The 170,460-nt window shown below is 33.3% G+C and carries 161 protein-coding genes, 3 tRNA genes, 1 pseudogene and 1 riboswitch (1 of these 166 cut by a window edge); of the genes and pseudogenes, 20 read left to right on the top strand and 145 right to left on the bottom strand.

The annotated features are described in order from the left end of the window. From ACTJFD_RS04910 to ACTJFD_RS04885, 6 genes and pseudogenes are all read right to left on the bottom strand, one after another. A pseudogene (locus tag ACTJFD_RS04910) lies at positions 1 to 640 on the bottom strand (phage resistance protein); the annotation flags it as partial. Positions 641 to 667: 27 nt separating this feature from the next. Continuing rightward, positions 668 to 1,126 carry a hypothetical protein gene (locus ACTJFD_RS04905; protein WP_442259990.1) on the bottom strand — a complete coding sequence of 153 codons (459 nt, stop codon included), beginning with the start codon at positions 1,124 to 1,126 and terminating at the stop codon, positions 668 to 670. Between the two features lie 116 nt (positions 1,127 to 1,242). Further along, complete coding sequence (locus tag ACTJFD_RS04900) at positions 1,243 to 1,497, bottom strand: hypothetical protein (RefSeq protein WP_442259989.1); 255 nt, start codon at positions 1,495 to 1,497, stop codon at positions 1,243 to 1,245. Positions 1,498 to 1,513: 16 nt separating this feature from the next. Then, positions 1,514 to 2,176: a Rha family transcriptional regulator gene (locus ACTJFD_RS04895; protein ID WP_442259988.1), complete on the bottom strand. Its 663-nt coding sequence runs from the start codon at positions 2,174 to 2,176 to the stop codon at positions 1,514 to 1,516. Positions 2,177 to 2,315: 139 nt separating this feature from the next. Further along, positions 2,316 to 2,591 carry a hypothetical protein gene (locus ACTJFD_RS04890; RefSeq protein ID WP_442259987.1) on the bottom strand — a complete coding sequence of 92 codons (276 nt, stop codon included), beginning with the start codon at positions 2,589 to 2,591 and terminating at the stop codon, positions 2,316 to 2,318. After that, positions 2,591 to 2,773: a hypothetical protein gene (locus ACTJFD_RS04885; protein WP_442259986.1), complete on the bottom strand. Its 183-nt coding sequence runs from the start codon at positions 2,771 to 2,773 to the stop codon at positions 2,591 to 2,593. The genes ACTJFD_RS04890 and ACTJFD_RS04885 overlap by 1 nt, the downstream gene beginning before the upstream one ends. A 48-nt stretch (positions 2,774 to 2,821) precedes the next feature. On the opposite strand from ACTJFD_RS04885, the gene ACTJFD_RS04880 reads away from it, so the two are divergent. Together ACTJFD_RS04880 and ACTJFD_RS04875 are read left to right on the top strand one after the other, a co-directional pair. Next, a complete protein-coding gene (locus ACTJFD_RS04880; RefSeq protein WP_442259985.1) occupies positions 2,822 to 3,451 on the top strand; it encodes a helix-turn-helix domain-containing protein in 630 nt (209 codons plus the stop codon). 43 nt (positions 3,452 to 3,494) lie between these two features. Beyond that, a complete protein-coding gene (locus ACTJFD_RS04875; RefSeq protein ID WP_442259984.1) occupies positions 3,495 to 4,667 on the top strand; it encodes a tyrosine-type recombinase/integrase in 1,173 nt (390 codons plus the stop codon). Positions 4,668 to 4,766: 99 nt separating this feature from the next. Here ACTJFD_RS04875 and rpmG read toward each other — a convergent pair whose 3' ends face one another. The 5 genes from rpmG to ACTJFD_RS04850 all read right to left on the bottom strand — a co-directional run bounded on the left by rpmG (position 4,767) and on the right by ACTJFD_RS04850 (position 11,985). Next, the gene (rpmG, locus tag ACTJFD_RS04870; protein ID WP_442259983.1) at positions 4,767 to 4,931 is read right to left on the bottom strand and encodes a 50S ribosomal protein L33; all 165 of its coding nucleotides are present in this window, start codon (positions 4,929 to 4,931) and stop codon (positions 4,767 to 4,769) included. 105 nt (positions 4,932 to 5,036) lie between these two features. After that, positions 5,037 to 7,154: a peptidoglycan D,D-transpeptidase FtsI family protein gene (locus ACTJFD_RS04865; RefSeq protein WP_442259982.1), complete on the bottom strand. Its 2,118-nt coding sequence runs from the start codon at positions 7,152 to 7,154 to the stop codon at positions 5,037 to 5,039. Between the two features lie 219 nt (positions 7,155 to 7,373). Beyond that, complete coding sequence (gene thrS / locus ACTJFD_RS04860) at positions 7,374 to 9,308, bottom strand: threonine--tRNA ligase (protein WP_442260002.1); 1,935 nt, start codon at positions 9,306 to 9,308, stop codon at positions 7,374 to 7,376. Positions 9,309 to 9,644: 336 nt separating this feature from the next. Beyond that, on the bottom strand, positions 9,645 to 11,273 hold the full coding sequence (locus ACTJFD_RS04855) for a hypothetical protein (protein WP_442259981.1): 1,629 nt from the start codon (positions 11,271 to 11,273) through the stop codon (positions 9,645 to 9,647). After that, positions 11,260 to 11,985 (bottom strand): ABC transporter ATP-binding protein, encoded by a 726-nt coding sequence (locus ACTJFD_RS04850; RefSeq protein ID WP_442259980.1) that lies wholly within the window; start codon positions 11,983 to 11,985, stop codon positions 11,260 to 11,262. The genes ACTJFD_RS04855 and ACTJFD_RS04850 overlap by 14 nt, the downstream gene beginning before the upstream one ends. A gap of 144 nt (positions 11,986 to 12,129) precedes the next feature. Between ACTJFD_RS04850 and proC the strand changes: the two genes are divergently transcribed. After that, positions 12,130 to 12,912 carry a pyrroline-5-carboxylate reductase gene (gene proC, locus ACTJFD_RS04845; RefSeq protein WP_442259979.1) on the top strand — a complete coding sequence of 261 codons (783 nt, stop codon included), beginning with the start codon at positions 12,130 to 12,132 and terminating at the stop codon, positions 12,910 to 12,912. A 146-nt stretch (positions 12,913 to 13,058) separates the two neighbouring features. Next, the gene (locus ACTJFD_RS04840) at positions 13,059 to 15,128 is read left to right on the top strand and encodes a Na+/H+ antiporter (RefSeq protein WP_442259978.1); all 2,070 of its coding nucleotides are present in this window, start codon (positions 13,059 to 13,061) and stop codon (positions 15,126 to 15,128) included. A 44-nt stretch (positions 15,129 to 15,172) separates the two neighbouring features. Here ACTJFD_RS04840 and ACTJFD_RS04835 read toward each other — a convergent pair whose 3' ends face one another. From ACTJFD_RS04835 to rpsB, 29 genes are all read right to left on the bottom strand, one after another. Continuing rightward, a complete protein-coding gene (locus ACTJFD_RS04835; protein WP_442259977.1) occupies positions 15,173 to 17,497 on the bottom strand; it encodes a DNA translocase FtsK in 2,325 nt (774 codons plus the stop codon). Between the two features lie 62 nt (positions 17,498 to 17,559). Further along, positions 17,560 to 18,939: an aldehyde dehydrogenase family protein gene (locus ACTJFD_RS04830; RefSeq protein ID WP_442259976.1), complete on the bottom strand. Its 1,380-nt coding sequence runs from the start codon at positions 18,937 to 18,939 to the stop codon at positions 17,560 to 17,562. 69 nt (positions 18,940 to 19,008) lie between these two features. Beyond that, complete coding sequence (locus ACTJFD_RS04825) at positions 19,009 to 21,087, bottom strand: DNA topoisomerase 3 (protein ID WP_442259975.1); 2,079 nt, start codon at positions 21,085 to 21,087, stop codon at positions 19,009 to 19,011. After that, a complete protein-coding gene (locus tag ACTJFD_RS04820) occupies positions 21,011 to 21,394 on the bottom strand; it encodes a DUF1033 family protein (protein WP_442259974.1) in 384 nt (127 codons plus the stop codon). The genes ACTJFD_RS04825 and ACTJFD_RS04820 overlap by 77 nt, the downstream gene beginning before the upstream one ends. Before the next feature lie 121 nt (positions 21,395 to 21,515). Continuing rightward, positions 21,516 to 24,173, bottom strand: coding sequence for a magnesium-translocating P-type ATPase (gene mgtA, locus ACTJFD_RS04815; protein ID WP_442259973.1), 2,658 nt, complete (start codon positions 24,171 to 24,173; stop codon positions 21,516 to 21,518). A gap of 243 nt (positions 24,174 to 24,416) precedes the next feature. Then, positions 24,417 to 24,591: riboswitch (M-box (ykoK) riboswitch) on the bottom strand. A 52-nt stretch (positions 24,592 to 24,643) separates the two neighbouring features. Beyond that, positions 24,644 to 25,774 (bottom strand): tRNA 2-thiouridine(34) synthase MnmA, encoded by a 1,131-nt coding sequence (gene mnmA, locus ACTJFD_RS04810; protein ID WP_442259972.1) that lies wholly within the window; start codon positions 25,772 to 25,774, stop codon positions 24,644 to 24,646. Positions 25,775 to 26,351: 577 nt separating this feature from the next. Beyond that, a complete protein-coding gene (locus ACTJFD_RS04805) occupies positions 26,352 to 26,693 on the bottom strand; it encodes a cysteine desulfurase (RefSeq protein WP_442259971.1) in 342 nt (113 codons plus the stop codon). Between the two features lie 60 nt (positions 26,694 to 26,753). After that, positions 26,754 to 27,902: a cysteine desulfurase family protein gene (locus ACTJFD_RS04800; protein ID WP_442259970.1), complete on the bottom strand. Its 1,149-nt coding sequence runs from the start codon at positions 27,900 to 27,902 to the stop codon at positions 26,754 to 26,756. A 199-nt stretch (positions 27,903 to 28,101) separates the two neighbouring features. Next, on the bottom strand, positions 28,102 to 29,634 hold the full coding sequence (gene cls / locus ACTJFD_RS04795) for a cardiolipin synthase (protein WP_442259969.1): 1,533 nt from the start codon (positions 29,632 to 29,634) through the stop codon (positions 28,102 to 28,104). Between the two features lie 187 nt (positions 29,635 to 29,821). Further along, positions 29,822 to 31,258 carry a DUF1958 domain-containing protein gene (locus ACTJFD_RS04790; RefSeq protein ID WP_442259968.1) on the bottom strand — a complete coding sequence of 479 codons (1,437 nt, stop codon included), beginning with the start codon at positions 31,256 to 31,258 and terminating at the stop codon, positions 29,822 to 29,824. A 169-nt stretch (positions 31,259 to 31,427) separates the two neighbouring features. Then, the gene (locus ACTJFD_RS04785) at positions 31,428 to 32,486 is read right to left on the bottom strand and encodes a YdcF family protein (protein ID WP_442259967.1); all 1,059 of its coding nucleotides are present in this window, start codon (positions 32,484 to 32,486) and stop codon (positions 31,428 to 31,430) included. 33 nt (positions 32,487 to 32,519) lie between these two features. Then, positions 32,520 to 33,944 carry an ABC transporter ATP-binding protein gene (locus ACTJFD_RS04780; RefSeq protein WP_442259966.1) on the bottom strand — a complete coding sequence of 475 codons (1,425 nt, stop codon included), beginning with the start codon at positions 33,942 to 33,944 and terminating at the stop codon, positions 32,520 to 32,522. After that, the gene (locus tag ACTJFD_RS04775; RefSeq protein ID WP_442259965.1) at positions 33,941 to 34,639 is read right to left on the bottom strand and encodes an energy-coupling factor transporter transmembrane component T; all 699 of its coding nucleotides are present in this window, start codon (positions 34,637 to 34,639) and stop codon (positions 33,941 to 33,943) included. The genes ACTJFD_RS04780 and ACTJFD_RS04775 overlap by 4 nt, the downstream gene beginning before the upstream one ends. Positions 34,640 to 34,650: 11 nt before the next feature. Then, positions 34,651 to 35,232, bottom strand: coding sequence for an MptD family putative ECF transporter S component (locus tag ACTJFD_RS04770; protein ID WP_442259964.1), 582 nt, complete (start codon positions 35,230 to 35,232; stop codon positions 34,651 to 34,653). 93 nt (positions 35,233 to 35,325) lie between these two features. Further along, positions 35,326 to 35,847: a GNAT family N-acetyltransferase gene (locus ACTJFD_RS04765; RefSeq protein WP_442259963.1), complete on the bottom strand. Its 522-nt coding sequence runs from the start codon at positions 35,845 to 35,847 to the stop codon at positions 35,326 to 35,328. A gap of 48 nt (positions 35,848 to 35,895) precedes the next feature. Continuing rightward, positions 35,896 to 37,068, bottom strand: coding sequence for a glycoside hydrolase family 3 N-terminal domain-containing protein (locus ACTJFD_RS04760; protein WP_442259962.1), 1,173 nt, complete (start codon positions 37,066 to 37,068; stop codon positions 35,896 to 35,898). Positions 37,069 to 37,186: 118 nt separating this feature from the next. Beyond that, the gene (locus tag ACTJFD_RS04755) at positions 37,187 to 37,963 is read right to left on the bottom strand and encodes an acetoin reductase (protein WP_442259961.1); all 777 of its coding nucleotides are present in this window, start codon (positions 37,961 to 37,963) and stop codon (positions 37,187 to 37,189) included. A gap of 754 nt (positions 37,964 to 38,717) precedes the next feature. Then, positions 38,718 to 43,028, bottom strand: coding sequence for a 5'-nucleotidase C-terminal domain-containing protein (locus ACTJFD_RS04750; protein ID WP_442259960.1), 4,311 nt, complete (start codon positions 43,026 to 43,028; stop codon positions 38,718 to 38,720). A gap of 312 nt (positions 43,029 to 43,340) precedes the next feature. After that, positions 43,341 to 43,676 carry a metal-sulfur cluster assembly factor gene (locus ACTJFD_RS04745; RefSeq protein WP_442259959.1) on the bottom strand — a complete coding sequence of 112 codons (336 nt, stop codon included), beginning with the start codon at positions 43,674 to 43,676 and terminating at the stop codon, positions 43,341 to 43,343. 292 nt (positions 43,677 to 43,968) lie between these two features. After that, positions 43,969 to 44,406 (bottom strand): hypothetical protein, encoded by a 438-nt coding sequence (locus ACTJFD_RS04740; RefSeq protein ID WP_442259958.1) that lies wholly within the window; start codon positions 44,404 to 44,406, stop codon positions 43,969 to 43,971. Positions 44,407 to 44,483: 77 nt separating this feature from the next. Next, on the bottom strand, positions 44,484 to 48,821 hold the full coding sequence (locus tag ACTJFD_RS04735) for a PolC-type DNA polymerase III (protein WP_442259957.1): 4,338 nt from the start codon (positions 48,819 to 48,821) through the stop codon (positions 44,484 to 44,486). Positions 48,822 to 48,895: 74 nt separating this feature from the next. Continuing rightward, positions 48,896 to 50,596: a proline--tRNA ligase gene (locus ACTJFD_RS04730; protein ID WP_442259956.1), complete on the bottom strand. Its 1,701-nt coding sequence runs from the start codon at positions 50,594 to 50,596 to the stop codon at positions 48,896 to 48,898. Between the two features lie 33 nt (positions 50,597 to 50,629). Beyond that, positions 50,630 to 51,910, bottom strand: coding sequence for an RIP metalloprotease RseP (gene rseP / locus ACTJFD_RS04725; protein ID WP_442259955.1), 1,281 nt, complete (start codon positions 51,908 to 51,910; stop codon positions 50,630 to 50,632). A 25-nt stretch (positions 51,911 to 51,935) separates the two neighbouring features. Further along, positions 51,936 to 52,724, bottom strand: coding sequence for a phosphatidate cytidylyltransferase (locus ACTJFD_RS04720; protein WP_442259954.1), 789 nt, complete (start codon positions 52,722 to 52,724; stop codon positions 51,936 to 51,938). Continuing rightward, positions 52,721 to 53,515 (bottom strand): isoprenyl transferase, encoded by a 795-nt coding sequence (locus tag ACTJFD_RS04715; protein ID WP_442259953.1) that lies wholly within the window; start codon positions 53,513 to 53,515, stop codon positions 52,721 to 52,723. The genes ACTJFD_RS04720 and ACTJFD_RS04715 overlap by 4 nt, the downstream gene beginning before the upstream one ends. A gap of 148 nt (positions 53,516 to 53,663) precedes the next feature. Continuing rightward, positions 53,664 to 54,221 (bottom strand): ribosome recycling factor, encoded by a 558-nt coding sequence (gene frr, locus ACTJFD_RS04710; RefSeq protein ID WP_442259952.1) that lies wholly within the window; start codon positions 54,219 to 54,221, stop codon positions 53,664 to 53,666. Position 54,222: 1 nt separating this feature from the next. Then, the gene (pyrH, locus tag ACTJFD_RS04705) at positions 54,223 to 54,945 is read right to left on the bottom strand and encodes a UMP kinase (protein ID WP_442259951.1); all 723 of its coding nucleotides are present in this window, start codon (positions 54,943 to 54,945) and stop codon (positions 54,223 to 54,225) included. Between the two features lie 111 nt (positions 54,946 to 55,056). Then, on the bottom strand, positions 55,057 to 55,935 hold the full coding sequence (gene tsf / locus ACTJFD_RS04700) for a translation elongation factor Ts (RefSeq protein WP_442259950.1): 879 nt from the start codon (positions 55,933 to 55,935) through the stop codon (positions 55,057 to 55,059). A gap of 138 nt (positions 55,936 to 56,073) precedes the next feature. Next, entirely contained in the window at positions 56,074 to 56,856 is a 783-nt protein-coding gene (rpsB, locus tag ACTJFD_RS04695; protein ID WP_442259949.1) for a 30S ribosomal protein S2, read from the bottom strand. Positions 56,857 to 57,119: 263 nt separating this feature from the next. Here rpsB and ACTJFD_RS04690 point away from each other — a divergent pair, with 263 nt between their 5' ends. Together ACTJFD_RS04690 and ACTJFD_RS04685 are read left to right on the top strand one after the other, a co-directional pair. Then, positions 57,120 to 57,740, top strand: a complete 621-nt coding sequence (locus tag ACTJFD_RS04690) for a histidine phosphatase family protein (RefSeq protein ID WP_442259948.1) — start codon at positions 57,120 to 57,122, stop codon at positions 57,738 to 57,740. Between the two features lie 69 nt (positions 57,741 to 57,809). Next, positions 57,810 to 58,367 carry a hypothetical protein gene (locus ACTJFD_RS04685; RefSeq protein ID WP_442259947.1) on the top strand — a complete coding sequence of 186 codons (558 nt, stop codon included), beginning with the start codon at positions 57,810 to 57,812 and terminating at the stop codon, positions 58,365 to 58,367. 75 nt (positions 58,368 to 58,442) lie between these two features. Here the strand turns inward: ACTJFD_RS04685 and ACTJFD_RS04680 are convergent, their stop codons facing one another. After that, positions 58,443 to 59,072 (bottom strand): MBL fold metallo-hydrolase, encoded by a 630-nt coding sequence (locus ACTJFD_RS04680; RefSeq protein WP_442259946.1) that lies wholly within the window; start codon positions 59,070 to 59,072, stop codon positions 58,443 to 58,445. Positions 59,073 to 59,186: 114 nt separating this feature from the next. Here ACTJFD_RS04680 and ACTJFD_RS04675 point away from each other — a divergent pair, with 114 nt between their 5' ends. Beyond that, on the top strand, positions 59,187 to 60,572 hold the full coding sequence (locus tag ACTJFD_RS04675; RefSeq protein WP_442259945.1) for a hypothetical protein: 1,386 nt from the start codon (positions 59,187 to 59,189) through the stop codon (positions 60,570 to 60,572). A 48-nt stretch (positions 60,573 to 60,620) separates the two neighbouring features. Here ACTJFD_RS04675 and ACTJFD_RS04670 read toward each other — a convergent pair whose 3' ends face one another. Both ACTJFD_RS04670 and ACTJFD_RS04665 read right to left on the bottom strand, forming a co-directional pair. Continuing rightward, the gene (locus ACTJFD_RS04670; RefSeq protein WP_442259944.1) at positions 60,621 to 61,349 is read right to left on the bottom strand and encodes a TraX family protein; all 729 of its coding nucleotides are present in this window, start codon (positions 61,347 to 61,349) and stop codon (positions 60,621 to 60,623) included. Between the two features lie 61 nt (positions 61,350 to 61,410). Continuing rightward, positions 61,411 to 62,064, bottom strand: a complete 654-nt coding sequence (locus tag ACTJFD_RS04665) for a helix-turn-helix domain-containing protein (RefSeq protein WP_442259943.1) — start codon at positions 62,062 to 62,064, stop codon at positions 61,411 to 61,413. A gap of 245 nt (positions 62,065 to 62,309) precedes the next feature. On the opposite strand from ACTJFD_RS04665, the gene ACTJFD_RS04660 reads away from it, so the two are divergent. The 3 genes from ACTJFD_RS04660 to rpsT all read left to right on the top strand — a co-directional run bounded on the left by ACTJFD_RS04660 (position 62,310) and on the right by rpsT (position 65,580). Next, the gene (locus ACTJFD_RS04660) at positions 62,310 to 63,152 is read left to right on the top strand and encodes an undecaprenyl-diphosphate phosphatase (protein ID WP_442259942.1); all 843 of its coding nucleotides are present in this window, start codon (positions 62,310 to 62,312) and stop codon (positions 63,150 to 63,152) included. A 168-nt stretch (positions 63,153 to 63,320) separates the two neighbouring features. Further along, positions 63,321 to 65,204 carry a heavy metal translocating P-type ATPase gene (locus tag ACTJFD_RS04655; protein WP_442259941.1) on the top strand — a complete coding sequence of 628 codons (1,884 nt, stop codon included), beginning with the start codon at positions 63,321 to 63,323 and terminating at the stop codon, positions 65,202 to 65,204. A gap of 121 nt (positions 65,205 to 65,325) precedes the next feature. After that, positions 65,326 to 65,580, top strand: coding sequence for a 30S ribosomal protein S20 (rpsT, locus tag ACTJFD_RS04650; RefSeq protein WP_442259940.1), 255 nt, complete (start codon positions 65,326 to 65,328; stop codon positions 65,578 to 65,580). 58 nt (positions 65,581 to 65,638) lie between these two features. On the opposite strand, the gene holA is transcribed toward rpsT, so the two are convergent. The 14 genes from holA to ACTJFD_RS04580 all read right to left on the bottom strand — a co-directional run bounded on the left by holA (position 65,639) and on the right by ACTJFD_RS04580 (position 80,277). Continuing rightward, positions 65,639 to 66,652 carry a DNA polymerase III subunit delta gene (holA, locus tag ACTJFD_RS04645; RefSeq protein ID WP_442259939.1) on the bottom strand — a complete coding sequence of 338 codons (1,014 nt, stop codon included), beginning with the start codon at positions 66,650 to 66,652 and terminating at the stop codon, positions 65,639 to 65,641. Positions 66,653 to 66,673: 21 nt separating this feature from the next. After that, positions 66,674 to 68,836 carry a DNA internalization-related competence protein ComEC/Rec2 gene (locus ACTJFD_RS04640; RefSeq protein WP_442259938.1) on the bottom strand — a complete coding sequence of 721 codons (2,163 nt, stop codon included), beginning with the start codon at positions 68,834 to 68,836 and terminating at the stop codon, positions 66,674 to 66,676. A gap of 133 nt (positions 68,837 to 68,969) precedes the next feature. Beyond that, positions 68,970 to 69,461, bottom strand: coding sequence for a ComE operon protein 2 (locus tag ACTJFD_RS04635; RefSeq protein WP_442259937.1), 492 nt, complete (start codon positions 69,459 to 69,461; stop codon positions 68,970 to 68,972). A gap of 29 nt (positions 69,462 to 69,490) precedes the next feature. Continuing rightward, a complete protein-coding gene (locus ACTJFD_RS04630) occupies positions 69,491 to 70,183 on the bottom strand; it encodes a helix-hairpin-helix domain-containing protein (RefSeq protein ID WP_442259936.1) in 693 nt (230 codons plus the stop codon). Positions 70,184 to 70,301: 118 nt separating this feature from the next. Further along, positions 70,302 to 71,363, bottom strand: a complete 1,062-nt coding sequence (locus tag ACTJFD_RS04625) for a SepM family pheromone-processing serine protease (RefSeq protein WP_442259935.1) — start codon at positions 71,361 to 71,363, stop codon at positions 70,302 to 70,304. Beyond that, positions 71,353 to 71,859, bottom strand: a complete 507-nt coding sequence (gene coaD / locus ACTJFD_RS04620; RefSeq protein WP_442259934.1) for a pantetheine-phosphate adenylyltransferase — start codon at positions 71,857 to 71,859, stop codon at positions 71,353 to 71,355. The genes ACTJFD_RS04625 and coaD overlap by 11 nt, the downstream gene beginning before the upstream one ends. Positions 71,860 to 71,863: 4 nt before the next feature. Next, positions 71,864 to 72,424, bottom strand: coding sequence for a 16S rRNA (guanine(966)-N(2))-methyltransferase RsmD (gene rsmD / locus ACTJFD_RS04615; protein WP_442259933.1), 561 nt, complete (start codon positions 72,422 to 72,424; stop codon positions 71,864 to 71,866). Between the two features lie 122 nt (positions 72,425 to 72,546). After that, the gene (locus ACTJFD_RS04610; RefSeq protein ID WP_442259932.1) at positions 72,547 to 72,900 is read right to left on the bottom strand and encodes a YlbG family protein; all 354 of its coding nucleotides are present in this window, start codon (positions 72,898 to 72,900) and stop codon (positions 72,547 to 72,549) included. Next, positions 72,893 to 73,318 (bottom strand): YlbF family regulator, encoded by a 426-nt coding sequence (locus tag ACTJFD_RS04605; protein ID WP_442259931.1) that lies wholly within the window; start codon positions 73,316 to 73,318, stop codon positions 72,893 to 72,895. Before ACTJFD_RS04605 ends, ACTJFD_RS04610 begins: the two co-directional genes overlap by 8 nt. After that, on the bottom strand, positions 73,315 to 74,469 hold the full coding sequence (locus ACTJFD_RS04600; protein WP_442259930.1) for a CAP-associated domain-containing protein: 1,155 nt from the start codon (positions 74,467 to 74,469) through the stop codon (positions 73,315 to 73,317). Before ACTJFD_RS04600 ends, ACTJFD_RS04605 begins: the two co-directional genes overlap by 4 nt. 27 nt (positions 74,470 to 74,496) lie before the next feature. Then, complete coding sequence (locus ACTJFD_RS04595) at positions 74,497 to 77,922, bottom strand: pyruvate carboxylase (protein ID WP_442259929.1); 3,426 nt, start codon at positions 77,920 to 77,922, stop codon at positions 74,497 to 74,499. A 25-nt stretch (positions 77,923 to 77,947) separates the two neighbouring features. Beyond that, positions 77,948 to 79,189, bottom strand: a complete 1,242-nt coding sequence (locus ACTJFD_RS04590; RefSeq protein WP_442259928.1) for an FtsW/RodA/SpoVE family cell cycle protein — start codon at positions 79,187 to 79,189, stop codon at positions 77,948 to 77,950. A gap of 1 nt (position 79,190) precedes the next feature. Further along, complete coding sequence (locus ACTJFD_RS04585) at positions 79,191 to 79,487, bottom strand: DUF1507 family protein (RefSeq protein WP_442259927.1); 297 nt, start codon at positions 79,485 to 79,487, stop codon at positions 79,191 to 79,193. A 181-nt stretch (positions 79,488 to 79,668) separates the two neighbouring features. Continuing rightward, on the bottom strand, positions 79,669 to 80,277 hold the full coding sequence (locus tag ACTJFD_RS04580; protein WP_442259926.1) for a superoxide dismutase: 609 nt from the start codon (positions 80,275 to 80,277) through the stop codon (positions 79,669 to 79,671). A 177-nt stretch (positions 80,278 to 80,454) separates the two neighbouring features. Here ACTJFD_RS04580 and ACTJFD_RS04575 point away from each other — a divergent pair, with 177 nt between their 5' ends. After that, a complete protein-coding gene (locus ACTJFD_RS04575; RefSeq protein ID WP_442259925.1) occupies positions 80,455 to 81,261 on the top strand; it encodes a DUF1189 family protein in 807 nt (268 codons plus the stop codon). A gap of 42 nt (positions 81,262 to 81,303) precedes the next feature. Here ACTJFD_RS04575 and ACTJFD_RS04570 read toward each other — a convergent pair whose 3' ends face one another. The 7 genes from ACTJFD_RS04570 to mltG form a co-directional block, all read right to left on the bottom strand. Beyond that, on the bottom strand, positions 81,304 to 81,591 hold the full coding sequence (locus tag ACTJFD_RS04570) for a HesB/YadR/YfhF family protein (protein WP_442259924.1): 288 nt from the start codon (positions 81,589 to 81,591) through the stop codon (positions 81,304 to 81,306). 81 nt (positions 81,592 to 81,672) lie between these two features. Then, complete coding sequence (locus ACTJFD_RS04565) at positions 81,673 to 82,335, bottom strand: potassium channel family protein (RefSeq protein ID WP_442259923.1); 663 nt, start codon at positions 82,333 to 82,335, stop codon at positions 81,673 to 81,675. A gap of 23 nt (positions 82,336 to 82,358) precedes the next feature. After that, positions 82,359 to 82,991 carry a response regulator gene (locus tag ACTJFD_RS04560; RefSeq protein WP_442259922.1) on the bottom strand — a complete coding sequence of 211 codons (633 nt, stop codon included), beginning with the start codon at positions 82,989 to 82,991 and terminating at the stop codon, positions 82,359 to 82,361. A 1-nt stretch (position 82,992) separates the two neighbouring features. Then, on the bottom strand, positions 82,993 to 84,051 hold the full coding sequence (locus tag ACTJFD_RS04555) for a sensor histidine kinase (protein WP_442259921.1): 1,059 nt from the start codon (positions 84,049 to 84,051) through the stop codon (positions 82,993 to 82,995). Then, positions 84,048 to 84,782, bottom strand: a complete 735-nt coding sequence (gene liaF, locus ACTJFD_RS04550) for a cell wall-active antibiotics response protein LiaF (RefSeq protein WP_442259920.1) — start codon at positions 84,780 to 84,782, stop codon at positions 84,048 to 84,050. Before liaF ends, ACTJFD_RS04555 begins: the two co-directional genes overlap by 4 nt. Before the next feature lie 144 nt (positions 84,783 to 84,926). Beyond that, a complete protein-coding gene (gene greA, locus ACTJFD_RS04545; RefSeq protein WP_442260001.1) occupies positions 84,927 to 85,397 on the bottom strand; it encodes a transcription elongation factor GreA in 471 nt (156 codons plus the stop codon). A gap of 152 nt (positions 85,398 to 85,549) precedes the next feature. Next, positions 85,550 to 86,797, bottom strand: coding sequence for an endolytic transglycosylase MltG (gene mltG, locus ACTJFD_RS04540; RefSeq protein ID WP_442259919.1), 1,248 nt, complete (start codon positions 86,795 to 86,797; stop codon positions 85,550 to 85,552). Positions 86,798 to 86,980: 183 nt separating this feature from the next. Between mltG and ACTJFD_RS04535 the strand changes: the two genes are divergently transcribed. Together ACTJFD_RS04535 and ACTJFD_RS04530 are read left to right on the top strand one after the other, a co-directional pair. Further along, positions 86,981 to 87,319, top strand: coding sequence for a zinc ribbon domain-containing protein YjdM (locus ACTJFD_RS04535; protein WP_442259918.1), 339 nt, complete (start codon positions 86,981 to 86,983; stop codon positions 87,317 to 87,319). Between the two features lie 633 nt (positions 87,320 to 87,952). Continuing rightward, positions 87,953 to 88,465 carry a site-specific integrase gene (locus ACTJFD_RS04530; RefSeq protein WP_442260000.1) on the top strand — a complete coding sequence of 171 codons (513 nt, stop codon included), beginning with the start codon at positions 87,953 to 87,955 and terminating at the stop codon, positions 88,463 to 88,465. An 84-nt stretch (positions 88,466 to 88,549) separates the two neighbouring features. Here the strand turns inward: ACTJFD_RS04530 and ACTJFD_RS04525 are convergent. After that, positions 88,550 to 88,622, bottom strand: a tRNA-Thr gene (locus tag ACTJFD_RS04525). A gap of 276 nt (positions 88,623 to 88,898) precedes the next feature. Between ACTJFD_RS04525 and ACTJFD_RS04520 the strand changes: the two genes are divergently transcribed. Next, the gene (locus tag ACTJFD_RS04520) at positions 88,899 to 89,420 is read left to right on the top strand and encodes a hypothetical protein (RefSeq protein WP_442259917.1); all 522 of its coding nucleotides are present in this window, start codon (positions 88,899 to 88,901) and stop codon (positions 89,418 to 89,420) included. Positions 89,421 to 89,459: 39 nt separating this feature from the next. On the opposite strand, the gene ACTJFD_RS04515 is transcribed toward ACTJFD_RS04520, so the two are convergent. Beyond that, entirely contained in the window at positions 89,460 to 89,972 is a 513-nt protein-coding gene (locus ACTJFD_RS04515) for an adenine phosphoribosyltransferase (RefSeq protein ID WP_442259916.1), read from the bottom strand. A gap of 4 nt (positions 89,973 to 89,976) precedes the next feature. Further along, positions 89,977 to 92,280, bottom strand: a complete 2,304-nt coding sequence (gene recJ / locus ACTJFD_RS04510; RefSeq protein ID WP_442259915.1) for a single-stranded-DNA-specific exonuclease RecJ — start codon at positions 92,278 to 92,280, stop codon at positions 89,977 to 89,979. 165 nt (positions 92,281 to 92,445) lie between these two features. Between recJ and ACTJFD_RS04505 the strand changes: the two genes are divergently transcribed. Further along, the gene (locus ACTJFD_RS04505) at positions 92,446 to 93,315 is read left to right on the top strand and encodes a polysaccharide deacetylase family protein (RefSeq protein WP_442259914.1); all 870 of its coding nucleotides are present in this window, start codon (positions 92,446 to 92,448) and stop codon (positions 93,313 to 93,315) included. Positions 93,316 to 93,438: 123 nt separating this feature from the next. On the opposite strand, the gene ACTJFD_RS04500 is transcribed toward ACTJFD_RS04505, so the two are convergent. From ACTJFD_RS04500 to ACTJFD_RS04405, 20 genes are all read right to left on the bottom strand, one after another. Next, positions 93,439 to 94,050 carry a lysozyme family protein gene (locus ACTJFD_RS04500; RefSeq protein WP_442259913.1) on the bottom strand — a complete coding sequence of 204 codons (612 nt, stop codon included), beginning with the start codon at positions 94,048 to 94,050 and terminating at the stop codon, positions 93,439 to 93,441. A 29-nt stretch (positions 94,051 to 94,079) separates the two neighbouring features. Continuing rightward, positions 94,080 to 95,351 (bottom strand): D-alanyl-lipoteichoic acid biosynthesis protein DltD, encoded by a 1,272-nt coding sequence (dltD, locus tag ACTJFD_RS04495; protein WP_442259999.1) that lies wholly within the window; start codon positions 95,349 to 95,351, stop codon positions 94,080 to 94,082. Next, the gene (gene dltC, locus ACTJFD_RS04490) at positions 95,341 to 95,571 is read right to left on the bottom strand and encodes a D-alanine--poly(phosphoribitol) ligase subunit DltC (protein ID WP_442259912.1); all 231 of its coding nucleotides are present in this window, start codon (positions 95,569 to 95,571) and stop codon (positions 95,341 to 95,343) included. Before dltC ends, dltD begins: the two co-directional genes overlap by 11 nt. Before the next feature lie 23 nt (positions 95,572 to 95,594). Beyond that, complete coding sequence (gene dltB, locus ACTJFD_RS04485) at positions 95,595 to 96,818, bottom strand: D-alanyl-lipoteichoic acid biosynthesis protein DltB (protein WP_442259911.1); 1,224 nt, start codon at positions 96,816 to 96,818, stop codon at positions 95,595 to 95,597. Continuing rightward, on the bottom strand, positions 96,815 to 98,323 hold the full coding sequence (gene dltA, locus ACTJFD_RS04480; protein WP_442259910.1) for a D-alanine--poly(phosphoribitol) ligase subunit DltA: 1,509 nt from the start codon (positions 98,321 to 98,323) through the stop codon (positions 96,815 to 96,817). Before dltA ends, dltB begins: the two co-directional genes overlap by 4 nt. A gap of 20 nt (positions 98,324 to 98,343) precedes the next feature. Continuing rightward, a complete protein-coding gene (locus tag ACTJFD_RS04475; RefSeq protein WP_442259998.1) occupies positions 98,344 to 98,493 on the bottom strand; it encodes a teichoic acid D-Ala incorporation-associated protein DltX in 150 nt (49 codons plus the stop codon). A 461-nt stretch (positions 98,494 to 98,954) separates the two neighbouring features. Continuing rightward, the gene (locus ACTJFD_RS04470) at positions 98,955 to 100,208 is read right to left on the bottom strand and encodes a murein hydrolase activator EnvC family protein (protein ID WP_442259909.1); all 1,254 of its coding nucleotides are present in this window, start codon (positions 100,206 to 100,208) and stop codon (positions 98,955 to 98,957) included. A 206-nt stretch (positions 100,209 to 100,414) separates the two neighbouring features. Next, the gene (phoU, locus tag ACTJFD_RS04465; protein ID WP_442259908.1) at positions 100,415 to 101,089 is read right to left on the bottom strand and encodes a phosphate signaling complex protein PhoU; all 675 of its coding nucleotides are present in this window, start codon (positions 101,087 to 101,089) and stop codon (positions 100,415 to 100,417) included. A 29-nt stretch (positions 101,090 to 101,118) separates the two neighbouring features. Continuing rightward, entirely contained in the window at positions 101,119 to 101,871 is a 753-nt protein-coding gene (gene pstB, locus ACTJFD_RS04460; RefSeq protein WP_442259907.1) for a phosphate ABC transporter ATP-binding protein PstB, read from the bottom strand. Between the two features lie 11 nt (positions 101,872 to 101,882). Beyond that, positions 101,883 to 102,692 carry a phosphate ABC transporter ATP-binding protein PstB gene (gene pstB, locus ACTJFD_RS04455; RefSeq protein WP_442259906.1) on the bottom strand — a complete coding sequence of 270 codons (810 nt, stop codon included), beginning with the start codon at positions 102,690 to 102,692 and terminating at the stop codon, positions 101,883 to 101,885. A 13-nt stretch (positions 102,693 to 102,705) separates the two neighbouring features. Then, complete coding sequence (pstA, locus tag ACTJFD_RS04450) at positions 102,706 to 103,590, bottom strand: phosphate ABC transporter permease PstA (RefSeq protein ID WP_442259905.1); 885 nt, start codon at positions 103,588 to 103,590, stop codon at positions 102,706 to 102,708. Then, positions 103,591 to 104,511, bottom strand: a complete 921-nt coding sequence (pstC, locus tag ACTJFD_RS04445; RefSeq protein ID WP_442259904.1) for a phosphate ABC transporter permease subunit PstC — start codon at positions 104,509 to 104,511, stop codon at positions 103,591 to 103,593. A 34-nt stretch (positions 104,512 to 104,545) separates the two neighbouring features. Continuing rightward, entirely contained in the window at positions 104,546 to 105,382 is an 837-nt protein-coding gene (locus tag ACTJFD_RS04440; RefSeq protein WP_442259997.1) for a phosphate ABC transporter substrate-binding protein PstS family protein, read from the bottom strand. Between the two features lie 251 nt (positions 105,383 to 105,633). Next, positions 105,634 to 106,512: a permease-like cell division protein FtsX gene (ftsX, locus tag ACTJFD_RS04435; protein ID WP_442259903.1), complete on the bottom strand. Its 879-nt coding sequence runs from the start codon at positions 106,510 to 106,512 to the stop codon at positions 105,634 to 105,636. Further along, positions 106,505 to 107,191 carry a cell division ATP-binding protein FtsE gene (gene ftsE, locus ACTJFD_RS04430; protein WP_442259902.1) on the bottom strand — a complete coding sequence of 229 codons (687 nt, stop codon included), beginning with the start codon at positions 107,189 to 107,191 and terminating at the stop codon, positions 106,505 to 106,507. The genes ftsX and ftsE overlap by 8 nt, the downstream gene beginning before the upstream one ends. Positions 107,192 to 107,295: 104 nt before the next feature. After that, positions 107,296 to 108,397, bottom strand: a protein-coding gene (prfB, locus tag ACTJFD_RS04425) for a peptide chain release factor 2 (protein ID WP_442259901.1) whose coding sequence is annotated in 2 segments (ribosomal slippage) — positions 107,296 to 108,324 and positions 108,326 to 108,397 — 1,101 coding nt in all. Because the reading frame shifts where the segments join, the coding sequence is not laid out codon by codon here. 58 nt (positions 108,398 to 108,455) lie between these two features. Further along, on the bottom strand, positions 108,456 to 110,984 hold the full coding sequence (gene secA / locus ACTJFD_RS04420) for a preprotein translocase subunit SecA (RefSeq protein WP_442259900.1): 2,529 nt from the start codon (positions 110,982 to 110,984) through the stop codon (positions 108,456 to 108,458). A 176-nt stretch (positions 110,985 to 111,160) separates the two neighbouring features. Continuing rightward, positions 111,161 to 111,703: a ribosome hibernation-promoting factor, HPF/YfiA family gene (gene hpf / locus ACTJFD_RS04415; RefSeq protein WP_442259899.1), complete on the bottom strand. Its 543-nt coding sequence runs from the start codon at positions 111,701 to 111,703 to the stop codon at positions 111,161 to 111,163. Positions 111,704 to 111,849: 146 nt separating this feature from the next. After that, on the bottom strand, positions 111,850 to 112,560 hold the full coding sequence (locus ACTJFD_RS04410; RefSeq protein WP_442259898.1) for a ComF family protein: 711 nt from the start codon (positions 112,558 to 112,560) through the stop codon (positions 111,850 to 111,852). Then, complete coding sequence (locus ACTJFD_RS04405; protein ID WP_442259897.1) at positions 112,553 to 113,869, bottom strand: DEAD/DEAH box helicase; 1,317 nt, start codon at positions 113,867 to 113,869, stop codon at positions 112,553 to 112,555. Before ACTJFD_RS04405 ends, ACTJFD_RS04410 begins: the two co-directional genes overlap by 8 nt. Positions 113,870 to 113,973: 104 nt before the next feature. Between ACTJFD_RS04405 and ACTJFD_RS04400 the strand changes: the two genes are divergently transcribed. Continuing rightward, entirely contained in the window at positions 113,974 to 114,906 is a 933-nt protein-coding gene (locus ACTJFD_RS04400; protein WP_442259896.1) for an alpha/beta fold hydrolase, read from the top strand. Positions 114,907 to 114,966: 60 nt separating this feature from the next. Here ACTJFD_RS04400 and ACTJFD_RS04395 read toward each other — a convergent pair whose 3' ends face one another. Then, positions 114,967 to 115,569: a hypothetical protein gene (locus tag ACTJFD_RS04395; RefSeq protein WP_442259895.1), complete on the bottom strand. Its 603-nt coding sequence runs from the start codon at positions 115,567 to 115,569 to the stop codon at positions 114,967 to 114,969. Here ACTJFD_RS04395 and ACTJFD_RS04390 point away from each other — a divergent pair. Next, positions 115,568 to 116,203: a YigZ family protein gene (locus ACTJFD_RS04390; protein ID WP_442259894.1), complete on the top strand. Its 636-nt coding sequence runs from the start codon at positions 115,568 to 115,570 to the stop codon at positions 116,201 to 116,203. The two genes, ACTJFD_RS04395 and ACTJFD_RS04390, sit on opposite strands and share 2 nt — an antisense overlap. A gap of 46 nt (positions 116,204 to 116,249) precedes the next feature. Here the strand turns inward: ACTJFD_RS04390 and ACTJFD_RS04385 are convergent, their stop codons facing one another. The 39 genes from ACTJFD_RS04385 to ACTJFD_RS04195 all read right to left on the bottom strand — a co-directional run bounded on the left by ACTJFD_RS04385 (position 116,250) and on the right by ACTJFD_RS04195 (position 150,661). Beyond that, positions 116,250 to 116,960, bottom strand: coding sequence for a GntR family transcriptional regulator (locus ACTJFD_RS04385; RefSeq protein ID WP_442259893.1), 711 nt, complete (start codon positions 116,958 to 116,960; stop codon positions 116,250 to 116,252). 161 nt (positions 116,961 to 117,121) lie between these two features. Next, positions 117,122 to 117,298, bottom strand: a complete 177-nt coding sequence (locus tag ACTJFD_RS04380; protein WP_442259892.1) for a hypothetical protein — start codon at positions 117,296 to 117,298, stop codon at positions 117,122 to 117,124. Positions 117,299 to 117,413: 115 nt separating this feature from the next. Further along, positions 117,414 to 117,485: transfer RNA gene (locus tag ACTJFD_RS04375), tRNA-Gln, on the bottom strand. A 15-nt stretch (positions 117,486 to 117,500) separates the two neighbouring features. After that, positions 117,501 to 117,581 (bottom strand) — tRNA-Tyr (locus tag ACTJFD_RS04370). Between the two features lie 82 nt (positions 117,582 to 117,663). After that, positions 117,664 to 117,894, bottom strand: a complete 231-nt coding sequence (locus ACTJFD_RS04365; RefSeq protein ID WP_442259891.1) for a DUF2969 family protein — start codon at positions 117,892 to 117,894, stop codon at positions 117,664 to 117,666. Positions 117,895 to 118,029: 135 nt separating this feature from the next. After that, the gene (locus ACTJFD_RS04360) at positions 118,030 to 118,686 is read right to left on the bottom strand and encodes a CBS domain-containing protein (protein ID WP_442259890.1); all 657 of its coding nucleotides are present in this window, start codon (positions 118,684 to 118,686) and stop codon (positions 118,030 to 118,032) included. Between the two features lie 4 nt (positions 118,687 to 118,690). Then, the gene (locus ACTJFD_RS04355) at positions 118,691 to 119,401 is read right to left on the bottom strand and encodes an ABC transporter ATP-binding protein (protein ID WP_442259996.1); all 711 of its coding nucleotides are present in this window, start codon (positions 119,399 to 119,401) and stop codon (positions 118,691 to 118,693) included. Continuing rightward, complete coding sequence (locus tag ACTJFD_RS04350; protein ID WP_442259889.1) at positions 119,395 to 120,171, bottom strand: ABC transporter ATP-binding protein; 777 nt, start codon at positions 120,169 to 120,171, stop codon at positions 119,395 to 119,397. The genes ACTJFD_RS04355 and ACTJFD_RS04350 overlap by 7 nt, the downstream gene beginning before the upstream one ends. Beyond that, complete coding sequence (locus ACTJFD_RS04345) at positions 120,149 to 121,117, bottom strand: branched-chain amino acid ABC transporter permease (RefSeq protein WP_442259995.1); 969 nt, start codon at positions 121,115 to 121,117, stop codon at positions 120,149 to 120,151. The genes ACTJFD_RS04350 and ACTJFD_RS04345 overlap by 23 nt, the downstream gene beginning before the upstream one ends. 8 nt (positions 121,118 to 121,125) lie before the next feature. Then, positions 121,126 to 122,001: a branched-chain amino acid ABC transporter permease gene (locus tag ACTJFD_RS04340; RefSeq protein ID WP_442259888.1), complete on the bottom strand. Its 876-nt coding sequence runs from the start codon at positions 121,999 to 122,001 to the stop codon at positions 121,126 to 121,128. Between the two features lie 31 nt (positions 122,002 to 122,032). Continuing rightward, on the bottom strand, positions 122,033 to 123,229 hold the full coding sequence (locus ACTJFD_RS04335; RefSeq protein WP_442259887.1) for an ABC transporter substrate-binding protein: 1,197 nt from the start codon (positions 123,227 to 123,229) through the stop codon (positions 122,033 to 122,035). Positions 123,230 to 123,367: 138 nt separating this feature from the next. Further along, positions 123,368 to 124,549, bottom strand: coding sequence for an ABC transporter substrate-binding protein (locus ACTJFD_RS04330; RefSeq protein ID WP_442259886.1), 1,182 nt, complete (start codon positions 124,547 to 124,549; stop codon positions 123,368 to 123,370). 112 nt (positions 124,550 to 124,661) lie between these two features. Continuing rightward, positions 124,662 to 124,955 (bottom strand): membrane protein insertion efficiency factor YidD, encoded by a 294-nt coding sequence (yidD, locus tag ACTJFD_RS04325; RefSeq protein WP_442259885.1) that lies wholly within the window; start codon positions 124,953 to 124,955, stop codon positions 124,662 to 124,664. 91 nt (positions 124,956 to 125,046) lie between these two features. Further along, a complete protein-coding gene (locus ACTJFD_RS04320; protein ID WP_442259884.1) occupies positions 125,047 to 125,226 on the bottom strand; it encodes a DNA-directed RNA polymerase subunit beta in 180 nt (59 codons plus the stop codon). 18 nt (positions 125,227 to 125,244) lie between these two features. After that, a complete protein-coding gene (gene murA / locus ACTJFD_RS04315; RefSeq protein ID WP_442259883.1) occupies positions 125,245 to 126,546 on the bottom strand; it encodes a UDP-N-acetylglucosamine 1-carboxyvinyltransferase in 1,302 nt (433 codons plus the stop codon). 104 nt (positions 126,547 to 126,650) lie between these two features. Further along, on the bottom strand, positions 126,651 to 126,890 hold the full coding sequence (locus ACTJFD_RS04310) for a DUF1146 family protein (protein WP_442259882.1): 240 nt from the start codon (positions 126,888 to 126,890) through the stop codon (positions 126,651 to 126,653). Positions 126,891 to 126,934: 44 nt separating this feature from the next. Continuing rightward, positions 126,935 to 127,363, bottom strand: a complete 429-nt coding sequence (locus ACTJFD_RS04305) for a F0F1 ATP synthase subunit epsilon (RefSeq protein WP_442259881.1) — start codon at positions 127,361 to 127,363, stop codon at positions 126,935 to 126,937. Between the two features lie 15 nt (positions 127,364 to 127,378). Then, on the bottom strand, positions 127,379 to 128,785 hold the full coding sequence (gene atpD / locus ACTJFD_RS04300) for a F0F1 ATP synthase subunit beta (RefSeq protein ID WP_442259880.1): 1,407 nt from the start codon (positions 128,783 to 128,785) through the stop codon (positions 127,379 to 127,381). Between the two features lie 18 nt (positions 128,786 to 128,803). Continuing rightward, a complete protein-coding gene (locus tag ACTJFD_RS04295; RefSeq protein ID WP_442259879.1) occupies positions 128,804 to 129,721 on the bottom strand; it encodes a F0F1 ATP synthase subunit gamma in 918 nt (305 codons plus the stop codon). A gap of 21 nt (positions 129,722 to 129,742) precedes the next feature. After that, positions 129,743 to 131,275 (bottom strand): F0F1 ATP synthase subunit alpha, encoded by a 1,533-nt coding sequence (atpA, locus tag ACTJFD_RS04290; protein ID WP_442259878.1) that lies wholly within the window; start codon positions 131,273 to 131,275, stop codon positions 129,743 to 129,745. A gap of 30 nt (positions 131,276 to 131,305) precedes the next feature. Then, entirely contained in the window at positions 131,306 to 131,848 is a 543-nt protein-coding gene (gene atpH, locus ACTJFD_RS04285; RefSeq protein WP_442259877.1) for an ATP synthase F1 subunit delta, read from the bottom strand. Next, positions 131,841 to 132,362, bottom strand: a complete 522-nt coding sequence (gene atpF, locus ACTJFD_RS04280) for a F0F1 ATP synthase subunit B (RefSeq protein WP_442259876.1) — start codon at positions 132,360 to 132,362, stop codon at positions 131,841 to 131,843. The genes atpH and atpF overlap by 8 nt, the downstream gene beginning before the upstream one ends. A gap of 80 nt (positions 132,363 to 132,442) precedes the next feature. Next, positions 132,443 to 132,655, bottom strand: a complete 213-nt coding sequence (gene atpE, locus ACTJFD_RS04275; RefSeq protein ID WP_442259875.1) for an ATP synthase F0 subunit C — start codon at positions 132,653 to 132,655, stop codon at positions 132,443 to 132,445. Between the two features lie 40 nt (positions 132,656 to 132,695). Beyond that, positions 132,696 to 133,418: a F0F1 ATP synthase subunit A gene (gene atpB, locus ACTJFD_RS04270; RefSeq protein ID WP_442259874.1), complete on the bottom strand. Its 723-nt coding sequence runs from the start codon at positions 133,416 to 133,418 to the stop codon at positions 132,696 to 132,698. Positions 133,419 to 133,906: 488 nt separating this feature from the next. Next, complete coding sequence (gene smpB / locus ACTJFD_RS04265) at positions 133,907 to 134,371, bottom strand: SsrA-binding protein SmpB (RefSeq protein ID WP_442259873.1); 465 nt, start codon at positions 134,369 to 134,371, stop codon at positions 133,907 to 133,909. 12 nt (positions 134,372 to 134,383) lie between these two features. Then, positions 134,384 to 136,720: a ribonuclease R gene (gene rnr / locus ACTJFD_RS04260; RefSeq protein WP_442259872.1), complete on the bottom strand. Its 2,337-nt coding sequence runs from the start codon at positions 136,718 to 136,720 to the stop codon at positions 134,384 to 134,386. Further along, positions 136,720 to 137,463, bottom strand: coding sequence for an alpha/beta hydrolase (locus ACTJFD_RS04255; protein WP_442259871.1), 744 nt, complete (start codon positions 137,461 to 137,463; stop codon positions 136,720 to 136,722). The genes rnr and ACTJFD_RS04255 overlap by 1 nt, the downstream gene beginning before the upstream one ends. An 82-nt stretch (positions 137,464 to 137,545) precedes the next feature. Continuing rightward, positions 137,546 to 137,782 (bottom strand): preprotein translocase subunit SecG, encoded by a 237-nt coding sequence (gene secG, locus ACTJFD_RS04250; RefSeq protein ID WP_442259870.1) that lies wholly within the window; start codon positions 137,780 to 137,782, stop codon positions 137,546 to 137,548. Between the two features lie 112 nt (positions 137,783 to 137,894). Beyond that, entirely contained in the window at positions 137,895 to 138,110 is a 216-nt protein-coding gene (locus ACTJFD_RS04245) for a 2-hydroxymuconate tautomerase (protein ID WP_442259869.1), read from the bottom strand. Between the two features lie 81 nt (positions 138,111 to 138,191). Further along, positions 138,192 to 139,811 carry a glycoside hydrolase family 13 protein gene (locus ACTJFD_RS04240; RefSeq protein WP_442259868.1) on the bottom strand — a complete coding sequence of 540 codons (1,620 nt, stop codon included), beginning with the start codon at positions 139,809 to 139,811 and terminating at the stop codon, positions 138,192 to 138,194. Positions 139,812 to 139,829: 18 nt separating this feature from the next. After that, positions 139,830 to 140,681, bottom strand: coding sequence for a carbohydrate ABC transporter permease (locus ACTJFD_RS04235; RefSeq protein ID WP_442259867.1), 852 nt, complete (start codon positions 140,679 to 140,681; stop codon positions 139,830 to 139,832). Then, complete coding sequence (locus ACTJFD_RS04230) at positions 140,678 to 141,550, bottom strand: carbohydrate ABC transporter permease (RefSeq protein ID WP_442259866.1); 873 nt, start codon at positions 141,548 to 141,550, stop codon at positions 140,678 to 140,680. The genes ACTJFD_RS04235 and ACTJFD_RS04230 overlap by 4 nt, the downstream gene beginning before the upstream one ends. A gap of 11 nt (positions 141,551 to 141,561) precedes the next feature. Beyond that, on the bottom strand, positions 141,562 to 142,815 hold the full coding sequence (locus tag ACTJFD_RS04225; RefSeq protein WP_442259865.1) for an ABC transporter substrate-binding protein: 1,254 nt from the start codon (positions 142,813 to 142,815) through the stop codon (positions 141,562 to 141,564). 153 nt (positions 142,816 to 142,968) lie between these two features. Beyond that, positions 142,969 to 143,994 (bottom strand): LacI family DNA-binding transcriptional regulator, encoded by a 1,026-nt coding sequence (locus ACTJFD_RS04220; protein ID WP_442259864.1) that lies wholly within the window; start codon positions 143,992 to 143,994, stop codon positions 142,969 to 142,971. Positions 143,995 to 144,112: 118 nt separating this feature from the next. Beyond that, the gene (locus ACTJFD_RS04215) at positions 144,113 to 145,162 is read right to left on the bottom strand and encodes an endonuclease/exonuclease/phosphatase family protein (protein ID WP_442259863.1); all 1,050 of its coding nucleotides are present in this window, start codon (positions 145,160 to 145,162) and stop codon (positions 144,113 to 144,115) included. A gap of 169 nt (positions 145,163 to 145,331) precedes the next feature. Continuing rightward, entirely contained in the window at positions 145,332 to 148,844 is a 3,513-nt protein-coding gene (locus ACTJFD_RS04210) for a SpaA isopeptide-forming pilin-related protein (protein WP_442259862.1), read from the bottom strand. Between the two features lie 293 nt (positions 148,845 to 149,137). Next, positions 149,138 to 149,479, bottom strand: coding sequence for a DUF1622 domain-containing protein (locus tag ACTJFD_RS04205; RefSeq protein ID WP_442259861.1), 342 nt, complete (start codon positions 149,477 to 149,479; stop codon positions 149,138 to 149,140). A 62-nt stretch (positions 149,480 to 149,541) separates the two neighbouring features. After that, positions 149,542 to 150,138, bottom strand: coding sequence for a DNA-directed RNA polymerase subunit delta (gene rpoE / locus ACTJFD_RS04200; protein ID WP_442259860.1), 597 nt, complete (start codon positions 150,136 to 150,138; stop codon positions 149,542 to 149,544). Between the two features lie 85 nt (positions 150,139 to 150,223). Then, positions 150,224 to 150,661, bottom strand: coding sequence for a DUF1934 domain-containing protein (locus tag ACTJFD_RS04195; RefSeq protein ID WP_442259859.1), 438 nt, complete (start codon positions 150,659 to 150,661; stop codon positions 150,224 to 150,226). 144 nt (positions 150,662 to 150,805) lie between these two features. Here ACTJFD_RS04195 and ACTJFD_RS04190 point away from each other — a divergent pair, with 144 nt between their 5' ends. The 3 genes from ACTJFD_RS04190 to yidA are packed head-to-tail and all read left to right on the top strand — an operon-like array spanning position 150,806 to position 153,838. After that, positions 150,806 to 151,657 (top strand): lipoate--protein ligase family protein, encoded by an 852-nt coding sequence (locus ACTJFD_RS04190; RefSeq protein WP_442259858.1) that lies wholly within the window; start codon positions 150,806 to 150,808, stop codon positions 151,655 to 151,657. Between the two features lie 2 nt (positions 151,658 to 151,659). Beyond that, complete coding sequence (locus ACTJFD_RS04185) at positions 151,660 to 153,012, top strand: HD domain-containing protein (protein ID WP_442259857.1); 1,353 nt, start codon at positions 151,660 to 151,662, stop codon at positions 153,010 to 153,012. 16 nt (positions 153,013 to 153,028) lie between these two features. Beyond that, positions 153,029 to 153,838 carry a sugar-phosphatase gene (gene yidA, locus ACTJFD_RS04180; protein WP_442259856.1) on the top strand — a complete coding sequence of 270 codons (810 nt, stop codon included), beginning with the start codon at positions 153,029 to 153,031 and terminating at the stop codon, positions 153,836 to 153,838. 50 nt (positions 153,839 to 153,888) lie between these two features. Here the strand turns inward: yidA and guaC are convergent, their stop codons facing one another. The 18 genes from guaC to dnaX all read right to left on the bottom strand — a co-directional run. Then, the gene (gene guaC / locus ACTJFD_RS04175; RefSeq protein ID WP_442259855.1) at positions 153,889 to 154,866 is read right to left on the bottom strand and encodes a GMP reductase; all 978 of its coding nucleotides are present in this window, start codon (positions 154,864 to 154,866) and stop codon (positions 153,889 to 153,891) included. Positions 154,867 to 155,032: 166 nt separating this feature from the next. Next, on the bottom strand, positions 155,033 to 155,782 hold the full coding sequence (locus ACTJFD_RS04170; RefSeq protein WP_442259854.1) for a hypothetical protein: 750 nt from the start codon (positions 155,780 to 155,782) through the stop codon (positions 155,033 to 155,035). Positions 155,783 to 155,801: 19 nt separating this feature from the next. Beyond that, positions 155,802 to 156,665 (bottom strand): ATP-binding cassette domain-containing protein, encoded by an 864-nt coding sequence (locus ACTJFD_RS04165; RefSeq protein ID WP_442259853.1) that lies wholly within the window; start codon positions 156,663 to 156,665, stop codon positions 155,802 to 155,804. Positions 156,666 to 156,686: 21 nt separating this feature from the next. Beyond that, positions 156,687 to 157,604 carry an aldo/keto reductase gene (locus tag ACTJFD_RS04160; protein ID WP_442259852.1) on the bottom strand — a complete coding sequence of 306 codons (918 nt, stop codon included), beginning with the start codon at positions 157,602 to 157,604 and terminating at the stop codon, positions 156,687 to 156,689. Between the two features lie 15 nt (positions 157,605 to 157,619). Further along, positions 157,620 to 158,258 (bottom strand): GntR family transcriptional regulator, encoded by a 639-nt coding sequence (locus ACTJFD_RS04155; protein ID WP_442259851.1) that lies wholly within the window; start codon positions 158,256 to 158,258, stop codon positions 157,620 to 157,622. A gap of 20 nt (positions 158,259 to 158,278) precedes the next feature. Continuing rightward, positions 158,279 to 159,409: an ATP-grasp domain-containing protein gene (locus ACTJFD_RS04150; RefSeq protein ID WP_442259850.1), complete on the bottom strand. Its 1,131-nt coding sequence runs from the start codon at positions 159,407 to 159,409 to the stop codon at positions 158,279 to 158,281. Between the two features lie 230 nt (positions 159,410 to 159,639). Then, complete coding sequence (locus tag ACTJFD_RS04145) at positions 159,640 to 160,215, bottom strand: xanthine phosphoribosyltransferase (RefSeq protein WP_442259849.1); 576 nt, start codon at positions 160,213 to 160,215, stop codon at positions 159,640 to 159,642. A gap of 81 nt (positions 160,216 to 160,296) precedes the next feature. Beyond that, positions 160,297 to 161,895 carry a glucosaminidase domain-containing protein gene (locus ACTJFD_RS04140; protein ID WP_442259848.1) on the bottom strand — a complete coding sequence of 533 codons (1,599 nt, stop codon included), beginning with the start codon at positions 161,893 to 161,895 and terminating at the stop codon, positions 160,297 to 160,299. Positions 161,896 to 161,913: 18 nt separating this feature from the next. Continuing rightward, entirely contained in the window at positions 161,914 to 163,851 is a 1,938-nt protein-coding gene (locus tag ACTJFD_RS04135; RefSeq protein ID WP_442259847.1) for a hypothetical protein, read from the bottom strand. 158 nt (positions 163,852 to 164,009) lie between these two features. Continuing rightward, positions 164,010 to 164,885, bottom strand: coding sequence for a 16S rRNA (cytidine(1402)-2'-O)-methyltransferase (rsmI, locus tag ACTJFD_RS04130; protein WP_442259846.1), 876 nt, complete (start codon positions 164,883 to 164,885; stop codon positions 164,010 to 164,012). A gap of 48 nt (positions 164,886 to 164,933) precedes the next feature. Further along, positions 164,934 to 165,260 (bottom strand): initiation control protein YabA, encoded by a 327-nt coding sequence (locus tag ACTJFD_RS04125; RefSeq protein WP_442259845.1) that lies wholly within the window; start codon positions 165,258 to 165,260, stop codon positions 164,934 to 164,936. A gap of 32 nt (positions 165,261 to 165,292) precedes the next feature. Next, positions 165,293 to 166,105 (bottom strand): PSP1 domain-containing protein, encoded by an 813-nt coding sequence (locus ACTJFD_RS04120; RefSeq protein ID WP_442259844.1) that lies wholly within the window; start codon positions 166,103 to 166,105, stop codon positions 165,293 to 165,295. 17 nt (positions 166,106 to 166,122) lie between these two features. Beyond that, positions 166,123 to 167,040: a DNA polymerase III subunit delta' gene (locus tag ACTJFD_RS04115; RefSeq protein WP_442259843.1), complete on the bottom strand. Its 918-nt coding sequence runs from the start codon at positions 167,038 to 167,040 to the stop codon at positions 166,123 to 166,125. Then, positions 167,040 to 167,369, bottom strand: a complete 330-nt coding sequence (locus tag ACTJFD_RS04110; RefSeq protein ID WP_442259842.1) for a cyclic-di-AMP receptor — start codon at positions 167,367 to 167,369, stop codon at positions 167,040 to 167,042. Before ACTJFD_RS04110 ends, ACTJFD_RS04115 begins: the two co-directional genes overlap by 1 nt. A 17-nt stretch (positions 167,370 to 167,386) precedes the next feature. Then, a complete protein-coding gene (tmk, locus tag ACTJFD_RS04105; protein ID WP_442259841.1) occupies positions 167,387 to 168,031 on the bottom strand; it encodes a dTMP kinase in 645 nt (214 codons plus the stop codon). Positions 168,032 to 168,054: 23 nt separating this feature from the next. Next, entirely contained in the window at positions 168,055 to 168,651 is a 597-nt protein-coding gene (gene recR, locus ACTJFD_RS04100) for a recombination mediator RecR (protein ID WP_442259840.1), read from the bottom strand. 93 nt (positions 168,652 to 168,744) lie between these two features. Beyond that, complete coding sequence (locus tag ACTJFD_RS04095) at positions 168,745 to 169,059, bottom strand: YbaB/EbfC family nucleoid-associated protein (RefSeq protein WP_442259839.1); 315 nt, start codon at positions 169,057 to 169,059, stop codon at positions 168,745 to 168,747. Positions 169,060 to 169,092: 33 nt separating this feature from the next. Next, positions 169,093 to 170,460, bottom strand: the 3' portion of a protein-coding gene (dnaX, locus tag ACTJFD_RS04090) for a DNA polymerase III subunit gamma/tau (protein ID WP_442259838.1). It continues 342 nt past the right edge of the window; 1,368 of the gene's 1,710 nt are visible here — the last part of the coding sequence; its start codon lies beyond the right edge, outside the window; its stop codon occupies positions 169,093 to 169,095.

Genomic DNA, 170,460 nt, shown 5'->3' with positions numbered 1-170,460 from the left:
ATAACTCTAATGGCTTAGGTATCCCTTCCATGTATTCTAATGACTGACAATCATAAGCCCAGTTATTCCCACAAAAAGCGTACGGTTTAATCGTAAAAGAATGTGTATCTACCTTGATATGTGTTCTGTATATTTCCTCTATAACAGTCAGAAAGTCGCTTATTTGCTTATTTCTATCAACTGAATATAAGACACTGAAAGACACATCATTGATTACTTGATATGTATTTTTACCTACTAGAATAAAACAATCCAATTCTTTAGAGAACACTATTTTTTTAGCTGTAACATCTGCTAAGAACCTAGCATAATTAGTAAATGGTATTTTACGATTACATTTTATTGATTTACTGCCATTTTTTTCTGTTGCTTCATAGATGATGCAATAGACTAGCCCAGTCTTTTTAGCTTGAATGGTGTAATCTATATTGGCAAAGTCATAATATTCACCGTTTCCACCTTCTTTTAACTGGTAGTAAGCATTACCTGTATTATCCAGCACTTGTTGTTTAGTCAAAATGTCAGCAAAGTGAACTCGCTTTATGATCTCTTTTATCTTTGAAAGATTAGGTGTTTCTACTTGATCTATATTTAATCTTATTTTTTGAAATTCTAAATATAATTCCTTTGCATTCGCCAATTAATCACCGCCTTGCCCTGTTAATTATTAAATCCCTAATGCCCTACGCTCAATCTCATCATAAATACCTTGTTCCTCACACCACTTCTTAGCCGTGTGATAATCTCCTTTCGGTTTACCAGCGTTGCCATAAGCAGTCATCACATTAGACATTAGTACCCTAGCATTCTTATTTCCATAGATGACCGATAATTCGGCAAGGTCATTTTCCTTTTGTTCCTCAACCTGTTTTAGTCGCTCTATTTCTGCTTTTTCTTTATCAGTAATTACAATACGATTATTGGCTTGTAGTTCTCTTATGAGTGTTGAACAGACTTTCATAGTAATCTCGTACTCTTTACCTTCCAGCTCCTCATAATTCGGTACAAGTTTTTTAAATAAATCTTGTGGCAACCCAATCATTGTCCCCCATTTTAAAAAGTTATAATCGTCTAAGCTCTCGTATTCCTTAGCGAAAGTTAGTACGTTAGTAGTTTGTTTATTCATTTCTTTAGCTCCATTCTTCATTTTTAGTTACTTTTATGATAGAATTGGGTATATATACTTTCGTCAGTTTATATACCCAAACACTGTTAAGACTGCAATCTTAGCGGTGTTTTTTTCTATTCATATAGAAAATCTTCAAAACGTTCAACGACTTCAATCTCTTTCTTCAATGCTTGTAATTCCTCAATTACCGACTCTAATTTTTCAATTGGCGTGTAAGCAATCACTTCATCCTTATCATTGTAAATACAGCAATCTGTACCCATTAAGCGATTTAATATAAACGCTTGCCCATCGGCTAAATCTTGGTGTCTCTTTTGATATTCAAACACCTTATTTTCTAAACTTTCCAATGTAATATTTTTTCGCATGTTAATTCCTCCTGATTTATATTTTTTCTTTAACAGGTACAATAAATTGAATACTTTCACCATTTAATACTGATTTTATTTGCTGATAGTCCATACCCATTTCTAGCAGAAAAATAGTTTTCTGTTCTAAAATTTGATACTGTTCAAATTCTTCACTCGTGTAGATATCCGTTCCTGTTACACTCTTAGATACTTGCCTGCGTTCTTTTAACTGCTTGGTACTATAACTAGTAATAGTCTTACAGATAAGGTCTGTGACAAGCTTGTACGTCCATCTGTTAGTATGTGAGCTTTCCTTAATAGCATCCGTCAATGATTTTCTAATCGGTTTTTCAAGTTCACGATACATCTGACGCTTCATTAATTCTTGTTTCATTGAGAAGAATTGAAAAACTAGTTGTTGCTTAAATTTTCGAACTGGTTCGGTATTATCTAAATATGTGATTAATAAAGTTGCCTGTTGCTCGTTTAATTTGTAAATTTTCTTAGGTCTACCACGACCATTTAATTTATGGATTTCAAATCCAATTAAACCAAATATATTTAAATCGTTTTCATACTCTCGTATCAATCTAGTAACTGAATGATGTTCAATTCCTGCGTACTCTGCAATAACTTCACTTGTTGTATAAGGTTGTTCATCTAACTTTGCCGATTCTACAAAAACAATTTCATTCATAAATTGCACCTCCTTTAATTATTCAAGTAGATATTTTCATGTCCTAATAAATACATATCCTCTAATGCTTCTTTTACATTTTCAAATTCAATCACTGTTTATTCTCCTTATTCCACTCGCCCGTGGTATGTTTTATTTTTTAATCAATATGTTGTCCTGATAACCACTGCCTTATCTTGTCTACATCATAAAATTTCCTCTTACCTATCTGCGAAAACGGAAGCCCTAGCTTTTCATATTCACGAATTGAGGTTGGACTTACACCTAAATGTTCGCTAATCTCCATTTGATTTAATATTTTTTTATTTGTTCCTACATCCTCTTTAGCCTTCTGAAGTTCTTCAATGAAGATTGAATATAAGTACCTTCTGAATGATTCTTCATTGACTAATGTTACTTGTAATGACTCCTGCATTAGATCACCTCCTTTTTAAGTTCTTCAATAGCGTCTAGTACTCGTCTTTTTTTTTCATCATTTAATGGTGTCCTAAGCCATCTACTCAAAGTTGTATCTGCAATTTTCATTTTATTTGCAACTTCCCAATTTTTTAACCTACTTTGAGTAATCATTGAACGTATCTCATTGTTGGTCTTCATAATATATCACCTCCTTTAAACAGGTTATATTCTATGTGAGGTGATCGAATGAATTCAATAGGAGAAGTCATTGAAACAAGAAGAGTTAACTTTGCAGAAATGACATTAACAGAGCTAGCAAATAAAACTGGAGTATCTCAACCTTACCTTTCAATGATAGAAAATAATAAAAAAATCCCTTCTTATAAAACTTTATTTAAAATAATAGAAGAGTTAGCAAAAAAAGAATCTTTAATATTTACATCACCTGAAATAGTAGATGAGGATGGAATGCTCGAAATTGGTGAATTACATCAAGCAAAAGATATTGTTTACGAATTACTGAATTCCATAAGTAATGAACTACTAACTACCGAGAGGGTACCTTCAGAGAACTTAAATGATAAAGAATTAAAACTTTTTCATATTTTAGATGATTATTTCAACCAATTTAAAAATGGTAATATTATGTATCCATCTGAGTATGTAAACAACCCTATTGGTAATAGTGAACAAACAAGAAACATTAACTCCTTAATCTATACATCAAATTTTTCACTAGACTTGGAACTACTATTCTATGATGATATTAATAAAAATTTAAAATTAACATTAGATTCTTCTCCTCTTTCTAATGATGAAAAAGAAATGATAAAAAACACATTAAATGGGATTAGATATTCAAGATTAAATCAATAACCTCCCACCTACCTACTCGCCCGTGGTTAGATAGGAGAAAACAATGGCAACATTTAAACAATATACAAAAAAAGACGGTACTAAGGCATGGCAATTTCAAGCCTATCTTGGTATAGATGATGTAACAGGAAAAGAAGTACGAACTACAAGACGAGGATTTCCTAGTAAGAAGTCCGCTCAGTTAAAACTAAATGAGTTGATGCTGGAGTTTGAGGAAAAAGGGCTACAGAAAGCTTCTGCTACTACTTTTAAAGAAGTTTATGAACTATGGTATGAAAACTATAAGAACACCGTCAAAGAGTCCACTAGCATGACTACAGAAAGGTTTTTTGATGATGTCATACTTCCTGCTTTCGGTGATATTAAATTGGATAAAATAGATGTCAAGTTTTGTCAAAAAATCGTCAATAAGTGGGCTGAAAACTATACATCATACAGGTTACATATTGGCTATACAAATAAGGTCTTTCAATATGCCAACCATATAGAAGTATTACAGACTAATCCATTTGACAAAATCATCCGACCGACTAAGAAAGAAAAAAAGAAGGAAAAGAAGATTAAATTTTATGATGTTGATGAGCTTAAAGTTTTTATGGATCATTTAGAAAAGAAATCATCTGAAACAAAAGAAAAAAGCCTAATCCAGCAATATTATGCTGAACTAGACTTGGCTTTGTTTCGTTTGATGGCATTCAGTGGTATGCGTGTCGGTGAAGTCCTTGCTCTAAATTTTTCAGACATTGATTTCAATGATAAAACTGTAACGATTAGCAAGAACCTTTCTCAAACTAAACAAGGTTATGAGGTCTCTACGACCAAAACCAAGAAGTCTAATAGGATTATATCCCTTGATGACAAAACGCTCCACATCTTAAAAAAATGGCATTTAACACAACGTAAATTACTATTAAATAATGGCTATAATAAGTCTCAATTTTTATTTTCAAATATTAAAAACCAGTATATGACTAGAAATGAAATTTATCAGCGTTCAAATAGGATTGCTGATGCTTGTAAACTTCATAGGATAGGCTGTCATGGTTTCAGACATACCCATGCTTCTATTCTCTTTGAGTCTAATGCAAACTTCAAGGAAGTACAAGAACGTTTAGGACATTCAGATATTTCTCAGACTATGAACGTCTATACCCATGTTACTAAAAAAGTACAAGAAGAAACAGCTCAAAAATTTGCTAATTATGTCAATTTTTAAACAAACCGTATTCAAAGACGTATTCAATTCAGATTAGGAAGAAATAAAAAAAGGCTCTAATCCCCGTCTGAAAGGGATTAGAGCACTTAATATAAAAGCTTATTTTGTTTCACGGTGTAAAGTAACTTTACGTTCACGTGGGCAATATTTTTTTGATTCGATACGTTCTGGATTGTTACGTTTGTTTTTGTTAGAAAGATAATTTCTTTCTTTACATTCTGTACATTCTAAAGTAATATTTACGCGCATTGTGTATACCTCCATTTAAATATTCAAGTATCATCTTGACACTAGAATATCATATCATCTTTTTTTATAAATTTCTACCCTTTTGGACAAATTTGTTAAGTAGTTTTACTTTACAACGGTTTATTTCTGATTTAATGCAGCATAACTATTCACAACATCTCTTAAAATAGCAGCATTAGCGCCATACAAATCATCCGTCAAATGAGGCAATACAACACTTACTGCAATTTTAGGCTGATTATACGGTGCATAGCCGACGATTGAACTATTTACTAAATTAATAACTTTATTATTTCGTGGACCAACTGCTGCAGTTTCCGCGGTTCCCGTCTTAGCGGCGATTGGATAACTTGCGCCTTGCAACGCGTGCCCAGTCCCCATTGGTCCATTGACGACACCAACCATACCGTTATGAATAATGTCAAACTCTGATTGACGGCCTTCAATTTTATTCATTATTTTTGGTTGTAATTCTTCTTTTGCTTTACCTAATTCACCTGTTTCATCTGTATCATAAACTCCTTTGACAATGTGCGGAGCTACCCTAATCCCATTATTTGCAATAGTCGCAACATACTGATTCAATTGCATTGCTGTATAAGTATCATAGTTACCAAATGATAAGTCAAGCGCATTCCCCATAATACCAGGAATATAGTTACCATTTTTATCCTTATATTTAGTATTGATAAACCCTGTTAATTCCCCAGGTAAATCAATTCCAGTTTCACTTCCTAAACCAAATTCTTCATAAGTTTTCCTTAATTTACCGAACAATTCAACATCATAAGGAAGTGATAGATTAGGTTGGTATTCAACTCCTATCATTTTTAAAGCAATTTTCATCATATAAACGTTCGATGAAACTTCCAATGCTTGTTCTGTTGATAATGAATAAGCACCATACTGATTAAATAAAGAGGACTTAACTAAGCCACCATTAAAGACTAGCGGTTCATCTATCATTTTCTGATTGCCAGAAATAACACCATTTTCATATCCAGCCATTACTGTTGCTGCCTTAATGGAAGATCCTGGTACAAACGCTTTATTAAATGTACCTAAAGCATCATCAACTAGTTCCCCCGTTTCTTCATCCTGTCTTAAACCAACCATTGCTAAGATATTCCCTGTTTGCGGCTCCGTTACAACCACGTAAGCTCCTTCAGAATAATTAGCCTTACCCGCACTAATTAGAGATTGATAATGTTTTTTAGTAATATCCTCAACCTGCTTTTGAAAAGCTAAATCTAAAGTTAAAACCAAATTATCGCCTTTTTCACTAGGTTTTGTTTCTTTTTTAGAAACGATCTGTTGATTTTTATCAATAACAACTTCTGATTCACCTTTTTTTCCACGTAAAGCATCTTCATATGACTTTTCCAAATAGCTTAAGCCGACACGATCATTACGTGCATAACCTTTTTCAAGATACTCATCTAGTTGTTCTTCCGGTAACCCTTGTTTTTCAGAGGAGACGACCCCTAAAATGGTCCGAATTTGGTCTTTTTCAGGATAATCACGATCCCAATCCAAACCAGTTGATATTCCAGGAATAGCAGCCGTATTTTCACCAACTTTTGCTATTTCTTCTGTTGTTACACCATCATTTTTAATAATAACGGGTTGTAAGGCAGCCGCTGCGTTAATTCGTTTAAAAACAGAAGCTCTTTTTTTATCGATCTCATTCAGTTGGATATCATCAATTTTAACTTTATTCACAATTTTAGAATACATCGCACTTTCTGATAATCGCTCGCCATGTTTGTTTAATTTATCGGCTGTTGTTAATTGCTTAGCAACGTTTTCAAAGTTATCCTTATCAGATAACCAATAGTCTTTGATATCCCGCTCTGTTAACTTTTCTGGCTTAATTGTTATTAAATCAACGACTTTTTCACTAGCCTCCCGAATGTTTTGGGCAGTCATTCCTGGACTTCTAGTAAAAACAACAGCTTGCTTAGGTGTGTTTTTGACAAGAAGTTTTCCTTTAGAATCATAAATTTCACCTCGAGGGGCTCCTTCCAAAACAATACTTTTTTGCCCACTCTCAATAATTTTTGTGAATTTATCTTTTTGGTTAATTTGTAAATCAGCTAATCGAACAATTAAAACTGAAAAAAGTAAAAAAACAATAAAAAATAAAAAATCTAAGCGCTTTGGAACATGAGATTTTTTCTTTTGGTTATTTCTTTGCTTTTTAAATATTGAATTCCACGTTGTTTTCTTTCGTTTCATTGAGCAATTTATCCTTTCAATGCAATACTTATATTATATCTTCTTTGATTTTTCTATAATATCTTTATGAGTATCTCATGGTTTTCGCTTATTTTCAATGAGAAAGGATGGTTTTAAAAATAAATTTAAAACTCTTCTTAGAAAGATACAAAAAAGATATTGGGAATCAAACTATTTTTAGTTTTTTCCCAACATCTCCTTATAATTAGTAACTCTTTTTTAGCGACTAAAATTACTTACTTCCGCCACAATTGAATCCACAAACAAATCAACAGTCATTGTATTGGTTTCTTTGCTTCCATATTGACGAACATTAACTTCGCCACTTTCCATTTCTTTATCTCCAACGACCACTTGATAAGGTACTTTTTGTGTTTGAGATTCACGAATTTTATAACCCATTTTTTCATTGCGAACGTCAACTTCAAAGCGTAAGCCTTTTTTCTCTAATTTCTCTTTAATTTCAAAAGCGTAATCGCTATGCATATCTAAGTTTACTGGAATAATTGTTCCTTGAACTGGAGCTAACCACGTTGGGAAAGCACCTTTGTAAACTTCTGTTAAGTAAGCGACAAAACGTTCCATTGTTGAGACAATGCCACGGTGAATAACAACAGGGCGATGACTATTTTCACCATCTTCACCAACGTAAGTTAAATCGAATCTTTCTGGTAATAAAAAGTCCAGTTGAATCGTAGAAAGAGTTTCTTCAATTCCCATCGCTGTCTTCACTTGAACGTCCAGTTTTGGACCATAGAAAGCGGCTTCTCCGTCCGCTTCAAAATAATCTAAGCCCATTTCATCGACGGCATCCTTCAACATGATTTGTGCTTTTTCCCACATTTCATCATCTGCAAAGTATTTTTCAGTATTGTTAGGATCACGATAACTCAAACGGAAACTATAATCAGTTATATTAAAATCAGCATAAACAGCAATCATTAATTCTAACGTCCGTTTAAATTCATCTTTGATTTGATCTGGACGAACAAAAGTATGTCCATCATTTAAAGTCATTTCACGCACACGTTGTAAACCGGATAACGCTCCACTTTTTTCGTAACGGTGCATCATTCCTAGTTCAGCAATTCGAATCGGTAATTCACGATATGAGTGAATATCATTTTTATAAATCATCATATGATGAGGACAGTTCATTGGTCGTAAGACTAACATCTCACCGTCTCCCATGTCCATCGGAGGAAACATATCATCATGGTAGTGATCCCAATGTCCTGAAGTTTTATACAACTCAACATCGGCCATAATTGGAGTATAAACGTGTAGATAGCCTAAACTAATTTCTTTATCTACAATATAACGCTCGATGATACGACGAATGGTTGCACCTTTTGGTAACCAGAAGGGTAAACCTGAACCAACTTCGGGACTGATCATAAATAAATCTAATTCTTTACCTAATTTACGATGATCGCGTTCTTTAGCTTCTTCACGCATTTTAAGATAAGCTTTTAAATCTTTTTTATCAAAGAAAGCTGTTCCATACACACGTTGCATCATATGATTATTTGAGTCACCTCGCCAATATGCCCCTGCAACTGATAACAGTTTAAAAACTTGAATACGTCCAGTTGATGGAACATGAACACCTCGACATAAATCAACAAAATCACCTTGATCGTAAACGGTAATTTCTTCTTCTTCGGGTAATTCATTGATCAATTCTACTTTATACGGATCTTCTTTAAATAATGCTAAAGCTTCTTCTTTAGTCACTACTTTACGAATGATTGGATTATTCTCTTTAACAATTTTCATCATTTCTTCTTCAATTTTAACTAAATCTTCTTCCGAAATTGGATTTTCACCATTATCAGTATCATAATAAAAACCATTCTCAATTGCTGGCCCTACTCCAAAATGAATACTTGGATATAAACGACGAACTGCATTTGCCATTAAATGTGCTGCGGAATGACGTAAGATTTGTAGAGCGTCTTCGTGATCTGGTGTCACGATTTCAATCGCTCCATCTTCAGTTAATTCGCGATTTAAATCGACTAATTCTCCATTAAATTTTCCAGCTAACGCTTTTTTTCCTAAACTATTACTAATACTTTTAGCAATATCTAACGTAGTTGAAGCCGCCTCAAATTCTTTAACCGCTCCATCTGGAAATGTTATTTTAATCATTGACATAAAAAGACCTCCTAATTATTTTTAAACAATAAAAAAGCCTAGCAAGTCAAATTGACTTACTAGGACGTAATTATCGTGGTTCCACCTAAATTGTTTAGAGTACTAAATAGACTAATACTCCCTCTCAATGAGCGATAACGTAGCAAACGGTTTGATTTCAATCAAACTTTCGAAAGTGGTAAGTTTTAAATCCAATTCTTAGAAGCTTCCAGCCTAGGCTTCATTCCCTGAAAAGAAGGTATCAAAAACTTGTGTCTTTCTCAACAATTTAAATATTATTTTTATACTTATTATTTAAGCACTTTTGTTAACCAATTGCAAGGTTCTCTTTTATTTAATTTTAAAAGTTTTTGGAGAAACTCTAAAAATGATGATAATCCCAATTGCAAAATAAAGTAATGAAGCAACTGATACGAACAATGCGTAGTACAAATTAGCATTATGAACTTGTAAATTCATGTAGGCAATAAAATAGAAAAACCAATCAACAAATTTATATACAGGATTTTTGACTTGCATCTCACTTGTAAATGGCTGAAGTATATAATAAATAAATAGTTCATGAAACGAAAATAAGACAGCTAAACTAAATAACAATAGGATAAATACCCCGAAAAAATAAAGTGATAATAGAAAACCGTTCAAGCAATTCCAAATAAAAACCCAAAATAGAATAGTTGATACTAGACTAGCATTATATAAAAACAAGCGAATAAAACGATTGAAAAAACCACGGATAATCACTTTGGCATCACGATAAAAGGGATAGTTTAGCATCGTTGAATCACAATTAATAAATAATGCTTCAACAACAGGTTTACCGAACGATAATAAATACATCATAAAAAAAAGAAAAGGTAAAATTTGGTAAGCTTTTTTTTCGTCAATTCCTAAATCTTGAATTTTAAAAAAATAAAAACTCACAGAAATTGCCAAACCTACAATTGAAATACCTAGAATTCTGATTAAAACACCTTTACGTAAGACTGTCTTAAAACGTTCAAAGAACAATGCATTTAAATAGCGTGTTCCTGTTAGTTTGTCCAAACGAGACGTTTTTCCCAATGTCATTTTTTTACTATAAGATTTTCCTTGAGAAAGACCCGTATTTTTTGATGATTTCTCAATTTTTTCCGACCAATTTTTAAATCGATCACTTGAATATAAGATGATATGTGAATATTCTTCATAACGTTGATTGGTTAAATAATTCCATGCAAAGAATAGGCTAGTGACTAGATAGACAATCACCATCCATGGTAATTGCAAAGTCTCCAAAACGAGTGAAGCTTTTGGAGTTAACCAGAGCATCATGAAAATGAAGGCGATAGTAAAAATAATCACTATACTTTTTAAACCAGTTTTAAACTTCAAAAAAGAAAGCTTAAAATCAATCCAGATCCAAAACCAGTTAAATGCTAAATACGCCGTTAATCCACTAATAAATGTTAAAATAAAATGATCATTCGTCACCCCTAAAAAAATTAAGGATGGGATAATAGCAATTGTTCTTAATATTTGTGAGAAGACAACATCAGATTTCAAATAATTTAAAGGTGATTGATGAAAATAGCTTAAAAATTTTAAATCTTTATCATCAATTAGATAGAACATCATCGCAATTGGTTGCCAAAGTAAGAGATAGATAAGTAACCAAGCAGTAAATAATGAAAGTTCGGGTAATTTTAAAAAACTATTAGAAAAAAAATGATTCAACAACATACTCAGAAAAAGTGGGATACTCCCTTTAATAAAGATAAAGAAAGTTCTAAAAATAAAACGAAGAATACTCAATATTTTTTTCAAACCTAAATCACGATATAGCATTTGTGTTGGCACTATTTTTCCAAGCAACGGAATACGCCCCAAAAAGTGAATAAGGCCATTAATAAAAATAATTGTTTTATATTTTTCGAATTTCCACAGCATTCTAAAATCAAATAGTTTACTCCTCGACATCAGTTGGTAAACCTCCTTTAGCACTTAACAACTCAACTACTTCTTCTTCAAATCGAGGATCATGAATTTGAGAAGCAGGGATACCCGTTAATTTGCCATTGTGTAACAGAACAATTTCATCACACAAATCTTGTGCTAGTTGTAGAATATGAGTTGAAAAAATAACGACAGAGTTTTGTTTCATTGATAAAATCAATTCTTTCATCTCATGAGCAGCGACAACATCAAAAGAAGTCAGTGGCTCATCTAGTAGTAACACAGGTGGCTGAATCATCATCGTTGCCATCATTTGTACTTTATTTTTCATTCCGTGTGAATAATCTTTCAACAAACGATGACGGTCTGCCTTCTCAATACCCACTTTTGCTAAATACTCATCTGGGGTACGAATATTTTTCATTTGTTCTTGATTCATCTCTATAAAGAATTTAATAAACTCATATCCTGTCATAAAATCGGGTACGACTGGCGTTGCTTGCACCAAGCCAATATCCGTTAGTTCATAGTCAGACCGAATCCCATCATCTTCAAACTGGATCTTTCCTTTATCTTCAGGGCTTGTTTTGGCGATACAATTAAACAATGTTGTTTTACCGGCTCCATTGCGACCTAAGAGGCCATAAATTTTTCCCTTTTCAAACTCAAAACTAGCCTCACTAATGACCTGTTTTTCTTTAAATGACTTCGTTACTTCTTCAATAACTAATTTCATTTTACAACTCCTTCAACATTTTTCATAAGTATAACAAATTTATAGAGTGATTCAAATTGTTCTCAAAAAAAAGCGATACTATATTAATCGTAGTCTTTATTCGTTATAATAAAGAATAACAAAATTATTTTATGAGGTGATTTTTTGAAAATAGGAATTTTTGGTGCTGGACATATGGGCGGTGCTATGATTAAAGGATGGTTACGCTCTAAACAAATTAATACTAATGAATTATTCGTCAAAGGTGGAGCATCTGGAACCGCCGAAGCCTTACAAAAAGAACTAGGGTTTGAGTTAATAACAGCAGATAGTCAACTTGATCAAATGGAAATAATCTTCTTGGCAGTTAATACAAATGTTGTCATGCCTCTTTTAACTGAAATGAAAGAACGTTTATTGTTACATCAGATTCCTGTCGTTTCTGTTGCTGCTGGTGTTAGCTTAGAGGAGATGCAACACCTTTTAGGTAGTTCATATCCATTAGCACATGCAATCCCTAATACACCTGCTCAAATCAATCAAGGGACTACCGGTATTAGTTATTCAAAAGCGTTAACACCTGAAGTAAAAGAACATATTCAAATAGCTCTAGATTATCTCGGTACAACGATTGAAGTTGCTGAGAGTCAATTAGGAATATTTGGAACCCTTGCAGGTTGTGGTCCAGCTTTTGTTGATGTTTTTATGGAATCTCTTGCTGACGGAGCAGTATTACACGGGCTTGATCGCGAATTAGCTTATGAAGTAACCGCTCGAATGGTCGCTAGTTCTGCTAATTTGCTCCTAGAAACAGGGAAGCATCCAGGTCAATTAAAAGATGAAGTGACTTCGCCAGGTGGGACAACCATTAAAGGTATTACAGCACTTGAAAAAGAAGGATTCCGTTATGCGACCATCAATGCTCTTGATACGATTATGAAATCTTAAAAAACACTTTATTCTGAGAGAGACGATAAAACAATTTAGGTTTATCGCCTCTCTTTTTTAAATAAAAAATAAGTTTATCACTTTCTTTTTATTTATATCGTTCTTTTGTTATACTGAATTTAATAAAAAATAGGAGGGCAAAAATTATGGAAGTCCTAGAATCCATACTCTTACTAATTTTATTGGTTAGCATTTCTAATATTATTAGTCATTACCTCGTCGCTATCCCTACAGCTCTTATCGAGATTGCTATTGGTTTTTTAGCAGCGATTTTTCTCAATCTCACCATCGAACTAGAAACAGACTGGTTTATGCTCTTATTCATTGCGCCACTTTTATACAGTGATGCCAAACATTTCCCTAAAAAAGACTTGTGGGAACTAAGAGCACCTATTTTCGCTAATGCAATTTGGCTCGTTCTATTAACAACACTTATTGGTGGTTATTTCATTAACCTGTTAGTACCTGAGCTCAGCTTACCTTTAGCCTTTGCTCTAGCGGCCGTTTTGTCACCTACTGATCCTGTTGCTGTTCAAGGCATTGCTGAGCAGGTTAAGCTTCCTAAAAAGCTTTTAAACTTAGTTAATGGTGAAAGTTTAATTAATGATGCCAGTGGTTTAATTACCTTTAAGTATACTTTAGCTGCATTTATCACAGGTCAATTCTCATTACCTACGGCTACTCTTGACTTTACTTCATTAATTATTATTAGTATCATTGTCGGTTTCATTTTTTCAAAAATTTTATACGGCATTGAATTTATTCTACTCCGTCAAGGAATCCAAGATGTTATTTTACATACGATTCTACAAATCTTAACCCCTTTTATTATTTTCATTATTGCTGAACATTTCCACGGTTCTGGAATCATTGCTGTCGTTGTTTCTGGGGTGATGGCTGTTCAACAAAAACCACTTTACCGCAGTCAACTTTCGGAAATTCAAATTGTTACAAACAATTTATGGGACATTATCACTTACCTTTTAAACGGGGTTATCTTTATTATTTTGGGAGCTAGCTTGCCAAATGCAATGCGCTCAGCTATTGTTAATCCCTCCATTAGTAATTATAATTTGATTTTCTATGTCGTGATTATCTGGCTTATTCTCTTGTTTATTCGGATTTTCTGGTCTTATGGTTACATGTGGCTCAATTATTGGCGAACTGGAAAATTGGCGATTGCCAAACCCAGGTTTTATCAAGCTTTGCTGACTGGTTTAACAGGGGTTCGTGGGGCTATTACCATGGTAATGGTCCTATCCTTACCCTTTTATTTACCTAGTGGGGATCAATTTGCCGAACGATACTTACTAATTTTCTTAGCAAGTGGCGTTATTCTATCTAGTCTATTAGCGGCGGTTATCTTCTTACCTATCTTAACTAAAAATAAAGCAAAAAATTTAGACACTTTACAAGATACACTTGATGAAATTGATAATTTTACTGAAATTGATGCCCGAACATTGATGACCCAACAGGCCATTACTGTATTAAAAAATGAGCGTAATGCTGAAAACGAAAATGTCATTACTGAATTACTAGATGATTTAGATAAGCAGATTCGCTACCTTTATCTCAATAATAAAAAAACATCAAATGAGGAATATCATAAATATGAAACAAAATATCGCAAAATTGCGATTGAAAGTGAATATGAAGCCGTTCTCTCATTAGCGAAAGAACATAACATTCAAAAACGTTTATTGAAAAGTTATCTTAATATGCTGAATTTTAAAAAGAAATCACACACCTCTAATTTAGGTATTGTCATTAAGCAATCACTCTATCAATCCAAACGTTTAACGAAAAGATTAATTGCAAAAGCGATATTTAAAAGAGAGCATGACAATGCATCTTATCAAAAAGAACTCACTCTATTAGAGAAAAAAAGTGCTCAACATACGATTAACGTTTTAGAACATTGTAAAAATGAATTAAATAAAAATGATGAACATTACGAATTAGAACGTAATATTATCAATCAAATTGCTCTAGAATATCAAAGTAAAATTGCTCGTATTCTTCACTTAGAGGATGTACATTCTAAGCAATATAATCAACTTTATCGTGATCTCTATCTTAAAACATTAGACGAAGAACGAGCAGTCATTCAAAACTTGTTAGAAAAAGGAAAAGTAACACCTGTCTTAGCCAATCAGCTACGACAAACGGTCAATTACAATGAAACAACCTTTTTACAAGGAAATATAGATTAACAAAATAACCACTCAATTCTAATTAATTAGAATTGAGTGGTTATTTATTCGTCTACTTCTTCTTCCAAAGCAGTCATTAAGACTTTTCTTGGTTTACTACCTTCCGAAGGTCCTACGACATGATTAGCTTCTAACTCGTCAATTAAACGAGCGGCTCGGTTATAACCAATCCTAAATCGCCGCTGTAAAAGAGAGATACTCGCTGTTTCCATTTCCATGACCAGTGTCTTTGCATCGTTATAGAGTACATCCTCTGATTCTGCTTGATTCGTTTCAGCACTTTCCTCTGTTGGCATCATATGCTCTTGATATTCTGCTTCTTGTTGATTCCGAACGAAATCAACAATATTTTCAACTTCGCCATCTGAAATAAAGGCTCCTTGAACACGAATCGGTTTATTTTCTCCCATGGGAACAAATAACATATCACCTCGTCCCAATAGTTTTTCAGCGCCATGACTATCAATAATGGTTCGTGAATCAATCCCACTTGAAACAGCAAAAGCAATTCGAGAAGGGACATTTGCCTTAATAATCCCTGTAATAACATCAACACTTGGTCGTTGAGTCGCTAAAATCATATGAATTCCAGCCGCACGAGCCATCTGCGCTAAACGAATGATAGCATCTTCAACCTCATTACTTGCAACCATCATCAAATCAGCTAACTCATCTACAATCACGACAACAAAAGGTAACAACGCCTGTTTTTCACCCGTTTCTTGGCTATGTCGAGTGACTAAATCATTATATCCTGTGATATTTCTCACACCAAAACTAGCAAATTTTTCGTAACGATTTTCCATTTCTTCTACTACTTTGTGTAGAGCTTGAGCAGCTTTACGTGGATTCGTAACAACCGGTGTCAATAAGTGTGGGACACCATTATAAACATTTAATTCAACCATTTTTGGATCAATCATCATTAATTTGACTTGATGAGGTTTAGCTTTCATTAAAATACTTGAAATAATGCCATTAATACAGACAGATTTACCACTACCTGTCGAACCGGCAATCAATAAATGTGGCATTTTAGTTAAGTCAGCACAGATAACCTCGCCAGAAATACTTCGACCCAAGGGAACTTCTAATAATTCTTCTAAATTATTTTCTTTAGCTCCCATGACATCTCGAAATGAAACCATGCTTGTTGTTTGATTGGGAACCTCGATACCAATTAAAGATTTACCAGGAATCGGCGCCTCCATTCGAATATCTTTTGCCGCTAGTGCTAGTGCTAAATCATCAGTTAAATTAACAATTTTACTAACCTTAACCCCCACAGCAGGTTGAATTTCAAATTTCGTCACAGAAGGCCCCAAACTAGCCCGGACAACTTTCGCATCTACCCCAAAACTATCAAAGGTTCTTTCTAAAACTTTAACATTTTTCTCGACAATTTTATATTCTTTACTTTGATCAGTTTTAGGCAACTCATTTAGCAAGCCAATATCAGGTAACACATAATCTAAATTTTCAGTGTCATTGCTCAATTCAAAAGTTAATACTGAATCTTCAGCGGTTACTTCTTTTTTATCAAGTTGCGAAATTTCATTTTTAGCTGATTTAGGTAATTCTTCAGCATTATCTTGATAATTTGATATTTCTAACGTCATTTGAGTGGCTTCTTGTTCCGTCTTTTTTTGACCCTGTGTTAATTTCTCTTCATCCGATAATTCACGAACTTTATTTTTCTTATTTTCTGTTTTTAGGTTTTTTGACTGTTCTCTTTTTTCATCAAATGTTTCTAATTGATTTTTTATTCCACTCATCAATTTTTCTAAGAAATCAGATAACTTAGAGATCATGTCAGAGACTGGAACATTTACCATTAAAATAATTCCAATTATTAAACCTAAAAATGCCAGAATATACGAACCAAGCTTAGAAACTAAAAAATAAGTCAGACTATATAGTAAAGCACCAATAAGACCACCACCCACGGACTGCGTGATTGCATTAGCTTTTAAATCCAAGGCTAATTTTTTCCACGTTTGCATGATAATCGGTGTACTACTGCTGATGTCTTTAAATAAATTTATCTCAAGTAATAACACAATACTTAGATAGAAAATAATTAATCCTATTAGTAGTGTGCCTCGTTTGATTAAAGGCTCTTTTCCTTTGACAACTAACCAGCCCCCATAAATAATGATGGCAATAGCAAACACACTGTAACTATTACCGACAAGCAAACGAAAAACATTCGCCATCAGACTACCTAGAAAGCCTAATTTAGCGATTCCTAATAGGCCAAAGATAATAAAACAAATACCAATTACTAAATAAGTACGGCGTTCTTTCTCTTTGAGTTGTTTCTTTGTTAATTTTTTTGGTTGTTTCTTTTTTTGTTTCTTTTTCGCCATTGCTAATCTCCTTACTCTCATTCTTTCATATTATACTATAAAAAAGGGGTTGATGTCGGAGTTTAGAGCGTAAATAATTTTTTTAAAAGTTTGGTTTTTCTTTTGGTATATGGTGGGCAATAAACTGGTAAATGAAGCAAAGTTGACCGTTTTAAAATAGATTGACTATAAGTAAACGCGTTATAAGATTCTTTTCCATGGTACACTCCTTGACCAGATGCACCAATACCACCAAAAGGTAAGTTTTCATTTGATAGATGAAGTAATGTATCATTCATCACGGCACCGCCAAAAGGCAACGTTTCAACTAAATAATCAAGTTCTGCTTTTTTTTGACTAAAAGGATAAAAAGCTAGCGGTTTCGGACGGTCTAATATAAAATTCAAGGCTTCCATAATTGATTGATAGCTTAAAATTGGTAAAATAGGGCCAAAAATTTCCTCTTGCATCGAGCTCAACTCTGCAGCGATTGTGCCACTTAATACTGTTGGACTTATATAGAGGCTTTCACTTTTAGACTCTCCACCCCAACAAATAAAATTCTGATCTTTTTTGATTAAACCTTCTAAACGATTAAATTGTCGTTGATTTATAATCCGACCAAAATCAACTGACTCTTCAATTTTTTGACCGAACATTTTTTGAGTTGCTTTAATTAACTCCTCAGTAAATTGAACTTGGATTTTCTCATCCACAAGACAGTAATCAGGTGCGACACACGTTTGTCCTGCATTAACCCATTTCCCCCAAGCGATACGTTCAGCAGCTTGTTTTATATTGGCTTTATCCGTTATAATCGCTGGACTTTTTCCACCTAATTCTAAAGTAACCGACGCTAAATACTCACTCGCTTTTTGGCTCACTATTTTCCCCACTTTTTCGCTCCCAGTAAAGAAAATCTTATTAAATGGAAGAGCTAATAATTCTCCATTTGTTTCTCGATTGGCAAGATACGTCACCACATAATTTTCTGGAAAAATTTCACTTAACATTTTTTGGAGAATACGATTGGTATAAGGGGTTTCACTGGAAAGCCCCAAAATTGTCGTATTGCCACCTGCAATCGAACCGATTAAGGGATCAAGTGATAATAATACCGGGTAGTTAAACGGACTTATAATTAACGTATTTCCATAAGCTTTTCTAATGGTGTAACTTTTAGCTGGTTGTAGAAAAAAAGGGGTTTTAACTTTCTTCGCTTTCGTCCATTTACCTAATTTTTTTATCATTTGTTTCAAATGGCGATACAATAAACCTATTTCAGTTAAATAACTTTCTGTTTCTGACTTACCTAAATCTTGTTGTAAACCATACATTAATTGTGTCTCATATTTTTTTAGTGCCATTTGTAATTTATTTAACTGAACTTCGCGATAGGTTACAGATTGGGTTTGACCTGTTTTAAAAAAAGTTTTCTGCGCCTCAAATTTTTCTTTCCACATATCTTTCGCTCCTTTCAAAAAAAACTGTGATAAAAAGAGAGACTTTTATCAACAGTTCTAAATAAAACGCTATTTTTTCATTGCTTCTTTCAATGCTAATGCTAATGGACTCTCCATCGCTTCATCTGTTTCTTTTTGATATTTTTTCATCAATTTCTTTTCTTCATGTTTGTTCATTTTTTTCGATTTTTTACCTTGTCGGTCTAGCTTTTCGGTCAGGTTACAATTTTTACATTTAAAATAAGCACCGTTTTTGTTTTCTAGAATTTCCATTTTCTTTTTACATTGTGGACAACGTTTATTAGAAACCTTAGGATCCTTACGACGACGGTAACGACATGATGCACCACTACAGACATAAAACTTACCATCTCTAGTATTTTTTTCTCGTAATAATTCACCACATTCAGGACAAACTTTTTGTGTTAACGTATGATCCACATATTTAGTGTCATTTTGTTTAATTTCTAAGACTAGTTTTTTAGTTTCTACTTCAATTTCTTTAATAAAAGCTTGTTGGGTCAAGTGACCATCCGCAATTTTTTCTAATGATTTTTCCCATTTAGACGTTAATTCGGGCGTCACTAACGAAGGGTTAACCAACTTAAGTAGTTGCTTTCCTTTAGGTGTGACCATTAAATGCGTTTGTTGACGATCCATCACATTTGATTGCAATAATTTTTCAATCATCTCTGCACGAGTCGCCGGAGTCCCTAAACCAAATTTTTCCATTTGTCCCAAAAGTGTCGCTTCCGATACTGGTTTAGGCGGTGATGTCATTTCTTCATTTATATTAAACTCAGTCGGAAGTACTTGCCCTACTTTGAATGAACGTTGACGATCTATTTTTTCTACTGCTCCTCGCCAACCTGCTTCCAATACAAGACTTTGTTTAAAATGAAAAGCCGCATTACCAATTGTAACAACTACCGTCTGCGTTTTGCTGACATGAGGCAATTCGAATAACATTAAAAAGCGGGCAACAATCATTCGATAAATTTTTAGTTCATCATTGTCTAATTTTTCTAAGCGTGGCGATTGTTCAGTCGGAATCAAACCATGATGATCCGTTACTTTTTTATCTTGGAAAACACGTGTTTGAATGACTTTTCCACCATTTTTCAAAATATTTTTAGCTCGTTCTGGTTCAATTGACACGACAGCATGCAAACGTTCTTTCATTGTTTGCTTCATATCAGACGTTAAATATTTAGAATCCGTTCGAGGATATGTTACTATTTTATGTTGCTCATATAATTTTTGAATAATTGATAATGTTTTTTTAGCTGAATATTGGAAGCGTTGATTTGCTTCACGTTGTATTTCTGTCAAATCATAAGGTAATGGCGCACTTTCTTTTTTTTCTTTTTCTGTGACATCACTAACCACAGCTTTTTGTTTTTGTAATTGTAACACTTTTTCTTCTAAAATTTGACGTTCTTTATACTCACGTGGATTTTTAGTCTGCATTCTTCCTTTTAACCCTTGATACATTAGATCTAATGTATAATATTTTTCCGGACGGAAACGCTCAATCTTTTCTTCTTGTTCTCTAACAATTGCCAATGTCGGCGTTTGAACACGACCTGCTGACAAATTGTCTTGATATTTAACAGTCAGTGCCCGTGAAACATTCAAACCAACTAACCAATCTGCTTTTGCTCTAGCCAATGCTGATTCATAAAGATTATCATAGGCTTTACTTGGTTCTAATTGTTTGAAGCCTTGTTTAATCGCTTTCTCTGTTTGTGAAGATATCCATAAACGTTTGACAGGTTTTTTAAATTTGACGTACTCTAAAATCCAACGTGCGACTAATTCACCTTCACGTCCTGCATCTGTAGCAATTACTGCTTCTCCAACATCTTTTCGATTAGCTAAAAAACTAATGGCTTTTAATTGATGTCTCGTTTTAGGCAGTGGTTTGATTCCTAAATGTTTAGGAATCATTGGTAATGTTGATTCTTGCCATTCCGCCCAATCTTTATTAATATCTTCAGGCATTTTTAAAGTCAGTAAGTGACCAAGCGCCCAGGTAACAATCACATTTTTTCCTTCAATATGAGTTTTACTAACTTGTGTAGCCCCTAGTACCTTGGCTAAGTCTCTGGCAACACTTGGCTTTTCCGCTATAATGAGTTGTTTCATTGTCTTTATTATCTCCATCATCTAATTTTTTAAAATTGTGTAGTAACATAAGACCTTCATAAGCCTGCAAATCTTCATCACAATCTTCACAGTATATTGTATCGTCTTCATTCCAAAATGCAACTAAGTATGGGTCTTTACATTTAATTTTTTCGTTTATTTCCATTCGTTTTTGATATTTATCTAAAAAATCAACTTCAGCTTCTTCAAATGAAGCGTATTCTGTTTTTGAAGTGATTGCTTCTTGCCAATCATCAAAAAACCACCATGGTTCATTTTCGCCATATATTGTTATTACTTGATACATTAGCCATCATCCCTTTATTTATTCTACTGTTAGATTAGTAGAAAATTCATTAGCTGACAACTAATTTGACTCAAATAAAAAAAAGAGAAGGTCACAAAAAAGTAACTTTCTCTTCTTTTTCTTATAATAATTCACCAAAGCGTTTAACGTACATTTTTTTAACAACCATTACTAGAATAAGATAGGCAACAATCGTTAACGCTAAAAATAACCAATATTCATTTGGTAATCCTACCAAGCCAAGATTTTCACCAAATTCTGTGAATGGTAAAATCGTTCCAACAAGAATACCTAAACTAGTTACTGTCATTAAAATAAATGAAGCATTACTTTGAATAAATGGTAATTTTGGCGTTCTTAAAGTATAGATGACTAACGTTTGTGACCATAGTGATTCTACAAACCAACCTGCATGGAACACTGCGATAAACAATGCTTGTTGCTCGACACCCAAGGTATGGAAACTTCCACCAGCCACTGCTGGACAAATCACAAAGTACAGGAAGATATAGGTTGTAATATCAAAAATAGAACTTGTTGGTCCAAGCCACTTCATAAATGAACCAATGCTTGAAGCATCCCACTTTTTAGGTTCTTTCAAATATTCTGAATCCATGTTATCCCAAGGAATTGACATACATGACACATCATAAATTAAATTTAGAAATAGTAATTGAATTGGCAACATTGGTAGAAAGGGTAAAAAGATACTTGCAATCACAACAGAAAACATATTACCAAAGTTAGAACTTGCTGTCATCTTTACATACTTCATAATATTACCAAATGTCGTTCGGCCGGATAAAATACCTCTTTCAAGAACCATTAAATCTTTTTCTAATAAGATGACATCTGCTGATTCTTTCGCAATATCAACCGCTGTATCAACAGAAATACCAACGTCCGCTTCTTTCATAGCAGGTGCATCGTTGATACCATCACCCATAAAGCCAACTGTGTGTCCAGCCTCTCTCAACACACGAACAAGACGTGTTTTTTGAGCGGGAGTCAATTTAACAAAAATATTATTTTCAATAGCAATCTTTTGTAATGCCGCATCATCTAGTTCATCTAAATCTGCTCCATTAATTAGGCGTTTGTTGTTTAAACCCACTTGTCGACACACTGATTTCGTAACAAGAGCGTTATCCCCTGTTAGCACTTTAACATCAACACCGTGCTCTTTAAGGGCAGTTAAAGCGGCTTTAGTTGTTTCCTTCGGTGGATCAAGGAAGGCTAGATAACCAATCAGTACCATTTCAGATTCGTCTTTGATTGAAAACTCGCCAACCACACTTGGGTTTTTCTTCTGAGAAACACCAATAACTCGTAAACCATCCTCATTCAAGTCATCAACTGTTTTAAGTATCGTTTTTCTTAAATCTTCTGTCAACGGGATAACTTCACCTTTATAGTTAACATAAGAAGAAATATCAAGCATTTCTTCAATAGCACCCTTCGTTACCATTTGTAAATGTCCTTCTTTATCTTCAATCACAACACTCATACGACGACGTTGAAAATCAAAAGGTATCTCATCAACTTTTTGGTAATCATCAACATTGATGTTCAATTCTTCTTCAGCAGATTCAATGATTGCTTTATCCATCAAATTTTTTAGACCGGTTTGATAATAGCTATTAAAAAAAGCATGATACAAGACACTACTGTCTTCTTTTCCATCCACATCTAAATGATATTCTAAAATAATTTTATCTTGCGTTAAGGTTCCAGTTTTATCTGTACATAAAACATCAATCGCACCAAAATTTTGGATAGCATTTAAATTTTTAATAATCGTACCTTTTTTCGCCATGCTTGAGGCACCTTTGACTAAGTTAGTCGTGACAATCATCGGTAACATTTCTGGTGTTAAGCCTACAGCTACCGATAGACCAAATAGAAAGGCTTCTAACCAATCACCCTTTGTTAAACCATTAATCAGGAAAACGGCTGGTGCCATGACCATCATAAAGCGAATTAATAACCATGATGTTTTACTAATTCCAATATCGAAACTCGTTAAGGTTTTCTTTTCAGAAACATCCTTTGCAATTTGACCAAATAAAGTTTCATTTCCTACAGCTATGATAATTCCTAACGCGCTACCACTGACGACGTTACTACCCATAAAAGCAATGTTTTCTAAATCAGTAACCCCTATTTTTTCTTCAGAAATTCTAACATTCGGTTCTGACCGTTTTTCAACTGGATAGCTTTCACCCGTCATTGCGGCTTGAGAAACAAATAAATCTTTGGTTTTGAATAAACGTAAATCAGCCGGAAGCATATCACCTGCCGATAGCTTAATTACATCACCACAAACCAACTCTTCAATTGCGATTTCTCGCTCTTTCCCTTCACGAACAACCGTTGCAGTTACTTGAACTAGATTACTTAATTTTTCGGCTGATCGATTCGATTTAACTGATTGAATTAAAGTCATTGTCCCACTCAATAAAACCATTGCTACAATAATAAAAACCCCTGTTAAGTCACGTTCATCTTTTGGTACAATAGCATAATCTGTTATGTAAGAAATAATAGCTAGTACGATTAAAACAATTGTAAAAGGGGTAAAATAAGCTTTTAATACTTCAATAATTAAGGGTGTTTTCTTAGTATGAGAAATTTTGTTTTCTCCATATTTTTCACGAAGTTCTTCCACTTCGTTCTCTTTTATCCCGTTTAACGAACTTTTAAATCCTTTAAACAGTTCATCGGGCATTTGATTTGAATAGATTTGATAACGATTTTCTTGTGTCAATTTTTTAGTCATCTCAATTCCTTCTTTCTTCAGTTTTCAAAGTTCTGACTTAGTGAAAGAAGAACAATTTGTCTATTTATTCCTCTGATCACCATTTTCATTGCATTCAAGGTCAGTATCTGCCATAAAATCGCCCCCTAATACTCTAATTATCTACTACTTCCTTCTTTTTGTAAAATAGTTGCCTAAAAATAACCAAAAAGAAAGCCCTTCCTCGAAAAACTCGACGAAGGGCTGAATAGCAGTCTAAATAAAGCTCACATTCATTCGTTGAGTTTTAGCACTATATGACGTAAAAGTAAATTTAATTACTTTAGCTGCGTTATGGAAAGCCTTAAATCGACAATCCCTGTTATACCCATTGGCGTCTCTCGACATTTTTGGGCAGCAGCCTATGTTCACATAGGAGCCTCGCCTAACAAATATTCTATTAACATTAATCAATATACCTAACTCTCATTCATTTGTCAAATCCGAATAAATTAAACATATTGTAATTCTGCTTCTTTTTGGAAGGCTTGGTCTATCATTCCTCCACCTAAACATTCCTCTTCCAAATAAAAGACAACTGCTTGACCTGGCGTAATTGCACGGACAGGCTCGTCAAAAATAACCGTTGCTTTTGTGATATCATCTGGGTGAATTTTTACAGTCACCCCTGTATCTTTTTGACGATACCTAAATTTAGCAGTACATTTAAATTCCATTTTTTCAATCTCATCCATAGTAAAATGAAGTTCACTCGCTTCAAGATGCGTAGCATAAAGATGTTCATGATGAAACCCTTGACCCACAAATAATGTGTTTGTTGTTAAATCCTTCCCGACAACAAACCACGGCAATGGATCTTCTCCATGTCCCCCACCAATTCCTAATCCTTGACGTTGACCAATGGTGTAATACATTAAGCCAGCATGATCTCCTTTAAATTTACCATCTAAAGTCATCATTTTCCCCGGTTGAGCTGGTAAATATTTACCTAAAAATTCTTTAAAATTCTTTTCACCAATAAAACAAACTCCTGTTGAATCTTTCTTTTTAGCAGTAGCTAAACCCGCTTTTTCAGCTATTTCTCGAACTTCTTTTTTTTCTAAATGTCCTAAAGGAAATAAAGTTTTTGACAACTGTTCCTGTGATAATTGACTCAAAAAATAAGTTTGATCTTTATTACTATCGATGCCACGCAACATGTGAGTCCTTCCGCTTTCATCTCTGACAACGCGGGCATAGTGCCCCGTAGCAACATAATCCGCACCTAATTGCATAGCGTAATCTAAAAAGGCTTTAAATTTAATTTCTTTATTACACATCACATCAGGATTTGGCGTACGTCCTCTACGATATTCAGCTAAAAAGTACTCAAAGACTCTATCCCAATACTCTTTTTCAAAATTAACAGAATAATAAGGAATGCCAATTTGATTGGCTACTTTAGCAACATCTTTATAATCTTCTGTTGCGGTACAAACTCCATTCTTATCCGTATCATCCCAATTTTTCATAAAAACTCCAACAACATCATAACCTTGTTCTTTTAACATCAATGCAGTCACTGAAGAGTCAACACCCCCACTCATTCCAACAACTACACGAATTTGACTGTTATCTGTCATTCTTTCACCATCATTCTTTATTAGATTCTGAAAATATCTAACGATTTGAAGGTCGCTTTTTTTCAGTGCTTTTATTATAGACTGTTTCTTTATAAAATGCATCTATAAAATTTGATTGAAGTGGATAAAAGCATGATAGAGATAGTTTTTAAACTCATTTACATTTCAATAAATGACCAACTTATTTATTAAAACCCCATTCTCAACCAGTTGAGAATATCGTGTCATTTTGTTAAGATTAAATTTTAATTAAAGAACGTTAAAGTTATTTTTAAGCAATAAACATGCTCATGTGTTTTTTTTAACACATAACTCAAAAAATAGTTGAATAAAATTCCTATTATGTTATAATCTATATAGACGAACGATTATTTAATTGGTCATCCCCTTCCCCAAAAGCGACCTTTTAATAGTCTGTTCGTTCTTTTTTTTTCAAAAAAACACAATATATTATTTTATATAATAAAACTTTATTGTATAACTTTAAAAGCATAAAGAAAAACACGCTTGATTTGTAGGTTTTAGTCAATATTTGATCGACTAAACTACAAACTATAGCGTGCATTTTTTTATTATTTTAAGCGTCTGCTAAGCAATTCGCTATCTTTAAATCATCCATAATAAAATAAAACTGTTCTTGTTTTTCTTTTTGTGAATCATCTTTAAAAATATTCATTGCCTTCATACCATTTGCCGTAGTCAATGACATTTTTAACGTTTTTAAATCTTTTGCTACAGTTAATTTTAATTTAGGACTTTGTCTCACTTGTGGATTTAAATCTAAGGGACGAACTAATTGAAAATTACCTGATGCTGTTTCCTTAAAACCATAATCTTTAAAGCTATAACCTCTCGCTTGTTCATTAACCTTAAATTTTTTAGGACAGCCCTCAATAGTAGCCTCATTAAAAAAAGACATTCTTTCTCCTCCTTATTTCTCTTTCCTTTATTATAAACAATTCTAACAATATATTCTAGCTTAACCTTGCTTCATCGTTTGAATAATTTTAATTAAATGAAACACAAAAACTTCAATGTCCTCTGCAGTTAAACCATAACCAAAACTAATTCGAATTGATTCTTCAGCAGCTTTGGGGTTTTTTGGTTTTAGAGCATAAATCACTTGTGAGGGTTTGACAGTCCCTGCATTACAAGCAGAGCCTGTCGAAATTCCAAACCCTTTCAAATCTAAGTTTGATAATAATAAATTATTAGGGATATCCTTTATCCATAAGTTTAGGATATGAGCCAATCCCATATCTATTTGTCCATTGATTTCAAAATCAACTTTTTGATTAGTTAACTCATCCACGATTATTTTTTTAAAAAGCAGATATTTATTTTGATTTTCTGCTTTTAGAGTTGGGGTTAGTAGTGAAATCGCTTTGGCCATTCCAACAATTCCCGGGACGTTTTCTGTACCCGCTCGTTTTTTTTCTTCTTGGTCGCCACCATGTATTAAAATCGGAGTTGCAACATTTCTTCTTTCATAAATGAAACCAACCCCCTTGGGTCCATTTATTTTATGACTCGACACGCTTAAAAAATCAACACCTAAAACTTGAACGTCAATTAGCTCCGAACCAAAAGCCTGAACAGCATCACTATGAAATAACGCCTGATGCTCTTTTAAAAATTCACCAATCTCTTGAATCGGATTAATCGCACCTATTTCATTATTACCAAACATGATACTCACTAAAATTGTATCCTCTCTTAACGCTGCCTCAACTTGCTCAACAGTGACTTGTCCTTTGGCATTGATTGGCAAATAAGTAACCTCAAATCCTTCTTTTTCTAAATAATGTAAAGAATTTAAAACAGCACTATGCTCCACATTAGTTGATATAATGTGTTTCCCCTTATCCATACAATTAAGTGCTGTCTGAATAATGGCTGTATTGTCACCTTCTGTTCCCCCACTATTAAAAACAATCTCATTTGGCAATGCATGGATACTCTTAGCAATCACTTCACGTGCCATCTCTAACTCAAATTTTGCCTGTCGACCAAATTGATGAATACTTGATGGATTACCATAAACATTCTCCATGACACGTAACATTTCTTGGATTACTTCTGGTTTCATTGGTGTTGTTGCAGCGTGATCTAAATAGATAGATTGCATGTTTCACTCACTCTTCCTTAATAATTTTCTTTAGAAGTATCATATCACATTTTTTTATAATTGAATGCTAAAAAGAACAATTCAAGATCGGCTAAGCTTTCAAAAATAAAAAAAGAGGCTACCATTAATAGTAACCTACTTCGTACAAAGTAAAATATTATCAATACAGATTCATTTTTTTACTTTGTTTTATTTTTGATTATAACAGTGGCGAAAAAATACGTAAGATATTGCGTAGAAGACGTTTATACCAAACAACCGTTTTAGCTTCTTTAAGCGTTATTAATTGACTTAATCCTTCCGTTTCTAAATGATCTTTTAAAACTTCTTGAACACCAATCGTTTTATACATCCAAACACCACACTCGAAATGTAAAAACAGACTTCGATAATCTAAATTAACCGTACCAACCGTTGCATAAATATCATCAACAACAAACGTTTTCGAATGGATAAAACCTGGTGTATATTCAAAAATTTTAACGCCCGCTTCAATTAATTGAGCATAATTCGATTGTGTCACTTCATGTACATACCATTTATCAGGTTGATGAGGTGTAATAATACGGACATCAATTCCGCCTTTAGCTGCCCCACACAGTGCTTCCATCAACGTATTGTCAATAACTAAGTACGGTGTCGTTATATAAATATATTTTTTCGCACGATTAATTAAATTTAAATAGGTAGTAATTCCAACTGTTTCTGCATCAAACGGCGAGTCAACATAAGGCTGATAATAACCTGCTGCCTCTGGTAATTCTCCCGGTTTGTAGCTTGGGATAAATGGACGAGCATCTTCATAATTTTTATCAACAAATTGCCATAGTGATAAAAAGATTAACGCAAATCCCCAGGCTGCCTCTCCTTTGATCATAATTGAATTATCTTTCCAGTGGCCAAACCGCTCAATTTCATTAATATATTCATCCGCTAAATTAAGTCCTCCGGTAAAAGCAACTTTGCCATCAATGACCATTACTTTACGGTGGCTACGATTATTAAAGATAGGCGATAAAACAGGAAGGAAAGGATTGAAAACCCGACACTTGATCCCGCGACTTTCTAACTGCTTATGATAATCATGAGGTAGTGTAAATAGACAACCAAAATCATCATAAATAAACCGAACATCCAAGCCTTCTTGAGCTTTCCGTTCTAAAATATCTAAAATTGAATTCCACATCACGCCTTCTTGTACAATGAAATACTCCATAAAAATATAATGTTCTGCCTTTTCTAACTCCACCAACATACTTTTTAAGGAAGCTTCTCCTGTTGGATAATACTCACTTGTTGTATGACTAAACAGAGCACCTTCACCATACGCAGATAAATAAGTTGATTGCACAACCGCATCTAAATTTCCATCTGTAATTTTGATTGGTTTTACTGTCTCGACATCTAAGACCTCTTCATTTCTTTGAATACGAGCCATTTGTATTTTTTCTTGTTTGCTAAAACGGACTCGACCAAAAACTAAGTAAATCAAAGTACCAAGAACGGGTATCACCATAATAGGAACCAACCAAGCAATTTTATAAGCTGGGTTACTTCGACTATTTAAAATTTTTAAAATCACCAAAATAGAAATAATCAAGTAAACAGCATAAAAGTAAACAAAATATTCACTAAATCTAAAAATAATATCGAACAAAATACCAAATTGGATTAAAATTAATAAAATAATGATAATCACACGGTTTGTTAAAATCCTTAACAAGCCTTTCATCAGCATCATCCCCCCTTTTTATACTTTCGTTAGTATAACAAATATTACCCTATTTGAAAAAGAATTTCACTAAAAAAATAAAGGAGATGACAATTTTTTAGTTTTGTCTCTCCTTTATTTTACTTAATAGATTAGTATTCTTTCAATTTTAATTAATCGAACCCTTTTATTTCAACTATTTTCTTCTTTATCTACGTGTTTTTTTTCCTTGTCGACTTCTTTTTTTACGTCGCCTTACAGAAGAAATAGTTAAAATTAAAAATAGAATAAATAAAAATAATAAAATAACTAGACTGGCTAAAATACCTAATACAATAGGATCACTTAAATCCAGCTGATTTACAAAAGGTACTTTATTTAATCCGGTAATAATGAATGCCAAATATTTTTGTTTTGTTCCTGCCTTTATTTTATTATTTGATTGCTCTTCTTCAAGTTTTTCTAATTTCTGATAGTGAACCTCACTAGGTTTGATTTCATTTGAAACCTGGGGTAATGGTTCTTTTAATCTAATCAAATTCCCCTCAATTAACTCAAACTTAGACTGGCTTCCTTTTTTGATAGTCTCTTTAAAATCTTCTTCTACCTTAACTTCTTGACCATCAATTTTATGATTTCCTTTAGTTAAAATCGTTTCATAGCTAAAATTCTTAAAACCATATGAGAAAATAGCATTTGCAAAAGGATGACGTTTTAGTTCTCCTGTTTGATCAGCCCAATTACCAACACCAAAAACAGTCGTAATCAAACGTAAATCACCTTGTTGTCCAGTCATCGAGATATTAAACCCTCCTGATGGACTAGATCCTGTCTTTAAACCATCTACTCCTTCAAAGGGATACTCACCACTAGCAAGTGATTGATTATAGCTTTCAAATGATTCTTCATACGGAGTTCCTTCCATTGTTGAAATTTGACTATCCTTCGTATACTCTAAAATTTCTGGATATTTTTTTAATAAGTAATAAGTCAAAATCGCTATGTCTCGCGCAGTTGTTTCATTATCCATTGAGGGACTCAAGTTTGATAAATCATCCCCTTCTTTCCCATAAAGGCCTTGAAATGAGGATATTTGAGCGCCGGTTGCATTATAAATAGTCGTATTATTCATTCCTAATTGTTTAGCTGTTTCATTCATTTTTTGAATAAATTGAGCAGGATTTTCATCAACCAACTCAGAAAGCATAATCGTTGCAACATTAGAGGATGGCACTAAAACAAGTGGAATTAATTCTCTAACCGGATAATTAACATTCTCGATAATTTTATTATTACTCAACGCATATATTTTTGACATTTGTTGATGACGGCTTGTTGCCGTTACCTCAGTATCCAAATTAAATTTCCCAGTTGCCATTGATTCATAGACCATATATAAGGTCATTAATTTCATAATACTCGCAGGATTCCTTGGAGCATCTGCATTTTCAGACCAAAGTAATTTCCCAGTATTAGCATCTATCAAAACCGCTCCTTTGGGTTGATCTACCGGATTAACTTGATACTCTGTTTCAGAAACTAAATCCATCATCGATGGTTGATTTTCTTCTGCTTGTACACGTTGTCCTCCAAAATATAAACCAACAAATATTAAACAAAAAAAACTAAAAACTTTATTTTTCATTCATAACTTCCTTTCCTTGCTAAAAATATTACTTATTCAATATATCAAATTTCCCAAGACTTTTGGTGAAAATCAGATATATTATTTCAATAATAAAAAAACTTTAGTTTTATTAAAAAACAAAAAACTATAGTAACCATTTCATGTTTACTATAGTTTTAGACTCTTATTAAATAAATAAAAAAAATAAAATTAAACTTAAGATTAGAGCTAAAAACAAAACACTTAAATGTTTACTTTTTGACATCTCGAGATAACCAATATATTCACGAATAAAAGCCGTTGGCAAATAATAAGCTTTTGTTTTAGAACCTACTCCCCTCGCAAACAAACCAATTTTTCGAGCTAACTTCCCTGCACGAAGGAGATGATAATTATTTGTTGCAATTACTAAATTTAAGTCGTTAATATCTGCATCAGAACTATCTTTTTTGATAATTTTTTCAGAAAACTCTAAGTTTTGACGTGTATTAATAGATTCCGTTTCTAACAAAACTTTTAAGTCTGTTCGCTTCTGTTCATCCAAGTAATTTTTCATTGCTTGTGCTTCAGATATTTTTTCATCTGGTCCTTGTCCACCCGAAACAATGATGACCGCTTCATGGCCTAATTTTTTCTTTTGTCGATCGTATAGTGCTAAACCAGCCTCAATTCTAGAGGCTAATAACGGAGTCACCCTTTCACCATCAATTAATCCTGCTCCTAAAATAATAATATAATCAATTGGTTTTCTAATAGGATATAAATTATAAAAGATACTTGTTAGTGTATACATAATAAAAACACTGACTCCATAAGAAAAACAAAAAATTAAAAAGCTGGCTAACATCGTTACAAAAGGATGTTCAAGTTGATAGGCGAAATAGACCAAGCCAACTTCAAAAAAAATCAAGATTAACGCTATAATTAAAGGAAGCAGATTAGCTAATCTAAAGCCTTCTTTTTTTAACAGAACCCCTTCATTCCAAAACAAGTAAATTACAATACCAAGTGTTCCAAATAAAGTAAACAATCCTAACAAAAGTATCCCTGGCATTGCTACCCAAATTGCTATTTTAGTGTTCCATCTTTCTAATTCAAGTACAATTGTTAAATAAGTTCCCCCTAAAAGGACTAATCCCCAAAAGCCAGTCCAAAGACTCGTTGGTTTCTTTATTATCCAAAGTAAAAATAAAAATAATGGAATAACAAATAAAACAACCAAACGTAAAAAAGGAAATAAATTCATTTGACATCCCTCCTAATAAACTTTTTATTTATTTTAGTTTATCATATTATCGACACGCTCATCAGAACTTAATTTACCATTTTTGAAAGAAAGAACCCGCTGACACGTTTTTTCAATAAATTCTAAGTCGTGGCTCACAATAAAAATAAAAATATTGAAGGTTTTAAGCCAACAAAACAATTCACTAAGCCTCAACATATTTTTCAAGTCTAAACCACTAGTAGGCTCATCAAAGATTAGCAATTGCTTACCGCTCAAAATAGCCACCGCAATCACGACACGCTGTTTTTCTCCTCCTGATAATGTTTGAGGATGCCGAAACAAAAGATGTCGAAGCTGTAATTTATCAACAACCCTTTCATACAACTCTAGTTTTTTTGCCGTTGCTCTCAATTCCTTTTCAACCGTTTCAAAAACAAGCTGTAGCCCTACATCTTGCATGACCAAAAAAGCATATTTAGAAATTGTTCTAGCCGTTAAAACTTCATCTTCTAAAATCATTTGATGACGCTTTACTTTTTGGAGGCCACATAATATTTTGCTAAATGTTGTTTTACCTGCGCCATTTGGTCCAATAATACCAACAATTTCATTTGGTGAAAAAGTAAGTTTAGGTAAATTTAAACTAAACGCTTTATTTTTTTTATGTTGAAAATAGATAGCACCAATCGTTAGACTTTGGCTTTGTTTCGGTTGATAATGGTGCCACATCGAAGAAAACTCATTTTTATTAATCCTTCTTAACCCATAGTGGTATAATTCTACTGTTTTCTTTTTTTCTAATTCATTAAATAAAAATTGTTGACGTATTTCACCTTGTTCTAATTGAATCACACGATCTGCAATTCCAGTCAAATAATCTAAACGATGATCGACAATCACAATTGTTTTTCCTTGGCTCTTTAAGTCAGATAGATCTGCCCGCAATCTTGTCAAGCTTAATTCATCTAAGTTACTACAAGGTTCATCAAATAAATAAAGTTCGCAATCTAGCATTCTAATCGCAGCAAAAACAACTCTTTGTCTTTCACCACCAGATAAACTAAAAATGGATCGATGCCGAAGCCGTTCTAAATCAAACTTTTCTACCATTTCATCTAAACGAGATAAAATTATCTCTCGGGGAAAACCTAAATTTTCCAAAGTAAATACTAACTCGGATTCAACGGTTGTTGTGAAGAACTGGGCATTAGGGTTTTGAAAAATAACGCCAACTTTTTCTAAATAAGCATTAAAATCTTGTGTAGGAAGTTGAATACCTAATGCACTCATTTCCCCTGAAGCTTCTCCTTGATAAAGTTCAGGTATTAATCCATTTAATAGCCGAAGTAATGTCGTCTTACCTGAACCACTACGACCTGTGATGACCACGCACTCTCCAGATGAAACAACTAGATTCAAATTTTTAAGAACAAAATTATTTTGATATTTAAAATTAACATTTTTAAATACAATCACTTTTGAACTCCTCCCCAAACAATACCACTAAAAAGAATCACAATAACTAAATAATCTAACAAACCAAATTTTAATTGATAAATCGTCGTCGTATTTCTTTTAGAAGAACCTAGACCTCGAATATAACCAACGGCTGACAGATCAAATGAAATCCTTTCAACAGACATTAAAACTGGAATGAGCAAATATTCAAATAATTTAAAAGGTGTTTTTAAAAAATCACCTTTTGTTTGTACAATCCCCCTTAACCTTAAGGATGCATAAATTTCACGAATATCAACCATTAATTTAGGAAAAAAACGACAAACAACCATCAAGGGAATTAAAATAATATCAGGAAAATGCCACTTTTTTAAAGCAACTAACCACTCGCTTACACGTGTTTGATGCGTACAAAATAAAACTGCACCAATCGTTGGTGTGACTAATAAATTTCCGACAATAAAGAAAGAGGTTAACGCTGTAATAAAACGAGTCGGTTGATTCAGAAAAGTTAAGCTCAATAAAGATAGAGTTAAATAATAAGCTAATAAAATCCCAGCTCGTTTAGCTCCTCCTTCTATCAACAATAGTATCACTATAAATAAAATAAACGCTGTGATTACTTTTGAATCAAACCGAAACATTAAAAGCAAACTTGCAGTAATAACGACTGCAAGCTTGCTTCTCGGATCAAATAAATAGTTTATTTTCATTCTTTCACACCTTACTGTTTAAAATGTTTAGCATAACTTTTTTTACCAATCGCTAAACCAATTAAACTACAAATAATAATTAAACTCATTGCGATAATAAAAGTATTCATTGAAATCGCCGAAAACACACCTTCTATATAAGCTCGTGATTTTCCTTTCGCTAACAAATTAGAAATATAAGCTTCTTTCATAAACCACATTGGTAAAATCGGACCCGTTAAGCCAAAATTAAAAACAATGTAACTCAAAGGAACTTTTATCTCCTTTTTTAACTTTGTTTTATTTTGTAACAAATCTGCTAAAAAAGGAAAAATAAAACTTGGTAAAAAAGAAAATGGAAAATAACTAAAAACTAAAAAAAACAAGGTCATTAATGAACCTAAAATTGTAATTGCTCCAAATTTTGGTACTTTATTAATGACTACTAAATATAATAGCCCTGAAAATAAAGCTGTTAAACTTGGAATTAAAATACTATTGAACGTTGGAATTGTAAATCTTAAAAGCATGGTCGCTAATAGAACGATAACAAAATAGATCGTTGCATAAATGCCAACAGAAACTAAATCCTGCAACTTAAAACGATGTCTCATCTGGTACTCCCCTTACTAACCTTTGTGAATATATATGTTATATATTTTCAATAGTATACCATATAATTATTCATTTTCACTAATTTATAAATTTCATCTCATAACTAATTGATAGACATCTCTTTCACCATCTATAATGGGTAACTCAATTTCACCACAAAATTTAAAGCCAAAAGAAATAATAATATGATGCATCCGTTTATTTTGTTTGTGCGTATCAATTCGGACATCCTTAACTCCTTGTCGATAAGCTTCTGAGCAAAGATAACTCAGAAATAACTTAGCCAAACCCTTCGACTTCGCTTTTTGTGAAATCGTTATACGATGAATCGTATAATAGAGCTCTGAGTTTTCTTGCCACTCATGAGGTAAGATTGTCGCATAGGTCGTTTCGATTTTACGCTGTAGAACGGCCATCCCAACCACACTTTCTCCTTCAATCAAAAGATAACAATCACCGTTTTTGATGTCTGCTTTCAAAATCGTTTCTTTTGGTTCATTTTCGCCTTGCCATTGTGGTATATTCTGCTCTTTCAAAAACTTTGCACCTTCTGCTATCAATTCCATTACAACTACTAAATCTGTTGGCTCTGCTTTTCTAACATAATATAACATTTACTCATCACTTCACTTTCTTTTTCTAGTCATTTAACTATACCAAATCTAATTCGTGTTTAATACTAACAAACCTAGCTTTTCTTTAACTTTTAAGGTTCTAAAAACAGATTGATTTAAATCGCTCTCTTGATAATCGCCATTATGAACTGCTTCAGTTATCACTGGAATTTGTTTGGCATAACTTGAAGACAATATCCAATCATTTCCTGCTTTTAAGGCTAGCAATCCAGCTTCTTCTTGTGTTGTAAACTTACTTAAGCCTAGCATATCCATATCATCTGTCATAATAATGCCATTAAACCCGAGAGTATTTCTTAAATAGTTGGTAACTTTTGGCGATAATGATGCTGGTAAACTTGGATCTAATGCTGAGACAATATTATGTGAAATCATAATACTATCAGCCCCCGCTTTAATTCCTGCTTCAAAAGGAAGTAAATCAATTTGCTCTAATTCATTTAGTGCACGTTCATCTGTAACCAAATCCAAATGACTATCTTCATTATTTCCATATCCAGGAAAATGTTTTAGTGTAGATAACATTTTTTCTTTATTTAAGATTTCAACCACTAGTTTTACATAATCTGCTGTTGTTTCTGCTTTCACCCCTAATGTGCGATCATAAATAAATGCTTTATCATTTGTTGCAACATCAGCAACTGGATACAAACCAGCCGTTATTCCTAAATTTTTCATAACTTGAGACTTTTCTTCAATGGAAGTTGTGATTCCTGTAAAACCATTTTGTTGATACATTTGTTTGGGCGAGAGAAAAGGAGACGAAACTAATTCAGAATTACGGCTAAGTCGACTTACAGTCCCTCCTTCTTCATCTGAAGCGATGATTAAAGGTATCTTCGACGCTGACTGATAATCTCTAAGTGTCGTTTGTAATTGTTCTGTTGTTTGTCCTTCCACATCTCGGCCAAACAACAAATAGCCACCCAAATGAAATTCTTTGATTGCTTCCAATTGATTTATTTCTGGTACACGTGCTAAAAATAATTGTCCTATTTTTTCTTCAAGCGACATTTCACTGATGATTTTATTAATCTGTTGTTCTTTTTGTTCCTCTAAAGTCATCTTCTTTTCTACCTTACGTCCTTTATTTTTCACTTTTAAATCTATTTCTGGTTCAGATCCTTTTTCTATCGTTTGAAAAATAATAAAAAACCCACCCAATAAAATTAGCAGAACTAACCATTTAATATATTTCATTTCAATCGCTCCTTAACTAAAAAAACAAGTTCATCCTAACAAATATTAAGTAAGAAAGCAAAATAAAAAAGACTTTGAGAAAATAACCTCTCAAAGTCTTAGCTCTTATTAAACTATTTTAGCGGTAAACTAAACCACCGTCTGTAAGAATAGCTTGACCGGTAATGTAATCTGATTCATCTGAAGCTAAGAAAGATACTAAATTAGCAACATCAGAAGGTTGTTGGTAGCGTTGTAATGCAATTCCAGCTGTAAAGTTTGCAAATGGTTCACCTGGTTTTAATTGACCATCACTATGTTTTACCATCGCTGCATCAATACGATCCCACATTTCAGTTTTAGCAATCCCTGGACAATAAGCATTAACCGTAATTTGATGTTTTGCTAATTCTTTAGCTGCAGTATGTGTAAATGAACGAACAGCATGTTTAGATGCACAATAAGTTCCTAACATTTCAAATGATTCATGACCTGCAATACTACACGCATTAATTATTTTTCCTTTTGTCCCTTGTTTAATGAATTGTTTAGCTGCTGCTTGAGTTCCAAAAACAGTACCGTTAACGTTAATTTTGAAAACACGTTCTAATTCTTTTTCTTCAATTTTTAAGAAAGGTGTGACAGCATCAACACCAGCATTATTTACAAAAACATCGAGTTTACCAAATTTTGAAACAGCTTTATCAACTAAATTACTTTGGTCTTTAGCACTTGATACGTCACCGACTACACCAATAACATCAGCACCTTCTCCTTGTAATTCTGCAACTGTTTTATTTAAAACTGTTTCATTAATATCATGTAAAACAACTTTGAATCCGTCTTTTAGTAAGCGTTCTGCAATTCCTCTTCCTAATCCGCCTGCTGAACCTGTTACAACTGCTACTTTACTCATGTTTCATTCTCCTTCAATCTTTTAAATTTTTAAAGAAAATAATTCTTCATTCCATTACTAGCAATTAGCATGCCAAAAAAGAACGTGAAGAAATCAACAAACTTTTTTTATAACTTGGGACAATCGGACATTTTTGTCGCATAAGATTATTCAAATCGAACACTTTGCCGCTTCTTTTTTTATTTTAAAAAAATTCATAAAACAAACTACTCGATTTTCTTCAAAAAAAATGAAATATACTGCTAGCTCGGTGACACAAAAAAACTCTTCCATTAGTTAAAAACTAACAAAAGAGTTTATGGGATGCTGTTTTAGTGTTTGTTTATTTTTCATAGTGAAGCTATTTTTGCTTAACAAGTTAATTTTAACACTAAAAAAACAAAAAAACTAGTCGCTTTTATACTTCTTTTTTATTAAAAAAATATTTAAACCGATTACGGACATTAACCTTAACAGCATTATCTTTATAAGACACTTTTGACCTATTCATCTTTTTTAAAGCGAACTATAAAATAATACTTATCGTGATTAACTAGTTGTTTTGTATAAAAACTACCTATATTTTTTGCTTTCCTAATTTATTTTTCAGACACACACATTTTAGTTTCCATTTGATGTAATCAAAACATATAAAAAAAGACGACTCTGAGAAAATCCTCAAAATCATCCTTTAACTAAAATATTCCTGTCAGTCTATTTGACAAAAATCCTTTTTCGATCGACGACCTCTTTATTTTAACATAAGTTTAAATTGTTAAGCCGCATTTTTTTTACGATAAATAACAAAGCTACCTATTGAAGCTAAAATAATCAAGCCTAAAATATTAATATTAGAAGACACTTCTCCTGTTTTTGGCAACTGTTTCGCCCCAGTTTCTTTTTTATCAGTGTTTGATTGGCTGCCACTTCCCGGAGTTTTACCAGTTGTTCCACCTGTTTGGATATCCTTAACAAGTCCCGTTTGGCTTTCTTTAAGTACCGCTTCTTTCTCATTGACTTCTTTTTGAGAAATAACATTATTGACTTTTTGCGCACGAATCAATAAATCTTGTGCTTGAGTCAGTGCATTTGAAAATTCCATCCAAGAGGCTTTCTTGTATTCTTTTTCAACTAATTTTTTAGCTTCTGCAACTGTCTCTAACAATGATTTTATTGAAACCAATTGATTATAAGCTACTATTAATTTTTCTTTTTGTTTAATAAATTCTTCTTCTGTCGCTTCTGTTGCTAATAGTTTCTCAGAAAGTTTTAATTCATTTTCTAGGTTTGAGAAACTATGAGCTGTAAAGGCAAATTTAGTTGTTTTCTTAAACTCATTTACTTTTTGCTCTAACTCCTCTTTACCTTTACCAGTCACAACTTCTTCTGCAACGCTCGGAATTAAACGTGAGTAAGGTATTGTCTTCGCATAATCCATAATATTATACTTCTTAGTCTTAATCGATGTCACTTTATCTTTGGCTTGACCTGAAACGTCCTGTAGGAATTCAGTAAAGATAGCGTCCATTGAAGGTCCTTCTTCACGTTTTCCACCTAACATCGTATAGCCATCTCCACCTGCTGAAAGGAAATCATTAGTTGCTAACTTATAAGTTTGAGTCGGCAAGACATCTTCAAAAACGCCTGTGATTCTATTTTTTATTTTCAATGAATGAATTCTTTGACCCATCACACCTGTTTCAGGGTTTGTCCCAGGTAAATTAGTATCATATAGGACTTTAACTGAGTTAGAAACTTGTAAAAAGCCACCATTACGGCCTAAAGCAGGTAAGCCATTTTCATCAAGAACAACCGTTTCTTCATTTGGTTGAACTTCAACTGGTGAACGCAATGAGAATTCAAACATTTCTTTTAATTCTTGACCCGTAACATCAATTTGAGCGATGGTATTACCAAATGGTAGCACCGCCAAGATATCAGCTTTGGTAACATTGCCCTTATTGATACTTGTTCGTATTCCTCCACCATTGATAACGGCTAAATCAGTTGCTCCTCCTGTAAATCCTGTTTGACCGTAGTCATAGAGAGAGTCTGCAATAACATTTCCTAAATTCGTTTCTCGAGTCCGTCCATATTTTGCATCTCCTTCAAAGAAAACAGGGTTCTCTTTAATAACAACTTTACCCATTTCTTCTTTAAATTTGCTCGAAGACTCTTCAATTAATGCTGTAATTTCGGGATTAGGTTTAATCTCTTTAAAATCAGCAGCTGGAATCAGGCTTGCTTTAAAACTCGGTTTATCCCCTCGATAACTTACTTTAACCATTCCAACATTGTTTAAATAATTACCTGATTGAACGAGTAAAACATTATCAAATTGTTGTCCTTGCTCTAGAGCAGTGTGTGAATGCCCATCAATCACTACCATTTTTTTAGTTGGAAATGATGTTGCTAATGTTTTAGCTAGAGTATCTCCTCGCCAATTAACTGGTGTTGTTGCATCGACACCTAAGTGACTTAAAAAAATAAAGGCATCAGCTTTTTTATCTAATTCTTTAACTAACTTCTCAGCAACAGGGATAGGATCTAAAAAGGTTACGTCCATCACATTGTTTGGATGCGTCTTAAATGCTGTCTCTGGCGTTGTTAAGCCAATGATTGCGAATTTCTTACCATCACGCTCCACTAATTTATAGGATTCAAACGATGCTTTTCCATCTTTGATCGTATTAGCTGACAACATTGGTAGTTCTTTTTTATATTTCATCGCTTGGTCATACCCAAAATCAAACTCATGGTTCCCAACTGCGACGCCATCATAAGGCATTAAACTCATCCCTTTAGCCATCGTCATTCCTTTAGTAAAGTTGGAAATAGCCAAACCTTGTAGTGGGTCTCCCGCATCGACCATCAAAGTAGGTTTCTGTTGCTCTTTAAATGTTTTTAATTTCGCTAAACCGATAGCTTTGCCCTTTTCATCATACTCCATACGTCCATGCATATCATTGGTATGCATGATTGTAAAATCAAAGTCACCTTTTTCATCGGTTAAGTACTCATCTGGAATTAAACCTTTGCTAACGAGTTCATCAATGTTTAACTTTTTAACATTCGGTGTACGTCCATCCGCTGATGGTACAATTTCAAAGCCTGGTGTTCCTTTTTTAACTTGTTCAATCACATATTCTCGAGCTGGGTGGTCTAAATCAGCTCCAATAATTTCAAAACTTTCTTCTATTTCTTTTTCTGGATCAATCACTTTTTTGTCTTTAATATATTTTACAATCTCACCACGTAAAGTAGCTGGGTCTGATTCAAAAAGTGGAGTAGAATCTACTAATCCAGATTTAGCTAATCCTTCAAAACGATAATTATTCATCGCCATCGTTAATTCTTTAGTATCAGGAATGTCTTTACCTTCGTAAGTTAAATCTGTAATACGTTGACCCTCTGGTTTAGAAATATCGATTTTATACTTAATTCCTGAAATAATATCATAGTTATAAACTCTGATTTTTGGATTAAAAGCAATACTCAAATCACCTTTTTCGTAGCGTTGATAATAAGCTGCTTGCTTTTCAAGAAGGTCTTTCAATTGTTTACCGTTCAATTTTGCTTTAACCAATGTATTTGGATATTTATAAATGTTAAAAATATCTGAATATTTAATTGGTCCTTGATTCAAACGACTCTCTGCTTTGAATAATGCAGAAGCTGCTAAATCAGCGTCAGTCACTTTCATTTGAACATTGTTAATTAATGAAATCATAGCTGTTGGTCTCAGTTGTGCTTCTGGTATTCCAGGTATCTCTTCTGCTGGTAAAAAATCAGCCGAAGCTTCTCCAACAACCCCATTAACGTATTCATTCGTTTTTTCGTGTGCATATTGAGTTGCGTTTCTGACCTCAGGATCGCCTGGGACTCCTTTAGATGAAATAATCGAAGGGGTTGATCCCTTTATTTCCCATTCTTCTGAGTCTTTCTCTTGCTCTAACTCTAAATCAATTCGAACTACACCTGACCCTGTATCTTTAACTGCTCCTACTGGCTTATCAATACCTTTTTCATCCTTAATTTTTTCAGCAAATTCACGATGATCATGCCCTAAAAAGAAGGCATCAATTTCTGGAACTTGAGTAATAACATTTCTTGCTGCCGCACCAGGGTCGCTATTGTCTAATCCTGAGTGAATCGCCGCAATGATTACGTCAGGTTTTTCATTATTATTAATGATTTTAACTTGTTTCTTAGCTTCTTCTGTCATTGATTTAAAACTTAATGACGCAACTTTATCACCATCCCAATTAGGAATATGAGGAATGGTTAAACCTAAAATCGCTACTTTTACTCCGTCTACTTCTTTAATCGTATAAGCTTGGACGAAATTTTCATTGGTTCCCTTTTTATATGTATTGGCTGATAAAATCGGGAAATTTGCTTCTTTTTGAATTTTTTCAATCAATGATAAACCAAAGTTAAACTCATGATTCCCCAACGTCATAGAGGTATATCCAATTGTATTCATCGCCGTAATAATCGGATGTGGACCGGTCAATAACTCTGAATCTGAACTGTACAAATCATCCGTTAATAAAGTTCCCTGCAGATTATCCCCAACATCAATAATCATTGCATTGGGATTTTCAGCTTTAACGTTTTTGAATATAGTCCCAATCCGTGCAAAACCTAAATCTGCTTCCATTTGGTCTTCATAAGAGTAATCCCAGACATTTCCGTGTACATCTGTTGAGCCCAAAATGGTTAATTTTTTGGTGTCACGAATTTCTTTTTCTTCGGTTTCATCTTTTTTTTGCTCCATTTTTTTAGATAAACGAGCTGCTTTATTTTCTTCTGTCGAACTTGTTGATGAAACAGTATCATCTGCCTTACCTTTTGGTAACTCTTGTTGTGATGTCACTTCTGTTTCTTTCTTAACGTTCTCATCACTACTTTTTTTGACACCGCTTTCATTTCCTTGCGAAACAACTTGACTATTCTTTTGATTTTCTTGACCCACAACTGGGTTAAGCGTTTCACCTAATGCAATAAAAGAAGGACCAATACTTCCAATCAAAATAGTAAAAATGGATAAAAGACTAAATAAATTCTTTTTGTAATTTTTCAAAAAAATGCCTCCTTATTTTTTTAGTTTGCCTTAATAAATACTTTTAATTTCTCCTTCCTTTTGTTTTAGCACTTATATTCTATCAAAGATACTCCAAAAAATCATCATTATTATGAACATTTGTTTTTTTATCAGAAATTTAATTATCTGGTCAGCTTAGAAATGTAAACAATAGAATCTGAAACCTTTCAATCATATGGGTCCTATTATTAAAATTAAACAAGTCAGCACCCAGAAATATTTTATTCTGGATGCTAACTTGTTACTTGTATTATTCATACTAAACAGAATTACTTCTTTGAGTACTACTGCCTATCTAATTCCCAAAGAAATTCTAGCATATCGGCTCATACGATCTGTTGTCCACGCTGGGTACCAAACGAGTTTGACTTCCGCTTCTTTTACGGCATCGACTTCTTTAACCGCTGCATAAATTTGTTCTGTAATAACATCTGCTAACGGGCAACCCATCGTAGTTAAAGTCATTTTAATTTCACAATAGCCTTCTTCTGATAGATTTACTTCATATATAAGTCCAAGATTAACAATATCAATTCCAATTTCAGGATCAATTACTGTTTCTAAAGCAGACATGATATCTTCTTTTATTTCTTTTAATTCATCTTCTGTCCATTTTTCTTCGCTCATCTTTCATCCCTCCAACTTCTTAATCATAACTGAGAATCACTCTTTTGTAAATCCTCTAAATTCGGTGTCGTAACATAAAATTAAATAATCGCCACAATTGATAAAAATGAATAATTCCCCATAGACTTAATGGTAGAAATCATCAATGATAATTAAAATCACACCTACTGGAATAATCATAAACGTTAACAAATGAATGTTTTTCTTCAAAATCAGGATTAATTCACTTAAGATATTATCATCGTATCAAAAAAAGATTAACCTAAAGAACTGATTCTCTAGGTTAATCACTTTATTTCATTATTAAAGATGTAATTCTTTGCACACTAAAAGCAATCATATCAGTTGCTTCATCTTGATGATTCTCTGAACTATCAAAATGGTCACTATCAACAGTACCTTTATCAACAAGAATCGAATCGACCATCTCTTGACAGCTTGCTACATATTGTTCGTAAGCTTTTTCTAATTTTTTATGAATACCAATCACCTTAACTGGGGGTTTAATGCCTTGAAGCTTAGCTAAAATAACACGATAGCGATCTGTTCCTGCAGAAAAAATCGCATGAATTTCTTTTAGTTGTTCTGGTTTCAAATCAGCAATTTTTTTATTGTCAATCGCTGAACGAATAATCTCAAATGAATCATTCATTGTTTCGCCAATGGTTTCAGATTCGGTAATGGCGTCGTTGATTACTCGAATATAGAATCCAGTATTTGGTTTCTTCATTAAATTTTCCTCCTCTAAATGTTAACAATCCTATTTTACACTGTTTATGTACAAATTTAAAGTCTATTAAGTTGTTTTTATAACATATCGAATAATGAAAGCTGATTTTCATCAGGTAAATCTTTTAAAACACCATTTTCTGTCATAAATTCAATAATTGTTTTTGATACTTTTCCACGTGTTGCTAAGTCTTCTTTTGATAAAAACTCTCTTTCTTCTCGAGCTACCATGATTTGTTTTGCAACGTTCATCCCTAAACTTGGAACAGAACGAAAGGGTGCAATTAAAGTATCACCATCTATTACAAAATCAACAGAATCAGATTTATATAAATCAATCATTTCAAATTTAAAACCACGTTCTAACATTTCATTAGCAATTTCTAACACCGTTAAAAGATTTTTCTCTTTCGTCGATGCTTCCATCCCCTTATCCATAATTTCTTTGATCCGTTCTTTTACAGCTTCTTTTCCTTGTGCCATTGCTGCAATATCAAAGTCGGTCGCTCGGACTGAAAAATAAGCAGCGTAATAAAGAATCGGGAAGTGAACTTTAAAATAAGCTACACGTAACGCCATTAATACATAAGCCGCAGCATGCGCTTTAGGGAACATATACTTAATCTTTAAACAAGATTCAATATACCATTCAGGAACTTGATTTTCTCTCATCTCTTTTTGCCAATCATCAGGTATCCCTTTACCTTTACGAACACTTTCCATAATTTTGAAGGCCAAGCCATCTTCTAGACCAGCATGCATCAAATAAACCATTATATCATCACGACAACCGATTACTTGTGCTAGCGTTGATTCACCTCGGCGAATTAATTCTTCTGCATTTCCTAACCAAACATCCGTACCATGAGATAATCCTGAAATTTGAAGTAATTCTGCAAAAGTCGTTGGTTTAGTTTGTTCTAACATTCCTCGAACAAATTTAGTTCCAAATTCTGGAATTCCTAATGTTCCCGTTTTAGATAGAATTTGTTTTTCATCAATGCCTAAAACTTCAGGCCCTGAAAAAATCCGCATCACTTCCGGATCATCCGTTGGGATTGTTTTGGGATCAATCCCAGATAAATCTTGTAACATCCGAATGACGGTCGGGTCATCATGACCTAAAATATCAAGTTTCAGTACATTATCATGAATAGAGTGGAAATCAAAATGTGTCGTTTTCCATTCTGAATTTTGATCGTCTGCTGGATACTGAATAGGGGTAAAGTCATAAACATCCATATAATCAGGAATAACAATAATTCCACCCGGATGCTGACCAGTCGTTCGCTTAACTCCTGTTGACCCTTTAGCTAAACGATCAATTTCAGCATTTCGAAAATTCAAATTATTATCACGTTCATACCCTTTTACAAAACCGAAGGCTGTTTTATCCGCAACAGTTCCTATTGTTCCTGCTCGAAAAACATAATCTTCTCCAAAAAGAACTTTCGTATAATTATGGGCTTGTGGCTGGTAGTCTCCAGAAAAGTTTAAATCAATATCAGGAACTTTATCACCATGAAATCCTAGAAAGGTTTCAAAAGGGATATCATGCCCATCTTTTGATAAACGAGCATCACATTTTGGACAGGATTTTTCGGGCAAATCAAAACCTGAACCATAAGAGCCATCTTCAAAAAACTCAGAATAACAACACTCTGGACAACGATAATGAGGGGGCAACGGGTTAACTTCGGTGATACCTGTCATCGTAGCAACAAAGCTAGATCCTACTGAGCCTCGTGACCCGACCAAGTAACCATCTTGTAAACTTTTATGTACCAATTTTTGTGAAATTAAATAAATCACTGAGAAACCATTGCCATTAATACTCTTCAGCTCTTTTTCAATCCGTTTTTTAACAATCTCTGGTAAATCTTCACCATACAAACGATGAGCCTCATCATAACTTAACTTCGTGATTTCATCTTCTGAACCTTCGATTTTTGGAGTGTAGAGATCCGTCTTGACTGGAACAACTTCTTCACACATATTTGCAATTTTTTGAGTATTCGTTACCACAATTTCTTGAGCCAATTTTGGATCTAAAAATGAAAATGCTTTAAGCATTTCATCCGTTGTTCTAAAATGAACACGAGGTAATGAATAACGATTTAACGGATTAGCTCCCCCCATTGAATTAATTAAAACTTTTCGATAGATTGAATCTTCCTCATCAAGGTAATGAACATTTCCAGTTGCAACTACTATTTTATCTAAATCTTGACCAATTTTAATAATATTTTTAATAATATCTTCTAAATCTCTTTCGTTCTTAACAAGTTCAGCTTCAATTAAAGGTGCGTAGACCGCTTTAGGCATTACTTCAATATAATCATAGAACTTCGCCTTTTTTTTAGCAACCTCTGCTCCTTTTTGCATCATTGCTTCAAAAATTTCACCCTTACTACAAGCTGAACCAACAAGTAATCCTTCGCGATATTCAGTCAATAAAGAACGAGGAATACGAGGAACACGATAAAAATAATTGATATTTGATTTTGAAATTAATTTAAACAGATTTTTTAAACCAGCTTGTGTCTGCGCAAGAATTGTGGCATGAAAAGGACGTGCCCGTTTATAAGCATCTCCCTCACCAATATGTTGATTAAACTCATCATGGTACTCAACCCCATACGTTTCCTTTGCCATTTTAACAAATATCCAGCACAAATGGCCCGTTGCTTCTGAATCAAAGATCGCACGGTGATGCTGCTCTAAATTAATATTATATTTTTTAGCCAGTCTATTTAAACGATGAGACTTCATTTCTGGATGTAATAATCGCGATAATTCCAGTGTATCAATGACAGGATTTGTTGCATCAGGCATTTGGTACTTATTCCGACTTGTATTTAAAAAGCCCATATCAAAACTAGCATTATGTGCGACTAAAATCTTATCTTCACAAAACGTTTGAAACATCTCTAAAACTTCTTTTTCTGATTTAGAGCCTCGGACCATCTCATCTGTAATCCCCGTTAAATTAATCGTTGTTTGTGATAAAGGGTGTCCAGGATCAATAAATTGTTCAAAAGTTTCAATAACATTACCTTTATGCATTTTTACAGCTGACAATTCAATAATCGTGTCGTAAACAGCAGATAGCCCCGTCGTTTCCACGTCAAAAACAACATAAATAGCATCACTCAGATGAATGTGCTTTGGGTTGTACGCAATCGGAACACCATCATCGACAATATTAGCTTCTATTCCAAATAAAATTTTAACGCCATGTTCTTGTCCGGCATGATAAGCATCTGGAAAAGATTGTGCTCCTGCATGATCAGTTACCGCAAGTGCAGGCATTTTCCATTTACCCGCTTGAGCTACTAAATCAGTGATATTATTCGTCGCATCCATCGTACTCATGTTTGTATGTAAATGTAGTTCTGCTCTTTTTTGTCCTTCAGGTGCTTTATCCTTACGTGTCTCATGCTTTATTTCTGCTAAATCTTGACAGTTCATGACTAAATCACGCATAAAGGTGTCTTCTTGTATACTTCCACGAACACGAAGCCAACTACCTTTTTTGATTGCTTCAAAAACAGCCATATCTTTTTCATTATTCGAAAATTTCTTAATTGAAAACGAGGAAGTATAGTCCGTCATTTTTAAAATTAAAATTTGGCGACCACTTCGTAAATCACGAACTTCTTTATCAAAAACAAAACCTTCCAAAGTAACCCGACGCTCTTCTTCATAAATATTCCCCATTGGTGTAATCGGTTCGTCGATTGGAATAGAACGTCCCATTTGAACAGGTCCATCTAGTTGTGGGATTTCACTGCGTTGTTTTTGCTTTTGTTGCTCGTTTTTCTCAATTGCTTGAGCTGCTTGTTTCATTAACTCATCTGTACGCTCTTTTTGCTTTTCTAAAAAGGCTTCATGACTTGCTTGTTGTGATACTTCATCTATTTTTAATTGAAATGAAAGCTTTGGAAAGCCTAAACTTTCAAAATTCTTCACAATAATTGGGATGTATTGCTGTTCTAAATAGTTTTTCATTCCTTCATTTTCCACGGAGATTTCAACCTGACCGTCTATTAAAACCGGTACCTGCTTTGATAACGTTTGGTGAACAACAGGTGTTAAACAGTTTTCTGCCGTAATCACTTCATGCCAATAAGCAGCTATTAGCTCCGACGTAATCACTGGCTGATTTGTATAAATTTTTAACTCTGTTTTTGCTATTTCACGGAACGAAATTAATAATTGCTGTTTTAGTTTTTGAAAAACAGCATGAGGTAAAATATCCGGAAATAATAATTCAAAATCCCATTGCCGACTTTTCTCATGAACTATCACTTTTTTTATCGTTCCCTCATTTAAAATTGTGTACTCCGTTGTTTCTTGATTTAATCCAATCTGTTTTAATAATTCTTGATATCTTTCTTTTGGACTTAGTGACACAAAAGATCCCTCACTTTTCTATCAACTTACATCAAAAAGGGCTTTAGCAGTTTTTGCTTAAAAGCCCTATCCTATTATTGATTTAAAATTTTTAATGTTTCTAACAATTCTTCTTTCCTAACTTCTAAAAACGCTGCTGTTTTTTTGAGTTTAACTTCGACAATTCCTTCTTCAGCTTTATCACCAATCGTAATTCGATAGGGGGCCCCAACTAAATCAGCGTCTTTGTATTTTACTCCAGTACGTTCATTACGGTCGTCTACTAAAACAGAAAAACCTGCCATACTAAGTGTTTCTTCCAATTCTTCAGCTAAAGCTACCTGCGCCTCATCGGTCATCTTAACTAAAATCAAATGCATATCAAAAGGAGCAACTTCAGTTGGCCAAGTAATCCCTTCCTCATCACACGTTGTATCGACGATTGTTGCAAATAAGCGACTCAAGCCCAAACGGTAACTTCCCATTAAAATAGGTTGCTTTTTCCCTTGTTCATCTGAAATCATCGCATCAAATAAATAACTCAAATAATCACCTACTTGAAATATATGGCCTAATTCAACAGCTTTAGCAAAGTGTAAAATACCTAGCCCATCAGGGGAAGGCTCACCATTTTTTACTAATTTGAAATCAGAAAAGGCACTGACTGAAACATCACGATTGATATTAACATCCTTAAAATGATACCCTGTTTTAGTTGCGCCACAAACAAAATTCATCATTGTTTCAACGTATAAATCTGCTACAATCTCAATACTAGAACAATCATTTATTGGTCCAAGTGAACCAAAACTACTGGAATAACACTTTTCAACTTGTTCCGGTTTAGCCAATTGAACATGCTCAGCTTTTAAAAACTGTCCCACTTTGTAAAGACTAATTTCATGATCACCACGAAGTAAAACCATGACTAAACGATCATCTACTTGTAAAAGAAGCGTTTTTAAAATCTTATCCGGCGTTATTTCAAAGTAAGAAGCTACCTCAGCAATCGTTTCAATGTTCGGCGTCTCAACTAATGCCATCTCTCGCATCAGTTGTCTTTTACTTTCACCGACAAATTCACTCGTTGCCATTTCAAGTTTAGCTGCATAATCACTTGCATCCGAATAAACAATCGTTTGATCTCCATGTTCTGTTAATGCCAAGAATTCTTTCGATAAAAAATCAGTTTCTTTATTACGTTTTCCAACAACAGAATAACATTTAACGCCACAACGCTCAAATATTCGTAAATATATTTTTTCAATCTCCTTAAAATGAGTTTCTAAATCATGAGTGGTATAGTGGAAAGAACATGCGTCACTCATTAAAAACTCTCTCGTCCGCATCAGTCCTTGTTTTGCTCTTACTTCATCACGAAATTTTTCTTTAAATTGATATAATGTTATCGGTAATTTTTTATAAGACGTTATCGCGTCTTTGATTAATGATAAAAATACCGCTTCATGAGAATGTCCTAATACATAATCACGATCCTCATTATCTGATACCTCAAAATGGAAGCGTCGTTGCTGATTATATTGTTCACTTCTTTTTAACATTTGTTTAGGAATAAAACTTGGCAACAACATCTCATTCGCATCTATTTTTGCAAATTCTTCTCTAATAATTTTCTTCAAACGATTCAACACAAAATTAGCAAGTGGTAGATAACTATAAACACCACTCGATAATTGTCGAATATACCCTCCCCGTAACAATACCTGCTGACTCAGTACATCAGATTCACGCGGCACTTCCCTTAGTGTCGGCATGAATAACTTTGACTGCTTCACTTTTTTTCCTCCTTAAATAACGACCAAACAAAACTATCTTATAAAGAAACGATGAAAGTCATTCCAAGTCACAGCAATCATCAATACAGCTAAAACAGCAACACCTACCATCGTAATTGCCATTTCTTTTTCTTGACTAAGAGGTTTTCCTCTGACACCTTCATAAAGGTTTAATAAAATTTTTCCTCCATCTAATCCTGGTAATGGAATTAAATTCATAATTCCTAAATTAACAGATAAAGTCGCTGTAAAAATTAAAATAGAAATAAAACCACTTTGGGATACTGTCTCAGACAATTTAAAAATCATCACTGGCCCACCCAATTTATTTAAACTAAAACCTGTTATCAAATCACCCAATGCTTTAAAAATTGAAAGTGAATTCGCTACGGTTTGCGTTGCTCCTAATTTTATTTTTCCAAAGAAAGACAATGGTTTAAACTCGTTGGTCATCATAATTCCAATCTGTCCTACTTTGTCATCAATTTTTGTAGCTTTGGGAGTAATTTCAAGTTCTCTATTAATCCCTTTTTCATTTTTGACGATGATTCTTAATTTTTTTCCTGGTTTATCAGAAATTTCTTTAGACATCTCGGAAAAAGTACTCACTTTTTTACCTGAAACTTCTACGATTGAATCTCCTGGTTTAAGACCTGCCTTATCAGCAGGACTATTCTGCTCAATTCCACCGATTAGTGTGGTGTGATTAGGAACGTACGTTCCACCTTGTAGAAAAGCAACAATCACAAATAAAACAAATGCTAAAATAAAATTATTTAAAGGTCCGGCAAAATTCGTCATCAAACGACGACCTAACTTTGCTGATTGAAATTGAACATCTAATGGAGCAATTTGAACTTCAACCCCATCTTCTTCTATAATTGTTGCATCATGGTCAACTTTAAATTCTTTGATAATACTTTCATCACGATTTTCATAACCACGAATCAATAACTCTTTTTCTAAATCATATTCTAAAACTTCAATCGGAATACTATTAGGAATAGCAATTTTTTTACTTAAATTGATACGAACAACTTCACCAATATCATTTAAAACCAAAGAAATTGGCAATCCTGGCGAAAGCTCTAACTCATCATCACCAGCACCAGCCATTCGAACATAACCACCAATTGGAAGTAGTCGAATAGAGTAAGCCGTACCATTCACACGGTGAGAGAATAGTTTAGGTCCCATACCAATCGAAAACTCTCTGACTAAGATACCGCCACGTTTCGCAAAAATAAAATGACCGAATTCATGGACTAACACAATTAAACCAAAGACAAATATAAATGTAATAATTGTTTTCATCTAAACATCCTCTCAATTAAATAATTTAAAATACACCAAAAATATGCATCAGTGGGAATACAAATAATAGACTATCAAAACGATCTAAAATCCCACCATGACCAGGTAATATTTTACCTGCATCTTTAACTCCATAATAACGTTTATATGCTGATTGAACTAAATCCCCTAACTGACTAACCACTGAGAATAAAATAGTTAGAAACAACATCGTTGTCAATGAATAACTCATAGGGAAGAATAATAAATAAAGTAAACTAATAAATACAGCAGAGACAATCCCACCAAGTGCACCTTCAATTGATTTATTAGGTGAAATATGAGGGGCTAATTTTTTGGACCCAAATTTTCGTCCCAGTACATAAGCTCCAATATCTGTTGCCCATACAACAAATAAAGCATAAATTAAAATTGACAGTCCTGCTTCTCTTGCCACAATGAAGTTTTTGAAGCCCATTCCAATATAAAGACTAACTAAAACTGGAAATGCAGCATCTTCAAAAGTATACTCGTTTTTTGAAAAAACGGGTAGGATTAAAATAATCATGATAAAAAGATAATATAATGAATTCGTATCAACTGATGCTGGTAAAAAATCCAAAACTTGACTAGGCCCTAGGATAATAAAGACCGTTGTCAAACCAGCAAGAACTCCCTCAATACTTTTTAATTCTAAATTTTTCATATTAAATAATTCATAAACTGCGATAATTCCCATTAATGCGATAACTAATTGTAGTGGTATTCCTCCATAAATCACCAAAGGTAAAAACAAAGCTAAGGCAATTACTGCGGTAATTACACGTTGTTTCATTTTAATTCAGCTCCTTTTTTTGTTTCCCTTAAACCACCAAAACGACGGTTTCTGGACTGATAGACGCCAATTGCATCTTCTAAATCATCATTCTTAAAATCTGGCCAACTTACCTCAGTAAAAAACAATTCACTATATGCTAATTGCCATAATAAAAAATTACTGATTCTTTCTTCACCACTTGTTCGGATTAACAAATCCGGATCACGATACTCTTCAGGTAAAACACCAGTCATTAAATGTTCTGCAAATGTTTCTTCGGTTACTTCTCCTACTGTCGTAACCTGTGCTTTTGACACAAGCTCATTCACTGCTGTTAAGATTTCAGCTCTTCCACCATAATTAAGAGCAAAGTTCAAAATCATCCCTGTATTATTTTTTGTTTGTTCCTTCGCTCGGATAACAGCTTTTTTAGTATGTTCTGGTAATTCTTCGATATAACCCATCACTTCTACTTTAACATTTTCCTTAATCAATTCAGGAACAAAAATATCAAAGAACTCAACCGGTAACTTCATCAAAAAACTGACTTCATCCGTTGGTCGCTTCCAATTTTCTGTTGAAAAAGCATATAAAGTTAAGACTTTTACACCCAATCGACTAGCGTGTTTGGTAATTCGTTTAACATTGTTCATACCTTCTTTATGTCCAGCAACACGGGGCATCATTCTCTTTTGAGCCCACCGCCCGTTCCCATCCATAATAACTGCTATATGTCGTGGAACCGGTTTTGATTTATCAAAACTAGTTAAAGTCTCTTCTTTTATTTTCTTATTAAATAAATTTAGCATATAAAGCCCCCTAATAAAGACGTAGACTATCGTTTCTATTGTAGCAAAGACTCTATTAAAAGCCTATTAATTTTAAGAAATTAATCAATAATTTAAACATTAAAGAAAAAAAGTCGTAGAACGTTCTACGACTTTTCCCCCAATTTGTCTAAACTTCTAATAATTCTTCTTCTTTATTAGCTACAATGCTATCAATATTTTTAGTACTTCCATCAGTCAGTGTTTGGACTTCTTTTTCTAAAGTACGTAACTCATCTTCTGAAATGACTTTATCTTTTTCTAATTTTTTTAAGCTGTCAATTGCTTCACGACGAATACCTCGAACGACAACTTTTGCATTTTCACCATATTTACCAACTTCTTTAGCTAACTCTTTACGGCGTTCTTCAGTTAATTGAGGGATTACCAGACGAATCACTGTCCCATCATTTGAAGGGCTAATTCCGATATCACTAGATTGAATTGCTTTATCGATCTCTCCAATAATCGTTTTATCAAAAGGAGTAATCATTAATACTCGAGCTTCGGGAATAGTGATTGAAGACATCTGGTTTAAAGGTGTTTGAACGCCATAATATTCAACGCTAATACGATCTAAAATACTAGCATTTGCTCGACCAGCTCTAATCAAACCAAGTTCACGCTGTAAACTTTCTTCTGCTTTAGTCATTTTATCTTTTGTTTCATTTAAAATTGTTGTTTGCATTTTATTTCCCCCTTACGGTAGTTCCGATTTGTTCACCTAGAACAACTCGTTTAATATTTCCTGGTTCATTTATATTAAAGACAACAAGCGGAATATCGTTGTCCATACTTAAACTACTAGCTGTTGAATCCATCACTGATAATCCTTTAGAAATAACATCTAAATGCGTTAATTCATCAAATTTAGTAGCTGTTGTATCAATACGTGGATCTGCAGAATAAACACCATCAACATTGTTTTTAGCCATTAAAATAACATCTGCTTCTATTTCGACAGCTCGTAATGCTGCTGCTGTATCTGTTGTGAAGTACGGGTTTCCTGTTCCTCCAGCAAAGATAACCACACGATCTTTCTCTAAGTGACGAATAGCGCGTCTTCTAATATACGGTTCTGCAATTTGTCTCATTTCAATAGAAGTTTGAACACGTGTTGGAACACCTAAGTTTTCTAAAGTATCTTGCAACGCTAAGGCATTCATGACAGTTGCTAACATTCCCATATAATCTGCTTGAGAACGTTCCATTCCCATCTCAGCACCAATTGTTCCGCGCCAAATGTTTCCTCCGCCAACAACAACGGCTACTTCAATTCCTAATTCAAAGATTTCTTTGATTTCTTTAACAAATTCTTTGACTACAGGAGGATTGATTCCAAATCCTTTATTACCTGCTAATGCTTCACCACTTACTTTTAAAAGTACTCGTCGATACTTAGGTTCTGCCATCTTTTTAACCTCCGCTTTTTGCTTTATCTTTAATTCAAATCTCTCTATTTTTTCTAAAAAAAAGAACGCAGTTATTTATTAGAATAAATGCGTTCGATTGACTTAACGAAATTATTTCATTTGGCTCATAACTTCGTCAGCAAAGTTTTCTTCACGTTTTTCTAAGCCTTCACCAACTTCGAAACGGACAAAACCTTTAACTGTAGCATTTTTTGATGCTGCATATTTTTCAACAGTCATATCTGGATCTTTAACAAATGGTTGGTCTACTAAGCAAACCTCAGCTAAGAATTTATGCATACGTCCAGCTACCATTTTATCAACGATATTTGCTGGTTTACCTTCATTTAAAGCTTGTTCAGTCAATACTTTCTTTTCACGTTCTAATTCTTCTGTCGATACTTGATCTTTTGTTACATAGCGAGGGTTAATAGCTGCAACATGCATCGCGATATCTTTTGCAACTTCTTCATCTGTTGTTCCATCAATTAATGATAAAACAGCGATTTTTCCTCCCATATGTAAGTAAGCACCAAATGCTGCATTGTCTTGTTTTTCAACAATTTCAAAACGACGGAAGCTAATTTTTTCACCAATCACTGTATTTGCTTCAACTAAATCAGATGCAATTGTTCCTGTTGGTGTTGTAATTGCCATAGCAGCATCCATATCAGCTGGTTTATTGTCAGCAACTAATTGAGCCACATCTGCAACTAATTTTTGGAATTTTTCATTTTTAGCAACAAAGTCTGTTTCTGAGTTAATTTCAACGATGGCTGCAACATTTCCATTAACAGCTACGTTAGCTAATCCTTCTGCTGCAATGCGATCATTTTTCTTGTCAGCTTTAGCCATACCTTTTTCTCTTAATAAGTCAATAGCTTTATCCATATCGCCATCAACCTCAACCAATGCGCGTTTTGCGTCCATCATACCAACGCCTGTACGATCACGTAATTCTTTTACCATAGTTGCATTAATTTTAGTCATTCTTTATTTCCTCCTAAATTTTGCTTAGATAATCTTCTTTTTTATTTAACAAAAAACTGCCTTAAGTAACAGTTATCATGGCTACTTTGTTCACCTTGACCCCGCAGCCTAAGACAGCCAATCTTTTAATATTTAAAATTATTCAGCACTTTTTCCTTCAACAACTTCAACAATTTCTTCGATTGATGGAGCTTCTTCAGAAACAACCTCTACGAATGTTTCCTCAACAACTTCATCTTCACCTTGACGGCCTTCGATGAAAGCATCTGCCATTTTTCCAGAAATTAATTTAACCGCACGAATTGCATCATCGTTAGCTGGGATAACAACATCAATCTCATCTGGATCACAGTTAGTATCAACCATAGCTACGATTGGAATATTTAATTTATGAGCTTCTTGAACAGCAATACGTTCTTTACGTGGGTCAACAATAAACATTACGTCAGGTATTCTTGGCATATCAGCGATACCACCTAAGAATTTTTCTAAACGTTCACGTTCTTTAATTAAACCAGAAACTTCTTTTTTAGGTAAAACTTCAAATACGCCATCTTCTTCCATGATAGTGATTTGTTTTAAACGAGCGATACGTTTTTGAATAGTATCCCAGTTAGTTAAAGTTCCACCTAACCAACGGTGGTTAATATAATATTGACCTGAGCGAATTGCTTCTTCTTTGATCGCTTCTTGTGCTTGTTTTTTAGTTCCTACGAATAAAGCGATTCCGCCCTCTTCTGCAACATTTTTCATGTAGTTATAAGCATCGTCAACTAGACGTACTGTTTTTTGTAAATCAATGATATAAATACCATTTCTTTCTGTAAAGATATATTTCTTCATTTTTGGGTTCCAACGACGAGTTTGGTGTCCGAAATGTACACCAGCTTCAAGTAGTTGTTTCATTGAGATTACTGCCATGTTTTGTTTCCTCCGTTTTGGTTTTTATTTTCCTCTCAACGCCATTATAACTCTTTTAAGAACTTAAAATAAATTTAAGCACCTCTTAAAAAATTGGCAATTAATGTGGATTTATACGCTAATAAATAGCATACTTTGTAAGTATAATCTAATTAGTGAAAAAAGGCAATCCTTTTACCTTAAATTTAATCGTTTAAAATTTGATTTTTGCAATCTTTTATTTTTCCATTATAATGTAGTTATTAACTGAAAGGAGTTTTTATATGGCTATTTTTTACTGTATCCGTCATGGAAAAACAGAGTTTAATCAGAATTTTATTTTACAAGGAGGTCTTTCTGACTCACCCTTACTTGAAGAAGGTTATCAATATGCAAAACAAGCGGGTACTTTTTTAAAAGACGTTAATTTCGATTGCGTTATTGCCAGTCCTCAAAAAAGAGCACACGATACTGCCGAATCTATTTTATCAACTCACCCAACTGAACTATCTATTGAAACCATTAACAATCTTCGCGAACTTGAATTCGGTGAGTGGGATGGTCTGCCCCAAAGTAACTTTGAACATTTCGAACAATTTTCACACCTTATCGAACGTCCAGATTTGTATGATCCTTCTGATTTTAAAGGTGAAAGTTTTCAAGACCTTTTAGATCGAACTATTCCTGTATTTAAAGACTATACTGAAAAATATCCGGATGGTAAAATTTTAGTCGTTTCGCATGGTCTTACCTTACTAACAACATTATCTTATTTAACAGGAACGCCGATTAAGGATATTCGTAAACAACGAATGCTAGATAACGTAAGTATTTCAACTTTAGAAGTTAATCCTGAAAATTTTGATTATCAACTTAAAGATTGGAATAATATTAGCCACTACTAAACTTTAATGATTTAAAACTATAACATCATTGGGGATAATTATAGTTTTATAAAGGGGATTTTACAGCAGATGAAATTAAAAAAGATTAGGGCAATGACCCATTATTTTAATCCAACTGACTGGTTCTTTCATTTTTCTGGCTTTTTGATGTTTTTCATCAGTGGCCTGATTTTATTTGCTTTTTCAAAGGGAATTCAATATTTGATTGTTCCAGTTGCACTAGTTACTATTTTAAAAGGTTTTTTTAGCTATTTTTTTTATTACTATACTTATGACGATTTTCGGCAAACAAAATTAAAAAATGTTTTTATTTTTCTAGCTTTAGCAAATATATCCCTTGGTGTTATACTAATATTTACTCTCTTTTCGAGTACCTATCTGGCCACTATTGGGATTGCCATTTGTTTAGGTTTTGATACTTTCATTCATTTTATTTTATTATTATCGATGGAAGTTTTACAACAAAATAATTTTAAAATAAGAAAACTCTATTACACCTTAGCATTTATAAGCTTACTTTTATTATTAATACCAGCAACTCAAAATATTATCGGACCTAATATTCTCATTTCAGTCTGTTTATTTGTCAATGGAATTAACCTCTTACTTTTTCAAACAACCAAATAATATTTTGACTTTACTTTAATAAAATAAAAAGACTTTGCTTTCTATTAATTTAGAACGCAGAGTCTTTTTATTTTATTAATTGAAAAACGGATTGGTTTTCTTCTCTTTTCCAATCGTCGTTGGTTCACGGTGACCAGGGTATGCTTTAAAATGATCAGGTAAAGTAAAGAGTTCCGTTTGAATACTCTGCAACAAATCCTGCCTATTTCCAAATGGTAAGTCCGTTCGACCAATGCTTCCAGAAAAAAGGGCATCTCCTGTAACCACAAAATCATCGAAGACAAAACTAACACTACCTGGTGAATGTCCCGGTGTTGGTACTACTTTAAATTTTAAATCTCCAAATTCATACTCTTGATAATTTTCAAATAAGTGTTCTGCTGGCTGTACAATGATATCAAGCATATCATTGTGATGCATTAATCCTGAAAAGTTTAATTTTGGATCAGTTAACCACTCTTGTTCCACAGGACTGATATAAACTGGAATATCATAATCAGAACGTAATTCTTCTACTGCACCAATGTGATCATAGTGAGCATGTGTTATCAGAATAGCCTCTGGTTCGATTCCACTGGCTTCAATTTCAGCTTTTATTTTATTAGCATCATTTCCTGGATCAACAATTAAAAGCGTTTTTTGACTATAAATAAGATAACAATTTTCTTCAATACTACCTGTAATAATTTGTTTAACTTGTGTCATCTTAAAACCTCCTTCATCTTTATATCATTATACTAAACATTGTTGCTTTTTGTCATTCTTACAAACTTATATAATATGTTATAATCAAAATAATTAAATTATTGAGGTGATATTATGTTATCAACCGTTCAAAAATTAGGCGAAAAATTAACTTTTATCCCATTTGTTATGATTAATGGGATGAATTTCTTTCCAATCTTTATTTTGTCGCAACTTTTTATTAACCATGAGAAAATCAATCGCTTTATTCTTCCCCTAGTCATGTTCTACTGCTTTAAAACAACGATTCTTTTTATCTTTAGAATAAAAGAAATTGATAGTTTTAAATTGTTAAAGTTTTCAATATTAGTAGGTATTATAGGTTCTTTTATCGGTTTTCTTTCTCATCGGCACTTTTATCTCCAAATTTTTTCGGGTATTTTTTTAGGAATATCTAGTGGACTACTGACGCCCGCCCATTTAACTGTTAAACTCCATGAAAAAAAATATAATCATCTGAAAACTGCTCCAAAAGATTTAGCTTATTCATTGCTATTTGCTGTTGTCCTAATTTTTGGACTATTCAAAGCGTCTAATCATTCATTGATGAGTACCTTCCTATTTTTGATGTTTAATCTCATCTTGCTTTATATTATTATTAGCGCTTATCCAACGTACCAAATTATGGATAATACACCTTATCCCAATTACTCAATCAGTGAATCATTACTTCTATTTTCATTAGGTTTTTTTACTATTTTCATCTTAAAAAGCTCTAAAAAAATAGGTTTTACTAATTTTCTTTTACCGATGATTTTACTATTCATCAGCGTCTCCTTAATCTATATTTTTTACTTAAAAAAAGTAAAACCAAAAAGAAAATTCAACAAATTAGCCACAACAATTATTATCTACAAAGGGATGCTAACCAATTTCATTTTTGTGTTTTGTACTTTTTTTATGTTAATATCACGTGGCAAAAGAGCTTTTTATATTGTTTATCTTCTTTATTTAATCGCGACAATTATTGGCCCAACTTTGAATGTCCTTCTTAAAAAGAAAACTCGCTTTTCTCAAGGAAATACTCTCATTATTGGCTTAAGCCTCAGTTTTTTTCTCATTCTATTTGATTGGACCTTTTACACAGGTGTCTTTCTATTAAGTCTCTTTGCCCAATATCTCAATCAAGATCTTACTCAGTTTGCTTATAAACAAAATGGTATTCCGCAAGACAATCGAATTATGGCTAAATTTAGATTAAATAATATTGGTTCAATCATCCATCAAGTCATGATGGTCGCCATTCTTTTTTTAGTCACTAAACTAGCAGGTGTCAGTAATCTTGCTGAAATTTACCTAGATTATAGTACACAAACGATTGATCTCAATACGCTATTACCTTTACAATTAACTAAGATCTTCATCTTAATTATTTTCATTCTATTTTTTCATGACCTTAACGTTTTTTATCGTCAATATTTCATTAATGAAACCATTGATGACTTAAGTATGGATAACTAGACAAAAAGACAAGCAAACGAGATTTTTCTCATTTACTTGTCTTTTTTATTAAAAAAATGGAGCACATAAAAGCACTGATAATCCCTTTAATACTATCAAATGGACGGGATAAAAAACATAAAACAAATATTTTACTGTCGCTCCTCTTTGATGATTATATTTTAAAATAATGATTAAAGAAAAAGCTGAGCTTAAAAAAGACAAATCATACCAAGCTCTCCAAGTAAAATCTAATCCACAAAGATACATCACTAAAATAACTACTAGATATTTTAAACTTTTTTTATCACGGAACAGATAGAAAGTAGACATCAATAAAATACCATAATACCAACCATCTAGACGTAATAAATATGAAAAATAAGCTGCAGTAACTATCATTAATCCTACAATAATCAAATGTTTTTTATATTTTTTAATCATAAAAAGTAGGACTAATCCTAAACTTAAAGTAAAAAATACATTTTGCTCTCCAAAATAAAACAACTTGTCAAAGAATACCCAATTATACAAAAATTCAATTAAAACACCTGAAAGCAATAAACTAAACAAATACTTTTTAAAATTTCTAGTATGAACAAAGCCCTCGACAAGAAGAAAGCAAAAGATTGGAAAAGCAATTCGACCCAAAATGCTTCCTATCTTAATTAGTAACAATAACTGATTAAATTCATAGTCTGTAAAATGGGCATAGGGTGCTTGCATAACTAACCCATTCACTAACACAATTCTCGTAAAATGGTCTATTACCATTGATACGATAGCAATTATTTTCAAACGGCTTCCACTTAAACTCTTTCCAAACATTTCTTGCATCAGCTAATAAACGATTATTTTTTTATTCGTTTGCTATTTTTAAGTCATACGAATAAGTCATTATTTTTTCCTTATATTCATTAGCTGTTATCTGAATTTCATAGGACCCTTTTTCAAGAAAAATAGTTTTTTGATCTTTAATTCGATCCCTTTTTATTTGGTAAACGATAACGTTAGTTTTTTTATTGAGTACTTTCATCTCTAATTCACCCGTGTCTATTTCTCCTTTTGAAGTAAAAGTGACTTTTCCTTTTTTAGGTAGAGAAAAATAGCCTGTTCCAACAACTAGCGATTCCTTTTTTATTGTTTGAAGTTCCATTGTTTTGTCCTGTTGCATCTCAAACGAGATATGATTCATTTTTTTTACTGCGATGAAGCCAGCTACTGATAAAACTATACTACTAACCAATACGATAATCAGGACTCGAATCATTATTTTTTTTTGTTTCTTTTCTGAATCAATCTGCTTAACCACTTTTTCATCACCTTTTAATAACTCATCAACTGAAATCTTATAATCTTCACTTAACTTCATAATCGTTTCTAAATCAGGGTAACTTTTTTTGTTTTCCCAACTTGAAACGGTTTGACGCGTTACTTTAAATTTTTCGGAAAATTCTTCCTGACTCAAATTATTTTCTTTACGAATCTTCTTTATTTTTTCTCCTAGTTTCAATTCAAATAGTCTCTCCTTCCAAACAAATCATCACATTATCCGAGTTAAACCACTAGCATATTCCGTTAACATTGTCGCAATTTATTCTTTACATTATCATTTTTAATGTTAATTGTACATGACATTCCTTAATCTAAAGCCTTTTATCTATTTTAATTTTATTTATTCATTAAAATTTTCCTTTTAATTCTTTCTTTTTATCGTGTATACTTGGATTTAGATTATTTTTTAGAAAGGTTGTTATTATGGATATTATCAATATTTTAAAAGTTGTTTTTCTTGGAATTGTAGAGGGAATTACCGAGTGGTTACCGATCAGTAGTACCGGGCATTTGATTTTAATTGATGAATTTATTAAGTTGGATATGTCTACTGATTTTAAAACGATGTTCAATGTTGTTATTCAACTTGGTGCAATTATGGCCGTTGTCATCCTTTATTTTCATAAATTAAATCCATTTGCCTTTAAATCTAAAACAAAAATTGAGCGAAATGACACTTGGGTACTTTGGTTCAAAGTGGTAGTTGCTTGTATTCCAGCAATTATTGCTGGTCCATTACTAGATGATTATCTTGAGCTACACTTTCATAAATTTTTACCCGTCGCCATTATGTTAATTGTTTACGGGATTGCTTTTATTTTAATTGAAAATTATAATCGGACGCATGAGCCTAAAATAAAAACATTAAATGATCTAACTTTCAAAATGGCTTTCATCATTGGTTTATTTCAAGTCCTTGCCCTTGTTCCCGGAACTTCACGTTCTGGAGCAACAATTATTGGTGCTATCCTCTTTGGATGTTCTCGTTTTGTAGCTGCCGAATTTACCTTTTTTCTCGGAATACCCGTTATGTTTGGTGCTAGTGCTTTAAAAGTTTATAAATTTTTACGTGCAGGAAATACTTTTGGGTCAACAGAAATTTTATTACTCGTAATTGGATGTCTCGTAGCATTTGTTGTTTCAATTATTGCAATTAAATTCTTGATGGACTATATTAAAAAACATGACTTCAAAATATTTGGTTGGTATCGCATCATTTTAGGTTCCATTATTATCATTTATTGGTTATCAACTACCCTCATCTAATTGAGAATGTAAATCAATTGCAAAAAGACTAACTTGTACTTAAACATCTACAAGTCAGTCTTTTTTTTACTAAAATCTAATCGAAAATGATTATCATTCCTACTTAGATAATAGTTATTATAATTTATTTTTTTTTATGTTATACTCCAATTGTGGAGGTAATTAAAAATGAATAACTTAAAAAAAATACAAACTAGTACTTGGACCACTTTAATTTGCGGTTTACTTATGGTAACAGGATTTATCTTAGAAAAAAATGGTTTTCAATATTCTCCCCTTATCTTCATCGGTGGAATGATTATTGGCGGGTACTCCCAAACAAAAGAAGGTATTTTAACAACGATTGAAGAGAGACGTTTGAATGTCGACCTTCTAATGGCTTTAGCTGCGATTGGAGCATGTACTATTCAATATTACTTTGAAGGTATTATGTTGACCTTTATTTTTTCATTAAGTGGAACCTTAGAAGATATGACTACAAGTCAAAGTAAAAAAGAAATTGAAGCTTTGATTAATATTCAACCTGAAATTGCAACTAAAATTTTAAACGATGGAACCACAAAATCAATTCCTGTTGGTCAATTAGAAATTGGTGATCAACTGATTGTCGCAAAAGGAGAAAACATCCCAATTGACGGTTTCTTACTTGATGACTATGCAACAATTGATGAAGCAAATATTACCGGTGAAGCATTGCCAATTGAAAAACAAAAAAAAGATGATTTATTTGGAGGAACGATTAATTTAAATCATGCTTTTAAAATGGAAGTGACTAAAACAAATGAGGATACACTTTTCAGTAAAATTATTCGTCTCGTTAATGAAGCGCAAAATACACCTTCAAAAACGGCTAGCTTCTTAGATCGTTTTGAAAATATATATGTCAAAATTATTCTAGTTATTGTTCCCTTAACTATTTTTATTCCTTATTTCTTTTTAAGTTGGACATGGGATGAAAGTTTTTATCGAGGGATGGTTTTACTCGTAGTCGCTTCTCCCTGTGCGTTAGTTGCTTCAGCTACTCCTGCAACCCTAGCAGCTATCTCAAATGGTGCTAAAAAAGGAATTCTTTTTAAAGGTGGGATTTATTTAGAAGCTTTAAGTGATTTAAAAGCTATTTCTTTTGATAAAACGGGAACCCTTACTAATGGAACGCCTCATGTTACACATTCCCATTTTTTAACAACAGATGAACAGCAAACAATTGATATTCTAGTCGCTATCGAAGCTGTTAGCCGCCATCCGTTAGCATTAGCTATTATCGACCACTACCCGATTGAAGCTCGTAATCCCTATTTAAATAATATTTCAATCGAAGAAAATGCGGGTGCTGGAATGCAAGCAACAATTGATCACTCAATTTGGAAAGTAGGAAAACAAAAATTTACTTGTGCAGTTATTGGATTAGAAGAACAAAAAATGATCGATACTCTCCAAAATAAAGGAAATACAGTGATTTTTATTTCTAAAGATAACCAACCGATGGGATATTTTGGTCTATTAGATACTCCTAAAGAAGAAGCTAAGAAAACCATCCAGTATTTCAAAAATATGGGAATTCAAACAACGATGCTTACCGGCGATAATCATAAAACAGCCCATGCGATTGCTCATGAGCTTGACGTCGATCAAGTGTTAGCTGAGTGTTTACCTGCAACAAAAACGGAATTTATCGTAAAACAAAAAGAGAGTGTTGGGACCAATATAATGGTCGGTGATGGTATAAACGATGCTCCTGCTCTAGCCAATGCAACGATTGGTATCGCAATGGGTCAAGGAACTGATGTTGCTATCGATGTTGCTGATATAGTACTCATGAAGAGTAATTTATTACATATTGTCTATTCTCACTTACTCTCCAAAAAACTAAAAAAAATTATTACTCAAAACATTATTTTTTCGCTAATCGTGATTACTCTTTTAATTACTAGTAACTTTTTAAAAGTGATTAACCTACCGCTAGGTGTGATTGGACATGAAGGCAGCACAATTTTAGTTATCTTAAATGGTCTACGTCTTTTAAGACCTATTAAACTGAAATCGTACTTTTAAAATCAAAAATTAGAAAACTAAAAGATTATTATTGCAAACTCATATCTCATTCTGTATAATGAGAATGTTGAATTATATTTGTTTACTCAAATATAAAGTCTATGTCGGAGGTGAGAAACAAATGCCAAATATTGAATCTGCAATCAAACGTGTTCGCACTAACGAAAAAGCTAACGAAGCTAACTCAGCTAAATTAAGCAAAATGCGTACAGCTATGAAAAAATTTGAACAAGCAGTTGAAACTAATGCTGATAACACTCAAGAATTATTAGTTGCTGCAATTAGAGAAATCGATGTGGTTTCTGCTAAGGGTCTTATCCATCAAAATAAAGCTAACCGCGAAAAATCTCGTTTAGCAAAAAAAGTAGTCGCTTAATAATAAAAACTTGGTGAGATGAATCCTTCCGGATCTCAACTCGCCAAGTTTTTTTATTCTAAACTTTTAAGATAAACAACTCAAATAGAAGATTCCGCTCCATTTGCCCCGTTTTAAATCGGTAATCATTTTCAACTAACTCATCAAAAACTAAACCCAATTTTTCCAACGATATGGGTCTAACTTCTTGAACAGCTAATTTCACTCGATAGGGATGAACTTTCAAAACATCAACAATATTACTTTGCTGGTATTGAATACTAAGCAATAGTTTAACTTGTAAAAACAATCGAACCTGACTCATCAAAATAGCATTAATTTTTATTGTGTCTTCACCTTGCTTTAATAAATCTTGATACAGTCTTAGCGCTGCTTCTTTTTCACCTCGCATCACATAATTTGTCATATCAAATATATTATGGTCTAGTGATTTAGGTACTAAATCTTTTACATTTTGCTTAGTTATCTTTTGGGTATCTTCAGCAAATAATGACAACTTTTCCAACTCATTCATCATTCGCGATAAATCTAAATCACATAAATAAGCTAATTCTGCATATGCTTCTTGCGCTAAGTCCACTCCTTGTTGCTCTAAATGTGACATCACGTATTCTCGGGTTTCTCTTTCTGATAAACTCGCTACACTAAGGATGATACTATTTTTTTTAAGTGACTTAACTATCTTTTTACGCTCATCAAATTTCTCATATGAATGTAAAAAGACCAAAACTGTTTGCTCAGATGGTTCTTCAAAATACCGCAGTAACATTTCTAAATTATGTTCTAATTCTTTGTTTTTTCGTTCAGCAGTTAAAAAATAAGGGTTATCAATAACTACAAGTTTAGAATCACCAAAAAAAGGAACAGACTGTGCTTCTGCAATCGCATCTTGAATTAAAGTTTCCTCCATATCAAAACGTATGTAATTAAAAGCTTCATCTTCCGTTGCAAAAATACTTTGTTTTAACTCTTCTAGAAAATTTTGAATTAAGAGAGTCTGATCACCTTTTAAAACATAAATGGGTGCTATTTTTTTTTCTTTTATTTTTTTAATTTCTTTTTGAAGTGACACGTTCTCCCCTCTTTCATTTTATTATTTAATGGATTTAAATTTCATTTTTTGTTGGAGATTTGGTAACCAATAAGAATAGAGCATTCCTTGGACATCCGTTCGATAAAAAGAAACCTTTTCTTGTTTAAGTTTTTTTATCGTCACTTGAGAGGGGTGCCCATATTTATTATTAGCTCCACAAGATATCAAACCAACACTTGGTGCTACGGCTTTGATAAAACTTTGATGTGATGATGTTTGACTACCATGATGTCCAATTTTAAGTATATCACATTTTAATTCTTGCCTTTTACTTGAAGATAGTATCTTTTCTTCTCCGATACGTTCAATATCACCCATACATAGTAAAGTGTTCGTTCCCATTTTTATTTTTAAAACTAATGAATCATTATTACCACCATCACCAACATCGCTTGGATATAAACAATCCATTTTTAGGTACCTATCATTATAATTAGAACCTGTCCGCCAAATAACCTGTTGTTGCGTTGGATAGGTTTTAATCAATTTTTGAAAACTTAAATTTTGAGATGTTCCTTGATTACTAACAACTGCGTCTACTTCAAATTCATTTAGTATTGCTTTTAAATCACCACAATGATCCTCATGAGCATGTGATATAAAAATAGCATCAATCTTTTTTACTCCTTGACTTTTCAAAAAAGGAATCACTGTGTAGTTCGCTGGACATCTAGCTTGCTTTTTTTTTCGCCAATTTTTCAGCATAAAAGAACGTTGCCCCCCTGTATCAATTAAAAAAACACGATGGGAAAAGGGTTCCTTAATAAAAAGTGAATCTCCTTGTCCAACGTCTATCATTGCAACCATTCCAAATGGATTCAGCATTTTAAAAAAAGAACAGAAGAAAAAAAGGCTTAAAAAAATAAATAATCGTTTACGATCAAGTGGTCTCTGTTGATAATTTATAAATAAAAACCACTGGATTAAAATTAAAATACCTAAAATGAGGATGGGAGGCTTTCCTACTGTAAACTGAGCAAAAGACCATTGATTAAGTCGTTTAGAAAATACATTTAAACACTCAATAATAATACCAGAACTCGAACAATAATCGACTCCGAAAAATACAACGATAAAAAAATGAAGGGTGACAATTGGTAAAACCACCCCAAATAAAAGCGGTGCTAAAAGAAAAGAAAGTCCAAAAAACAGAATATTCCATTCGTAAAAATAAAACCAAATCAAAGGTAGTGAAAAAAAACAAAGGAGTACATTAAAAACAAACGATTTGATTTGCTTCCTTTTTATTCGTTGCATCTCTGGATAAATCATTATGATAATAAATGATAAATAATAAGAAAACTGCCCACCAACGGTTAATAAAAGGAAGGGCGAAAATAGACTGTTAAAAAATAGGGCAAAAGACCAACAATCTAAACGGCTAAGTTGCCACTTTTTTTGTTTGTTTAATTCTTTAACAGCAAGCATCATTCCAGCTCTAACCATCCCTATTGAAAAGCCTGTTAAAACAATTAATATAAAAATAAATAAAAGCTCAAAATACCTTTCAAGTTCCAACGTTAATCCTAAACGTAAAAAAAAATAACGAAAGCCATTAATAAAAAAATACAAATGCATACCAGATAAACTAAAAAGATGTAGCACCCCAAGCTTCTTCCATAATTGAAGTTGTTCCGCATTATCAGTTGTTTTCAATCCTAAAATAAAAACCTCTGTAAATTGTTTCACTTCTTTATTTTTAATGGCCATTGTTTTTACTTTTAAATACTGCCTACAACAACGCAGTTTCAAAACGAAAGAACACAATGGAACTTGATATTTTTTTAATGATGTCATTTGTTCAATCCGATAATAACCTTTGATTTTGTGAGATTGACAAAAAACTTTAGCGTTAAATCCATTTAAATTAGTATTGTTAACCCGCTTTTGGACCTCGCCCTTAACCTTTATCTCTAATGCTTTTGTATTTTTTAAAAAAAATTGCTTTTCTTGCTTACTTTCTAATACATAGGCTAGCTGCCACTTTTCTTTTGTCCTTTTTTCTTGGGCTTCCCCTGTTAAATAATCACCCTCTATTTTAAGTGTATCTGGTAATAGAATAAAGCAAGGATTCGTTTTCAATGAACTTGTTTTAAGTGTTAGTACAGTAAATAATCCGAAGCAACAACCAAGTATTATTGCTAACCAGCAAATAATAATCATCTCTTTTTTCTTACCCCAAAAAACACGAACGATTAGAAAAATAAGAAAAAAAACTTCCAACCAATGAAAATAACAGAAAAGCAAATAGACCAACTCAAAGATAATAATCGGAAAAAAATAATACCCTTTAACTTTATTCAGACATGAAGATATCATCATCGCTAAAAGGAAATTTAGCAAAATATTTTTTTGAAAGTTTTACTTGTTCGACACTCGCACCTGCTTGTTTAATCAAACCGATAGCATAATCATCATTACGATAATCTTGTAAATAATATATTTTTTTTATCCCTGCTTGTAAAATCATCTTAGTGCATTGAAGACACGGAAAATGTGTCACATATATTTCAGACTGATCCGTTTTAACACCAAATTTAGCACATTGTAAAATAGCATTCATTTCTGCATGAATGGTACGTACACAGTGCCCATCAACAAGATAACAGCCTTCATCAATACAGTGAACATCCCCACTAACAGAGCCATTATACCCTCCTGCAATAATTCGCTTGTCACGTACAACTGTGGCGCCAACGGCTAATCTTGTACACGTACTTCTCAATGAAAGTAGTAAACTCTGTCCCATAAAATATTGATTCCAAGGAATCCTTTCATAATTTGTCATTGATTTCCCACCCTATCTCTATTTATTACTCACTCTATTGTAATGGATTGCTTTAAACTTTCAAATGTTTTTTCGCCTATTCCTTTAACTTTCGTTAGATCTTCCACTTTTTTAAATAAACCATTTTCTTCCCGATAAAGTTTAATTGCCTCTGCTTTTTTTTGACCTATTCCGTTTAATTTTTTTAAGTCTTCCAATTCAGCTGTGTTTATATTCGTTTTTTCTTGATCTTTTTCTTGGTTAGTAATATTGTCAACATTTGTACCATTCGTTACCGTTAATTCTTTAATTGGATTTTTTTCACCTTTTTTTAAAACATAAATAACCATTTGATCCATAACCTTTTGAGCATAATTTAATTGATTTAAATCAGCCTCCTCTGTCAAACCTCCAGCCAATTTGATAACATCGAAAATACGCATATTTTTTTCAACTGGATACATTCCCGGCTTCTTAACGGCTCCTTTAACATCAACATACGCTTCTTCACTTTTCTTTATTTTTATTTCGTTTTCTTCTTTTACTTCTTTTACTTTTTCTGAAGTACTTGCTGAATATTGCTCCTCTTTTAACTCATCCGCAAGGGTTTCTTCTCCTTTTTGGTTAATTCCAATAACAACACCAACTAAAATCACTAAAGTTACTAAAAAAGCAATCAAAAACCAAAAATAACTTTTTAATAGTTTTCTTACTTTACGATGCTGTCTTCTTTTATTAGCCATTTTCTATTTCCTCCTTTATTTTAAGATACGAAAAAGCTTGAGAATATTTTCTCAAGCTTCTTAGATTTTATTAATTAGGCTAAATTAAAACTCAAAAAGACTCTTTTAAAAAAGAAAACTATCTTTTCGTTTTTTCTAGATAAGCCACAGCTTCTTTAAAATTCTTCACAGGAACAATCTCAATATCTAATTTATTTCGTTTAGCACTTTTTAACGCTTCTTGATAATTTGTTTCAAAACTATCATCGTATTTTTTTAATTCTTTTTCACTTAGGTCAGGTGCTAAAAAGACTGTTGCTCCTGCTCGGTCAGCCGCAACTATTTTTTTAGAAATACCACCTATCTGACCAACTTCACCATTAAGCTCAATTGTGCCTGTTCCAGCTATTTTATCCCCATTCGTTAGGTCTTGATTAGTAAGCATTCCTAATAGTTCCAAACTAAACATTAAACCTCCTGAAGGGCCACCTATATCTTCAATATTAAATTTTATATCTGGTTTCGTTTCAATCTTAATCGTATCGGTTAAGCCAATCCCTAACCCTACTTTTTTATCATCAAGATCAATAATTTCCCCTTTAAATTGTAATTCTTTACTTCCTCTTTGAACTTCAACTGAAACAACCTGACCTTTTTTGACCTGTTCTTTTAATAGGTCTTCAACATCGGAAAAATTTGATATTTTTTTATTATCAATTTTCGTTATTTTATCCCCAGGTACTAGTTTTCGGTAAAATTCAGACGTTGGTGGAACATAAACAATCGTGACCCCTTTATTTTCTTTTGTAAATGAAATATTTGCCTCTTTCAAGACTACTTCTAACGCATGCTCTTGTGACTGTAGCATCATATATTCTTGTAATAAATCATAGTCTTCTTCATCAATTTTATCTCCAAAAACATCTTGTTTAGATAATACATCTGCATTTTTATCAAAACTATAATACGCAAGCGTTAATAATGAGGCTTGCTGAACACTAACACTTGTTAATAAAAATTCACCACTAAATTGATCACGTTTTTTATCGACTGTTACAAATTCTCTAACACTTTCAGCAGATCCCGGCGTTTCTATTACATAGGGAAGTGGAAAAATAAGCAAGATAAAAACAAAAAAAGCGAAAACAATATAAAGAGAGTGTTTTAATCCTTTTCGACTAAATTCAAATTTATTTTTCATTTGATTGACCTGAAAACTTTATATTTAAAGCCTCTTTTACATTTTTGGGTACAAATGAAGAAATATCCCCACCAAATTTTGCGATTTCTTTAATCATTGAAGAACTAATACTGCTATAATTTTCATCTGCTAATAAGAAAATTGTTTCAACTTGAGCATTCAATTTTTTATTCATAAAAGCAATATTCTTTTCATATTCGAAGTCTTGATTGTTCCGAATCCCCCGAATTAAAAAGTGAGCTTGATATTTTACTGCTACATCCACCGTTAACTGATTAGGTTGTAAAACAACCTTCACATTTTTTAATGATACTATTGAATTTTCAATTAACTCTAATTTTTCTCTGCTGGTAAAAAGCTCTTTCTTACTAGTATTTGTGGCGACTGTTATAATAACTTCATCAAACAAATCACTGGCACGTTTCACTGTATTCAGATGTCCATTCGTAAAGGGATCAAAACTTCCTGGAAAAATCGCTATTTTTTTATTCGTCATTTAACTATTCCTCCTCAAATAAACGATAAATATAAACTTTAGTCGTTCGATAATCTTGACACTTTACCATTTCTAAAGAACCGATAACCTCGGGTAAATCGACATGTCCATTCACTTCACAAATGATAGTCGCGCGAGTATTGATTAATTCTAAAGCCAACATTTTCTCTAAATCAGCGACGACCATTTGTTCGGCATAAGGAGGATCTAATAAAATGATATCAAACGACTGTTTTTGTGCTTTTAACCATAAGAGTCCTTTTTGTGCCTCCATTTTTTTTACTGTAAATTTTTTAAGTGCTTTGGTTAGGGCAATGTTTTCATTGATGACTGTAATCGCTTGGAAATGATGGTCAAAACAATAAGCATGTCCCGCTCCCCTTGATATTGCTTCAATTGCTAGGTTAGCACTTCCACTATATAAGTCGAGAACCTTTTCACCATCGAAGTAAGGGCCTATCATATTAAAAATAGCACCTTTTATTTTGTCACTCGTTGGTCGAGTATTATCTCCTTTTAAAGAATTTAATTTTCGACCTTTAAAATCACCTGCGATAACTCTCATTACGTTAGCTCCTTGTCATTAGTTCATTCTTGTTAATATTGTATCAAATAAAACAAAATAAAAACAGAAGTGTGAATCAAAACTAGAAAAATAGTTCTAACTCACACTTCTTTCATTCATTTTTAAATTATTTCGTCAAATTCAGCTAATTTAATTGAAGTATTATCTTCATCAAACTCAAATGGTTCTTCCTCTTCAACTGAACGATATTTTTTACCCAGACGATCATTAAAATCCATATCAATGTCCGGACGATATGAAAAATCAACTTGTCGAACAAAAAATAATTTTTCTAATTTTTCTTTCACTAGCTCTGAATCTTCATCGTCAACATAAAGTAAAACATATTTCATTTTTTTTGAAATATAATGAATATATCCAAATCGCCGAAGTTGCTTAATTTGTTTTAAACTATAAATCCAGACAATCATTCCCCGACGTTTTATTATTTCTAATTCAGTTTCTTCATCAAACATGACAATTACCTCCACAACCTCTATTTGCAAATTCAAAAAATGGATTACCAGCATCAACTTTTATTTCAGGCGAGACCACTTGAGCTAAATCTAAGGCCATATAATCAAGCTGATTTTGTAGCGATGTTTCTGCTACTTTAAAATCTGATACTATCGGGTGGACATCTACCTTACGTTTCTTTTTCCGTAACTCACGGCGTTTTACTGTAAAGTCTGGTGCAAATTTACCATAATCTGCTATTTTTTCAAATGATTTTTTAGCTTGATTTAAATCAGTTAGTAACTCGGTAACTTCTTGATCCTTTTTTATTAGCTTAGTTTGCTTGACATAATCATCTACAATTTCAGATGAAAGAAGTTGCGTCACTAAGTTATTAACTTGATCTTCTAAAGCAAACAATCTTTCATCATAAATCATTGATTAAGCTCACTACTTCCTATTGTTTTCTTTGGTTTTTCTTCTGGCCCAATGATCATCAATAAATTTTTTTGATTAAAGGAAACGCCAAATTCTTGACGCGTATTTTTAAGTAGATTTTCATGATAATAACGATTACCATACAAATTTGTTACCACAGTAGGAATATCTACTACTGGATAATAAAAAATACCTTCTAACTTTTTGATTTCTGTTTTATTCAATTCAATTAATTTTTGCATTTCATCTTCCGTCAGTAAAAAAGGCTCTGTCAAACTATCTTGTTCTTCTAGTTCTTGCCAAAGTTGTAAACGTTCGCCTTTTAATACTTTCTTTGGTTCATCAAGATACGTTGACAACGCTTGTTCTGCTACCTGATTTAAATTTGTATTTTGTTTAAAAACATGCTTTTTATCTCGCTGTCCTAATAAATTAATTAAAAATAGAAAGTGAGCTAAATTATCTTCATCTAATTCTTGCCAGTTCAACTTTTGTGCTTCTTCTTCTGTGGTTAAACTTTTTTTCTCTTCTAACTGATTAGAAAATTGTTCTAATAATGAATATTTATCAAAATAACGAATAGACATTAGCTTACCCGATTCTTGGTTAATATGCAAAACTGCAAAACTACCATTATTAAAGGCTACTAAAGGACGATAATTCATATCATCTTCAGTTAATTCTAAATGATACGTTTGATCACCATATTCAATCGAAAAATTCGAAAAAATTGTTGTGATTTCAGAAATATCAGACAAAGTCATCCCAATTTGAAACGGTTCTGTATCCAACTGATCTCCCAAAACAAAAATAGAACGAACCACATGATCAGCAATTCCAATTTCATAAAAATTATGCAGACTATCGCCAACAAGATACCATTCTAGACCATTCGCTGATTGCCATTTTTTTTCAGCACGAGGAAATTCAGCTAAAATCTCTTTATCTGTCTTTCCAATCAGATGTGATAAACCTGTTGTATTTAATTCATGATAAGGAAGTGAACTTGGTTGAACACGCATATCACTAACAGTGTAGTTAACTGATTTTTGAATATTTTTCTTTGAGGACATCACTGGCTTTGCATAAATAAAGATAGAAACGATCATTAAGCAAATCGTAAATTCGACGATACGCTTAAAAACTCTCATGAGCACTCCTCCTCTTTATAAAAAGTATTACTCCATTAATTCTATCAATAAATCACCAGATTGGATAGGCTCACCACTTGCCACTAAGATTTGTTTTACTTTTCCTGTTCGATTAGCATGCAAAGTTGTTTCCATTTTCATTGCTTCAGTGATTAATAAAGCATCTCCCTCATGCACTTCATCCCCGACCTTAACTAAAACTTCTAGTATTGAACCAGGCATTGTTGCCCCAATATGTAATAAGTTAGTTGGTTCTGCTTTTGGTTTCTTCATCACTAATGATTTGATGCTTTGATCCTTCACATTGATTTCTCGACGTTGACCATTTAAATCAAAGAATAACGTCCGATTACCTTCAATATCAGGTTCACCAATTTCATCCAGTGTAATAATTAAGGTTTTCCCTTTTTCAATACGGGCCTCAATCGTTTCACCTAAACGCATTCCTTGAAAGAAGGTCGGTGTATCTAGTAATTCAACATCACCAAATGTTTCATTCATTTTAACATAATCCAAAAAGACTTGAGGATACATCAGGTAACTAATCACTTCTAAATCAATTGGATGATAACCGATTAATTTTGTGAGTTCTGATTTGACTTGTTCAAAATCAACGGCTTTGGCTAAACTACCTGGACGTACTTCAATTGATGTTTGACCATTTAAAATAATCTCTTTTAACTTTTTAGGGAAACCACCCGTTGGCTGACCTAAATCACCTTTAAAGAAACTAATCACAGATTCTGGATAGTTTAGTGCCGTTCCACGTTCATAAATATCATCCACAGTTAAATCATTTTGAACCATGAATAACGCCATATCACCGACAACTTTTGAAGAAGGCGTCACTTTAACAATATCACCAAACATTTGATTGACCGTCGCGTACATTTCTTTCACTCTACTCCATGAATCTTCTAAACCAACGGCTTTGGCTTGTTGTTGTAGATTGGTGTATTGTCCCCCTGGCATTTCATGTTTATAAACTTCTGTTTGTGCTGTTTTAACACCATTTTCAAAAGGATGATAAAATTCTCGAACGCCTTCCCAATAATGATTAATTTCTTGAACGTTATCGATATTAATCCCAGGCGTTCTTTCACCATTTTTCAAGGCATAATAAAGACTACTCATACTTGGCTGACTCGTTGCTCCGCTCATCGCGCTCATGGCAACATCAACAATATCTACTCCTGCTTTGGTAGCGGCTGAATACGTAATGATCCCGTTTCCAGCTGTATCATGCGTATGTAAGTGAATAGGAACATCCACAGTTGCTTTCAGCTCAGTAATCAAGTGAAAGGCTGCCTGTGGTTGTAAAAGGCCTGCCATGTCTTTAATTGCGATAATATGAGAACCCATATTTTCAAGTTCTTTAGCCATATTTTTGTAATAGTTCATATTATATTTAGGACGAGTAGGATCTAAAACATCGCCTGTATAACAAATTGTTCCTTCTGCAATTTTTCCTTCATCTCGTACATACTGAATACTTTTTTCTAACTGTGGTAACCAATTCAAACTATCAAAGATCCTAAAAACATCAATCCCCTCTCTAGCAGCCAAGTGAATAAATTCTTTTAGAACATTGTCTGGATAATTTTGATAGCCCACAGCATTTGAACCTCTAAAAAGCATTTGAAATAATGTATTTGGCATTAATTTTCTTAATTTTCTTAAACGAACCCACGGATCTTCATTCAAGAAACGATAAGCTACATCAAACGTGGCGCCCCCCCACATTTCAGCAGAAAACAGTTCGGGGATACCTTGATCTGTTTGTGCAGCTATTCGTTTGAAATCAGTTGTTCTAACCCGTGTTGCTAATAAACTTTGATGCGCGTCACGAAACGTTGTATCTGTTAATAAAACTTCTTTTTGATTTTTGACCCATTCAACAACCGCATTTGGTCCTTTTGTATCTAGTAATCTTTTAGGACTAACGGCTTTTTCTTTTAATTTTAGATGGCGAGGTAACTCTGCTTCTTCAAAATGCTTTTTGGGGCTAACCTCAATACCTGGAAAACCATTAATTGTAACTTCTGAAATATACTTCATTGTTTTGTTTCCACGGTCACGTACACGTGGGAAAATAAATAGCTCTGGAGTATTATCAATAAACGTTGTATTTGCCTCTCCTGTTTTAAAAACGGGATGTGAAATAACATTAACTAAAAAAGGAATATTGGTTTTAACTCCACGTATTCTAAATTCTCTTAACGCTCGATTCATTTTTTGAATAGTATGTTCAAAGGTTAAGGCATGTGTACATACCTTAACCAATAACGAATCAAAGTAAGGCGTTACGACTGCTCCTGAAAATGAATTTCCCATATCTAGTCTAATTCCATAACCACCTGGTGAACGGTAAGTATCAATTTTCCCCGTATCGGGTAAGAAACCATTCAATGGATCTTCTGTCGTGATTCGGCATTGAATCGCATAACCATGAATTTTAATATCTTCTTGTGCTGGAATACCAATATCGCGGTGTAAATCTTTGCCCATTGCGATTTCTAATTGACTCGTAACGATATCCACATCTGTTATCAATTCTGTAATGGTATGCTCAACTTGAACTCTAGGATTGACCTCTATAAAATAAAATTGATGATCTGCCACTAAAAACTCAACTGTTCCTGCATTGATATAACCAACATGTTTCATTAATTTAACGGCTGCTGCGCAAATTTCTTGACGTAACTCTGGCGTTAAGGAAACACTCGGCGCTACTTCAACAACCTTTTGATGACGACGTTGAACAGAGCAATCTCTTTCAAAGAGATGAATCACATTACCATGATTATCACCTAAAATTTGAACTTCGATATGTTTAGGATTAGAAATATATTTTTCTACATAAACATCATCATTACCAAAAGCTGCTTTTGCTTCACTTTTCGCTCGCTCAAATCCATCAATGGCTTCTTGTTCATTGTGGGCCACACGCATGCCACGACCACCACCACCTAATGCTGCTTTTATGATAATCGGGTAATCATAAGTCTTCCCAAAGTTTAAAACCTCTTCAATTTTTTCAACAGGGCCATTTGTTCCAGGTATTGATTGAACACCAGCTGAAATGGCTGCTTCTTTAGCTTTAATTTTATCTCCAAAAATATCTAGATGATGAAGATTAGGTCCAATAAAAGTAATTCCTTCTTCAACACATCGTTTTGCAAAATTGATGTTTTCTGATAATAAACCGTACCCAGGATGAATGGCATCTGCTTTTGTCTCTTTTGCGATACGAATTATATCCTCAATATCCAAATAAGCATCGATTGGTTTCTTTCCTTTACCTACCAAATAGGCTTCATCTGATTTAAAACGATGAACAGAGCGGTCATCTTCTGCTGCATAAATACCGACTGTTTTAATATTTAATTCCGCACAAGCACGAAATACACGGATGGCTATCTCGCCACGATTAGCTACTAAGACTTTCTTCATTTTTATTACCCCCATCGATTTTTTACTAGTCATCTTCTTCTAGCGTTTTTTCAGTTTCTTCTTTAAGTTCTTGTTGTGCTAGATAGAAAGCTTCAACTGCTTCTTCATATTTTAATTTTCGTTCTTCGGCACTAATATTTAGTGCTAAACCAATACCGATAGATAACGTAATCAAACTTGAGCCACCTTGACTTAAGAAAGGAAAGGTTACCCCTGTTAGTGGAATAATCCCGGTAATTCCACCAATATTAATAAAGGTTTGAATTAACAGCAAACCTGCAATCCCAATACACATCATTGAATTAAAAGCATCTTTTGATCGGATGCCAACAATAAATATTCTTAAAATTAAAAATATTAATAAGCCCAAAATAATGAGCCCTACAATTAAACCCAACTCTTCTAAAATAATGGAAAACATAAAATCCGTTTGAGCTGCACTTAAAAACCCTTTTTTTTGGATACTATTACCAATACCACGGCCAAACCAACCACCATTACTCATCGCATAATAAGAATTGACCATTTGATGACCATCGCCTAAAGAATCTACAAAAGGATTAGAAAAAGTTCTAAAGCGTTGATACACATATTGAAACCTTTTTGGAAAAAGATGCGCTCCCGTTAAATTAATAAATTCAATTAAGACAGCAGAACCTAATACACCAGCCCCCAAACCTAAAATTGTATAATAATAATTGATTCCACTTGCAAAAACCATTGTCATCGTAATCAAGATTAAAATAACAGCACCACCTGTATCCGGTTGAATTAAAACCCCGAAAATCAGAAGTGCTACATAAAAAACTGGTTTTTTCATTGCTTTTCTAAAATCAGAACCAATTAATTCTTGCTTCATCGAAAAGATATACGCTAAATACCAAATTAAAATAATTTTGATAAACTCTACCGGTTGTAGTGTAATTCCCGCAAATTTAATCCACCCATCGGCACCACCACCACGAACACCCAGTGGGGTAAATTTAGTTAAGACTAGCAATAACACCATGACCCAAACTAAAAAATAAATCATAGCTGGTTTTTTAAAAACCTTTGTTTTCAATTTATAAATCGTAATAATCGCAATTATTCCTAAAATAAAAAAAAGGGCTTGCTTAATAGCAGAATCTGCTGGATTAAGCCCTTTAGATGACAGTGCTGTTGAACTAGCACTATAAACCATGATAATCCCTAGAACAGATAAAACAAGGTATGGAACCAAGATACCATAGTCTAAGTACACACGTTTCTTAAGCTTTTTTTGCATCTTAAGACTCCCCTTCTATGCTATCTTTTTGTTCATCATACACTTTATTATAAATGTCATTCAGTTCAGCTTCTAATGTAACAATTAACTGTTGACTATCTTTTCTGCTGATAATTCCAATTTTCTGTGCGTATTCCAATTGTTTTGAAAAGCCAAACATTTGAGTATCAATGACTTCTTCAAAGGCTTTGCATTGTGAAATACACTCATAATTACGCTGATTTTTTATTAAATTTTTAATTTTTTCTGCCTCATCATTCAACATGTCTAAAGCAAATTGTCTCGAGATATCTAACACGACACAGTCCTCCTTCATTGTGTTTTATTATAGCATAAAAAAGCCTTTATACTCCAACGTTTTTCAAAGTTAAATGACACGAATAAATATTAATTCTATTTCTCACCTGAAAACAATAAAAAAGCTAGAGCAAAGTGAGATAACCTTGCTCTAGCTTTCGTATAAGTTACGATATTAATTTTTAGATGACTTTAGCATAAAGCTCATTCACTGCATCCCAATTGATTACATTAAAAAATGCATCCACATAATCCGCACGAACGTTACTATATTTTTTATAATAAGCGTGTTCCCAGACATCAAGACCTAGTAATGGAACTTTACCTTCTGTTAATGGAGAATCTTGGTTTAATGTCGCCATGATTTCAAGTTTTCCATCATTGGCAACTAGCCATGCCCAACCAGAACCAAAACGTCCTAAAGCAGCCGCTTTAAATTGTGCTTTAAATTCTTCAAAACTGCCAAAAGCACTTTCAATCGCACCTTTGATTGCTCCTGTTGGTTCACCACCAGCATTTGGCCCCATAATTTTCCAGAAAAAGGCATGATTTGCATGTCCTCCTCCGTTATTTCTTACAGCCATACGAATATCTTCTGGAACATTGTTTAAATCTGCTACAAGCTCTTCAACTGTTTTTTCAGCTAACTCAGGATGTTTGTTAATCGCAACATTTAAATTAGTTACATAAGTATTATGATGTTTGTCATGATGTAATTTCATTGTCAATTCATCTATATGTGGTTCTAACGCATCGTAAGCATATGGTAATTCTGGTAATTGGTATGTCATAATAAAATTCCCTCCAAATTGTTATGTTTCATATGAACACCTTAAATATAGCATTGAAACACTAGAAAAAGCAAAAAATTAGTCCGAACAACCTAATTTGCTTTCAAGCCTTCTTGTCAGATACAATGAAAAGAGTTACAATGTTTTAATATGTTAATGTGGAAGGACGATTTTATGATGACATTTTTTAATGTGCTTGTTCAAAGTATTAAGCGCCCCTATGAGTTGCTTCAATATCATAGTCAAAAATGGCGAAAAGTAATTGGTTACATGCTTTTTCTTACTCTGATTATGAGTTTGCCTGCTATTTTACAATCCGTTAAATTGATTAATTCTTTTAAAGAGGATGCAACAAAAATCGTGCAAAAAATGCCTGATTTTGAAATTAAAAATAATCAATTAACAACAGATAAAAAAGATAGTGGATTTGTTTTCCAAACAAATTCTGTTATTTTTACCTTTGATCCTGATGGTAAACGTTCAGTCGCAGACGTCAGTCAAGATGGTGTTGACCGAGTTATTCCTATTGCTTTTCTCCAAGATAAAATAGTCATTGTCTCACCTAGAGTCAATGCCTCAGCAGATGTGGTGGATACAAAAACAATTGAAATTCCTTATCATTCTATTCCTAATAATGATTTCATTAATCGAGAGGCAATAAAAAATATTACATCAAGTAATTTCAATAATATGAGCTTAATTATTATTTTTGTCATCCTTAATCTTTTGGTTTTATTATTAAATTTTGCCCTTAATACGTTGTTGTTAACACTACTTGCTAATATTACCAATCGACTCCGTTTTATCACGTTACGTTTTTCTCAAACTTACCGTGTCATGGTTTATTGTGCGAGTGTCCCTATTTTAGCAATGTCCGTTTTACAACTTGTTTTCCCAACTATCCCTTTTGGATCTATTACTCTTGGGTTGACACTGTTGGTTTATTTTAATGTTATTCATTCACTAATGCCAAAAAATAAATAAAAAAATTTCTGATGAGTATTTTTAAAGCTCATCAGAAATTTTTTATTTATAAGTATAGATTGGTTCATTCATGCTTTCATCATAATCAATAACTAAGCAATGATTACCAAAAAACCATTCATCTGCTTCTTCCGTAAAATAAGTGATCCCTTTATAATCTAAGTGACCATCCATTTGTGTTGGTTCCACAACATTAATGCCTGTTGAAAAGCCAACATGAATATTAGTCTTACCTCCATATTTTCCAAAAATACGCAAGTAATCCCCTTTATCTAAGTCTAATTCATCAACAAACCATTGATGAGCTTTATCTGATAATTCTATCTTCATAAAAATGCCCCCAAGCTCAGAATTTACTTCTTTTATTAGTGTAGCATGAAATAAAAAAAGTACCGAGCAATTTGCTCAGTACTAATTCATCTTACCATCAAAATAATCAACATCTTTATTCGTACCAACGACTAATAAAATATCATTTTCTAAAATTAATTGATTAGCAGGTGGAGAGATAATTAATTCGCTCTTACCACGTCTTATCGCTACAATAGTTAGATGGAAATGACGTCTAAAATTAACTTCTTCGATGGTTTTATTATAGAATTTTTTGTTAGTTACAATGACTTCTACTAGTGAATAATCATCCGACAATTCAATAAAATCAAGCATGTTATTTGAGGTTAACTTATGACCTATCCTTATCCCCATATCCCGTTCTGGATGGACAACTAGGTCAGCACCTACTTTATCCAACACTCGTGCATGATACTCATTTTGTGCTTTTGCTGTTATTCGCGGAACGCCCATTTCTTTGGCCATCAAAGTCACTAAAATGCTCGCTTGAATATCTTCACCAATTGCAATAATGACATGATCGAAGTTTCGAAGACCCAATGAACGAAGAGTAGCCTCATCTTGTGCATTCGCAACAACCGCATGAGTTGCAATGTTCATGTATTCATTGACTCGTTCTTCACAACTATCAATAGCTAAAACTTCGTGATCCGATTCCATTAGTGTTCGGCAGATGCTTCCGCCGAATCTTCCTAATCCAATAACAACATATGATTTTCTCATTTAAATCCCTCACTTTATTAATTTTATTTAACGATTCCATGCTTAAAGGCATAAATAGCTGCTTGTGTTCGATCTTCAACATCCAATTTAGATAAAATATTGGAAACATGTGTTTTCACCGTTTTTAGAGTAATAAATAAATCATCAGCAATTTCTTGATTACTCTTGCCTTCTGAAATTAATAATAAAATTTCTTTTTCTCGATTCGTTAAATCTTCGTGTAAGATATGTTTTTTAGGTTTCGTTAATCGTTCCATCATTTTATTGGTTACTTCAGGTTCTAAAACTTTATTCCCAGCAAAAGCTGAACGGATGGCATTGGCAATGTCTTTAGCTGATGATGTTTTTAGCAAATAACCTGCTGCACCTGCTTCAATTGCTGGATAAACTTTCTCATCATCAATAAAGCTCGTCACAATGATAATTTTGGCTTCTGGCCACTCACTTAATATTTTTTTAGTAGATTCAATACCATCCATTACGTCCATTACTAAATCCATTAAAATAACATCTGGTCTCAAATCTAATGCCTTCGTGTAGCCATCTAAACCATTCACAGCTTCACCAACAACCTTAATATCAGTTTGTATCGACAAGTATGAAGAAACACCTAGCCTTACCATCTCATGATCATCAATCAATAATACTTTTATCAATTCATTCAGCCTCCTCTAAAATTGGAACTTTAATTTCAATACTTGTCCCTTGATCTTTAAAACTAATGATCCGACAAGTTCCACCCATACTGATTACACGTTCTTTAATATTATTTAAGCCATAACTTCCTATTTTTTCTTGATCCATATCAAAACCAACACCATCATCAACAATCCGCAAAAGAATATTTTGATCCATTGTCTTTAGAAAAACCTCCAAAACTTCTGCCTTTGCGTGACGCAAGGTATTTGATAAAAGTTCTTGAACAATCCTAAAGAGATTGTCCTCAATGGCTGTTTGTGTTTTGATATCCTCTAAATCCCAAACAATTTTAATGTTAATTTTTGTTTGCAATTCGTTTAATAATAATTCAATACCTTGTTTAATTGTTTTTTCTTCTAAATTAATCGGTCGTAAATGAAGGAGTAATGCTCGCATTTCAGATTGCGCTGTGTTGATGATATCACTAATCATCAACATTTGCCGAGAAACAACTTCTGGCACTTCTATCTCAGCTACTACTTCATTTAAAGTGGACAACATCATCGTCGCAGCAAATAATTGCTGGCTAACAGAATCGTGGAGTTCTCGAGCTATTCGGTGACGTTCTTCTTTAATTAATTCTTCCTTTGATTCACCTTCAACTAATTTAGGATGCTTACTTAATTCTTGTAACTCTTTTGACATTGCTAAAACTTTTTTTCGTATCAATTGAATATCGATTTCAATAGAGCTTGGGGTGCTTACCTGACTTTTTTTATTTAGTTCATAGTGATCATAATGACCTAAAGCCATCAAACGTAACTGTTCTTCGATTTTTCCATACGTTCGCATATCGATAAAATACAATAGCCCCATAAAAATACCACTTACAACGAGAGCAATCAATATAACATAAATAATTAATGGGATACGAAACATTCTTGTTCTTAATAATTCTAGAATCCAATTCGTTTGTTGTTTTGCATAAAAATAAGTATACAAAGTTAATATTAATACAATAAAGGTTAATATAAAGCTATAAAAGAAATATAATGGCCTTAAATTTTTATTCATCATACGCGAATTACCTCAAGATCTCCAAATAAAGTATTTGTTATTACTTTTAAACGACGGGTAGCAATATCGTATTCGGTGCTGTAAAATTTGATAGATTCATTTTTTAAACGATAGTGATTTTCCTCAAAAGTAACTTCTCCCATCATTGTTGAGTGTTCTAACATCACACCTATTCCAGTTGGGATTAAAAGACGCGTTTTTCCAAAACCTTTACGAACGATAATAACATTATCATCTTTCGGTAATAAAGTATTTCCTAAATCAATAATGGTATCTCCAGAAAAAACAGAAAGATTAATATCATCCCATTCGAATGTATCTTTACCAAAGCGTTGAGTGCCAACCCAAGGTCTCTTAAAACGTTTTCCTGCCTTATTTTCACTTGCGGTTGTCTTAACCATAATCATTTGTTTTTTCATCCAAGGTGGATTGTCAAACAAACTAATACCAGAAACCTCTACACCTTTTAACCCTATAAAAAGAATAGCAACAACCAACATGACCCAAACTGCGGGTACGCTTAGACTACATAAAGCTAAAACGATTAAACTCACAATGCTTTGAAAATGATTAAAAGAGGTTTTAAATTGTTTTTTGATAACATAAGTTAAATTTATAAGAGCAAATATCGTTAAAAAGAAAATTGGAATATTATCTAGTAATTGATACAACGCCCATATTAACAATAAGAGTTCAACTACGATAAAAAAATTCCATGAGTTTTTGCGCATGAGCTGATAACTCCTTTACTATTAGTTTAATCTACTTATCTAAGTATACTTGTTTTAACTAAAAAATAAAACTTCAAAAGGTGTAATAATCACTCAGTCTAAAGTCTGAGTTTCAAAAGAAAAAGTTGTGCTTACGCACAACTTTTAAGAAATTTTTTCAATTTTTACTTTCATATCTCCACCTGGTGTACTAATCACAACAGTATCTCCCAATTTACAACCTAATAAAGCTTTGGCTATCGGTGAGTCGTTAGATATTTTCCCTGAGAACGGATCCGCTTCAGCACTTCCTACAATCGTATATTCTTCTTCTTCACCATCAGGTAATTCAATAAAAGTAATGGTATGACCTAACGAAACTGTATCTTTGTCCATGTTATTATCAATAATCTGCGCAAAACGCATCATATTTTCTAATGTCGTAATACGGCCCTCTACGAAAGCTTGTTCATCTTTTGCTGATTCGTATTCTGAGTTCTCTGATAGGTCACCAAAACTACGTGCTATCTTTATCCGTTCAACAATTTCTTTTCTTTTTACTGTTTTTAATTCTTCTAATTCTTGCTCTAATTTTTCTTTACCTTCTAGAGTCATTGGATAAACTTTTTCCATGATAATTCACTTCTCCTTAAAAGTAACTTGTCTGTCTTAAATAATATAAACGAAATAGCTTTTCCAACGTCACCATTGGAAAAGCTTCCTAATACAAGAAATAGATTAGCATGTTATATCATAAAAGTAAACAAATTTTGTCTAAAAAATAACCATTAATTTTTATTGTCAATATATTTAGCTTTTAACTCTAAATGTTCTTCGTATGTATTGGCATAATAAACCTTACCTGTTGCTACATCTGCTAAGAAATAAACATAGGTATTCTCTTCGGGATTTAAGACCGCTGCCACTGCTTGTTCACTTGGATTGTTAAAAGGACCAGGTCCGGTTCCTTTATTAACATATAAGTTATACGGTGACTTGACTTGTGTATCCTCAATTGATAAATGTACTTTATGCTTCTCTAATGCATAAAGTATTGAAATATCTGATTGTAAAGGCATATCCGTATCTAAACGATTAAAGAAAACTTGTGCGATTTTACGACGATCCGTTTCTTTCACACCTTCTTTTTCCACTAATGATGCGATTGTTAATACCTCTTGTACCGACATTTTCTTTTCTTTCATTTCAGCATACAGAGGAGTTAACACCTGATTCGTCTTGCTCACCATTTGTTCGACCAATTCTTCTAACGTCATTTTTTCATAATAATTATACGTCGCTGGATAGAGATAACCTTCCAAACGGTAGCGCACCTCTTTTGCCTCTTTCGCACTTGTTAATAATTCTGGATATTTCCCAACCATTTTATTAAAGAATTCTTCGTTTTTCATTAAGTTAAGAAATTCATCTTTTTTAAATTTTGTTTTTTTAGCCAATAGGGCTGCGATTTGGTCAACTGAGTAACCTTCCGGCACCGTCACTTTAGCATCTGCTAATGTTTGTGGCTCAGCTGTGCCACCTTCCTGAAGGTTGTCTGCAATTGTATCCAAAGTCATACTTGGTGACATTTGATAAAAACCTGCTTGAAAATTAGTTAAATTATTCATCTTTACATAATAAGAAAAAACTAAACCATCTTTAATTACTTTTTTATTTTCTAAAATCTGACCAATTTGTTTCGTACTACTTCCTACTGGTATCTCGACTTGCACTAATTTCTTACTTGAAGAATCCAACGGTTTTAAACTTGATTTAAAATAGCTATAAAATGTAAATCCAGCTAAAACCAAAGTCAATATCAATAAACTTAAAACAATAAGTACGATTTTCTTTACTACTTTATTTTCTTTTTGCCGCTTATCATATTTACGACGACGATATTTTTTGCGTGATGATTCCGTCGTATTTGGTCCCTCTTTTTTTAGCGCTGACCCTTCACTAGTCTCAAACGTATCATCATTATTTAATTCTGTATTATCAAATGGATGATTAAATTCTTCATTATCTTTTGTCAAAAAAGGGCCCTCCTTATCTTATTTATTAATGAACTCTATTTATTATACATGATTATTGATAAAATCCAACCTTTACTATCCAAATATTTCTATTTTTAAAAACTTACTTCATTAACCCTAGCTTTTCATTCTGTCATTTTTCAGTTACAATATGATGTATCAATCAATGGAAAGGATGTTTACATGACTGCATTACCAAATTGTCCAAAGTGTCAATCAGCCTACACTTACGAGGATCAAGCACTTTACATTTGTCCAGAATGTGCCTACGAATGGAATCCTAACGAAACAACTATTTCTGAGGACACTCTTGTTGTCAAAGATGCACATGGTACTGAGCTACAAGAAGGCGATCAAGTTACTATCATTAAAGATTTAAAAGTTAAAGGCGCTCAGAGTGCTTTAAAACAAGGAACAAAGGTAAAAAATATTCGATTAGTTGAAGGCGATCATAATATCGATTGTAAAATTGATGGTTTCGGACCAATGAAACTTAAATCTGAATTTGTCAAAAAGCTATAACCAATTGAGCTAAAGGAAAGAAAAACTCATTCTTTCCTTTATTTTTATATCCAAATTGATTGTTTTCAAGTCATTATATCAAATAAATTCCCCGAAATAAAACATTTTTAAAAAAAAAGATAATTAGTTTGTTTTTATTTGAATAAAAAATGTTCCTTTTTCAATAGTTTAAAGATACTACTTGTCTGATTTAAACCAAATCTTCCTCCTTTTACTATGTAAAAAAAATACTGGTTCTATAATTTACGTTAAAACAGCATAGAAACCTAATAAAGATGAAGTGAATTTAAAAAAATAATGTTAAAATTTAAAAGATCCGTATACTATAATAGTAGAAAGATAATCTAATCATTATTAAAAATAAAAAATGAGTTTAAAATGAATGAGTTTTAATCACTGTGAAATAAACAGATAAACAAATTTTCTAGCGATTTTGGTAGAGTATACTTTCAATTATTCGATGCTATAATTGTTTCATTGCAGAGAACCGATTTTAGATAACATTAAAATATCCCTGAAAAAACATAAAAATTTATTTTTTCTCCAAATTAATTCTGGAAATTCTAGTATAAAATACACAACACTTTCTTTTTACTTTAATTTAAGCTTCATCGTTGTTTCACCAATTAATCGATATTTTATTTCAAATGGAATGCTATCAATTTAAGCAATCATACTGTTAAAAGTAATAAAACAACGGTTAGAGGCTTTTATAATAAGTTAATGATAAATACCCCGAAAACGAAGCATTCTCATCGTACGATTAGTTTAGACGCTAAAACGATAACACTCTTAAAAGAGTGGAAAAAAGAACAACAAGTTAAAAGTTTAATATTAGGATTTAATACATTGAATAACGATCAATTAATTTTTCCTAATAACAGAAACGAAATTCATGATCCAACAATTACATCGCAATGGTTACGTTGTGTCTACAAAAACAACAATACGTTAACTAAAATTGGTGCGCATGGCTTTAGGCATACTCATGCAAGTTTGTTATTCGAAGCAGGCATACCGCTTAAAGAAGTTCAAGTACGTTTAGGACACGCTGATATACAAACGACAGCTAATATATATACTCATGTGACAGAGAAAAAGAAAGAACAAACTGGTAATAAGTTTGCCAATTTCATGGAGATGTGATAAAAAGGAGGAACTTTTTATATTCACTAGTAAATTTGTGAAAAGACCAAACAAAAAAACGTTGATTTTTCAACGTTTTAAAGAAGCCACCTGTCGGATTTGAACCGACGACCCCCACCTTACCATGGTGGTGCTCTACCAACTGAGCTAAGGCGGCAAAAATATTAACACTTATCTTATCATAACGATGTTCTATATTTTTGTCAATATCGTTTTTTATTTATTTAGAGAAATTAATTTAGTTATCCACCTTTCTATCATTATTTTATCACTTTCTTTAATATCTACGAAAAACTTTTTTTGTTTTTAGCAAACTAACGCAAACTATTTTAATAAAATAAGGCTACTATAACACACTTTATAATATTAAGTCCTTGAAATTTTTTACTATTTATTGTACGCTTGAACTATCAAAACGGAAGTAGTGGGTTCAATGAAAATTCGTATCATAGGCTATGCTGGTAGTGGTAAAACTTCTCTTGCCTTAGATATCCAAAAAAAATATCGTATTCAGGGGATTTCATTAGATGATTATTTACAAATAAAAAACAAAAACGAAAGAGCAAGACGTTTAGAATATGATATTAATCGTTTAGATGATTGGGTGACTGAGGGAGTTCAGTTTGGGCAATGGTGTCAACAAACACTCGTTGATGCTGATTTAATTTTATTACTAGACTACCCTTTACTACTTGTTCAGTTTAGGGTTTTCAAACGTGCAATTCAGCAACTTTTCGAAAAAGAAAGAAATCTAGAACAGAAACAAAAAGTTATTAAACGTATGTTTAAACTTTTCAAATGGAATATTCGCTTTAAAAAAAGATTACCTGAAATAAAAAAAAGCCTTTATCATTTTTCTACAGAGCTAATTATTCTAGAATTACCTGAAGATGAAACACGCTTTCATCAATATATGAAAAAAAATTATAAAAGAAAAAAAAGAAGAAGACGTTGAGTTTTTATCCTACTCATTAAGTGTCTTCTTCTTATTTTTTTAAAATTCCATCAAAGTTAAGATGTCATAACCTTCAATTTTATTTCGGCCTTTTAATTCTTCTAATTCTACCAGAAAAGCACAACCAACGACTACCCCACCAAGTTTTTCAACTAATTCAATCGTCGCAGCTATGGTTCCTCCTGTTGCTAATAAATCATCACAAATTAATACTTTTTGACCTGGCTTAATTGCATCTTTGTGTAAGGTTAAAGTTGCTGTCCCATACTCCAGACCATAATCTATTTCAATTGTTTCACGAGGGAGTTTTCCTTTTTTCCTTGCTGGAGAAAAACCAATACCTAACTCATAGGCTACTGGACATCCAATAATAAAACCACGAGCTTCTGGCCCAACGATCATCTCAGCACCTTTTTCTTTGGCATAACGGACAATCTGACGAGTCGCCTCTTGGTAAGCTGCACCATCCCCCATTAAAGGAGAGATATCTCTAAAAATTACACCTTCTTTGGGATAATCCGGAATACTTGCAATATAATCTTTTAAATTCATTTTTTTAATTTCCTCCTATCGAATCAATCCACTGTTTGATTTCTCCGATATTGCTACAAACAAACAGTTTTTCTGAATCGATTTTCTTTAAAAATGCCTGATATTCTTTACTTTCATCTAGAGCTCGATGAGGAGGGTTCTCTACTCTCTTCATCAAACCATCCTCTATTGTAACAAAACCTAATTCAAAAAACACTTGAATCATAAAAATTAGAATATTCTTATCAATTTTCAGAAAATGAATTAAATCTGGTAACTTATAACGAATGTCAACACTCGGTTGTTGATTAATTAATTTAAAAAGTTTACCAAATATTTCTCTAGAAGGAATTCCTTCTAAATAATGATCAAAATCTGTTTGACACTCTAGAAACCAGCGGGTACATGTTGTTGATAAAACAAATTTTTGTGCTACTTCAAGCGATGGCGGACACTCTACTATCGTCAAGTTTTCATAATTTTTAAACTGATCTTCTTTTCCGCTATCAAAAAGAACAAAACGATCATCCGTCGCAAATTTTTCAGTAAATATAACAAAACCATGTTGAGTCTGATCACTATTAGGCAAAGTACTTAACTGATGCTTTCCTCGTTGATCAAAAATCTGAGTTCCTAAAACTTGATAATCTTTAATCATCAATTGAGGTTTCTTGCGACCATTCCATTCATTAATAGTCAAATGTCCTATTATTTCCCATTTGTCTCCCGATTCGAACTCCAAGCTTTCTTCACCAAATGAAAAAGCAATACAATCCAGTGACTCATCATCCTGACAAGCTTGAAGTTTTAAATGATCTTGATTCATTCCAATTTTCCTTAATTGCTTGATTTCAGTCGTTTTAATCTTAAAATAAGGAACAGGATTATCCGTGCCAAATGGACCTAACTGATTAAAACTTTCAATTTTTTCTAATGATATTTCTTTAATATCCAGTACACCATCAAATGAGAGTGTTTCTTTTTTACTTAAATCAAATTTTTCTTGACTATAAATAGTTTTTATTTTTTCTTGGATGATTGCTAATTTAGAATATTCAAAAGATAAACCTGCAGCCATATGATGACCACCAAAACTAATAAAATCATCTTTTAATTGATTCAATAAATTGAATAAATCAATTTGTTCTATGCTTCGACCAGAACCTTTTACAATCCCAGTCTCCTCATTTAAAGACATGACTAATGTTGGTTTCTGTGTTTTTTGAACAATCTGACTAGCAACTATTCCTAGAACGCCTTCATGCCAGTCTTTTTTTACTATAATTTGAAAAGGAGTTTCTTCACTAGCTTCAAGTAAATTAAACGCATCTTTTGTCGTTTGAGCGACAATTTCTTTACGCTCTTTGTTCTTCGCATCTATGTCTTGCGCGATATGATCCGCTAACTCATCATCAAAAGTAGTTAACAATTCCACTCCAGGCATCGCATCACCTAATCGACCAATAGCATTTAATCTCGGACCGATACTAAACCCCACTGTCTCTTCCGTTATTTCAGAAAATGATAGTTCAGCTACCTTAACTAATGACTGTAACCCCATTCGATCCGTTTGTCTTAATACATCTAAACCTAGTTTTACAAGCACTCGATTTTCATCCGTCAATGATACCAAATCAGCGATTGTTCCAATAGCAACTAAATCAAGTGCTTCTACGGGAACTTCACCCAAAAGGGCCGTGACAACTTTAAAAGCAACACCAACACCAGCTAATTCTTCAAAAGGATAATTTCCTTCGGGATGTTTCGGATGAATAATGGCATAAGCATCTGGTAAAGTCTCAGGTAGCTCATGATGATCCGTTACAATCACATCGACGCCTACTTCTTTAGCATAAGCGATTGCTTCATGCCCACTTACTCCATTATCCACAGTTATAATTAAATCAATTTTTTCTTGTTTTATAAAATATTTATAAACATCTATATTAGGACCATAACCATCATCAAAGCGATTCGGTAGATAATATTGAACGTTAGCTCCTATTAATTCTAGCCCTTCTTTCATTACTGAAGTACTCGTAATACCATCTGCATCATAGTCACCATAAATAAGAATTCTTTCATCATTCATGATAGCTTTTTGAATACGATCAACCACTTTCTGCATATCATATAAAAGAAAAGGGTCGTATAGATTAGTTAACGCTGGGTAAAAAAAGGGAGCTACATCTTCGATTTTTCTAATTTTTCGTTGCCATAATAGTGGCGCTAGTTCTTCCGAGAGTTTCAATTCTTTTAGCGCTGGAACTAAAATTGAGGATCCTGATGATTTTTCAAGCTCTTGCCAATGATAATTTGATATTTTCAAAATAACACTCCTCTTTAAAAATAAAAAAAGGCTTAACAAGCCCACAACTGAATTTTACCACAAACAATTTAAAGACTCAATTTTGAAAAAAAATAACTAAGCTAGTTGATAGATTTCAACAGTTTTGATACACTTTAGTTTAAGAATGTAAATTAGGAGGTTTGTATGAAAAAGTGGATTTGGCTTTTATCAATTATTTTAGTTATTGAATTAGGGTTAGTTGGGTATTTTTATGTTATCAAAGAATTTCAGACAGAACCTAGACAAGTTGCTAGTACCAAAGTAATTTCACACATTGAAAAAACAGTGCCAAAGACGAATCCCGTCCTTATAAAAAAACTACCCTTTAAAAAATGGGAGGACGTGGAAGGACCTACAAGTTTTCCAATATTAATGTATCATAGCTTAATGAAAAGTGATGATGGTAATACTCTAAAAATTGATCCAGAAGAATTTGAACAACAAATGAAATGGCTACATGATAACCAATACTATACATTAACAACAAAGGAAGCTTATCAAGTTCTTTCTAAAAATAAAGCTCCCTCAAAAAAAATGGTCTGGTTAACTTTCGATGATGGCTACCTTAATAATTATACTGAAGCTTTTAGAATTTTAAAAAAATATAAATTGAATGGGACGATTAATTATATTACCTCAAAATTGGGTTCATCAAATTATTTTAGTGTGGAACAAATGAAGGAAATGAAAAAAAGTGGCGTAATCGATATTCAGAGCCATACAGTCAACCACATCAATTTAGACGAACAAAGCGATCAACAGATAAAAGAGGAACTTATTCAATCAAAAAAATGGTTGGATGAAACGCTTAATCAAAGTACGCAATTACTTTGCTATCCTGCCGGACGCTATGATGAACGAGTTCAATTAATTGCTAAAGAAGCTGGTTATGACTTTGCTATCACAACAGATCCTGGTCTCGCTACAAGTGATGAAAATTTCTATTCTCTAAAACGAGTTAGAATAAATCCAGGCTTAGACTATACTGCTTTTGGAGCCGTTATTACTAATTAAAAAGGGGCTCTATAATAAATAGGACTGATGAGAATTAAAATTCTTATCAGCCCTATTTTTATTTTTGATGAAAAAAATAGATCATATTACCATTATAAAGTCACTGTTATAATTTAATATATGTTAAGAAAATAAACGCAAGAGTTTCAAATGCCATTTGACATTTTCTGAGTAAAGAAAATTTCCGCCATTTTTATAAAGATATCCACCATTATATATTAAAGCCAAAGGAGATTTATAAAAATAAGTTTCTTGTGTCGTATTACCTAATAAAGGTGCTAATACGTCTCGTGAATATTCTTCTGCTAATTCTATAGAGCTTTGATTACTGTGCTTAGCAATGAAATCAACATAGTTCAATCCAAAATTATAAGCTTGAACCCCTGTCCAAATATCACAATTATTTTTTTTCGCATAATTAAGAACTTCAGCCAAATGTTCAACACCAGAATCGATACTTTCCTCACTTGTTTCAATTATATTTTGCTCACCATAACGACTTTCGCTACTTTGCATAATATCAATATGCTCACCTTTAGTTTCTGTATAGATAATAGCAAGAACAATGTCACTTTGTTCTTCAATATGATATTTTTTTGTTGCCTTTTCTACAGTAGACTGCCACTTTAGAACTTGATTTACTTCTTTATTCAACTTGAAAAGCCAACCGAAAATTACCAGAGCGGCAAAAATAAGGATCAATTGAATAAATTTTACTCGTTTTCTTCTTTTCACATTTTTACCACACTTATATCATTAAAAATTTACTCTGAATATTCTTTCATCCATTCTTCAGATAAATACTTTTTAGTTTTTAAATCATACTCACGTTTATTACTATCTTTTAAAAACTTTTGTAAATTTTGATCTAAATCCAACCAACCGACCCAACCAATATGTATTGTATCCTGCATGAAATAGGGAACATCACGATCATAAGTAAAATCTGCAATCTGATTAAACCCTTGATCTTTTAATTGTTCGTTAATTTTCTTACTAAATGTATTTAACATTTCTTCAGAAATCCCCGTATAATCAGACCATAATTCATTAACAGGTGGTATCACAAATAAACAATCGATATTATTGTCCGCTAAAACATTTAAAATTAACTGAAAATCTGCAAACTCAGGAGATGAAACATAATTAAAGTTAATTTGAGAATTTTTCAATTGATCTTTCATTGGTAATATTCTCTTATTATAAAATCCATTATTAACTTTAAACTCATTATTGTCTGTCTTTTTTTCACCTATTTTATTAGCCAATGTGTTTAATTCGTCAAAATCGTATCTGTTAGGTAAATTTTTCATTTGATTATCGATCTTTTTTTCTCTTGATTTTACAACCATGCGACTAAATAATTTATCTTCATTTTCTAGTAACTGGTAACGCAAATACGCGCCTTTTAAATCACTCTCACTTAGTTTCTGTTTGCTTTCAATTTTTTGTAATAGTCGTTTTAATTCTGTATCAGAACTTACATTTTCAAAACTCAATAAACGTTTTGCTAAGTACTGATCTGCTTCACTAGGCTCATCAATGCCACCCAACCATTGATAAGTTTGCAATGGCGAATAGAAAAATGAAAACATTTGGGAACTAACTCCCTCTTTAACAAACCATTGTGGTGAAATAATAAAGACAATCTTTTTATCTTTCAAACTATCTTTCATTGAATTTAACATCAATAAATGCGTCAACGATTGAGTTCCTGGTGCACCTAGTAAAAAAGGTTCATAGGGTCTTTCATACTTTTCAGCTAAAACAGATGGATGAAAAGTATCAACTCGACTTAGCTCTGAAGAACCAAAAAAAGGAAGGTATTTATTTTCTTCAACTGCAGTATTTTTTATAAGATTTCCTTTTAAAACATTAACTGACATTGATGAGGCAGCCTTATGGATCGTTTTATCTGAGGGACGTTCGAACCAAGTTTTTGGAAAAACTAGAATAAGAATAACTAGTAAAACTGCGACAGTTACGGGTCCAATAGCTGTTAGTAATTTTTTTTTGTTTTCATGATTACAAGGCAGAAACTTGATCAATAATTTGTTGAGGTGTCGCCCACTCACTTCTCTCATATTCAGAAACTGGTACTGTCAATCCTAGTTGTCCATCGATTTCAACTAACATTTGAACGGTTCCCATTGAATCAAGAATTCCCTCTTCATATAAATCTAAAGATAATTGATTACTCAGATCTGTACCTGTTAAGTCTTCTAGTATTTCTAAAATTGTTGTTTTAATATCCATATTAATAAGCTCCTTATTTTAAATTAAATTGATGTAAAATGTTTGATTAACACATCGATAAACCCTGAAAAGATTAAAAAACTAAAACAAACAGCATTAAATGTAATAAAAATAGATAATGCTTTTGTTGCACGATTACTTGGCAATTTTTCTTTATGTTTCTTCTTATAACGTAACCAAGCATCATTAATGCAAATAAGTGACGCATGATATAGTCCGTAAACGATGTAATGCCACTCTAATCCATGCCAAACACCCATTAAAAGAAATAATGCAAAATAACCTATATTTGAAGCGACAATTCGACTTTTAAAAACCTTTTTCTTTAATAAGGTAAACATTAGTCGCATATAAACATAATCTCTAAACCAAAAAGATAACGACATGTGCCAACGATTCCAAAAATCCTTAATATTTTGAGAAAGAAAAGGTTTATTGAAGTTGATAGGTGTATCATACCCCATTAAATAACTTGTTCCTACTGCAAATAAACTATAACCCGCAAAATCAAAAAATAAGTAAAGACTATAAACATACATGTAGCCAATCGTGCCTAGAAAGACGCCACTTTTACTTAGTGCCATCTGCTGAACGAGAGGCAATAACTGCGATCCCAAAAAATAGCCAAGGATAAACTTATATAAAAAGCCTAAGAAGATAAAATGAATCCCTTTACCTAAAAATTCAATATATTTATCTTTCGTCGGTGGAGTTTCTAAATCTTTTGTAAAACGACGATAGCGATCAATTGGTCCCGATGAAATAGTTGGAAAGAAGATTAAAAATTGAATATAATTACTTAATTTATAATCTTTCAAAATCCCATCACGCATTTCCATAATGACTTGTACTGATTTAAAAGTCAAATAGGAGTAACCTAAAAAGCCAAAAATTGTTGTTGATACTACAAATGGCTCAAGTTTTATAAGAACCATAGGTAAAATACTTAAAAAGACAGTCAGATAAAAAACCAATGATTTATTTTTTTCTTTACGATAGTTAAAGTACCATGCTGTCAGTAAACACTGCCAAATAATATAAATAATTAATGAAATCCCTTGTTTTATATTTGGTCCGGCAAAACCCATCCATAAAAACAAAAGAGTGACAATATTTTGATACCACATCACTCGTTTACCACGTAATGACATTAAAATTAAAGGTAATAAAAAAATAGCTAAAAGAATAAAATAGAATGGTGTTTCATAAGGAGTTAGAAATGGAAAATTATCAACAATATAACTCATGTTGGATTCACCTGACTAATTAATGCCTTACGATCAACCTTTCCATTGATACTAAGTGGTAAACTCGTTACAATTTCAAATTTCTGAGGAACCATATAGTCCATAACATGTAATCCTAACTCTTTTTTTAATTGTTTTGTCTGTTCTTTTACATCTATTTCCTCTAATGAATCCTCTAGAACAACGAATGCTATTAGCTGTTGTATTTTGCCTAGTTTATTATACTTTGGAACAACACAAGCACTTCTCACACTATCAATTAAGAGTAAATGATGATCAATGTCCCCCAATTCAATTCTGAAACCATGCCATTTAACTTGGAAATCTAACCGGCCTCTATAAAAGAGTAACTCATTTTTTAATAAGCCCGCATCGCCTGTTCGGTAAGCTTGTTCACCTTCATATTCAAAAAAAGAGGCTTGTGTTTTTTCACTATTATTGAAATACCCTTTAGAAACACTAGGACCAACAATAACAATTTCGCCTATCTCTCCTTCTGGTAAAACAGTTTGAGCGTCGTTCATAATTAATAATTTAGAATCACTTTTAATATGTCCTAACGGTAAACGATCCACCTTTGCCATTAACTCATTCGTCAATTTGATGCCTGTCACTGCTACCGTTGCTTCTGTAGGACCATAAGTATTAAATATTAACGCGTTTGGAAAACGTTCCATTAATTTTATTGCAACCGGTCGAGGTAATTCTTCACCACAAAATTGAAAATTTTCTAACTCAGGTAATTTTTCACTATTAAAATCTGGACTCAATAAACAAATTTCAATCATTGATGGTGTTGATACCCACACATTAATTTTTAACTCAGGTATTCTTTTAAATAAAGTTGGAAAATGGTCAACTTCTTTTTTATGTAGTGGAACTAACGTTCCCCCTGTTAATAAAGCTGGATACAAATCCATTACAGATAAATCAAAAGAAAATGGTGCTTGACATAAAAAACGTTGACCTGTCTTCAATTCAAAATCTGTTAGCATCCAATTTGTATAGCTTAGTAAGTTATCATAAGATATCTGGACACCTTTTGGTTTACCAGTTGTTCCTGACGTAAAGATAGTATAATAATTTTGAGTTGAAGTAACAGGTTTTAATACCAAATCACTCAAGTTATTTTCTATTATTTTCTGGTATTTATCTTTTGAAATTACAGCTGTTTCAAGCGGCCATTCCTCCATTGCAAGAACTGTGCACGCTTTTGCTTCCTCGATAATCATTTTCAAACGATCGTCTGGCGTGTGTGCATCAACAGGCACATAGCCATGTCCTGCTTTTGTACAAGCAATAAAGCAAACAATCATTTCACTAGAATGCCCACCATAAACAATAATTGTTTGATTATCTGGATAAGTATTTTTTAAAAAAACAGCCAAATTATCTGATTTTTCTTCTAATTCTTGATAAGTTAATTGATCATTTAAACCATCAAAACAAAGCTGTTTTGGAGTCTTTATTGACCATTCACTAATTTTCTCCAAAATTTTATTCATAAAAAATCAAACCTCCTCCATTAAAATTGATTATAAATAAATGAGCCTCCACCTACATGACTATAATGGTATAGATAAATGAGCCCTAATAAGATTGCAGTATAAAGCAAAGATTTCCCAACAAATTTTGCCCAATATTTAAGATTTTCATTTTTTTTCATTTTTTGAATTTCCATTATAAATTCCCCCTATTTGTTATTTCTAAATAAATTATACTCTTAACTTTCATTCTTTATATCAAGCAATTGATGTAATTTATTCTAGGTCTTTGGACCGATTTAAATTAAAATACATCTAATAGCTACCCTTAAAAAGTATACAAGATTTTCAGATTTTTCAATCCTTGTTTTTAAAATCTGAGTTTCTTTAACTTTTCTTTATATTTTCAGAAAAAAGTTACAATAGAATCTAGTTTTAACAATAGGTACTTCTTACACTATACTCTAAACATTTATATTTTTTTTGTCAATTAATCATATTTTAATAATTTAATCTTTATTATTTTTTAAATATCTTTCATATAAAAGGAATGATCCTTTTATTTCCTTTTTTTTAGCGATTTGCTTCTGGATTTTTTACAAAAAAAAAAGAAACACATACCCAAAATTCTGTATGTGTTTCTTAACTTTTTTTAAATGCCAATGAATGGACTAGGATCCATAAAACCACTCCACAAACCAGTACTGATACCGAAGTGTAAATGAACTCCTGTTGAATTGCCAGTCGTTCCCATTAAACCAACCACATCTCCAGCATTAACATTCGTTCCTGAAGCTACACCTAATGAATTAAAATGCATATAATAAGTATAATAGCCATTATCGTGTTTTATAATAACATGATTTCCTGCACTTGGATGATAGCTTGATTCAACAACAACACCTGCTCTGGATGCAAAAACTGGTGTATTTAAAGCACCACTCATATCAATCCCATCATGGAAATTACCAGCACTTCCTGTAGGGTCTACTCGTCCACCAAAACCACTGGTGATATTAATACTAGATAATGGACGTTGGAAACCACTTGTAGATAAAACAGATTGATTATTGTTAGTACTGTTATTGCTTGCTCCTGGCTTACTTGTCGTTTTACCTAAAGAAGTTGGTTTGCTATTGATTGCGTCTTCAGCTTTCTTTTGAGCTGCTTGAGCTGCTTTAACTTGAGCTGCCATCTGACGTGCACGTTCAGCATTTTCTCGTTGGATGCGCTCTGCTTCAGCCTTTTGAGCAACTAATGTCTCTTTTTTACCTTTAGCACCTTCTAAATTTTTAAGAATAGTTTGTGCCACTTTTAATTGTTCTTTTTTAGAATTTTCTAAATCTTGCTCTTTGATTCTAAGTTCTTCAGCTTTAGCTAAAATTTCTTGAACTTTTTCTTCTAATTCTTTTTGTTTTCTAGCTAATTCTTCTTGGTCTTTCTTTTGTGCTTCAATGATATCAACATTATTAGTAATCAAAGTTCGATAGGCAACCGTACGACCAACCGCATCTGAAAGTGAAGATGATTCTAAAATAACATTCAATAAATCTTGTTCGTCCTGATTAATTTGAGCAGAACGAGCTTGTTTTGCAATCTTATCTGATCGCTTTGCAATCACTTTTTCCAGCTCTTTTATTTCTTTTGATATTTTATTAACATCTTTTTCTAAGCCTAATTTTTCGTTCATTAGGTTTTCTTTTTCTGCTGATAGTTCTTTAATTGTTGTTTCTAATCCTGCTAATTCAGCATTAATTTGTTTTTCTTGATTAGATAACTCATTTATTTTTTTCTCTTCCGTTGCAATTTTATTATCAATTGATTCAGCAAACACCAAATCAGATGTTGGAACTGCAGCTAAGATAGAAACAGCGAATGTCATCGCTAATAATTTTTTATACTTCATTTTATTTTATAACTCCTATCAACTTTTTATTACCCAAGTCTTATTATATCATAAATAAAAATAAATTAATTTACGACTTTGTTACAATTAGATTTCTTTCGAATACGGATACTTTTAAATTAAAATAAAATAAAGTAACTTCTCCCTCTGGCTACCACCAATCGAGAGATAGTTACTCTACTTATACAGTCTTATTGATACTGATTTTAATCTGTTACATTCTTCATTTCTAACTCTGATATTTTTCCAGTTTTTAAATAAACAATCCACTCGCAGACATTAGTTACATAGTCTCCAATACGTTCAAGATAGCCTGCAACTTGTAAGTAATCCGCTCCCACAATAACAGTATCTGGATTTTCTTGCATTGCTTCGATAGAGTGACGATAAATCGATTTAAAGTATTCATTGATATTTCGATCACTCGTTGCTATTTCAATTGCTCGTTGTTCATCAGTATTTATATAAGCTACTAAGACCTCATCAACCATTTTAGTAACTTCATCGGCCATTTCAGAAATCTCTTTTTCAATTTCTAATACTCGTTTGTTGCCTTTAACACGAATTGTCGATTTAGCAATGGCTACTGCATGGTCGGCCATACGCTCTAAATCGCTACTTGCCTTCATAATCGTCACTATTGATCTTAAATCGGTCGTTACGGGTTGTTGTAAAGCAATCATTTCAAAACTCTTTTTTTCTAAATCTTGTTCTTTTTGATTGATAGATACGTCCCCTGCGATAACCTCTTTAGCTAGATCCTTATCGTGGTCAATAAATGAATTTACAGATTTATTGATTGCACGACTCACATCTTTTCCCATAACGTAAAACTTATCGTGTAATTTTTTTAAATCTTTTTCAAATTGTGTTCTCAGCATACTATCATTCCTTCATTATATTTTATAAATTAACCAAACTTACCAGAAATATAATCCTCGGTTTCTTGCTCAGAAGGGTTAATAAATATTTTTTTTGTTTTATTATATTCTATCAAGTTACCATCTAAGAAAAAGGCTGTCTTATCAGATATTCTTGATGCTTGTTGCATATTATGCGTTACCATAATCATGGTGTATTGTTTTTTTAATTGTAATAATAAATTCTCTATTTTACCACTCGAAACAGGATCTAGAGCACTTGTTGGTTCATCTAACAAAATAACATCTGGTTTTACCGCTAAAACCCGTGCGATACAAACTCTTTGTTGTTGACCACCTGAAAGAGATAGTGCACTTTTATTCAGTTTGTCCTTTACATCATCCCAGACAGCCGCGGCAACTAGACTTTCTTCAACAATCTGATCTAACTCTTGTTTTGAATGTTTTCCATCTAAACGCAAGCCGTAAATGACATTATCATAGATTGAAAAAGGAAATGGATTAGGTTGTTGAAAAACCATCCCAATTTGTTTTCTTAATCCTACAATATCAGTTCTAGGACTGTATATATCTTGATTATTATAGGTGACTTTCCCAGTAATTGTTACTGAGGGAATTAAGTCATTCATGCGATTAAGTGTTCTTAAAAAGGTTGACTTACCACATCCAGATGGACCAATTAACGCTGTAATTCCACCTTTATCAAAATCCATAGTTATCCCTTTTAACGCTTCATTTTTACCATAATATAAATGTAAATCATTTGATTCGATAATTGACATATTCACCCTCCTTAACCAAAGTGACCTGAAACGTAATCTTCCGTTGATTGAATTTTTGGTCTAGTAAATATTTTTCTTGTTTTATCATACTCTAAAACCTTGCCCATATAAAAGAAAGCAGTATAATCACTGATACGTGAAGCTTGTTGCATATTATGTGTCACAATAACAATAGTGTAGTTTTTCTTTAAGTTAAGTAATGTTTCTTCTACCGTACTTGTTGAAATCGGATCTAGGGCACTTGCGGGCTCATCTAAGAGTAAAATATCTGGTTTCATAGCGATTGCTCGTGCAATACATAATCGCTGTTGCTGACCTCCTGAAAGGGCAAGTGCACTCTTATTTAAATCATCTTTTACCTGTTCCCAAAGCGCTGCTTGTTTTAAACTAGTTTCAACAATTTCATCTAATTCTTTTTTATCTTTTAAACCATGCTGTTTTAAAGCAAATGTTATATTTTCATAAATGGACTTACTAAAAGGATTAGGTCTTTGAAAAACCATCCCAATATGTTTACGCATCTCATAGACATCAATTGCATTTGAATTAATATCAGTATTGGCATAAATAATTTTTCCAGTCACTTTTGTATTATCTATTTCATCATTCATTCGATTTAATGAGCGTAAATAGGTTGATTTTCCACATCCAGATGGTCCAATCAAAGAAGTGATTTTATTTTTTTCGAATTGTAAAGAAACACCTTTAATAGCTTCATTATCTCCATACCATACACGAACGTTCTCTGTTTCCAAAGCAATCTTTTTTTCTTTAGGATTAAACTGGATAATGTGTGTGTCATCTAAATTATATTTTTTCATGTCTTTACCTGCCTCACGCTGATGTAATTTTCTTATGAAGTTTCTTACCGATAAATCGTGCTGAAAAATTAAAGATTAGAACGGCTAAAATCAAGACTGCTGAAGCACCAGCTGATACTTGAGCGCCATCAGGCATATTTCCTTCACTGTTCACTTTCCAAATATGAACGGCTAAGGTCTCTGCTTGTCTAAAAATATTTAAAGGACTTGAAATACTCAATGGATTCCAATTAGTAAAATCTAACGCAGGTGCACTTTGGCCAGCAGTATAAATTAAAGCTGCTGCTTCACCAAAAATCCGTCCTGCACCAAGGATAACACCCGTTAATATTCCAGGTAATGCTTCTGGAATAACTACTTTTGTGACTGTTTCCCAACGAGATAAACCTAAAGCTAAACCAGCCTCACGCTGAGTAAAGTGAACTGCTTTTAGAGATTCTTCTACATTTCTAGTTAACAATGGAAGATTAAAAAATGTCAAAGCTAAAGCTCCAGATATAATTGAAAAACCAAATCCCGCTTGAATAACAAAAATTAAAAAACCGAATAAACCAACAACAACAGAAGGCAAAGAACTTAAAACCTCAATTGATGTTCTGATAACACTTGTCAACCAATTTTTCTTAGCATACTCTGATAAATAAATACCAGCCCCCAATGAAATGGGAATACTAATAATCATTGTGATAATTAGGAGATAAAATGAATTAAACAACTGAATACCGATTCCCCCACCTGCTTGAAAACTCTTAGAAGGTTGCGTTAGGAAATTAATGCTAATATGTGGCACGCCTCTGACTAATATATAAAGGATTAAACTGGCTAAAATGGCGATAATAATTCCAGCAATTCCGTAAAGGATACCAGTAGCAATTTTATCTGCTTTTTTTGCATTCATTTACTTTATAGCCCCTTTCTTCCCAATTAGACGAGTAATAATATTAAAGAAAAGTGACATTAATAGTAATAGTAAAGCTAACGACCAAAGAACGTTATTTTCCAACGTACCCATAATAGTATTACCAATTCCCATCGTTAAAACACTCGTTAATGTTGAGGCTGGAGTTATTAAATTATGTGGTAATAACGCTGCATTTCCTATTACCATTTGGATTGCTAAAGCTTCACCAAAAGCACGAGCCATTCCAAAAACAACGGCTGTCAAAATACCTGGAATTGCTGCTCGTAAAACTACTTTATAAATCGTTTGCCAACGAGTGGCACCTAAAGCCAAAGAGGCTTCTCGATAATGTCTTGGAACTGATTTTAAAGCATCAACTGTCATTGATGTCACCGTTGGTAAAATCATAACAAATAAAACAAAGGTTCCTGCTAAAATACCAAAACCAGATCCTCCAAAAACATTTCGAACGAGAGGAACAATAACGGATAACCCAATAAACCCATAAACAACAGAAGGGATCCCTACTAATAACTCAATAACGGGTTGAAGTATTTTTGTTCCTAATTTAGGTGAAATCTCGGTCATGAAAACAGCCGCACCAATGGCAAACGGAGTGGCTATTAATGCTGATAAAAAAGTAACGATAAATGAGCCTGCTAGCATTGGAAAAGCACCAACTAAAGGCTTACCATTTTCACCAACTTGACTCGGGTTCCATTCTTTACCAAAGATAAAATCAAAAACATTTACTTTATCGACAAAAAATGTTGCTAACCCTTTACTTGCTACAAAATAAAAAATGGCGATAACGACTAAAACAATTAACAAGATAGCAAGAAAACTAATCGTTTTTCCAAAACGTTCTAATTTTGCCTTTTTCGACTTCTTTAGTAATTTCTGTTGTAAATCTTCCACAAAACTTCCTCCTAGTGATAGGTTTTAGAAATAATTATTTCAACTTTCCGGTTGCATCTCTTTCAACGTTCATTTTTGAAACTGGGATATAGCCTAGTTGAGGAACAATCTCTTCTTGAACTTCTTTCGTTTGCATATATTCCAAAAAGTCTTTAGTTAGACCTTTAGGCTCCCCTTTAGTATACATATGTTCATATGACCAAATAATCCATTTATTATCCATCACATTTTCCTCAGTTGGTTTTATACCATCAATGGTTAGTGTGCCTACTTCTTTTGTCACGTAAGAGAAAGCAACATAACTTATGGCTCCCGGTGTTGTACTTACAATTTGACGAACCATTCCTGTTGATTCTTGCTCTTGAGAAGGTTTTGAGTCTTTGCCTTTCAAAACCCACTGTTCAAACGTATACCGACTACCACTTCCTGATGCTCGATTAATTAAGACAATTGGAATATCCTTACCGCCAACTTCTTTCCAATTAGTTACTTCACCAGTAAATACTTTACCTAAATCATCCAGTGAAATGTCCTTAATTCCCACTTTTTTATTAACGATTGGTGTTAAGCCAACGACTGCCACACGGTGATCAACGAGTTCTTTAGCATCAATTCCCGCTTTTTCTTCCGCAAATAAATCTGAATTTCCGATTTCAACAGCTCCTGACTGAACTTGACTTAAGCCAGTTCCACTTCCGCCGCCTTGTACATTAATAAATTTACCTAAATTATTACTACTGTATTGTTCTCCCGCAGCTTCTACCAAGGGTTGCATTGCCGAAGAACCAACTGCATTTATTGACTCTCCATTATCAATTTTCCCACAACTTGCTAAGATGATCGTTAAACCAAATAACAGCACAAGTTTCATTACATTTTTCACAAGGCTTGCCTCCTAAATTTACATTCACTTTTCATATTAATTTCCTCAATCTAAACATATAATTATAGATGTTAAATTGCAAGTCATTTTACATTGATTTTACATACTTTTTGTCTTTTTAATAGAATTCAAATTTAAGTAACATTTAAAACTGAAATTAAATAATTCCCTTCAGACAATAAAAGACGGATAAAAAACTCTTATCGTTTTTTATCCGTCTCTTTTAATTAACGTTCTATCTAAATTCTTAAGAACCGACGCATTGAGAAAACTGAACCAACGGATCCAATCACTACTCCAATAATCACTAACATAGCATTAATTTGAAGTACTAAATGGGTAGGTCGAATTAAATCGTAAGTCATCATATTTTTTGCAAATAAATAATACACTTGAGAATAACCAAATGAAATTAATAATAATGGGATAATTGAGCCAATCACACCTATAAAAGCACCTTCTAAGAAAAATGGCCAACGAATATAACCGTTTTTAGCTCCCACTAATCGCATAATTTGAATTTCTCGTTTTCTTGAAATAATTGTAATTCGAATGGTATTAGAAATCAAGAAAATGGCAACAATGATTAAAAATGCACCTGCAACTGTTCCCCAAAGTCTAACATTTTTAGAAAGCGTAAATAATTTATCTGATTTTTTTCCACCATAGTCAGCTTTATCAACATTCGGTAATGTTGTTACTTCTTTTTGGACAGCTTGAATATTATCTGTATTTTCTGGTGTTAAAACAAAAACATCATATAATGGGTTATCGTCTCCATCAAATAATTTAAACGTATCACCCAATTTATCCGTTAGTTTTTTATATTCATTTTCCTTACTAGAAAATAAAACTTTTTTTACACCTTCAATATTGTTTAACTCTTCACCCAATTTTTGTGTATCTTCTTCAGAAGTTCCAATTTCAACAAAGACAGAGATATCAACATTATCTTTAATATCATCTGCAACCTTACTCACATTTAAAATGACGGCTAGAAAAACACCCACTAAAGTTAATGTAATCGATACAGCACTTAATGAAGCCATCGTCATCCAACCATTACGTTTTAAATTTTTTAAAGCACTTCCTATATGTCTAAAAAAGTTTCTAATCATCGTAACCATAATCCCCCTCGTCTTGATCTCGAGTGATTCGTCCATTTTCTATCGCCAATACACGATGACGAATAGTATTAACAATGGTACTGTTGTGAGTTGCCATCACAATCGTTGTTCCCTGACTGTTAATTCGTTCTAACAACTCCATAATTTCCCACGAATTTTCTGGATCTAAATTTCCGGTTGGTTCATCTGCAATCAAAACTTTGGGTGTGTTGACAATTGCTCTTGCAATAGCGACACGTTGTTGTTCCCCACCCGATAATTCTGTAGGAAAAACTCTCACTTTATGTTTTAAGCCAACTAAAGATAGAACCTCTAATACTCTTTTCTTAACTTCTCTAGGTTTTTTACCAATTACCTGCATAGCATAGGCCACATTTTCATAAACTGTCTTCTGTGTTAATAATTTATAATCCTGGAAAACAATGCCTATCTCACGTCGTAAATAAGGTATATTTCGATTACGAATCGTTAACAAATCATAACCACAAACATTTAAAGCTCCTTTAGTTGCTCTTTCCTCGCGATACATCATTTTAATAAAAGTAGATTTTCCAGCACCACTCGGGCCTACTACATATACAAATTCACCTTGATTAATATTTACGGTTATGTTTCTTAAAGCAGTCGTACCGTTCGAATATTTTTTGGTTACTTTTTTCATTTCAATCATTGATATTCTCCCCGACTTTTTATTTTAATTCAATTTATCTTATACATTATATCATGACTAGATGACCTTACTACGATGAATTCATTACATTTATATGTCATTTACTAATTATTCTTCCATCGTAAATAAGCATCTATAAATCCATCTATATTTCCATCCATTATCGGCTCGGTATTCCCCACTTCAAAATTAGTTCGATGATCTTTAACCATTGAATAAGGATGGAAAACATATGAGCGAATTTGAGAACCCCAACCAATTTCTAACTGTTCTCCTCTTAGTTGCGCCGCTTCTTGTTCCTTTTTCTCAATTTCTAATTGATACAGTTTGGCTTTTAACATGGACATCGCTTGTTCTCGGTTTTTAAGTTGTGACCGCTGAGCTTGACTTGCAACGATCACACCTGATGGCACATGAGTAATACGTACAGCAGATTCAGTCTTATTTACATGCTGCCCACCTGCACCACTAGCTCGATAGGTATCCACTTTTAAATCATCTGATTTAATTTGAATATCAATGTTATCTGTCAATTCAGGCATCACATCAACAGAACAGAAAGACGTATGACGTCGACTATTCGAATCAAAAGGTGAAATTCGCACCAAACGATGAACGCCTTTTTCTGATTTTAAATAACCATAAGCATTGTATCCTTTGATTAACAAAGTGACACTTTTAATTCCTGCTTCATCTCCAGCAAGATAATCTAAAGTTTCTACTTTAAAACCTTTTTGATCCGCCCACCGATGATACATTCTTAAAAGCATACTTCCCCAATCTTGAGATTCTGTTCCTCCAGCACCTGGATGTAATTCTAGGATAGCATTATTTTTATCATAAGGCTCACTTAACAACTGTTCTAACTCATATGCCTCGATAACTTGCTTAAATGATTGTATTTGCTCGACTAGCTCAAGTTGCATGTCTTGATCGGGTTCTTCTTGTAGCATCTCATTCAGAGTAAGCAAGTCGTCTAACTGAACCTCTAACTCTTTGAATGTTTCATATTTTGCTTTGATATTATTATTTTCATCAATAAAAACTTGAGCTTTTTCTGAATCATTCCAAAAATCAGGTTGCGACATCTGATAATCAGCTTCTGCAAGTCTCTCTTCTAACTCTTCTAAGTCAAAGAGACCCCCTAAAATTATCGATTTTGACTTTAAACTCACTTAGTTTTTGATTTATTTCATAAGTTTCCATTTCAATCATCCTTTCAAAAAGGAAAACGACTCAGTTTCACTAAGTCGTCATTTCTTTTTTATGCTGGTTTACCGTGACAATTTTTATATTTCTTACCACTGCCACATGGACATAGTTCGTTACGTCCAATTTTTTCATCGACACGAACAGGTCTTTTCTTTTCATCATTTGCTACTTGACCTTGTTCTTGTGTTGGGTGAACTGCTTCACCCTGTGTGACTTGTTCTCTCTGAACATTTTGACGAATTTCTGATTTCATAAAGAGACGGGTCACTTCATACTCAATTGCACCGACCATCTCTTCGAACATTTGGTAACCTTCCGTTTGATAATCAACGAGCGGATTGTTTTGTCCATACGCACGCAAACCAATTGATTCTCTTAATTGATCCATCGCGTCAATATGATCTGTCCATTTTTGGTCAACTACTCTTAAAATAACTACCTTTTGGAATTCTAATAATTGATCTTCACTACTTAGAATTTCAACTTTTTCAGAATAATTTTCTTTTGCTCTAGCAAAAATAAGAGCTTTTATTTCTTCAGGTGTTTTGCCTTCAAAATCATTTAATGAAATTGAATCTTCATGCGCAATAGTTAAGCCCACAAAATCAACAAGGCCTTGTAAATTCCAATCTTGTTTTTCTCCTTGTGTGTGCCCCTCAACATAACGAGCGACTGTACGTTCGACCATACCTAAAAGGACTTCTTCTAAATCACTATCTGCAGTGATTACTTGATAACGTTGCTTATAAATAACCTCACGTTGTTCACGCATTACGTCATCATATTGAAGAACATTTTTACGAGTATCGTAGTTATTACCCTCCACACGCTTTTGAGCACCTTCCACTTGTTTACTTAACATTTTACTTTGAATAACAGCATCTTCATCTTCCATATTTAAACGATCTAAAAAGGCTTTTATTCTTTCTGAACCAAAACGTTTCATTAAGTCATCTTCTAATGAAAGATAAAATTGAGTTTCTCCAGGATCACCTTGACGTCCTGCTCGACCACGTAACTGATTATCAATACGGCGTGACTCATGTCGCTCAGTCCCGATAACGGCTAAACCACCTGCTTCGATAACTCCTTGGCCTAAACGAATATCAGTACCACGACCCGCCATATTTGTTGCAATCGTAACTGACCCTTTTTGACCCGCATTCATGATTATCTCCGCTTCTCTAAAATGGTTTTTCGCATTTAAGATTTGGTGGGGAACATTGGCCTTATTTAACAAATCTGAAAGTAATTCAGACGTTTCAACTGCTACGGTACCAACTAAAATTGGTTGTCCTTTGAGATGACGCTCTTTAATATCTGCAACGACAGCTTTAAATTTACTCGTTAAGGTTGGATAAAGTAAATCTTGACGATCATTTCTGACAATTGGACGGTTTGTCGGAATTTGAATAACGTGCATATTATAAATTTCACGGAATTCTTCTTCTTCTGTTTTTGCCGTACCAGTCATTCCAGATAATTTATTGTACATACGGAAATAGTTTTGGAACGTAATATTAGCTAATGTTTTAGTTTCATCTTCAATCTCTACGCCTTCTTTTGCTTCGATTGCTTGATGTAAACCATCAGAATAGCGGCGACCATCCATAATACGTCCAGTAAATTGGTCAACAATCATAACTTTGTTGTCTTGAACAACATAATCAATATCTTTAATCATGATAAAGTTTGCTCTCAATGATTGATCTAAATAATGTGTTAATGATGTATTTTCGATATCATAAAGATTGTCTAAATTGAAATGTTTTTCTGATTTAGAAATTCCTTCTTCAGTTAACGCGATTGTTTTTGATTGCACGTCGATTTTATAATCTTCTTCATTTTTCAATGTTTTGATAAAACTATCTGCGCGATTATACATTGCTGTTGATTTTTCTGCTTGTCCAGAAATAATTAATGGTGTTCGGGCTTCATCTATTAAAATTGAGTCGACCTCATCTACGACTGCAAAGTTTAATGGACGTTGAACCATCTGATCACGATAGACAACCATGTTGTCTCTCAAATAATCAAAACCTAACTCATTATTTGTTGAATAAGTGATATCACAATTGTAAGCTAAACGTTTTTCTTCAGAATCTTTAGAGTTGATGTTTAACCCTACCGTCAAACCTAAGAAATTATATAGCTCTCCCATTTCATTGGCATCACGAGTTGCTAAGTACTCGTTAACTGTAACAACGTGAACTCCTTTACCCGAAATTGCATTTAAGTAAACAGGCATTGTTGCAGTTAGCGTTTTTCCTTCACCTGTTTTCATTTCTGGGATGTTACCATCATGTAACACAATTCCACCCATTAATTGTACTTTATAAGGGAATAGACCTAAAACTCGTTTTGCAGCTTCACGAACTACCGCAAAAGTTTCTGGTAATAATTGATCTAAAGTTTCACCTTTTTGATAACGTGTTTTAAACTCTTCAGTTTTCGTCTGAAGCTCCTCGTCTGTTAATTTTTCAATTTCATCTTTAAAACTTTCAACTTGGTCTGCAATTCGACCTAATCTCTTTAATTCTTTTTTATCATTTTCTATTAATTTCTTTAAAAAGTTTGCCATGTAATTAAATCCTACCCTCTCATCAGTATTCTATTGTTTTTTATAATGAGGTCATCTTATACATTTTAGCATTAGTTATTACAAAATTAAACCAATTATTCATAAAAGTTCGATAAAATGTTATAAAAGTGATGAAAACCCATGAGTTATCATGGGTTTTCATCACTTTTAAAGATTTAATTTGTTTCAATTAAACCGTATTTACCATCTTTACGTTGATAAACAATACTTGTTCCGTTAGTTTCAGCATCTTCAAAGATGAAGAAGTTGTGTCCTAACATGTTCATTTGTAAAACCGCTTCTTCACTATCCATTGGTTTCAATGATAAACGTTTCGTACGAACAATTTCTAAACTTGGTTCTTCAATAGCTTCAACTTCTGGAGTAGCAACTAATGGTATGCTATTTACAACTTGACGAGATTTGCGATTAATTTTAGTTTTGTATTTTCTGATTTGACGTTCTAATTTATCAGCTACCAAATCGATACTTGCATACAAATCTGGTGATGTTTCTTCAGCTCTTAAAACTAAATACGGAAGTGGAATAGTCACTTCAACTTTAGCCGTTTTATCAGAATAAACTTTTAAATTCACATGTGCTGTAGATTCTGGTGCATCTTGGAAGTATCTTTCAAGTTTACCGATTTTTTTCTCAACGTATTCTCTAATCGCTTGAGTTACTTCAATATTTTCTCCACGTACATTATATCTAAACATATTAATTGCCCCTTTCGCCTACCTATCTCAGTAAAAGAAATGAAAGAAAGGACCACTCTTATCTCCCATGTCTTTTCATCTATATTATAACCAATTTTCCTTTAAATGACAAATATCTTAACTAAAAAATCGGTTTCACAAGTTATTTATCGAGCTAACGAAAATGAGCGTATGTTCTTAAATCCTTTATTTAACAAACATTGTCGAGCACATGCTATTGTTTTGCCTGTTGTATAAATATCATCGACTAATATAATCTTTTTTTTATTTTCAACTTTTTTATAGGTTGGATTCCATAAAAAAGGTTGCTCTAAAGATAAACGTTCTTTTTTTGACTTTTTAGTTTGACTGATTGTTTCTTTTGGTTTAATTAAAAAATTATCATAAGAGAGTCCACCACTGCTTAATAATTCAATCACTTGATTAAACCCTCTTTGTTGAAAGGTATTTGGCGCTAATGGAATAGGGACTAATGTATATTCTTTTAACAGGGGTTTTAAATAACTAAACAGGTCCCAAGCAAAAACTTTCGCTAATTCGAGATTTCCTTCAAATTTATAATGACTAAAAAAAGTACTCATCGAATCCGTGTAATAAAACAACGACGTGTGATAAACAAACTTATTTTTATTTTCTTTCTTCCACCTTAAACAATCACTACAAATCGATTGAGTTTTATCTAACTGTTTTAAACAATAAGGACAGTGTTTTTTACTCAAATCAATTTTTAAAAACTCTTGATAACAAGGCTGGCAACATTGATTAAATAAAAAAGGCTGAAAGTTAATTAATTCTAACAATTTGACTGAATGGGTAAATGGCTTTTGACAAATGGCACATTTATTTTGTTTAATCATTTGCATTCATCTCTTTGATTTGAAGAATTGCTTGTTTCATTGCTCGACTTTTACCACTATGTATAAAATAAACAGATCCCGTTGGAAATTGTGGAGACCTTCCCACTCGTCCGGCAATTTGAACTAAACTAGATGGATTAAATACTGGATGATCTGCTTGAATCACAAGCACATCAATATTAGCAAATGTAACCCCTCTTTCTAAAATTGTCGTAGTTAACAACCAATCGATTTTACCCATACGCATTTTCAAAACTTTTTCTTCACGATAAAGATCACTCGAATAAACAAAAGCAAGTCTTTTTCTAGGAAAAAGACGTTTTAATAATTGATAACCTTTTTTTAAAAGTGCAATACTTGGGAAAAAAACTAATAAATGACGGTGTTGTTTTTTTAATATTTTTAATAATTTGATAGGACAATTATTTTCATTTATTTTTTGACTCAATCGCCAAATCCAAATCTCTCGTGGGACTGGTAAAGGAAAACCATGAAACCGCTGGAATAAACAACTAATATTCCCCTGACTTTCTTCAATAAACTTATAATCTCTAGGGCTAGGTGTCGCTGTTAAAAAAAATAGACAGCCTTGTCTTTTTTTTGCTTGAAAGGTTCCATAATGTAACGCTACATTTTCAGCATAAGGAAAAGCATCTACTTCATCTAGTATAATGACATCAAACGCATGATAAAAACGAAGTAACTGATGAGTTGTACAAATGACAAAAGGAGCATATGTATATTTTTCTTTAGCCTCTCCATATAATAAAATAATTTTTTCTTTTTGAAACGCTTTCTGAAGACGAGGATAAAGCTCCAAACAAACATCCACTCTTGGACTTGCAATTGCGACTTGTTTTCCTTCAGATAATATTTTTTGAATTAATGGAAAAAGCATCTCAGTTTTCCCTGCTCCCGTCACAGCATGAACTAAATGATTTTTCCGATGACGATAAGATTGAACTAATTCTGAAGCTACTTTTTTCTGTTTTTTCGTCAAATGACCTTGCCAAGTAAAATCAACCTTATGTTTTCGACCTTTTTTCTGACGATAATAATATAATTCAGACAAAGTATCGACTCTACCTAAAATGAGGCATTCTGGACAATAATAACTATTTGGAAGACTTAATTTCACATCTTTTTTTAAATATTCCGTCCCACAACGAACACAGATAATTTTTTCATCTTCCTCAACCATTGATAATGAATGAGATAAATAATTAAATACTTCTTGAGAAATATTTAATTTTTCCAAATCTTTATACAGCAAACGCCTACCATAAAGTTCTTCCAATTTAGGTTTCATTTCTTAAACTCCTTTAAAAGAATAATCGAATGACTAGTTGTCTGACAATAAATAGACTATAATAATAGTATTCAATTTAAAATACGTAAAGGAAAGGATTTAACATGAAAAAATTTTTTGTCATTGAGTCTATGGATGAAAAGACCGATTTAAATGGGATTATTTGGCAACCAGAAATCACTTCTCAGCCTAAAGCTATTCTTCAAGTTGTTCATGGCATGGCTGAATTTATTGAGCGCTATGAGCCCTTAGCTGACTTTTTTAATCAACAACGGATTTTAGTGATAGGTCATGATCACTTAGGGCACGGTGATTCTGTTGATCCCGAAAATCCGCTTTACGGTTATTTTTCTTCAAAAAATGCGACGTCGATTTTGATTGAAGATACTTATCAAATCACCGATTACGTAAAAAAAAGATATCCAAACGTTCCCCTCTTTATTTTAGGTCACAGTATGGGATCTTTCGTTCTAAGAAATTACCTAAAGAAATATAGTCAACAAATTGACGGTGCGATCTTAATGGGAACCAGTGGACGACGTGATGAAATAAAAGTGCTAAGAAAATTACTTAAGGGGCTAAATACCATTAGCCCAAAAATCGTCAACCGTGGAGTTCATCAGTTAATGTTTGGTCAATTTAATAAAAAAATCCATCGCCCAAATTCAAAAATGGCATGGCTATCTAAAGATGAAGAAAATGTCTCTTGCTATGAAAAAAATGATAAATTAGGTTTTATCTTCACTAACAATGGTTTTTATACTCTCGTTTCCTTAATGGATGAAGCAACTAAAAAAAATTGGTATCAAACCATTCGAACTGATTTGCCTATCCTCATTATTAGCGGTGAGCAAGACCCGGTAGGTCAATATGGGAAAGGCCCTCGTAAAGTAGCTATGGATTTAAGTGATCATTATTTTAATAATGTCACTTTAAGACAATATCACGAACTACGACATGAAATTTTAAATGAGCAGGAGCAAGAAGAAATCATGTATGATTTATACGACTGGCTAACTGCTCAGCTCCTTAAATAAAACAAAAAAGACTGAGAACTCACTACAAAACTGGGGTGTGTCTCTCGTCTTTTTATTTTTTTATTCATTATCAACTTCTTTAAATTGTGATAACATGGTATTTAGCTCGTCGATTAAGGCTTGATCTGGGTTCTCATCACTTGTCCAAGCAGCAAGATTAATATAATATTGATCCATCTCTATCAAATAAGAACGATAAGTTAACCAACGTTTTTTCTGATCTTGCAATTGAAACCCTAAATATTCAGCGGACTTTCCATTTAATTTCTTAGCTTCAGGTTTTATTTTAATCTTACCACCTGCATCCGTTACCTTATTAACAAAAGTTTCTGTGTACTGGGTGAGAGTCAGTGCTTTTTTCTCTTCAAATCCTGCAGACATAAACGCTTTTTTCTCTTTGTTAGCCACAAAAAAAGCAACCTTTGAATCTTTTTCTGGAAACTTAATCCAACCATCTAATAATCTAAACTGATAATCTTGCTTATCAAAATCAAACGTATAAATAAGAGCATCTTCTGGCGATTTACTTTTATGCTCCTTAGGTTGCTGCTGTTTTTGACAGCCGATTAAAACAAAGAAAAGCGAGCAAAGTAGTAATAAATTTATTTTTTTTTCTGCACAATAACATTCCTTTCTATAACTAACATTGGAGGTTTTTATCATGTCATCTCATTACTATACCATAAAAAAAGATAGTATTTATGAAATTGAAATAAAAAAATCACGTTTCATTTGTTCTCTTTATCGAATCAAAGATGAAGAACAGGCCAAAAGTATCATCACAAAGATAAAAAAAGAACATTGGAAAGCGAACCACAATTGCTCGGCCTATGTTCTTGGTGAAAATCAAGAAATCCAACGCTCTAGCGACGATGGTGAACCCAGTGGTACTGCTGGTGTCCCGATGTTAGAAGTATTAAAAGTCAAAGAACTTCAAAATGTCTTAGCTGTTGTTACCCGCTATTTTGGAGGTACTAAACTAGGTGCCGGTGGTTTAATTCGTGCCTATAGCCAATCTGTTTCAGAGGCATTACTTAATGTAGGACTTGTTGAGGGAACTTTGCAACAAGAATTAATCGTCAAAATTGAATACTCTAATCATAGTAAAGTAGAATATTTTACCCAGCAAGAAGAACTCATTATCAAAGAAAGTCAATTTACAGATAAAGTCACTTTAATTATTATGGTTGATGAAGATAACGTAAAAAACATTCAAGAGAAACTGATCAATCTCCTAAACAACCAATGTGAACTATCTTTAGGAAATACAGACTACATTGAATTAGATTTAACTTAACATAAAAAGGATTACGATTAAAAAAATATTAATCATAATCCTTGTTTTATTTTTCTAAGAAAAACTCAAAGCGTTCTCCTACATATTGACTTCGAACGTATTCAAAAGGTTGACCATCTAAAAAGCAGGAGACTTGACGTAACCGTAAAACTGCATCACCTTTTTTTATTTCTAAATAATCAGCTATTTTTTCTGAAGCAATTAAAGCAGATATCGTTTGGGAAGATTTTCCAATTCGTTTGTGTCCTTGTTTTTCTAAAGCAGTATACAAAGACTTAGTAATTTCGGTTTTATCAAATTCAGCTATAATTTGATAGGGAATGCTTGCAACTTCAAAACAAATTGGGATGTCATCAGCATAACGTATTCTTTCCATTTTAACAATTTCATCATCTTTACCAATCTGAAGGCGCTCCATCTCACTCGAACTAGGTTTTGTGACAAAATAAGAAATCGTTCGACTTGAAGGAATACTCCCTTGAGATGCAACAATTTTAGAAAAACTTGTTGTTCCAAGCATCGTTTCCTTAACTTTTCGTTGAGCAACATAAGTTCCTGAACCAACTTTTCTCTCCAAAATCCCTTCATCTGCAAGTGTTTGAATCGCTTGTCTTAATGTCATACGGCTAACACCAAAGACTTCTGATAATTCTCTTTCCGATGGAAGGCGGTCCCCAATATTCCAATGTCCAGCTACAATTTTACTTTTTATCTCATCATGTATTTGAAGATACACAGGTAATTTAGATGAAACCATCATTAGCACATCCTTTACAGTCATAGTCTTACTTTTCATTATAAACGGTATAGACGGTACTAACAAGCCTAAAAATGAGAAAACGCGTTTAAATCAAAGTTCGATTTCCACGTTTTCTCATCATTAATCATAAAGGACTAGGTAATTCATCCTTTTTTTAATTATCTTACTTTTGCACGCCATTTTCTTAAATTTTTCTTTTCACGTTGGTAAAAATTGACACGAGAAGGTTTCATTTTTATACCATTGGCTTTAATTTGATCTAAAACCTCTGCATTTTTTATGACTTCTCGATAATTTAATAATTGATCTGTTAATTTTTCTGATAAATTTTCCACAAGACTCACTCCTTGTTTTAACTTTTAATCCACCTTAATTATAACATAAAAATTAAATTAAATAAAAAAATTGCTATCAACTAATTAGTCAATAGCAAACATCTTTTAAAAATGACTGGGCTAGCTGGATTCGAACCAACGAGTGACGGAGTCAAAGTCCGTTGCCTTACCGCTTGGCTATAGCCCAAAAAAAAAAAAAGAATGGAGGGAGGCAGATTCGAACTGCCGAACCCGAAGGAGCGGATTTACAGTCCGCCGCGTTTAGCCACTTCGCTATCCCTCCAAATCAGTTGATTGGTTATCAACCCGACTTCAATATAATAACTAATATTCAACTAAAATGCAAGTCTTTTTCAAAAGTTTTTTTAATTGTTCAAATTCCAGTGTTTTAATAATTCTTCAATTGCATCATCAAGACTTTTACTAGTTAATTTAAAATCATCTAAACCATTGACTTGAAATTTATTTCCTATAATTTCAGAAACTTCACCAATTATTTTTTTCCCAATTAATACTTCGTAGACTGTTTGTTCTGTTCCAGAAATATCTTTAACGATTTCATTTATCGAAACTTCAATCGGTTTATTTTTTTTCACTTCGCAACATCCTCTCATAACTTGTGGTAACCTTATTGAGGATATCATAAATCAGCTTATTTGTTAAGTCTTATCTCAGATTACATCAATAAAAAAGCAGAGCTCCGACAAGCTCTACTTAAATTGATGAGATTTTCAAACTGTTTTAGGTAAAGTTGCCAATGCTGATAGAACATCGTAACCATTGCTACTTAATAATCTTTTTACCGCTTCAGCATCCGTCGCTGTTAATTGAATAATAATAATCGGTTCATTCGTTTTACGAAAGACAACAATTTGTACAATATTTAATTTTTCTTTTGAAAATAATTGTGTCAAATGAGCTAAAACACCGGTATGATCATCTGGTATTTTTACAACGACTCGCGTGCCAGCCTCTAGATAACCCGTGACTTCCAGGAATGCATCAAAAATATCATTATTCGTAATAATCCCTATAACTTCATTTGCCGTATTAACAACTGGTAAAACACCTATATTAGCTGATCGCATTTCATAAATGGCATCTTCCAATAAGCTATCGGGGCCAATCGTTTTAACTTGTTTAATCATCACGTCTTTTACCACTGTTTTATTAATCAAATAATTCATCTCATAAACACTCAAACTAGTTGCCTTAGACGGCATTGCTTCTTGGATCGTTCCTTCTGTCACTAATCCAATTAATTTTCCTTGCTTAATAACTGGTAGACGATGAATATCATGTTTTTTCATTAATTCTACTGCACAAACTATTTTTTCATCTTCAGTAATTGTAATAACTCCCGTACGCATAAAATCTTTTACTAGCATTTGCTTAACCTCCTAAGTATGCTTTTTGAACTTCGGAACTTTGAAGTAGATTTTCTCCTGTTCCCTCTAAAACCAATTTACCTGTTTCCAAAACATATCCTCTATCCGCAATACTCAATGCCATTTTAGCATTCTGTTCAATGAGTAAGACCGTTGTTCCTTGTTGATTAATTTCTTTAATAATCGAAAAGATTTCACGGATAAAAATGGGAGCTAACCCCATTGATGGTTCGTCTAACAGTAACAATTTTGGGCGTGACATTAAGGCTCTTCCCATCGCCAACATTTGCTGCTCACCACCAGAAAGTGTGGATGCCTCTTGATTTTTTCGTTCAGCTAAAACAGGAAAACGCTCAAAAACAGTTTTCATTATCATCTGACTCTCTGCTCGGTTCGGGTAAAGATAGGCTCCCAATTCTAAATTTTCCAACACTGTTAAACCAGAAAAAATATGTCGTCCTTCTGGTACTTGAATCAAACCAGATTTCACAATTTTAGCCGCTGGCATTTTTTCAAGTGGTTCATCCATAAATGTCATTGTTCCCTCACTAGGCTTGACTAACCCAGAAAGTGTATGTAGAATAGTCGTTTTCCCCGCACCATTCGCTCCAATTAAACTAACAATTTCTCCTTGTTTCACTTCAAAACTAACTTTTTTTACTGCGTGTATCATTCCATAATGTACAGATAAATTATCTACTTTTAACATCACAATTCACCACCCAAATAGGCTTTTATAACTCTTTTATTCGATTTTATCTCTGCTGGTAAGCCTTCCGCAATCAACTGGCCATATTCCAAAACATAAATACGTTCGCACACTTCCATTACAAGAGACATGTCATGCTCAATCAAAAGTATGGTTAAATCAAATTCTTTTTGTATTTTTTTTATTAAATCTGTTAATTCTGCAGTTTCTTGTGGATTCATCCCTGCCGCCGGCTCATCTAAAAATAAAACTTTAGGTTGTGTTGCTAAAGCTCTGACAATTTCTAAGCGACGCTGTTCACCATATGATAAATTTTTAGCAATTGTTTCTGCCTTGTTCTCCAAATCAAAAATTGCTAATAGCTTTAATGCTTCCTCTTCCATGTCATTTTCTTCATGATAAAATTTAGGTAGTCGTAACAAACCCACTAATGTTTTTTGCTTGACACGAGTATTAATAGCCACCAATACATTTTCTAAAACGGTCAAGTCTTTGAAAAGACGGATATTTTGAAACGTTCGACTCAAACCTAACTCTGCTATTTTAAATGGCTTTAAACCATTTAGGCGATATTCATTTTTTTCCTTATTCAATAAAACATCCCCACTGCTTGGAACATAAACTCCCGTCAAAAGATTAAATAAAGTCGTTTTTCCTGCACCATTGGGACCAATTAAACCCACTAATTCATTTTCTTCTAATACAAGATTAACATTTGAAACAGCTGTTAATCCACCAAAGTTTTTTGTTAAATTATTTACTTCTAGTAGTGACATTCATTCGTCCCCCTTTTTTAAATAATTTTTTTATCGATAGCTCTTTTGTTCCTAATAGACCAGAGGGTTTAAAAATCATAATAATAATTAATGCTAATGCGTAAATAATCATACGAATGGTTCCCGCATCTTGTAAAAACATATTTAAAAAACCTAATAAAATAGCCGCTAAAAAAGTACCTGTTATGCTTCCAACTCCACCAAAAACAACAATAATTAAAATATCAATTGACTTCATAAAATCAAAATTTTGGGGCATGATTGTTTGAAAATAACTAGTATACAAACCACCCGCTAAAGCTGCTGTCATCGCTCCAATAACAAAAGCAATGACCTTATACTTAGTTGGATTAACCCCCATCGCTTCAGCAGCTATTTCATTATCACGAACAGATAAAGTTGCTCGTCCTGAAGCACTATGAATAAAATTAGTAATCACAATCACTGTTAAGCAGACACTCAAGTAGACCATCGACCAAGTAACAAATGGTTTAATTCCAAAAAGGCCTGCGGGACCATTTGTCAAACTATCAAAGTTCATAATCACAATTCGAATAATCTCTGCAACGCCTAAAGTCGCGATGGCTAAATAATCTCCTGATAGACGAAGCGTTGGAATTCCGACGATTAAAGCAATAAAGCCTGACAAACAAATTCCAACTAAGATACCTAATAAAAATCCTGTAAATGTCGGCATTCTCAATGTAATAATAGCCATTGCATAGGCACCAATAGCCATAAAACCTGCGTGTCCCAATGAAAATTGACCTGCAAAACCGATGACTAAATTAAGTCCAGTTGCTAAAATAATATTGATACCAATCATCACCAAAGTTGTTTCGATGACTGGTGTCATTAAACCTGTCACATAAAAAACAGCCAAAACGACAAAACCTAAAACCATCAAAGCTAACCAGCTTAAATTTACTTTTATATTTTTCAACAGTCATCCACCTACACTTTCTCTTTTAGATGTTTACCTAGCAATCCTGCTGGTTTAACAAGTAAAATAATTATTAATATTGCATAAACAACAGCATCTCGATAAGCTGTAAAGCCCAATGCACTTACGAAAGTCTCAATAATTCCAATTAAGAAACCACCCAATGCGGCGCCAGGTATAATACCTATTCCACCAAACACTGCAGCGATGAAGGCTTTCAGCCCTGGTGCAACGCCCATCATCGGATCAATACTATTGTAATACAAACCAATCAAAACACCTCCAGCTCCTGCTAAGGCAGAACCAATAGCGAAAGTAAATGAAATCGTATGATTAACGTTAATTCCCATTAACTGCGCTGCTGCAGGATCGACACTAACCGCTCGCATTGCTTTCCCCATCTTTGTTTTTTTAACAATAATTTGAAGTAAAACCATTAATATCATCGAAGTTACTAATATAATGACTTGAATTTTACTAATCATAAATAAACCCAAATCATAATTTTTATTGTCAATTATTTGTGGAAATGGCTTCGTATCCGCTCCCACAAAATAAATCATAACCGATTGAATAAAAAATGACACACCAATTGCTGTAATTAACGCTGCAATACGAGTAGAATTTCGTAAAGGACGATATGCTAAATACTCAATGATCACACCAATTATCGCACACCCTAACATCGCAAGTAGGAGTGTTGGAATTAAACCAAATTTGAATTGTTGGATCACATAAAAACCAATATAAGCACCCAACATATAGATTTCACCATGTGCAAAATTAATTAATTTGATAATCCCATAAACCATTGTATACCCTAGAGCTAAAAGGGCATACACACTTCCTAATGATAAACCATTTACAAATTGTTGGATTACTTCCATCTAAATTCACCTTCTCTTATCTCTTTTTTATTTAAGGATTAACACTTTCAGCACTAACTTGTTTTCCTTTCTCCAAACCAATTACAACGGCTGGTTTACGAGGATTATGATTTTCATCCATCGTCATGATTCCAGTGACTCCTTCAAAATCTTTTAATTTTTCTAGTCCTTTTGTCAATTCTTGACTATTTAATTTATCGCTATTTTTTAAAGCTGCAGCCATCATATAAATCGAATCGTACGCTAATGCATTAAATGCACTTGGATTTTTACCGTATGTTTTTTTAAAAGATACTATAAAATCCGGAACTCGAGCTGAGCTAGGAGCACTTTCCGAAAAATGGGTCGTATAAAATATATTACTCATATTTTCTTCACCAGCAATAGTGACCATCTTCTCATCAGAAAAACCATCTCCACCAAGTATTGGTTGCTTTATCCCCATTTCTCGAGCTTGTTTGACAATCAAACCTGCTTCTTCGTAATAACTAGGTAAGTAAATAAAATCAAAGTCTTGCTCTCGGAGCTTCGTTAATATTGCTCTAAAATCTTTATCTTTTTGATTAAATTTTTCATCTGCGACAATTTCTCCTTGAAAAGTGTCCTTAAAAGCTTTCGTTAGTCCTTTAACATAATCGCTAGAGACATCAGCTATGATAACTGCTTTTTTAGCCTGTAAAGAATTCATTGCATAATTTGCTAAGACAACACCTTGAAATGAATTTTGAAAACTCGTTCTAAACATATAGGGCTGAACTTGACCGTTTAAAACAGTAATGCTATCATCTGTTCCGGACGGTGTAATTGCTGGTATTTTAGCTTTTGTAATATTAGGGATTATTGCTTTTGATGAACTCGAAGTGACTCCACCTACAATACCAACTACTTGATCTTTAGTGGTTAAACTCGAAGCAATTGAAACTGCTTCAGATGTATCTGATTTATTATCTTTTTTAATTAACTTTATTTTTTTACCCTTAATACCACCCTTAGCATTAAGTTCTTTAACGGCTAAACGGATGCCTTCCATTTGTTGTTGGCCATAAGAAGCTACTGCACCTGACAGTTCTAAGTCAATACCTATTTTTAACTCCTTATTCTCTTCTTGCGCTTGATTAACTGCTTCCGTTCCTCCAATTAATCCGCCACCTGGTATCCCACCAATCGGGGCACTACATCCTGCTAAGCAAAATAAGAGCCCTAAAAATAACCCAATGCTTTTTTTCATGTTCCATCCTCCCAATTATCAGAAATAAACAAGTTGTTAAATAATATATGCTATTAAATAGCTAAATTCAACTGAATATTCAGAAAATTTAGAATATTAGGAACAATTTATTTAAAAATAGACTTAGATAGTCTTCTTTTAAGGATTCACAACTTCAGCACTTGCTTGTTTTCCTTTTTGTAACCCAATGACAACAGCTGGTTTCCTAGGGTTATGATTTTTGTCCATCGTCATATTTCCTGTAACTCCTTCAAAATCAGTAAGTTTACCTAATTCCTTCGTTAACTCTTCACTATTTGTCTTACTACATTTTTCTAGGGCCTCTTTTAACATATAGACAGAATCATAAGCTAATGCATTAAAAGCACTTGGACTTTTATCATATTTTTTTTCAAATTGTTCAATAAATTCAATGACTCTTTCAGAACCTGGTGCTTCTTTTGAAAAATGGGTTGTATAAAAAATATCATTCATATTTTTAGCTCCCGCAATTGTAACTAGTTTTTCATCGGAAAAACCATCACCCCCAAGAATTGGTTGTTCAATCCCCATTTCTCGAGCTTGTTTGATAATTAAACCCGCTTCTTCGTAATAACCTGGTAAATAAATAAAATCAAACTCTTTTTTACGTAGTTTTGTTAAAATCGCTTTAAAATCTTTATCTTTTTGATTAAATTTTTCATCTGCAACAATTTCACCTTTGAAAGTTTCTTCGAATGATTTAGTTAATCCTTTCGCATAATCACTTGAGACATCTGCAACAATGACGGCTTTTTTTGCCTCTAAAGAATCCATTGCATAATTTGCTAAAATGACACCTTGAAATGAATCTTGAAAACTTGCTCTAAAAATATACTCTTGAACTTTGCCGTTAAATACCGTAATACTATCATCCGTTCCGGAAGGTGTAATTGTAGGTGTCATTGCTTTTGTAATATTTGGAATGACTGCTTTTGAAGCACCAGATGTTGCTGGACCTATGATTGCAATCACTTCGTCTTTGGTTGTTAAACTAGAGGCAATCGTTGCTGCTTCTGCAGTATCAGATTTATTATCTTTTTGAATTAACTCAATTTTTTTTCCTTTAATTCCACCTGCTTGATTAATTTCAGAGACCGCTAGATCGATTCCTTCTTTTTCTTGATTACCATAAGAAGCAACTGCTCCTGATAGTTCTAAATTCACACCAATTTTTACTGTTTGGCTTTCTTCCTGTACTTTTTTTATGACTTCATTGTTTCCTGATACTCCTCCACCAGGAACGCCACAACCATTCATGAAGACTAATAAAAAAAACATAATACCTATTAATTTTTTCATAGTGTCCCTCCTTTTATTAAAAACATATGAGTTTCATATTAATATATGATAAAAATTAATTAAAGTCAATTCAACTTTCGGAAAATTCAGAAAATTAAATAAAAAAAAAGCCTCATCGGCCTTTTCTAAATTTTATCGGTTTTGTATATGGACCATAATAAGTTTCATCTTTATTTCTACGCAAGGTAAATTTTAATGGCACATAGTCAATTCCACCTTTTGCAAATGGATGACACCTCAAGATACGACTTGTTCCCATTGTGAGTCCTTTGACAGCTCCATGAGTGTTGATAGCGTCAATCATGTATTGCGAACACGTTGGATAGTATCGACAACTTTTAGGTAATAAAGGTGAAATAAATTTTTGATAAAATCGTACAGGTAATATAAAAATCTTTTTTATCATCAACACTCCTACTCAGAATTCAGCATAATTTAAAACGAAACAAAAGAGGCTATGACAAATTTTGATTTTGTCTTAACCCCTTTATTATTCCTTACTTCATAAAATCTAAAATATGTTGAAAATTACTTACATTAAAGGCTTCTGAAGGATGTCCCTTGCCGATAAAGACATAGCCGATGAAAATACCAATAAAGAATAAAACAACCAAAAACATTAAACAAAATAATAATAATGTCAGTTGTGAGATTACTTTTTTTCCAGTCATATTCATCGTAGAAATCATCCTTTCTTAAACTAATATTTCGGTGTTTTCAACCAAAATATCAGTCGCTTCATTAATTCTTTCAATATTTGCTCCAAGTTTTTTCAATTTTTTATGGAAATTGTAATAACCACGATCTAGATATTCGAGATGAGTGACCTTGGTCAGTCCCCCTGCTCGCATCCCCGCTAAAATCAAAGCTGCAGCGGCACGTAAATCAGTCGCTGATACTTCCGCTCCTTGTAACTCAGATACGCCTTCAATATGAGCCACATTATTTGAAATATCAAATTTTGCATTCATACGTTTCATTTCTTCTAAATGTTGAAAGCGATTTTCAAAAACAGTTTCTGTTAAGATACTAGTCCCTTCTGCCAACGTTAAAAGCACACTCATTTGAGCCTGCATATCGGTTGGAAAGCCAGGATGTGGCAATGTTTTAATATCCGTTGGTTTTAATTTTTCAGGACCAATGACTCTGATACCCAGAGCTTCTTCAGTAATGGTTGCCCCCATCTCTTTTAATTTTGAGATTAGTGGCTTGTTATGCTCCATTAAACCCTCTTCAATTAGGACATTTCCACCTGTTGCAGTCGCAGCAACCATAAATGTACCTGCTTCAATCCGGTCTTGTACAACTGAATGATCCGTTCCTATGAGTTCAGTAACACCTTCAATACGAAGTGTTTCAGTTCCAGCTCCTGTAATTTTAGCTCCCATTTTATTTAAAAAGATAGCTAAATCAACAATTTCTGGTTCACGTGCAACGTTCTCAATCGTCGTTGTCCCTTCGGCTTTGACTGCTGCCATCATAATATTTTGCGTTGCTCCAACACTTGGAAAATCTAAATAAATACGAGCGCCAACTAATTTATCAGCTTTCGCTTCGATATATCCATTTTCCTGTGTAATCGTTGCTCCTAAAGCTTGAAATCCTTTTAAATGTAAATCAATTGGACGAGAACCAATAGCACAGCCACCTGGCATTGCTACTTTCGCATGCCCGTTTCGCGCTAAAAGAGGACCCATTACAACAATCGATGCTCTCATTTTAGAGACATACTCAAAAGGAGCTTCACAACCTAAATCTTTTGTGGCATCAACATGAATAATATTTACATCTTGATTAAATTCAACTTCTGCATTCAAATGTTTAATCATTTGATTCATCATCAAAACATCTGAAAGAATCGGTGCATTTTTAATTGTAGAAATACCTTTATCAGCTAACAAAGTGCCCGCTAATATTGGTAAAACAGCATTTTTTGCCCCTTCAATTTTGACCTGCCCTCTGAGTTTATCAGAACGGCGAACAATAATGTATTCCATAATTCTCCCTCCAAAAACATAAGGAATAAGTATAAACCTTCTTGATTATAACATGGAATACTTAGAATTGGTATTTTAAAAGTATTTTATTAATTTGGACCTCATTAAATTGCTCCTTGAATCAAAGTTCTCATCAAATATATAATCTCTAAAAAGAAATTACTTACTGCAAATCCAATCACTACTGCGAGTAAACAATAAAACATCTTTATCTGTCGTTCATATTGTATTCCCTTCTTAAAAAGCATATCAAGTCTTAGTGATTGTAGCGTCCAAAAAGAAAGTGAAATAAAAAATAAGTGACTAATAATTCGAACTAAAGTATCTACACCATAGATATTCATTTTTTCCTCCTTATAAAACAAAAAAGATAAAGAGTAAAAACTCTCTATCTTCTCTTATTTGCAACATTTAAACGATTGATAGCACGGTGCAGCGCAATTTCTGCACGGTCCATATCAATAGTTTCATCTTGTTTTTGTCTTGCTAATTCAATTTTCTCTTCCGCTCTTTGTTTTGCGTACTTGGCACGTGAAACATCAATATTTTCTTCAGTTTCAGCACTATTAGCAATAATCGATACAACATTGTCTCGAATTTCGATAATTCCGCCATTTACGGCAACCCATTCAGAGTTTTTATTATCCTCTTCATCTAAATCAATTCGAACAGCATCAATTTGAAGCGGAGATATTAAAGGTGCATGGTTAGGCAAAATACCTAATGATCCTGCGACCGTGTTAGCAACTAAAAATTTTGCATGATGGTCAAAAATAATACCATCTGGAGTGACGATATTAACTACGAAAGAACTCATTTTCATCTCTCCCTATTAATTAATATCCATTTTTTCGGCTTTTTCAATGACTTCTTCAATGCGACCAACGTTTCGGAAAGCATCTTCTGGAAGATCATCATATTTACCATCCAAAATATCTCTGAATCCTTTAACTGTTTCATTCAATGGTACATAACTACCTGGTTGACCTGTAAATTGTTCTGCCACATTAAAGTTTTGTGATAAGAAGAATTGGACTCTTCTTGCACGTCCAACGATAACTTTTTCATCATCAGACAACTCATCCATCCCAAGAATAGCAATGATATCTTGTAATTCTTTATATCGTTGCAATAGACGTTGAACTTCCGTCGCTGTTTGATAATGCGCTTCGCCAACAATGCTTGGCTCTAATGCACTTGATGATGAAGCCAATGGATCAACCGCTGGGTAAATCCCTTGTTCAGCATAAGAACGTTCTAAGTTAGTTGTTGCATCTAAATGGGCAAACGCTGTTGCTGGAGCCGGATCCGTATAGTCATCAGCTGGCACATAAATCGCTTGAATTGACGTAATCGAACCATCTTTGGTAGAAGTTATTCTTTCTTGTAATTGTCCCATTTCTGTTGCTAAAGTTGGTTGGTAACCAACAGCTGAAGGCATCCGTCCTAAAAGAGCTGACACTTCAGAACCCGCTTGAGTGAAACGGAAAATATTATCAATGAAAAGAAGAACATCTTGTTTTTCTTGATCACGGAAATATTCAGCCATTGTCAAACCAGTTAAAGCAACACGCATTCTAGCACCTGGTGGTTCATTCATTTGGCCAAAAACCATGGCTGTTTTCTTGATAACACCAGAATCCTTCATTTCAAAGTAAAGGTCATTTCCTTCACGTGTACGTTCCCCAACACCTGAGAAAACTGAAATACCACCATGTTCTTGAGCAATATTGTGAATTAACTCTTGAATCAGTACGGTTTTACCAACTCCGGCTCCACCAAACAAGCCTACTTTACCACCTTTTAGATAAGGTGCTAACAAGTCGATTACTTTGATCCCAGTTTCTAAAATTTGAGTATTAGTACTTAAATCCTCATATCTTGGAGCTTTTGTATGAATACTGTGTTTTTTCATATCTTTTGGTAAAGGTTCACCTAAGTCAATTGTTTCACCTAAGACGTTGAAGACACGACCCAATGTTTCTTGTCCAACAGGAACGCTTATTGCTTCGCCTGTTGATACGACTTCCATCCCACGTTGTAGTCCATCAGTTGATTCCATAGCGATGGTTCTTACGACACCATCACCTAGTTCTAATGTAACTTCAAGAACAACTTTTTGTTTGTTTTCCGATTTATAAACGACTAAAGCGTCATTTATATCTGGTAACGATTGGTCTAAGGGAAATACTACGTCAACAACGGGACCAATTACTTGGGCTATTTTTCCTATTTTCATTAATCGTCTTCCTCCCCGTTATTCTTCTAATGCTGCGGCTCCACCAACAATTTCAGTAATTTCTTCTGTAATTGCGGCTTGACGCGCCCTGTTATACGATATAGTTAAATCATCAATAATGTTATTGGCGTTCTCAGTTGAACTCTTCATTGCTGTCATACGTGAAGCATGTTCAGCAGTTTTTGAATCTAGAACAGCTCCGTAAATCAAACTTTCCGCATATAGAGGCAATAACGTATTTAGGATTGCTTCTTCATCTGGTTCCATGATGTATTCTTGTTCAAACTCAGTTGCTTCACTAGCGTCTAAGTCAACAATCGGCAACATTTTTTCCGCACGAAAAGCTGAGGAAAGAGTGTTAACGTGATGATTATAACAAACATATAACTCATCAAAAACTTCGCTATTATACATTTGAATGGCAGAGTTTACAATTTTACGAATCTCATCATATTTCGGATAGTCACTCAACCCTCTCAACTCATATGCGACAGGCATGCCACGATGTTTGAAAAAGTCAGCACCCGTTCCTCCAATAGCCATTAAGACATAATTATCTTGACCCTCATGATCTTTTTTTAAAATCTCAAGAGTTTTTTTGATAATTGAACTATTATAACCACCTGCTAATCCTTTATCTGAAGTGACAACGATATAGCCAGTTTTTTTAACAGGTCGTTCAACCAATAATTGATTGTACATCTTCATATTGTTCTCATAGTTAGGATCTGAAACATTATCAATATCCTCTAATCGAGAAGAAGCCAAATGTGTTGTTATTGATCGAACTTTCGAAGCATATTCTTGAAAACGTCTGGATGATTGTTCAGATTTTGTCAATTTAGAGGCTGCTACCATTTGCATAGCGCTTGTAATTTGACTGGTCTTTTTTGTTGAAGCTATTCTCTTCTTAATATCAATAAGTGAGCCGCTCATTTCAATCACCGCTTTCTTTGATTATTTCAATTCATCAGCAACAGAGAATTTACTAGAACTAAAAATTTCTTTAAATTCATCAATTGCTTTATTCATATCTTCAATTTCTGGTAAGTTCTTAGTCGTTTTTATTGTATCGTAAATAGCAGGATAGTTATTGCCCACATATTCACATAATTCTTTTTCAAAACGTAAAATATCATTAACAGGTATTGTGTCTAAGAAACCTTTTGTTAATGCAAATAAAATCAAGACTTGTTGTTCAACAGGCATTGGTTCATGCACATTTTGTTTAAGAACTTCAACTGTACGCTTACCACGATTTAATTTGGACTGAGTTGCTGTATCTAAGTCTGAACCAAATTGAGTAAAGGCTTCTAATTCTCGATAGCTCGCTAAATCTAAACGTAAGGTTCCGGCCACTTGTTTCATTGCTTTAATTTGAGCAGATCCACCAACACGGGAAACTGATAAACCAGCAGAAATAGCAGGTCGAATACCAGAACGGAACAAATCACTTTCTAAAAATATTTGTCCATCAGTTATTGAAATAACATTCGTTGGAATATAAGCTGAAATATCTCCTGCTTGCGTTTCAACAAATGGTAATGCGGTCATCGAACCGCCACCTAAGGAATCATTCAATTTAGCTGCACGTTCTAACAAACGAGAATGTAAGTAAAAAACATCCCCTGGAAATGCTTCACGACCTGGAGGTCTTCTAAGTAACAATGAAATTTCACGATAAGCCGCAGCTTGTTTTGATAAATCATCGAAGATTATCAAAACATGTTTTCCATTGTACATAAATTCTTCACCCATTGCTGCTCCTGCATAAGGTGCTAAATATAATAATGGCGCAGGTTGTGAGGCACCGGCAGAAACAACAATCGTATAATCAAGCGCACCATATTTTCTTAATGTTTCTACTTGATTTCTAACCGTTGATTCTTTTTGACCAATCGCAACATAAATACAAATCATATCTTGATCTTTTTGATTAATAATTGTATCAATGGCAATTGATGTCTTACCTGTTTTTCTATCACCAATCACTAACTCACGTTGGCCACGACCAATTGGAACAAGAGCATCAATTGCTTTAATCCCTGTTTGTAAAGGTTGGTCAACAGATTGTCTCGCCATAACCCCAGGAGCTGCTGCTTCAATAGGACGTGTTTTATTTGTAATAATCTCGCCTAAGCCATCGATTGGATGACCTAAAGGATTAACAACACGACCAATTAAAGCATCTCCAACAGGAACTTCCATAATACGACCAGTTCTTTTGACTTTATCGCCCTCACGAATTTTTTCAAATTCACCAAGAACAATAATCCCAACACTTTCAGTTTCTAAGTTTTGAGCCATTCCAAAAACGCCATTATCAAATTCTAATAACTCTCCTGACATAGCGTTTTCTAAACCGTAAGCACGTGCAATACCATCACCAACGTATGATACGGTTCCCACTTCATCAACCGTTAGCGATTCTTCGTATTTAGCAAGTTGCTGTTTAATATGCGAACTAATTTCTTCCGCTTTAATACTCATGTATTTCACCTCTCACTTTGTCAACGAGCATCAATCTTGTAAAAGTTCAGCGTGTAGGTTTTCTAACTGAGTCCGTACACTCTGATCAATTACTCGGTGCTCAGATTCTACAATCACACCGCCCATGATTTTAGTATCTAATCGCGGACGTAAAATTACTTTATTAGCAGAAAATTGTCTGGCTAATTTTTCTTCAAGTTCATGTCTTTGATCCATTGTTAAAGCAACAGCTGTTGTTACATCAACTAAGACAATACCATAATGTTCATAATACAGTTCTTCAAATGAGTCGATAATCTCTGGAAATTCATTCATTCTTCCATAATCATAAACAGTATGAATGAACTTTGCGACTGTATCACTAAAATTTTTTTCTAAATCTTTGATAATATTTACTTTTTCATAACCAGACAAGCGATCATCCGTTAAGATTTCGCCTAAATCTGGAACCTGTAAATAAACATCTCGTAATTTTAAAAGCTCTTGATAGACTTCTGTTGATTCCTTTGTTTCTACAGCTTCTTTAAAAATTGCCTTGCCGTATGTACGAGCGATAGCATATTGTCTATTCATCGTTATCGACTCCTAGCTTTTCAATACTTGATTGAATTAACTCTTGATGAGTTGTAGCCGACAATTCCTTCTTTAATATTTTAGAAGCAATTTCAACTGATAAATCAGCCACTTCTTTTTTAGCTTCTTCAATCATTCGTGCACGCTCAAGTTTAATGTCTTCTTGAGCTTGTAGCTTCATTCTCTTAGAATGCTTTTCAGCATCTACTATAATAGCGTGTGCATTATTTTCAGCCGTTTCTTTAGCCTGACCAATAATAACTTGCGCTTCAGTACGTGCTTTTCTCAACTCATCTTCACGTTGTTTAGCTAGTGTATTTGCTTCGCCTCGTGACTTTTCAGCATTGTCAATATCATTAGCAATTTTTTCTTGACGCTCATCCATCATATTGACAACTGGGCCCCATGCAAATTTCTTCAATGCTAACATTAATATCAGAAACGAAACAGAAACAAAAAGAATCGTACTAAGCGTAGTTTGTCCAGAGCTGGCAATCAATAATTGATTGATCATATCCTTACTACACTTCCTTCCTCAAGTATCGCTACATTCAATAGCTGATACTTTCTTAGATGTATTTTAGACATCGCTTCTTACTTGAAGACCAACAATAATGCGATTACCACACCTAAAATTGGGACTGCTTCAATTAACGCAACACCGATAAACATTGTTCCTCTAAGTTGACCTGACATTTCAGGTTGACGAGTCATTGACTCCAATGTTTTAGAAATAACCTTACCATTACCATAAGCCGCTCCAATAGCTGCTCCAAAAACTGCGATAGCTGCTGCAATATATTGCATTACTGATCTCCTCCTATAAAATCTTCTTAAATAAATTTGATTATTCGTGTTCCACTTCTACCTTATGTGATAAGTACACCATTGTCAAAGTAACAAAGATGAACGCTTGTACCGCACCGATAAATAGTGAGAATGTTTGCCAGATAACTTCAAGTGGTAGTGCCAGTACAAATTTGACTGGACTCGATGCTCCAAGATTGGCAATTAAACTTAATAGTACTTCTCCTGCAAAGATATTACCGTATAAACGGAGACCTAACGTTAAAACGTTAGTAAATTCTTCGATTAATTTAATAGGTAATAAAATGGCAGTTGGTTTCATAAAACCATTAACAAAATAGTTTTTGACACCTTGCTTTCTTATCCCATAATAGTTGGTCAAGATAATCGAGATAAAGGCTAATGTTAGCGCCACTAAAGGATCAGCTGTCGGACTCTTCCAAAGTGACACGTCACTTGGAAATAGCGAAACTTTTGTCACTAAGCCGAGTATATTTGACACTAATATAAACATAAAAAATGTAAAGCCGAGTAAATGATAATTATCGACTTCTTTCCTCGGTATATTGTCTGAAACAATATTACGGACAAAATCGATTACAAATTCTAATACATTTTGTTTGCCCTTTGGTTTCATCTGTAAATTCCGACTACAAAAATAGACAATTCCAAAAACGATTAGACAAGTCAACACTGTCATGATACATATAGTTAAGTCAAAATAGACGCCCCCAATATTTTTTACCCAGGATACCTCTTCCATAGACCTCACCCCTTTTCTTTTATAAATACTTCTTTAACATAAAAAAAGAAGTTTTTTTTCCTTGGTAAGCTGTCACAATAAGCTACCAAACATTGCCCGTTAGTTGTCAAGTATTTTGCAACCAACTAGAAACATGATACCACCAAATGCTTAATAACACAAAGTAAATTAATGAAAAAAAACTTTATTTTCTAAGTTTATTTTCATTAACAATCAATCGTTATTTTTATTATCTCTTCACAATATAACTTTAAAGCAGTTATCATAATTACACTTGTTTTTCTTAGTTTAAAACGGTACCATCTTATTTTTTTCTAAGATAAATATAATGAAAAGGTTCTAAAAAAACAACTATTTATAATATCGGTTGTTTTATTAAAAAACTTAACCACAATCATTTAAATTGTCCCTTTCGAGTATTACACAGTCCCTTTGTCCAACATTCTAAAAAGCTAACTCTTAGTTTTCACTTAGAATTAGCTTTATTTTTATCTTTGTCTTTCACGTAATTCTCGATTAATCTCACGATTCATATCTTTTCGTTTCAAATCTTGACGTTTATCATACTGTTTTTTCCCCTTTGCAATTCCGATTAAAACTTTAGCAAATCCATCTTTTATATAGATTTTTAAAGGAACCAACGTAATTCCAGTGTTTTTCGTTTCATTGGTCAAGCGGGTAATTTGACGTTTATGCATCAACAACTTTCTTGTTCTAAGTGGATCGTGGTTAAATAAATTTCCTTGTTCATAAGGGCTAATATGCACATTTAACAAGTAGACTTCACCATTTCTGACACGAGCAAATCCATCTTTTAAATTGACTCGACGTTGACGAATGGCTTTAATTTCAGTACCTTTCAGAACGATTCCAGCTTCGATTGTATCGATAACAGCATAATCATGACGAGCCTTACGATTTTGTGCAATTAAACTTCCATCACCTTTTGGCATTTTTATCACCTACTACTTTTTTGTTTTTCGACCTTTTTTACTCTTCTTAACGGCTTTTTTATAGAAAGGTTGTTTGCTTGTCTTTTTTTCTTTTTCATCTGACTTTCTGGAACCCGTTTGAGGGCGTGGGGACCGTTTTCTTCGTTTTTCAATTTGAATACTTTCAGATACACTACTTTCGACAGGTGTTGCTGAAATTAATTCAAAGTCGATTTCTCGTGTTTCAGGATCTGCTTTGGTCACTTTAATCTTTACTGCTTGTCCTATCTTATAAACAACGCCTGTTCTTTCTCCAACTAAAGCTAAATGATTTTCAATAAAATGGAAATAATCATTTTTTAACTTACTGACATGAACAAGGCCCTCTACCGTATTTGATAATTCAATAAACATTCCGAATTTTGTAATCGAAGTAATCACACCGTCAAATTCTTCTCCGACCTTATCTTGCATAAATTCAGCTTTCTTCATACTGTCGGTTTCTCTTTCCGCTTCGACAGCACGGCGTTCCATTCTTGAACTATGATCTGCAATTTCAGGGATGGCTGCATCCCACTTATCTTGTGTTTTTTGAGTGACAGGATGTTGCTGATAGTCTTTAATTAAGCGATGAACGAGCAAATCTGGATAGCGGCGAATTGGCGAAGTAAAATGTGTATAATCATCCGCTGCTAAACCATAGTGTCCAACAGGTGTTTCAGCATATTTTGCTTGTTGCATACTTCTTAATAGCATCATATTTATCACAGGCTCTTCCGGTCGGCCTGCAATTTTATCAAGTACTTTTTGTAATTCTTTTGGAGAAACACTATCCTTAGTTCCCTTCACTACTATGCCAAAATTAGTAATAAATTCAAAGAAACGTTGAACTTTTTCCTCTTTAGGATGTTCGTGAATTCGATAAATAAAAGGTAGATTTAAACGATTAAAGTGCCCGGCAATCGCTTCATTAGCTGATAGCATAAAAGATTCAATCATTTTTTCAGCGACACCTCTCGTCCGTAGAATGATTTCTTCTGGACGACCTTCAGAATCAACTAAAATTTGAGCTTCACGGCTTTCGAATGAAATGGCTCCTCTATTTTTACGTTTGCCTTCTAATATATGATGCAGTTCAGCCATTGTTTCAAAGAAAGGAATTAATTCTTGATACTTTTCTAACGTCTCTGGCTGACCTTTATCTAAAATTTCATTCACAGCATCATAAGTCATTCGTGCAGTTGAATGAATCACACCTTCAAAAATATCATGGCCAACAACTTGCCCATCCGGGGTAATTTCCATCTCACATCCCATTACCAAGCGATCAACATCTGGATTAAGTGAACAAATACCATTTGACAGTTTTCTTGGTAGCATCGGAATCACACGATCGGTTAAATAAACACTTGTTGCTCGATCTAAGGCTTCCTGATCCAACGCTGAATTTTCTTTAACATAATGTGTAACATCAGCAATGTAGACACCCAGTTGGTAATTACCATTTGCTAATCGTTCAACACGAACTGCATCATCTAAATCTTTTGCTTCCGCGCCATCAATCGTCACGATGCATTCTTGACGTAAATCACGACGCCCTTCTAATTCTGTTGGTAAGACCTCATCTGGAACAGCTTCTGCTTCTTTTAAAGTCGCCTCATCAAATTCTGTAGGTATTCCTAATTGTAAAACAATGGATAGGATATCCATACCAGGGTCATTTTTATGGCCAACAACTTGCTTGACGATGCCTTCAAAGCTAGCTGTATAATCAACCGTTGGATAGTGAGTGATTTCGACTAAAACGACACTCCCATCTTCCGGCTTAATTCCTGTAGCTGTAATAAAAACTTTATAACTCGATAGTTTTTTATCTTTAGGTATAACCACACCATATAAATCAGTTTCTTTAATTTCATCTTCATCAAATAAAGTAAAAATGCCCACAAGTTGACTTGAACCTCGCTCCATCACTTTAATTACTTTACCTTCTGCAGCTTTACCTTCAAGAGGATCACCATTCGCGACGATTTCAATCTTGACCGTGTCTCCCTCTAAAGCAAAATTCGTTTGTCCCTTTGGAATAAAAACATCATCTTCCTCAGTATCAATAGTTACAAAACCAAAGCCACGCTCGTTAGCACGAAAAAGACCTTCTAAAACCATTGATTTATTAACTAATTTCACCTTACCTTTTTTATTAAAAGCGATCAAACCTTCACGCTCCATTTGTGCAATGGTTTGAACTAAAAACTTAAAATCTTTACTTTTTTGTAAATTTAATCCTTCAGCTAATTGTTCCATTGAAAAAGATCGTTTTTGACTTTCTTTCATATGGTCAATTATTTGTTCTTTTATATGTTTTACCATTATTCCACGTCCCATGCTAGTTTACTTAAAAAGTAAATAATATCTTGCTCAAATTGATGACGATCTTTGCTAATTGTTAAAACATGTGTACTTTTTGAATACCAATGAATTTCATGATCCGTTTCAGCTAGTCTTTGACCCATTTCATAAACTTTCGTGGCATCGACCATCTCATCTTTAGCGGACTGTCCTAAAAATACTGGAACTCTAATCATTGTCATTTTATCATAAACTTCGGTGGTGACTTGACCAATCGCTTCTAACTGCTTTTCTAATGGTAAAGATAATTGAGCAATTTCCGTCTGTATTTCTTGTTCTGTCAACCCTTTTTTCTTAAATATAATCTCACAATATTTTAGAAAGTTTGGGAAAATCTGCAATGTTTGATTCGGCACAATAGGTGAACTAAATGAACCTCCTCCTACTACAATTTCCGGATAGTTTTCCATTAATTTAGTAGCAAAAATACCTCCTAAAGATAAGCCAAAAACGGCGATTTCTTGAAAGCCATCCTCTATTAAAACCTGGACTGCCTGTTTAGCATCTTCCCACCATTCTAATGGTGAACAAGTTAATATATCTCTAGGATCCATTGTACCATGTCCTGAAAAAAGTGGTGCTATAACCGTATAATTTTCTTTTTCTAATTTACGTGCCAACATTCTAACATCATTTGGACTACCTGTATAAGCATGAAGTAAAACAACTGCCTTAGGTCCTTTTTTAAAATATAAACCACTCACAAATGGTTCCCCCTTTACCTCGATAAAAACAGATGACTAATCATCATAATAAAAAAAGCTCCTGTAGAGTCACAGGAGGCTTTTATTTTGAAGATAAGAATGCTAACGCAATAGCTAGTGCTATCCATGCGACACCCATTACGGCTGTTGCACGTTGCATAAAAGCTTCAAATCCTCTAGCTTTTGATTTACCAAATAATTCGCTTGCTCCACCAGAAAAAGCACTGGCTGCACTATTTTGTTTACTTGGCTGCATCATAACAGCCACAATAATCAAAACAGATAAAATAAGCATAATGGTTAGTAAGAGTTTATACACAATGTACCCTCCTAGTCTCTTCAATCTAACTGATATCTTATTAATACTACCATACGTCGTTTAAAAATTCTAGATAATTTAATAAAAATTATCTTGTTATTCAACATTATCGTTACTTTTTAGTAACACCACCGACAGCATAGTTCCCTTTTTCCATATCATGAATAACAATATGAACATTTTCACGTTGTGCCCCTGTATTTTTAACAATTGCTTCTGTAACGTCTTTAACCAAGTGATCCTTCTGTTCTTGCGTTCGACCTTCTAATAATTCAATATGTACAATTGGCATTTTGGCTTCATTCTCCTTTTTTATTAATTTTAGCATACTTTAAAATAATTTTAAAAGACTATCTTAAAAATAAAAAACGAATCTTCTTCTCAAAGATTCGTTTAAATGATTTATCTATTAGATAGCAGCAACAAAAGCTTGCCAAGGTTGTAGTGTTAATTGCTGTAATTCTTGAGGTGCTTTCATATTTTCAATCCAAATTTCCTTGATAGTTTCATCATAGTTAAAACTTTGTTCTTCATTTGAAAGATTCGCTACAACTAAGATTTTTTCCCCTTCATAATGACGGATATAAGCAAAAACTTTATCCGCTGTTTCTGATAGTAATTTATAATCACCCCAAACAACTAAAGGATTTTCTTTACGCAATTGAATTAATTTTTGATAAGTATAAAAAATAGAGTCTGAGTCTGCCAAAGCCGCTTCTACATTCAGTGTTTCATAGTTAGGATTAACGTGTAGCCACGGTGTTCCAGTTGTGAACCCACCATTTGCTTCATTTGACCATTGAATTGGCGTACGTGCATTATCACGCCCTTTAGTATTAATCGAACGGATGATTTCTGTTTCACTATACCCTTTAGCTAAACGATCATGATACAAGTTAATACTTTCAATGTCTTCGACTTCTTTAATACTTGTCACGGGATAGTTAGTCATCCCTATTTCTTCACCTTGATAAATATAAGGGGTTCCTTTCATCATATGCAGTAAAATCGCAAAAGCTTTTGCACTTTCTACTCGATAGTCTGTATCATTTCCCCAACGTGAAACAATACGTGGTGTATCATGGTTGTTCCAAAACAAACTATTCCAACCTTCGTCACCTAGTGAGCTTTGCCATTTTGAAAGAACAGCTTTAAGTTCTTTCATTTCTAAGGGCCTTAAATCCCACTTGTCTTTATTTTCTTGTTGATCTAAACCAATATGTTCAAATTGAAAGACCATCGATAATTCATGACGTTCTGGATCGGAATATAATTTCGCGATTTCAGGAGTTGCTCCCCACGTTTCACCGACTGTCATCACATCATAGTTACCAAAACTCGCTTGGTTCATCTCTTGTAGATAATCATGTAGCTTAGGTCCATTTCCGGTAATGCCCTCATCCGGTAGTTTACCAATCAAATCAATCACATCCATCCGGAAGCCACCAATTCCTTTGTCTAACCAAAAGTTCATCATATCTGAAACTTCTTGCCGAACCTTCGCATTTTCCCAATTTAAATCCGGTTGACGTTTACTGAAAAGATGGAGAAAATATTGACCACTCGCTTCATCTAATTCCCAAGCACTACCACTAAAAGTTGAAACTAAATCATTTGGAACCTCTCCATTTATTGGATTACGCCAAACATAATAATCACGGTAAGGGTTGTCTTTTCCTTTTTTAGCTTCAATAAACCAAGCATGTTCATCTGACGTATGATTAACCACTAAATCCATTATTAACTTAATCCCTCGTTGACTAGCCTTTTCGATGAGTTCATCCATATCAGCCATCGTTCCAAATTCTTCCATAATCTCTTGATAATTACTAATATCATAGCCATTGTCGTCATTGGGCGATTGATAGACAGGACTTAACCATAATGCCGTTATCCCTAGTTTTTCTAAATAATCTAAACGATTAATAATTCCTCTTAAATCACCAACTCCATCACCATTTGTATCTTGAAAACTTCTTGGATAAATTTGATAAACTACGGCAGATTGCCACCATTTATTTTTAGACATTTTATCGACTCCTTATCTTTATTTAACTGCTCCATCGGTTACACCTGCAATAATCCATTTCTGGAAGAAAATATAAATTAACAATACTGGTAAAATCACTAATAAATATGAGGCAAAGGCTAAATTATACTGCGTAGAAAATTGTCCTTGGAAAATATATTGTGATAATTGTAATGTTTGTTGTTCCGGTTTACTTAATAAAATCAACGGCATTAAGAAATCATTCCAAGTCCACATAAAACTTAAAATAGCGACTGTCGCATGAACTGGTTTTAACATTGGAAAAATCACGTAACGAAAAACTTGAAGTGGGGTTGCACCATCAATCTCAGCTGCTTCATCTAAAGCAACGGGTATTTTTTTAATAAAACCTGTGTAAAGAAAGGTGTTCATTGGTAAACCAAAGATAATATAGATAAAGGTAATTCCTAAAATATTATCTAAATTAAATAAAGATGCTTGTTTAACCAATGGCAACATAATCACGTTAAAAGGAATAAACATGGCACTTATAAAATAATAATACATCGCATTAAAAAATTTAGATTGTGAACGTTTACGTGTAATTGCATAAGCTGCTAAGCTATTTGTAAAAACCGTGAAAATTAAGTTAATTACTGTGATAAATAAAGTATTTAAAAATTTTTGAGGATAGTCTGTTAATTTCCATGCATCTGAAAAATTATGCCAATTAAATTTGGTTGGCCAACTCAAAACATTATCCATTTGTGAAGGATCCTTCACTGCAATCATTAAGGTCATATATAAAGGGCCAAAAATAGTAACGACGGCTAAGATAAACATGAGAACCGTCAGAGGCCAGTTGATGTCACCATTATTTTTTCTGAAAAAATTTTTTATCCGACTCATTGCATATTTGCCTCCCTTTTTTCAAGTACACGTAATTGAACGAATGAGATAATAACTACAACTAAGAAAAGAACCACTGAGTTAGCGGATTGATAGGCAAACTGACCACCGGTAAATCCTTTTTTATAAATTAACAGTGAAATTGATGTGGTTGATGTACCTGGTCCACCATTTGTCATAGCGATAATTTGGTCAAAAGCCATCAGAAAACCTTTAGCTGATAAGACCATATTTATGGTAAAGAAAGGAGCGAGTAACGGAAACGTAATTTTTCTAAATAAAGAAAAACCACTTGCACCATCTAATTCAGCTGCTTCATATACACTTTGATCTAAAGTTTGTAAGCCAGATAAATAGATTAGCGTATTAAACGCTAGCGACTGCCAGACAGTCACTACGACAATACCAACCCATGCATACTCTGTCCCTAAGATATTAACACTTAATGCTTCTAGACCTGCCGCTGTCCCAAATTGAGGTACTAAATGAGCAAAGATAAAATTAAAAATGAAACCAATAATTAAAGTTCCAAGCATGTAAGGTAAGAAATAAACAGCTTTAAGAAATTTTTGAAATTTTATTTTAGAATTCAATCCTAAAGCAATGAGTAAACCGATGATATTTACCAAGATAGTCGAAATAATAGCAAATTTAAAAGTAAAAAGATAACTATTCGCAATATCTTGATCTGAAAACATGTGAAGATAGTTTCTCAAACCAACAAAATCCCAATCACCATATCCACGCCAGTTAGTAAAACTGTAGAAAATACCTTCTAAAAAAGGAATCGTATGGAAAATAAAGAATAAAATAGCAAGTGGGGCAACCATAAAGTAAAAGGCCGGATGGATCTTATAAGGTTTTTTCATTTTCTTTCCTCCTAATCAATATTAGCGGCATCATAAGCTTCGTCCATTTTTTTCAATGATGCTTTAATATTTTCTTTCGTATTTACATTTGGTTTAGTCTGCTCTAACGCAAACTCTGATAATATCGCCGCTAAATCATAGCCGTTTGGTAAGAAATGATCGACAAAGTCATTCACTTTACCGGCTTCAATACTTGGTCGAATATTACTTAATGTTGGTGCGGTTTGACTAACCCCTTTTATCGCAGAAAAAGCAAATTGGTCATCCACATAACGTTGTGCTTGTTCCTTCTCTAACAAAAACTCAATAAATTCTTTTGATTCTTTTTGATTCTTTGTATCTTTTCCTACCATTAGCATCACATCAACACCACTTGTTACGAAATTTTTATCTGGTGTATTACTTGCCGGTAGTGGGAAAATATTAACCTGAATGTCTTTATTTGCTTTGACTACTTCTGGAATGGCCCACGTGCCGTTGATAATCATGCCCGCTTGTCCTTTAGCAAATTTTTGAATACCGTCAGGATAATTCGTTCCCATAGCATCCTTTTGTGTTAATTTCATTACTTCTGTTAGTTGCATCATTGGTTTAACCCAACCTTGTCTAAAGGTTGTTTTATTTTGTTGTCGTAAATCCATAAAGTCTTTTTCTACTAAAATTCCACTTAATGGATTGTAAATAGAAAGAATGGTCCAAGCATCTTTGAAGGTTCCTTCAATCGGTGTAATCCCTTCTTTTCTAAACACAGCACAAACCTCTAAAAAATCATCCCATGTTTTAGGTATTTCTAAATTATACTTTTCAAATAATGCTTCATTATAAATGACTCCCGCTGCATTGGTTGCATAAGGAACTCCGTAAAGTTTTTTTCGATCTTTTTGTAATTCTTGTGTCATTTTTTTATAAGCAGGTACGAAATTATCAGCAAAAGGTTCTTTTGATAAATCTTCTAACATACCCACATTAGCTAATTCGGTATATGTATTATCTCCGCCATATGCAATCACATTTGGAATATCATTTTTAACCAAACGAGTCCTCAAAATTGTTCCAGCTTCAGGTGGTGAAGTAAAGACAATGTCGATATCAGGATTTTTTTCTTCATACTCCTCAACAAATTGTTTGAAAACAAGCTGATTTTCTGGTTTACTACTAAAAAACTCAATTTTTGTTTTATCTGCGGTTTCCTCTTTTGTACATCCAGATAAAATCAGAACTCCAAAACTCAAAGCAGCTAAAGTCATAAGCACTTTCTTTTTCATCTTTGTCCTCCTTTAAGGTGTTACGAAACACCTATTGTTAAAAAAAATAATCTAAACCTTATTCTTCTCTTTAGGTGTTGCGGAACACCCTTCTCTAGAAATATAGCATGTTGAAAAAAGATTGTCAATTATTTTTTTTAAGCGGTTACATCTTTATAGTATTTTTTTTACAGAGGAACCATAAACTAATTCGGTCCCGATCCGATAATGTTTTGAAAAGATCTCTTGTGACTGAATTGCATTCAGTAATAAAGTAACGGCAACAGAAGCTTTTTCTTGTACATCTTGATAAACCGATGAGATTTGAGGATTAGCATAGCGACTGTAAGGTGTGCCGTCAAAACTAACGATAGAAATATCTTCAGGTACTTTGATTCCAAGGGTGTTTAATTCAGAAACCGATTGAACAGCTAATAAATCTGAAGCAAAAAACAAAGCAGTACAACCATTAAATTCTTGAGCAACTAAATTTTTAATCGCCGTCTGATAATGTCGATATGTAGAAATCAAACCATAGAGTTCAGCTTGAACACCTCGCTCTTTAGCCGCTTCTAAAAAGCCACGAGCACGAAAGGCATCAACCCCTTCCCAATTTGCAGGATTTTCTTCTTTAGCAATAAACATCAGCTGCTCATGTCCATAATCTATCAAATGTTTGGTCATTTTAAAAGCTCCTTCATAGTCTTCCAATCCGACACTTAATAATGGAGCTTGAGCTTCTTTAGCATAACTATCTAGAAACACAATCGGAACCTTTACTTTTTCTTGCCAACGAGAAATATCCTCATTAGAAGCTCCTGAAACAATCACCCCTTCTAAATCCCACATATCGACTAACCGAGCGCCTTCATTAAAATTAGAAACCCGGTGAAACATCATAAAATAACCTATTTCACGAATATTAAATTCCAGTGCTTGTATTAATTCACCATGATAGGGATTATCATAAAATTGCTCAATCAATGCCGATTCATCTTGAATGATAACACCGATAATTCTCGAACCATGTTTTCCTAATAATCGACCCGCCATATGAGACGAATAGTCTAACTCCTTGAGAGCTTTCTCAACCTTTTCTTTTGTTTCTGGAGAAACTTTTGAAAATCGACCATGAATGACATTAGATACAGTGGTCGGACTGACTCCAGTGTATTTTGCGATATCTTTAATTGTCGGCAATTTTCTCCCTCCTTTATTTTTTTATTAGTGTAACAGGTTGTATTTCATTAAACAATCTATCCAAAATTAGTCAAGAAGTCAAGGGCGTTTCAGCCCGTTTCCTCTTTCTCTTATTCTACTAATTGAATTCAAAGTTTAGTTGAACCGCTTGGTGATCTGTGTATCTGAAATCATGATTCAAAACTTGAGTACTCGCTACTTTTAGGTTATCTGAAACAATAAACCCATCAATCGTATGAACTTCTGATGTTTGGTATGAACCGGTATATGGACCATTTAAGACGCGAACCGTCGGATGTACTTCATCAAACTTAAAAGAAAAATGATTTGGTAAATCTTTATTTTGCATACTCCCCGGTCGCCAACCTTTTTTATTGACCTTAGGAAAATCAGCACTTCCTTCAAACACCTGATTAAAGTCCCCTCCAGCGACGACGTAATTACCTTTTTGATATTCTTTATTTAAAACTTTAGTTAATTTTTTACTTTGTGCTATCTTACCTTCGCCACTATCATACGCTTCTAAATGTAAATTAAAAACAACGAGTTCTTTTTCACTTCCCTCAATTGGAAAACGCGTTTCTAATAATGCACGTTTCAAATTTGCCATTCTGATTGGCCAAGTAAAGGGATTTGGTAAGGATATACGTTTTGCTTCTGTCATTTTTAGATTAGTCATTGTCACTAGACCGCTGTCAACCTTGCCAATAGGTGGTAGCGGAAAAGGAACAAAATCCACTTTAAAATTATTCGCAAAAACAGTGTCTGAGTTCAGCTTTCTCGCCAAATATTCTTCTTGATTAATATAAAAGGAACGTTTTGAATTTCGATCAACTTCTTGAAACAAAAAAATATCAGCCCCAGATTCCTTCATCGTTTTTGTGATGCCTTTTAAATTTTCTTCGACCAAGTTTATATTATCTGGTTGAACTTTTTTCCCACCATCCATAAAAAAGTCTTCCTTTTCACTCAATCCACTATAACCAATATTATAAGTTAATATCCCTACTCCATTTTTTTTCGATAAAACTTTTGTTCCCTTCGTTTGTTCGAGCACTTCAACACTTTCCGGACGATACTCAGTCAAACTTAAAAATCCGACTAAACTACCAACTGCTATAAAAATGACTAACAAACTTATTAAAATTACTTTCTTTATTTTTTTCATCTTTACTCCTTTAACAATAAATTTAATCACTTATCATACTTTTTATTTTAGCATAAACATCAGTAAATAAAAAAACAGAGTTATGATGAATCGACTTCCCAAAGTTAGATTTTTAATCTAACTTTGGGAAATCATTACATCACACTCTATTTTTAACCGCTATACTTAATTAATTTGTCTTTCTCTTTTTCAAAATTAAGACAAGTCCAACTAAAACAATCAGTACACCAGCACCTATCATCAAGGGATTAACACTATCTCCCGTTTGAGGAAGTGTTTTACCTTTACTCTTTTTAGCTTCTTTATTTGAAGCCACTAAGCCTTTGTTAGGTTTTTTAGTTGCTGATTTTACATCTTCTTCACTTTCTTTTTCTGGTGTTACTTTTTCCGGTTTTTCTTGTTCTGGTTTTTCCGGCTTCACTGGTTTTTCTTTTTCCGGTTTATCAACATTTTCACCAGCTTCTGCATCTTTAATTTTTTGATTAGTCACTGTTTCAATCGTTATTCCTAACTCAGTTTGACCAATTGTTATTGTACGATCACTTTGGTCGATTTCATAACCTACGGGTGCTTTTGTTTCTGTTAGAGTATACTGACCAAACTCTAAATCTTGAACTTTAGCTTCACCATTTTCATCTGTCACTAAAACAAATGTTTCCTCTGAATTTGCAACTGATGTCAATGTAAATTCGGCACCTGCTAAATGATTTTCTTTATCAGAAGCATCAATTTTAACCACTTTGAAATCACCGAATTCTGGTACTATTGGAATTTCAATTTTTTTATTCGATATATTCATTATTTTTTCTTGATCTTTTTCTATAACAACAAGTTGAGGTGTTGTATCTAACTCATAACCTGTTGGTGCTTGAGTTTCTATCAAATTATAATTTCCAGAAGGTATTTTTTCAAATACTAACTCACCGTTGTTTCCAGTTACTGCACTAAATACTTTTTCCGGATTATCAATAGAAACTAATTCGAATTGCGCTCCTGATAATTTAATATCAGACTGTTCAATATCAAATTTAATTACTTTTAAAGATCCCACTCCACCATTAGGTTCAATTGGAATTAAAGGGACTGACTTAATATTTGGTATCGATAAACCGATAGTATTATTGTTGTTATTTTTAACAACACTCACATTAATTTCTTTTTCACTTATTTCATACCCTGAAGGAGCCGCAATCTCTTTCAGTGTGTACAAACCTAAGTCTAATTGGTCAAATATTAATTGCCCATTTTCATCAGTGAGTCCTGTTTGAGAATAACTACCATCCTTTGAAGTTAACCTAAACTCGGCTCCTGATAAGACTTTTGTACTATCACTTGAATCTATTTTTTTAATCATTACCTTGCCTTTTTCTACAGGCAAGATTGGTACTTCTTTTGTATTAGTAATTATTAACGAATTTTTATTAAGTTCATCTACACTTTTTTTAATTTCAATTTGTTTTTCTTGTGTGTCTAAAATATAGCCTACTGGTGCTTTTGTTTCTACCACTTGATAGTTACCAAATGGTAAATCTATAACTTGAGCTACTCCCCATTCGTTGGTTGTCACAGTAGCAATTGTTTCATTATTTTCATTAATTATTTTAAATTCCGCCCCCGCAAGAACCTTCGTACTATCACTTGAATCTATTTTACTAATCTCAAGTATTCCTAGTTTTTCAGTGTTCGTTACGACAAAACCAGTTTTCATATCCCCTGTAACTGTTGATGTTAAACGATCACTTACATTAACTTCTTTTATAGAATACTCAATTTTTACTAATTTTCCAGCCACTTTTTCTGTTGTTGGCAACTCTTTAATTTCCTGTTTCCAACTGTTACTTTCATCCAAGGTAACTTTCTTCACTTCAACCGCATCTGAAGTTCCCACTGTTTTCATCAATGATACTTCTACTGGTTGAATTAACCCATTATCTTTAACATCCCATTTCTTCTCAATCGAAACTTTCGTTGTCGATGGTGTCAGTGGTTTGATTGGTTCTGTTTTTTGTGTGTTCGTTACGACAAAACCAGTTTCCATATCCCCTGTAATTGTTGACGTTAAACGATCACTTACATTAACTTCTTTAACTGAATAAGTTACTTTAATTAATTTTCCAGCCACTTTTTCTGTTGTTGGTAACTCTTTAATTTCCTGTTTCCAACTGTTACTTTCATCCAATGTAACTTTTTTCACTTCAACCGCATCTGAAGTTCCCACTGTTTTCATCAATGATACTTCTACTGGTTGAACTAACTCGTTATCTTTAACATCCCATTTTTTCTCAATCGAAACTTTCGTTGTCGCAGGGATTAATGGAAGCCAAGGATCAAATTTTTTATTTAAAATTTCTTCTGTTAATGTTTGACCTGATTCAAGTACAATTTTAATTGGTTTATCTAATTTTTGATAACCCGCTGGAGCTGCTATTTCTGTTAATTCATACTCGCCAGTATCAAAAATAATCTCTTCATTTGTTTGTTCATCTAAGAATTGATAAACTCCTGTATTACTAACTTCTGTTGAAAAATAGACTTTATTGTCTACAACAGATTTTAAACTAAATTTAGCTCCTGTTAATTTCTCTTTTGTGTCTGTATCTTTTTTTTCTAATTGAATAGTTTCTTTGTTTCGATTACCCGTTGACCATAAATCGCTATTAAAACTAACCTCTCCATGAGTTTTAGTTTCTTTACCATCATAGCTTAATTTTACACCATTAGTAATTTTAGTATCACCTTTTCCAAATTCACCAGTATATTTTGTTTGATACTGATAATTATAATGGAAATAAACTTTTTTGTTTTCTACTGACTCATTTAATTCAAAACTTGGTATTTCAAAACTAAATTTTGAACCCTCTTGTTTTACACTTTGCTTAATCTTAAGTTCAATTTCATTCATCTTTTGTTTTAAAGAAGCGTCTGGACTAATACTATCGTATTTGTCGCCTTCAGCTGTATAAACAAAAGCGTCTAATGTTACTTGGATAGTATCTAGTAATATCTCTTGTTCCCCAGCAGGGGTATCTTCATAATGAATTTTACTTGTGATGTAATCATCTCGCTTAACATCATTAATTGCCCCATACCAATCAATTTTATTAGTATCATGTAGATTTTGAATTCCTGCTTTGTAAACTACCCCACCAAATACATCACGAGGGCCTTCCGTTGATGGACGTTCAGTAACATTGACTGTTGTGTCAACAAATACCTGACCATCAATTTCAATTTTAACGTCTTGATTGCCTAATGTTTCACTCATCTTAGCTGCAATGACAAAACCGCCTTTTACACCTGTACTATGTTCGACTTGTTCTGTAAAGGTATATACATATTTATTTTCTGATTCGATATATTTTCCAGTAGCATAAACAATGCTTGGATCATCTGAATCTTTAAAATCACCTAAATCGTCAACACCCCGTAACGCCTCTGGTAAATTTATCTCAAAATAATCACCTGCGACCGCAGTATTATTTTTTAATGCCCATTTACCATGAAAATAGACTTCCATCCCAGGATATAATGTTGTCTTTTCATTAATCTCCTGATTACGACCATCTTTTAATTCTAGACTTTGGATTACACTAACTTCCTTTGCCTCGACTATTTCTCCCCGTACACTAAATAGTGTAAAAATTGATATTAAGAGGGTAAAGAGTTTTACCCAATTCCCCATGCGATACCTCACTAAAAAATCACTCCTCATATTAATTATATTTTCAAAAAAACGACATTTTACAGTACGTCTATACATTTTCGATAATAACACGAGACGTTTTTTTTTTTTCGTTTTTTTCATAACAATATGCAATAATTTACAAAGTTTTTTCATTCGCCTAACTTTAGTGTTAAATAACAAAATTAAAACAATTAAACGTACTAAAACACTTCAAAATGTACATAAAAAAACGAGAACCTTTTTTTAAAGATTCTCATTCCCTTTTAATATAAGTTATCATTTTAAAAAAATCATTGTTCGATATGTTCGATCTCTTTACCTAAAAAATAGGAAATAGCTGTTCGTATTACGACAACACCTGCCAAAATCAGAATATCTTCAATCGTTGGATTAAGAATGGTTTCAATAATATCAGAGGCTATTAAAACTTCTAAACTTAAAAGAATATAAGAACCAAGATATAACTTTATATGATTGTTTCTTTGCACAATTTCATAACGCGTTCCTTTTTCTGTCTCATTTTTAGTAAAATCAATGACGGATTTTCCAACTCCAATCACTAAAATTAAAATAGAAAAAGCATTTAAAATAAGCACAATTATTTCAACTATTTGTGATAAATATAACAACATTGCCTCATCTCCTAATGATTTTAAAAAAAAGAAGAGACTCGTGAAAACAGTCTCCCCTTTTATTAAATTGTTTCTTCTTCTTCTTCTTCGTCGTCACCAAATAATTCTTCATCATCAACAATTGTTAAATTGTCAGCAACATCGTCTTCTTCAACGTCTTCGTCAGCCCCAATTTCTGTTAAATCAGTTGTGTATTGTTTAATTTCTTTGGTTTCATCTTCGTCTTCATCGTATAAATCGTCTTCGTCGTCATGATCTGTTAGTTCTAAATCTTCTGGATCATCATCATTATAGTCAATTGCATCTTCATCAGCTCCGATAAAGGCATTCACTTTTTTACGTTTTTTACGACGTGGTGCTTCATCTTCATCTTCATCAATTCCAGTGACTTCTTCGTCAATTGAATCAATTGGATACCAACCTCGTAAGCCCCAACGGTTATCACCTAGGGAAATGAAACTTCCATCAATGTTTAAATCAGTATAAAATTGAGGTAACGTCGCTCTAATTTCACTATCTGATTTCTCCAAGTAAGTTTGAATTTGATTCACTAAGTCAGAAAAATCCATAATGTCACCATGCTGTTCTAATATAGCATGAGCCACTTCAATCATTGATAATTCACTTTTAATTTTGTCTTCTAATGCTTTAATTTCCAACTGGCACACGTCCTTTCACAGTCTACTCTCTATAATACAATAAAATGATAGCGAATTGCAATTGAATATCGTTTTTTTATCGATATTATGCAGTAAAAGACAAGTCTAAGTGATAAACTCCTAATTTATCGGCTCCTGCAAATAAATCATAGTCAACTAAGACCCTTCCAGAATAAGGGCGATCTTTCAAACTCACTCTGATATTATTTGTATAGGTCGCAATATCTAATTGTCCAAAAGGAGATTTATACGCCGTTTCTTGACGAGATTGATAATGAAAACGCAATTTCATCCTTAATTCACCCGCTCTAATCAATTCAACTTTACCATCAGGTAATATTTTTAACGTTACAGGAATTTCCGAGTCAACCCCTTCCATCTTTTCATCGTAACGTAAATAGAGAACTTCTCCGATACGAACCATTTTTCCCGAAACTTCAACAACGTGTTCAACCAATTCATTCTCTTGAAATACTTCTGTTTTTATTTTAATTTCTACTGGTACTGAAATTCTTTCTTCCATTGTTCCACCTCATTCATCTTTCTAATAGCTTTTCTTCATTTTGCTGATTTTTTTCAGTTTTGTCAAACATTCTAGTCATGATTACTTTCCGAATCCTTTTTCAGTCGGTATAATGAAACCATTAATCAATAAGGGGATATCATCATGAATGAAAAATTATTAGGCACACTCATTGATCAAAAAATGATTTCAAAAAATAAAAATTATACACCATTTATTTACACTGACTTACTTACAACCTTTGCAGGTGAAAAAAATTGCGCTTTCTTTCACTTTTGGCAATTAGAGCAACACGTCATTCTTGGAATGAAAGACACTCGAGTACCTGATCTAAAAAGGGGGCTCAAAGCCATTAATCAATTGAACTACCAAGCTGTTGTCAGAAATTCTGGTGGGCTCGCTGTTGTGAGCGATGAAGGCATTCTTAATTTTACGTTAATTTTACCACATGAATGGAAAAATCACCTTCATTCAATTGAAGAAGGTTACTTGATGATGAAAGAAATTATCCAACTCGCTTTTCAAGACCAAAAAATGACGATTGAATCATTTGAAGTTAGTGATTCCTATTGCCCTGGTGAATTTGATTTAAGTATTAACGGGTACAAATTTGCTGGGATTGCCCAACGACGGGTCAAAAAAGGAATTGCTATTATGATTTATTTAAGCGTTTTTGGTGAACAAGGACAACGAGGAAAACTAATTGAAAATTTTTATCGGCAATCGCTTGGAGATAATTTTGGTAAAGACGGGTATCCTCCCGTTAGACCAGATTCAATGGCAAATCTAAATGACCTACTTAAAACGAACTTCTCAATTGAAGAAGTCAAAAAAAGAATCGAAAAAGCACTTAGTAAAAAATTTGATTTAACTAACTTAAAAGAGCATCCTATTAACGGTTATCTCGATAGTGATGTATGGCAAATTGATTTTGATAAACAACAGACTCGGATGGAACAACGAAATACGATATTAACCGAACTCAAGGAGGAATAAAGATGACACCTTTCAACAAATTACCAATGGAAAAAGTCTTCCGCGACCCAATTCATAATTACATTCACGTTGCCGATCCACTTATCTTAGAGCTAATCAACACTAAAGAATTTCAACGTTTACGACGGATTAAACAACTAGGAACTACCTCCTTCACTTTTCATGGAGCTGAACATTCCCGTTTTGGTCACTCTTTAGGTGTCTATGAGATTACTCGACGAATTTGCGATTCTTTCCATCGCCACTACTCAATAAAAAATGATCCGGAAAATGGCTGGGACCATCAGGAAAAGAAAATTGCTCTTTGTGCTGCACTCCTACACGACATTGGCCATGGTCCTTATTCTCATACTTTTGAAAGTATTTTTAATACCGATCATGAACAAATTACCGTTGAAATTATTACTTCTGAACAAACTGAGGTCAATCAAATCTTAAAACAAGTCTCGCCAGATTTTCCTGACCAAGTTGCTAGTGTCATTCAGAAAACCTATCATAATCCTCAAGTTGTTCAATTAATCTCAAGTCAAGTCGATGCTGATCGCATGGATTACCTTTTAAGAGATGCTTATTATACAGGTACTGAATATGGTTCCTTTGACTTGACTCGTATTCTACGTGTTATTCGTCCCTATAAAAATGGGATTACCTTCCATATGAATGGAATGCACGCTGTAGAAGATTATATTGTCAGTCGTTATCAAATGTACATGCAAGTCTACTTTCACCCTGTTTCTAGAGGGATGGAGGTCATCCTTGATCATTTGCTCAAACGAGCGAAAATTTTGTTTAGAGAGGATCCTAGCTACTTTAAACAACAGTCTCAACTCATTGTCCCTTTTCTAAAAAACGAATTTTCTCTTACTGATTATTTAAAACTAGACGATGGTATTCTTCTCGCTAATTTTACGTTATGGTCCGAACACCCGGATGCCATTCTGAGTGACTTAGCCAAACGATTTCTTAATCGTAAACCATTAAAATCAGTTGCTTTTAATCCTGAAACTGAAAAATATCTCACTGAATTAAAAGGGCTTATCAAAAAAGTCGGATTTGATATTGAATATTACACTGCAATCAATTCTAGCTTTGACTTACCCTATGATTTTTACCACCCCGCTGAAAATCGTCATCGAACTCAAATTGAACTTTACCAACCAGATGGAACTCTGATTGAGCTATCGCAAGCAAGTGAACTGGTGAATGCGCTTGCAGGCAAAACCTCAGGAGACCAACGATTCTATTTTCCAAAAGAAATGCTTGCATCTCATCAATCAGATACCTATACTCTATTTGAGGATAAAATTAATGCTTTTAATCGTTACTTAAAAAATGGTGCCATTATTAGCGACTAAACAAGGAGTGGAGAATTTGGCAATAAAATTAGTGGCCATCGATATTGACGGTACTTTATTAAACTCAGAAAGAAAACTAACGCTTGAGGTTAAACAAGCCATTCAAAATGCAACAAAAGCAGGGGTTAATATTGTTCTTGCGACAGGGCGACCAACAATAGGTGTCCTTGATTTAATCCAAGAATTAAATCTCGAAAATGACCATAGCTTTATGATTACTTATAACGGTGCGCTTGTTCAAAATACTGGGACCAAAGAAATTTTAGTTGAGCATGGTCTGAATTTTAATGACTATATTGAAATTGAGTACCTTTCCCGCAAACTTGGTGTTCACTTACATACCCAAGATTATGATACGATGTATACAGCAAACCGTGAGATTAGTAAATATACGATCAATGAAGCCATCCTAACAGGAATTCCATTAGCTTATCGAGCTGTAGATGAAATGGCTAACGTTTCTATCTTAAAAACGATGATGATTGATGAAAAAAATATTTTAGATGAAGCGATTAAAAATATTCCAACAGACCATTTCAACCGTTTTGAAATGGTTCGAAGTGCTCCTTATTATTTTGAAATCTTAAACAAAAAAGCAACTAAAGGAGCTGCTGTTGCAGAAATGTGTGCCATTTTAGGAATTTCAGCGGAAGAAGTAATGACCCTAGGAGATAACGAAAATGATTTATCTATGATTGAATTTGCCGGACTAGGTGTCGCAATGGAAAATGCGCTTGATTCTGTTAAAAAAGCAGCAAAAAAAGTGACCAAATCAAATGATAATAATGGGGTGGCTTACGCCATTAATGAATGGGTTTTAAAATAAAAAAAGGACCTTACTAAGTAGTATGTACTCAGTAAGGTCCTTTTTGGTTTCTAAAAAATATCTCCATTGAAAATTGAATTCTTAACAATCACATAATCAACTTTACGGATTGCGCCGATATCTTTACCACCAGCATATGAAATAGAAGACTGTAAATCTTGTTGCATTTCATCAAGTGTATCATTCAATTTACCACGATATTTAATCCAGATTTTTTTACCTTCAACATTTTTATGTTCGCCTTTTTGATATTCAGAAGCACTGCCAAAATATTCTTTATATAGAATACCCTCTTCTTCTTTCATTTGCCCTGGTGACTCTTCATGGCCTGCAAAAAGTGAGCCCACCATTACCATGGTCGCTCCAAAACGAATCGATTTAGCAATATCTCCATGCGTACGAATTCCTCCATCAGCAATCAATGGTTTACGCGCTGCTTTACTACATCTTCTTAATGCTGATAGTTGCCAACCACCCGTTCCAAAACCAGTTTTAAGTTTTGTGATACAAACTTTACCTGGCCCAATACCAACTTTGGTTGCATCTGCTCCAGCATTTTCTAATTCCCGTACAGCTTCAGGTGTGCCGACATTTCCAGCAATCACAAAACTATCAGGTAAATAAACTTTAAGGTGTTTAATCATATTAATGACACTATCTGAATGTCCATGAGCAATATCAATCGTGATATACTCGGGAACTAAACTATCCTCAGCTAGTTTTTTAACAAAATCATACTCAGCCGCTTTTACACCGACACTAATAGACGCAAATAAACCTTTTTCTTGCATTTTTTTGATAAAAGGAATTCGTCCTTCTTCATCAAAACGATGCATGATATAGAAATAGCCTTCACTTGCCAACTTCTCAGCAATCGTTTCATCGATGATGGTCTGCATGTTTGCAGGAACCACTGGTAACTTAAAACTGCGATCACCTAACTTAACAGATGTATCACATTCTGAACGACTTTGAACAATACATTTATTAGGAACTAATTGTACATCTTCGTAATCAAATATCTTCATTTGTCTTTCCTCCTAGACAGCTTCAATATTTTGGGAGAAAACCGAACGAAAAGTAGCTAGTGCTTTCAATTCGTAAGCTCCTATGACAATCTACCCCATTCCAAAGAAAAAAGCAAGCGATAGATAATCTTTCTTGCTTTTTTCTTTATTAATGTTCGTCTTTTAGTTAAAAATTTTGTTTTTCCATTGTTTTTAAAGCAAGTACTCCAAAAATAACGGTTAATAATGATGCTATCAATAAATTTAATAAATTAATACCCAATTCACTAAAATCTAAATTAAGGGTGACTAATAAAATTAGATAACTCACCATACTGCCGACCCAACTTAAACCAAAATAAAGTAAAATTGCTAGCGTACTTCCTTTAGTCACTATCGTTGCAAAGAAAACTAAAACTAATGAATAAATTTGACCAATAATCATTGTTAAAATAACAATCAAGAATATTGACGTCTTTTCAAGTGGTAATCTATAAAATTCTTTAATCACCTCAAAAAATTCTGGATATTTCACAAATTCACTTAATAAAATTAGAATCGGTGCAAACATTAAGCATAATCCCACACCTAACGACCAAACTAAAGCTGCTCCAATTTTTGAGAAAAAAAGCTGTCTTCGATTAACACCGGATGCAACGAGGAGCGCTAAAACATTATTACGATAATCCATTGCTAATAAATGAAAGGGATAATAAATTAAAAAGAATAGATTGGCAAATAAGCAAATAACACCGAACATCGTCATTAAACCAACAAATAAAAAACTTTCTTCTGTTATTAAGTCACGACTTAGATAAAATTTAAAAAATAAAGCAAAAAATAAATTTAAACAAGTCAAGATTAGGGTTGTCACCATATAAGGTTTATCTTTATAATATTTAAATATTTCACTTTTGAAAATCAATGATGGATTCATATTCAATCACTTCCTTTTACTAATTGAGTTGATTTTCTAAAAAATTGACGATAGAAAGTGAAGTTATTTCAACATCCTCTTGATCCAATCGTCGTTTAACTTCTGCCCAACGCTCATCATTAATATTTAAACGAATCACATGATCACGAACTTGATAATAGTAATTCAAATCATCTAAAATTGTTATTAAACAGTCTTGATTAGTCGTTAAACAATCTCGAATCATTTTTTCATTAAACTCGTTAAGATCGATTTCTTTTTCAAATTTACCTTTACGAAGAACCATGACTTTTTGACAAAGTGAAACAATATCTGTTCTAACATGACTCGAAATTAATAACGTTAATCCAGTTTCATTTAATTTTTTTAAATAACTTTTAAACCAAGTCACTGTTTCACCATCTAAACCTCTAAACGGTTCATCTAAAATCAATATTTTTGGTTGATTTAATAGTGCAATTAATAAAATTAATTTTTTTGTCATTCCATATGAATACGTTCTGACTGGTTCATCTAATACCTCTGCTATTTCTAACTCTTTAGCTAATTCAAGAGCTAATTCTTCCTTTTCATAGCCTCTTAATTTGGAAAAATACTGAATATTAAACCAGCCCGATTGTTTTTTATATAATGACATGTCATCTAAGACGATACCGACATTAGCCAAAATATGATTTTCTTCTCTTACTAGTTGATCATCAATTAAAATATCTCCTGAATAATCCGTTATAATATTGGTGATACATTTAAATAGAGTCGTCTTCCCAGACCCATTTGGACCAATAATCCCATAGGCTTGACCACTTTCAAAAAATAAATGATCGATTGCTAGAGCTTCGAAAACACCATATTTTTTACTTACATTATTTAATTCAATCTTCATTTTTACCCCTCCTAACAACTCCTAAAGTAAAACTTGACCATCTACTTGATAAACAGCATACCATTCTTCACGGGTTAATTCTATTTGTTGAGATGTTGCCATTTCAATTAAACGCTCCGGCGATGTAGAACCTAAAATCGTTTGCATTTTTGCTGGATGGCGACTAATCCAAGCGATAGCAATGGCACTCGGAGTCACATTATATTTTAAAGCTAGCTTACTTAGCAAAGCATTTAATTTCGGAAATTTTTCATCATTTAAAAACACACCTTCGAAATAACCATACTGTAAAGGGGACCACGCTTGAACGGTAATATCACTTAAACGTAGATAGTCTAACAAGCCACCTGCTTGATTATCTAAACTTGGCGATGCATAATTCGTTAGCATCCCCGTAGAAACTAATTGAGAATGTTGAACCCCATATTGTAATTGGTTCACTTCAAGCGGTTGTTTAACATATTTTTTTAATAATTCAATTTGATTTTGATTTTGATTACTCACACCAAAATGACGAACTTTTCCTTCATTATAAAGTTCATCGAATAACTCAGCGACTTCTTCAGGCTCTACCAAAGCATCTGGACGATGCAATAAAAAATAATCTAAATAGTCAACTTGTAGTCGTTGTAAGCTTTTTTCAATCGTTGCTTTCAAATGTTCTTTTGAAAAATCATAAAAACCTTCTCTAATACCGCCTTTGGATTGGATCACTATCGATTCGCGTGGAACCTTCATTTGTTTGATTGCTTGCCCAAACAAGCTTTCAGATTCACCTTGACCATAAATATCCGCATGATCAAAAAAATTGATTCCTTGATCTAAACTTGTTTGAAGTAATTTTTCAACGTGACTCAATGACTTTTCAGAAATACGCATACAGCCTAATATTAATTGTGACGCTTCTAAACGTTCTGGTCCTAAATATACTGTTTTCATTTCTCAAACACTCCTTTATATTTGTTGATCGATTAATTCTAAATTCAAGCGATTGACTAAAATACGAACATCTTTTCGAGCAAAATCATATTTTTTTTCATTAATATGTTGAAGCATATGTTTAAAAGAACGACAGCACTCATCATAAAGAAAATGTGTTGACGCATCAGGAAAATCGACATAATGAATGGTCTCAAATTGTTTCATTATTAATTGTTTCATTATTTGATTATCTAATTTTTCTAAATATTTCATCAAAAATAACTGCATGAGCTTTTGGCGTTCATTCAATTTAGTTGAAAACTCTAGTTGACCTAGCGGTACTAAAATCTCTGTTCCTAACAACGTTTCATTTTTAATCTGTAACTGAAAAAGATAATGTGATAATAATATTTCTAGTAGCTGAGTCATTTCAATAAATTCTTTGTTAGAAATTTTTTGCTTATGAACAACAACCCCTTTATTTTTAATTCTAATCAAATACCGCTCCTCAACCAATCGAGAAATGGCCTCGCGAATTGGAGTACGACTAATTTCAAGGTCATTAGAAATATTCTGCTCAATTAACTTGACTCCCGTTTCAAACTGCCCAGAATCAATTTGCTCTTTGATGTATCGATAAGCTACCTCTTGTGCTTTTATTTTCTTCCCCATTGCATTCTACCCCTATTTATTTAATTAATTAAACCTAGATACCTCAATTCTTGTTTTGTTTCCGCAAAGTTCTCTGAAAGAATCGTAATATGACCCAATTGGCCCATAAAGTCAGTGGAAATTTGCTCATAATAAAAGTAATAATGCCAATTCTTTTTCTTTTTCATAATCAATAAAACTAATTCAATATTTTCATGCGTTATCATAATTGAAATTGAAGGAATAAATTGACAAATTTCTGGTAAGGGTTGATTGGTCAGTCCTCTAACATGAACATCATATTCAGAAAAATTACAACTATCCAAAGCGAAACATCCTGCATCTTGTGGTCGCGTCGATATTTCATTCACATAAAGATTGCCTTCGTTTGTTAAGAACAAGGCTATTCCTACAACCCCTGTAACAGATAGTTCAGAAGCAATTACTTTCGCAATAATAGTAATTTGATTTTCTAAATCTTCGCTGAGCATATCATACGCAGCATAAACTTCTTTCAATTTTCCATCCGAACCGTGCTTTGTCTCAACAATTGGAAACAACGTATAATCGCCTTCTTTATTGATCCCAACTGATATAAATAATTCTTTTTCAATTTTTAAAAGAGGTTCTACTAAACAAGCCCCCTGTTGAATGAGTGGCACCGCTTGATTAATATCACCTTCTGAACGAATGATAATACTTAAATCTGATAAAACACTTCTTCGAACACTTTTGACAACTAGAGGATAACCTAAATTAGAACCGGTCTCTTTAATGTCTGAAATTAAAACCGCAGACGTATAGGGGGAAATATTTATCATGTGATCATTTAAAAATTCTCGCTCTAACATTCGATCTTGTGTAATTTCTAATCCCAACGTTCCTTGAGAAAGATGTGTTTCACTTGATAAATAACGTAAAACCTGTGAATCAATCGTTTCAAACTCATAGGTTAATATATCACTCTTTAAAGATAATTCTAACAAGCCCACTTCATCATTGTATCGTCGAATGATATGAGTATCTGCAACTGACGAAGCTGAACACTGTTCACTAGGATCTAATATAGCAATATTAAACCCCATTTTTTTGGCAGATAAGCCTAAAAACCGACTAATGTGATTTCCCCCAATAATACCAATTGTCTTTTTTGGTAATATTATTTTTGACACGATACTCAACTACTTTCTTTTCCTTTTAAACATAACCTAATAGTAACAATCGAAAGGAAACGTGTAAAGCTTTAAATGATAATCATTATAATTATTTTATTTGTAAAACACCCCATAAAAATAACAATCTCATTTTTACGGGGTGGATTAAAATCATATTCAATTCTAATGAACAATCTATTTACTTCTAGTTTAATAAATCATTCAATAAACATTAGATAACACCTTCACTATTCATTTAAGAAGTGAACTTGATTATTTTCAAATGAAGTAATTCTTGCTAAAGACTCAACATGGTAGCCTTTTTGTTCCAGTAATAGTCTTCCCTCTTGAAAAGATTTTTCGATAACTATACCAATCCCAGCAACTTTTGCTCCAGCTTGATGGCATAAATCACTCAACCCTAAAGCAGCTTGACCTTGAGCTAAGAAATCATCAATAATTAAAACACAATCTTCACTGGTCAGTAAATCTTTTGAAAGGGTAATTTTATTAGTGACTTGTTTTGTAAATGAGTGTACAGACGCTTCTAACATTTCTTTGTCCATCGTTATACTCTTATGCTTTCTAACAAAAATCATAGGTACACCAAATTTTTGTGCCACAAATGCAGCAGGTGCAATTCCTGCAGATTCTAATGTGATGACTTTAGTAATCGGTTGATTAGAAAAACGTTGATAAAATTCAGTCCCAATTAAATCCATCAAATTGATATCAACTTGGTGAGTCAAAAAAGTATCTACTTTCAAGACCGACTCATCTAAAACCTTTGCCTTATCTTTAATTATCTTTTTTAAAATTTCCATTTTTTGCTCCTTTAAACGATAGATTAAAAAAACAATTCTCTAAAATGTTACTCCATTCCCGAGAATTGCTCTATCAAAAAATTAAGATTCACCAATTTCATATTTGACCGGTTGTTTCAAACTTTCTGATAATGTTTTTGATAAACTATTGCCGACTTTATTTAACATGAATAATTTTTTATCTTTTTCTTTTTTATTCATTTTTTCATTTGCTTTTGAAGCTTCTGACTTATCAAATTTAGTCAATTGATAAGTTTCTATAATTTTATTTAATTTTTTATGATACTGGCGATCATCTTTATTTTGGGCTGTTAAATAGGCTGTCACCTTACGATAATTATTCTTCTTTTTCCGTGTCATTTCCATGTAGTGATCCATGTCTTTTTTAGAATCAGAAATATAATCAGAGATACTCTCTTCATATGATGAATACTCTTTAAATTTTGTGTTCTTTAAAATAAATTGACTTTTTTCTTTCTCAAAAGATTCCATAGACACTGATTTTCCATTATATTCACCGGTCATTTCAAATAGGTTATGATTTTTAGCCAATGTATTTTGACCAGAATTACTCTTTAAAATAGCTTCTGCAATAATAACAGATGGATATAAATCATTTTTATCGCCAATTTTTACAACCTCTTTAGAGATAGATTTAATGAATTTCTCAGTGCTCTCTTCTTTTTTACCAATCTCTTTTTGAGCCTTTTTATTATCATATTTTGTTAATTCGTAGGTTTCAATTAAGCCATTCAGTTTTTCATAATACCGAATGTCCGTAGCATAGCGTCCCGTTAAAAAATTAGTTGCTTCACGATAATTTTTGGTATTTGATTTAAATGCACCTGCATAATAACTAGATTGCTCTGAGGTTCCACCTTTCATCAAAGACGCATAATCTTCAATCGACGCTTTAGTTGATGGGTATTTTCTAAAACGAGCAGATATCGTAAACATACCGCCTTTTCCATCATCTTCTAAAGTTGACATATCAACATAATTTCCTTGATACTTTCCTTTAATTCCAAATAAGTTGTTATTAGGGCTAGAGGATAACTGACTATTTCCAGAACCACTTTCTAAAATAGCTTGTGCTATCATTACTGACGCATACAAATCATATTTTTGACCAACTTGACGAGCTTGCTCACCAATTTCTTCAATAAATTCTAAAGTAGAAAGATTACGAGTATAAACAATTGGACGATTGTCGTCTTGTTTCTCTTTTTTCGCTTGTTCTTGAGCTTCTTCTAACTTTTTATTGTCTTCTTCTGAACTTTCAGAATGAAAAATGATATTTTCCTCTTCAGTTAATGTTTTATTAGTGCCAGAAGAATCTTCATCCTTGGTTGATGATTGTTTGGATGATTCTTTTTCTACTTCTTGTTCTTCACTTGCGGTTAAAACCGTCTCTTCACCACCTGATAAAGAATTTTCTTTATCAGGTTTAGACGTTGTCGCATTTGTCTGTTCTTTAGAAGCCGCAGACAATGTTTTCTTATGTTTATAAACTTCACTATTACTTACTAGTGAACTTGATTCTGTTGGTCCTTCTATCAGTGTTTCCGCAAATACATAAGTTTCAATGATTGGCGAACCCAGTGAAAATAGCGTTACCCCTACGCAAACAGCCGATACCGTTTTTCTAAAACGTATTCCCCAATGTTTGTTAGTTGTCAAAGCTATCACCTCTTATTTTTACTGTAAACGATCAACATTACCGATTGAGTCTAATTTACGTAAAAGATCAGAAAAAATAACTTCAGATTCTGCTTTTAATCTCGTTAATTTACGGTAATAATTTCTTGCTTCTTGGCTGACTACGCTTAGTTCTGTTTCCGCTTCAGAGACTTTACGTTTTGCTTCATAATTTGCAACCTCAACAATTTGTCTTGCTCTTGCTTGGGCTTCTAACATCACTTGCGCGATATCACTTTGGTTCATCCCACCAGCTTGACTTAATTGATCATTGGCAATTCTTAATTCTGTTTTCACTTGATCTAATTCACGTTTCATGGCTTGGATATCAGTACCATCTAATTGTTTTGCTTGTTCTAATTCCGCTGCTAATTTTTGGTTTTTTTCTTTTTCTGAACTTAATTCTGCTAAACTCGTTGCTACTGTTTGTTGTTGTGTTTTCATATTCATGATTTCTTTTTCTAAATTGGTCATTAATTCTTGATTATCTCTTAATTCTGCCAATTCTTTTTCTAATTTTTCTCGTTGACTAACTTCTTTTTCTAACTTTTCATTCATATCAGCTAACTCCCGTTCACTTTTGTCTGTTTCATTTTTATTTTCTGACATTTCACTCAATTTTTCTTCGTAATGTCTCGTTAAATCAGTTTCGATTTCTTTCATCTGTTCAATCTCAGCTTCAAGTTCTGAAAGCTCACGTGATAATTCATTCCCGATTAGCTGTTCTTTCTCATAAGCTGTTTGACTTTCAGTGAGATACGTTTGAAGTTGACCTAATTGGTGATTTAGTCCTTCTTTTTCTTCTGCAAGCGCATCCAGTCTTTGTACCAATTTTTGATTTTCTTCCTGAATAGCATTCAATTCTTGAGATAACTTATCATTAACATTTTGCTCATTTTCATAAGCAGAACGACTGGCTAACAATAATTCTTTTAGATGATTCATTTCTGTTGAATGAGTCGATGTTAACTCTTGCACTCCGACGAGTCGTGTCTCTAATGTTTCTTTCTCACTTCTCAAATTGGCTAATTCATTATGCAAACTAATTTCTTTTATCATCGCTTGTTCTAATAACTTTAAGTTTTTCTCTTGTTCTTTTTCTTCTTTTTTATCTTGAATCGTTACTGCTTGATTATGTTCTTCTAGTTTACTAATCGTTTGTTTACTTAACTCGACTTCTTCTTGCAATGCTTGTTTTTCTTCTGTCAATTCTTGAGTTATTTTTTTAATTTGACTATCTTTATTAGCTAATTGTTTTTGAATTACTTTTATTTCATTATCTTTGCTAGCTAATTCTTCACTCGTTTCTTTAAATTGTTTAGTTATTAGTAAATTGCTTTCTGAAAGCTCACTCAACTTACTTTTTAAATTAGTGAGTGTTTCTTTATCTTGTTTAAAATCGTCCAATTGAGTGTTCAATGTTGCAATCAATTCATTTTTACTTAGAAGTTCTTGTTCAGTCTTTGCTTTATTATCAGCATATTCTTGAGCTATCTTTGCGAATTCTGAATCTAAGAGCGTTATTTTTTCCCGTAAACTTTCAATATTACTTTGATCGTTCGACGCTTTTTGGAGTAATTCTCTTAATTCAGCATTTTCTTGTTGAAGTTCAAAAAGAGCCAATGATGCCTGTTCTTCTGTCGGTGTTACAACACGTTCTTCTACCTCTTGTTCCTCATCAGTCATCAAAGGAATAGTGGGTCCCACTGAAACCGGTTCATCTACATAATAATAATAATAAAAATAATCATCATCAGATTTTTCTAACTCAAAATCTTGATCAAGGATTTCACGTGCAGCATCCAATGATGTTAATTCTTCCTCTTCTTTATCTAAAGTGGAAGATTGTTCTCTTGGATCTGATGAACCCGATTCAACTCTTGATTCATTTAATGGATCATCTTGGTTGTCTTTTCTTTTTAACCAGTTACTAAACAATCAACGTCACCTCACTACCCTAGTATTTACACTTTTTCATTTCTTGTTTAAATAGTCGTCTTTTAATCTTATTTTGAAAAAATAGACACAAAGATATACAATAAAATTATAGCATAACTGTCGCATTATGCAATAGACTTTACTCTGTTCTCCATTGTTTATTGATGAAATTCGAGATAAACATCTTGTTTTTTTAATCCTCTTAATTTAGCAACTTGTTTTATTGCTTCTTTAGAGGTTATTTTATCAGTCTCTATCAATTGTTCTACTTGTTCTTTAATTGTTAAATTAAGGAGGTCATCTGGTATGATGATTTCTTCTTTAAGTTGACCTTCGATAATTAAACAACATTCTCCTTTTAGTTCATGTTCTTGAAGATATTCTAAAACTTCCCCTAATGTTCCACGTAAATATTCTTCATGTATTTTAGTTAATTCTCGACACACCGTCACCAAACGTTCTGAACCAAAGTAAGGTTGCATCTGTTCTAAAACTTTACTCACACGATAAGGAGATTCATAAAAAATGAGCGTTGCTTTTTCTGTTTTCAAAGTCTCAAAAACTTTTTTTTGTTCATTTTTCTTACGTGGTAAAAACCCATAAAATAAAAAAGGCTGTGGTAATATTCCAGATGCAATCAAAGCAGTAATCCCTGCACTCGCACCAGGTAAAGCAACAACTCGTATCCCTGCTTCAATAGCTGCTAAGACGAATTCATGCCCTGGGTCACTAATAGAAGGCATTCCTGCATCACTGACTTGACCAATTGTTTCTCCTGATAACAACCGCTGAATCAACTCAGGTACCCTTTCTTTTACATTATGTTCATGAAGACTAATCTGTTTAGTTGAAACCTCAAAATGATTGAGTAGTTTTTGTGTATTTCGCGTATCTTCACTCGCAATGAGATCGACTTCTTTCAACATTCTTAAAGACCGAAACGTTAGGTCTTCTAAATTACCAATTGGAGTTGGTATTAAATATAAAACACCGTATTGATCTGTTATTTCTTTAAAACTTTTTTGTCGTTTCATTATTTTCTCCTTTAAAAAAACTGGTAAGGAATAGTTCCCAACCAGTTTTTATTTTCCATAAATCATACTTGAACAAAAAACACATTCTTCATGGTTTTCACGTCTTGAGCCATAGAAATCTTTACACACATGGAAGCCCTCTTCATAAAGTTTTTCTAAGTTTAAGCGTGACTTCGATAATTCTTGCTTGCCATCATCATGTAATAGTTCCGTTTTTTCTAATTTATCACGCAAGTGCTGATTTTCGAGCTCTAAGTTTAAGTTTTGCTCTAGTAAGAGATCTACGACATGCTTCATCTCACCTACTTGACCTAACATGGTTTGTAATTTATTTTCAAAATCAACCAATTCTTCATATAGTTTTATCTTTTCCATGTCAATCTTCCTTTTCAACAAAATTACTTCTTTTAGTCGACACTAACTTTACTCACTTCACTTGCATCAAACTCAACTGGGGTTTCACGACTGACAAGTTTTATTTTAACAATTTCATCCAAAATATTTAGACCAATGACTTTACCTTGACCATCTGGTGTCATCACTCGTTGTCCATAATCAGGCATTATCTTACGAATTCGTTCATATTCATCATTTTCATAATTTAAACAACACATTAAGCGACCACACAAACCTGAAATTTTAGATGGATTTAAAGACAAACTTTGTTCTTTAGCCATTTTTATAGAGACAGGAACAAAATCACCTAAAAAAGTACTACAACATAATGGACGACCACAAGGACCAATGCCCCCTAATATTTTCGCTTCGTCACGAACACCGATTTGTTTTAATTCAATCCGTGTTTTGTAGATAGAAGCTAAATCTTTAACCAATTCTCTAAAATCAATCCGATTCTCTGCAGTAAAACAAAAAATCATTTTACTTCGATCAAAAGAATAGTTAACACTGACTAATTTCATTGCTAATTTATGTTTATTTATTAATTGATGCGTTGCTTTTAATGCCACTTTTGCATCTTCTTGATTTTTCAATTCTTTTTTTAAATGCTTTTCTGTTGCTGTATATAAAATGGTCTGTAGTTCATCTGGTAAGTCTTCAGGTAACACGACCTTACTTGGAATGGCAACTTCTGCTAATTCTTTGACTTTCTGAGATTCAACAATGACCTTATCATTATAACCGTATTCTTTTTGACGTTCCGGAGCATAGTAATATATACGTCCAGCTGGTTTAAAACGGACTCCTACTACTTCAACCATAAACTTTCCTCCTAGATTTATCCAATCAATCGCCAGACAAGTTGTTCACAAATATTTTGAAAGCTGACATTGGCCTTTAATTTATTCCGAGCAAGCAATACTTGTTCAACGTCTTTTGTTTGTATTCCTTGAATTCCTTGATAATCTCTCATAAAAAAGAGTAATAAATCGAATATTAGCAACTGTTGCTCACGTTCTTTAGCTATTTTAACTAAATGTTGTTGAACATCAACAAATGCCAATGGATGACGTTTTTGCAGATGTTGATACCATTTTTCAACAGTTGTCTTAGCATTATTAAACCATTCATTTTGAAATAATTCAACTGCTGCTTGTTTTGAATGCGTCACTTCTGAAAGTAAATGTGCCGTTTTTTCTGGTATTCCTTCTTGTTCTAGATACGATCGTAATTCTTTTTTAGATGTCGGTTTTAAGATAATTTGCTGGCAACGTGATTGAATCGTTGATAACAACCGATTCAATTGATTCGTTAGAAAAAAAACAAAAGTATCTCCTTCTGGTTCTTCAATAAACTTTAATAATCGATTTTGTGAACTGGCATTCATCTTCTCAGCATCTCGCACCATTAAAATTTTTGCTCGTCCTTCAATCGCACTTTTGGTCATCATTTGTTTCGCTTCTTTTATCTGTTCCACTTTAATTGATTGGCCATCAGGTTCAATTACCAATAAATCCGAATAGTCATCTTGTCTAATTCTTTGACAAAACAGACACTCGCCACAGGCATCTCCGTCTTCTTTCTGATGTGAACAAACAAGTAATTGAGCCAGCCACAAGCTAAAATCTAGGAGCTCTTCTGAGTCACTTCCTTCAATAATATAAGAATGGCTCATTTTTTTTTCTAAAGAAACTTTTTTAAAAAAACGAACCCATTGAGGCTGACCTGATAACATCAGGGTTTGTTTTTTTTTCATTAGTAGTGGAAAAATCCTTCCACTGGGAGAACAAAGACGGTTGCTCCCCCAACTTTAACCTCGATTGGACGACTACTATGAGAATCCATCGGCATATCTAAACTTAACGGTGACGTTATATATTGTTCTCTCGACTGACAAGTTTCCTTAATTAGCTCAAGAACATCTTCAATTCGTTCGTCTTCAATCCCGACGATAAAAGTTGTGTTTCCAGCTCTTAGAAAACCACCTGTCGTTGATAATTTTGTGACACGAATATTATGTTTGGTAAATTCATTTGATAAACGATTACTATCTTTGTCTTGAACGATGGCTAAAATTAACTTCATTTTTAAACATCCCTTTCTTAATTAAATAAATTCGGAAATTTATCCTTAATTAAATTGTAACACGCATCAATCACAGTTTCTATCGATTTTGATGCATCGACTTTTTGAATTCTTTCTGGATATTTTAATAATAATTCCAAATAGGCTGCACGAACACGTTCATGGAAAACCAAACCTTCTTGATCTAAACGATCTAACTCCTCAAATTTTCTTCCCTGATTGATACGTTCTAATCCTATTTTAGCATCAATATCTAAATACAATGTCAATTCTGGCATCGTTTCTTCTATCGCAAATTGATTGATTGACCAAATAGCTTCCATTCCTATTTCACGACCCGCACCTTGATAAGCGAGAGAACTATCAACAAAACGATCACATAATACCAGTTTTCCTTCTTTTAAAGCTGGTTCAACCTTTTGAACAAGATGTTGACGTCTGGCCGCAGCATAAAGTAGTGCTTCTGTCCGTTCATCCATTGCTATATTTTTAGGTGATAAAATAATATCACGAATCGCTTCAGAAATATCGATTCCTCCCGGTTCACGCGTTAACAAAACCTGAACTGAACTATTTTCACTTATTTTTTGGGCTAATTTTTTTATAACTGTTGATTTTCCAGCCCCATCTGGACCTTCAATTGTAATAAATATTCCACTCATTTTTTATACCGCCTATTTCTTTTTTATAATTCTGTCCGTCCTTCAACCGCTCTTAAAAGTGTGACCTCATCTGCATACTCAATGTCACTCCCCACCGCTAAACCGTGAGCCAAACGTGTCACTTTTATTCCAGCAGGTTTGATTAAACGTGATAAATACATGGCTGTTGCTTCACCTGAAGTTGTAGCATTCATCGCTAAAATAACCTCTTTGATCTCGGGATCATGTAATCGCTTAAGTAAACTTGGAATGTTTAAATCGTCCGGACCTGTACCGTCCATAGGAGAAATCACACCATTTAAAACATGATACAAACCATGGTATTCACGCATTTTTTCCATCGACATTACATCTTTTGACTCTTCCACAACTAAAATTGTTGAACGATCTCGAGAAGGGTTTCGACAGACTTCACATGTCTCTTCATCCGTTATATTGCCACAAATCGTACAAAAATGTAAATCACGTTTGACACTAATTAACGCCTTTGCAAATTCAGTGACATCTTCATCCCGCATACTTAAAGTATGGAAAGCCAAACGAGTCGCAGTTTTAGCCCCGATACCCGGTAACTTCATATAACTCTCTACCAGTTTTGCAATTGGTGTTGGATACTGCATTAAAACTCCCTCTTTCTGCTAAAAAGGACTTGGAAACTAGTCAGTATTCCAAGCCTTCTTATTTTATATATGAGTTCTCCTCGTTATAAAAGGTTAAAATCCTGGTAAACCTTTTGTATATTGACCCATTGATTTTTCAGTTTCACGGTCAATTATTTCTAGAGTTTCATTCACAGCTGTTAATACTAAGTCTTGAATCATTTCAACATCCTCTGGATCGACAACTTCAGGTTTAATCGTTAAACTTTTTACACGTTTATCTCCAGTCATAATAACTTCTACTAAACCATTTGCTGCTTGTCCTGTAAATTCTTTTTGGTCCAACTGGTCTTTGGCAGCCGTCATTTCTTTTTGCATTTTTTGCATTTGTTTCATCATACCTTGCATATTTCCCATTCCACGCATCATAATTAATAATCTCCTTCATATTTCATTTATTTTTTAATCATCCATAATATCAACGAGAGAACCAAACAGTTCTTTTGCTTGATCAACAACTGGATTGACTTTTTCAGCTTCTTTTTTAGGACCTGTTTCAGTTTCGCTCATTTGGTTAATAAACGTTTGTCTTAAATTTCCCCACTCACTTTTAGGTATACTAATTAAATGAGGATGATAGTGAATCAATCGATCTAAACCTTGTTGCAACACACTTTGTAATTCACTATCTTGATTCACTTTCTGACACAAAATTTCATAATCAAATGCTAAAATAAGTCCTTTTTCACTCGCAGCAACAGGTTCAGATGCCTTAAGCAACGCTCGTTGAGTGACCGTTAACATGCTCACTAACTCTTCCCAAGCACCTTGGACTTGTTCTAAATGTTCTTTAGTTGCACTTTCAAGAACTTCAAAAACGGCTTCCGTCGGTACACGAAAACTACTTGGTTTAATTGTTTTTTTATTAGTCGCTTTTTTTTCTTTTTTAGAAACAACACTTAAACCATCTTCTTGAATTTGTCGCTGTAATTGACCGACGATTTTTTCTAGCGTCTCAATTTTAGCATGTAACTCAGCAATCAGACCATTAGAACGCTCTGCTGACACCCCATCCTGTTGGTCAAACGTTACGGTCCGTTTTGCTAATTTTATTGTCAATACTTCTAAATAAATCGTTGGTTGATCACTAAATTTAATTTCTTTGAGTGTCTGATTAAACTCCGCAATCCAATCATAAAGATTTTCTTTCGGTAATGACTGACTTAATATTTTAAATTGATCCGTCACATAGCCTTTTTGTTCTTCGACTAAAGTTGCTGCTTCTTTATACATCAATAAGTCGCGACAATATAATAAAAGATTTTCAATGATACGTTGGCTTTCTTTCCCCTCTTCAATTAAAGTTCCCATCATTTGTAATGCAGCTTCCGAATCTTGCTGTTGGCAAGCAGCTAAATAATCATCCATTTTTTCACTCGTCAAGCTCCCCGTCACTTCTAAAGCATCTAATAACGTTACTTTACCTGAACTAAATGAAATCGCCTGATCCAAGATACTTAAGGCATCTCGCATCCCCCCCTCAGCAGAACGAGCAATCACTTTCAAAGCTTCTGGTTCAAACTCAATTGCTTTAGTTTTTAAAATTACTTGTAAGTGTGCTTCAATTTCTTGTAAGCTGATTCGTTTGAAATCAAAACGCTGCGTTCTTGAAATAATCGTCGCTGGAATTTTATGTGGTTCTGTTGTTGCTAATATGAAAACAACATGTCCTGGAGGTTCTTCCAATGTTTTAAGAAGCGCATTAAAAGCACCCGTTGATAACATATGAACCTCATCAATAATATAAACTTTATATTTAACTTGTGTTGG

The sequence above is a fragment of the Vagococcus sp. genome, from assembly GCF_052102835.1.
In the GTDB taxonomy this organism is placed as follows: Bacteria; Bacillota; Bacilli; order Lactobacillales; family Vagococcaceae; genus Vagococcus.
The sequence above is the reverse complement of the archived record's forward strand: the minus strand, read 5'-3'. Positions and strand labels throughout refer to the sequence as shown.

Excerpts from the sequence above, each read along its gene's own strand:
- ACTJFD_RS04905 (WP_442259990.1), bottom strand. The coding sequence starts at position 1,126 with ATGAATAAACAAACTACTAACGTACTAACTTTCGCTAAGGAATACGAG.
- ACTJFD_RS04900 (WP_442259989.1), bottom strand. The coding sequence starts at position 1,497 with ATGCGAAAAAATATTACATTGGAAAGTTTAGAAAATAAGGTGTTTGAA.
- ACTJFD_RS04895 (WP_442259988.1), bottom strand. The coding sequence starts at position 2,176 with ATGAATGAAATTGTTTTTGTAGAATCGGCAAAGTTAGATGAACAACCT.
- ACTJFD_RS04890 (WP_442259987.1), bottom strand. The coding sequence starts at position 2,591 with ATGCAGGAGTCATTACAAGTAACATTAGTCAATGAAGAATCATTCAGA.
- ACTJFD_RS04885 (WP_442259986.1), bottom strand. The coding sequence starts at position 2,773 with ATGAAGACCAACAATGAGATACGTTCAATGATTACTCAAAGTAGGTTA.
- ACTJFD_RS04880 (WP_442259985.1), top strand. The coding sequence starts at position 2,822 with ATGAATTCAATAGGAGAAGTCATTGAAACAAGAAGAGTTAACTTTGCA.
- ACTJFD_RS04875 (WP_442259984.1), top strand. The coding sequence starts at position 3,495 with ATGGCAACATTTAAACAATATACAAAAAAAGACGGTACTAAGGCATGG.
- rpmG (WP_442259983.1), bottom strand. The coding sequence starts at position 4,931 with ATGGAGGTATACACAATGCGCGTAAATATTACTTTAGAATGTACAGAA.
- ACTJFD_RS04865 (WP_442259982.1), bottom strand. The coding sequence starts at position 7,154 with ATGAAACGAAAGAAAACAACGTGGAATTCAATATTTAAAAAGCAAAGA.
- thrS (WP_442260002.1), bottom strand. The coding sequence starts at position 9,308 with ATGATTAAAATAACATTTCCAGATGGAGCGGTTAAAGAATTTGAGGCG.
- ACTJFD_RS04855 (WP_442259981.1), bottom strand. The coding sequence starts at position 11,273 with ATGTCGAGGAGTAAACTATTTGATTTTAGAATGCTGTGGAAATTCGAA.
- ACTJFD_RS04850 (WP_442259980.1), bottom strand. The coding sequence starts at position 11,985 with ATGAAATTAGTTATTGAAGAAGTAACGAAGTCATTTAAAGAAAAACAG.
- ACTJFD_RS04840 (WP_442259978.1), top strand. The coding sequence starts at position 13,059 with ATGGAAGTCCTAGAATCCATACTCTTACTAATTTTATTGGTTAGCATT.
- ACTJFD_RS04835 (WP_442259977.1), bottom strand. The coding sequence starts at position 17,497 with ATGGCGAAAAAGAAACAAAAAAAGAAACAACCAAAAAAATTAACAAAG.
- ACTJFD_RS04830 (WP_442259976.1), bottom strand. The coding sequence starts at position 18,939 with ATGTGGAAAGAAAAATTTGAGGCGCAGAAAACTTTTTTTAAAACAGGT.
- ACTJFD_RS04825 (WP_442259975.1), bottom strand. The coding sequence starts at position 21,087 with ATGAAACAACTCATTATAGCGGAAAAGCCAAGTGTTGCCAGAGACTTA.
- ACTJFD_RS04820 (WP_442259974.1), bottom strand. The coding sequence starts at position 21,394 with ATGTATCAAGTAATAACAATATATGGCGAAAATGAACCATGGTGGTTT.
- mgtA (WP_442259973.1), bottom strand. The coding sequence starts at position 24,173 with ATGACTAAAAAATTGACACAAGAAAATCGTTATCAAATCTATTCAAAT.
- mnmA (WP_442259972.1), bottom strand. The coding sequence starts at position 25,774 with ATGACAGATAACAGTCAAATTCGTGTAGTTGTTGGAATGAGTGGGGGT.
- ACTJFD_RS04805 (WP_442259971.1), bottom strand. The coding sequence starts at position 26,693 with ATGTCTTTTTTTAATGAGGCTACTATTGAGGGCTGTCCTAAAAAATTT.
- ACTJFD_RS04800 (WP_442259970.1), bottom strand. The coding sequence starts at position 27,902 with ATGCAATCTATCTATTTAGATCACGCTGCAACAACACCAATGAAACCA.
- cls (WP_442259969.1), bottom strand. The coding sequence starts at position 29,634 with ATGAAAGGCTTGTTAAGGATTTTAACAAACCGTGTGATTATCATTATT.
- ACTJFD_RS04790 (WP_442259968.1), bottom strand. The coding sequence starts at position 31,258 with ATGAAAAATAAAGTTTTTAGTTTTTTTTGTTTAATATTTGTTGGTTTA.
- ACTJFD_RS04785 (WP_442259967.1), bottom strand. The coding sequence starts at position 32,486 with ATGAATTTATTTCCTTTTTTACGTTTGGTTGTTTTATTTGTTATTCCA.
- ACTJFD_RS04775 (WP_442259965.1), bottom strand. The coding sequence starts at position 34,639 with ATGAAAATAAACTATTTATTTGATCCGAGAAGCAAGCTTGCAGTCGTT.
- ACTJFD_RS04770 (WP_442259964.1), bottom strand. The coding sequence starts at position 35,232 with ATGAGACATCGTTTTAAGTTGCAGGATTTAGTTTCTGTTGGCATTTAT.
- ACTJFD_RS04765 (WP_442259963.1), bottom strand. The coding sequence starts at position 35,847 with ATGTTATATTATGTTAGAAAAGCAGAGCCAACAGATTTAGTAGTTGTA.
- ACTJFD_RS04760 (WP_442259962.1), bottom strand. The coding sequence starts at position 37,068 with ATGAAATATATTAAATGGTTAGTTCTGCTAATTTTATTGGGTGGGTTT.
- ACTJFD_RS04755 (WP_442259961.1), bottom strand. The coding sequence starts at position 37,963 with ATGAGTAAAGTAGCAGTTGTAACAGGTTCAGCAGGCGGATTAGGAAGA.
- ACTJFD_RS04745 (WP_442259959.1), bottom strand. The coding sequence starts at position 43,676 with ATGAGCGAAGAAAAATGGACAGAAGATGAATTAAAAGAAATAAAAGAA.
- ACTJFD_RS04740 (WP_442259958.1), bottom strand. The coding sequence starts at position 44,406 with ATGAAGAAACCAAATACTGGATTCTATATTCGAGTAATCAACGACGCC.
- rseP (WP_442259955.1), bottom strand. The coding sequence starts at position 51,910 with ATGAAAACAATTATTACATTTATATTTGTCTTTGGTTTAATTGTGTTA.
- ACTJFD_RS04720 (WP_442259954.1), bottom strand. The coding sequence starts at position 52,724 with ATGAAACAACGTGTAATTACCGCAGTAATTGCCTTAGCTTTGTTTTTA.
- ACTJFD_RS04715 (WP_442259953.1), bottom strand. The coding sequence starts at position 53,515 with ATGCTAAATTTATTTAATAAGAAAATAAAAGAAGAGACTTTAACTAGT.
- frr (WP_442259952.1), bottom strand. The coding sequence starts at position 54,221 with ATGCAAACAACAATTTTAAATGAAACAAAAGATAAAATGACTAAAGCA.
- pyrH (WP_442259951.1), bottom strand. The coding sequence starts at position 54,945 with ATGGCAGAACCTAAGTATCGACGAGTACTTTTAAAAGTAAGTGGTGAA.
- tsf (WP_442259950.1), bottom strand. The coding sequence starts at position 55,935 with ATGACTAAAATTAATGCAACTATGGTAAAAGAATTACGTGATCGTACA.
- rpsB (WP_442259949.1), bottom strand. The coding sequence starts at position 56,856 with ATGGCAGTAATCTCAATGAAACAACTACTTGAAGCTGGTGTACATTTC.
- ACTJFD_RS04690 (WP_442259948.1), top strand. The coding sequence starts at position 57,120 with ATGGCTATTTTTTACTGTATCCGTCATGGAAAAACAGAGTTTAATCAG.
- ACTJFD_RS04685 (WP_442259947.1), top strand. The coding sequence starts at position 57,810 with ATGAAATTAAAAAAGATTAGGGCAATGACCCATTATTTTAATCCAACT.
- ACTJFD_RS04680 (WP_442259946.1), bottom strand. The coding sequence starts at position 59,072 with ATGACACAAGTTAAACAAATTATTACAGGTAGTATTGAAGAAAATTGT.
- ACTJFD_RS04675 (WP_442259945.1), top strand. The coding sequence starts at position 59,187 with ATGTTATCAACCGTTCAAAAATTAGGCGAAAAATTAACTTTTATCCCA.
- ACTJFD_RS04660 (WP_442259942.1), top strand. The coding sequence starts at position 62,310 with ATGGATATTATCAATATTTTAAAAGTTGTTTTTCTTGGAATTGTAGAG.
- ACTJFD_RS04655 (WP_442259941.1), top strand. The coding sequence starts at position 63,321 with ATGAATAACTTAAAAAAAATACAAACTAGTACTTGGACCACTTTAATT.
- rpsT (WP_442259940.1), top strand. The coding sequence starts at position 65,326 with ATGCCAAATATTGAATCTGCAATCAAACGTGTTCGCACTAACGAAAAA.
- ACTJFD_RS04640 (WP_442259938.1), bottom strand. The coding sequence starts at position 68,836 with ATGATTATTATTTGCTGGTTAGCAATAATACTTGGTTGTTGCTTCGGA.
- ACTJFD_RS04635 (WP_442259937.1), bottom strand. The coding sequence starts at position 69,461 with ATGACAAATTATGAAAGGATTCCTTGGAATCAATATTTTATGGGACAG.
- ACTJFD_RS04630 (WP_442259936.1), bottom strand. The coding sequence starts at position 70,183 with ATGGCTAATAAAAGAAGACAGCATCGTAAAGTAAGAAAACTATTAAAA.
- ACTJFD_RS04625 (WP_442259935.1), bottom strand. The coding sequence starts at position 71,363 with ATGAAAAATAAATTTGAATTTAGTCGAAAAGGATTAAAACACTCTCTT.
- coaD (WP_442259934.1), bottom strand. The coding sequence starts at position 71,859 with ATGACGAATAAAAAAATAGCGATTTTTCCAGGAAGTTTTGATCCCTTT.
- rsmD (WP_442259933.1), bottom strand. The coding sequence starts at position 72,424 with ATGAGAGTTATCGCAGGTGATTTTAAAGGTCGAAAATTAAATTCTTTA.
- ACTJFD_RS04610 (WP_442259932.1), bottom strand. The coding sequence starts at position 72,900 with ATGTTTGATGAAGAAACTGAATTAGAAATAATAAAACGTCGGGGAATG.
- ACTJFD_RS04605 (WP_442259931.1), bottom strand. The coding sequence starts at position 73,318 with ATGATTTATGATGAAAGATTGTTTGCTTTAGAAGATCAAGTTAATAAC.
- ACTJFD_RS04600 (WP_442259930.1), bottom strand. The coding sequence starts at position 74,469 with ATGAGAGTTTTTAAGCGTATCGTCGAATTTACGATTTGCTTAATGATC.
- ACTJFD_RS04595 (WP_442259929.1), bottom strand. The coding sequence starts at position 77,922 with ATGAAGAAAGTCTTAGTAGCTAATCGTGGCGAGATAGCCATCCGTGTA.
- ACTJFD_RS04590 (WP_442259928.1), bottom strand. The coding sequence starts at position 79,189 with ATGCAAAAAAAGCTTAAGAAACGTGTGTACTTAGACTATGGTATCTTG.
- ACTJFD_RS04580 (WP_442259926.1), bottom strand. The coding sequence starts at position 80,277 with ATGACATACCAATTACCAGAATTACCATATGCTTACGATGCGTTAGAA.
- ACTJFD_RS04575 (WP_442259925.1), top strand. The coding sequence starts at position 80,455 with ATGACATTTTTTAATGTGCTTGTTCAAAGTATTAAGCGCCCCTATGAG.
- ACTJFD_RS04570 (WP_442259924.1), bottom strand. The coding sequence starts at position 81,591 with ATGAAGATAGAATTATCAGATAAAGCTCATCAATGGTTTGTTGATGAA.
- ACTJFD_RS04565 (WP_442259923.1), bottom strand. The coding sequence starts at position 82,335 with ATGAGAAAATCATATGTTGTTATTGGATTAGGAAGATTCGGCGGAAGC.
- ACTJFD_RS04555 (WP_442259921.1), bottom strand. The coding sequence starts at position 84,051 with ATGATGAATAAAAATTTAAGGCCATTATATTTCTTTTATAGCTTTATA.
- liaF (WP_442259920.1), bottom strand. The coding sequence starts at position 84,782 with ATGCGCAAAAACTCATGGAATTTTTTTATCGTAGTTGAACTCTTATTG.
- ACTJFD_RS04535 (WP_442259918.1), top strand. The coding sequence starts at position 86,981 with ATGACTGCATTACCAAATTGTCCAAAGTGTCAATCAGCCTACACTTAC.
- ACTJFD_RS04520 (WP_442259917.1), top strand. The coding sequence starts at position 88,899 with ATGAAAATTCGTATCATAGGCTATGCTGGTAGTGGTAAAACTTCTCTT.
- ACTJFD_RS04515 (WP_442259916.1), bottom strand. The coding sequence starts at position 89,972 with ATGAATTTAAAAGATTATATTGCAAGTATTCCGGATTATCCCAAAGAA.
- ACTJFD_RS04505 (WP_442259914.1), top strand. The coding sequence starts at position 92,446 with ATGAAAAAGTGGATTTGGCTTTTATCAATTATTTTAGTTATTGAATTA.
- dltC (WP_442259912.1), bottom strand. The coding sequence starts at position 95,571 with ATGGATATTAAAACAACAATTTTAGAAATACTAGAAGACTTAACAGGT.
- dltB (WP_442259911.1), bottom strand. The coding sequence starts at position 96,818 with ATGAGTTATATTGTTGATAATTTTCCATTTCTAACTCCTTATGAAACA.
- dltA (WP_442259910.1), bottom strand. The coding sequence starts at position 98,323 with ATGAATAAAATTTTGGAGAAAATTAGTGAATGGTCAATAAAGACTCCA.
- ACTJFD_RS04470 (WP_442259909.1), bottom strand. The coding sequence starts at position 100,208 with ATGAAGTATAAAAAATTATTAGCGATGACATTCGCTGTTTCTATCTTA.
- phoU (WP_442259908.1), bottom strand. The coding sequence starts at position 101,089 with ATGCTGAGAACACAATTTGAAAAAGATTTAAAAAAATTACACGATAAG.
- pstB (WP_442259907.1), bottom strand. The coding sequence starts at position 101,871 with ATGTCAATTATCGAATCAAATGATTTACATTTATATTATGGTAAAAAT.
- pstB (WP_442259906.1), bottom strand. The coding sequence starts at position 102,692 with ATGAAAAAATATAATTTAGATGACACACACATTATCCAGTTTAATCCT.
- pstA (WP_442259905.1), bottom strand. The coding sequence starts at position 103,590 with ATGAATGCAAAAAAAGCAGATAAAATTGCTACTGGTATCCTTTACGGA.
- ACTJFD_RS04440 (WP_442259997.1), bottom strand. The coding sequence starts at position 105,382 with ATGAAACTTGTGCTGTTATTTGGTTTAACGATCATCTTAGCAAGTTGT.
- ftsX (WP_442259903.1), bottom strand. The coding sequence starts at position 106,512 with ATGATTAGAAACTTTTTTAGACATATAGGAAGTGCTTTAAAAAATTTA.
- ftsE (WP_442259902.1), bottom strand. The coding sequence starts at position 107,191 with ATGATTGAAATGAAAAAAGTAACCAAAAAATATTCGAACGGTACGACT.
- secA (WP_442259900.1), bottom strand. The coding sequence starts at position 110,984 with ATGGCAAACTTTTTAAAGAAATTAATAGAAAATGATAAAAAAGAATTA.
- hpf (WP_442259899.1), bottom strand. The coding sequence starts at position 111,703 with ATGTTTAGATATAATGTACGTGGAGAAAATATTGAAGTAACTCAAGCG.
- ACTJFD_RS04410 (WP_442259898.1), bottom strand. The coding sequence starts at position 112,560 with ATGATTAAACAAAATAAATGTGCCATTTGTCAAAAGCCATTTACCCAT.
- ACTJFD_RS04405 (WP_442259897.1), bottom strand. The coding sequence starts at position 113,869 with ATGAAACCTAAATTGGAAGAACTTTATGGTAGGCGTTTGCTGTATAAA.
- ACTJFD_RS04400 (WP_442259896.1), top strand. The coding sequence starts at position 113,974 with ATGAAAAAATTTTTTGTCATTGAGTCTATGGATGAAAAGACCGATTTA.
- ACTJFD_RS04390 (WP_442259894.1), top strand. The coding sequence starts at position 115,568 with ATGTCATCTCATTACTATACCATAAAAAAAGATAGTATTTATGAAATT.
- ACTJFD_RS04395 (WP_442259895.1), bottom strand. The coding sequence starts at position 115,569 with ATGATAAAAACCTCCAATGTTAGTTATAGAAAGGAATGTTATTGTGCA.
- ACTJFD_RS04385 (WP_442259893.1), bottom strand. The coding sequence starts at position 116,960 with ATGGTTTCATCTAAATTACCTGTGTATCTTCAAATACATGATGAGATA.
- ACTJFD_RS04360 (WP_442259890.1), bottom strand. The coding sequence starts at position 118,686 with ATGCTAGTAAAAGATTTTATGCGTACGGGAGTTATTACAATTACTGAA.
- ACTJFD_RS04350 (WP_442259889.1), bottom strand. The coding sequence starts at position 120,171 with ATGTCACTACTAGAAGTAAATAATTTAACAAAAAACTTTGGTGGATTA.
- ACTJFD_RS04340 (WP_442259888.1), bottom strand. The coding sequence starts at position 122,001 with ATGGAAGTAATCCAACAATTTGTAAATGGTTTATCATTAGGAAGTGTG.
- ACTJFD_RS04335 (WP_442259887.1), bottom strand. The coding sequence starts at position 123,229 with ATGAAAAAAAGCATTGGGTTATTTTTAGGGCTCTTATTTTGCTTAGCA.
- ACTJFD_RS04330 (WP_442259886.1), bottom strand. The coding sequence starts at position 124,549 with ATGAAAAAATTAATAGGTATTATGTTTTTTTTATTAGTCTTCATGAAT.
- yidD (WP_442259885.1), bottom strand. The coding sequence starts at position 124,955 with ATGATAAAAAAGATTTTTATATTACCTGTACGATTTTATCAAAAATTT.
- ACTJFD_RS04320 (WP_442259884.1), bottom strand. The coding sequence starts at position 125,226 with ATGAATATGACTGGAAAAAAAGTAATCTCACAACTGACATTATTATTA.
- murA (WP_442259883.1), bottom strand. The coding sequence starts at position 126,546 with ATGGAATACATTATTGTTCGCCGTTCTGATAAACTCAGAGGGCAGGTC.
- ACTJFD_RS04310 (WP_442259882.1), bottom strand. The coding sequence starts at position 126,890 with ATGAATATCTATGGTGTAGATACTTTAGTTCGAATTATTAGTCACTTA.
- ACTJFD_RS04305 (WP_442259881.1), bottom strand. The coding sequence starts at position 127,363 with ATGAGTTCTTTCGTAGTTAATATCGTCACTCCAGATGGTATTATTTTT.
- atpD (WP_442259880.1), bottom strand. The coding sequence starts at position 128,785 with ATGAAAATAGGAAAAATAGCCCAAGTAATTGGTCCCGTTGTTGACGTA.
- ACTJFD_RS04295 (WP_442259879.1), bottom strand. The coding sequence starts at position 129,721 with ATGAGCGGCTCACTTATTGATATTAAGAAGAGAATAGCTTCAACAAAA.
- atpA (WP_442259878.1), bottom strand. The coding sequence starts at position 131,275 with ATGAGTATTAAAGCGGAAGAAATTAGTTCGCATATTAAACAGCAACTT.
- atpH (WP_442259877.1), bottom strand. The coding sequence starts at position 131,848 with ATGAATAGACAATATGCTATCGCTCGTACATACGGCAAGGCAATTTTT.
- atpF (WP_442259876.1), bottom strand. The coding sequence starts at position 132,362 with ATGATCAATCAATTATTGATTGCCAGCTCTGGACAAACTACGCTTAGT.
- atpE (WP_442259875.1), bottom strand. The coding sequence starts at position 132,655 with ATGCAATATATTGCAGCAGCTATCGCAGTTTTTGGAGCAGCTATTGGA.
- atpB (WP_442259874.1), bottom strand. The coding sequence starts at position 133,418 with ATGGAAGAGGTATCCTGGGTAAAAAATATTGGGGGCGTCTATTTTGAC.
- smpB (WP_442259873.1), bottom strand. The coding sequence starts at position 134,371 with ATGCCAAAAGGTGATGGAAGTTTAATTGCACAAAATCGTAAGGCTCGT.
- rnr (WP_442259872.1), bottom strand. The coding sequence starts at position 136,720 with ATGGTAAAACATATAAAAGAACAAATAATTGACCATATGAAAGAAAGT.
- ACTJFD_RS04245 (WP_442259869.1), bottom strand. The coding sequence starts at position 138,110 with ATGCTAAAATTAATAAAAAAGGAGAATGAAGCCAAAATGCCAATTGTA.
- ACTJFD_RS04240 (WP_442259868.1), bottom strand. The coding sequence starts at position 139,811 with ATGTCTAAAAATAAATGGTGGCAATCTGCCGTAGTTTATCAAATTTAT.
- ACTJFD_RS04235 (WP_442259867.1), bottom strand. The coding sequence starts at position 140,681 with ATGAGTCGGATAAAAAATTTTTTCAGAAAAAATAATGGTGACATCAAC.
- ACTJFD_RS04230 (WP_442259866.1), bottom strand. The coding sequence starts at position 141,550 with ATGAAAAAACCTTATAAGATCCATCCGGCCTTTTACTTTATGGTTGCC.
- ACTJFD_RS04225 (WP_442259865.1), bottom strand. The coding sequence starts at position 142,815 with ATGAAAAAGAAAGTGCTTATGACTTTAGCTGCTTTGAGTTTTGGAGTT.
- ACTJFD_RS04215 (WP_442259863.1), bottom strand. The coding sequence starts at position 145,162 with ATGAAAAAAATAAAGAAAGTAATTTTAATAAGTTTGTTAGTCATTTTT.
- ACTJFD_RS04210 (WP_442259862.1), bottom strand. The coding sequence starts at position 148,844 with ATGGGGAATTGGGTAAAACTCTTTACCCTCTTAATATCAATTTTTACA.
- ACTJFD_RS04205 (WP_442259861.1), bottom strand. The coding sequence starts at position 149,479 with ATGTTGTTATATTTATCACAAATAGTTGAAATAATTGTGCTTATTTTA.
- ACTJFD_RS04195 (WP_442259859.1), bottom strand. The coding sequence starts at position 150,661 with ATGGAAGAAAGAATTTCAGTACCAGTAGAAATTAAAATAAAAACAGAA.
- ACTJFD_RS04190 (WP_442259858.1), top strand. The coding sequence starts at position 150,806 with ATGAATGAAAAATTATTAGGCACACTCATTGATCAAAAAATGATTTCA.
- ACTJFD_RS04185 (WP_442259857.1), top strand. The coding sequence starts at position 151,660 with ATGACACCTTTCAACAAATTACCAATGGAAAAAGTCTTCCGCGACCCA.
- guaC (WP_442259855.1), bottom strand. The coding sequence starts at position 154,866 with ATGAAGATATTTGATTACGAAGATGTACAATTAGTTCCTAATAAATGT.
- ACTJFD_RS04170 (WP_442259854.1), bottom strand. The coding sequence starts at position 155,782 with ATGAATCCATCATTGATTTTCAAAAGTGAAATATTTAAATATTATAAA.
- ACTJFD_RS04165 (WP_442259853.1), bottom strand. The coding sequence starts at position 156,665 with ATGAAGATTGAATTAAATAATGTAAGTAAAAAATATGGTGTTTTCGAA.
- ACTJFD_RS04160 (WP_442259852.1), bottom strand. The coding sequence starts at position 157,604 with ATGAAAACAGTATATTTAGGACCAGAACGTTTAGAAGCGTCACAATTA.
- ACTJFD_RS04155 (WP_442259851.1), bottom strand. The coding sequence starts at position 158,258 with ATGGGGAAGAAAATAAAAGCACAAGAGGTAGCTTATCGATACATCAAA.
- ACTJFD_RS04145 (WP_442259849.1), bottom strand. The coding sequence starts at position 160,215 with ATGGAAATTTTAAAAAAGATAATTAAAGATAAGGCAAAGGTTTTAGAT.
- rsmI (WP_442259846.1), bottom strand. The coding sequence starts at position 164,885 with ATGAAACGACAAAAAAGTTTTAAAGAAATAACAGATCAATACGGTGTT.
- ACTJFD_RS04125 (WP_442259845.1), bottom strand. The coding sequence starts at position 165,260 with ATGGAAAAGATAAAACTATATGAAGAATTGGTTGATTTTGAAAATAAA.
- ACTJFD_RS04120 (WP_442259844.1), bottom strand. The coding sequence starts at position 166,105 with ATGGTTGAAGTAGTAGGAGTCCGTTTTAAACCAGCTGGACGTATATAT.
- ACTJFD_RS04115 (WP_442259843.1), bottom strand. The coding sequence starts at position 167,040 with ATGAAAAAAAAACAAACCCTGATGTTATCAGGTCAGCCTCAATGGGTT.
- ACTJFD_RS04110 (WP_442259842.1), bottom strand. The coding sequence starts at position 167,369 with ATGAAGTTAATTTTAGCCATCGTTCAAGACAAAGATAGTAATCGTTTA.
- tmk (WP_442259841.1), bottom strand. The coding sequence starts at position 168,031 with ATGAGTGGAATATTTATTACAATTGAAGGTCCAGATGGGGCTGGAAAA.
- recR (WP_442259840.1), bottom strand. The coding sequence starts at position 168,651 with ATGCAGTATCCAACACCAATTGCAAAACTGGTAGAGAGTTATATGAAG.
- ACTJFD_RS04095 (WP_442259839.1), bottom strand. The coding sequence starts at position 169,059 with ATGATGCGTGGAATGGGAAATATGCAAGGTATGATGAAACAAATGCAA.